This window comes from Pectobacterium sp. A5351 (assembly GCF_028335745.1).
Lineage (GTDB): Bacteria > Pseudomonadota > Gammaproteobacteria > Enterobacterales > Enterobacteriaceae > Pectobacterium.
This window is the reverse complement of sequence record NZ_CP116477.1, coordinates 3,168,743-3,399,428: the sequence shown is the minus strand read 5'-3', so window position 1 is coordinate 3,399,428 and position 230,686 is coordinate 3,168,743. Positions and strand designations below refer to the sequence as shown.

Genomic DNA, 230,686 nt, shown 5'->3' with positions numbered 1-230,686 from the left:
CGCCAGCGCATGTTGCAAAAGCCCCTCTTGCTGGCCAGTCGTCATGCAGAATGGATCGATATTTACCATTCATAGCATGGAGTCAACACTGTTTGTTTCATGAATACATAAAATAATGTATATTTTAATGTGTATAATGATGGTGACTAGAACATATGACAGGTGATTTATGGAGCGTATTCTTGCTGAAAAATCTATTAACATCACTGAGTTAAGAAAAAACCCAGCCAAGTATTTTATTGATGAACCCGTTGCTGTGCTTTCTAACAATCGGCCTGCCGGTTATATGGTCAGTGCCAAGGTCTTTGAAGCTCTGATTGACCTATTGGAAGATAAGCAGGGCAGAGTGCATACCGCAGCGCGTTTCAGGCCAACCGCTGAACGTTTAAGTGATATTGCGGATAGTGGGGCGGCGCTCCTGAAAAACGCTTCTGATAAGGATCTGAACGAGTTCACGGAATGAGCATCAGGATTTTCAAGTCTACGTTGCTTTGTCAACAATTGAGCCAGCAAGAGCTGGACGATTTAGTCGCGGACTTCCTGTCTTATAAACAGGATGGCGTGTTGCCTGATACTTTTGGCCGTGATGCGCTCTATGATGATGACCGCACCTATCCATTGGTAAGAAAAGAGCAAGTAGCCCACATCCATCTTGCTGATGCGCATGCACCTTTCCCCAAGTTCTTACGTCAGTTCAAAAGAACCAGCGATAAAGCCCATTTGGTCTACTGCCAAAGTGCGATGGATCCTGATATCTATCTGCTGATAATCATTTTAAAGCCTGAAGCGCACAAGATGGCACGAAACAATAACAATATGCACAAGGTTGGGGTGATGCCAGAAGCGTTCAGAATGAAATATTGAATGGCCTCCTAAAATACGTAGGTGCCTTCAACATATCGAGTGTTCCATGCGTCCTCCTTTATCATTTTTCACAAATAGTCGCGCTGCCGCTGGCCGTCCTTGGGCTGAGCGGACTGTTGTAAATGCCTAAAATGTTCTTTTTGTAACATACCTTGTTAACGATATAGTGATTTGTTTATTTTCTATCTATTTGTATTTTAAGTAAATTAATCCTTACGTTGAAATAACAATAATAATGCGTATAGTTATCATTTAATTTTATGTGCGAATGTTGACAAGAAGCGCCTCTGCATCTCGCCAAAATCACCACCAGTTAACCGAGGATATACCATGTCTTTTGGAGTTACTCGCGCCGAAAAAACGCGTGTTTGTGATTCTTCGCTGGCCGTAGCAAAACCATTCGGAATTTCTCTTCTCGCCCTGTTGATTTCCGCCTCTTTCTTCCCCGCTCAGGCTGTTGCCGAAGAAAATTCTGCCTCAGGCGATACGCTTGTCGTCAGTGCTAACGTCAATGCGAGCGCGGAGGCCAGCGACCCGAAGGATTACAGCGTAAAAGTGACTAACGCCGGAACGAAGATGACGCTGACGCAGCGTGATATCCCGCAGTCGGTGAGTGTCATCAGCCAGCAGCGTATCGAAGATCAGAATCTGCAAACGATTGGCGAGGTCATGGCGAACACGACCGGTGTATCCTCTAAAATTATCGATTCCGAACGAATGACCTATTTTGCTCGTGGTTTCCTTATCAATAACTATCTGTTTGATGGGATTCCTACAGTCGTTGACGATATCTGGCATTTTGGTGACTCTGCTTCGGACACGGCAATCTATGACCGTATAGAAGTGGTACGCGGTGCGACTGGTTTAATGACGGGAACGGGTAACCCTTCCGCGGCGGTGAACATGGTACGCAAGCATGCGGACAACCGTGAGCTCAAAGGCTCGGTATCCGGTAGCTACGGCTCATGGGATAAACAGCGGATGGTGGCCGATCTGTCAGCACCATTGACAGAATCTGGCAATGTTCGTGGGCGCGTGATTACGGGCTATCAGGATAACGACACTTGGCTTGATCGTTACCATAGCCGCAAAAAATTCCTTTACGGCGTGATCGATGCTGATGTGACCGATTCAACTACGCTGTCGCTTGGTTATGATTATCAGGACAGTCACAATACTAACCCAACGTGGGGTGGCTTACCGACGTGGTACAGCGATGGTAGCCGCGTTCGTTTTGATCGCAGCCTTAACTCTGCACCGAACTGGAGCTATATCGACTCAACGTCGAAAAAGGTGTTTGCTGGCCTGACCCAGCGTTTTGATAACGGTTGGCAGGTGCGTATGAACGGTACGCATGACGAGACCAATTTTGATTCGAAACGGATGTATGCCAACGGTTTCCCAGATAAAAACACTGGGTTGCTTGTTGATCCTTACTACCCTACTTATAACGCTGGTGCCTATGGCGGATGGAATAGAGGGAAGCGTAAAATCGATTCTGTCGATACCTATGCGACCGGTCCCTTTGAACTGTTCGGTCGTCAGCATGGGCTGGTCGTTGGAGCGAGTTATAGTAAACAGAGCAATAACTATGATAACTCTTATCCTACAAGCGCAATCACTCCGGAGGATATCGGTAATTATTTCAACTGGAATGGTAATCTTGCCGATCCTACATGGAGTTCTTGGCGACCTTATGAAAACTCGACGACACGCCAGAAATCAGCTTATACCTCTGCACGCTTCTCACTGGCTGATCCATTATATTTGATCGTTGGTGCACGTTACACCGACTGGAGTGTCACAGGATCTTCGGATAGCGACAGCAGAAACCGCATTACGCCGTATGTCGGGCTGGTGTATGACATTAACGATACCTGGTCGACGTATGCCAGCTATACCGATATCTTCCAGCCTAACAACAAACGCGATATCAATAAAACCTACTTACAGCCGACTACGGGCAGGAATTACGAAACTGGCATTAAAGGGGATTGGTATAACAGTCGCCTGACGGCATCAGTTTCCGTTTTCCGTATCGAACAGGATCACGTTGCACAGACGAATAGTGCCCGTTTTGCCGGATCGAATGAGACAATTTATTACGCAGTTGATGGTGTTGTCAGTAAAGGGATTGAATTTGAAGTCAACGGCGCGGTGATGGATAATCTGCAAATGACGTTTGGCGGTTCGCGCTATGTTGTTGACGATCAGGATGGCAAGTCGGTCAATCCAGAACAGCCGCGCACGTCATTCAAGCTGTTTACCCGCTACCAGTTGCCAGCGTTGCCGGATTTAACCGTTGGCGGTGGCGTGAACTGGCAAAATGGTATCTGGCAGGAAGGCTCTGGCCCGCAAAACACCACGCTGCGTGCCAATCAGGGTAGTTACGCGTTGGTTAACCTGTTTGGTCGCTATCAGGTGACTAAACAACTGGCGGTTCAGGCGAATATCAATAACCTGTTTGATAAAGAGTACTACGACTACCTTGCGCCTTATGCCGTGTATGGTACGCCGCGTAGCGTCTCCATGACCGTCAACTATGCGTTCTAGCTTGCTGTTTTGGAGCGAGGCGTTGTTTTTGCTTCAGATAGTCTTGATGTGAGTGACTTTTCCAGCGATACGATAATTTGTCGTTGGGAATCAGCAGAGCGACCCGGAGGTGAAAGCCTGCTACACACTCGTGAAGGGTAACAACCACAAGGGGGCGGGAGTGATCCCGCCTCTTGCTCGATCCTGCATTCTCCCTTTCCTACGAAGGGGCGGCTCGGCAGCGATTAGCGGACGATATTTGCCAGCAGAAAATCGACAATTTCGCTGGTTTTAATCATTTGCTTTTCACCCACTCGGCGATGCTTATATTCAATCTCTTCGCTATCCAGATTGCGATCGCCAATGACGATGGTGTGCGGTACGCCAATCAGTTCCATATCGGCGAACATCACGCCCGGACGCTCTTTGCGGTCATCAAGCAGAACTTCAATACCTTTGGCACGTAACTGCTGATAGATATCCTCAGCGACTTCCTTCACGCGGAAAGATTTGTGCATGTTCATTGGCAGAATAGCAACGTGGAAAGGGGCAATCGCGTCTGGCCAGATGATGCCGCGTTCGTCATGATTCTGCTCAATCGCCGCCGCGACAACACGCGTTACACCAATACCGTAGCAGCCCATCGTCAGCGTTTGGTTACGGCCGTCTTCACCTTGAACCGTGGCTTTCAGCGCTTCAGAATATTTACTGCCCAGTTGGAAAATATGGCCCACTTCGATACCGCGTTTAATTTGCAGTGTGCCTTTACCGTCTGGACTGATATCGCCTTCAACCACGTTACGGATATCCGCAACCTGCGGCAGCGCAACGTCACGCTCCCAGTTGATGCCAAAATAGTGTTTGCCATCAATGTTCGCGCCAGCGCTGAAGTCGCTCATGGCTGCAACAGTGCGATCGACAACGACTGGAATCGACAGTTTGACTGGACCCAGTGAACCTGGGCCTGCGCCGATGGTGGCGCGAATCTCTTCTTCCGTTGCGAACGTCAGCGGACTGGCTACCTGAGCAATTTTCTCCGCTTTGATTTCATTCAGTTCGTGATCGCCACGAACCAGCAGCGCAACCAGTTTATGGCCGCTTTCTTCCGTTGCTTTAACCAGCAGCGTTTTCACGGTTTTTTCTATCGGCAGCTTAAACTGCTCAACCAGCTCGGCGATGGTTTTGGCATTCGGTGTATCAACCAAACGCAGCGCTTCAGTTGCTTCAGCGCGACCTAGCTTCGGCGCAACGGCTTCGGCCAGTTCAATGTTTGCCGCGTAGTCGGATTCCGTTGAGAAAATGATATCGTCTTCACCGCTGGCAGCCAGTACCTGAAACTCATGGGATGCGTTGCCGCCGATAGAACCGGTATCTGCCTGAACGGCTCTGAAATCCAGATCCATACGGTTGAAAATCTGGCTGTAAGCGGCGTACATGGCATCGTAGGTAATCTGCAATGATTCCTGTGACGTATGGAAAGAGTAGGCGTCTTTCATCAGGAATTCACGTGAGCGCATTACGCCAAAACGCGGACGAACTTCATCGCGGAATTTGGTTTGGATCTGGAAGAAATTCAGTGGCAACTGCTTGTAGGAGCTGATTTCATTGCGAATAAGATCGGTAATGACTTCTTCATGTGTCGGGCCGAGTACGAAAGGGCGCTCGCCACGATCGACAAAACGCAACAGCTCTGGGCCATATTGATCCCAACGTCCACTTTCTGCCCATAAATCGGCAGGCTGAACAACGGGCATGGACACTTCAATCGCGCCTGCGTTATTCATCTCTTCGCGCACGATGTTTTCAACTTTTCTCAAAACACGTAAACCGGTCGGCAACCAGGTATAAAGGCCAGAGGCCAGTTTACGAATCATTCCTGCCCGGAGCATCAACTGGTGGCTGATGACTTCTGCATCGGCTGGTGTCTCCTTGAGAGTGGAGAGCATGTATTGGCTAGTACGCATGGGGTTTTAGTTCCGTTAGAACGACAAATAGCATAGGGCTGCCGTGCAGCCGAAGGCATATAAAAAGTGGCTTAGTTTACCAGCGCGGACGGCGCGTCAAAAGAGAGCAGGAACAATTTTAGAATATATTGCTGGGGTTAATGTATTAACGCGCGTTTGACGGGTCGAGGCTTAGCACTTCGGTTTGTTCTCCGCAGACGCGCCAGCGCACATTGAATTCCAGCAATAAAACGGCGTATTCCCGCGTGGTGCTTTCACCTTTACGGTAGGCTGGGCGCGGATCTTGCGCTAATACCTGTGAGATAAAGCGCTTTAACTGGGGATATTTCTTTTGATGCTGGGCTATCTGGTTTTCCGCAAGGGGCGAAAAAATCACCGGCATTGCTGCATCGGGAGCCATTTGGGCAAAACCCGCTCGTGCCTGAGGATGGCTTTCGGCAAAGGGCAAGTAAGGTTTGATATCGATGACTGGCGTGCCATCGACCAGATCAAGGCTGCCTAATTCGAGCGTAATCGCATCGCCTTTTACCCGAATCTCTTTTAATTCAACCAGCGACATGCCCACAGGGTTGGGGCGGAAAGTAGAACGCGTAGCGAAAACGCCCGTCCGTGTGTTTCCGCCCAAACGCGGTGGCCGAACGGTCGGACGCCAGCCGCCTTCCATCGTTTGATGAAAGATGAACACTACCCATATATGACTGAAGTCTTCCAGTCCCCGCACGCACTCTGCTTGGTTATATGGTGGTAATAGCTGAAGTTCTCCGCCTCCATCTTCAATTAGACCCGGCTGCCGCGGAATGGCAAATTTTTCTTTATACGGCGAGCGGATAATCCCGATCTGATGGAAAACAAATTGACTCATTGTGCAGAAACTTTCAGTGCCGTGCCCTGGCAAACGACCTGACTGTAGCAACCCGCTACACCACTGACAGTTTGACATTCATGCAGCAAAACCGCATTGGCTTTCATGGCAGTGGCACGATTTTGCATTCTTTTACGCGCATTTGCCGCATTAGGGGGGGAATCCTGAGCGCTGACCTGGCATGAGGAGCCTGATACTTCACCCATGTCGCGGAAAGGCTTACCGACTAACTCTTCTGCACTTTTATATAACACTGCGGGAGTCGGGCGAGCGACTGGCTTCGGTTTAGGTGCGGGTTCTACGGTTTTGGTTTCAACAATAGGTTGAGGAGCAGGTGCTGGTGGCTTCTGAAATAAAGAACAGCCTGTCAGCGACATTGCCAACAATATAAAGGGAACAGCACGCATTAAGGATTCCTCTGCTTTTTCTCAAAGAGCGGGTATTGAAGCAAGCAATTGCACAAATAACAAGACGGGCCGTAGCCCGTCTCGCAGATATCTTTTAATTAAGCATGTTAGAACTGGATTACCAGCCTTTTACCGCGCCGCCGTTAAAGATTTTATTTGCCGCGTTGTTTACTTCGTCAGATTGATAAGCCTGAACGAATTTCTTCACGTTTTCAGCGTCTTTGTTGTCTTCGCGTGAAACCAACAGGTTTACATACGGAGAGTCTTTCTCTTCAACAAACAGGCCATCTTTAGTTGGCGTCAGGTTAATCTGGCTAGCGTAAGTGGTATTGATGACAGCCAGTGCGATTTGCGCGTCATCTAAAGAACGTGGCAACTGAGGCGCTTCCAGCTCAACCAGTTTGATATTTTTCGGGTTCTCGGTCACGTCCAGTACGGTTGGCAGCAGACCAACGTTGTCTTTCAGCTTAATCAAGCCGACTTTTTGCAGCAGCAGCAGAGAACGGCCCAGATTGGTCGGGTCGTTTGGCAGCGCAACCTGAGCACCATCTTGCAGCTCATTCAGCGATTTGATTTTTTTGGAGTAACCCGCGATCGGGTAGACAAAGCTGTTGCCGACAGAAACCAGCTTGTAGCCACGGTCTTTGATCTGTTGATCCAGATAAGGCTTGTGCTGGAAGGCATTCAGATCGATATCACCTTTGCTCAGGGCTTCATTTGGCAACACGTAGTCGTTAAATGTGACTAATTCAACGTCCAGACCGTATTTGTCTTTTGCCACTTTCTGCGCGACTTCCGCAACCTGTTGTTCTGCGCCAACAATAACGCCGACTTTAATGTGATTAGGATTCTTTTCTTCCTGACCACATCCCGCTAGCGCCAGAGCACCAATAAGTGCGCCAATGGTCGCAATAGATTTCAGTTTAATCGCCATATCCTTACCCCTAATTAACTATTCTCTTGGCAAATGCCCTTCAGGCAAATGCGTATTGTGGTGATTACTTGTGTGTGACAGCTTTTACTGCCCTGTCGCCGCAGAATTGAATCAGGTACACCAAAACAACCAGTAATATTAATACCGTATTCATGACCGTCGCGTTATAACCAATATAACCATACTGATAACCAATTTGACCTAAGCCGCCTGCGCCCACAGCTCCACCCATAGCAGAATAGCCTACGAGCGTGATTAACGTGATGGTTGCGGCATTAATAAGGCCTGGTAATGCTTCTGGCAGGAGTATCTTTCTGACGATTTGCATCGGCGTTGCGCCCATTGCACGGGCAGCTTCAATCAGGCCGGTCGGAATTTCAAGCAGCGCGTTTTCCACCATGCGAGCAATAAATGGTGCGGCACCGACGGTGAGAGGAACGATCGCCGCTTGCAGGCCAATTGAGGTTCCAACAATCATTCGAGTGAAAGGAATCATCCATACCAGCAGAATAATGAATGGAATCGAGCGGAAAATATTTACCAGTGCAGAAACGGTCCGGTAGAGCTTTGGATTGGCGATAATCTGCCCTGGACGCGTGGTATACAATAAGACTCCCACGGGTAAGCCAAGCACAAAGCCAAAGAAACCAGAAACGAACGTCATTGCGACGGTTTCCCATATTCCCTTAGCCATTAACCACATCATTGCTTCAGACATAACCCAGAACCTCAATTGTAACGTGACTTTCCTGCAGGAATTGGATTGCGGCTTTGATATCCGCATCGTTGCCGTGCATTTCTGCCAGCATGATGCCGAACTTGACGCCACCAGCATAATCCATCTGGGCACTGATAATGTTGTTGTTGACGTTAAAGCGTCGAGCAACCTCGGAGAGCAGCGGGGCATCCACCGATTTGCCGGTAAATTCCATCCGTAATAACGGCGTGGTATCCGGGCGATAGTCGGGGGAAAGACGGATGAGGTAATCGTCAGGGATGTCCAGGTGTAGCGTGGACTGAATGAATTTCTGCGCCAGCGGTGTTTTCGGGTGTGAAAAGACTTCGCTGACCGTGTCCTGCTCGATGAGTCGTCCATCGCTGATTACCGCAACCTGATCGCAAATACGCTTCACCACATCCATTTCATGTGTAATAAGAAGAATGGTCAGGCCGAGGCGGCGATTGATATCTTTCAGTAACTCAAGAATCGACCGGGTCGTTGCTGGATCCAATGCGCTAGTTGCTTCGTCACACAGCAAAACTTTGGGATTGCTGGCCAACGCACGGGCGATAGCGACACGTTGCTTTTGTCCGCCGGACAAATTGGCGGGATACACGTCGTGCTTATCTGCCAGCCCAACCAGATCCAACAATTCATTGACCCGTTGGGTAATCTCAGATTTTGGCGTGTTATCTAATTCCAGCGGTAGCGCAATATTGCCAAAAACGGTGCGTGAGGCGAGCAGGTTGAAATGTTGGAAAATCATGCCGATTTGGCGGCGTGTGCGCGTCAACTGGCTATCTGACAGTTGGGTCAGCTCTTGTCCATCTACCAGCACTTTCCCTTCTGTCGGGCGTTCCAATAAATTGACGCAGCGGATGAGTGTACTTTTACCTGCGCCTGATGCGCCGATAACACCATAAATTTGCCCGGTAGGAACATGAAGGCTGACATCAGCAAGTGCGGTAATAGTCCGCCCGTTTTGCTGAAAAACCTTAGTAATATTAGAAAGTTCAATCATATGTTTTTATCGTGAGTGCCTATGGCTGGATAAATCAGTTTCTGAATTAACAGAATATGAAATGGATGTTAGGGCGTCTAGACGTCTAAGTCAATCGGGATTGTCACGGCTCTGCATTCTCCCTATGGGCGAAAACATGCGATACTACCGCGTAATTTAGGCCATTCAGGAGCAAAGTCAGTGGCACAAAGCGTTCCAGCAATTTTTCTTGATCGTGACGGCACGATCAATGTCGATCACGGTTATGTTCATGACATTGACCATTTTCAATTTATTGATGGCGTCATTGATGCCATGCGTGAGTTGAAAAATATGGGGTTTGCGCTGGTTGTGGTGACGAATCAGTCCGGCATCGCCCGTGGCAAGTTTACAGAAGATCAGTTTATGCAACTGACAGAGTGGATGGACTGGTCGCTGGCAGATCGTGGTGTTGATCTGGATGGCATCTATTTTTGTCCGCATCACCCTGAAGCAGGGGAAGATGAATATCGCCAGACTTGTGATTGCCGTAAACCTGAGCCTGGCATGTTGCTTTCTGCACAGCGCGATCTGCACATTGATATGGCGGCGTCTTATATGGTGGGTGACAAATTAGAGGATATACAGGCTGCCATTGGCGCAGGGGTAGGAACCAAACTGTTAGTTCGCACAGGCAAACCTGTTACTGAACAAGGCGAAGAACTGGCTGATAGCGTGTTGGAAAGCCTCGTAGACCTGCCAAAATGGATAAAAACGCGCAGTTAACCAGCGGAACGAATGAAAGATGCGCAAACAGAAAAAAGTTTACGAGATTTGCTTGCGCTTCTGAATCTGCTCCCTATAATGCGCCTCCATCGACACGGCGCTGTGAACACACAACCGGGTCGGTAAAGAAAGAGAAAACGCTTTAAAATAAGCGTTGACTCTAAAGGTGAAAAGCGTAATATACGCCACCTCGCGAAGCGGTTAAGGCTGCAACGCACTGCTCTTTAACAATTTAATCAGACAATCTGTGTGGGCACTCACAAGACCGTATCTTAACGATATAAAAAGTCTTGAAGAGTGAACAACAGTAAATTCATTACGAATAAACAGTTTTAATTCTTTGAGCATCGCTGACGAGTTCAGCAAATCAAACAAATCTTAAATTGAAGAGTTTGATCATGGCTCAGATTGAACGCTGGCGGCAGGCCTAACACATGCAAGTCGGGCGGTAGCACAGAGGAGCTTGCTCCTTGGGTGACGAGCGGCGGACGGGTGAGTAATGTCTGGGAAACTGCCTGATGGAGGGGGATAACTACTGGAAACGGTAGCTAATACCGCATAACGTCTTCGGACCAAAGCGGGGGACCTTCGGGCCTCGCGCCATCAGATGTGCCCAGATGGGATTAGCTGGTAGGTGAGGTAATGGCTCACCTAGGCGACGATCCCTAGCTGGTCTGAGAGGATGACCAGCCACACTGGAACTGAGACACGGTCCAGACTCCTACGGGAGGCAGCAGTGGGGAATATTGCACAATGGGCGCAAGCCTGATGCAGCCATGCCGCGTGTGTGAAGAAGGCCTTCGGGTTGTAAAGCACTTTCAGCGGGGAGGAAGGCGGTGAGGTTAATAACCTCATCGATTGACGTTACCCGCAGAAGAAGCACCGGCTAACTCCGTGCCAGCAGCCGCGGTAATACGGAGGGTGCAAGCGTTAATCGGAATGACTGGGCGTAAAGCGCACGCAGGCGGTTTGTTAAGTCAGATGTGAAATCCCCGAGCTTAACTTGGGAACTGCATTTGAAACTGGCAAGCTAGAGTCTTGTAGAGGGGGGTAGAATTCCAGGTGTAGCGGTGAAATGCGTAGAGATCTGGAGGAATACCGGTGGCGAAGGCGGCCCCCTGGACAAAGACTGACGCTCAGGTGCGAAAGCGTGGGGAGCAAACAGGATTAGATACCCTGGTAGTCCACGCTGTAAACGATGTCGATTTGGAGGTTGTGCCCTTGAGGCGTGGCTTCCGGAGCTAACGCGTTAAATCGACCGCCTGGGGAGTACGGCCGCAAGGTTAAAACTCAAATGAATTGACGGGGGCCCGCACAAGCGGTGGAGCATGTGGTTTAATTCGATGCAACGCGAAGAACCTTACCTACTCTTGACATCCACAGAATTCGGTAGAGATACCTTAGTGCCTTCGGGAACTGTGAGACAGGTGCTGCATGGCTGTCGTCAGCTCGTGTTGTGAAATGTTGGGTTAAGTCCCGCAACGAGCGCAACCCTTATCCTTTGTTGCCAGCGGTTAGGCCGGGAACTCAAAGGAGACTGCCAGTGATAAACTGGAGGAAGGTGGGGATGACGTCAAGTCATCATGGCCCTTACGAGTAGGGCTACACACGTGCTACAATGGCGTATACAAAGAGAAGCGACCTCGCGAGAGCAAGCGGACCTCATAAAGTACGTCGTAGTCCGGATTGGAGTCTGCAACTCGACTCCATGAAGTCGGAATCGCTAGTAATCGTAGATCAGAATGCTACGGTGAATACGTTCCCGGGCCTTGTACACACCGCCCGTCACACCATGGGAGTGGGTTGCAAAAGAAGTAGGTAGCTTAACCTTCGGGAGGGCGCTTACCACTTTGTGATTCATGACTGGGGTGAAGTCGTAACAAGGTAACCGTAGGGGAACCTGCGGTTGGATCACCTCCTTACCAAGAAGATGTGCGTTGAGTGAAGTGCTCACACAGATTGTCTGATGAAAATAATGAGCAAAAGCGTCAACAAAGTACGGTGTCGTGTCCCCTTCGTCTAGAGGCCTAGGACACCGCCCTTTCACGGCGGTAACAGGGGTTCGAATCCCCTAGGGGACGCCAGCGCATCCGACCATTCCGGTGAAAGCGGGGGTCTTCAGTAAGTCAACTACTTACCTCATATCTTAAAACTGATTAGCAATAGTCAGGGTTTAAGATATTGCTCTTTAACAATCTGGAACAAGCTGAAAATTGAAACATGACAGCTGAACATGCATGACTGCCTTCGGGTGAGTTGTGATGAATCAGTCTGTCAATGAGTCTCTCAAATAATCGCAGCGCGAATGTGTCTTCAAGACACCTTCGGGTTGTGAGGTTAAGCGACTAAGCGTACACGGTGGATGCCTAGGCAGTCAGAGGCGATGAAGGGCGTGCTAATCTGCGATAAGCGTCGGTAAGCTGATATGAAGCGTTATACCCGACGATACCCGAATGGGGAAACCCAGTGTGTTTCGACACACTATCATGACATGAATCCATAGTGTCATGAGGCGAACCGGGGGAACTGAAACATCTCAGTACCCCGAGGAAAAGAAATCAACCGAGATTCCCCCAGTAGCGGCGAGCGAACGGGGAGGAGCCCAGAACCTGAATCAGTTTGTGTGTGAGTGGAAGCGTCTGGAAAGTCGCACAGTAAAGGGTGATAGTCCCGTACACAAAAATGCACAAGTTGTGAGTTCGATGAGTAGGGCGGGACACGTGACATCCTGTCTGAATATGGGGGGACCATCCTCCAAGGCTAAATACTCCTGACTGACCGATAGTGAACCAGTACCGTGAGGGAAAGGCGAAAAGAACCCCGGCGAGGGGAGTGAAATAGAACCTGAAACCGTGTACGTACAAGCAGTGGGAGCCTACTTGTTAGGTGACTGCGTACCTTTTGTATAATGGGTCAGCGACTTATATTCTGTAGCAAGGTTAACCGAATAGGGGAGCCGCAGGGAAACCGAGTCTTAACTGGGCGTTAAGTTGCAGGGTATAGACCCGAAACCCGGTGATCTAGCCATGGGCAGGTTGAAGGTTGGGTAACACTAACTGGAGGACCGAACCGACTAATGTTGAAAAATTAGCGGATGACTTGTGGCTGGGGGTGAAAGGCCAATCAAACCGGGAGATAGCTGGTTCTCCCCGAAAGCTATTTAGGTAGCGCCTCGTGAATTCATCTTCGGGGGTAGAGCACTGTTTCGGCTAGGGGGTCATCCCGACTTACCAACCCGATGCAAACTACGAATACCGAAGAATGTTATCACGGGAGACACACGGCGGGTGCTAACGTTCGTCGTGAAGAGGGAAACAACCCAGACCGCCAGCTAAGGTCCCAAAGTCATGGTTAAGTGGGAAACGATGTGGGAAGGCACAGACAGCCAGGATGTTGGCTTAGAAGCAGCCATCATTTAAAGAAAGCGTAATAGCTCACTGGTCGAGTCGGCCTGCGCGGAAGATGTAACGGGGCTAAACCATGCACCGAAGCTGCGGCAGCGACACTCAGGTGTTGTTGGGTAGGGGAGCGTTCTGTAAGCCTGCGAAGGTGTCCTGTGAGGGGTGCTGGAGGTATCAGAAGTGCGAATGCTGACATAAGTAACGATAATGCGGGTGAAAAACCCGCACGCCGGAAGACCAAGGGTTCCTGTCCAACGTTAATCGGGGCAGGGTGAGTCGACCCCTAAGGCGAGGCTGAAAAGCGTAGTCGATGGGAAACAGGTTAATATTCCTGTACTGGGTGTTACTGCGAAGGGGGGACGGAGAAAGCTAGGTTATCCGGGCGACGGTTGTCCCGGTTTAAGCGTGAAGGTGGGTGACTTTGGTAAATCCGGGTCATCATTAACACTGAGGCGTGATGACGAGTCACTACGGTGATGAAGTAACTGATGCTACGCTTCCAGGAAAAGCCTCTAAGCTCCAGGTAACACCGAATCGTACCCCAAACCGACACAGGTGGTCAGGTAGAGAATACTCAGGCGCTTGAGAGAACTCGGGTGAAGGAACTAGGCAAAATGGTGCCGTAACTTCGGGAGAAGGCACGCTGGTGTAAGGTGAAGTCCCTCGCGGATGGAGCTGAGACCAGTCGAAGATACCAGCTGGCTGCAACTGTTTAATAAAAACACAGCACTGTGCAAACACGAAAGTGGACGTATACGGTGTGACGCCTGCCCGGTGCCGGAAGGTTAATTGATGGGGTCAGCCGCAAGGCGAAGCTCTTGATCGAAGCCCCGGTAAACGGCGGCCGTAACTATAACGGTCCTAAGGTAGCGAAATTCCTTGTCGGGTAAGTTCCGACCTGCACGAATGGCGTAATGATGGCCAGGCTGTCTCCACCCGAGACTCAGTGAAATTGAACTCGCTGTGAAGATGCAGTGTACCCGCGGCAAGACGGAAAGACCCCGTGAACCTTTACTATAGCTTGACACTGAACCTTGAGCCTTGATGTGTAGGATAGGTGGGAGGCTTTGAAGCGTGGACGCCAGTCTGCGTGGAGCCGACCTTGAAATACCACCCTTTAATGTTTGATGTTCTAACGTGGGCCCGTAATCCGGGTTGCGGACAGTGTCTGGTGGGTAGTTTGACTGGGGCGGTCTCCTCCCAAAGCGTAACGGAGGAGCACGAAGGTTAGCTAATCCTGGTCGGACATCAGGAGGTTAGTGCAAAGGCATAAGCTAGCTTGACTGCGAGAGTGACAGCTCGAGCAGGTGCGAAAGCAGGTCTTAGTGATCCGGTGGTTCTGAATGGAAGGGCCATCGCTCAACGGATAAAAGGTACTCCGGGGATAACAGGCTGATACCGCCCAAGAGTTCATATCGACGGCGGTGTTTGGCACCTCGATGTCGGCTCATCACATCCTGGGGCTGAAGTAGGTCCCAAGGGTATGGCTGTTCGCCATTTAAAGTGGTACGCGAGCTGGGTTTAGAACGTCGTGAGACAGTTCGGTCCCTATCTGCCGTGGGCGTTGGAAGATTGAGAGGGGTTGCTCCTAGTACGAGAGGACCGGAGTGAACGCACCACTGGTGTACGGGTTGTGATGCCAATTGCATTGCCCGGTAGCTAAGTGCGGAAGAGATAACCGCTGAAAGCATCTAAGCGGGAAACTTGCCTCGAGATGAGTCTTCCCTGGGCACTTGATGCCCCTGAAGGGCCGTTGAAGACGACGACGTAGATAGGCTGGGTGTGTAAGCGTAGCGATACGTTGAGCTAACCAGTACTAATGACCCGAGAGGCTTAACCTTACAACACCGAAGGTGTTTTGTGAGATGACTCATAGAGAAGTGTTTTGATATTTAGCTTGTTCGAAGATTGGTTCTGATGGTTGTACACAAACACACGAAAGTGAGTGAAGTACAACGGTTGGAATGAAACAGAATTTGCCTGGCGGCGATAGCGCGGTGGTCCCACCTGACCCCATGCCGAACTCAGAAGTGAAACGCCGTAGCGCCGATGGTAGTGTGGGGCTTCCCCATGTGAGAGTAGGGAACTGCCAGGCATCAATTTATACAGGTGCGCTGATATGGCTCAGTTGGTAGAGCGCACCCTTGGTAAGGGTGAGGTCCCCAGTTCGACTCTGGGTATCAGCACCAGTTATTTGGGTTAATGTTCGGCTTAAAAAAGAATTTACCTGGCGGCGATAGCGCGGTGGTCCCACCTGACCCCATGCCGAACTCAGAAGTGAAACGCCGTAGCGCCGATGGTAGTGTGGGGCTTCCCCATGTGAGAGTAGGGAACTGCCAGGTTTCAATTAAAACAAAAGGCCATCCTTAATAGGATGGCCTTTTGTTTATTTATATTTCAGAATTCTAGATTTTTCCTTTCCCCAAATAAACAGAGCTTATCTTTTTATTAACCCACCTCATAATAACGTCTTGCTTAGTGCCTCTTATTTATCCATGTTTCAGCTAAGAGTGATTAAATGCTCAGGTTTCGTTGTTACATTAATAAATTATTACAATCAGGAACTTTTTGCCTCAAGGTTTAAGTGCTGCTTTACTATAGCGGGCATAGTTTTATGCCCGAGAAAACAGGAGAATAAAATAAGATGACTGATCTAACGGATAATGCGAAAGATACGCGTCAGCGGATCCGAGCAATTGTTGGCGCTTCATCGGGTAATTTGGTTGAGTGGTTTGACTTTTATGTTTATTCCTTTTGCTCAATCTATTTTGCCCATATCTTTTTCCCTTCGGGAAATACCACGACTCAATTACTACAAACAGCAGGGGTTTTTGCAGCAGGCTTTTTAATGAGACCGATCGGTGGTTGGCTTTTCGGTTACATTGCTGACAAGCATGGTCGTAAAAATTCAATGCTAATTTCGGTTTGTATGATGTGTTTTGGCTCTCTGGTGATTGCATGTTTACCGGGATATGAAACCATTGGTACCTGGGCACCCTTTTTGCTGCTATTAGCCCGTTTGTTTCAGGGGCTTTCTGTCGGGGGGGAATACGGCACCAGCGCAACGTATATGAGTGAAGTGGCCGTTGAAGGAAGAAAGGGATTTTATGCTTCTTTTCAATATGTCACGCTGATTGGTGGTCAATTGCTGGCATTGTTAGTGGTTGTGATATTGCAGCAGCTCCTAAGTGATGAAGATTTACGGGCGTGGGGATGGCGTATTCCTTTTGCTCTTGGCGCGATTCTAGCGATAGTTGCGCTGTATTTACGCCGCTCTCTGAATGAAACGTCAGATAAAACGACCCGCGAGCATAAAGATGCGGGCTCGCTTGCGGGTTTGTGGAAACATCGTCGCGCCTTTATTACCGTGTTAGGTTTTACGGCAGGTGGTTCCTTAGCTTTTTATACTTTTACCACTTACATGCAAAAGTATCTGATGAATACGGCAGGGATGGATGCGAAAACCGCTAGCGGATTAATGACTCTCGCGTTGTTTATCTTTATGTTGCTACAACCTTTCTTTGGTGCGGTGTCTGATAAGATTGGCCGCCGCAGTTCAATGCTCTGCTTCGGTGGGCTTGCTGCACTGCTGACGGTTCCCATTCTGATGGTGCTGCAAAATGTGACTAGCCCCGTTCTTGCTTTCTCGCTGGTGATGCTTTCACTGATTATTGTCAGTTTCTATACGTCCATCAGTGGCATTTTAAAAGCTGAAATGTTCCCGCCCGAAGTCCGTGCGTTAGGTGTAGGCTTATCTTATGCCGTTGCTAATGCATTGTTTGGTGGCTCGGCTGAATATGTTGCGTTGTCGCTGAAATCGTTTGGTATGGAAACGGCTTTCTTCTGGTATGTCTCGGCAATGGGAGCGATTGCGTTTATTGTGTCGCTAACGCTGCATCGCAAAGGCAAAGGGATGAAACTTTAGTGTTCAGATAATTGCCATAACGCATAGCCGGTGGTGGCACCGGCTACATCCCAAACAAGATCCTGCCAACTCCAGCCGGTTCCGCCTTCTCGGCTATCATAAAGCTCTTTTGCCATGCCGAGGCTGATTGACAACATAATGCCGAACCCTCCGCTACGATCTGAGCTCCAGTGCTGATGAGTACCATACTCATATCCGGCGGCGCTGATGGCGGCTGAGGCGAGAAAATGTTGGGCTTTATCCTGACCTGTCCAGCGATCTTGCGCGATGTGACTGCATCCAGAACAGCAAATCATTGCGGCAACGCACAGTAAACGCATAGCGCTTCTCCATAGAGAATAAAAAACCTCGGAAGCCGAGGTTGTTCAAAGTATAGCGTGAGTCTTAGAGAATGCGACTGATGAGCCGATCGATACGAATACGGCGCAGGCGTCGTATTAGCTTACGGACTTTCACCGGATATTGCGTGATGCTTTCCAGTTCCATATAGCTTTTTACGATGTGGGTATGCGTTCTGATTTTATCTAGCTCGTCCAGACGTTGCTGTAATAACACCTGCTGAGGATCGTGAATCAGGATGGCGTTTTCCAAATCCAGGCGCCACGCGCGCGGGTTAAGGTTATTCCCCGTCAGCAGTTGCCATTTGTCATCCACCCACATGCCTTTCAAGTGGAAACTGTTGTCGCCGTCTTTCCATAGGCGCACAACAAGCTGTTGGTTCTCAATGTAGCGTTCCAGACGACTCAAGAAGCGGCGCAGGTTGATCTCATAGAGATAGGGTAATGCGCCAATGATTTTGAAAGGCTGGTCTTCTGGGATATAGAAGTCATTGGCGGTCTTATCGCCAATAATAATTTCTACTTTCTTGCCATCCCGCAATAATCGGATGATATTTCTGACCAGCAGCGCTGGCAGGTTGAAATACGGGGTACAGATGACCAGATGCTCATCGGCGCAATACATCAGGTGATGTATGGTCTTGTTCAGCGGGCTTTGCTTTCCTAATCCGACCAATGGCGTGACGGTTAATTCGTTCGCATCCGCGCTGTGCTCCGGTGCCTGATAGCTGGCGGTACGCAACGTTTGGCGAAACTGCTTGATATCGTTCTTGATTTCCAGACTCTTCGGGCGATCGGTATGATCCAACCGCTGCACTGCCGGTGCCGACAGCATTGTCTGGATGTATTGCACCATCGTATCAGCCAATACCGGATTATGGATCAACTGATAGCGATCATAGCGGTACTTCTGATGCTGATGCAGATAAACATCATTCAGGCTGGCTCCGCTATAGATGACCGTGTCATCGATAATGAACCCTTTCAGGTGCAGCACGCCCAATGCTTCGCGCGTGTTGACTGGAATACCATAGATAGGGAAATGCGTGTCTGGATGTTTTTTCGCCATGTCGCAATACCAATCGGCATTGGTATTTTCTGCCGCTGCGCCGATCCTGCCACGCTGAGCACGATGCCAGTCTACCAAAACACGGACATCCAGCTCCGGACACTGCCGTTTGGCTTCATAAATTGCAGATAGAATCCCCATGCCGCCATCGTCACGTTCAAGATACAACGCCACGATATAGACGCGCTTTTTAGCGCTCAAAATGGCGTTAATCAGCGTCGTGCGGAAAAGCTCAGGCGAATGCAACGTCTGAACATCATCTGCGTTCTGAGGGATTCTGGGCAGTTGTGCAAGGTGCTGTTGGTATTTATTGCGTTTAAAATTTGACAGCATCACAGTGCGTTTCTTCTCTCATCAGTTTATACCCACCATACTTCGAGCTGCACTAGGGTATATGACCTTCTGGTCATTATCAAAAGTTAAGGAGTAGCCGAATGGGCGATAATACCATTACTTTCCGGCTGTTGTGACCCTGTTTTGTGATAACAATTCCCGCGGCAAGAGCCATGTCACGTCGTGCGATCAGTCTTTCAGCGGCAATTCCAGCGTCACAATACCCTCTTCTAATTGTACGTCGATGTGAAAACCGAGCTTTTTGGACAGCTGGATCATGCCTTGATTATGCGGCATGGTGATGCCAGTCAAGCGGGAGAGACCGTGCGCCCGTGCGTAATCAATCAGCTTTTCCAACAACCGTCTGCCAAGGCCCAGTCCTTTTAGATCGGATCGCACTAGCACGGCAAATTCCGCATCCGTATTATCTGGATCGGAAATCGCGCGCGTCACGCCAATAATCTCTGTTTCCCCACCGAGCTGGCGTACGGCAACGAATGCCATCTCACGATCGTAGTCAATTTGCGTCATATTGGCTAAGTCTTCGTGAGTAAATTCATTAATTTCGCTGAAATAACGGTAATACAGGTCTTCTTTCGTCACCCTTGCGATGAACGAGCTGAGCAGCGGTTCGTCTTCCGGCAAAATCGGTCTGAACAGGCAATGCTCACCATTTTTGAGGATGACCGTTTCTTCCAATTCATGTGGGTAGGGGCGGATTGCCAGCCTTGACTGGGGATCGCCACTGAACGGCGTCAGATGCAGCGTGACATCCAGCAGCGTAAACGCATCCCCGGACGCCAGCAGGGGATGAATATCTAGCCGGGAAATTTCAGGGCAGTCGAGAATCAGGTTGGAAACCTGCACCAGCAAACGGCTGAGCGCGGGAATATCCAGCGGGCGCAACGCGCTGTATTCACGAATCTTACCGCCTTTCACAGCTTGCAGCACCAGATAGCGAGCCAGCGTCATATTCAGCGGAGGCAGGGCGACGGCGGCCTGTTTTTCTTGCCACTCAACGCCGCCTTCACCCAACATAATCAGCGGGCCGAAAACGGGATCTTGTTCGACGGCAATCCTGAGCTCCTGCGCCCCGGCACGATTTGCCATGCTCTGCACCAACAGGCCGTAAATACGCGCCTGCGGATAGGTATGTTTCACCCGGTCAAGAATGGCATCTGCCGCCTGCTGGACTTCTCTGGCGGTTCGCAGGTATAGCATAACGCCCTGTACTTCCGATTTATGCGGAATATCTGGCGATCTCAGCTTAATCGCGACCGGGTAGCCAATCTGCTCGGCAATATGGACGGCTTCTGCACTGTCGCCAGCAATCCAGGTGGGTAAGGTATTTAAACCATAGGCTTGCAGAATTGGCTGAACTTCATGCGTATCGAGCTGGGTGACGCCATCTGACAGTGCCTGATGAATTAGCGCATGTGCCTGACTGGCGTTGATGCCTAAATCCAGCGGCAGCGCTGGGGTTTCCTTTAACTGTTTCTGATTACGTCGGTATTCGACGATATGCATAAATGCCGTTACCGCGCCTTCTGGCGTGCGATAGGTCGGAATGCCGGCGTCGTTAAACAAGCGCCGCGCTTCCTGCGAGGAGAATTCGCCGCACCAGTTGGTCAGCAGCGTAATTCTTTTCCCACGCGGATGCTGTTGGAAGAGCGTAATCAATTGCGCAGCGCTATCGGTGCCAGGTGCGGCAGCGCTGGGCGCGTGAATGATCAAGAGCGCATCGACGTCGTCACTGTCCAGTAGGACCGAAATCGCTGCCTGATAGCGAGCGGCTGTCGCATCATCACGCAGATCGAGCGGATTACCAATAGTAACGGTCTGCGGCAATGCTTCCTGTAGCGCTTGACGGGGCGCCTCGCTGAGCTGTGCCAGTTTGCCTTGTCGGCTGAGAAGCTGATCCAGCGCCTGTGCGGCCGGTGACGCACCGTTGCTCACCAACATCAAGCGTTCACCGCGTAGCGGTCGCAGGTGACTTAAGGTTTCCACTGCGGAAAACAGCTCATGCGTATCCCGTACCCGCAGCAAACCTGCACGTTGAATGGCTGCGTCATAAGCGGCATCCAGACCGTGGCGTTGGTCATTCAGCAGTTGCTGTGCCTGCTGGCTGCGCCCGCTTTTGATCACCAATATCGGTTTATTTCGGGAGGCGCTCCGAGAGGCGGAAAGGAAGCGGCGGGCATCGCTGATGTGTTCCAGGTGCAGCAGAATCGCGCTGGTTTTGCCATCGCGTGCCAGAAAATCTAGCAGATCGTCGACATCAATATCCAGGCTGTCGCCCAGAGCGATGAAATAGGAAAAGCCAATACCGCGCTGTTGCGCCCAGTCCAATATGGTGTTGGACACAGCGGCTGACTGCGAAATAAATGCCAGTTTGCCTTTCATAATCGGGACTGGGGAGAAACTGGCATTCAGGCCTTGCCAGGGGGCGAGTAGCCCGAGGCTGTTGGGACCAAGCAGGCGCATGTGATAGCGCACCGCGCAGGTTTTTAATTCGCTGAACTGGGTCGGCGGTGCGGAGAGAATGATGACGGTCTTGCAGCCTTTCTGTCCCAGTTCCTCTAACAGCGTCAGATTACGGCTGGCGTTGGTGCAAATCACGGCAAGGTCGGGTGTCATAGGCAGGCTGGCGACAGTCGGATAGGCCAGTACGCCGCAAACGGCACGATATTTCGGTGTAACAGGCAGCACGGGGCCGCTGAAATGGCCGTCCAACAAGTTTTTCATCATCAGAAAACCGGCTCTTCCCGGCTTTTCGGATGCGCCGAGAACGGCAATAGACTTAGGGCGTAACAGTGCTTCCAATCCGCGCTGGCTCATGCGTCACTCCTTACACATCAATCCCCTTTGATACTAAACGCTTTCTGCCGGTTGTGCTGTGACGATGGGTAAATTTTCCCGCACGCTGTGGTGCGATTTCCCCGCCAGATAGTGTCGCCGGAAACGGTCAAAGTGCTGCGATAGCGCGTCAGCCGCAACGGTGTCGCCTGCCTGAGCGAGCAGAGCGATAGCAATCTCGGCGGTGCAGTGTTGTCCTGCGTTGCTGGCTTCACGCAGTTGATAGCGGGACAGTGCCTCTACATTCAGCGACAGGATCGGCAGATTGTCCAGATAAGGGCTTTTGCGGAACATTTTACGTGCTTCCGGCCAGGTACCATCAAGCAAGACAAACAGGGCGGGCTTTTCCGTTGCGGGAAGCTGGTGAAACACCTGGCGTCCTTCTTCCGCGGCATCGGCAAGGAAAACCAGATACGGCTGAACGTCCGGGTTTTGCAGAGTAGCAAGCAACTCGGGATCGGGATCGGTGCGTGACCAGCGAAACGCCTGCGTCTCAGGGAGAATATCGGCGATAAGACGTCCGGTATTGCTCGGCTTTAACGGCTCGGTATCAAACATCACCAGGCAGAAGCGGCTGCGGGATGGCTGCACCTGAATGGTGTGGCACAGACAGTTGGTGGCGGGCAACAAACACTGCTGGCAGCGTACGACGCGGCAGCCACGGGCGCGGAACGGTTTAGTTGACTGCTCAAGACGCTGCTGGCGCAGGCGGAGTACGGCATTGTCCATGGTAGGACGGTTGACCATTAAAGGATGGTTGATCATGAAATAGGTGACGCCATGAGATTCTGCAACGAACCTGCTTCGTTTTCACTATTGGGAAGCAGGTTCAGAAAGGCGACATTCTAATCGACAGGCGGGTTGACCAAAAGAGGCGCGAGCAATTATGCCCACGTTCCCACTATAACGTTTTACAGCGGCAACGTTTTACAGCGACTCGTCCAGCCAGCTCTCAAACGGTGCTTTTGGCAGCGCGCCGTTGAGGATATCGACCATTTGCCCCTGTTTGAAGATCATGAGGGTTGGAATGCTACGAATACGGAAACGCGTGCTGAGTGCCGGTTCGGCTTCGGTATTGACCTTAATAAAGCGAACTTTCCCGCTGCGCTCCTGTGCGACGCTTTCAAATACAGGGGCGAAGTTGACGCAGGGGCCACACCAGGGTGCCCAGAAATCGATGACAACCGGCAGATCGTCCTGTAGCAACTTATCCAGCGTTGCTTCTGTAGCATTGATAATTTCGCCGCTGAATAAGGTTTCTCCGCAACGGCCACACTTGGCGTGGTCATCAACACGCGCTTCTGGCAAGCGATTGGTTGTTTGGCAAGATCCACATACCGTATTCATAACAGGGCCTCAGATAAAAGGGCTAAAATAGAGATGTCGCTGATAAAATGCGCGTAATACGGCATTGGAAAGTCAACGGCATGTTGCTTAAAAGTGAATAAATTATGATGGGGAGACATGATGGCAACAACGTGGTTTGCCCAATAGCTACAATAGCTTCTGACTGTTAGCGCTCTTTTACCACAAGCGTGTGGCTAAGCGGGTGTACATAAGGTAATCTTCGCGCCCAGCGCGTAGGTGGAGAAAACAATGAGCGATTCATTCAATAGTAAAAGCGGCAAAGTCCGTGTGATGTACGTCCGCAGTGATGATGAGGGCGAGAAAGAGAATAAAAACAAGCGCCCAGTTGACAAAGCTCGTCGTGGCGATCGGCGTGATGGCGGCGGTTCACGAGATCCGCGTGAAAAGCCGAAGCATCCGCGCGACGTTAACCCGCGCTATGCCCGGGAAAATCCGTCCCGCGACGGCGAGAGTAATAAAACGCCGTGGGGCAATAAAGATCGTAACGAACGCAGCGGCGATCGTCCTCGTCGTCCGCGTGGTGAAGAAACTGGGGGGTATGAATCCCCGTGGAAAACCGTGTCTCGTGCGCCGGGCGACAGCGAAACGCCGGATCACGGCGGTATTACGGGCAAAAGCCAGATCGATCCTGAGCAACTGCGTCGCCAGCGTCAGGAAGAAACACGTGTTTACGGCGAGAATGCCTGTCAGGCGCTGTTTAAAAACCGTTCTGAGGTGATTGTTCGCGCCTGGTTCCTGCAAGAAGTGACGCCGCGTTTCCGCGATGCACTGCGCTGGATGGCGGCAAACCGCAAGGCTTACCACGTTGTGGAAGAGGAAGAGCTGATTAAGGCCTCCGGTACTGAACACCACGGCGGCGTCTGCTTCCTGATTAAAAAGCGTCAGGGCATGGATGTGCGTGAGTACCTGAAAACAGCGGGTGAGCACGACTGTGTACTGGCGCTGGAAGATGTGGGTAACCCGCACAACCTCGGCGGCATTATGCGCAGCTGCGCGCATTTCGGCGTAAAAGGTATTCTGGTGCAGGATGCGGCGCTGCTGGAATCCGGTGCGGCCGTGCGTACGGCAGAAGGCGGGGCGGAACACGTTAAAGCGATTAACGCTGACGATTTCCTGTCCGTGCTGGCGGAATTCCGTCGCGCTGGCTACACCATCGTGACCACATCCAGTCATAAAGGCACGGCATTGTCGCAGGCGACGCTTCCGGCGAAAACCGTGATCGTGCTGGGGCAGGAAGGGGATGGTCTGTCTGATAGCGCCTGGCAACAGGGGGATGTGAAAGTCTCTATCGGCGGTACTGGTAAGGTTGAAAGTCTGAATATTTCGGTCGCAACGGGCATTTTGCTGTCCGAATGGTGGCGACAGAATCAGGCCTGATCATTGCACGTTGGCTTTCAGGGGGAATTCCCCCCTGAGAAGGCGTAACCACGGATGAGAGAACGATTGATGAAGCAGAAAAAGCAGAATGTTATCGCGGTATCGTTGTTGTTAGGCGCATTGCTGGCAAGCGGTTGCAGTTCGCTACCGCGCTCATCCACCGCGGTTGCCGTTGCACCGGTCGCTGAGGCGTGTAAGATTGGCGACAAGCAGGTACAGACCACGCTGTATTTTGGTTTGAATCGTCCTGCTGGCCCGGTGATTTCCGATGCCGAGTGGAAAGCGTTTCTGGATGGCGAGGTGACGCCACGCTTTAAAGAGGGGCTGACGGTATTTGATGCCAAAGGGCAATGGCTGGGGAACGATGGGGTTGTTGCCCGGGAAAACAGCAAAGCGCTGATGCTGATTCATGGTTCCGATAAAGAGCGTGATATTGAAGCGCTGCGCACCACTTACAAATCACGTTTCGCGCAGGAATCCGTCATGCGGATCGATGCACCCGTCTGCGTCGCTTTCTGATTCTTCATCAGCCCCTTTTCAGGGGCTGATGATATTGTCAAAAATCATCGCGATGAGATCGAGATACTCGGGGCTACCACGAGGTGAGGCATCCCTGCGGGAACCTCATCCCCGTGTTTCCCCTAATATGTGACTCTGTCATTAGTATGATGGTTTTTAACCTATCTATTTATGATACAGGGCTACAGCACCAGTCCCGCCACTGCCGCAGACAGCAAGCTCACCAGCGTAGAACCATAAACCAGCTTCAGGCCGAAGCGTGATACCACGTTGCCCTGTGCTTCATTCAGCCCTTTGATAGCGCCCGCGATAATGCCGATTGACGCGAAGTTGGCGAAGGAAATCAGGAACACGGACAAAATGCCCAGTCCGCGTGGCGACATCTCTGCGGCGATCTTCTTCAATTCGATCATGGCAACGAATTCATTCGCCACCAGCTTGGTCGCCATGATGCTGCCCGCGTTCAGGATATCGGAAGACGGAATGCCGATCAGCCACGCCAGCGGTGAAAAGACATAGCCCATAATCGCCTGGAAGCTAATACCGAAAACGGTGCTGAACAGCGCATTGACGGCGGCAATCAAGGCCACGAAGCCGATCAGCATCGCCATAATAATCATCGCGACTTTAAAACCAGCAAGGATGTATTCTCCCAGCATTTCAAAGAAGCTTTGGTCTTCATGCAGCTTTTCCAGCTTCAATTCTGGCTCATCGTCAGGCTGATAAGGGTTGATGATCGACAGCACGATAAAGGTGCTGAACATATTCAGAATCAGCGCCGCAACCACGTATTTGGCGTCCAGCATGGTCATGTAGGCGCTGATGATCGACATCGAAACGGTCGACATCGCCGTCGCGGCCATCGTGTACATCCGCCGTGGCGACATGTCGGCGATGATGCCTTTATAGACGATAAAGTTCTCCGACTGCCCGAGCATCAGGGTACTCACCGCGTTAAACGACTCCAGTTTCCCCATCCCATTGACTTTAGACAGCAGCGTGCCGATACCTTTGATAATCAAAGGCAAAATTCGCCAGTGCTGCAAAATGCCGATCAGCGCGGAAATAAACACGATAGGGCAGAGCACATTGAGGAAGATAAAGGATAAGCCCTGTGCGTTCATTCCGCCGAACACAAAGTCGGTCCCTTGATTAGCAAAAGATAAGAGTTTTTCAAACAACCCGGCAAAGGAACTAATCGCATCCAGCCCGATGCTGGAATGCAAAAGGAAATAGGCCAGCAAGATTTCAATCACCAGCAATTGCACAATAAAACGCAAACGGATGCGTTTTCTGTCGTGGCTGACGAGCAACGCCAGCAAAAAAATTGCCGCCGTTGCCAAAATGAAATGTAAAACCTGTGACATAGCAGAACCACTCATCCCCGAATAAAAAGAGGCGCATTGTAATCGGAATGTGAAAATATGTTTATCCCGAATCTGTAAATCGTTATTCGCTACCGTGCTATCAGGATTAAGGGCGTTTGATTAATCAGAAAAGGTGGGAATGATAAAAGAAAGTTCCCCTTCGGCCCGCTGTTGACGGAAGGGGAAAGACAGATTGCGAACGAACTAGTGCGCGCCACCGCCTCCACCGCCGGTGGTAAAGGGCGGTTTAGCGAACCAGACCAGCACCAGCAGCACCAGAAATACCCCAGCAGCGGCCCAGAAGATCTCGTTGGCGGAGATAATCAGTCCCTGCGCGGTAATCTGTTCTGCGATGTAAGCCGAGGCCTGTGTTTGGTTCATTCCCATCGCCTGAAGCTGCTGATACGTTTCCTGCGCGATGGGATTATACGGCGTGATCGATTCCGTTAGGTGCGCATGGTGCAGCGATTCACGCTGTGTCCAGAGCGTGGTGGTAATCGACGTCCCGATCGAACCCGCCAGCGTTCGGGCAAAGTTCGACAGGCTCGATGCTGCCGCCAGCCGCTCCGGCGGAAGCCCCGACAGCGTGATGGTCGTCAGCGGCATGAAGAAGCAGGCGACGGCAAACCCCTGAACGAACTGCGGCCAGGCCGATGCGCCGAAATCCATGCCCGGCTCGAAGGTGTACGCACGCCAATAGAAACAGACGGCATACATAATAAAGCTGAATGTCACCAGCTTGCGCATGTCCAGATGCGGTGCGAAGCGACCGATAATCGGCGACAGCACCACCGGCATCAGCCCAACGGGTGCGGACGCCAACCCGGCCCAGGTGGCGGTATAGCCATACACCTCCTGCAACAACTGCGGCAAGAGTACGATCGCCCCGAAATAGAACATGTAGGCGAGACTGATACACAGACAGCCGATGGTGAAGTTGCGCGACTTAAACAGCGATAAATCCACCACTGGGTGATCGTCTGTCAGTTCCCAGACAATCAGGAACGCTATCGCGACCACGGCTACCACGGTTAAGGTGATGATTTCCGTCGAGTTAAACCAGTCCAGCTCTTTCCCGCGGTCAAGCATCATCTGCAGGCTACCGATGCCGACGATCAACAGTGCCAGCCCGATAGTATCAATGGGCTTGATCTCGGTTTTGGTTTCTCGCCCGCGTAGCGTTTGCATGGCAATAAACACCACGGCGATGCCGAGTGGAACGTTGATGAAGAATATCCAGCCCCAGTGATAGTTGTCGCTAATCCAACCGCCCAGAATCGGGCCGCAGATCGGCGCGACGACCACCGTCATTGACCACAGCGCCAGAGCGATGCTGCGTTTCGCGGGGGGATAGTTGCTGAGCAACAGACTCTGTGACAGCGGGATCAGCGGCCCGGCGACAATCCCCTGCAACACGCGGGCGAAAATCAGCATTTCCAGGCTGGTGGATACACCACACAGCCAGGACGTCAGGGCGAAGAGCGCCGTTGACCACAGGAACAGGCGGACTTCACCAAACCGTTTGGCCAGCCAGCCAGTGATAGGGATGGAGATGGCGTTAGCGACCCCGAACGAGGTGATGACCCATGTTCCCTGCGAGTTGGACGCACCCAGATTACCGGCGATGGTCGGAATAGCGACGTTGGCGATAGTGGAATCCAGCACCTGCATAAACGTTGCCAGCGACAGAGCAACGGTCATCCAGGCCAGACTGGCACCTTTAAGCGGTTCTCTCTGCACGTTTCTCTCCTGCCCGATTAACCGGCGTTCGCCTGAATAATGGCGCTGATGTCCTGGTTAACAGGGGTGAGATCCAGCGTCAGCGCATCGCTTTGGTAGGCTGGCGTGGTGCGTGAGGTTTCTGCTAGCGCGTTGCCTTCTATATTGGCAGTATCGACATTAACCAGCGCGGACAGGCCGATACGCAACGGATGTTCGGCGACCTGTTTTGGATCAAGTTCAATACGGACGGGCAGGCGCTGAACGACCTTGATCCAGTTGCCGGTTGCGTTCTGGGCGGGTAACAGGGAGAACGCGCTACCGGTTCCCATATCGAGACCGACTACTTTTCCCTGGTACACGACATCATCACCGTAGATGTCTGCGACCACGGTAGCCGGTTGGCCGATACGCATATTAGCTAGCTGTGTCTCTTTGAAGTTAGCATCGACCCACAGGTGATTGGCGGGCACCACGGCCATCAGCGCTGACGTCGGAGAGATACGCGCGCCAATTTGTACGCTGCGGCGTGAGACATAACCGTCAATCGGACTGACGATTTTGGTGCGCTGTAGCGCCAGCCAGGCATCGCGCATTTCTACAGAGGCTTGCTGTATAGCAGGCTGCTTCTCAAGCGGTGTATCCAGAATCATCGCCTGATTCGCCTGATATTGCTGTCTGGCGACTTCCAGCGCGGCTTTGGCGGTCGCGACGGCATCACGAGCATGCTGCACTTCTTCACGCCCGATGGCATTGGCGCTGCCCAGCGCTTCCCGGCGGCTCAAATCGCTTTGTGCCTTGTTCAACTCGGTTTGGCGCAGTTCAATGTTGGCCTGATACTGTTTACTGTTAATAATCAATTGGTGCGTCTGACGCACGCTGTTGGCCAGCCCGGTTTTCGCGCGTTCAAATGCCTGTTGAGCATCGGTAGGGTCCAGCTCCACCAGTACCTGTCCCTGCTTAACGAAATCGGTATTGTCGACGTTAACATGGGTGACGCTGCCGCTGATCTGCGCCATGATCTGAATCTGGTTGCCTGCGACGTAGGCATCGTCAGTGCTTTGGTGATGCCTGAGCACCAGGAACCAGTAACCCAGCCAGGCACAGCCCAGCACGACAAAAATAAACGTCAGCAGCGATAGCACGCGCTTACGCTGTTGTTTCTTGTTTCTTTGTGGCGTTTTCGGTACCTGATTTTCCACACTTTCACTCATGCTGTTCTCTCTCTTTTTATTCTCTTTGTGTCGGCTATCCGCACCAGACTGTGCAGCCTGGCGATAGTCGAAACGAATTCATCTTGTTGTGCCGCTTGGGGGCGTTTTCAGATCGCTTTGCCCGGAGCGTGAGATTGCTGTTTTGCTAAGCCGCACGGTGCGACAGCGGAAAGGTCATACGTATTTTTCGCAGCAAAATTCACCTGCCCGATACGTATGTATCGGGTCATTCCGGGTGAAAAAGGTGCCGACTATGATGCTTTGTTGTTGTTTTCTGCTGTTATTGACTATCGATGTTATTGACTGTCGACACTATTGAATATCGACGTTATAGGTTATCGAGGTCGTCCATTTCATCCAACCGAACCAGAAGCTTTCTCATCAGGGCTTCAAGCTGAGTTTGTTCACTGGACTCAAGTGCCGAGCAAAGCACATGGAGACTGCGGTGCTGTGGTGGAATCAGTTCGCCGAGAAAAGCTTTGCCTTCTTCTGTCAGGTGCAGGTGCAGGCAGCGTCTGTCGTTGCTGCTTTCGCGTCGCTCAATCCAGCCTCTTTTTTCCAGATCGTCAGCGATACGCGTTGCATTGGTGCGTGATGACCCTAGCGCTGCGCTGAGTTCGGAAGGCTGAATGCTATAAGACTCTTGAGACTCCAGCGTCAGCAATGCCATGAAGAGGGTTTCATTGATGCCCTGATCCTTCAGCATTCTGTTTCTGTGTTCCAGAATTTTGCCTTGGACATGCATGAAAAGGCGCAATATTAAGACTTCTTGACGTGGGAATCCTGGTTTACGTGAAGCACGCAGGTCGAGCATTTGTTCTATAGGAGTGAATGAACTGTGCATTTTTTATATAAACCTCATTAATCACGGGGTACATAGTAACTAATGTTACTAACTGGGTAAACGGTATTCAGGTGGGAAATTGTGCTTATTTCTGTGACAGAAAGTAAACGAAGAATAGCGTACATTGGGAATAATTCGCCGTTTACTTTATTTAAATCAAAATGTTATTTGATAATCCAGACTGCGAATTCAAAGCAGCTTAAACGCAATTCCATAGCACAGCGCGCCCAGTAACGTCGATAAGACGATACTGTGGGTTTTATAAAAACAGGCCGTCAGCGTCACAAAACCGACCAGCGTTGGCAGCAGCTTTTCGTGATGCGCGAGAATATCCGGCACGCTGGAAACAATCAGCAGCGCACAAATAGAAGCAATGCCGATGCTATCAAGCAACAGCGCTTTTTTACCGCGCTGCAACGAGCCGGAAGCGCGTGAGGTGCTGAGTCTCAGAGGTAAATAACGAAAGAGATAGTTCACCCCCCCCACAATCAGCCCGATAAGAATGACTTCCGTACTCATGTGTTCACCTGTGGCGTGGCGGGGTTAACCAGCGAAGCCAGACAGCCGCTGAGAATGCCGAGCAGTATTGCGGCTGGAATGGAGGAAAGCAGCAATCCCAGCAGCGCACCGCCTAGTGCGCAAGCCACGACCAGGCTCTGTTTGCGCTTGAAAGAGGCGAGTAAAAAGCTGAGGAAAAGCGCGGGCAGCATGAAAGACAGCGCGGCTTCGACGGCAGGGTAGTCATCCAATGGGCCGTTACCGAACACGGCGCCGATCACCGTACCGAGCACCCACGAGAGCCAGGCGAGCAGTGACACGCCCATCATCCAGTTTTCTGACCAACGGCGGTTATCCTTCGCCAGCCGGGTCGCGGCGGCAGCAAAGACTTCATCCGTCAGGCCGAACGCCCAGAGCGCCGTTTTTCGGGTTGGCAGTCGTTGTGCAATGCGATGCCGTAACGCCGGTCCATACAGCACATGGCGAACATCCATCGCCATGACGGTCAAGGCCGCCACCCAGATGGACATGCCGGCGCTGAGCAGGGCAGTGATAACAAACTGGCTGGCGCCGGCGTAAATGATGCAGGAGAGAAAAATGCCTTCCAGCGGCGTAAATCCTAACTTGACCGCATTCATGCCAAACGCGAATGCCACGGGCATGTAGCCGATAACAATCGGAAGACTGTCAAAGACGCCTTCGCTAAAAGACGCCGATTTTTTCGGTGTAGCGGTGGTTAATGTATTCACTGGCCTGATATTTTTTGTACTTAAAGGGAATTAATCGATAACACTAGCAAAGCGTTACCGGAATTTCACGCTATTGCGAAACGGACGTGATGATTCCGGGCGAAATTTTTTTGTTTGCAACGGTCTCAAATGAGTGCGTCGCAAACGGTAGCTGAGTGTTGCTTTGCGGTACTGAAAGAGAAGCGTCATCTTGCTATGCGCTCAGAAAAGACAGGAAGGCTGTCTTTTCTGAGCGCGTTTAAGTTGGGTACCATCAGGTTGTTTTTGAGACGGTTATTAACTTAAGGGATATTGCCGAGTCTGAGCCAGTGAAAATTACCAACCTGATTGGATGATTCTGTTCATCGATAATTTAGGACGAGCTGTATCAGAGTTACGACTATAATATCGCCACTTTATTTTTTATTAGAATAACATTCTATTTATTGCTATATCTTCTTGCAAAAGGAAATTCTATAGTAATTCTTATACCTTTTTCTATAGATATAAATTGTATCCATAATATTAAATCCTGCACTATTTAGTCTCTGTTCAATATCTTGATCGCTAAAATAATGGTGTATTCTTTCATAATTGTCTACATACGTCAGTGTCGTTGGATCGTAAAATGTCGAAAGAACAAAGTGACCATTATCTGACAGTATTTCCTTTACTTTTAATAGATAGGTCAACAAATTTTCATTTGCCTGATGATGAAAGCAGCCATTGTCAATGACAAGATCATATTCATCTATAGGATGCTGAAGAAAGTTGGCGCGATAAAAAGTGATATTATAAAATTGTTCTTGTATCGACTGCCATTCAGGATGAGCATAGATATCTATTCCGGTCACCTGACTACTCAGTTCACTATAAATAAGGGTATCAAGCCCGCTACCACAACCGATGTCCAATACTCTACTGTGTTCGGATAAGCGAAGTTTCCCTTGTATCAGTAACGGCAGAATACGCATGCCAATGTCAGTAGTCCAGACATCGGATTGTTCGGTATAATGCTGCTGGAATGCCTGCTCTATCACCATATTATAGTCTTTAGAATTTAGCATACGATCACATCCCATAAGGCCAGGTATCATAATCTAGAACACCGCACTGACGTACATGAGCCAGTCCGGGGATGTAAGCCTTAAGTATACTGAGAGAATACGTTAAGCGTTCATAGTCTTCAGCGCTATTCTTATCACCATCAAATTCTTTATCTCGAATATTACGGATGATGACATGATCGGGGATAAAGCAAAGTCTATTATTCTTGGAATAAAAGCCTTTAAATTGCGCAACCGTATAAGCGCCTCCATTACCGGAAGAAACGCTGACAATTAAGGCCGGTTTATGCGAAAGCTCGTTACGTTCAGATAGAATTAATAGGTTCATTAATGCGGGTGGAATCATTCCGTGCCACTCTGGTACAACGAAAATAATAGCGTCACTTTTCGCCAGAATGGCAGATGTTTTTTTCCATTCAGGGCAAGGAATCTCGTCGCCCCAGAACTCTTTGTTCCATTCCTGATGCTTGATTGCTGCCAAGTCAATTAGTGCGATGTTTGACTCAATATCAATGGTATCGATCAGCGATTTTATCACCGTTGACAGCCGAGATGATTGGCTTTTTTGTTGGGTACTTCCGCTGATAATGACATAGTTATTCATTGTGGTGCTCGCTGTGCTCATAATGTGTGGAAGAAAAATGCGGATTTTGGCTTAAAATAAGTGCTAACAGAACCAAGAGTATCACGATCAAGGCTATGTATTTAAAACTTAGAAATGCTGTAAGGGAGGTAAGAAAAAACGTAGATAGGGATATCATCGTACTATTAATAATACGTAAAATACCGCTGATTCTTCCCAACATTGTGGGGGGCGCACTTTCTTGAATTATCAGATCCTGTGTGACACTACAGGCGAATATTCCCATAAATATAAGTAATTGACCTGATATCAGAGCTGGTATGGAACCAATCTGAAAAAGTGAAATCCCGCCTGCAATCATTAACAATGTTATAAAAAGGAAAATTTTTCTTTTTATTTTCCTAAACAGAGGAACAAGGATCGATCCCAGAAACATTCCGACAGCCCCTATTGCATACATCAAGCTGGCGAATTGATCGCTTACGTGGAGCCTATTTTTAATGTAAAAGATGATTAATAACTCCAGTCCACCCGTTGCTAGCGTGATACAGGTGATAAACATCATAAGCAATTTCAAGGCTTTGCTACTACGCACCGTAGCGAGAGATTCTTTAAGTGAATGATTAGTTAGTGTCAGTTTTTCTCTCAGCCCTTTCGTCCGGTGTTGGACAGACTGAAGAGAAGGAATTTTCGTCCAATAATTAGCGATTATAGGGGCAAGATACGTGAGTGCATTCAGCACGAGTAGTGATGTATAACTAAAATACTTAAGCAATAGGGCACCAAGTAAGGGGCCAACCATGAACATTGCGGTATGGATTGATGCTAGGGCTGTGGTGGCTTTCACCCGTTCTTTGGCGAATATAACCGGAACAAGTGTCATTTCAGTTGTACGTGATATTTCAAAACAGACGCTTGTCATCGCGCCAAGGATGCATAGTAAAATGAATGGCAATAACTGCATGCTGTAAAGAGTAGCAATGATTATTCCGATAAAACATTGTAGAAGCAGGGAAATAAAAAAAATATTTTTTTTATTGGATATATCAACCATGCTTCCGACATAAATCCCTGGGAAAATTCGTGGCAAAAACTGACAAGCAGTTACGATCGCCATATTCTTAAGGGACGATGTCATATGGTAGACCATAAGAGGCAAAGCCACCATATACATTGCATTACCTAGTCGGTCAAAAGCTAATCCAATAGCCCATGCCGTAAATCTTGAATTGTGAAATATTGAATTCACGACAGTCTCCTTGAGAGGTGGCTTTCGCCACCTCGGCTATAACGTCAATAAAACCGTTGCTAAAGAATTAGCCTTTAGACTGAACAATGCGGCGCTTAGGCTTAGTCATCGTATATTCTCCTGATTTAAGTGAACCAACAAGGTTGGCAGTGGGTGTCAAGGTCGAGGCCTCGACGTGAATTAGGAAACATAGGTTTCTCTAATTTTATGTAATTTTCCAGAGCGAACTCGATAGGTATTTATAAAGCCGCCTCTGCCACCGACAAATAATATAACTTCCTCATCATCACCGGGAAAGGCTGCAAAAGCTTTAGTATAATCAGGTAGGTTTTCTTCAAGATCGACGATCTCACCATCGCTATATTGATAAACACCAACCTGATAACCATAACCACCTGCAAAGATATAATCATTACAATAAACACAGGTTTCTTTAGTACTAACAAGGAACTCTCCAGCTTCTGATTTTACTGCCATATTCACGGTGTCAATTTCAAAGACTCCGCCAGGTCCTGTAACGAAGAGATGTCCATGTTTATCTGTAATTAACCTTTTCAGGCGAGATTCTAATTTAATGGAACCCAGTATTTTTTGTGAATCACCAGGCATAAATATAATCTGTTGATGAAAGTCACATGTAAAAATTCGCAGACCTTCTTTTGTATAGGCGCAGGCGTAAGAAGGGCCGTTAATATTAATAGTATCTAATAAGTCTCCAGTTTTAACATCAAATTCATACACAACATGGGCATCTGAAGAGAGCATGCATCGAGATTGTTGACAGTTGACAGCCAAGCCTCTAGGAACACCATGCACTTTTTTAATCCACATGATGTGTCCTTCCTGAGTACAACGGAAAAAATCTCCTTTCCGGCTTATACCGATATAAGAACCGTCGTTTAGCGGCTTAACATCTTTGACTATGCCAAAGCCGTGTCGATGATGTGTTCTTTGATGAAGCTGAATACTATCAAATTTCCCATTTTCCCACGAAAATATAGCTACTCCTGCGTCGGTTCCAGCATAAAGGCAGTGTTCATCATTTGGATGAGGCTCAAGTATCCAGATGCATTTGTTAGAAAAATGGGTACGGTTGACGATCTTCCCATTCAAATCTAATTTAAATATATCTCCAGTTTGAAGTAATGCATAGATGTTATTTTTTTCGTCTACAGATGCATGTATTATTTGAAATTCCAGAGGGCCAAATACTTTTTCAAGTTTAAAGTCTTTTTCACTATTATCGAAAACAGATATTTTACCGTTAAAACCACCAATAAATATTTTTTCATAATCATGAGAAAAACAAATGAATTCGTTATCTTCATGGGATATTTTGAATTCCTTGATGTTTTCTCCGTCTTTATCTATTGATATTATACCCGTATGCACACATTCATCATCACCTAATCCGCCATCTTGTGTGGTGCAAAAACGGTCATGTTTCTCATCATAGATAACGCCATGAATAACATTGTTGTCGAGTTTTCTTTTTATCGGGAAGCTGTTTTCTTCAATGTTCCCTATATAAACATTTCCTTCTACATCAGAAAGTGCATGTATACCTGCGTTTTCGACACATATGGCATCGAAAAATGATGAAGAAGGTGATTCTCTAATATCTAACAAACTAAAATTATGGATATCGATTACAACGATTTGACCATATCCATTGTTAGTATAAAGGCGATTATTTAAAATAGCGATAGCTCTATTTGGCGATGGGGATGGTTCTTCATCTTCAAATAATTTTTCTCTGTCGCATAAGTTTTCTGCCTGATAAAAATCGATTGGTTCTAGGGTACTACGATCCCATTTTCCAACAGTTCCAAAACGATCTTTGGTAAAAATATAATCGCTATGTAATACAACAGCATTGATGGGTTTATTAAAACCTAACGCCGGTGATGAGCAGATCAAGTTAAGTTCAACATCGAATTTATGCAAGCGTCCCTTAACATCAGAGCAGATAATTTCATTATCTGAGTAAAAAATACGTAACAGTCTGTTTTGAATATTCATTTTACATTCCTTGTTATGCTATTTTTTCAGCCAGTCGGAAACCCATTGCGTAAAGCTCCGAGTCGTATCTGCCGTGACGCCTACGTGTTCTGCAAAGATCACGAAATCGAGTGAAACTTCCGCCGCGTGAGACTGGATAATCACTTCCCTGCGTAATCCAGAGATCATCTTTTATTTCTGAATAACCGCCGTAAGGTTTGTAACCACCTGCGGTATATTCCTCAACGTTGCCTGCCATGTCCAAATGTCCAAACGGCCCTGTACCATGAGGAAATATGCCGACAGGTGTTGCATCAATAATGCCGCTTTCAACAGAGTTACAGTAGCCAGCATGGAACTCGTTTCCCCATGGATATTCCCGACCATCTGTACCTGAAGCTGCATATTCCCATTGTGCTTCAGAGGGTAAATGAAAACATCGACCTGTTTTGCGGCTCAACCATTCTGTATAAGCGGTTGCTGCTTCAAACGAAACGGTGAAGACCGGATAGTTTGCGCGTTGGTGAGGATATATCCCGAACGGCCAGCGATCGGGTAGTTCGTTGTGGCCAGTATCGATAAGAAAGCAATGATATTCCCAGTTAGTGACGCAAAATTTTCCTAATGCAAAAGACTCTAGTCTAACGGTATGTACGGGACATTCCTTTCTTATCCAGTCCTCTTCCACACCATATTGGCTGAAAAGTTCTACCACGCCCTTTACCCTGTTTTCAGGCAACCCAATTTCTACATCTGCTGCAGGCAGCGTTATCATTTCTGGCTCATAAACACTGACCCGTGGATCACCTTTCAGAGCTAACAAATTTCCTGCTACGTACCTTTCTCTAAAGGTACGATTTTTATCCGCAGTGATGGCAACCAGAGAAGAGATGTCTACTGGTGCAAGTGATTGATAATCTGAACCGAGGTTATCCAGTTCGCTCATACAGATATGCGAAGGCAACCCCATTGCTTCTCGGGAATTAAGCGCGTTGATTTTCTTATCTAAAAACTCCGCGTGCTCTGTCACTATTCCCGTCAAAGTTAGGTTTTTCGGTAACTGGCTCATCACGTAATTATTCCGATATTACATATTCACATATGCCTTCATATGTTGAAAAAACAAAATTATCGGCAGTGGATTTAATGCTTGAAATACCGGAAAAAGAGCGACGATGCCAATAAGACCATCTTTCTGACGTTAAATCATAAATACCTACCCAACCGGTGTAATTACCGATGGCTATGTATTTATTATTTTTGCTCAGTGCTACACACTTGATTGAATTCTGGCTTGGTGTCTCAATTGCCGTTGCTTTCTCATCGTTCCAAACACGTAATTTCAGATCTCTACTTATACTGACAAACGTTCCTGAATTCGTTCCATCACAGCCATTAGCTATCTTGTCATGCGCTTTGGGAATGTATTTATGGCAGCTTAAATCTGATATTTTGTGAAACGCCGCTGCCGAATCTGCACAGACAGAAAATATGAGTGAGTCTGACAAGGCAACACCCTTAATTGCATTCTGATGAAGGCTGACGATATCAGTGACCTGGATGCGATTATTCACTTCACGGAGAATAATACCTTCTCCTGTGTAAGAACCGACCACGCATAACGAATTATCCCCGCTAGAACTATATGCACAATTAAGTGGAGAATGGTGCTGATAAACCACTTCCCCTGTTCTTGCGTCAAATAAAGTTCCCATCTGACCACCCGTTAGCAATGTTCCTTTAAACTCACATAGGAAATTGCATAAACTGCCCATCTCAGCAACGTTGTTCTCTTCACAGAAAACAGTTCCTGCATCACCCACGCTCCATAACTTCCCGTTTAATAACTGAACAGCATTCAGTCCATGAGTCGGCTTGATATGCCTTAGTTGCCATTTTTTTTCGGAAATATTGTATTGAGCATAGCTATCACCAAATGATGCGAAAACAAGGTTGTCTTCATCCAAAAATGCGCAGGAACGTGGCCAAATGATAGAAGGCAAATCTGTTGTGTGATAATTCTCAAGCCCACCATCATACCGGCGCCATAATTTCATTTTTCGGTCGTAACTCAGGCTAACAATAACTTCTCTATTGTTATCGTATATCAGGCGTTTTATCCCCGCTTCATGTGCTGGAGTGGTTTTTATTTTACCTTGGGAAATAGTAATAATTTCGCCGTTATCATTGCCAGCATAAATAGTTCCGCAAGATGCAATAACGATAGTGTCAGTTTCGACCTCATCGAGGTCAATGCACTCAACTTCCTCTCCTGTCTGAATGTTCCATACCCTGATTGTTCCATCATCGCTAGAACTTATCAGATTGTTATTTGCACTCCACTCTACAGAAATAACATCAGCCTTATGGCCTTTAAGATGATGTTTGGTATTTCCTTGGAAATCGGAAATAAGAATTGTTCTATCCCGAGAGCAGGTGGCAATTAAATTTTCTTCAGGGTGAAATGCGGCAGACTCTACATCATCTTTATGTGATTTGATGATCCCTGTTAAACCCATTTCAGGAAAAGACCATATTCTGCAACTATAATCACTACTAACAGTGGCTATAAAATTCCCACACGGACTGAAGGTACACTGGTTAACTAAATGATCATGAAATACACGATTAATCGGAGATTTTGTATTTGCATCCCATAAAATAACTCGATTATCATATCCTGCTGTCAATATCCATTTATTTTTGGCAGTAGCAACCCCACTGATTGGTGCAGTATGTTTGTACATGTATATATGCCTTTATACGTTAAGAATATGGTTTGTTTTATATTTTTTTGTAGTTAAATAATCTTTGTTGAATTCGTTTAAAAAGGTACCAGTATTGATGAGTTGAGAAACCGAAATTCCATGAAACTCAAGCTGAATCTTTTTTTCTGGATTATTACTTAACAGTTTTATTGATTTAACATCCAAGGCATATAACATTTGAGCGGCAATTGAAAAATCGCGGGTATCCTGAGGAAAGCCAAGCTCTATATTCGCTTGGTAAGTATCCATACCTGAACGTTGTAATTGATAAGAGTCTATTTTGTTGTATAAGCCAATACCACGGCCTTCTTGTCTTAGATAAAGCAAAATCCCTCCCTTTTTATCCATCAAAGAGAGAGCTTCTGTCAATTGTTCACCGCAGTCACATCGAAGAGAATGGAATATATCCCCAGTCATACACTCAGAATGAATTCTGACTAAAGGATCTGCATTTCCATCCCTGTGGGAGAATTTTAGCGCAATGTGCTCTTTTCCATCTGACAATCCATGAAAAGTAATAAATTCAACATTACTGTTGATTCCTTTTAATGGAATTAGCTCGCGGTTCCTGATCGACAGATTATTCACATTAAACATCCTTGTTAATTATTTGTTGCGCTTATGTTTTATTTATACTAACGATTAATTATGTTGTCAATAATTAAACATGATTAATGCGATGGTCCGCCTCCATTCTCAGCAACTATGCTGAGACTAGGTTTGGACAGGTGTTAGGGTTAGTGCCCCATCAGCATTCCTCCGGGGTAAGTCCCGATTACTCGGGATAAGTAAGCGTGGCAATAAGCACCTTCGAATGTTACTGATTCGTGGAGCGGTAGGCGAGAGCCTCCAACAAAGACTCCGAATACATTAGCGCAGACCCAACCTCGTTATTGAATTTTATTCTTGCAACAACGAGGCGGACCATACATAGATTGTTGCTGAAGAGACATAGTGTGAACGTTTTTATGATGTTAAAAGCAGAAGCGATAGTATCCGGCAGAGCCGAATGAGATGCCAGAATATCTTTACACTTCTGATGTCTGACGGGGATATTTCGTTTTGTCTGGGATTAATTTAGCGTATCGCTATCACATTATCGACAGGGGACATCATGTTTAAGGATTATCAGGTGGTTAAGAAAAAAAGCCTTGCAGTATTAATGGGATGTACACTTCTGCCAGCCGTAGCGCTGTGGTCGATGGGGGCGCAGGCGGTAACGGCCGTTTACGTCTCGGCGGCCGCTGACGGCGCCATCGACGCCTACACTCTCAATACACAAAGCGGCGAATTGACCGCTATTGGGAAAGTGGTCGCAGGGGCGAAAGTGATGCCGATGGCCGTGAGCCCGGATAAATCGTTTCTGTATGCGGCCACGCGCGGCATTCCTTACTCGGCGGTGAGTTATAAAATCGATCCTAAAAGCGGTGCCCTAAGCCCATTAGGCAAAGCGGAGCTGCCAGACAGCATGGCTTATCTTTCGATGGATTTCACCGGAAAATGGCTGCTTAGCGCCTCGTACGGTGGTAATAAAGTCGCGGTTAACGGCATTGATAAAGACGGCAAGGTGAACGCGAGCGTGGTCACGGTGGTGCCGACAGGGGAGAAGGCGCACAGTATTATTGCCGACCACCAAAATAAGTTCGTCTTTGCCAGCAATCTGGGCAGCGATCAGATCGTTCAGTTCCGGTTTGATGCGAAAACGGGCACGTTGACGCCGAATGAGCCGGCGGAAATTAAACTGCTGGAGGGGAACGGGCCGCGCCATCTGGTGCTATCGCCAGATAACAAAACGCTCTATGTGAGCAATGAACTGTCTGGCAACGTCGCGCGTCTGGCGCTGAATGAAAAGACGGGGCAACTGACGTTACTGGATTACACGGACACCGTTCCGGCCGATGCAGGCATGCGGGCGGGGACGATCACACCGGATAAAAAGAACACCGACAGCCGACCGCAGATCTGGAGCGCCGATTTACGTCTGACGCCAAATGGAAAATTCCTGTACGTATCGGAGCGCACCAAAAGCACGATTACGCTGCTGCGGGTAGAACCGAAGACCGGCCAACTGAAATACATTACGCGCTATCCGACGGAAACGCAGCCGCGCGGTATTCAGATCGATCCAAGCGGTAAATTCCTGATTGCCAGCGGTGAAAAATCGACGTCGCTATCGGTGTATCGCATCAATCAAGACAACGGGGATTTAGTACGCATTGGGCAATATCCCACCGGAAAAGGTGCGAATTGGGTCGAAATCGTTAACCTGCCGTAATTACTATTCCTCAATAAAAAGCGCCCTTTCACTGGAAAGGGCGCCGATCTACAGGGGATTATTTCGCGGCGTCAGCGGCGGTTTTCACCCAGCCGTCAAACAGCTGCTGGTGGGCTTTGATCCAGCCATCAACATGACGTTCGATATCCTGTTGTGAACCCTGACCTTCATGCATACGCAGGTTCTGCGCATTCACATCGGCAATCGGCAGTTTCATGATGGCGAACAGCTTCGCGGCTGCCGGGTTTTTCTCTGCCCATTCCTTATTTGCCGCAATTCTCATGTTGTTAACCGGGAAGCCGTAGTCGGCGCCGTTAGGCAACTTGGTGCTGACGCCTTTCATTTCTCCCGGTTGAGAAGAGAACGGTACCTGCAACCACACCACGTCACGTCCCGGCACCAGCACGTCGCTCACCCAGTATGGCGTCCAGGTGTAGTACAGGATCGGCTTGCCTTCTTTATAACGGGTGATGGTGTCGGCGATCATCGCAGCATAGTTACCCTGATTATGCTCAACCGTGTTGCTTAAGCCATAGGCAGGAAGGTGGTGATTGATGACCGCTTCGCATCCCCAGCCCGGCGTACAGCCCGTCAGGTCGGCTTTGCCGTCGCCGTTGGTATCAAACAGCTTGGCGATTTTCGGATCTTTTAACTGCGCAATATTGGTGATTTTGTATTTTTCAGCCGTTTTCTTATCGATCAGGTAACCCTGTGCGGCGCCGGAGACATATTCACCCTGACGGTAGAACTTCGCGTCCCCGCCTGCGGCTTTATATTGGTCGGCATGCAGCGGATCCCAATTCACGGCAATAAATGTCGCATCACCGGAGGCGATCGAGGTGTAGGCCACGTTGTAGTCCACTTCACGGGGAGGCTGCACGTCATAGCCCAGCTTTTCTAACGCGCGGCTGACCAGCAGCGTCTGGAATGTTTCTTCGGAGATGGTGCTTTGCACAGGGATAACAGAAATACCTTTGCCCGGTTGTGCGGTGTCAGCGGCGTAAACGTGTGTACTCAACAGTGTGGTCGTCAGGGCGGCAGCCCAAAGTGTGGTGTTACGCATCATGATTCCCTCTGTTTTTTATCGTGTGTTGATTCGCGAATGTTGCTAATAAAATGAATATTACGGATAAAACGAATAGTGAATGTCGCCGTTTGTCTGAGGTGAGCCAGACAAACGGGACGAACGTTATTGCTATTTTTTGATGAAAGGACGGGTCAGCAGGCCAATCGGGCCGCTGGCGTACCAGCTTTTGTTGCCCTTGCTGCGGCGATCGCGTCCCAGAGATTGAGTCAGACGGTCAAGAATAATCGCCAGAATAACGATCCCGACGCCGCCAACGGCAGCCAGACCCATATCCAGACGGCCAATGCCGCGCAGTACCATCTGACCCAGACCACCCACGGCGATCATCGAGGCGATCACCACCATCGACAGTGCCAGCATCAGCGTTTGGTTAACGCCAGCCATGATGGTTGGCATCGCCAGCGGAAGCTGAACCTTAAACAGCATCTGACGCGGGCTGGCCCCGAAGGATTCCGCGGCCTCGATCAAATCGGCCGGAACCTGACGAATACCCAAAATGGTTAAGCGAATAATCGGCGGCAGGGCAAAGATGATGGTCACTACGACGCCCGGCACATTACCGATACCGAACAGCATGACGATAGGCACCAGATAGACGAACGCGGGCGTGGTCTGCATGGCATCCAGCAAGGGACGAATAAACTTCGCGGCTCGTTCGCTATGCGCCAGCCAGATCCCCATGGGGAGCCCGATGAGCACGCAGAAGAACAGTGCGGTAAGCACCAGAGCCAGCGTGATCATGGCCTGCGACCAGGCGCCAATTGCACCAATGGCGATCAGCGACAGCAGGGTGGCGACCCCCATGCCGAGGCTGGACATCTGCCAGGCAAGCAGCGAAAACACCAGAATGGCGATTGGCGCTGGCATCCCCAGCAGAAATTGCTGGAAGCCGCCCAGAATAAAATCGACCGGGACGCGAACGCCCTGAAAAACAGGCCTGAAGTGCAGCACAAGCCAGTCGATACCGTGGGTGACCCAGTTGTCCAGTGGGATCAGCGTGTCCTTAAACGGATCGAGCAGGTTGAAATGCTCGGGTGTCGCAGGGGCGGCATTGTTCAGCCAGTCACTGCCTGATTGCGCAGCCTGATGGGCAGCATCGGCGGAACCATCAGGAGCCTGTGCGCTATTCCAGGCATCGCTGCCGTTAGCCGGTGTATCCTGAGCTGGCGCACTGGTGGACCAAGGATCGCCCTGGGGGGCGCTATCTGGCATCGCGCTATGTTGGGCTGGTGCAGAATCGGCTGGCGCGTTCTGCGTGCTGGTCGCCCACGGGTCGTTTTGTTGCTGTGCACCATTGGCCTGTTCAGGTGTTGCGCTCTGGTCGGCGTGCTGGTTTTGTGTTGTGGTGGTGTCCCACGGGTTTGAGGTTGATTTACTCATTGGTTACTCCTTCCTTATCCAGTGCTTGCAGCAACATTCCTTTGGAAATGATGCCAATGTACTCATGGTTTTCGCCGACGACAGGAACGGCACAGGGAGCCTGTGCGACCTGAGAAATCAGCTCGTTGAGTGACATATCTGCGGGCACGGGAGCAGGTTCGGGCAGTAACGCCTGTTCTAGCGGCTGCTGTTCTTTCAGCGCCTGCTTCAGTGAATCAATAGACACGACGCCAATGAAGTGTTTTCCGCCTTCCAGTACATAGCCGTAATCACGGTCTTCGTCCTGAAGGATTTTCAGCGCAGAACGTGGGCCTACGCCGGGTGTTTTACGGATTAGGGTGACCGGGCGACGACGGGCGATATCTTTGGCGCTAAACACGTGGCTGATATCGACACCGCGGAAAAAGGTGCGTACATAGTCATTGGCTGGGTTATTCAGGATCTCATCGGGCGTACCGACCTGAATCACTTCACCGCCGTGCATGATGGCAATCCGGTCACCGATGCGCATCGCTTCATCCAGATCGTGCGAGATAAAGACGATAGTGCGTTGATGACGAGACTGGAGTTTGATCAACTCATCCTGCATTTCAGTACGGATCAGCGGATCGAGCGCGGAGAACGCCTCATCCATCAGCAGGATATCGGGGTCGTTCGCCAATGCGCGAGCCAAGCCGACACGTTGACGCATCCCGCCGGATAGCTCATCCGGGTAAGACGCGGCGTAAGCTTCAAGACCGACCTGCTGCAAGGCATCCAGCGCTTTTTGCTCACGTTCCGCTTTCGGCACGCCAGCGAGTTCCATGCCAAACGCGGTGTTGCTGAGAATATTCAGGTGCGGCATCAGCGCAAAGGACTGGAACACCATACTGATCTTCTTGCGGCGCACGTCGCGCAGCGCGGAACCGGATATTTTAGCGATATCCTCACCGTCTATCAGCACCTGACCCCGAGTGGGTTCTATCAGACGATTGAGAAGGCGTACCAGGGTGGATTTGCCGGAACCGGATAATCCCATGATGACAAATATCTCGCCTTCTTCAATGGCCAGACTGGCATCTTTTACCCCGACAGTAAGCCCTGTTTTTTCAAATACCTGATCTTTGCTCAGGCCTTTATCAATCAGTTTAAATGCTCTGTCTGGGTGCTCGCCAAATATCTTATAAAGATTCTTTACTTCAAGTTTAATTGCCATGAAATTATTGTTTTCCTGTGTCGTTTATAATTCTATAACGTAGCCCTGATAATGATTAAACATAATCTACCCTATCATACTCAGATTCTGAGACAACCCTTTATTGCCTCAGCGATGTGTCTCGGTAGACCAATATAGGCGATATCAGTAACGCTATTATCGTAGTCTTATCTTCATGATTTATGTGATCTTTGTGATTTTGGATTTGTTGGGTAATTCTTTTTATAACAGTACGTTATCGGTCGATTTTGACGTGATGAATTAGCAGGTGATATAACCTGTTCTGATTATGGATAAACCACGATTTATAGTGATTTTCACTAATATAATAATAGGGTAAATAAATCAAATTTTTGGGCTTATAGACACCAGAATAGGCCGACGCAGGTACATTTTTTACTTATGATAACTGTCGGTATTTTATACAGTATAGCAAAGATATAATGGGTGAAATGATAGTGTCAATTCTCGCCAATAAATGAGAGTGTTCTGAATAATATATTTGTCATTTTTACATGGACAATGCCATTTATAAGTCGGTGTGTTGAATTGTTTTGATAATTGCGAGGCAACGCCAGAAAGAGAAATAGAGATGGTACAGGCTTGGCGGTATTATCCCGGAAAAAACTGCAAATGGCGGCGCGTGATGTGGTAAAGCGCAAGCTGGCTTCAGGTGAATATGTGCTTATAGAGAGCAAATATTATCTGGCGTCAGACGCACCTAATCAGTCCGATAAACCGATGACGGGCAACTGACACAAGCACATACGGGCTTTGCTTGTGTCTTTTATCGTTTTCATTCGCTCATCAGGCTGACGTGGGCGGCGACAATGCGCCAGCCTTCGGGCATTTTTACCCAGATTTGCATTTGGCGACCAATCTTCGTGCTGCCTGCGCGGGTGAATTCCGTGCTGGCGACGGCCATATCATGACCGTAAGTGGTGATGGCGGTATTACGCAGGGTTCTGTCCAGACCGGCAGAGGGGCGAGCGAGGCGAAAGGCGCGGATTTCCTCGATCCCATACAGGTTTTCTCCCGCGCCGTAGCGCACCGTTTTTTCATCGTGCCAGAACAGCGCATCCAGCACGGCAATGTCATTACTCGTTAAGGCTTGCTCGTAGCGATAGAAGGCTTCGGTCACATCGGCTAGCACATCTGGCTGGTTAATATCGTCAGGCAACATATTTTCTTTCCTCTTAGGGTATAAGTGATGCCCTGCTGCTCAAGCGCCCACGCCGTCCGCAAGCACAAATCCTCGCGCCACGGTGCGGCAATAATCTGCACGCCTATCGGCAGGCCGTTTGCGGTCGCCACCGGCACCGTCACGACAGGCAGCCCGACGAAAGAGATCGGCTGTGTCAGCATGCCCATGCTGGCGCGGACGGGCAGATCAGTATCATTAATACGCATGGTTTCCTGCCCAATGAGCCTGGCGGAGCAGGGGGTCGCCGGGGCGATAAGCAGGTCGGTGTGCTCAAACAGCGCCAGCGTCTGTTGACGGAAATAGCTACGGAAGCGCTGAGCCTGCACATACCAGGCGGCGGGGATCATCGCACCTGCCAGCAGTCGCTCGCGTGACAGTGGTTCGAAGCGTTCAGGCTGCGTGCGTAAGGCGGGCAGATACTGATTTCCCCCTTCGCTGGCCGACAGAATAAAGGCGGCGCTGCGCGCCAGTGCGGCATCGGTTAGCGTCAGGCTGTCCTGTGCGCCCAGCGCCTGTGCGATCTGACGAACGGCGGCGTTGGCCTCCTCGCTGGCCCACGTGGAGAAATAGCCATCCAGCACCGCGTAGCGTAATCCGTCGCTGCCCGCTTCTAATTGTGTGGCCGTCTGCTGCGTTTCTCGTTCGGCCTGAAAACGGTCCTTCTCATCGCGGCCTTGTAGCGCATCAAACACTAACGCCAGGTCGTCTGCGCGGCGCGCCAAGGGGCCGATGTGGTCGAGGCTGGCGACAAACGGGTGGCTACCGTGACGCGATAAACGGCCAAACGTCGGCTTAAGCCCGAAAATACCGCATAGCGACGATGGCACACGGATTGAACCATTGGTGTCGCTGCCCAGCGTGAAATTAACCAGTCCCGCCGCTACCGCTGCCGCCGACCCGCCAGACGATCCGCCAGCGATGCGCTGTGTGTCGAGCGGGTTACGCGTGGGGCCGTAATGGCTGTTTTCGGTGGTAAAACCATAGGCATAGGCATCCATGTTTAGCATGCCGGACAGCAGCGCGCCCTGGCTGGCAAGCTGGCGGATGGCAAAGGCATCTTGTGTCGCGGGCGGGCGCTTGCTGAGAAGTTCGGCACCTGCCAGCGTGGTTTCACCGCTAACGTCAAACAGGTTTTTGACGGCGTAAGGCACACCGGCCAGCGGCGGTAAGGCTTCACCGCGTTGACGGCTCGCATCCAGACGTTCGGCCTCTGCCAGCATGCGCTCGCCCGTGACATGGGTGTAGGCATTAATGGTGGGGTTGGCCTGCTCAATCGCGTCCAGCGCCTGTTGTGCAAGCTCCTTCGCGGAGAACGTTCCGGCCTGTAAGCCTTGCTGAATCTGTTGAATCGATAACGATGAGGGCGCGCTTCTGGCGTATAAACTCATAGCGTATAAGCTCCTGGCGTATAAACACCGGCAATCTCCTGATGCTCATCAAGAGGAAAAGCCATCAGTGGCTGCGCCATGGCGTGGATGCGGCTGAACTGCACGAACAGCTCCTGACGTCGTTCCTGACTGAGTTGCAGCGCCAGCAGCGCTTCCATCTGCTGAAGGTAAGCGGCTAACGTGTCGCTATCGATAGACGTTGTCGTCATGAGGGGTTCTCTCGGTTGATTTGTGATTAGAAGCCTGCCGCGCTGCCGTTGCTACGTGGATCGAAGGCACCTTCCAGCATGCCGTTGGTGTGCCGCACGATGGCACCGGCGTGGCCGACCGTTTCACTAAAGCTGCTCAGTAGCTCGACGTCGTGACCGAGTTGACGCAATGCATCCACCGTGGCGGGCTTAAAGCGATCTTCGATCTTCAGCGAGTCGGAGGCTTGTCCCCAGGTTCGGCCCAGTAGCCAGCGCGGCGCGGTAATCGCCTGTTGCAGCGGCAGTCCCTGTTGGACGTGGCGGATAAAGATGGCCGCCTGCGTCTGCGGTTGCCCATCTCCGCCCATCGAACCGTAGACCATCGTCCGGCCGTCGGACAGGCGTGCGGCGGCAGGGTTTAAGGTATGGAAAGGCTGTTTACCCGGCTCTAACGCCAACAGGTGTGCCGGATCGAGACTGAACGAGGCACCGCGGTTCTGCCAGAGCACGCCGGTTCCCGGCAAGACAACGCCGCTGCCGAATTCGTGGTAAATACTTTGAATGAAAGAGACGCACAGGCCGCTGCTGTCGCATATGCCCATCCAAACGGTGTCTCCGGGGCCTTTACCTTCTCCCCACGGGGCGGCGTTGCGGGTATCGATTTGCCGTGCCAGTACGCCGAGCGCATCACTTTCCAGCAGCGCCTGAGCATCCTGCGTCATCAGTTTGGGATCGGTAATGAAGCGGTCGCGCAGGCCAAATGCCAGCTTGGTCGATTCGACAATGCGGTGGATCGTCTGGCTATCGCTCAGATCTTCCATTTCCAGACGATCGGTCAGGCCGAGAATGGCGAGTGACACCAGACCTTGCGTCGGCGGCGCGAGGTTATAGATGTCGCCTTTACTGTGTTTCAGCACCAGCGGCGCTGTCCGTTTGGCGCGGTAATTCGCCAGATCGTCAGCCGTCAGCGGCATACCGATCAACGCCATCTGTTTCGATAGTCGGGCAGCGACGGAGCCGCGATAAAAACTGTCCAGCCCTTCAATGCTGAGTGTCGTCAGGATATCGGCTAAATCTGGCTGTGTGAAACGGCTGCCCGCGCGTGGAACATTCCCTTGCGGCATAAAAATCTGGTTAAAGGCTGGGAAATCGCTCAGTTCGTGATAGCGCTGGGTGAGCGCATCTTCCTGGGATTGCGTGACGGGAATACCGTCAGCCGCGTAGCGAATGGCGTCAGATAACAGGCGGGCGAGCGGTATCGGGGCACTGTCCATTTCTTGTGAATAGGTGAGTTCTTGTGAGTAGGCCAGCGCGTCTTGCCAGCCGCCGACGGTGCCCGCGACCGTCAACGCGGCTTTAGGGCCACGATGTGGGATGCGTTTTTCGCCTTGATAATACTCACGGCAGGCCAGTGACCCGGCAGCACCGCTGGCATCAATGGCGACAGGTTCGCCGTGTGGCGGCACAATCAGCCAGAAGCCGTCGCCACCGATGCCATTCATATGTGGATAGACCACCGCAATGGTTGCCGCTGCCGCGACCATGGCTTCAATGGCGTTCCCGCCCTCACGCAGAATGGCTAATGCGCTGGCACTGGCTAAATGATGAGGTGCCACCGCCATGCCCAATGGGGCGGTATTGCTTTGCATCATTTTAAGATTCCTTTTTTGTGTAAGGTAAGTGTGAGTTGCTCCATTAACCCTAGCAATAAGCAAACGGCGTTCCAGTTTTTCGGTACGGTGGAAAGTCTGTCTGCGGTTCCTGAAGAGGTATCTGTATCATCCCGACAATCCTGTGCTATGTTCTGCGACATGAAACAAACGTTACAGCACGCGCAATGGGTGAGAGACGATGATGCAAATAGATGAACGATTACGGGATCGTTACGGCGAACTTTCACCGCAGGAGCAGCGCGTCGCGGATTTCATCTTCGATCACTTTGACGACCTGATTAGCTACAACAGCGCCGAGCTGGCGCGGTTGAGCGGCGTCTCCAAAGCGACCGCCAGTCGCTTGTTCAAACGATTGGGCTACCCTAGCTACCGTGACATGCGGGATGAACTCAGAACACTGCGCCAGAGCGGGATGCCGCTGGCTGATAACCGCGATGCCGTGCAGGGCAATACGCTGCTGGCGCGGCATTACAAACAGGAAATGGCAAACCTGACGCAGTGGATTAACCAGATTGACCCAGCACAGTTTGGTGCGGTGGTTCAGGCGTTGATGCAGGCGCAGCGCCTGTGTCTGATTGGGCTGCGCAACAGTTATCCGGTGGCGCTGCACCTGCGGCAACAACTGCTCCAGATTCGCCAACAGGTCACGCTGCTGGCGCAGCCGGGGCAGACACTATCCGAAGAGTTGGTGGATCTCACCGCGCAGGATGTCGTCATTGTGGTGGCCTTTCGCCGCCGACCGCGCCTGATTCAGCCGCTGCTGTCGCAGTTGCAAAAACGCGGTGTGCCTGTGCTGCTGCTGTGCGAACCACAGGTCGGCGTGTTGATGTCGCAGGCAACCTGGTCATTGTGCGTCCCGCTGGACAGCGTCTCGGCGTTTGATAGCTATTCCTCTGCCATGAGTCTGGTGAATGTGATCAGCAACGCGTTATTACATGAAATGCTGCATGACGGACGCCAGCGCATCCACCAGATCGCGGATCTTTATGGTGAACTGGAGGAGCTTGAGCAACGTTAATGGTGCATTGGGATGGTGCCATTGCACTAAAATGGTGCTAGTTAATTGGTGTTCTTATCTGTCATGTGGCTTGTTTCGGGCGTGATAAAACCGGATTATTTTTGTGACATAGCGCCACGCCCGACATAGGGCAGCTCAAACGCCGCTTGCCCTATGAACCCAGGCTTTTTGCGAGGAATCACGCCGCTTCGCGGTACCTTCGGCGTTCATGCCCGCAACCCGGACCGTCAGCGACGCGCTCCCGACGCGGCGCTGACTTTCGCGGCGTCCATGCCGCTCATCCGGCGGTCATGCTCACCTCAGCGTAATTTTTGACGCGAATAAAGCATGAAAACCATAAGGTTCAGCCCTGAGTATCACGCACGAAATTTTTCACAAATATTTCATATCCATAGCTATGCCTTGTTTTAGCAAAATCATTTGACCTTCTACGTTGTTCCTCACAGTCAAGGGTAACCACGTAATCTGGCATGCTCCTTGCTTAATATCTGCAACGATAGTTTCAGTGTTTGTTTTTAAAGAATCTTTCGTTTCAATTACACTAACCGGGGGCAGAGACGATGTTGATCAATAAACTGGGCATCAAAAAAGGGTTACTGGCGGTGATGGGCGCGGCAATGTTACTGGTTCAAGCCGGTAGCGCAATGGCCGATCAGTTGCAGGATATCGAGAAGCGCGGTGTGCTGCGCGTTGCGGTGCCGCAGGATTTCCCACCCTTTGGATCGGTAGGGACAGATCTGCAACCGCAGGGGTATGACATCGATATCGCCCGCTATCTGGCGAAAGAGATGAAACTAAAGTTGCAACTGGTGCCGGTCACCAGCGCCAACCGCGTACCGTATCTGCAAACCAATAAAGTTGATCTGGTGATCTCCAGCCTGGGCAAAAATGCTGAGCGCGAAAAAGTGATCGATTTCAGCCGCGCTTACGCGCCGTTCTTTCTGGGCGTATTCGGGCCAAAAGACAGCACGCTGACATCGTCTGATGCGCTGGAAGGTAAAAGCATTGGCGTGACGCGCGGTGCGGTAGAAGACATGGTGCTGACGGATATCGCGCCGAAGGCTGCCCAGATTAAGCGCTACGAAGATAACAACACGACGTTGTCGGCGTACCTGTCCGGGCAGGTGGAATATGTCGCCACCGGTAACCTGGTCGTTGCTGCTATCGCCGAGCAGAACCCGACGAAAGCGCCAGTGGCGAAGTTTATGCTGAAAGATTCACCGTGCTACATCGGGCTGAAGAAAGATGAGCCCGCGCTGAAAGCGAAAGTCGATGCGTTGATCGAACAGGCGCTGAAAGACGACACGCTTAATAGCCTGTCAGAAAAATGGCTGAAAGCGCCGCTGCCAGCCAGCATCAAAGCGTAACGGGAGCGCGCCATGACCTATCAGCTTAATTTTTCCGCGCTGTTGCCGTTCTGGCCTGAGCTGCTGGCGGGGTTGTGGGTCACCATTGAGCTGACGGTAATGGCAACCCTTGGCGGCATTGCCATCGGTATCTGCGGTGCAGCTTTACGTAGCGGTAAGCCTACCCTGCTGAGTCGGCTGTGGGGAATCTACATCGAGCTGATCCGCAATACGCCGTTTGTGGTGCAGTTGTTCTTTATCGTCTTCGGCTTGCCGAGTCTGGGCTGGAAGCTCACCGCCGGGCAGGCCGCGCTGTTGGCGATGTTGATTAACCTCGGTGCGTACAGTACCGAGATTATCCGTGCGGGGATTCAGGTGACGCCGAAAGGCCAGTGGGAAGCGGCTCGTGTGCTGGGGCTGACGCGGGTGCAGACCTTTTTACGTGTAATTCTGCCGCCCGCGCTCCAGCGGATTTATCCGGCGCTGGTCAGCCAATGCATCATCGTCATGCTGGGGTCGTCGGTGGTATCGCAGGTGTCTTATGAGGAGCTGACTTTTGCTGCCAACCTGATTCAGTCCCGTACTTTTCTGAGTTTTGAAGTGTATCTGGCGACCACGCTGTGTTATCTGGCGCTGTCTGTCCTGATGCGGCAACTCTTGCTGCTGGCGGGACGGCGTTTCTTAGGGAGTCAGTCATAATGGCATTTACCGACTGGGATATTGTGCGCAACCTGTTGCTGGCGGCGCGCTGGACGCTGTTGCTGTCGCTGACGGCCTTCATCGGCGGTGCGCTGGTGACGTTTCCGCTGATGCTGCTGCGGTTGACCAAACGCAAGTGGCCGACGCGCTTTGTTCAACTGTATTCCGAACTGTTTCAGGGGACGCCGCTGCTGATGCAACTGTTCCTCGCCTTTTTCGGGCTGGCGCTGTTCGGTATCGATGTCAGCCCGTGGACGGCAGCCGCGCTGGCGCTGACGCTGTTTACCAGCGCCTTTCTGGTGGATATCTGGTGCGGCAGCGTGGAAGCCTTGCCGAAAGGGCAGTGGGAAGCCTCGCGCTGTCTCGGGCTGGACTTCGGCCAGACGCTCTATCGGGTGATTGCGCCGCAGGCGATGCGTATCGCCATCGCGCCCACGGTGGGGTTTTCCGTACAGGTGATTAAAGGCACCGCGCTGGCGTCGATCATCGGTTTTGTTGAGCTGACCAAGGCGGGAACCATGCTGAATAACGTGACCTATCAGCCGTTTAAAGTGTTTGGATTGGTGGCGCTGGGCTACTTCCTGATGTGCTATCCGCTCTCTTACTACAGCCGCTATCTGGAGAAGAAATTCAATGCCGCTCATCACCATTAATCAGGTTCAAAAATATTACGGCCAGAACCATGTCCTGAAAGGGGTGGATCTGGATATTGAAATGGGCGAAGTCATCTCGATCATCGGGCGCAGCGGCTCCGGTAAGAGCACGCTCCTGCGCTGTATGAACGGTCTGGAAGGCTATCAGGACGGCAGTATCAAGCTGGGCGGGATGACGGTTACCGACAGGGATTCACAGGCGCGGGAAATCAGCCGCTCGGTTGGGATGGTGTTCCAGAATTTCAATCTGTTCCCCCATATGACGGCGCTGGAAAATGTGATGCTGGCTCCGCGCCGCGTGCTGGGTAAAAGCGCGGCAGAGTGCCGTGAACTGGGTGAGAAGATGCTCAACAAGGTTGGGCTGGGTGAGCGCCTTCACTACTATCCTGCCAACCTGTCGGGCGGCCAGCAGCAGCGTGTCGCGATTGCCCGCGCATTGGCGATGAACCCCAAAGTCCTGCTGTGTGACGAAATTACCTCGGCACTCGATCCTGAATTAGTCGGCGAAGTGCTGAAGGTGTTGGAACAGTTGGCCGCTGAAGGCATGACGCTGATTCTGGTGACGCATGAAATGAATTTTGCCCGTGAAGTGGGCGACCGCGTGGTGTTTATGCATCAGGGCACCGTTTGGGAGCAGGGCGACAGCAAAACGCTGTTCGCTAACCCGCAGACCCGCGAACTAAAACAGTTTATCGCCTCCGTACGAGGGCTATCGGAAGCGTAATGCTTGCACTAGCCACGTACGAAAGAATGCGATTAGCTGACCAGTAACGTTAAAGAAAGAATTTGGAGCCTATAACCATGAGCAGCGAACTGTACGCGCAAATTAATCCTCCTCATCGCTTACTGATGGGGCCGGGGCCGATCAACGCCGATCCGCGCGTATTACGGGCAATGGCCAGCCAATTGGTTGGACAGTATGACCCCGCGATGACGAACTACATGAATCAGGTCATGGCACTCTATCGTCAGCTTTTCCGCACGGAAAACCGCTGGACGATGTTGGTGGACGGCACCTCGCGTGCGGGGATCGAAGCGATTTTACTGTCGGCGATCCGCCCCGGCGACAAAGTGCTGGTGCCGGTGTTTGGTCGTTTCGGTCATCTGCTGTGTGAGATTGCCCGCCGCTGTCGGGCTGAGGTGCATACCATCGAGGTTCCGTGGGGCGAGGTGTTCTCGCCAGATCAGATCGAAGAGGCGATCAAGGCGGTGCGCCCGCGTCTGTTGCTGACGGTGCAGGGCGATACCTCGACCACCATGCTGCAACCGCTGGAAGAACTGGGCGAGATTTGTCGCCGTCACGGCGTACTGTTTTATACCGATGCCACCGCATCTTTCGGCGGTAACCCGCTGGAAACGGATCAATGGGGACTGGATGCGGTTTCCGCAGGGTTGCAGAAATGCCTCGGCGGGCCGTCCGGCAGTTCACCGATCACGCTGAGTCCGCAGATGGAGGCGGTAATCCGCCGTCGTAAATGTGTGGAGCAGGGGATACGAACGGACGCGCATCAGGACGGCGATGACGAGATGATCTATTCCAACTACTTTGATCTGGGCATGGTGATGGATTACTGGGGGCCGGAGCGCCTGAATCACCACACCGAAGCGACGAGCATGCTGTTTGCCGCACGCGAGTGCGCGCGAACAATCCTCGAAGAAGGGTTGGATAGCAGCATTGCCCGCCATGCGCTGCACGGTAATGCGCTGGTGGCGGGGATTCAGGGAATGGGACTGGAAACCTTTGGCAATCTTAAACACAAAATGAATAACGTGCTGGGCGTAGTGATTCCTGACGGTGTTCACGGCGAACAGGTACGTAAGCTGCTGCTGGAAGATTTCGCCATTGAGATCGGCACCTCGTTTGGTCCGCTTGAGGGCAAGATCTGGCGTATCGGCACGATGGGCTATAACGCGCGTAAAGACTGTGTGATGCAAACGCTGACGGCGCTGGAGGCGGTGCTGAATCGGCTGGGCTTCCGCACGGTGCAGGGTGAGGCCTTGCAGGCCGCGTGGAATAGCTATGCGGCGAATGAGGTGCGTGCATGAGTGAACCTCTACTGTCACCAGTTGCGGCACACGCGGCGGCTGAACAGATTATGTTGCGCTGTGATGCGCTGGCAGAAATCAGCGAAACCCCTGGGCAGTTGACCCGCGTTTATCTGTCGCTGGAGCACCTGCGTGCCAATGTGCTGGTAGGGGAATGGATGCGCGAAGCGGGCATGAACGTCTGGCAGGATAGCGTTGGCAATATTTGTGGTCGCTATGACGGACTCACGCCGGATGCGCCAGCGCTGCTGCTTGGTTCGCATCTGGATACGGTGCGCAATGCCGGACGATACGACGGCATGCTGGGCGTACTGACGGCAATTGAGGTCGTGCGCACATTCCATCAACAGGGCATTCGTTTGCCTGTGGCGTTGGAGATTATTGGCTTCGGCGATGAGGAAGGCACGCGCTTTGGTATTACCCTGCTCGGTAGTCGGGGGTTGACGGGCACTTGGCCGGAGAACTGGCTGGATTGTCAGGATGCCGAAGGCACCAGCGTGGCGCAGGCCTTGACCATTGCAGGGTTGGATCCGCTTCAGGTGGCGGAAGCGGCGCGTCCAGTTAGTGATATTGTCGCCTATCTGGAATTGCACATCGAACAGGGGCCGTGTCTGGAACAACAGGATCTGGCGCTGGGAGTCGTTACCGCGATCAACGGAGCGCGACGGCTCAACTGTACCTTCCTCGGTCTGGCTGGACATGCCGGCACGGTGCCGATGACGCAGCGGCAGGATGCGCTGGCGGCAGCGGCGGACTGGATGGCGCAGGCAGAGCGGGTCACGCGAGAAAGTGATCCTCATCTGGTCGCGACGTTTGGTACGTTGCAGTGTTTACCGGGGGCGGCGAACGTCATCCCCGGTGAAGTGAAGATGACGCTGGATATTCGCGGGCCGGAGGATGCACCGCTGGATGCGTTGCTGGAAAAACTCCTGATGCTGGGGCAGGCTATCGCGCACCAGCGCGGCTGCCAGTTCAGTGCCGAAGAATATTATCGTATTGCTGCAACCCGCTGCGATCCCGCGTTGCAGTCGGTATTAAATGAGGCGGTGACGCAGGTTCAGGGGAAAACGCTGATGCTGCCGAGCGGCGCGGGGCACGATGCGATTGCCATCGCCGAACGCTGGCCGGTGGCGATGCTGTTTGTCCGCTGTCGCGGTGGCATTAGCCACCATCCTGATGAGTCCGTGACCACGGCGGATGTGGCGCTGGCATTAAGTGCGCTCAGAAATATGGTGTTATCCTATAATTAAAGGAGGTTCAGTTCCCTCTTCTTCATAGAAACAAGGTCATTTATACCCTAACTAATCCGAAGAGGGATAGATGTCATATTGCGATTAAAACCATAAAAAAACAATTGCAACTAATAATAAAATACCAAATATTTTGTCTTGGTTTTTACTTAATGCACTGCCACTGTTTTTTATGATAACGTCACTTGAATAGCTCCATAAAAGGTGCGAGAGCATATTACACAGTGTTATAATTACTGCTAACATTATGCCATAACGATAATCTTCCGCTTGCTTAGAAAATAGTGAATATATTGTTATTATTATGGTTATATTCTTAGGGTTGATTGCTTGTGCAAAAACACCATGCATGAAACCACTTTTGATATTCTCTTTCTTTTTTACGGAGCTGTCTGCTCTGATCATGCTTATCGCTAAGTATAACATATAAACACTGCCAAGGATTTTTGCGATTAACGATAAGTTTTCAAAATGGCTCAAGATCCCCTCTGCCCCGATCGCAATGATAAGAGAGTAAACGAAAGGTAATACCTGAAGTCCAGCAATGAATTTTAGCGTTTTCTTAAAACCTTGAACAGACGCAATACTCAGACAGAGGATATTTGTTGGCCCCGGTGATAAGGCTAAGGGTAAATTAACGAGTAACGCACTGATTATGAATTTGATGTCCATTATATATCCTTAAATGCAGTCCATCCACCATCAACGAAAAGTGTACTTCCAGTTATAAATGATGATCTGCTTGATAGTAAAAACTGAATAGCTTCAGAAACTTCTCCAACTTCCCCGGTTCTTTTCATTATGTGATTGTTGTTCACTTTCTCCATTAATACATGGTCTTGGTAATAATCATTGGTTAATGGTGTTTTAATAACACCAGGAGCCACTGAATTGACTCTAATTTCTAAAGGTGAAAGCTCAATGGCCAAGCATTTTGTTAATCCAATTAACGCGTGTTTGCTGGATACATATGCGCTTCTGTTTGGCTCACCTAACACGCCAGATACGGATGAAATATTTACGATACTACTTTTTTTAATCAAGTTATGTCGGCATGTTTTCACTGCTAAAAAAAATGAGTCTACATTTACGTTGAACACTTTTTTCCATTCAGCGTATGATAACTCATCTAGAGAGCATATTTCTCTAATTCCTGCGCAATATATTAACCCATCAAAAACATGATTGCTTATTCTTTTCTGAATAAGAGGGGCGATTGATTCTGGATTGCTTAAGTCAAGTTCGACAAAATCAACCTTATCGCTAGACGGCTTAATTCTATCAAAAACTAAAACAGAATATCCTTTTATTAGCAGATCTTCGGCGACTTTCTCACCAATCCCACTACTGCCACCGAAAATAATAAATTTCTTCATTTTTTCTGTGCCCTGCTTTCCAGTGTAACTAATAAGATATCTCTGTAGGAAGTGCTATCTGGTTGATTACATCCTAATGGTGTGACGGCATGGAAGAATTCTTTTGTTAGGACGATAGTGTCCATAAATGTAGATAAATTCTTTACAAGATTAATCGATTTACCATCATTTGATATAATAGAGTCGCCACCAACAGCATTTTCTGATTTAGATAGAAAGTGTAAAAAGACTAACTCTTCATCGTCTTTATGTAACCATAAAGGTGAACTATATGATGGTTTTTTTTCTGTTGCGACATATCGGATAGGGTGCACACCTATATCAAATTGGTGTAGGTTTGTTTTTTTTATAATGTGCTCGGTATCAATTGATAATATTTTTTTAAATAGATTGTTATTAATTATTTCATCGGGGATGTCGATGAAGTCTCTATCCTTTCCACCATCGACATTATTTGAGTCATAAGTTTGGAAATAGGTTGAATTATTGCTTTCGACTAAGCCTTTTTCTGCCGTAAATGTATATCTTCTATAGGCTCTCTTTCTTATTTTTCCATTTGCATAAGGGTCAAATTCCAATTTGTCATACATTTGTCTGAAAATTTTCTCTTGAGCGATGTTTGATGAAAAATGTGCACCTTCAATGAAAATATTTTCTAGTAACATGGTAATATCCCTATTTTTCTGGCTTGTTTATATCCGTCATACTGCAATCTGTTTGTGCGTGGCCGACCTTACTTACTCCAGTTACTTACCTCAATTACTTATCAGAGTAAGTTATTAGCGATTCTCTCGGTAGCCACTTTCACGTCGCTCGAATTATTTAAGATGTAATTTTTATATACGATGAGTTATTTCATTGTGAAATTATTATCCCATCGTGCTATGCATCTTTTAATAACAAGAGAGATAAATCGGGGGGGAGGTTAAATGTTTTTTTGTTATGTGTAAAGAATTTGTTGGTTTTTCTTTTTTTATGATTATTATTTCCTCTTGTTATTATATGTTTATTATTAATTTATTTTTTTGAGTAAATCGGTGGCGATATTAGTCAGTGTTAAGGTAATTAGCACCCTAGGTTGATTCAGGCTGCCTGTCTTTTTCGCTCAGGATTCAGCATGACTGCGTTCTCTGATCACGAGTTTTATGTCTTTCCCACCCTGCATTCTGACTTGAGTTGCTGGCGGGATTGTGGATCACCATTGAACTGGTGCTTCATCATGCATCAGCACCGTAACGACTACAGCTACAACTATTACATATTACAGCGTAAAACGGTCGGCGTCGCGCCAGGCGGGGAAGGATTCCCGGTAGCTTTGCAGCGCTTCCAGCGACAGCTCGGCGTCCAGACAGGCGGGTTGGTTGGGGGCGGCAGAGGCAAGGATTTCCCCTTGCGCGTTAATAATCAGGCTATCGCCACGGTAGCTGTGGCCGTTGCCGTCGGTGCCGACGCGGTTACAGCCTGCAACGTAGGCCTGATTCTCAATGGCGCGTGCCGCCAGCAGTGTTTGCCAGTGTGCGGCGCGTGGTGCTGGCCAGTTGGCGACATACAGCGCCAGATCGTAATCCTGTCGATTGCGCGACCAGACGGGGAAACGCAGGTCGTAACAGATCATCGGGCAGATGCGCCAGCCGCGCCATTCAAGGGTGACGCGCTCCGTGCCTGCCTGATAGTGATGGTGTTCATCCGCCATGCGGAACAGGTGGCGTTTATCGTAGTGATACACCTCCCCGTGCGGATCGACCAGCAGAAAACGGTTCACCGCGCCTTTTGGCGTGTTTACCGCGACGCTGCCACCGATCAGTGCGTTCGTCTTCTGCGCCCATTGGTGCAGCCACGTTTCTACAACCGATTGATCCAGACTGCCTTTGGCTGCCTCCATCGCAAAGCCGGTGGTGAACATCTCCGGTAGCACAATAACATCACGTCCGCCCATCTCCGCCAATAAGGTGTCGAAGTGGCGCAGGTTGGCCTCCCCATCGCGCCAGACCAGCGGCTGTTGCAGCAATGAAATTTTTAAAGTCGACATAAACGCTCCGCTGCGGCATCCAACGTGGCTTCCTGTTTAGCAAAGCATAGCCGAATCAACGTGTGTGGGAACGGGTCGGCGCAAAAGACGGACAGCGGAATCGCGGCAACGCCAACGTGCTCGGTCAGCCAGCGGCAGAAGCTCACATCGTCCAGATCGGATATCGCCCGATAGTCCGCCAGCAGGAAATAGGTGCCTTCGCAGGGCAGAATCTCAAAACGGCTGACGGCCAGCGCATTGATGAAGCGATCGCGCTTGGCACGGTAAAAATCGGGCAGTTCGCGCCAGTGCTGCGGCTGTTCACGCAGCATGTCGGCAATGGCGAACTGGGCGGGCGTGTTCACGGAGAACGTCAGATACTGGTGAACCTTCCGCACTTCCGCACTGAGCACCGCTGGCGCGACACAGTAGCCGACTTTCCAGCCAGTCATATGGAACGTTTTACCAAACGATGAGACAGCGATAGCGCGCTGACGCAGCGATGGATGTGCCAGTACGCTGGCGTGCCCTTCGCTGTCGAAACAGATGTGCTCGTAGACTTCATCGCTCAGCACGAAGATGTCACGCGCGGCAATCGCCTGCCACAACTGCTCGAAATCCGCCTTCTGCCAGACGGTAGCAGACGGGTTGTGCGGCGTATTCAGAATCACCAACCGGGTGCGCTCGCTCAGCACATCGGCAAAATGCGACCAGTCCACGTGAAACGCAGGTGGTTGCAAGGCGATGCGCTTAAGTACGCCGCCCGCCAACGTAACGGCAGGCGCATAGCTGTCATAGCTGGGATCGAAACAAATCACTTCATCGCCGGGGCGCACCAGCGCCGCAATGGCGGCAAACAGCGCTTCGGTTGCTCCCGCCGTGACGGTGACTTCACTATCGGCATCCGGTCGCCAGCCGTACAGGGCTTCTGTTTTTTCGGCAATCGCCTGACGCAGCGGCGCGACGCCGGTCATCGGCGCATATTGGTTGGCGCCCTGGCTGACGTGATACGCCAGCCGCTGCTGTAAATAGTCCGGGCCGTCAAAATCAGGGAAACCTTGTGATAGATTGATGGCCTGATGCTGTTGGGCCAGCGCACTCATCTGGGTAAAGATGGTGGTGCCCAGCGAAGGCAGTTTACTGTCGGGGATTAACGCGGCGCTCATGGCGGGTAGGACTCCTGCAAGCCTGTATTGCCTCGTAATATAACATGCTGCTAGTATTTGGCAATCAAGACGCTTGGACGTTTAAACGGCTAAATTCCGTTATGGACTAAGACATAACGGAATGGTCTATATCTCCAAAAATCATCCAGAAACGTTGTTAGAAAAATGGAGCAAAACAGGAAGCCTCATGACTGAAAATCAACAATTGACGGCGCTGCTTGCGGCCTGCCACTGGATAGGTGAGAAGGGCTGGTGTCCGGCAACGGGCGGTAATATGTCCGTACGCCTTGATGAAGCGCAGTGCCTGATTACCGAATCGGGTAAAGACAAGGGCAGCCTTCAGGCAGAGGATTTCCTGCTGGTGGAGATTGCCACGAACCACGTGCCGAGTGGCCGCACGCCGTCGGCGGAAACCGGGCTACACACGCTGCTGTATCGCCGCGAGCCGACTATCGGCGCGGTGCTGCACACGCACTCGGTGAATGCCACGGTATTATCCCGTGTAGAGAAAGGCGCTGAACTAGTGCTGCACGGCTACGAAATGCAAAAGTCGCTGGCGGGGCAGACCACCCATTTGGATCGCGTGGCGATCCCGATTTTCGATAACGATCAGGATATCCCGGCGCTGGCGCAGCGTGTTTCTGAGTACGCCAGCCACACGCCGTTACGTTACGGTTTTCTGGTGCGCGGCCACGGCCTTTACTGCTGGGGTGCCACGGTGAAAGAAGCACGTCGCCATTTGGAAGGGTTAGAGTTCCTGTTCCAGTGCGAATTGCAGCGTCGATTGCTGGAGGCGAAAGCATGATTAAGGCGATTGTGACCGATATTGAAGGCACGACCAGCGATATCCGTTTTGTGCACCGCGTGCTGTTTCCCTATGCGCGTGAGCGTCTGGCGGACACGGTGCGGCAGCACGACAGCGATCCGGAGATCGCGCAGGCGCTGAACGCATTGCGTCAGGAGCTGGGTCAGCCGGATGCGGATAGCGAAGCGCTGATCGCCGCGCTAAACCAGTTTATGGATGAAGACCGTAAATCCACCGCGCTGAAGCTACTGCAAGGCATTATCTGGCGGGCGGGCTACCGTAACGGTGATTTTCAGGGGCACTTGTACCCCGAAGTGGCGGCGCAGCTCGCCGCGTGGCAGCAGCAGGGTATTTGCCTGTATGTTTACTCATCAGGTTCGGTAGAAGCGCAGCAGTTGCTGTTCGGCTACAGCAACGCTGGCGATCTGCGTCCGCTGTTCAGTGACTATTTTGATACGCGCGTCGGTGCCAAGCGCGAGACCGATTCTTATCGCACGATTGCACAAGCCATCGGGCTACCGGCGGAGCAACTGTTGTTCCTGTCGGACATTCGTCAGGAGCTGGATGCCGCGCAGGAAGCCGGTTGGCACACCTGTCAGCTTATTCGTGATGATGCGGATAACGTGAGCCGTCACCGTCAGGTGGCACGTTTTGACCAGATCGACTTACCGGAGTACGCCCAATGAGTGGATTAACCATTTTTAGCGACAGCGATGCAAGCCAGCCGATTTGGCAAAGTCAGGATGCTGAGGCGATTCAGAAGCAACTGAACGAAATTGGTGTGCGTTTTGAACGCTGGGAAGCCAGCCAGACACTGAGCGATGTACCGTCGTCTGAAGAAGTGCTGGCGGCCTATCAGCATGAGATTGATAAGCTGGTGGCAGAAAAAGGCTATCAGAGCTGGGACGTTATCAGTATGCGTTCCGATAATCCGCAGCGTGCGGAGCTACGCACCAAATTTTTATCCGAGCATGTGCATCATGAAGATGAAGTGCGCTTTTTCGTGGAAGGCGCGGGGCTGTTCTGCCTGCACCTGAACGGCAAGATTTACCAGATCCTGTGTGAAAAAAACGATCTGCTGTCCGTACCCGCGGGCACAGCGCACTGGTTTGATATGGGGCCGGAGCCGCACTTCACCGCCATCCGCCTGTTCGATAACCCGGAAGGGTGGATCGCGCATTTTACCGGCGATAAGATCGCGGATGTGTATCCGAAATTGGAACGATAGCTCTAGAGCTTGTTGTAAACGAACGCTCTATGAATGAACGAGTATGTTTCGTGCGTTTCTACCTTTGCCGCTCTATGTTGCGTGTTCCGAAACGCCCGACCCAGGGCGGCTCAATCGCCGTCGCCCTGGGAACCCTGGCTTTTGGCGAGAAATATGCCGCTATCGCGGTTCCCTCGTCGTTAATGTGCTTCTGATGGATCGCCAGTGACGCGTTCCCGACGCGGCACTGGCTTTCGCCGCGTCCGTGCGGCTCATCCAGAAGCCCATCATCTCCTCGGCATATTTACGCCGGGAAGAATGGCACTACTGAAATTTATTTTTTCTATTTCAGGGTGTTCTGGAATATCCCTTCTTTCACGTCCTGTGGCGTGACCACGCCAGTATCGAGTACCCAGCCGCTGATTAATTCGGCGGGAGTGACGTCAAAGGCTGGGTTGTAGACCGCCGCGTTCTGCGGGGCCCACTGGCAGTGACCGAAGCTGCCGGAAACGCCGGTGACTTCAGCGGCGGCGCGTTGTTCGATAGGAATGGCTCGGCCGTCCGGGCACGCAGGATCGTGCGTGGTGTGCGGTGCCGCGACGTAAAACGGAATCTGGTGATAATGCGCCAGTACTGCGAGGCTATAGGTGCCGATCTTATTGGCGACGTCGCCGTTGGCGGCAATGCGGTCAGCGCCGACCCAAATCGCATCAACCTGACCCTGTGCCATCAGGCTGGCGGCCATCGAATCACAAATCAGTTGATAAGGAATGCCCAGCTCGCCCAGTTCCCAGGCCGTGAGGCGTCCGCCCTGCAAGAGTGGTCGGGTTTCATCAACCCACACCTGAGTGACCTTTCCCTGTTGGTGCGCACGCAGCAGCACACCGATGGCGGTGCCGATGCCGGCTGTTGCCAGCCCGCCCGTGTTGCAATGGGTCAGCAGACGGCTGTTTGGTTTTACCAGCGCTGCGCCATGGTCGGCAATGCGCTCACACAGCGCGCGATCTTCTTCTACCAGCCGTAGAGCTTCCTGCACCAGCGCAGCGACAAACTGCGGCTGTGCCAACGCCAGCTTCATGCGATCCAGATTGTTCATCAGGTTCACGGCGGTAGGGCGCGATGCCCGCAGCGTCTCCAGCGCCTGCGCCAGTTCGGCCTGCGATAGCCCTCTCTCCGCCAATAGTGCGAGCAGCAGGCTCGCGGACAGGCCAATCAGCGGCGCACCGCGTACGCGCAGCGTCTGAATATGTTCAACCAGTGAGCTGACATCCGGGCAAGGACTCCAGCGTTTTTCTTGCGGCAGCGCCTGCTGGTCGAGGATCCACAGTTGGTTATCAACAATTTTCAGGCTGGTTGTGTTAAGTGTCTGCATAGGTCGTTAAATCCATGTTGCATCGATATTCTTATTCTGCCAAGATGCCTAATAGATGTATAGACGTCCGAACGTTTTTATGTCCGTATCTTTGGTTTTTGCCCGGTTTTGATTAAAGAATACGTTTTGATTGCAGAATAGCGAGGAGTTGGAATGTCACTTTACCGCACTTTTACGGCGGATGACGCTGTTGAATATGCCCGCCAGTACGGCGGTGTCAGTCAGCCGCAGGCGCTGGTAGCCGCAGAAGAGATCGGCGATGGCAATCTGAATCTGGTGTTTAAAATTAAAGATGAAGCGGGCGTCAGTCGAGTCATCGTCAAACAGGCGCTGCCCTATGTGCGTTGCGTTGGGGAATCTTGGCCGCTGACGCTCGATCGTGCTCGTATTGAGGCCGAAACGTTGCTGACGCACGCACGCTTTTGTCCGCAGCATACCGTGACCGTGCTCTATCACGATCCCGAATTGGCCGTGATGGTGCAGGAAGATCTCTCCGATCATCGCATCTGGCGTAGCGAGCTGGTTAATGGCGCGGATTATCCGCAGGCGGCGGCACAGCTGGGAGAATATCTGGCACAGACGCTATTCCATACCTCTGATTTTTATCAGCATCCGCATGAGAAGAAGGCAGCGGTAAGCCAGTTCACTAACCCTGAGCTGTGTCAGATTACCGAAGATCTGTTCTTTACCGACCCCTATATCGACCATGAAAGAAACCAGTTTGATGCTGCGCTGACGCCGGATGTGCAGGAGTTGCGTGACGATCGGGCGTTGAAGCTGGCAGTCGCTGGACTGAAGCACGGTTTCCTGAGCAAAGCCGAGGCGCTGCTGCACGGTGATATCCACAGTGGGTCGATCTTTGTCGCAGAAGGGCGACTGAAGGCCATCGATGCTGAATTCGGCTTCTATGGGCCAATAGGTTTTGATGTTGGCACGGCAATGGGCAACCTGCTGCTGAATTATTGTGGCCTGCCGGGGCTGTTGGCACCGCGTGAGGCGGCGGCGGGGCGTGAACGACGTCTGGAAGATATTCGTACGCTGTGGCAGACCTTTTCCGCTCGTTTTCTGGCGTTGAGCGACAATGAAAGCCGCGATCCGGCGCTGGCGGAATCGGGCTATGCCGCGCTGTTTTTACAGCAGGTGTGGTTGGATGCCGTTGGGTACTGTGGAACCGAATTGATTCGCCGCACGATTGGGCTGGCGCACGTCGCCGATCTGGACAGTATTCAGGAGACGGAAGCGCGTTTAGCGTGTCAGCGCCATGCGATTTCACTGGGCAGAACGCTGGTACTGGCGGCTCCGCATATTGCGGATGTGGATGCGCTGCTGGCGCGTGTACGGCAGAGCGGTGCCTGATTCGCGTAACGGCGTTATGTAAGTTCTCGCTCCCATCGCGAATCGGATGGGAGCGGTAAACAGACCTATTTCTTCCCTTTATTCATCATCGCCTGCAAATTCGCGAAAGGGTTGTGCGTGGCAACGCCAACATCCTTCTGCGCATCCTCACCCGCGACGACCGTCGATCCATACATATCCGCATCGGTATATTTTGAATGCTCATGGTCGTGACAGTAGAGGCACAGCATTTCCCAGTTACTGCCGTCTTCCGGGTTATTGCTGTGATCGTGATCGATGTGGTGAACGGTTAATTCACGCAGGTTGGAATAGACGAATTCGCGTGAACAGCGACCACATACCCACGGGAAAAGTTTGAGCGCTTTTTCGCGGTAGCCGCTTTCAAGTCTGGCGTAGTTCTTGGGGATGTAAGCCATGTGTTGGGTTTCATTCAGAAGGAAAGAGGATGTAGATTTTACAACTGATGCGTGTGTAAATGAAAGAACAGGCCGCCATATTGGCGGCCTGTTGCTGTTTATGCTGCTTCGGTTTTTCTTTCTGACTGCGATACTGGTTTAGGTTTGTTGGCGGCCAGTGCGTCGAACGCAAAGTCATCCACGTTGATTGAACGTAAGCGGCTGGCTTCGGCTTTGGTCAGAATGGCTGCCTCTTCTGCGGTAATCTGACCTTCCACCAGCGCCTGTTCTGCTAACTGATCCAGTCGCATGAACGGCAGTGGCTTGTTGCTGGCTTTCGCCAGACGTTGGTAAATCGGCTCGGCGGCGATGATATCCAGTAAAGCCTCTTCCAGCAGCCCGACCGGGTTGTGTTCGCTGGCAACCAGATATTGACCGCGTCCCAGACGATTACGCGTCTCCGACGGCGTTTGCAGAATCTTCGCGACCTCATGATCGAGGCGGTCAGACGGTGCCGGGCAGCGCAGACCCAGTGGGAAGATGATGACCGTCAGCAGTCCTGCAACAACACGATTCGGGAAGTTGCGCAGCAGATCGTCCAGCGCCTGCTCGGCCTGATGCAGACTATCCTGCACGCCCCAGTGCACCAGCGGTAAATCCGCTTTTTGACGCCCTTCGTCTTCATAGCGTTTCAGCGTCGCGGAAGCCAGATAGAGCTGGCTGAGAATATCCCCCAGACGCGCCGAGATACGCTCGCGACGCTTCAGGCTGCCGCCCAGAACCGCCATCGACACATCCGCCAGCAGTGCCAGATTCGCACTGAGTCGGTTGAGCTGCTGATAGTAATGACGCGTTTTGTCGTTCACTGGCGCACGGCTCAGACGGCCGTTGGTCAATCCAAGCCAGAAGCTGCGCACTTTGTTGCTGCCGACGTGGCCGATGTGCCCAACCAGCGCACGGTCAAAGCGTGAGACATCGTTTTCCTGCGCCGCTGCCATCTCTTCCAGCACATAAGGGTGACAGCGTATGGCACCTTGCCCGAAGATGATCATACTGCGCGTCAGGATATTCGCCCCTTCTACGGTGATCGCAATCGGTGCACCTTGATAGCTGCGCGCCAGGAAGTTGGTCGGGCCGAGACAGATGCCTTTGCCCCCAGCGATATCCATCGCATCCATTACGCTGCGCTGACCGCGGTGGGTACAGTGATATTTGACGATAGCGGAGAGCACTGCGGGTTTTTCACCCTGCATGATACCGCTGGTAATCAGTGTTGCGGCGGCGTCCATCACATAAGCGTTACCCGCAATGCGTGCCAGCGGCTCTTCGATACCTTCCATCTTACCGATGGAGATCTTAAACTGGCGGCGAATGTGCGCGTAAGCACCGATGCCGAGAGCAATCGATTTCAGCCCACCGGTGGAGTTGGACGGCAGCGTAATGCCGCGCCCGACTGACAGACACTCCATCAGCATACGCCAGCCCTGACCCGCCATCTTCGCACCGCCGATGATGTAGTCCAGCGGGACAAAAATGTTCTCACCCTGCGTTGGCCCATTTTGGAACGGAACGTTCAGCGGGAAATGGCGGCGGCCGATTTTAACGCCGTCGGTATCCGTCGGAATCAACGCACAGGTAATGCCTACGTCGTCTTCATCGCCTAACAGATGATCGGGATCGTACAGCTTAAAGGCTAACCCCAGCACGGTAGCGACCGGCGCGAGTGTGATATAGCGTTTATTCCAGGTCAGGCGCATACCCACGACCTGTTCGCCGTGCCAGTTGCCGTAGCAGACAATACCGGTATCGGGAATCGAACCTGCATCCGAACCCGCTTCCGGGCTGGTCAGTGCAAAGCAGGGTACTTCCTGACCGCGCGCTAAGCGTGGCAGGTAGTGATCTTTTTGCGCGTCCGTACCGTAGTGTTGTAGCAATTCGCCGGGGCCGAGTGAGTTAGGCACGCCGACGGTGATTGCTACAATACTGGAGACGCCAGCCAGTTTTTGCAGCACCTGCGCCTGTGCGTAAGCCGAGAATTCCAGCCCGCCGTATTGCTTCTTGATGATCATGGCGAAGAAGCGATGCTCTTTTAAAAACTCCCACAGTTCTGGCGGGATATCGGCGCGTTCATGGGTGATTTCAAAGTCGTTTGCCATCCGGCAGGCTTCAGCAACCGGCCCATCGATAAATGCCTGCTCTTCGGCGGTCAACTGCGGACGCGGGTAGTTATGCAGCTTTTTCCAGTCCGGCGCGCCGCGAAACAGGTCGCCTTCCCACCAGGTTGTCCCGGCGTCGATCGCCTCTTTTTCCGTGTTCGACATCGGCGGCATGACTTTCTGGAACATGCGCAGCGTGGAAGCGGAAACCAGCTTTTGGCGCAGAGAGGGAACCGTAATCGGAATCAGCAGAATCACGAGCGGAATCATCAGCCAGACAGGCCACAGCAACATGGCGGACATGGCTGCAAAGTAGGCCAGCAGGATAGCGCTGCCGAGCAGCAGGCTGAGCCGATGATAAAACATCGCGCCGATGATAATCAGTAGGAGGAGAATACTGACAGCAACCATAACGTGTCTCCAGCATTGTGATCGAATGGAGGGTTTTCATTCTTCCCCGAGCGTTGTGTGACGGGGAAAGCGAGAACCGTTTTCATCAGTGAAATAAGGCGTAATAGGTCATGTCGTAAGAGGTCTGACCTGTTGCTTGTATTCGTTGTAGTTTATCTGATTATTTTTATCAATCCGTTTACATCATAATTACAACTCACTTCACAAACCGAACGGCAGTCGTGCGTTTTCTGACGGACGTCAGCGATCCTCTCGATCCCGTGATTACGCGCTTCTCGCTGTTAGTACGATCCGCTACACTGCATGGCAGAAGATGATACTGTCACCAGACAAAATGAGAGGATTCCATGTATCAGGATTTAATCCGTAGTGAACTGAAAGAAGCGGCAGAAACACTGAATAATTTCTTGAGTGATGATGCGAACATTCAGTCGATCCAAAACGCTGCGGTGCTGTTGGCTAACGCTTTCAAAGCGGGTGGTAAAGTGATTTCCTGTGGTAACGGTGGTTCACACTGTGATGCCATGCACTTTGCTGAAGAGCTGACGGGTCGCTATCGCGAAAACCGTCCTGGCTATCCGGCCATTGCGATTTCCGATCCGAGCCATCTATCCTGCGTCAGCAATGACTTTGGCTATGATTTTGTCTTCTCTCGCTATGTCGAGTCACTGGGGCGTGAAGGCGATGTGCTGCTGGGGATTTCCACGTCTGGTAACTCCGGCAACATTATTAAAGCGATTGCCGCAGCAAAAGCGAAAGGCATGAAAGTCATTACGCTGACCGGGAAAGACGGCGGCAAAATGGCGGGTTCTGCTGACGTGGAAATCCGTGTTCCGCACTTTGGCTATGCCGACCGTATTCAGGAAATCCATATCAAAGCGATTCACATCCTGATTCAACTGATTGAAAAAGAGATGGCGGATCAGTAAGCCGCTTAATACGCTCTAAAAGGGCAAGAAGGGAAGGGTAGAAAGTCAGATGTGTGAACTGCTGGGGATGAGCGCGAATGTACCGACGGATATCTGCTTTAGCTTTACCGGGCTGATACAACGCGGTGGAAACACCGGTCCGCACCGGGATGGCTGGGGAATCACCTTCTATGAAGGGAACGGCTGTCGTACGTTCAAAGATCCGCTGCCAAGCTATAATTCGCCGATTGCCCGGCTGGTGCAGGATTATCCGATCAAATCGTGTGCGGTGGTTTCACATATCCGCCAGGCGAATCGCGGTGCGGTGTCGCTGGAAAATACCCATCCCTTTACCCGCGAATTGTGGGGGCGGAACTGGACGTTCGCCCATAACGGGCAACTGAAGGGTTACAACACCCTGAAAACGGGGATGTTTCGCCCCGTGGGCCAAACGGACAGCGAATTTGCTTTCTGCTGGCTGCTCTCCCAATTGTCCGAACGCTACCCGCGCACGCCGGGTAACTGGCCTGCGGTATTCCGTTATATCGCCAAACAGTCGGATGTCCTGCGGGAGAAAGGTGTGTTTAACATGCTGCTGTCGGACGGGCGCTTTGTGATGGGGTATTGCTCAACCAAACTCTACTGGATCACCCGTCGCGCGCCGTTTGGTAAAGCGACGCTGTTGGATCAGGATGTGGAGATTGATTTCCAGCAGCAGACGACACCCAATGATGTCGTCACGGTACTGGCGACGCAGCCGCTAACGGGCAACGAAACCTGGCATCAGATCATGCCAGGTGAATTCGTTCTATTTTGTTTCGGCGAGCGCGTACTTTAAGGTCGGCTGGCTGGTCATCAACGGTGGGTTAACGACGTATTGCCCGTTAAACACCGTAACGGCCGGTGGCTGATTGTGCTGATTAAAATAGGCATACCCCGGCTGAAGCTGTTTCCAGAAGCTGGCGTAGATGGAATTACGGTGGCGTTGCATGTTCTGTTCCGTCATACGGAACGGGTAGATGGCAATATCAATCTTCGCCTGTCCGTTGCGTAACGCGGTTTCGGCATAGCGATAAATCTCATCCATGTAGGTGTTGGTCATGGCATAGCAGCCAACCGACACACATTCGCCGTGGATCATCAAATAGCGGCCGGAATACCCCTGTGATTTATCATACTCGTTGGGGAAACCGATATTGATTGCGCGGTAATATTGGCTGTCTGGTTTTAACTGACGCAGATCGACCTGATAGAAACCTTCCGGACTTTTTAAATCGCCTTCAACGCGTTTTGGCCCTAACCCGCCCGAATATTTACAGATTGGGTATTGGTCCAATAAACGGTATTCGTTACCGACTTTCGCATAGAGTTCGAATATTCGCTCTTCTTTAAAGATCTGAATATAGATCGGAGAGCCTAATAATTGCTGTTTTAATTCTTTTGCTATCGGCGCGAGCGGCGGTGTGGTCTCGCTGGCGGCGCTGGTAATAACAAGAGAAGGCAAAAAAAACAACATCGCAAACGACAGCGCGATTTTTTGCATTATGGTTCCTGATAATAAAATTGCCTGCTACACGCGGCATCCGCGTCGCGCTACAGGTGTTTTAGCGAAAGCGTTGGGACAGCCGTTATCGGTATCTATTTCGTCGGCGAATAGATAACGACGAAAACGAAATCACATTATCATTGGTTTCATATTAATCAAGCGTTGAAAAGCGCTAAAAAATAACATTTACAAAAAACAGCCCGAATGGATACGAGCTGCTCAGTGTGAGGTTATTAATGGTAGGAGAACGCGGGTCAGGCGCGGGTGGCTTCTATCATCATAATGTCGGTGACAAAGGAACCGTCCGCCTGTACCTCAAAATGCTGTATCACTTCGTCCGCCAGCGTTTTTTGCAGTTCACGAATCGCCACTGTGAAATGTTCTGGCGTGCGCATACGGGCGATCCAACTGCTGAACTCCAGCGTCAGCCTGTCGCTGGTGACGTTACGCACGATAAACCCGGCTTCCGTAAACAGACTCAGCCATTCTCCTGGTGCGTAATTACGCACGTGTGAAGTGTCGCGCAACTTCTCTACCGTCTGCAAATAGCTGTCCAGCAGCGGATGGCCGGGCGAAACGACATCCATCATGATCACGCGACCGCCCGGTTTCAGGACGCGCCGCATTTCACGTAATGCCTGTCCGACATCATGCCAGTGGTGCGCAGAATAACGGCTGATGATGATATCAGCGCTGCTATCTTCGAACGGTAAAGACTCGGCTACGCCTTGTTGAGCGCGGATGTTATTCAGCCCTTTTTGCTCGGCAGCCTGACTGACTACCTCCAGCATTTGAGAAGACAGGTCGTAGGCAACAACCTCCGCGACGGCCTGTGCGGCAACGAAGCTGGCGTGTCCGGCACCACAGCCGACGTCGATCACGCGCGCCTGCGGGAAGGGCGCTAATAACGCGGCCAGTTGGGTTAAATCTTTGCCCTGTGCATGCACTGCGCTGGTCAGGTAATTCTGTGCTTGTGAGCCGAACTGATGTTCGACGCGATGATTATGGTTCTGCTTTTCTTCCATCATTGCTCTCGCTCTATCTGAATTGATCTTGTTTTATCTGGGGTAAACGGCGGCGCGCCAGCCACTAAAGAAGACGTCGGTCTGAGAACACTATAGTGAGGGAAAAATACGGGTACAATATGAGCATTTATACGGGTATAAAATACTCCCTGTTTGATTAACACCGCTTTCACTCATGTTGCTGCTATCGCCAGTTGCCTGAGCAAGCGGTATGAGAAGGACACCGGGTTATGTCTGCACATTCATTGATGTCTGCCAATTCTCTGAGCGGCCCAAAGGCGCTGGGGGCTTTCTTACGGGCGCTGCGTGAGCGGACTACGCCGGAAATGGTGGGGTTGCCAGCGTCCGGGCGGCGGCGCACCAGTGGGTTACGCCGCGAAGAGCTGGCGCAAATCGCCCGCATCAGCACCACCTGGTATACCTGGCTTGAGCAGGGGCGTGATGTGTCCGCTTCGGCATCGGCGCTGACTCGCGTGTCGCAGGCGTTAAAACTAGAACCCGCAGAGCACGATTATCTTTTTAGCCTTGCTGGCGTGAAGGATCCTCAGAAGCAGAATCGGGCAATGTCGCCGGATACGCAGGTTGCCGCTAGCCTGCATCACATTACCTGCCCTGCGTATCTTCTGGATGGCTGCTGGAACATGCTGGCGTGGAATGCGCCGTCGGAACAGCTGTTCGCCGGATGGCTGGGAAACGATTCTGAACCGAATCTGCTGCGCTTTATGTTTCTTAACCCGCTGGCACGATCGCTGGTTGCTGATTGGCCGGAACGTGCCAGACGGGTGGTGGCGGAGTTTCGGGCGGAGTCCAGTCATTATGCGTCTGTCGAATCTGTCCGACACGTTGTGATGGCGCTGTGTGAAGAAAGTCGCGAGTTCAATCTCTGGTGGTCTCAGCAGGCGGTAACCGCCCGTGAAGGCGGCGAGCGACGCTTCCACCACCCTCTGCTGGGAGAGGTTGCCTATCATCAACAGACTTTCCATCCTGCCGGACAGGGGGAATTTAAGTTGGTGATGCTGATCGCGCAGTAAACGCGGGCATTATTGCGCTGCTTGTCTATACTGACTTTGATCTGTATATTTATACAGCATTGTCAGAGGGCCAGTATGCGCAAAATCATTCATGTTGATATGGACTGCTTCTACGCAGCAATTGAGATGCGTGATAACCCGCGTCTGCGCGATATTCCTCTGGCGATTGGCGGGAGCGCCGATCGTCGTGGCGTCATCAGCACCGCTAACTATCCTGCCCGACGCTACGGCGTCCGCAGCGCGATGGCGACGGCAACCGCTTTGCGTCTCTGTCCACACCTCACGTTGTTGCCGGGGCGCATGGAGGTGTATAAGTCTACCTCGCGCCAAATCCGCGAGATCTTCGCCCGCTACACGTCGCTGATCGAACCGCTTTCTCTGGATGAGGCCTATCTGGATGTTACCGATAGCCCACACTGCAACGGCTCGGCGACACGTATTGCCGAAGAAATTCGTCGAACTATTGCGGATGAGCTGAATCTGACGGCGTCGGCGGGGATTGCGCCGATCAAATTTCTGGCAAAGATCGCGTCTGAGTTAAATAAGCCGAATGGACAATATGTCATTACGCCGGAGCAGGTGGATGATTTCCTGTTGGCGCTGCCGCTGGAGAAAATCCCCGGCGTCGGGAAAGTGACGGCGAAACGGCTGGAAGAACGCGGCCTGCATACCTGTGCGGATGTGCGGGGGTATGCGCTGGCGGATCTGCTTAAAGAATTCGGCAAGTTTGGCCGCGTACTGTGGGAGCGATGTCAAGGGATCGATGAGCGACGAATTTCACCGGATCGGTTGAGGAAGTCAGTCGGCGTGGAGAAGACGCTGGCGCAGGATATCCACGACTGGGAACAGTGTGAAAACCTGATCGAGCAGCTTTATCAGGAGCTGGAAGTCCGCCTGAAACGGGTAAAGCCCGATATGCATATTGCGCGTCAGGGTGTCAAACTCAAGTTTGATGATTTTCAGCAAACCACGCAGGAACATGTGTGGCCGATGTTGAATAAACAGGATCTGTTGAAGATTGCGCAGCAAACCTGGCAGGAGCGGCGTAAATCCAGAGGCGTCCGGCTGGTTGGGCTACATGTGACGCTGCTTGACCCGCAGATTGAGCGACAGCTGGTGTTTGATTGGGGATAAAGCTGTTTCGTTGAGGATAAAAAAGGGCGACGTCTATGCGCCGCCCTGATTTTTACTCGTGTACGTTTTATTCGTGGGCGATTAAGCGCGGGGCGGAATCGCTTTCAGCAGCGCTGTCAGCAATTTCCAGTACAGATCGACGCTGCCGATATGCACTTGCTCATCCGGCGAGTGTGGCCCGGTGATGGTCGGCCCGATGGAAACCATATCCATGTCTGGGTAAGGTTTCTTGAACAGACCACATTCCAGACCGGCGTGAATCACCATGATGTTCGGCGTCTTGTTGAACAGCTTCTGATACGTTTCACGCACCAGCGCCATGACCGGTGAATGCGCATCCGGCTGCCAGCCAGGGTAGCCGCCTTTCGGTGATGTTTTCGCGCCAGCCAACTGGCCCAGCGCCGTCAGCGTACCGACGACGGCGTCTTTACCGCTGTCGATCAGCGAACGAATCAGGCAGATAATTTCCGCGTGGTCGTCTTCCATCGTGACAACGCCGAGGTTCAGCGACGTTTCCACCACGCCTTTGACGTCGTCGCTCATGCGGATCACGCCGTTTGGCGTGGCATTGAGCAGCGCTAGCAGGCGATCGCGGCTGTCCTGCGTCAGCGGGTGTTCGTTGCTGTCGCTGGCTTCCACCAGTACGGTCAGGTTTTTCTCAACGGCGGACAGTTCATTTTTCAGCACCGCCAGATATTCCTGGCTCAGCGCTTTCAACTGCTCGACGTTAGCGGCTGGCAGGGACAGCGTGGCGAAGGCCTCACGCGGAATGGCATTACGCAGCGTCCCGCCGTTCAGATCGAGAATGCGGATATCCAGCGCTTTCGCCTGCTCGAACAGGAAACGTGCCAGCAGCTTGTTGGCGTTGCCCAGTCCCAGATGGATGTCGCAGCCGGAGTGGCCGCCTTTCAGCCCTTTAATCGTCAGCTTCAGCGTGTGGTAACCGGCTGGTGGCACTTCGCGTTCGAGCGGCAGACGGGTAATGAAATCAATACCGCCCGCGCAACCCATGTAGATTTCGCCTTCTTCTTCCGAATCGGTATTGATCAGGATTTCGCCCTGAAGCCAGTTTGGTTGCAGGCCAAATGCGCCATCCATGCCGGCTTCTTCTGTCATCGTCAGCAGCACTTCCAGCGGGCCGTGCTCGACGTTCGGATCGGCCAGCACCGCCAGCGCAGACGCCATACCAATGCCGTTATCCGCGCCTAGCGTGGTGCCGCGCGCCTTCAGCCATTCGCCGTCAACATAAGGCTGGATCGGATCGGTAGTGAAATCATGTACGGTGTCGTTGTTTTTCTGCGGCACCATGTCCAGATGCGCCTGCAATACGACAGGCTTGCGATTTTCCATACCTGCGGTTGCCGCTTTGCGCAGCAGGATATTGCCGACCTGATCGCGCTCGGCATGAATGCCTTTCTCTTTAGCCCATTCCAGAATGTGTGCGGCCAGCGCTTCTTCATGATAAGACGGATGCGGAATGGAACAGATCTTGGCGAAAATATCCCACAGCGGCTGGGGGGAAAGTTGAGACAATTCAGACACTATTTCAGTCTCCTTGTTAGCGGCCAGCCTTCGCGTTCTGGCGGGCAGGGCTATAGGTTAAAAGTTAATCGCGGTTAGCCACATAACATGGCGTGTCATAACAGAATATCATTTTCCATCAAAGCAGGGGAATTGCCGTCGGCCCTGACTTATTTTTCCTGCTGCAATATGAATCAGCGGGCTCGGCAGAGCGCAGGTTGGCGGGAAAAACTCGGTTCTCACGTTGAGAAAAACTGGTTTTTATGTTGTCGGCTATCTATAATCTCGCGCAACCTTTTTCCCCCCTCAGACTCAACTTAAGCCGGTTTTTATTCGGCTGGGATATATTTTATGAGCGAAAAGTACGTCGTAACCTGGGATATGTTGCAAATTCATGCCCGCAAACTGGCACAGCGTTTACTGCCTGCCGATCAATGGAAAGGCATCATTGCCGTCAGCCGCGGTGGTCTGGTGCCAAGCGCGCTGCTGGCGCGTGAGCTGGGTATTCGTCACGTTGATACCGTTTGCATCTCCAGTTATGACCACGACAACCAGCGCGAAATGAAAGTGCTGAAACGTGCCGAGGGAGATGGCGAAGGGTTTATCGTGATTGACGATCTGGTTGACACGGGCGGTACGGCAAAAGCAATCCGTGATATGTACCCGAAAGCGCATTTTGTGACCATTTTCGCTAAGCCTGCTGGTAAACCGCTGGTTGACGATTACGTGATCGATATCCCGCAGGACACCTGGATTGAACAGCCGTGGGACATGGGCGTGGTATTTGTTCCGCCGTTGTCTGGCCGTTAATCGCCTGAGCGAATCTTCGTTTCCACCAATGCCCGGTTTAGCCGGGCATTGATGTTTATGAACTGTGGTAATTTCTAGCGCAGGCTTTGATCCGATCGTGTGTTTCTGCTGTTGGTATTTGTCTTCTCTGGCCTGAGTTCGTTACACTTTAACGGGTGACGAAGAAGTCGTCTGATGTCCGCTAACAGCGGTTTACATTAATGGAGGCTGCTGTGGCGCAAGCTAACCTGTCTGAAACGCTATTCAAACCATCCTTTAAACATCCAGAAACCTCGACGCTGGTCCGACGTACGCGAAATAGTCAGGACGTGCAGGGGCTGCATTCTACGCTGGAAGGGGAAAAGACCCGCAGTTGGTATCGCATGATTAACCGGCTGATGTGGATTTGGCGTGGCGTCGACCCGTGGGAAATCGAAGACGTGCTGTCGCGTATCGCTGCTAGCAAGGCCGACAGAAGCAACGAGCAACTGCTCGATACGGTGATCGGCTACCGAGGCGGGAACTGGATTTATGAATGGGCGAAGCAGGGCGCAGGCTGGCAGCAGCGAGCAGCAGAGAGCGGCGATGATGAGCAGACCGGGCCGTTCTGGCTGAAGGCCGCCAACCTCTATAGCATTGCCGCGTATCCGCATATTAAAGGCGATGAGCTGGCAGAGCAGGCGCAAACGCTGGCAAATCGTGCTTATGAAGAGGCCGCCAAGTACCTGCCTTACGAACTCAAAGAACTGACCTTCCCGATTACGGGCGGTGGCACGTTGACCGGTTTTCTGCATATGCCATCGCAAGCGAAAGCGCCTTTCCCTACCGTTCTGATGTGCGGCAGCCTGGAAATGTTGCAGAGCGATTATCATCGCCTGTTTCAGGACTATTTTGCGCCGGCTGGCATGGCGATGCTGACCATTGATGTCCCCTCCGTTGGATTTTCTTCCCGCTGGAAGCTGACTCAGGATTCCAGTTTTCTGCATCAGCAGGTTTTGCGCGCGCTGCCGGATGTCCCGTGGGTCGATCACTCCCGCGTTGTCGCGTTTGGCTTCCGCTTTGGTGCCAATATTGCCGTTCGGCTGGCGTATCTGGAATCGCAGCGCTTACGCGGTGTGGCCTGTCTCGGCCCTGTGGTGCATCATCTGTTAAGCGATTCGAATTGCCAGCAACAGGTACCGGATATGTTTATGGATGTGCTGGCGAGCCGGCTGGGTATGCTGTTTTCGACGGATACCTCGCTGAAAACCGAACTGGGGCGCTATTCGCTGAAAACGCAGGGGCTGCTAGGACGCCGCTGTCCGACGCCGATGCTGGCAGGCTATTGGGATAACGATCCGCTCTGTCCGAAAGAAGAGGCCAGCCTGATTGTGAACTCATCTGCACAAGGGAAACTGCTGCCGGTTAATTTCTCGCCGGTGTACCAGAATTTCCACTACGCACTACAGCAAATCAGTGGATGGTTGCAGGATAAAGTATAGAAGAGCAGGCGTCATTCAAGGTCTGTGCGGGAGAATCTTCGCCGCACAGTTCGCTACTTCTGCCAGATGGTGACAGCCGATCACAGGATTTTTTTGGCGTAGCAAAGCCTGTCTATATCAATCACTTCAACCGTAACCGATAGATTTTTCAATCCCAGCGCTTCGATCTTCTGAAGAACAAGATCGGAGAGGCGACTTTTCTGTTCCCTCGTCCGCCCAGAAAGCACCTTGATCGCAACATGAATAAAGCTGGCTCGTTGGTCACCCGTCGTATAGCGATCGAAAGCGTGTGATCTGACTTTGATGTCACTGCCGTCGCTGGCAAACAACCCGGACTCGAGTGCACCGCGATAGATCGCAGGGAGTAGGGTATTTACATCAATGTCTGAGGAATGTTCGGCGATACAATGCGGCATGCGGTGTCACTTCTCAATTAACGAAAACAAAGAGAGCCGAGTGTTGAGTACCCGGCGTCGCTCGGCAACCGCTTTTTCAGGCAGCCTGCGTGGACAGCAGCATAGAGATTGGTTATCACTCCAGCGGCTTGATAAATTGCCATTCTCTGCTAAAAAGAAGGTTCAACCAAAGGAGATCGTAGATGATATTACCGAGTGGACACTCCAAAAGCCGGCTCATGAAAAATTTTACGGCACTGGGGCCTTATATACGCGAAGCGCAGTGCGAGGATACTGCGTTCTTCTTTGATTGCCTGGCGGTTTGCGTCAACATCAAACCCGCACCGGAAAATCGCGAGTTCTGGGGTTGGTGGTTGAATCTGGAAGATACCGGCGAAACGTTTGCTTATGACTACCACTACGGCCTGTTTGATAAACAGGGCAATTGGCGTGAGGAAAAAATCAAGGACAAATCCGTGATGGGACAGGTGGAAAATGCCAAACAGGCTTTCCATGTCCGACTGGAGAAACTGCTGCACTCGCTGGAACCCGCCTGTACGCTCGTTGCACGACCATGATGCTTCCCTGACGATCCCCGATTTATTCGCAGGTTTTCGCGTTATGCCTGTTGGCATAACGCGTCTGTCCTGCTACAACGTTTTCCTTATTCTTATTTTTTGACATCCAACGGCAGATAAATTATGAGCGGCAGCCAGACTTTGGTTGTGAAACTGGGTACCAGCGTGCTAACCGGCGGTTCACGTCGTCTTAACCGCGCCCACATTGTTGAACTGGTGCGCCAGTGCGCGCAGCAACATGCGGCAGGGCATCGGATTGTTATTGTCACCTCAGGGGCGATTGCTGCCGGGCGTGAACATTTGGGTTACCCCGAACTCCCGGCCACGATTGCGACCAAACAACTGCTGGCCGCTGTGGGTCAAAGCCGCCTGATTCAACTGTGGGAACAGCTATTTTCCATCTACGGTATCCACGTCGGGCAGATGCTGCTGACGCGTGCAGATATGGAAGATCGTGAGCGTTTCCTTAACGCGCGCGACACCATGCGGGCACTGCTGGATAACAATATTGTTCCGGTGATTAATGAAAACGACGCCGTTGCCACCGCCGAAATCAAAGTGGGTGATAACGACAACCTGTCTGCATTGGCGGCGATTCTGGCTGATGCGGATAAATTGCTGCTGTTGACCGATCAGGCCGGGCTATTTACTGCCGATCCGCGCAATAATCCGAATGCGGAGCTGATCCGTGAAGTGACTGGCATCAACGATGCGTTGCGCAGCATTGCGGGCGACAGCGTATCTGGCCTCGGAACGGGCGGTATGTCGACCAAATTGCAGGCCGCTGATGTGGCCTGCCGCGCGGGGATCGATGTGGTGATCGCTGCTGGCAGTAAACCAGGCGTCATCGGTGATGTGATTGCCGATATTTCTGTCGGAACGCGTTTTCATGCTCTGGATGCGCCGCTGGAAAGCCGCAAACACTGGATTTTCGGTGCCCCCCCTGCGGGGGAAATTACCGTCGACGACGGCGCGCTTTCGGCAATCCTCGAACGCGGGAGTTCGCTGTTGCCGAAAGGCATTCGCAGTGTGGAAGGGAATTTCTCTCGCGGTGAAGTGATCCGCGTGCGTAGTCTGGCGGGACGCGATGTGGCGCATGCCGTGACGCGTTATAACAGTGATGCGTTGCGTATGATTGCCGGACACCACTCTCAACAAATTGCCGAGATTCTTGGCTACGAATATGGTCCGGTGGCTATCCATCGCGACGATATGATTATCAATTAAGGAGTTCGCGATGCTTGAACAAATGGGTAAAGCGGCAAAAGCGGCCTCTTATCAGTTGGCGGTCTTGAGCTCGGCACAAAAAGATCGCGCGCTGCTGACGATTGCGGATTTGCTGGAAGCCGAGAGTGCGACGATTCTGGCGGCTAACGCGCTGGATTTAACCGATGCGCGCCAAAATGGTATGAGTGACGCATTGTTGGATCGGTTGCTCTTAACGCCGGCACGGCTGAGCGCGATTGCCAGCGATGTGCGTCAGGTCTGTCGCCTGAACGATCCGGTAGGGCAGGTGATTGACGGCAGCATGCTGGATAACGGCCTGAAGCTGGAACGTCGCCGCGTGCCGCTGGGCGTGGTCGGTGTGATTTATGAAGCGCGCCCGAATGTGACGATTGATGTGGCTTCTCTGTGCCTGAAAACCGGTAACGCGGTGATTCTGCGCGGTGGCAAAGAGACGTATCGCACCAATGCGGCGACGGTCAAAGTGATTCAGCAGGCGCTGTCGCAGTGTGGCCTGCCTGCTGCTGCGGTGCAGGCGATTGAAAGCCCAGATCGTGAGCTGGTCAACCAACTCCTGAAGCTGGATCGTTACGTGGATATGCTGATTCCACGCGGTGGTGCTGGCCTGCATAAGCTGTGCCGTGAACAATCGACGATTCCGGTCATTACCGGGGGGATCGGCGTTTGTCACATCTATGCTGACGACAGCATCGATTTCGACAAGGCGCTGACCGTCATTGAAAGCGCCAAGGTACAGCGCCCTAGCGCCTGCAACAGCCTGGAAACACTGCTGGTCAACCAACGTATTGCCGACCGCTTCCTGCCTGAACTGAGCAAGAAAATGGCGGTGGCAGGTGTGACGCTCCATGCCAGTCCTTCCGCGATGCCTTACCTGACCGGTGGCCCGGCAAGCGTCGTTGCGGTGGAAGAGGCTAACTATAACGATGAATGGCTCTCTAACGACCTGAACGTCACGCTGGTGGACTCCCTGGATGCGGCGGTTGCCCATATTCGCGAGCATGGTACGCAGCATTCTGATGCGATTCTGACGCGCTCGTTGAGTAATGCGGAACGCTTCGTGCGTGAAGTGGATTCTTCAGCGGTGTATGTCAACGCCAGCACGCGCTTTACCGACGGCGGCCAGTTTGGTCTGGGGGCAGAAGTGGCGGTCAGCACCCAGAAACTGCATGCGCGCGGCCCAATGGGGCTGGAAGCGCTGACCACTTATAAATGGATTGGTTATGGCGACGATTTGATTCGCGCCTAATCGATTAATGGCTGCGTATATCAAAAAGATATGCGCAGCGTTATTTTCACGCCATTTTTTACTTCAGTCTTTTTTTATCTAAATAAGAAGTATCATTTCAACTGTAATTCTTTTCTGTGTTACATGCATTCAAATTAAAATATAATAAATCAATAGAAATGCAATAAATAAACCCTATCATAGAAATACCCTCCAATAGTAGCAGGCTATGCTTTGTGCGACGCTTCACAAATACATAGCCTGTATCGCTATCGGAGGATAAATAGTAATTGCTTGTCCTCTGTTGTAATAATGCGTTATTTATTAACGCTGATGCTTCTCTGCTGCATTATGGACTGAACGGGCGGTTTCACGAGCCTGTTTTTCCGCACGGCTGTTAAAATTATCCGCTTTAGTTTTGGCATCAGCCCAGCCTTTTTCGGCATCTTTTCTGGCTTCAGCTTCTCTGGATTTCACATCGGCTTTGATTTTTTCTGCCCTGCTTTTATTTTCTGATTCTCTTGCCTTTATATCGGCTTTGATGGCATCGGTTTTATCCCGGAAGTGAGATCCGCTGTTGCTTGCCTTCTGCGGTTCACCCACAGTACCGGCATGAGCGCTAGCACTGACGTGACTAGCCCCTTGACCAGATGATGATTCAGTTTTGGTTACGCGCTCAGTTTTGCCATCATGAGTCGACTGAGCACTAGCGGTTGCTGAGGCAAAGCTATCCGCTGCAGCCATGCCGATATAGCTCGTACCCAATAACAAGCCTAAAAATAGTGTTTTCATCTTCATTATTCACACCCTCTCACGGTACTTTCTTGTTATGCTGAAAATAATATTTTGATGGTGAGATATTATTTTGGCATTAACGTATAGACAGCATCCTTATTGCCTTGGCAGTAGTAGAGCAAAATAATAAATAAAAAGAATAGGGATTTTTCCTAAAACAAAATGACCGTTTGGTTGAGACTTATTTCATTTTCATCATAAAGGTAAAAAATTATTTTTATTGTAACGTTCCTACTCTACTGGGAAATATATTGCTTAAAAATGAGTGGTGTTTGTATAGTCAGATATTATCTGTCTGGAACCGGCTCCCGAAGCAAGGTGATAGAGAAGCCAGACTCTGGCTTCTCCGTTAAGCCCAAAAGCTATAGCATGCGGCATTATTAGTACGGAAAATTATCAGAACTGTATAATCTTCAACAGGATGATGATAAAACCAGCAGACGATCGCCAACCGCTTGACTTGACGTATCATTATCACTAATTTGTCATCCCGTAGTTCACGTCTGGCTCTCGCCATGACGATCCCAAAGCCGATATAGCTCAGTTGGTAGAGCAGCGCATTCGTAATGCGAAGGTCGTAGGTTCGACTCCTATTATCGGCACCATTAAATCAATGAGTTACGAAATCCTCTTTCATAAAATCTTCCCATTTTTCCTCTCGCGTACTTACTGGCGTACTTATTTAGCATGGTATGGCTGAATATCATCTGCCAGCATCTAACCTGAATCAGACTTTCTAATGATCGCCGTACACGAGTAATGAGTGAAGATAAGCTGAACAATGGCTACCTGGCTCTGCTTTTTCAGCGACAATCAAAAACGTATTTCGTCTGACCCTTTGGGCAGGTTGCTGTACCTGCGGTCTGTAGCATAGTGTGGAAGGATGTTGGCCTCAGAAGGGTATAACTTAACTGCCCGAGACTAAAACTGGGGTTGAGCACTACGTTCAGTTATCCCATCAGGCAATAGATTTCCTCAAAGTATTTTGCTTCAATCCATACCTGTTTCCTTCTACATGAACAATAAGGCCAACCCAGCAAAAGCACCTGACGGAAAATATCTGGTGCTTGTATGAGTCATGACAAATGCAGGTATACCTTATACCTAGCTGGACGCCGCATGATTTGAGAAGAACAGCGAGGGTGAGGGGATGGGTTTTATTGAAATGGAAGGGGGAATAGGACTAGTCGCGATCTGAAACAGAGACACCGGTGAGTTAGTCCCCGGTGTCTACGGCTAAACTTACAGTTTATCCTCCTCTTTAAGATTTTCGACCAGCGCATAGTTGGCATAATCGCCAACTTTTTTACCTGCCTTTTGAGCTGCTTTAATCAGCGTTTTTTTCTGCTGCGAACTCGGTTTGAAGGTGACTGGTTGACCTGCGATGAACCGATCCTGATAGGCCGCTTTTAACATTGTGTATCCTCCTCAGCTTTTTCCATCACAAGACGTTTTGCTAGTTTCGTTGGTGTAACACGATGTTTTTGTGAGGGCATAAATGCTTGGATTCGTTTCAACTGGCGATTTAAGAGTCGCGCGGCATTTTTATCTTGGGGCGTTACTGTGACGTAATTTCCACCATCATCGATTGGTGTTTGTGCTGACGTAGGCATAGCTTTTCCTTGAATCTGGTTAAGTTGAGTCCATGAGAGATCACCGAACAGGTGGCGTTAATGGACATTTCACACGGTATATGATTTTAAAAATGCATTCAATATCAAGTAATTATGCTGTTTTGTGCATGTGATTGAGTGTGATGGGTATTGTTTTTTGTTAATGTAGAATTTATCATACCAATATATTTTTTATTTTATTTTTTTAATAAAAATTAATTTTATTATCATCATATATGGGTATGATTTTCTAAAATCAAAGAAAAAATAGCACCACGAATTGGAGGTGAAAAAAATGAAAAATATTCAGCGATACAAAAAAATAATTGGGATTGATGTGAAAGCGCTTCTCAGTGCAACGCACAACATTCATAAAATGGCTTGGGAGCAAGTACTTTTGCTAGCTATTTACAGCCGGCAGCAGTACTTTTACGAAGATTCTTTAGGATTTAAAAATCGAATTCAACTTGTCCATGAAGTTCAGAAATACCGGGACATCAGCCGTGACGTCTGCCGTGATGTTCTTATTCAGTTGGAGCAAGGGAAGGGAAGCACAGATATTATAAAGATGTTGCTCAATCATGAACATACCATGAGTAAGACCGTGCTGAGAGCAATGGAGGATAAGAGTCTTGCCTTTGGTCCTGACAAAAGTGAACGTCTTTACTCTTACTATGCAATGTACATGGTATTACACGATCCGCTGACCGTTTTTCAGTCTCTACGTGGATTCGAGGGGCTATCAGTACCGGACTATATCGTCAAAGTATACCAGCGTATGCATTCAGGGCCGCTTCAAATGTTGGTTAAAGATAACCTAATCTTTGCGGAAAACCTGAGTTTAGATGGATTAGTCGATCTCTTGGAAGAGAGGGGTACCCCGGTAAACACTTCAGAATTTATCTCTGAAGTTACAGGTCAACTTGCAAATGATATTGGAAAATATTTAAAAGCCGCTTATGAAAAGCTTATGTGGTGTGATGCGGGTAGAACACATAGCTATGAGCCGATAACACTTTTCAACGAAATGTGCGCTGTGAGACAAGAGCAACAGCAATTTATGCTAAATTTTAATGTCAAAATATTGAGGCGCTTCCTTCATCTTGGACAAATTGAGGGTGTTATGGCGGGGGTTAGAGCTGAAATCCTCAAAGCTTTTGATCCTTCGGCTGTCAACCACTTTCAGAACCAGCCTGATAATCAGCAGTTTGCTGGTGTGATAGATGCACTGAGTGACTGGTATAAACATGCTAACACCGGGCTAATCAAGAAGATCGACGGTGTTCCTCGATTGATAGCATCACTGCTGGACTTTGACCTGCGCTACCGAATTGGTATAGGGTCAAAATATTTTGGATTGGTGCCTATGGAACAATTCAATTTTCGGTTGATTTCCCGAGACTATAGCCAACTGGTTACAGGGATCATCCGGCACACGCTTTTTGCATCAGGTAGCTCCTTTGACCTTCAGGGAGCTCTGCATTGCTACCAAAGTATAGATCAATATCTCGAGAAATTCAGTCGGAGTGAGTGTGATAGGTCTCAAACGTCATTGCTGATGAAAACATGGGCAGATCAGGAAGAAGGACCCATGGTTGAGCGATTCAAAAAATTGCCTGTCTATCTAAAGTCTGGAAAAAAACAAGAATTTGTAAACGCAATAATAAGTAACCAACGTCGTAAAAGCCAGGATCAGTCCTACCCATATCCGATCAGGTCATTTTTCCCTTTACCTTTATGGGCAATGGAGAAAGATCTCTAAATTGATTGTTTGTAGGATATACCCTAAATAATTCGAGTTGCAGGAAGGCAGCAAGTGAATGAATCCCGATGAGCTTACTTGAGTAAGTGATTCGGGTGAGTGAACACAGCCAACGCACCTGCAGCTTGAAGTATGACGGGTATATATCATATATTGAACTATCCTCATTACAACCGCCGTCAGAGGGGGTACTTTAACACATCGCGGTGGCGTTGTGATCGCAGACGTACTTTTCCGAGAACAGTTTATACTGTATTAACTTTCACCTGTAATGGCGGTTGCAATCATTTCAACACTATGCTTTTTCTTTTGATATTAGGTATACATGTAGCTGCAGATAAGGATAGTCATTTTATCCCCTTACAGGCTGAGGAATCCCCAGAAAACAAGACAGGCATAGAGTTTTATGATCTACTGATTTTCGCCAAAAAATTCAATGAGATCACCCTATGCCTGTCCGTAAAGTATGCCAGACTTTTTTCCGTCACGCTTTAGCTTCAACACATCAATATCGACAACATGCGCTTATTGATTCCACCGCTGCGTTGATAAGCGGTGCCACGCTTTCACTCACCTGCATCGGGCGTTATTTACCCGGCCCTGCTCGCGTGAAAGATAAAATAAAACGGGTTGACCGCCTTTTGGGAAACACTGCGCTTCATCACGATATCCCGAAAATATTTAATCAGATTACATCCATGATGACCAAAAACATGCCGTGGTGTGTTATTGCCGTCGACTGGAGTGGCTATCCCTCTCAGGATTTTCATGTCCTGCGTGCCAGCCTTGTCTGTGATGGCCGCGCTATCCCCTTGATGAGTCAGGTGGTTCCGTCAGAAAAGCAAAACAATATTTTGATACAGAAAGCCTTTCTTGACGCGCTTGCCTGTGCTATTGCCCCGCAAATGAAAGTCACCCTCATCACCGACGCGGGCTTCCACAATGAATGGTTTCGGCATATCAAAGCACTGGGATGGGACTTTATTGGTCGCATCCGGGGAAACGTAAAATTTTGCCTTCATCATGGCCCGGAACGCTGGCTGAACGTGAAAGACTGTACTGGCACGGCGCGCGCGGAATATCTGGGAGCCGGAACGCTGGCGCGTTCAAAAAAGGCGCAATGCAACGGACATTTTTATCTTTATAAAAAAGCGCCGAAAGGCCGAAAAAGCCAACGTCGCAAAGGGAAACCGAGCCATCCCACAACAGAAAAAGAACAGCGTGCGTCAGCTAAAGAGCCGTGGCTGCTATTTACCAGTACTGATGAATTCAAGCCCCATGAAATTATGAAACTCTACAGCAGGAGAATGCAGATTGAACAAAACTTTCGCGATGAAAAGAGTGAGAGATTTGGCTTTGGCTTACGCGCCTGTGGAAGCAAAACGGGTGAGCGGCTTTGGGTGCTGAGTTTGCTGGCAACACTGGCATCAATTGTTCTCTGGTTATTAGGATATCATTTTGAAAATAAAGGTCTTCATCTTCATTATCAGGCGAACAGCCTTAAAAGTCGAAGAGTGATATCGTTTTTGACACTGGCGGAAAATGTACTGCGGCATTCACCGCGAATAATCAGGCGAGTGAAGCTGGAGAGTATTTTAGCCCAACTCACCAGCACCTACCGAAATATGGTGCTGGTTTATTAGCGATGATTTTGTGGGGATCCCTCAGCCTTACAGGGAATTAGAGTGAATTATAACCATTTTTTCATGGTTATACTCTGCAAGATTAACAGATTATTACTGGTATTTATTTACGATAGGATTTTCTTCATTTTTTATTAAATATTGCGGTGATGTTTATTTATAATCATCAGTTTTTTTACAGATAATATAGATAGACCATCTTATGGTGCTATTGCTATTGCTATTGCTATTGCTATTGCTATTGCTATTGCTATTGCTATTGCTATTGCTATTGCTATTGCTATTGCTATTGCTATTGCTATCAATGATTATAATTATTCTTTGAGCTATAAAATTACGTATTTTCGGTATTTTTAATGTTTTTTAGCCATTGATGATCAAACAGCTGTTGCATCATATCACTATATTTATTTTATAGGGGGATGTCCCTATTAGTTCTGATCTTTTGCAATGATAAGTGAAGCATCAATGTGCGAAATCATTTAATATGGTTTATTGAATAAAATATTCTGGTAGATATCACAATCTGTAAGAACGAAAGATTCAATACTCCCCCCAACGCCATCCGCTCTGGCAAATGAGTCGCCCGAGTACCCAGCATTTTCAAATCACCATCCACCGTCAGATCAGACGGTGGGGTTCTAAGAATTGACCCGCTAACATCCATTTCGCCTTTCACCACAAAGATCTCGGGAAGGCCTTTGATGTCTGAGTAAATCCAGAAAAAATGCCCATTGATGACGTTGATATTAATCGGCCAACACCCGTTGTAGTGGTACAGGTACACGCTTGAACCGACTTTCAATGATGCCGGTATGGTGATTTTCGAGTTATAACGGCAAAGTGGGGAGCCATGAATATACAGGCTTCCCGTTACCTCGATGTTTTTCGGGATTTTGCAGTATTCAGCAAAGTGAACATCGCCGTGAATACAGAGGTTGGCAGGAACTTTGAAGCGACTACCCTGGTGTTGGTGCAAATGAAGACTACCGAAAACTTCTGTCGTTTTTCCGTTTCGTTTCCACTGGATACCTTCCGCATCGAGATACGCAAAAAATGCAGAGCGTTTGTTAAGTTTATTTTTTCGCATGGATTATCCAGTGGAATTCTATTTTATTGGCGTGTCGTATCCCTGAGTGAACAATGGTTACAAGCCGACAACGTTGACGAGAAACTGTTTGCGGTCATCGGTTTGTTGCACCGTATAGGTGATTGGCAGCGTTGTTGACTTTTCCGAGCCAGTCATAAGCAAGTTAGCCGCACACTCATAGATTTCCGGTGATTTATGGTGTTGCATTGTTCTGACGGTGTTCACAGAGAATTTAATCTGCTCGATATTCTTGGGGGCTAAACCGGATAATTGTGATTTTTTCAGCATCGCAGTTTGTTTTGCCAGTTGTTCTGTGGCGATGCTGATCACCAAATTTTTGGCATCATCGCTGTTGCATTCTGGCGTTCCGGCGTTGCATCCGGTCAGAAGTATTCCGGTAGTCATGACGATAAGCGTTTTGCGTATAGAAGACATTGAGATTTTCCCTGCGTTGGCCGTAAAGTTTCTGCATAGCGGCGTCGGTTTAAAGAGTTTGGCGACATGTTGTTTTTTCTGGCAGCGTTGCCATGTCGTGATCTGTGCCATATCCAATCCTTACCTTGAGAATAAAGCGTGCTGTTTTATTTTTTTCTGGCGGTATAAACGCCATCAATAGAGTTCTCTGCGCCCACGCCACAAAGCCCTAGAGGAAGCAGGCTGAGTACCGCCCAATTGTCATCTGAACGGCCTTTAATCAGCACCATGGTCTTTTTGTCGGGTGACAGATACATCCACGCTAAACCGGAGTCGGTTCCTGCCCAAAATGGGGCTTCACCACTGATTTCACAGACGCCGGGCATACCGTTAATGGCTGGTCCGTTACCTATGATTTCAAATTTAATTGGCGACTTTGACTGATCGCTCATTTCAATTGTCATGGTGGCGGTTTTGCTGGCTAGATGGAACGTGGCAGACATTGCCAGTGGTGAGAACAAGGCAACAGCCAATAGCAGAGGTTTCATAAATGAAGCTCCTTTATATTAATCGTGATATCAAAGTGTCATGGTCGTTATTGGCGCGCCATGATGGAACTGGGTGCTGGCCTTAGCTGCTACAGCACCCGGATATTTTTAGTGATTCTGTGAAACGCCAGTGGTCGCCGCGTGGTGTAGAAATAAGCCACATTAAACGCCGACTTTTTATGGTTCCCTTTACCTAGTGAGGGCCAGTCACGAAATGAGTCCAATTGTTCTTCGGTCCATGGCGTGCTGGAGAAATCAAACAGCACTAGCAGCGACTTACCGTCATACTTCATCAATTTCTTGATTTCCGTGCTGTTCACCGTTGCCGAGATCACAGGCCGGGAGGCAGTAGGGCGTCTTACTGCAAATTCCACTGCCACATCATCGATGATGAAATCAATGTAACCATTGCCGCGCAGCGTGTCCGGCAGCTTGCTTTTAACTTCCGGCGTTACCTGATCGGCAAACCATCCAAGCAGGTAACAACGCACCAGTGGCAATAATTCCCTTTCACTGCATTCGTTCAGCCGTAATGTCCTGACGAAATCCTTCCGGTAAAGTGACGAGAACAGGTATTCAAAACTCTCGACCACCTGAGTCACCGTAGTACTCATTCCTGCTTCCCTTTTGACTTTTTATCAAGGTAACGACTCGGCCAGAGTTCTTCCGGTCTCATGCCTAATGCTTGGGCAATCAATCCTTCAGCACGTGGATAGTGCCGTTCAAAGGCGTTATTGAGTGTTCGCGCCGCAAGCCCCTGTTCACGGGAAAGCTGCGAAAGTGTCAGACCACGTTTATGCAGTGCCGCCACTATGTCGGCACGGTGCCAGTCCTGTGGACTTCCCTTGCTTCGCTTTTTTTGCGATGCTGATGAGTTATTCACTGTATTAACTCCATTGAATCAGTACATGGATATTAAAAGCGAATAAAGAGAACTTATCAAGTTCCTTTTAATTGGTTTTTTGTTCTTTTTTACAACGCATTGATATCTGGTGAGATTTTTATGACTAAAAACATGAACAGTAACTCGGAATCCCTACTACCCACAGAGCAGGTGAATGACGGGCAGACATGGCTGACAGCAGAAGAGTTCGTCGGTATGGAGGGTATGCCAGGAACGGCGAAAGGTGCCCGTCTGCGCCTGGAAAAACTGGCTGATCTGCATCCCGAAATCAAACGCAAACGGACGCGGGGAAAAGGGTTCGTGTACCACATTAGTGCGGCGGGAATGTCGCTGAAAAGTGAACGTGAAGCTGTTCAATTGACAGTAGATGAAAAGCTGAATCTCTGGATACAACTGTTCCGCACCATGTCTCCTGCTTCACGTGATCGGATGCTAAAACTGGCTCTGGCGCAGGTGGCAGAAGACCTTGAACAGGTACAGCCATCAGCCACTAAAAAATAGTCATATCATCATAACGTATTGAATATAAACACTTTATATCAGGAATGGTATTGCTTTGTGTATGCTATTTTGCTATACTGACTGCGCTGGCACATGTCTATTTTGAATGTGTCAGCATTCATGGTATGACACCATATTTCACCTACTGTTCTTATTATCCTTTTTATGGGAGGGTTGCTGATGTCCACGATTCACCAAAATCAGTAAGTCATTACAGAATCAACGACTGCTATGTATATTTACTGGCTGAAAGATGACTGTATTTCTGTTGCTGCAATATCTACTCGGTCAGAAAATATTGACCTCATAAAGGTAACGATATTTATCCGTAAATATGCATCAGCTAGTGCAACATATCCTTCATTAATAAATGGAGTTCATCATGAAAGACCATATGACTGTTTATCAGTCAGGGCTGCATTTACCCGTCAGTCGAACCTTTATAAAAATAATAGTTGAATACTTACCTCCTCCTCCGCTTACCCCCCCTGCTGTTACCTTGAATTTCCGTGACTCGAAATACTCAGCTGAATCCGGTGGCTTCCACCCGGTAGAAATCCGTCTCATACATCATGCCGATGTCTGGTATTTCGACTATCTGACAGACTTTAGTTATATGGGTGGACCATGGCCTGAACTGGAAAAAGAATTGGATATTAGCTGGAGTCAGTCTTATGTCTGGCATTATTTAATGGGCGATATTGATGTAGAGGAGGGCGGTGCGCTATTTGAACTCTGGCAACGTAACTTTATCCGCTATTGGAAAATGAAAATTTACACGGTTTCTGTTCATCAAGAACGCTAATTTCCAAGTTAATAACGCGTGCGCAAAAAATATATTCATGACGTCATGAGCAACAATAATGTGGCTCTTAAAATGAAACAATTCAAAAAACTCACTCCCGCAGTGCAAGGAACGCTAGACAGCTTATGCGGAATATACAGTGTTGTGAATTCGCTGTACTGGCTTTATGGACCTCGAATCAAACGGACTCCGCTATTTAGGGCACTCGTTGATCACCTCCATCAACGCCATGATGTAGTGGATTACCTGGCTTATGGCATGGAAACCCCTGCGATAGTCTCAATGCTGCGTTTCCTGCAATCCAGTCGCTATCGGCGCTACCCCATTACTGTTCAGTGTCCCTTTATACAAAAGCCTGCCCGTACAGGACGGTCTACGTTGATTCGCTGTCAACGATGGCTATCTCAACACCCCGGACGCGTGATCTTGCTCAGTGACCAATATCATTGGACGGTGCTGATCCATATCGATGACGAATGGCTGTATTTCTTCGATAGCAGTACTTACACACGTATCCGCCGCAGACGCTGTTCTCTGCGAGAACGGGCAGGTATGCACCAATTATTCCTCGACGCTATTTTCTTCATCACACGGGAGGAACCGCATAATGACGACTGCTGAACGCTCGTTGATTGAACAAGCAAGGAAACTGCTCAGCGCAACGGTGCGCCGTGGATGCCAATTAACGTCACCGGATGCAGTCAGAGACTTCCTGTTGTTTACGCTGGCACTACGCGAACAAGAAGTTTTTGGTGTGGTGCTGCTGGATAACCAAAACCGCGTATTGCTGTGGCGTGAGTTGTTCCAGGGCACGATAAGCCATACTCCGGTCTATCCGCGGGAGGTGGTGAAACAGGCTCTATACCATAACGCCGCCGCAGTCATATTGGTACACAACCACCCATCGGGCAGTACCGAAGCCAGCCAGCAGGATATCAAGATCACGCAATCACTCCAGCAGGCGCTGGCGTTGGTCGATGTGCGCGTATTGGATCACTTTATCGTTGCAGGAGACTGCACTGTCTCGATGGCTGAACGGGGCCTGCTGTAATGCTGGCTTGTGTTAATGTGCATTAATGAGGCTGTTATGGGTCAGAATAAGAAATCAGGCACGTTAAGCGCACGTCAGCCGGAAGTACTTTCTTCCGCGACGGTGCTGAATGTCTGGTTAGGCAGCTTGGCACCCAGTGGGCGGCGTAGCATGCGCTCGTTGCTGAATTTAAGTGCGGGCATCCTTAAACGTGGTGTTGATGCCGAAGATTATGACTGGGCAGGGTGCGCTATATTCATGTCGCGAAGGTTCGAGCAGCCCTATTGGATCGCAGGTATGGGATCATACGAAGAAGCGGGAATCTGAAATCTCGCCCGAAAGTCGTGCTGGCTGATAAGGGATATTCGAATCAATTGCTACGTTATCACTTGAAAATCAAAGAGATAAAAGTGGTTATTCCGTTCAAATCGAATGAAAAGGCCAGTCTGAACGGACGCCGAAGACTGGATATCCGCTTGTACAAAAAACGTAATGCGTCGAGCGTTGCTTTGCGATGCTAAAAGAAAACCGTCGTATCGCAACGCGCTCAGAAAAAACAGCCAGAAACTATCTGAGTATGCTTAATTTGGGCTCGATCCGGTTGTTTTTGAAGTTAAGTGGCACACCCTAAATAACTTCGCATATTACCGCTTCACTTTAGCCAACTCGTGTTGATTACCGGGAAATGGCGAGGTGGCGTTCATAAATTGATTTACCTGTTCCAGTAATTGCCACATGTACCGGTACTGATTATTTCGCGTTATGGTTTCGTGTAACGACAGTCACAGCCGCTTTATCGGATTCAGCCACGGCGAGTAAGTCGGCAGGAACAGTAACCGGAACTTCTTATTTGCTGCCAGCCAACGCTCCACTTTGCGGCTTTTATGGATGATGTAGTTATCCACCACCAGCGTAATGGTTTTCGCTCGTCGGTAGGTGCGACATAATGTTTATAAATGATTGATAAATAAATAAGAATTTTTGCTGCTGCCGCTGACGTAGTGGACTCGTCCCGTACCCGAATGTAGCGCGCCAGCCAGATAATGCTTTTGGTTTTTCCCCGGCGTAACAATGCGTTTTTGTTGCCCTTTTAGCATCCAGTCCGCACCGGTTTTCGGGTTCAGGTCGATATCGACTTCATCCTGATAAAACACCGGATGGGCCATCTGCTCCCGGGCCAGTACCTGCTCGATGTCAAGCCGTTTTTCCTCATAGTGTGGGTCTTTGATTTTCAGTGTCGGCGCGGCTCTGCGCCAGACAATGCCCGCCTGTTTCAGGTATCGGTGGAAGGTGGAACGATGAAGCGTCACGTCAAAAAGCTGATTAACCATGCGGGCCAGTAATTCTGTACTCCAGCGCAAACGTAGCCAGCCGAAATCTTTCGGGGAGCGTTGTACCTGCAGCGGCAAAACCTGAAGGATATCGGTAACCGGCTATCGTATAGTACATCCGGGCCTGAGGCTTTTTAGTCCTTCAATGCCATGTAAAGTAAACCAGTTTATCTATCTTCCAACGGATGAACGAGCGGCACAAAGCATTTTGGCGACGTCAGTGACAGCCATTTCCTGATGAAGCATCAGCATGGCAATGAGGCGTATGGCATGGTTTTTATCACGGGTTTTCTGGGCTTCTTTTCGCATCAGGCGTCGTTCTTCATCGGGGATAAATGCTATGATCAGCATAACTCAGTCCGGTTGGTTATTTTTGCTGTTTGGCGATTGATCCGATTGCTCAACTCGGACTGAGTTCCATTCAAGTGATGTGATGGACGTCCCTCCTCAACATAATCCTGCCTCACTTATGTTGAGCTGCCCCATTTATAGAGGAACAACATCATGAACACGATAAGAGTCGTCGGTATCGATCTGGCTAAATCCGTTTTTCAGCTTTGTGTCTGGATGAATGATGGGACCGTTGCCTGGAATCGAAAAGTTTCTCGCAGCAAGCTGTTAGATACTGTTCGTCAATTCCCGCCGGATACACTTATTGCAGTAGAAGCTTGTGCAACCTCGAATTACTGGGGGAGGACTTTCCAATCCATGGGATACGCCATCCGGCTCATTCCAACCCAACATGTAAAGACGTTAACTCGTCATCAGAAAAATGATGCCAATGATGCTCTGGCAATATGTGAGACGGCATTTCGTCCGGGGATTCACTTTGTTGCCGTAAAAACGGTTGAGCAGCAGGATATCAAAGCGCTGCGTTGTGCCCGTCAGTGGATGGTCGAACAGCGCACCGCCGCTGCCAACCAAATTCGTGCTCTGGCCGCTGAACTGGGCTTCGAGTTCCCGGTTGGAATACAACAGCGATTACCCGATTTGATTGAAGATGCGGAAAAGCCTGTGTCTCCGATATTACGCCATTTGCTTTCCACGTTATTGGAAAAAATCCACACACTGAATGAATATATTCGTTTAACAGAATATGCAATCGCAGCATTGTGTTAACAACAGCCCCGTTATCGAGCACTGATGACGATACCGGGTGTTGGCCCGCTCATCGCCGCCGCTTTTTTAAGTGAGGTTGATGCAGAACAATTTGCTAACGGAAGACTACTTTCCGCCTGGTGTGGTCTGGTTCCCCGGCAACACAGTTCCGGCGGGAAACACATCCTCACTTCGATGACTAAAAATGGTAACTGCGACCTTCGGACACTCATCATTCATGGCGCCAGAGCGGTCATGCGCAGTCCCAAAAGCGGGATGACCGCCTTGGAAGATGGCTTAATCATGTCACTGAGTGCCGGGGAAAAATGAAAGCCACCGTAGCACTAGCAAATAAGTTAACACGTATTGTCTGGCGGTTGCTGTCTGAACCGGTTTATTTCGATATGAACAAGGATTTTGCGATGAAGTAATGATTTGGTTCGGCACAAAGTAAAAGATTTCCTGAGTTTGCAGGCACTGATGAGAAAACGGTAAACCAACCCTGTAATAACCTGAGGTAGATCCAGGTAGAAAATACCGGCCAAGTGATAAGGAAACAGGGTGCGGATGACATCATGGCGCGGGCAAATTTTCCCAAAAAGACGCCGGATATATGACAGCAAACCGTATCGCGTCAGTACTTGTACACCACGGGACGTCCATATATGAATCTACTATTCTGGAAAGTTATTTAGGTCATGAAGTGTCCAGGATGCTATATCAAGCAGTTACATAGATTAACGTAGACACCATGGGTTCTCTTAGAAACACTTCAGCTGGTTAGGAATCTTCGTGCACAAAAAGACTATTGCGGCCATCCTGCGCTGTGGGCAAAAGAGGAGTAGAAGTTCAGCACGCACTCGAGTTGAAAGCTCCGGCTGCAGGTCTGACAGCGGTATCGCTGATCTCCAAAGAGTCCTGAGCCATGCTTTTAACTAGGTCGACCTGCTCACAAAATAGGCATTTCACATCAACCTTAGCCATCAAATCCTTTCAGAAAATGTGAGGATTTTATCTGATGATCTCCATGTTGAATACATGGCTCAGGAGTTACATCTTTATTTTGACATTTATTTATTGATAATTAATAAGTTGTAGAGTAACTTGCTAATTTTGTAAATTAGTGAGGTGTTATTTCAATGTGTCTGGCAAACCAACTAAAAATATTATTAGAAGCAGAAGAAAATCGAACTGTTGGGGGGGCTTTTGGTGGAATATCTGGAGATGGTAGGGCCTTCTCTTTCTCAATACCGTCAATTAGACAGGCTTTGTTGTCGTTAACTAATAATAATAATGAGGAGCTTTTTACACTGCTAGAACGATTAAAAATAACATTAAATTATAACCATGTTATGATAAATAACACTATTGATAGTTTAATTAGGTTTAGTTTTTTAATCGAATTAACTAACTTGAATATTGGTTCTACGAAGATGAAAACTCGCTGGCTTCCTGGATTTATATTAATGCCACAGGTTGGTTCTTTTGAGCCAATTAAAGGGGCTTTTATGCCTGGAAATGACCCTAGGGCATCGACATTTGAAGAGTGTTTTCTCATCTTTAAAGGATGCATAAATAATATAATTCAGCAAGTGCAATCTAATGATATATCGGAAAGCTCACTACAGGATATCTTCTGCTTTAATAGTGTTCCGTATGAGTTTTTATACGATTATATCGATCCTTCTCTTCCTCGAGTTCATATATTAGCCAATGTCAGATGTGTTCTTAATGATGATATACTGTGGTTGTTAAAGGCAAGACCGATTATATATGGATCTTTACCAAGAAGCGTGACTAATAAGATTAGGACTAAAACATTTAAAACTGACCGTGCGTTGACAGGAAGAGATAAAACCAATAGAGCAAAACGGTGGGAAGTTCTTTATGGTGATTTTCAACATGCAAGCCTGACTGATTGTTGGAGTGTTGAAAGGAAGCTTCTTTCGGAATTAATTGGCTTTGATAGTTTCCCTGAAAATGTAATTTATTTATTAAATCAGAATGGATTGGTTAGTGGTTTTAATAATACTAGATGTCCTGTAACTCTTGAGACGTTAAACTTTTCAACATTATTAAATGATGTAGTACATGGTAGGGCTGAATATCAAGTGGGACATTTAAATCCATTAAAACGAGGGGGTCTGCATAATGGAATCAATGTCTGTTGGCAGTCTGCAAATGGTAACCGTATACAGGGGGATTTGACTATAAATGAAACCGTTAACTTACTAGATTCTATATTTGTCAATAGAAATATTTTGAGGGAAAATCACCAAGATTTTATTGCACAAGAACTCAATGTTAGAGGTTAACCTATATATAAAGTCACTGCTAATAATTTATTGGCAGTGACTTTATAATATTAAGGTTTTGATTCCTTGTAAGCATTCCGGTTTTAGTCCCAGACACGTTTTGATATTTCCGGGTTTTCCACCATTAACCGGTACTCTTCCGACGTCAGATTATTCAGAGATTCATGTGGACTCTCGCTGTTATATTCATATAGCCAGCGCTCTGTGATTCCTCTTACTTCATTAAGTATCCTGAACAGATAAAAATCCAGTATTTTTGTTCGGTTCATCCGGTTAAAACGTTCAATAAAATCATTTTGCGTCGGCTTACCCTCCAGTATCACCCCATGTTCTTCTACCCACTGCACCAGTGTCAACGATATCAGTTCCGGGCCGTTATCCATGTCAGCCTAGATAAACTTAGAAACAATCTCAGTTTTAGCTTTTCTGGCCAGCTCTCTAGCTTCAATCCTTTCTTCGATAGATTTCTTTACCATCTTTTCAATTTTATTTCTATGCTCTCTAGACTTAGGTATAGGTAATTGCAATTCATACACACGTTTACCTAGCGTATCAATTATATCTTGAGTAAAACGCTTCGCTTTTATTTGCCTTACTACAGGGTCACATGAAAGCAAGGCAAGAAGCAAGAAAGGCGATAATACTTCTTTTTTCTTAACTCTTATTTTATATAAGTGGCTCTGGTAAATGATTTTTTCATCATACTTAGAAATATATCCGCAAGAACCTATCAGATAAGTACCATCCCTTACCATTAAGATATCGCCTTCCTTGACATCTTGCTTTTTTGCATAGGATGTATATATTTCTTCTGAAACACCTTGTTTAGGATCTATCTTTATTTCCCAATTTGTTATATCTGAAGTTCTAACAAAAGGTATTGTCCCAGTGCCATAAGCTAGTTTTCCTATTTCATCACCTGTTGAAAATTCAATAATATCATCTTCAATTAAAGATTGAATAGTAACAATATCGTGAGTTGACTCTAGTTTATCAATTGCATTTTGGCTGTTTGGATCGTAGTAGCGTGGTGCTAGAATGTTGTCAACTATATTTTTATCTTTAATATAGACCCCAAGATTAGAAAATTCTCTCTCCAATATTCCATTCTTATAATTTCTTAACAAGTGAGGTAAGTCATTGTGTGGTATAGAATTTCCTCGGCTATCATGGCCGCACCACTTTGCTTCGGCCATAAAAATCAATGGGGAACTTTTGTTATTTTTCTTAGTTGCTATGAGTAGACACGTTTTAGTATGAGTTCCACCCTTACCACTAGTCTTAAATAAATTTTCGGGCATTCCACATACCGCATTTATTTCTGCGTGATCTCTAATGAATTGAACAACATAGCTTGTTGATGAATTTGAAATCATGCTTTCCGGCACAACGACGCCCATACGCCCACCAGGTTTTAACAATTTAAGACAAAGCTCTATGAATAAAATCTGGGGTGGAGTATTAGGTTTTAATGAGCCTGTATTAACTAATTTCCCATTTCCCTTATTTACAGACCATTTATGAGCTAGCTCAAATTCCTTTCTTACGTCTTCAGAACCGACCTTTATTTTTGCACCGAATGGTGGATTAGCTAAAACAATGTCATAACTATTTTCTTTAGAAATATTCAACTCTTTTTCATTTTCTGCCTTCCACTCTATGGCGTCAGCACAAAATATATTAGATTTTTTTAATGTAGCTAATGCAATATGTGCATTAGCCAATTTTGCTAAATAAGAATCCTTTTCTATTCCATACAGAGAATTATTAATCACATCTCGCTTTACACCTTTATTAAGCAAATATCTGGCTGAATAACTCAAAAAACCACCAGGTCCACATGCGGGATCAATAATTTTCTCACCTGGTTGTGGTTCAATAGCCTCCACTAACCAAGCTATCGCTTGATGAGGTGTAAAAAATTGCCCTTCAGCCATTCTTAAATCTGAGCTAATAAAACTTTGATATAACTCTCCTAAAGGATCTTTTGAAGGATTATCAAGATCGATATAAGATAGCTCTTTATCAACGTACTGAATTGTAGAAGGGTCTAAGAGAATTTCCTCATCATCATTAAATATATGAGGTAATTCAATTTTTAGTTTTGAAAACTCTTTCCTATATAAGAGCGCTACCTGCTCAACAGATTTATTTTCAATACTAACTTTTTCATCTGAAAACTTCACCTTGCAAAAAAGGCATTTTACAACTTCATGTAAGAGTGATTTATCACGAGTTATTCCGATAACCCTTCCAGCCAAATAATTTCTAATCCGTGAGTATACTTGATGCATTCCAATATCAACGTCGAGAGTTTTATCTAGCACTTTAAATCCTTTTTATGATTTAAATCAATATGTTAGATATTTTAACATACCCTGTAAAAAGCATCAACTGTTTTTTGTTTTAATCAAAACAGATGATGCTTTTAATCTCTTCCCTCTGTTCAATACCGGCGTAAAGTAGAGTTTTCGGCTCTCCTTTTCCGTAAAAAGAGGTCATCCGGCATGAAAAAAACGCGGTATACCGAAGAACAGATTGCTTTTGCCCTGAAGCAGGCCGAAACCGGCACTCGGGTGGAGGAAGTCTGCAGAAAGATGGAGACTTCTGAGGTCACATTTTATATCTATGGACTACCTCCGTTTTGCAAATACTGAATCTGGTTTTGGGTTGTTGCTTACATCTATCCGGCATCAGGAATACTAACCTGTGCCCAAATGGGTAATCCGCACACAATCGCCTCAACAACTGGACGACCTCTAGGGCCAATATAATAGTCAGGTTCCGATTGTGCAGGTGCAACCTGTCACCATTTTTCAGTACACTGCAACTCGTCTGGCTGGGTACTAACTTCCAACTGCCTGATACTCGGTATCGTTTCTCAGCATCGACCAGATTACTCTCGCGTTCTTGTTAGCGACCGCCACGGTCGTTTTATTAAACCCGCGCCGTTCCTTTAACTGGTTAACCCACTGATACAGGCAGCCATCATTGTTATTCGTGGCAACTCTGACGACAGCGCGGGCACCATGAATAAAAAGTGTCCGCAAATGCTTGTCGCCTTTTTTCGTCATATTCATCAACACCTGCTTGTCGCCACTCGAGTGCTGTCGTGGAACCAGACCAAGCCATGCGGCAAAGTGACGACCATTTTTAAATTCGGTTCCTCTGCCAATCGCGGCAACAACAGCCGTGGCTGTTTTAGGACCAATGCCTTTCACTTTGGCAATGCGCTGGCAGGCTTCTGATTGCCTGAACACAGCATCAATTTCTTTATCAAAAAAGTTTATACGACGACCCAGATCGTTAACGAGATCATAGAGTTCTGCAATCGTCCTGCGCATTCTGGCGCTGAGACCATTTTCAGCATCTTCAAGGATAAGCGGAACGGCACGACGAACTCTTGAAACTGCCGCGCCGATTGTTATTCCCCGGTCAAGCAGCAGCCCTCGGATTTGACAGACTGTCGCAGTACGATGATTGACAATACGCTGTCTTGCACGGTGTAGAGCCTGAATATCCTGCTGTTCAGGGCTTTTCGGTGGAACAAACTGCATCGTAGGTTGCATCAGAGCCACAGCTATCGCCTGCGCATCATTGCCGTCATTTTTTTGCCCACGGACAAAAGGTTTTACATACTGAGGGCTAATAACTTTTACTTTATGTCCCAGTTTTTCAAATTCACGTTGCCAGTAAAATGCCCCAGTGGATGCCTCGACACCAATCAGACATGCCGGAATATTCGCCACAGTCTGGAGTAATTCTTTTCGTCCAGTGCGTTTTGTATAAACCGGCTTACCGGCCTGGTTTAATCCGCAGAGCTGAAAGATATTTTTAGCCAGATCGATACCCAGAAATACTATACTCATGGTGATTCTCCTGGTGCGCATATTTCGAATAGTTAACCGCAGAGGGGGGAGGTAGTCCATCCCATTAACTGGAAAAAGAAATTTGGCAGTATAGGCGTGACGGAGCTGCGCCGATTGCGGCAGTTAGAAGAGGAGAAGCTCCGTCTGAAACAGCTGGTCGCGGATCTGAGTCTGGGCAAGGAGATGTTGCAGGATGTCATCCGAAAAAAGTTCTGAGGTCCGCACAGAAGCGCGAAGCCATCGGGGGCTTACCGTATCGGATTACGTCGTGCTTGTGGTGGCGACCATTAATATGACACTGACGGCATTGAAGGGCATGGCCCAGATAGCGTTTAACTTGCAATTACTGGACGCGGACGCCCTTGCTCGAATCAAGACGGTAAAGCGTGTCCGGGGCGATAGTTGCAACAAGGGAAGGGCGCTCAGCCGGGAAGAGATCACACTGCTGTTGGCCGCCGCAAAACAGCATCAGCACATATCCCGCCAAAAACGCGACCGGGCCATTCTCCTGACGTTGTGTGGCGCAGGGCTACGTGCTGGTGAGTTAGTGGCGCTGAATACCCTGGATTATGATGCCGCCAGCCGGACACTGACTGTCCGACAGGGGAAAGGGCGCAGGTTCCGGCAGCCCTTGTGGCCGCAAAAGCTATTCAGGCGTGGATCGGCGCGAAGGAAGAAGGTGATGCGCTTTTCACCCGGATACACCGCACAGGTAAACCTGATGCCCACGCGCTGACCACGGCAGGATTGACCTGCATACTTCAGCAATTGGGGAATAGCGCGGGTATCGACGCTTTCACTCCCCATGACCTGCGGCGGACGTTTATCACTCGTTTGCTGGAGCAGAGGGCGGATATTAATATTGTGCGCCAATTGGCCGGGCATAGTGATATCAGCACGACGGTGCTGTATGACAGGCGGTCACCACATTTAATAGCGCGGATATCATCAACGATGAGGCTATAACTTCATGTAGCACAATTAGTTAGTTATCAGGGCCTATTTTTTCTTGGCTTTATCAAGTTGCGTCAGGGTATTAGCAACCCATCGGTAATTAGATAATTGGTCAAGGTGCCTAATTTTCCATTGGGCTGTATTTACTGTGAGTTCACCTTTAGCAAGGGCATCTGGAGTCGGGAATGATTTAGATAATTGTGCCTTTCGTTCCATTCTGGTCATGTTATCCCGTCCGTGAAGCTTATAGTGTTCTCGATACAACTCTGCCAGTTTTTTGGCTGCTTTTGTCCTAGGGGAACAGATAGTGTCTATATAGAAAATATTGATAAGGTGGCTCACTGCTTCTCGATAGATTTTCCCTTTGCCGCGTTCTAGATCGCTGTAATCATTCCCATCAAGCCATTGAGCTATTTCGAGCAGTTTGTCTTTATCATCTTCATGCATGTTGAATGCAAGTCTAGGCCCATACTCCTCTTTAAGGCTTCTTCGGCTTTTACGTTTAACCACAGCATCGTCAGATGGCTTTTTATTCTTGTTGGCTGGTTTATTCATATGTCTCCCAATGGCGTTCTTAGTGAAAATTTATGACCGTCATAGGTCTATTTCAAAAATGATTATATGACCGTCATAAAACATGTCTATAGCTGGCGAGTGACATTATGACGGTCATAACCATCAAAAAACAGCATTTTTAGGCTGAATGTGAGAATAAAACGCTGTAGATGAGTATGAAAACGAAAGTTGTAAAGGCGCTACGTGCACATATCGCACGTAACTAAAGACGCGTATCGCTATGAAAAACTTACAACTGATCTCTCTAAAAATGGTTTTGGAAATCTATCCAGTATCGCGGGCAACGCTTTATCGCCAGATCAAAGCGGGTCTCTTTCCTGAACCCGTGCAGATTGGTGCCCGACGTGTCGCCTGGCGCATAGATGAGATCCAGGAGCGTATCGATAACCTGCAAAAAGTAGCGCTAAAACAAATGTGATGTGTGTTGATGCGCACACACCTTTCTAATAGCACGTTAAATATACACGTGATCATTTATACAGAGACAATCCAGTCAACTGCATTGAAGTAGTTGCTGCTGTTTGCTGAGTAGTTACCAGCGGCAAAGAGTCTCTGTTCCCAAAATAGGGGGGAGCTATGTTAATTAGTAAAAAGAATGTCGAAACTAATCAGTCGCTGGACATTGGAACTGGTGATTACGGACATCAGTTGAAAATACGGGCGGATAAACTAGTGGTAATTCTGCCCACATATAAAGGAACAGCAGAATATGATGGAATTGCTGGTCGCCTTATCAGCATAAGTCAAAAGAAATGGAAGCGCTACAAAATCAGTCTGGAGTTCAAGAGAAAAGAGGGTAAGTCTCATCCTTATTGGAAGGCGCTAATTATACGGCGGAAGTTGGATAATAAGATGCTGTTACGCATTGATTTTGAGCCACGGAATAAAAAAACAGGCGCTATCCGGCTTGAATTTGGCCCACAGCATATGACGCCACGCGAACTGGATATGCTGTTACTATGGCTAGCCGCACATATCGGCTATAACGTGCTTATAACTTTGTTGGAAGACGCCTGGGTGACGCAAGTAGATGTGGCGCTGGATATTTATGGTTGTCGCCTCCATGATTATGTATGGGGAATGAAACGGATTAGCAAGGTCAGTGGGTATAAGAAAACGTATGGGCTTCCCGGAGCACGGTTGGGAAGCATACGGTCGCCATTGCATGTCCTTTGCTACGAAAAGGTGGATACTGTTGGATACGAAAGTAAGGTTTTTCGTGAAAAGCGCGGTATGCTGGATCTTGAATTGGGCGATTTTCCTTATTTTCTGCGTATTGAGGCCAAGAAAAAACCCGGCGGGAAGCCTGGGTCGAAAAATCATAACTGGCTGATGCTTAGGGATTTGAGGTGCATGGATTATCCGTTTGAGCGTCTGCAAGTTTATCCGGAAAATATTTGGCATTTCATGGAAGTCGAACTTTCCCGTGAAAACTCGCCAGTGCGTCATACAATTGCTTATTATAAGAATTACTCACAGAAATCACCGGAAAAATACTGGAACTCGCGTAAAGGTAAGTGTTTTCTGGAGAAACGCGAGATAACGCTGTTCACCAAAGTTCAGGTATGGCCTTTCTGGCCGGAATGTGTTACCCGCCTGGGAACCATACTGGGGTGGGGCGGTAAATCGTAATGAACCTAAAGGGCAGGGGTGCTCTCAACTCGGATAACTTCGCAGTCGGATTGATTACTTTCAATGTTGACATCTTGCCAGCTTAATAGTTTATTATTTTATGCATTATTGCACCAATGGTGAATGTATGGCATCAAAATTAAACTGGCTTTTGCAGAATACCGATCCCGGTTCTCTGGTGGTACAGTCCTGGCTGACAAAGTACGGCATCAGCCCTTCTTTGGCGCATAAGTACACCCAAAGTAACTGGCTGCGAAAATTGCGTACCGGAGTGTATGTTCGGGTAGGACGTGAACCGGAGTGGAGTGATGCTGTGTTATGTCTGCAAAATCAGTTATCAATCCCGGTACATTTGGCTGGGCTGACCAGTCTTGTTTATCAGGGGCGTTCTCATTATCTCCAGCTTAAACAGCAACGTATCTGGTTGTATGTCGAAGAGAAGGCGGCGTTGCCAAAGTGGTTTAGGGAGTTTCCCGGTGTTGAGTGGCTGTTGTTATCTAATCAGAAGTTATCTCAGCTTGACGAGAAGTATCTGATAGACGTAGAGATTAAAAGTAAGGCCTTAAAAGCTAGCGTACCTGAACTGGCGGCTTACGAATTAGCGGATGTTGTGCCGAGATGCATAACTTTTGAGCATGCAGCCGAGCTTTTTCAGGGGTTAGTTAATCTGAGTCCGCGTAAGGTGGAAATGCTTCTTCGTGCCAGCCGGGCAGTACAGACCAATCGTTTATACCTTTTTTTAGCCGATTACTATGTACATCCCTGGGTCAAACGGATCGATAAAAACAGCATTGATTTAGGGGCCGGAAAACGGCAGATAGTAGCCGGTGGTAAGTTGGATAAGCAGTATCAGATCACTGTACCCGGAAAGTTTATTAATGATGGGTTATCACATGGATAAAAACTCACCGTATTACCGGCAGGTTGTATTATTGATGCGAGCACTGCCGCTTGTAGCAACAGAGCGCTGCTTTGCATTAAAAGGCGGAACGGCGATTAACTTGTTTGTTCGTGATTTTCCCCGCTTATCGGTTGATATCGATTTGGCTTACATCTCGCTTGAAAGCAGGGATGAGGCATTGCCAAATGTCCGTGCTGCGTTGAACCGTATTGCCGAAATACTGCAACAACGGGTCGATATTTCGGCGGTGCTGCAAACGAATAACCCTGATGAAATGCGCATTGTGGTTTCTTCTCACGAGGCACAGATTAAGATTGAGGTATCGCCTGTTGCGCGAGGTACGCTGTATCCTCCTGAGGATCGTGACGTTGTTGACTCGGTAGAGGACGAATTTGGTTTTGCTACCATTCAGGTTGTCTCCCTTGCCGACCTTTATGGTGGTAAGCTTTGTGCCGCCATGGACAGGCAACATCCCCGGGATTTTTATGACGTCAAAATGCTACTCGAAACGCAGGGTATTGATCGCCACATCTTCAATGGCTTCATTACTTATCTACTGGGACACCCACGCCCATTTTCAGAGGTACTAAATCCCCGCTGGAAAGATATTTCTGAGCTATATGCACATGAATTTAATGGAATGACATTCGATGCGGTCTCTGTGGAAGAACTTAATGCTATACCCAAATTAATGGTTAATGCTCTCAAAGCACAATTCACGCAGCGGGACTATGATTTTTTGATGTCTTTCAAAAGTGGTCAACCAGATTGGAGTCTTGCTCCCGAAGACCAGATTCAGCATTTACCTGCGGTGAAATGGAAGTTGCAAAATATCGGTCGAATGCAAAAAGAAAAGCATATTCAGGCGCTAGTGAAGCTTGAAGAGGTGCTTGCCGGATGGTTGAGGTAGTTTAGGGTTTTACCTATATATTTACTATGAGTGTAACTAAATTGTATTTTTTAAACCACACGCAATAATCTATCAACGTGCTGAAGGGTAATAAAATAAGATAAATCAACTGGTTAGTGAGTGATGTGTTAAGCGTAGGTTTTACTGATTCCATTAAAATAACCATTAAATATCAATAAAACACCTCATGCACAAAATGTTTGGTCTCACGGCTCGCGGTGGCGTGAACTATTTCCTACTAAAACTAACCGCGACGATGTTATCAGGGACATCATGATTGGGCTGAATGATTTCATGCTCAATGAAATCACCCCATCTTAGAAACAACTTCCGCAATTTCTCTGCTTGTTGGCCGACTTGATAGGTTCTGATCAAGCGGTCTTTAGGGATATGATTTAGAAGTAACTCGATTAACCGCTCTGGCGCATCCAGATATTCCGCACAACCTGTAGCAACTGTTCGGCGCAGATCGTGTGGAGAAAATGGGGTCATTTCTGCCATATATTTTGTTCTCAATCGTTCAAGAGCACGAGTTATGGCATCACCAGTGACGGGGAACCCCGGTTTGCTGAGAGATTCAAATACCCAACTCCCCGTTGAAATGATGCGCTGTGTTTTCAGTAGGGTTAGAGCGAGAGGGTGGAGGGTGACAATATGACTTTTACCATTTTTGGTTTCAGGTATTGTCCAGTGATCGCCATTGATTTGCTCCCAGCGCATATTTACAGCTTCTGAACGACGTACACCTGTGAAAATAATGAGGCGTAATGCATTGGCAATGGACTGGGATAGGATAACGCTGGATGCTATGCCTTGTCCTCCAGAGGCAATAGCACCACCACCACTTCCAGCTTCGCCCAGTGCTTTCCATAATATCTGCAACTCGTCCCGCGGCAACCACCTCTCGCGTGGTTTACCCATTGAGGCTCCAAACATTGCAGGCTTGAGTAGACGTGCTGGATTATGATCAATAAATCCCTGTAATGTTGCGTGGTCAAGTGTCATATTGAGCAGGATAAGCCCTTTACGAACACCTTCAGCGCTGGTTTTTCTTACTCGAATGAAGTGTTCATAGATTAAAGCTCGGGATAAATCACAGACCCTTACTGAACCTAAACCTTTTACCAGATGACGACGGAATGTTCCCTCGTAATCTGACAGGGTGCGTGCACCAATGGGCTTGCTTTCCGCTCTGAATGCCAGCCAGCTTTCCCACAATTGGGAAAAAATCGGCATTTGTTCGTTTTGTAGTTTTGTTGTTTTTCGGACGTAGCGTGGATCGATACCTTGCTTAACCAGTTCTACTGCTTCTGCATGCGCTTCACGCGCTTGAGCCAGCGTCATAGCAGGATAAGCACCCAAGGTGATTTTGATTTGTTTACCATTGAGGTAAGGGCGGTACAGCCAGCTCTTTGTTCGACTCCCGGAACGGGATTCGACTGATAAGCCTGAACCCGCCTTTGATTTAACGCTGACGACAATACGGGCTTTCCCTTCGTCTGGCGCTAGGTTTGCGACCTGTCTGTCTTGGGTAATCATGGTTGCCATTTTGATCTTATCTCGCGTACTTGTTGGCGTACTTAAATAGCATAATATAGAGTGAGATTTTATGGAATAAAATGAGACGATATTTCTATTAATGTTTTGATTTTAAAAACATATAATGAGTCTCGTGAGATGTGGTGAGACGTTATGAAACGATGGTTTTTGTTTTCGTAATGCGAAGGTCGTAGGTTCGACTCCTATTATCGGCACCATCCTACCTATTTTTAACGTCTCCCTAAGTCTACTCAAACACCCTTTAAACCCTTATAATACACGGTTTCACGGCCCTTATTGTCTCTGCTCGTCTACTCACATTCATGTAAATCTACAGTGAGTTGGGGGCATCGGTGGGGGCATGTCGTGTTCGGTCTAGAGGAGATGCCCCCAGATGAAGCTCAATGCCAGACAAGTAGAGACTGCCAAGCCCAAAGATAAACCCTACAAGTTAGCAGATGGTGGGGGCATGTATCTGGAGGTGTTCCCTAACGGCACCAAAAGCTGGCGAATGAAATACCGTATCGCCGGTAAAGAAAAACGTGTGGTGTTTGGTGTCTACCCGACCATTACCTTAGCTGATGCCAGAAGCAAAAGAGATGATGCTAAAAAGCTGCTGGTTAATGGCGTTGATCCGAGTGCGTTTAAGCAAGAAAGCAAACAAGCCCACATCGAAGAAGTAAAAAACACCTTTCAGGAAATTGCGCTCGAATGGCACAACATGAAAGTGAAGAAATGGTCTGCGGGATATGCCTCTGACATTCTCGAAGCGTTCAACAAAGATGTTTTCCCGTTCATTGGTCAACGGCCTATTACAGACATTAAACCGCTGGAATTGCTTAATGTGCTTAAAAAGATGGAAGACAGGGGAGCGACTGAGAAAGCCAAGAAAGTGCGTCAGCGGTGTGGTGAAGTGTTTCGCTACGCTATCGTGACAGGCAGGGCTGAGTATAATCCCGCGCCAGATCTCACCAGTGCAATGCAGGGACATGAGTCTACACATTACCCGTTCCTGACGATTGAAGAGCTTCCTACCTTCTTTAAAGCCCTTGCTGGCTACTCTGGTAGTGAGTTGGTGGTGTTAGCCGCCCGACTAATGATCATTACTGGTGTTCGAACGGGGGAATTACGCGGGGCGTTATGGTCTGAAATCGATACTGATAAAGCGCTATGGGAAATTTCTGCTGAACGTATGAAAATGCGCCGCCCTCATATTGTTCCATTATCTGTGCAGGCGTTAGCTATTATTGAAAAAATCAGGGTAATGACGGGGAATTTCCTCTTATTGTTCCCTGGTCGAAATGATCCGGGCAAGACCATTAGCGAAGCCAGTATCAATCAGGTGTTTAAACGTATTGGTTATACAGGTCGCGTTACGGGGCATGGATTCCGCCATACCATGAGCACCGTTCTCCATGAACAGGGCTACAACACCGCATGGATTGAAACCCAACTGGCGCATGTTGATAAGAATGCTATCCGTGGCACTTACAACCATGCTCAATATCTCGATGGCAGACGTGAGATGCTGCAATGGTATGCCGATTATATGGATAGCCTTGAGAACGGTGGCAATGTGGTGCATGGAGTTTTTAATCGGCATGGTTAGGAAAACTGATGATAAATTAAATGAAGGGCTATGTCTCGGTAGAGAGTAGCCCTTTTTTATATCTGCATTTTATATTAATACTTATTCTTTTTGATTTATTCCACCACTTGACATTTAATTAATACATGTTAATTGTTTAAATAATGTGCGGGATATGAGATTTTATTGTTCCCTAAATGAATAAAGTGTAAAAAATAAAGCTGAAAATCATTATTAAATTGCGAAATACTTTACGTGAAAACTATAGAGATGAGTGGTGGCAAGGGTTTGAAAGTAATTTAATGGGTATCAGGTAAGTAGAAAATTTCTTATATATACCTAATATTTAAAAGTAAATAATAAAACAATAAACCCTTATATTATCTTATCTTAGTGCATTTTTTATAAAAAACTAGTGCAAATATTTTTCAGGGTAAAAATGTAATATGTCGGACTTATATTATGTTTGTAAATTATTTTAATAGGAAATGGAACGATGCTTTATTAAATGACACTTACTGATGTTAGTTGTTTAATAATAGGAGAGTGTATGAGTAATATAGTAACAAATATATTTATAATGAGTAATGGGGAAAGGTATTGCACAGTCATTGATAAAAGAACCGGAATACCTTTGTTTTATCCATCTTTGTATATTACAACAAATCTGAGATGTAAAAGTGATTCAATTTCAACAATTGAACTTCATGCTGGTGGCATTGCTTTGTTTTATCGTTTTATGGATGAAAAGAAGATTGATATTGAAAGTAGAATAAGTTCAGGAATGTTTCTTAATAACGCTGAAATAGATGGTTTGAGAGATTATATTGAAAGGAAGGTAAGGAAGTCAAAAGTTGTAGGATATGATAACAGTCAGCAATTGGTCTCAAGTGGAACAAAACATCTAAGATTAACGGCTATAGCACGCTATCTGGAGTGGCTAAGTAATTTAATTTTGAAAGATGCAAAACACAATGGGGTAAAAGTTGATGTTTTTATCAGAAATATAAAAGCAAGACGCCCAAGGGTACGATATAGAAATAAAGGTTTGGGGGCCAATAAATCTCTTGACCAAAAACAACTCGATATACTTTTTGAGGTTATAAGAGTTGGTTCTGATTTTAATCCTTTTAAATCTAATGTTCAGGTAAGAAACAGATTAATTATTTTGATGCTTTATCATCTTGGTGTCAGAGCGGGAGAGCTACTTAATATTAAAATATCAGACATTAATTTTAGTAACCATACTATCTCAATACGAAGACGGGCTGATGAAAAGTCGGATCCAAGAAAAAAACAGCCATTAGTAAAAACTCTGGAAAGAACAATTCCTTTATCAGATGTAGTAATGAAAGAAATACATAATTATATTTTAAAAGAGAGAAGAGGGCATAAGTTAATGAAAGAGGAAGGCTATCTTTTTATTACTCATAAGTCAGGTGCTATAAGGGGATTACCGTTATCGATGCAGGCGTATCATAAAATCATCAATGTGGTCAGGAAACTGTGTCCCGATTTATATAATTTAACAGGGCATAAGCTCAGGCATACCTGGAATTACCGGTTTTCAAAAAAGATGGATGAAATGGATTTAATTAATGAAGAGCAGCAAGAGCAGATACGCTCTTATCTGATGGGATGGAAAATGGGATCAGGGACAGCAAGGGTTTATAATCAAAGATTTATTGAGAAAAAAGCGGGCGAGATAGCGATTAAATTACAAAATTAAATTTATACCCAAAATAATTCGAGTTTCAGGCAGGCGGCAAGAGAAGGGATCCCGATGAGCTTACACAGGTAAGTGATTCGGGTGAGTGAATGTAGCCAACGCACATGCAACTTGAAGTATTACGAGTATATAAAATAAGGTGGGTTATGAATATGAAAAACATATTTTTGAAAGTTGAAAACAAGGAGCTTTATCAAGCTAAAACGGATGGGTATTGCTTCTCTTTGAGTGATGACAAGTGGGAACTGAGCAGGGGTAACACTATAGATATTAAAAGTACAATGAGCTTATTGAATGATGAAACAAAGGATGGGTATATAAAAACAATGGCTTACATGGCTTGTGAATACAGTCCATCTTTTGTGAAGTTATTAAACAGAACATTTTGTATTTTTATTAATAAGACAGGGAAGGAATATGTCGATAAAGCGGGTGTAATGAGATTTAAAGTTGCTCCTGGTTTAGGTGTTAATGATTTGTCCTACATTAGGGTTTTGTTTAATAAGTGGTATTCGCTTGGTTACTATGGGATAAGTGAAGAAGTTCATGAAATCATTAATAGCTGGACTATACCTGGTAATAAAAAAGGTGAAGTGGTCAAAAGGAGAGATCCTGAACAAGGCCCATTGACGGATAATGAATTGCAGGGGTTTAATGAAGCGGCGATGAGAGCCTATGAAAAAAATCTTATATCATTGCCCCAGCTAACGATGTCACTTTTAGTCAGCTATACAGGCCGAAGACCATTACAAATATCTCAAATGAAACTAGAAGATATTATAAGCTCGGAATCTGAGGATGGTGAAAAGAGTTATGTTATAAATATACCAAGAATAAAGCAAGGATATGGTTTTAGAAAAGAATTTAGATCGTTCAGAGTAAAGAGTGAAATATATAATCTTCTTTGTGAACAGGCAAATTTATCTGTCGGAATAATATCTGAAGCTATAGGGCGAGATTTAACAAAAAGTGAGATTAATTCGACTCCACTCTTCGTATCTGAAGATAAAATCGGGGAGTATATTCAAGCTGGAAATATTAGTGGCATTTTTGTTTCAGATAAAACGCATGAGAGCGTTTCGATGTTTACTAATACAGTAAAAAATATAGTGAAAATAGAGAATGTTATTTCTGAAAGAACGGGGCGGAAATTGAATATTAATTCAAGAAGGTTTCGTTATACCCTTGGGACAAGAGTTGCCAGAGAGGGGTATGGTGAAATTATGATTGGAGAATTGCTTGACCACTCAACATTAACCTATACGGGGATATATGTTCAATATAATGCTGATCACGTTAGGAAAATAGACAATGCAGTATCAGATGAAATGGCTAAATACTCAGGGATATTTCAGGGGAAGATAGACGTTAAGGATAATCATCAAGATCCATCCCAAAATATAAGAGATTTTGATGGTGAAAAAACGGGTAGTTGCCAGCAGAATTCTTCCTGCTGGGCAAATGTTCCTATTCCCTGTTATACGTGTATGCACTTCAGACCGTTATTAAATGCACCACACCAGAAAATCTATGATCAATTGAGAGCAGAAAGAGTACGTATTGCAAACATAACAGGTGATGATCGGATAACAGAAGTGTTGGATCGAACTATTTATGCCGTAGCAGAGGTTATCCGACAGTGTGAAAAAATTAACAATGAAAAATCAGGAGAGGTAGGAGTATGACAGAAAAAATTATTTTTTTTAAAGAAAAAATGGAGCTTGATGCAGAAATTAACATGAAGGATTTTATTAATTTTTGCAAATTTGAACTCAGGCCGAATGAGTCAGGAATAGACTGGAATTCTAGTCACTGGTTAAATATATTCACTTTTACCAAATGTAATTTCAAAGGTCGGTCATCAGGGAGAATAAGAAAAGAGGATGAGTTTGATGAGGGTTTTATCGACTTTGCTAAAAGTTATGTTATTTACCATTATTTTAATAATGGTGGTAAAATTAATAAGCTGACCTTTAAAGGTGCTTTGAAATCACTGGAAAATAAACTTATTAAGATAAATAAAAACACTAATGTTATTTATCTTAATATTACGATTTTAAATGAGTGTATTGAGTATCTCAAGCATAACTATTCGGAAAGCGTAGCTTATCAATGTGGGAATGAGTTACAAAGGATAGTGGTTTTTTTGAACAAGAAAGGGCTTTTGAAAACAGTTTTTTTGTCCTGGGTTAATCCACTAAGACCTCCTGAAACTGATAATGTTATTTCAAAAAAAGCAGATTTAAATCGTTTGAGAAAACTACCAAGTGAACAAGCGATTAGTGCTATAGGAGAAATATTTTCTCTACCAGACGATGATCTTTCTGATAAAGATATGTTCATTACATCAGTTTTTGCGTTGCTTATGTGTGCTCCAAGCAGAATTTCAGAGGTGTTAGCTCTCCCTGCCGACTGTGAGATAAGTGAATCAGACCGTGATGGAAAAATGCGGTATGGACTTCGTTTTTATTCGTTGAAAAAATTTAATGGAAATATAAAGTGGATCCCTGACATCATGGTTCCTGTCGCTAAAAAGGCCATTAGCAGATTGCTGAAGCTTTCAAAAAATGCCAGAGACTTATCCCGTTTAATGGAAGAGAATAACAGAACATTCCCTAATAACTATCCCGCTCCCAAAAATTTCCCCTGGTATGATAAAGATAAAAATATAAAGTATAGCAATGCACTTTGTGTCTTGAATAAATACCAATTAAGCAAAAATAAAACGTTGAACAGTGTTATTTTTAAACCCACATCAGAAATATTTTCCAATTATTTGGGTGATGACAGAAATAGATCAAGACAGAATATCTTTCAAATATATGGTTATGTCAGCAAGAAAGATGTCCCACTTTTTCTCAGAACACACCAGGCAAGACATCTTCTGAATACTATTGCTCAACGTGGTGGTCTTGGCGAACTTGATATTGCTAAATGGTCGGGAAGAGCAACGGTGACACAGAACAGAGTTTATAACCATATCAGTGAAGAGCAAATGTTACAGAAAGCAAAGAGCTTAAATATTAATGGAGAGGTTTTAACTTCTGGAGTATTAGATGAGACCGATATGAATCTACCGTCTACTTTAAAAGATATTAGTGTATTAAATCATGGTGCTATTCATATCACAGAATTTGGTTACTGCGCTCATGATTACATGATATCTCCATGTGACAAATTCAGAGATTGTATTCATTGTGATGAGCAACTTTGTGTTAAAGGTGATAGTGATAAACTATCCAGAATGAAGGAAGTTTATTCTGCAACGGAAGCTCTTCATTCAAAAGCATTGAGTTCAATGAATGAAGAGGAATTAGGGGCTGATAAATGGTTTCTTCATCAGGATAAGACATTAAAAACTCTTAAAGGGATTATAACTATAATGGAAGATGATAATGTAAAAGATGGTTCAGTAATAAAATTAAATAACAATGGATTTTCGCATTTAAATAGGGTGATTGTTAATAATAAAGTAATAAAACATAACATAAGAAAATATAAATAAGGAAGGCGATTCATGGCTAAACATCTTACAAAAGAAGATATTAATTATATCGTTAATGTAATTAGCGGATGGGATAGTAAAAAATCCGGAGGGCTAACATGGGATGCATTATGTGATAGCATTTCTTCGGTGGTTGGAAAAAGACCGACAAGACAATCTCTGAATATTCACAAAAACATTGTCAAAGCCTTTAATTTTAAAAAAGACATGATCAAATCAGGGAAAAGTGAGATAAGAAGACCTGCTAATTTAAATATTGCATCTCAGCATATAAGTAACCTTGAAAATAAATTAAAAATGGCTGAGGAGGAAAATAGAAGTATAAAGGAAATGTTTATAATATGGCAATATAATGCAGATATTCATGGTCTCAGTGAAGATAATCTTAATAAACCATTGCCAATAATAGACAGGGAAAGAAGTTATTGATCCTATTTAATCTTATTATTACCATTGATTTTATTAATGGATATGTTATTTTTTATATGTTATCAGGATGGTAGTTAAATTATTGCAAGGATGCATGGCTATGAAAAAAGTAAATATGAGTTTAATGGAAAGGTATCTGCTGTTGCTGGACAGGTTTGTTGATAAGCTCGATGAATCGGGCTTTTCAGAAGCAGAAATCACCGAGCAGTCTTATCTTTTTTGCGCAGGATTTTACATTAAATACCAGCAGGATATAGAAAATCTGACGTTTTCAAATCGAGAAGTGGTGCTAAGTTTTCTGCTTCTCTCTTACTATTGCCACATCGAAAAAATCAGTGATGATTTGATTGATAAACCCCGTCTGAATAAAGTCTTTCTTTCTATCATCAGCTTCATCATCAACAACGGTGGAAGAACAGAAAGAATCTACGTGCATGAGAAAAAGAAGTATGACGCCAACAAGCTGATAAGAGCTTCAACGAGCGTCAGGAAGAGTGGTTGTCGATTGTGATGACATGTATTAGCTAAGACCCAATCTGGCACAGTTGCTGCGCAGAGCTAAGCGTAATCTTACAGGAAGCCCTGTGCCATGAGCGGATATTGCTTACATCAGACTGTGTTAATCAATAGGAATCAGGTCAGGATCTGCATTAATTAATTGATTCCTGGTCTCAGAGCCTCATTATCACTTGAGCAGATTACCTCAAGCTCTAAATAGCTTCGCACATTGATGCTTCACTTCTCATCGTGCGAGACCAACACTGACGGGAGGTCGCACACTTCCAAGTGTAGTGCTATTACACGAAGCTATTTAGAGAGGCACTATTGATGTTATTCATAATACCCGTTTTTGATAGGGTTCATTCAGACCTGTAAAACAAACTGCACCATTATTCTTTTTTGACTCTGCCCACAATCAGATCTTTGATGGAAACACCGTCATCTTTCGCTCGATGATATAATACATAAAATGTTTCCTCATCAATCCTGATGACGAAAGTGCGTTTGATGATCCTGTCGTAAACGTATGCTCCTGATAAAATGAGCAAGAAAGTAAGAGAAGCAATTAATAACGCACCAGTTCCTTTATCAAAATAGGTAGCAAGGAGAATACCCAAAGGAGCAAGGAATAAAGTAAGATGAACCGCTAGGAAAAAAGTTGAAAAGCCAAGCCCACTATTCTTGAACTTATTTCTCGTTTTTATCATTACAGCTATAGATACAAGGAAAAAAGGGATCATAATTAACCCGACTCCCATATATTTTAGATAATCCAACGCAGTTAGATCGAGCATTAGCTGTTCCTGACAGGGGCTAGAGCGCATTGAAAGTAGAAGTGAAATCACTATAAGGGGTGAGCCGAAAGATGTCCATGAAGGTTGTGTTGACAACAGAGTAATTCAGATCTTCGCTCAATACAGCCTGTCAGATTTGACTGTGTTCTTCCTGCGAAAACTTCCAGTTCAAGTTTAAGGTAATGCAGATGAAAAAAGCCCGTAGCGATGAAACTACGGGCTGATGCTTTCCCTGATGCTGCCTTATGACTTATAGGTTATTTCGACGGCGAGACTTTCCACTTGCCTTCAAATTTAAAGAACTTAAGCTCCATAGTCGATGTTCTTTCACCCAAAAACGGGAGCTTTGCATTGTATTCGACTGTGCATTTGTAACCGCCGTCACTGTCTTTCTCTTTACAGGCGATTTTCTTGGCTGAATTGAAAACGACTCTTGCTGATTCGGACGGTGCTCCTTTGTTCATCTCTTCAGTAAAAGACTGCATTGCCTTAGATACGTCAGCATCTGATGGTTCGCTGTCACAGCCTGTAAGAAAAAAGGACAGCACCAGTAATAAACCTAAGGATAATTTTTTATTCATCATGGCTCTCGTTTTGAGGATTGCTGAATTTAAAAGGCACCGCGTTTCATTTCACTGGCACCGGCAGTGAATTCATACGAACTGACTTTCTCACCTTTAAACGTGATGAGAATTGATTTTTCTTCAATATCCGTTCCGCCAATCAACACCCCGACGAGGGGAATGTATGATGTTGGTTTACTGCGGTAGTTATGCATTGAATAAGACCATTTCTCCTCATCATCTGAGGCGATACGTTTATCCGGCTCACCAAAGGCGGTTAATACTTCTGCCTTGGTGGTTTTTCCTTTTACAATTTTAGCTTTTACGTCTTCCTGCGTTACATTTTTCAGAGTCTGATTACCGAAGGAATAACATCCAGAGAGAGTGAGTGATACCAATACGATGATGATTTTTTTCATGGGGTTTTTAACCTTAATTCTCATTGACAATCTGATCGAACACTTCCATCCATTGGTTCATTTGTTTACGTAGGTCATTGAACCCAATCTGAGATTTAAAAGAGCCTTCCTTAGGGAAAAACCTGATGTGCCATTCTGGATTTTGAATATCTCTTACACTAATAAAAAATCCTGTCTCATTTCGGTTTTTTGCCATGCGAACATTATTAATATTTTTAGCAGTAATGCTTAAACCTGCATCTTCAATTTCAATCCCATGGCTGATGTTATATTTCCATTCTTTAAGATCATCAAAGGAATAGGTTTTTTCATTATTTCCATCTTTAAGGAAAATGAGCCTTTTGTTGCTATCGAGCTTCATTGAGGAATTAAGAAGTGTATGACTATAACAACCATCATTATCATCGTTAAAATTATCGACAGTGGCTTGATTACTTAATTTAAGAATGTAAGAGCCTAATGCAGTGAAAAATAAAATAGCGCAGATTGGGATCCAAAAAAATCCGATAGAGATTAGATCTTCAGTCGTGCCAAAGTGTGAAAGAAACATTGGCAGAGCAAGGGCGATCCAAAGACGCTTCATTTTGAAAAAATTAATAAATTTCATGAAGCCACTGACTTTTGCAGGTGGAGAGATTTTCTTTCTTTGAGGCTGAAGCACGGCTAACGCTTTTTTGTCGCGTCGATTCGTGAAATACGCCCAAATGAGGAGACCAACACTGACAGGAAGCCAGATAATCCCTGTTAAGACAAATCCACTTTTTCCCATCAATAATGCGATAAGTGCGGGGAGCGATACTGCAATCCAAAAGCGTTTCATAGCAAAAATGCTCATACAAATTTCCTCAATAGCGAATCAATGTGAAAGTCATATTCGTATGAAGCAGTCAGAGACTGAAAATGAGGCGAGGTTTGTCATTGCTGAACCTATATCGTTAGTTGAATAAGTAAATAGACCAGTTAAATCAGTCTATTATGGGAAAAGGAGCAGCTACATTTTGAACAGTTGTGATCAAACAAAGCAAATCGCTTATAACGATCGATGGCTTACTTGTGATAGTTATAAGCTATCATAAATTAAATATAGATCGGTATTAACGATCGTTAATCTTGTGTTTTTGTATGAAGAAAGGCTTGCTGGACGGCTTCTCAGCCCTACATTTGGAATGATGATGAGTGTGATTTTTGCGGAGTTTGGATGGTGGTTTTTGGTGTTGCCGTAATTTCTATCATCTTCACGCCAGTGATGGTGTTGTGTTTGTCTGGGCGTTTGAGTGTCGGTATTTTGAGTTTTTTCAACATGCCAATGATGATGTTGAGATAGGGAATGGTTTCTAACCATCGTAAGCCGGTCTGAATCACAGAGAGGGGCTTTCTGTGGTGAGCTTCTTTTGTCGCTTCGGTTGAATGTGCTTCTTTAGCATCTGCACCAGCTTCTTTTGCCGCTTCGGTTGAATGTGCTTCTTTAGCATCTGCACCAGCTTCTTTTGCCGCTTCGGTTGTATGCGTTTCTTTAGCATCTGCACCAGCTTCTTTTACTTGTGCTTCTTTGTTACTTGCAATAGCTTCATTGTGAAGCGTTGTAGAATAAGTGATAGCGTATTCGCCCTGACCGGCGTCTTTGTTGAGAGTAAGCGTTTCGGCGGGGCTATTAACGTCTTCTTTGATGATTTCAGGGGTATCTGTAGCAGTTGTCATATCAAGAGCTTCGCTAACCGATGCCTTACTGACTGAGGGCATTTTCAGTTCAAACAGGAAAGCATTGTCGCGTTCCGGTTGGTAGTCGAGCCTGTTTTGTAAGGCAGACCAGGAATAACACTTACCTAACTGCGAAGCTTTGAAGGCAATCCCCTGGTATTCGAATGAAAACCCATTCATCTTTCCGGTAGAAGCGATATTCGGGACTACCGTTATGTTTCGTGCCACAAGCTGTGTCACAAATTCAGTCGTTGATGGTTTACCGGCAAGCAATTCTTCCAGGGCTTCCTGGATGACCGATTTGGGCGATGGCTCTCCTTTATACTTCTCCATCATCGCTTCGTTACGTGACAGCTTTTTAGGCTTTGGTATTGCGCCCATAGGCTTTTGTGTCATGGATTTTCTGGATAGCGAAGGAGGGAAGGGCGAAGCTGGGGATGCTTTAGTTTCCGATCCTTTGGTTCTTGTCAGTGAATAGTCGTGTTCAAGCTGCTGAATAATACGGGTGCTGATGAGGTTTTCATTTTTGCCCAAGTAAAGGCTTCCATTGGTGAGATCGATACGACTGGCAATAATGTGGATGTGCTGGCCTTCAGTATCGTCATGCAACACATAGCATCTCAGATGCGTTTCAGAGAAGCCCATTCGGGACATGTAATCATCAGCAATCTCTGACCACTGAGCATCTGTCAGCGCTTCGCTTTTCGGTAATCGAAGTGAATTATGCCAGACGGGTTTGACCACATCCGGACGAAGCGTTTTGGTGGTATTGAATTCAGCGATCAGATCTCCGGCTATATCCCCCAGCATGTTCCCACCAATGACATAAGGTGTGCATTGATGATGAGAGCCTGGCTTTAATGCGTAGAGAACAACACCAGCGAAACCCTTACCCCTGCGGATTTTTTGCATTCCCTTCATGGGAAGCACTCCACATGTTATCGGTGATCAGATTTGTGCGAAGCTCTGAGAGCTGACGCTTCACTGCAAAGAGTTCAGTTTGTGAGAGAGAACTATCATTGCTCTTGTTATCCAGATGGACGACCAGCCTGTTCAACTTCTGTGAAATCTCACCGAGGTTTTTCCATGCTTCGAGATTAATCGATGGAATAACGGAGGGAAGGTTATGCAGAAACGCCATACGCAGCCATTCACCTTTGCGATGACTGCCACGCCTTTCATTCAGAAGCGATAATTCTTCATTATTTAATCTGACACTGACGCAATATAATCTTAGCTTATCAGAATGAATATTGGGACTATTTTTAATCGGAGAATAATTAAGATTGGATGGTTTGGATTGTGAGTGTTTCCCATTGTTTATATAGGTTTTCATTTAAATTCCTTTTGTATTTTTGTGGTGGAAATAAAGCATTATCCATATGCTAATATCTAAATGTATATAAAGTCACTTATATGTCAATACATTACATCTTTTTATGAAACTATAAAAAATTAGTTGCCGCTATTTTTATAATTCGCAGAGGGTTTAAATAATTAGGGTAGGGAACTCTGAGAAGTTCCCTGTTATGCTTATTTAATTATCCAGGATGATAAAGTATGGTGTAATTACAGATGTAACATTTGAGAGTAAGAATGATGATGTTATCAATGATAACACTGCCACGGTTCGTTTTATTTTTCCATTTATCCCATTAACTTTCAATATTGCCAAATAGGAGAATAAAATCCATACACAAGCCATACATGAAACTAAAAAAACTATAAATTTGTTTCCGCCCTTGTCTAAATGTATTTCAAATATCATTAATATGCTATCTATGATATAAATCACACCTCCATATATGAAAAATATTTTTAACGTTTTTTCATATGACAAGGTTCCCTTGAATATAAACGTTATGCTACGTATTACAAAAGAGAATATAAATATATACATTGTTTGGAAGAACGCAAATTTAAGTCCATTTAATGTTTTTCCATTAACATGTAATTCAAGTGTTGAGTTTGTTATAAATATAGATATGGCTAAAAAACCAAAGTAAATTAGTAATATATTTTTCCATGAAATCTCGTTGTTTTTAATTTTTACTGCAAAATATTGTGAGTGTGATAATGCTCTTGCTAAAGAAACCACAATATCTTTAGTAAAATACTCTTTGATTTTATCCATTATCTTTTACTATTTCCTCTGAATATTTATTTTTTATGAATTAGACCATTGTGTTTACAGTATAATAAAGGTGGTAAAAAATGTCATGTTATATATGTGAAAATTGATAAGCAAGAACTCTATCTTTATTTTTTATTCTTCTTATTGTTGTTTTGGTTTAATCAATTATTTTCCTAACGTCGTTGTGTGTTTTTCTTTTAAGACAACAGGAGAATTAAAATTCATTCAATAATAAAGAACTATTAGATATAATTTATTTATTCGAGTGGTATAGATAAACCATGATGATGGCATCAAATTTACTAATTACGGACTGCAAAGCTTCGCTTTATTGAAGTATTTTCTGACTGAAAGGAAGAAAATCAAGGGAGAACTCGGAGAAGCCAGCGTAGCGCTTCGGAGAGTTAGCCCTTGATTAATGGCGGTTGACAACAGAAATAGGTATGTTAATTAGATAGTGTGATATATAAAATTTGGAGGCTTTATGAAAAGTATTTTATTTCTATATGCAATATCTATTATTTTATCTATAGTGTATTTAAATGTGTCTGATGCATTTTTTATTGAAAATGTTAATGGAGCAGGTAAGGTTGAATTTGCTCTTTATAGTTATGTTGCAATATCATTGTTTTTTTTACCACTAACATTTTTTATAATTCCGGCACTTTTAGATAAGGAAAAATAACACTTTTATTTTTCCGATTTATATTTCTTTTTGTTTTCCAGGAATTCTAAGAATGCAATGAATGTTTTAATTATAAGTAATATTGTATAACAAGATATTATAAAACAACCGGCTGGGTTTTTCATTAAAAAGGCAAATAGGTCAATGTTGTAGTCAGGGGTTGTTTTTAAAATAAGTAAAGCACTTGTCACCGCAGTAACAAAAAATAAAACGGTATCATTAGCTGATTTTATTACATCTCTTTCTATCTTCTCTCTTATTTTAATGAGTTGGTAAAAAAAAGGAATTACTATTATAATTTGTACCAATAATAGTGATGGGTTGGTTTGATCAGAGTTCCATGTAAATAATATCGGAGCAATTAATAAGGCAACGGTTATTGTAAAAGTTATTAACAGAGTTGATTTTTTGTCATTTTTGTCATTTTTGTCATTTTTGTCATTGTTGTCATTGTTGTCATTGTTGTCATTGTTGTCATTGTTGTCATTGTTGTCATTGTTGTCATTGTTGTCATTGTTGTCATTGTTGTCATTGTTGTCATTGTTGTCATTGTTGTCATTGTTGTCATTGTTGTCATTGTTGTCATTGTTGTCATTGTTGTCATTGTTGTCATTGTTGTCATTGTTGTCATTGTTGTCATTGTTGTCATTGTTGTCATTGTTGTCATTGTTGTCATTGTTGTCATTGTTGTCATTGTTGTCATTGTTGTCATTGTTGTCATTGTTGTCATTGTTGTCTACGTTGCTAATTTTTTCTTTTGTTCTAAGATTTGTATCTGTTTCATATTCACTTTTTACATGTATATTAGATTTTTTTTTGAGTTTTATATTGATGCTTCCTGCATCGTTATTATAATTTATTCTTATTTTTAACCCTTCAACTTCTGTATATTTTTCAATATCCATATGATATCCTACTCATCTTTTTATAAATTTTCTGTATAGCCTTGCTATACAAACCATATTGCTATTTTTAGCATTAAAAGTAAATAATGCTATTTTAAAATTTAACTCTAAAATTTATTTAGGTGTTTATTCACATTCAAAAAAATGTCAGGGTATACTCTTTTATAGTATTCATTGCCAACCTCTGCAATTACGGATTCATGCAGAGAGTTCTGACAAGCAGGACACATATCCATAGAAATAACCTCTTATAAAATGGTTGCCTTGCAATAATTATCCCGCTATCTAATTTGTTTTTCTTCAACGGGCTGTGTGATAAAAACATGCTACAAAAAAATTGTGAAAACAAGGGGGAGTGATCATGTTCACGGATTGTAACTATAATCATGCTTGTTTTTGTATATCATCAATACATATGTGGATGTTTTATAACAGTAAGTTAATATAAGGCATGGTTTAATAAGACCCGCTTCTGTTCAGTTGCTTTACATCCAATAGACAAAAAACATATTCCTAAAATCAATTATCATTGATAAGAGTTATTTTTCAAGAGTTAAATCAGTGTGATTTTTTTTAAAATTAACCAATGTCAAAGGTAAATAGATGAGATTAACTATTAATGAATTAGACTATGCTAAAGGATTTAGTTCTGAAAATGATCTCTTTAAAAGGAAAGGATTTTCTCAGAAATTAGAAGAAATAATTTTAGCATCAGAAGATAATGGCTTGGTTTTTGCCCTTGATGATAAGTGGGGGACAGGGAAGACCACTTTTATAAGAATGTGGCAAGGAGAGAATGATAAAAATGAAAACAGTAAGATTAAAATGGTATACTTTAATGCATTTGAAAATGATTATCAAAATGAACCATTTATATCGTTGGCGGCAAAATTTTATGAAATAATTGATGATAAATCTGAATTAAAATCGAAGTTGCTTGAGATATCTAAAAAAATAGGGAAAACTTTATTGTCTGTTGGAACTAAAGCTGGGATTGCTATTGCGACCGCAGGTATCTTAAAAGGTTCTGATGTTGAAGATGCTACAGATAAACTTTCCGAATCTATATCAGATCCAATAGAAAAGTTAATAGAGGATAAATTTAAATCGATTAATAATGAAAGTGCAGTCATAAAATCATTTACTGAAACACTAAGAAAAATCTCTGAAGAAGAAGGCAAGAAAATTGTCTTATTTATAGATGAACTTGATCGTGCAAGGCCAGATTTCTCATTGGAACTAATTGAAAAAGTGAAACATTTCTTTTCCGTGAAAAACGTTGTTTTTATATTATCAATGAATCGTAGGCAATTTGAGAAAGGAATACAAAAAAGATATGGTGATATTGATACTGGTTTATATTTAAGTAAATTTGTTCACTATTGGTTTTCTTTACCTAAAAACAATGATGGTTATAATTCGTTAATCAGAAATTACATTGATAACGTGTCACCAGTAATATTTGATAATTTATCTAATAAAAACGCTATTGTTTGGCGGATTTCTGATTTATTAACAGCACAAAATGCGTCTTTCCGAGATGCGGAGCGTTGCCTTTCCATTATATCATTATTATTATGGAAATATGATGATATACAATACGAAGATTATTTTTATTTCTCTGTTTCTACGGCAGCAGTTCTTAAAGTCATGACACCAGAAGTAGTTGATAAGATAAATGAGATTACTTATAAAGAAATACATAATGCACTGAAAATAGATAAGATCGATGATCAAAATAGGCCATCTTATGAAAAATATTTAAAGTTGGAATTTTTATCTGACAATGAGCTAGATGCCTATTCTCAGAATATGCATGACCGTCTCATGAGTAGAACTACCCTTATAAAAAGAGCTATTGGGTATATAGATAACCTTTCACCACATTAAGTTATTACCTCAGTAAAATAAGATCAGGTTTAGCGTAGACCTGATCTTATAAGACTTATTGATCGTGAACGGCCCCTTCGGAGTGGTAGTCCTGATACAGCCAGTCGAGCCTTTCCCAGAGGATGAACGTCAGAATTTCTTTCACCTGTGGTTGCTTGGTCTCGATCACGGCATAGATCAACGCCCTGCACTGGTCGATGATTTCTTCCTGTTCTAAAGGTGTGTTATCGAACATAACGCACCTCCGTAGCTTGTTGCCAGAACAGATTAAAATAACGTTTAACTTGTTTAAGGTGCTTATCAATAAGGGAATTGCTAGACTTGCCGATAGCCATGTCGTTACTTCCTTAACGGTGTGGTCAGCCCCTGTCTGGTAGACCAATACCTTTCAGGGGCGAAACTGGTGATGAGTGTAATGTGCTTTTGTGATAGTGTACGTACCTATAAAACTCAGCATAGTTAAAAAGGTACGTACATGTCAACGATAAAACGCGATACGAAAAAATCTTCATCGATGGGGAAATCACCCACTTTTCAGATCCGGATTTCACCTGAGTTACGCGAACAGCTAGATGAGGTAGTTGCAAAAGAAGGTGTCAGTCTCGGAAACTGGTTCAAAGAGCTTGCCCGTCAGGAATTAAGAAAGCAGGGGATTGAGCCGAAAGGGTAAGGTTTAGCTGGTTAGCAGGACAAACAATCAAGGGAATGGATGATGGATAAAAGAGCACTACTCTTAAAATCAGGGCTGACAGTCAGGGAGCTACTTCGCCTGAAAAATAATTACGTCTATGTCACAAACGATAATTTTAAATTTAATACCCCAGCGAAGAAAGCTGAATCCTTTACAGACTATGTTTTTATCGTTACTCGTTTATGCTGGAAAGCAATGTATCTTCCTGTCTTCATGAGTCTATTTTTTTCTATTTATGATTTTTATAAAAACGGGAATGTGGTTGCAAGTATAACAGTATTTTTTATTCTTTTTTCTATAATTTCTTTTTGCGTATTAAAGGTTGAGAGTAATTTTTATCATATACGAATAATCACAGTTGTAAAATTAATTAAATTTAGATTGGTAATTTTTTTACTAACTGATTTTATTTCAACCTTATTCAAATTCGAGATTGGTTATTGGATATGGTTCATGCGAGGGAGCGTGTAATGAATAAAAGAGTGCTAATCTTAAAATCAGGATTGAGAGTCAGGGAATTACTTCGCCTGAAAAATAACTATGTAGATACAAAAAACAGAGCTTATGGGAAAAATATAAAAATAAAAGATATTGAATCTTTTTCTGATTATATTTATTTTATCGCATATCTGTGCTGGAATGAGATGCTGATGCTTTTTCTTATGTCTCTGGGATTTGCTATTTATGGTTACTATGAGTATGGTGTTGTAATAAACAGTATAAAAATATTTTTATTAATTTATGGAATCGCGGTTATCAGTTTTATGAAAGCTAAAAGTGAAAGTTACAAAATCACAATGATTATGATGATTAAGTTAATCCCTTTGCGGGTTTTAAATTCATTTAATTATTTAGTCAGGTTTTAAATGATATGTAATTTTTATACTTGTGGAAGTTAGCAATGACATTTGTCATTGCTACATGGGGTGATGAGCCTAATTCCTTTAGGCCAAAGAATCACTTATCACCTAAGCGGTAATTTTCATCTGTAAATTCAGCATATATTTTGTAGGCAGAACCCCCTACCATATAAACCTTCATTATGCTACTTGCGGCAGTATATTTAGGTTTGAAGTCTGAATGTGCATATTTAAATAATTTTGTTATCCTGGGTCTTTCCAGAAATCCTCTTGATAACAATCGAGTAGGACTGTCTACTAAGACAGGTGTCCTTAAAGAGGCGTAAATGGTGAGGGACAAATCACCAAAACTATACAAGGCATCTCCGGTATCTTTATTATATCCAGCTAAAGATGCAAGACCTCTGTATATGTCTCTGACTGTTCCTGAACTATATTCCCCATCATGGAGAATAGGACTTAATGACTCATAGATGTTATTACCGCCATGAGAAACTAATAAAACCCCGAATGATTTAAAATGCTTTACATTGAGATGTTTTCCCAATCTATATAACTGAACTCCCATAAATGCCTGAAAACCACCCGAAACAACACCAGATGCGATTTTGGTGTATTTTAAAACACCCTGGTCTTCAAATATATCCGTAACGATATATTTTACATAATCACCGGTTCGTAGTTTTTGGTAGTCTCTTTCTGTTTCTTCACGCTCGGTTACCAATTCATACAGGATATGATTTTTATCAAAAAAACTAATTGTTGATGACCTGAGTTTCATCTCTGTTTCATTGATGAAATCCTCAATTTCACGAAGATAACGCATTCTTAATGTTTTATCTTGAATGAAAAAAGAGGAAGCCAGTAGAGCAACCCTCCTCAGGCGGTTGCTTTCCTCTAAAAAGTGAAATTGATGTGATGAATCAATACTCATCTTAATACTCCACATCTTTCCATAAGATATAAGAGCTTGTCCGAGCAACCACATGCTCCCATTCAATCGATGCGAACTTAAATGAAATATTCTCTTGTGGTTGTAATTCGTTATGCGTTAATGAGTTTGGGGCGAAAAAACGAATATCATTGATAACCGCATCTCTTAACACCATTTTAAAATAGAGTTCATTACCACCTGACTGAGAAGTCCTGTAAAAAAAGAACTCACAGGTTAGTTTTTCATTACCATTCAATGCCTGTGCCAGAAGCGGGGTGGCTTTATCTATTGGTTTTCTGATTTCTACAGGGGAGAGTGAAACGTTATCTTGTCTTGTTATCTGGTTCATTAACTCATAAACAAAAATCTCATCTTCATGGGAAGCCTGATATTTATTGCCTATGGAGTCTGCACTTGAACAGCCCGCAGAGATAAGACCTTGTTTGATGCCGGTGAGTTTCAGATAGATCAAATTTGCCATTATTTATTCCTTAATATTATCCATAATCCTGCCCCATAAATCCTTTTTCCTTATGGGAGGGTAATTTCTGCATTTTTTAGTCGATGAGTCAATAGTGGTTATCGTGCGATGTGTATGATTTAAAATGGTTATTTGGGTTATCATTATTATGATAATTATTTAAATTGGATTTAATTCTGACAGAAGAGAACGCTATCCCTTCACCACCTATAAACATAAGCCTTAAATTGGTCAAAAAATTATTCGGGGGCATTATTGGGGGCATGTGTGAAAATAGAACAGGGAATTAATATTTATAATCAATAGAATACGTGATAGGTGTTGTTCCTATTATCGCACCAGTCACTTATATCTTATTGATTTAATTAACATTAAATTCATTCAGAGTGAAATCGCGTAGCCTCTACTACATAGAGGTCATACAGCCGATGGCTTAACGTGATAATCTGTATCGCCGTAGCAGCGGTATTTATGTTGTCCGTATTGCAGTTCCCGCCCGATACCGTCTCTACACGGGACAGCGTGAGATTCACGCTTCAACAGAAACAAACGACATCAGAAAAGCTCGAGCGATTGCCGCAGGTCTATTGGTTGTCTGGCAGCGATGTCTGGGTGAGTATCAAAAATTGGATAGAGAAAAGTTGGTAAGCAGTGCGCCTGCTTTGGCCGGAGAAGGAATGATCAGCCTCGCTGAATTTTGCGGTTTAACTAGCGCTTCCCTGCAACAAGTGGCGCAGCGACTACTTGATACGAATATCCCGCTTTTTTGGCTTGCTGATGGGCGTCCTGCCTACTATGTAGAAGATCTTTCACTCGTTGATAAGGATGATCCTGAGGCTTCTGGATTTATCATCGACAGTGCCATTAACATCGGGATCAGAGGTTCTCTGAACGGTTATATCCAGCCTTTGGTTACTTCACGTATATTACGTCAGATGATTGCAGGCGAGACGCTGGAAGCAGAAACCGCGTTTAAATCCTCAGAGGCTTCATCCAAAGCTGCATGGTTCGTTGACTTTCCCGGTGTCGAAATCTCACCTACTTCATTAATGATTCATCGTGTGCAAGCCGAGCGCTTACGATTATTTTGGCTGTCATATAGCCCCGCGCTCTCTCCTGCAATTCCTGAGAAGTCAAAAGAAATATCCACTGCAATATTGTCCCCATCATTGCCGGAGAATGAGTATGTAAATCGTAAATACTACTCGGTGAAAATGAGCGAGTTATGTGAAAAATATATTCGCTACAAGCGTGGGGGTAAATTCACCGAAAAGGCAGAGAATCGAATTCGGGAAGGTTGTAGTCTACTGGCTGAAGTAATGGGTGATCCAACGCTTGAAAAAGTTGACCGTGACTTCCTCCGTAAGTATGAGAGCTTACTAAGGTCGATACCTGCAAGGCGCGATCTGGCGAAAATAAGATATAAAATCAATGATGTTCATGAATTGATTGTCAAGGCAAAAGAGAATGGCGACCCTCTAATGAGCGATAATGCCGTTCGTAAATATATGCGAATTCTCTTCGAGGCTTTCCAGTGGGCTGATGGAGAAGGCATTTTTATTAAGTCTCCTGCGAATAAATTCTTTGCGCCTGTAGAAAATGAAAAGATGGATCAGGATTTCAAATCTGATTTCACTGATGAGGATTTAAACGCTATTTTTGGTATGCCTTGGTATAAACGTGGGACTGTCGATAAAAACAGTCAGGGGCAATTCCATCATTATCGTGCATTTCATTACTGGTTACCGCTAATTGGCTTTTTTACCGGCGCGAGGATAAATGAATTATGTCAGCTTTATCTTGACGATATTAAGCAGGATGCGGTGGGGTTTTATTTCTTCGAAATCAGCAATGAGCGTGCCGATCAGTCACTAAAAACTATTCATTCGCGACGGAAAATACCGTTGCATCCGACATTGATCAAACTTGGATTAGTCCGCTATTGCGAAGCATTGAAGAAAGCAGGTCATGAACGTTTATTTCCCGAGCTTCCTTACCACCCTGTAAAAGGATATGGCGATAAAGCTTCGGACTGGTTTAACCGTTCATTGCTGAAAGAGCGTTTACAGTGCCTGTGGCGGCCTCAGCCAGGAGCACTTTGAAAACCAGCACCTCGCTTAGTGCTGTGTCCAGTTTATGTGGGGAAGAACAGGGTGTCAGATGGGCAGTAAAGTCACGATAAATGCTGCTTCACTATCAAAAATATGTATAAAAGGGTAAAATATCGAAAATATGGTAGTTACCTAATGATATTTATTACTTTTTTATTGTGAATTTTTCAGGAGTTTATCATGCAACAGTTACCTCATTGTCCGAAATGCAGTTCTGAATATACCTGGCAAGAAGGCGAAATGTTCAATTGCCCGGAATGCGGAAATGAGTGGTCCGCAACAGATGACGCGACGGCGCAGGATGAGGGCTTAGTAGTCAGAGATGCTAACGGCAATCTGCTGGCGGACGGCGACACGGTAACGGTCATTAAAGACCTGAAAGTAAAAGGCAGCTCCACCCCGCTGAAAATCGGCACCCGTGTGAAGGGCATTCGTCTGGTTGAAGGCGATCACAATATTGATTGTAAAATCGATGGTTTCGGCCCGATGAAGCTGAAATCCGAGTTTGTGAAGAAAAACTGATTCGGATGTGATGGCGTGCGTCGGTCTGTCATCTGCTCGGCGCGCTGCACTTTTTTACCTCCGGTTGGTTTTTTCACCTCCGGCTGGTTTTTTCACATCAGACAATCCTTTACCATAGCGGGTATTGATTTCTTAACGGCTATACGGATATCTGATGCGTCATTTGGTTCGTTTTCTCCCTCTGCTTGTTTTGCTCTCGGCCTGTAGCAGTCAGCCGGCTCCCCCTCCCGCAGAAGCACCTTCAGGTAATCCTTTCAAAGGCGGCTTCCTGCTTGAACCTGCACACAATGTCCATCCGTTAGGCGGCGATTTTGCGACCAACCCGGCTACCGCGCGGTTTGTCGATAAAATGGTGCTGGAACACGGCTTTAATCGCCAGCAACTGCATGATGTGCTGGTCCAGGCAAAGAGTCTGGACTGGGTAATCCGCCTGATGGATAAACAAGCCCCGACTTCGCGTCCGCCTTCAGGGCCGAACGGTGCCTGGAACCGCTACCGTAATCAGTTTATTACGCCAGACAACGTGCAGAACGGCGTGGCGTTCTGGAATCAATATCAGGATGCGTTACAGCGTGCCCAAAACATTTACGGTGTTCCGCCTGAGATCATCGTCGGCATTATTGGCGTTGAAACCCGCTGGGGCAGAGTGATGGGGAAAACGCGCATCATCGATGCATTGGCAACGCTGGCGTTTGATTACCCGCGACGTGCCGATTACTTTGCGGGCGAGCTGGAAACGTTCCTGCTGATGGCGCGTAAAGAAGGCAACGATCCGCTCAGCCTGCGCGGCTCTTACGCGGGGGCGATGGGCTACGGGCAGTTTATGCCGTCATCCTTCAAGAATTACGCCGTGGATTTCGACGGCAACGGGCATACCAACCTGTGGGATCCGGTGGACGCGATTGGCAGCGTGGCCAACTATTTCAAAGCGCACGGGTGGGTGAAGGGTGCCCCTGTGGCGGTGCAGGCAAACGGTCAGGCACCGCTGCTGGCGAATGGTTTTAATACCCGTTACTCGCTCACTGAACTCCAGGCTGCGGGCTTAACGCCACAGCATTCGCTGGCGGGGTACAGTGAAGCCAGCCTGCTGCGGTTGGATATCGGTACGGGCTATCAATACTGGTACGGATTACCGAACTTCTACACCATCACGCGCTACAACCACAGCACGCACTACGCGATGGCCGTATGGCAGCTCGGCGAAGCCGTAGGCCGCGCTCGCTAAGATATTTTCGGGTACTGCTTATGCTGTATCCGTCTTCTCTTTCGCAAGGGCTGCTCCTTATACACAATGTAAGGATGCCATCGGGTCTGGCCGTTATCTGGCGTAAAAAATTATGCTGAGGAGATAGCAGGCTTAGGATGAGCCGCATGGACGCGGCGAAAGCTTGCGCCACGTCCGACAAAAACGTCAGAGACGTTTTTGAACAGCACTCGTGCTGGCCCGAAGGGCGAGCCCCGTTTATGGGGCGAGTAAACGTGTCGCAAGCGGTCCTCTAAGCCTGATACCGACGAAGGCACCGCTTTAGCGGCATAATTCCCGCCAAAAGCCGGGGTTCATAGGGGGCTGGCGTAGCCCCCTATGTCGGGCGCGTGCGACGAAGTAGCATGAGAATAACGGTATTGTGGCGCACGAAACGGCCTCTGAGCCTGCATAAAGATGTGACTCAAAGGACTGTCGAGAATCTCACTCTTCCTAATCCTACCTTTACCTCAAATTTTCCCTGAATCACCCTCAATACAATCCGCATAGACAGCCTTGTCGCATCGTTGGAATATTCATTCGTAGCGTTTTTTTATTCTTTCCTATCTTACTGTTTTATAAAAATATGTGTTGCAAACCGAGGCGATGAATGACGACGATGATAGTGGTGTTCCTGCTGGCTGGCGTGGTGAAAGGCGTGATTGGCCTGGGGTTACCGACCATCGCGATGGGGCTGTTAACGCTGGTGATGCCCGCCGCTAGCGCGGCAGGGTTACTGATAGTCCCTTCTCTTGTGACCAACATCTGGCAACTTGTCTGCGGTCCCGCCTTTCTCAGCTTGATTATGCGGTTTGGGACGCTGTTTGCCGGGATTATCATTGGAACACTCTGGAATGGCCTACCGACGTTAACCTCGTCATCGTCATGGACGAGCACGGCGCTTGGCGGCATTTTGGTGGTTTACGGCCTGTGGGGGATTCTGGCGACCACGTTGCCGCAGCCTGGTCGTCATGAAGTCTGGCTATCCCCGCTGGTGGGTTACATCACGGGTGCCATCACGGCGACAACGGGGGTTTTCGTGATTCCTGCCGTGCCTTACCTGCAATGCCTGCGGCTCAATAAAAACGATCTGGTACAGGCGCTGGGGCTGGCATTTACCGTTTCCACGTTGGGGCTGGCGTTACAGCTAATGCAGGGGAGTGGGCTACAGGGCATCGATCTCTGGCAGTCGATGCTGGCGCTGATTCCCGCGCTGCTGGGCATGATGATGGGGCAACGCCTGCGCCACGCGATTAGCGAGCAGGTTTTCCGGCGCTGCTTCTTCCTCGGGTTGATAGCACTGGGCGGATATATGGCCGCACGCGGGCTGGTTTAAGTCGCGTTCTCTGTCGTAATAAACTCCACGAAATCATTGACATAGCCGGGAAGTGCGGAAAACTGGCGGGCGCAAACAACCAGATTACGTGTCGCCCAGTCGTCTGACAGTGGGATTGTACGGATGTCCAGTCGCTCCATCATTCGCTGTGCGGCATGGCGTGGAAGAATGCCAATGCCGATACCGCTGTGAATCACCTGCGTAACGGCATCGAAGCTGGCAAGGCGTACGCGGTAATTGAGGCGTTTCCCCAGCCTTCTGGCATGTTCGTCAATATGTTCCTGTAGCGCCGCACCTTCGCTAAGCCCGATAAAGTCGGCATTGGCGATGTCAGCAAGGCTGAGCCGTTGTTCGCCGAACCCTATGCTGTTTTGCGGCACCACGACGACCAGTTCGTCCTGACGGAACGGGCGGGTTTCCAGCCTGTCGAGCGGTACGGTATCAGCAACAATGCCGAGATCGGCAGTTTGATTGCGAACCGCATCCACGATGTCGCGGCTGAGTTTTTCATTCACCGATACGGATATCTGCGGGCAGACCACCAGATAACGACCCAGCAGAGCGGGTAAATATTCATTCAGCGCTGCCGAGTTGCACAGTAGCGGAATATGGCCGCGCAGCCCCTTGCTGTATTGATGTAATTCACTGCGCATATGTTCAACCTGACGCAGAATAATGTGGGCATGGTGTGCCAGCGAAAATCCCGCGTCGGTGAGCGAGACGCCCGCCTTTGAACGCAGCAGCAGCGGTACGCCAAGTTCGTCTTCCATGCCGCGGATGCGTTCGCTGGCAGCTTGTACCGTCAGGCTGGACGCCGCGGCGCCGCCGGTAATGCTGCCTGCTTTCTGAATATTGAGAAACAGCCGGAGATCGGTTAAATCGAATCGCATAGCGGGAATCTGTCTCGGAGAAGCCGATACCCACTATTATGGTCGTGAGTCAGGGGGACGGCAATCGCCTAGGCCACGGCTTACTGAAATTCCACTCTATTTCTTCCCTTTTTCTTGGCCTGATAGAGCGCAGCATCCGCTGTGCCATAGAGTGCATCGAAACGGGTTTTCTGCGGTGCCCAACTGACGCCAAAGCTGGCGGTAACGCACTGTTGCGGCAGCACGCTGAGCGGCATTCTGTTGAGATCCTGATGAAGGCGGCTGGCGAGCGAGACGGCCTGCATGAGCGTATGCCCTTCCAGCAGGATAGTGAACTCTTCACCGCCGACGCGGCCAATGCTGCTCGTAGTATTCAGCCCGTGTTGCACGCGTGATACCAGATCGCAGATCACGGCATCGCCGGTAGGGTGGCCGTAGGTATCGTTCACCTGCTTGAAGTGATCGATATCCAGCACGATGAGCGCCGCCTGATTGCGTTCCAGCGCCTGGTTGATGTGTTCAATGATCGCGCCACGGTTATACACGCTGGTCAGTGGATCGTGGCTGGCCTTGTACTCCAGCTCGACCGCCAGTTGATTGAGCTGGGCGTTCAGGCGATTCAGCTCTTTCTCCGCCCGATCGCTGCGTGAAATCAGGCGGTGCGATTCTCGTACCAGCCGCTGGTAGTGGTCGGTTAATGCCAGCAGCGTGTCGCGGTAGACTTCGGCTGGCCTCTCCTGCTGGTTAGCGATGTTGCGCGCGGCGAGCAGAATGTCGTATTCCGGTGTAAATAATTCAATTGTGCTCATGGTTCTCACTCAAAATCGTGCTGTGAAAAATCAGGGCAGGGAAGTCAATGTGCAGTTCTTCACCAAATTCTTCCGCAATATCGTCGTCTTTGTCGTAATACCAATACAGTGCAATCGATAGCGACTGTTCAGCAGCCTGGTTAAGCAGGTTGAATAAACTGAACAGCATCTTGGTGCTGGAGCTGTTGAAATAAATCAGGGAGACGTGAATTTCGATGTTCGGCAGCGCCTCATCTGGGGGCATCGTTTCCGCGTGGGCCGTTAAAGCATCCAGATACGCCCGAATCTCTGTGAGCAATGGGCGATAAAACGCTGCGGCATTCTCAGGATAAGACTCGCCGGAAAGATAAAGACGGTGTGTGTCAATGTGAAAATCAACGGTCGGGGTACAGGATGTCCCCGAAATATGGAGGTTGCTTAGGGGCGTTATATTTTTCATGTCAAATGATTGCCTTCAGATAAAACGTAGATAGTCCCGTTGATGCGTCTGCCCGAAACGTAAACTGGAGTGGCTCACTGGCATCACGCGCGACGGTCAACAGTCCCATATTCGCGCCTTTGCTTGATGACGGGGTTTCAGCACGCAGAGAGGCCTTATAGGTGAGGCTGATTTCATCAAGTGTCATACCGCGCAGTGGTTCAAGACGTCCCCTCAGCGTTTCGATATCGTCGGGGTGGACCGGGTTGGCACACAGCAGGAAGTATTTCCCATTTTCGTAACCCAGACAGACGGCACCGTGACGGACCTCGACGGGCTGATCGAGCGCCGTTAGCGGCGCGGCGGAATAGCGAGTAATGTTCTGCACCATTTCGACGAAGGTAGAGAACAGTCTGCGGCGGATACCGGCAGGAAGCTGCTTTTTCTCCAGTTGTAGCTGCATGGTTTCTGCCAGTGAACTGATGATGTTTTGTGAAAAATAGCCCACGTAATACAGCGTGATGTCATGCTGGTGCGAGGGCGAGAAAAATTCAGTGTATTTGATGTTTGGCATCATCCTGCCTGTCTGATTAAACAAAAGTCGAACAATGTCGGAAGCCCCAAAATGTTAAATCGTCTCGTCGGGTCTGATCGCCCTGATAGATCTTATGTGCCGACAGGAGCTGGTTAGCCAGGTCGCGCATCGGTTGGTGTTGATAGTGCTGGAGATGCGCCTGTAGCCGGCGTTTTCCAAACATAATCCTGCGTTCTCCGCCAATTTGATCCGTCAATCCGTCCGTGGTGGTAAAAAACATATCGTTATCATGAAGCGGCAATTCGTAGCTCGACCACTGGTAGTCATAAGGCGTTTCGGTATAGCCGATCCCCATACGATTGCACTGGAGTGACGTCAGTTGTCCGGTATGACGTTGCAGCATGAAGGCTGGCATCCTCGCGCCGGCAAATGTCAGCGTGTTGCGCGTCATGTCGCAAAACATCAGCATGGCATCGCAGCCGTCGTTAGAGGCAGAAAGCTGGCACGTTTCGTCACGCTGCCCCAGCGTATCTTTAATATAGTGGTTGATCGTTTGTAATAGCTGCGCAGGCAGCATCGGACCGTGCTGTGTTAGCGCCTGTTCCAGTGCGGAAGAGAAAATCAGCGTCATAAATGCGCCGGGTACGCCGTGTCCGGTACAGTCTGCGACGGCAGCAAGCCAGCCATTCTGATAGGTTTTAAAGGCATAGCAGTCACCGCCGACACAGTCTCGCGGTTCCCAGGCCAAACACCAGTCTGCAAGCGTGCGGGACATCGCCTGCGTTGATGTCGTCATCATGGCGGCCTGAATTACACTGGCATATTCGATGCTCTGCATAATTTGCTGATGCTGACGCAGATGCATATCAGAGACGGCCTTGATAAGATCGATGCCCAATCCGATACCGATATAACGCCCGTTCTCGGTGATCATAAAGCCGTCCGTCAGCGACTTATCACCGGTGATCACCGTTTGATCGGCCACGTCGTTTAACGACGCCAGCGCATCAACAATCAGCGGGTTGTTATCCATAAACGCGATGCAGCTCTTTTTATCGTACAGTTCGCGATAAAAAGGCCGCGACATCTGCGAGAGAAAAATGTGGCGGTTGATTAAGCCGAAAGGGCGTCCATCCTCAACGACAGGCAGGCTGACCCACTCTTTATTTTTACTGAATAACTGCAATACGGTGGCGTTGTCGGTGTCAGGAGAAACGTCCGGCAGGGGAATGCAAAGATCTCGCGCCACCGGTGTACCCCGGATGAGCGGTCGGGCGCAAGGAACGGACATGGCGATCATGGTTAATCTTTGGGCGGATTTATCTTTAAGTCAAAATACCTGCCCTTGATGACCAAATGATGACAGCCGCCGTCATACTTCAAGCCGTAGATGTGTTGTCTTCCCTTAAATCTCGCCCTGAAGGGCCAACACGTTGTGTTGCTCAAAACGTTACCACCATGAAAATGACGCCGATAAGGGTGAGCAAACCGGCCATTATCCGCCTCCAGACTGTCCATGAAACGAACCGAAATACATCTATTGTCATTTATGCTCCTTGTCTGCTGGCGACATCAACCTGATAGCGAATGGGATACGGCGCTCGACAACACTATATCCGAAATTATTTCGCGTGCAGATTGCTCAGCGTGCGGCGTAGTGGGGCTTCATGTTATACTTCAGACAAATTAGGCATTTTTCTGTCTTTTGGTCAGGCCAATATTACGATGGCCGATGTTGAATAAAGGGATAGCGGTATGCGTTTATATCAGCAGATTGGCGACAATCTTCGCGCGGAAATTCTGAAGGGCAACTATCAGATTGGCGATCGCTTGCCCCCAGAACGTGATATTGCTGAAACCTACAACGTCAGCCGCAGCGTAGTGCGTGAAGCCCTGATCATGCTGGAATTGGAAAAGTTGATTGAGGTGCGTAAAGGCTCTGGCGTTTATGTTATGCAACTGCCGACCGCGCAGGGGAAAGATGGCGTAGTGGACAGCGGCTATGGTCCCTTCGAGCTGATGCAGGCGCGCCAGTTGCTGGAAGGCGAAGTGGCCGCGTTTGCCGCGATGCAGGCAACCAAAAGCGACATTGTGAAAATGCGCCAGGCCATTGAACAAGAAAGGACATCGCTTGAAAACGGCAGCGTGGATGAAAGCGCCGATGAACAATTCCATTGCCTGCTGGCGCAGTCTACCCAAAACAGCGTCTTAGCCAATATGGTGTATGAGGTGTGGCAGGCGCGTAAACGCAGTCCAATGTGGCAAGGCATTCACTCCCATACCGATGATTTCAGCTATCAGCGCCAGTGGCTGGACGATCATGAGCAGATCCTGCGTGCCGTGTCTCGTCGCGATGTGAACATGGCGCGTCAGGCAATGTGGCAGCATTTGGAAAACGTAAAAATTAAACTGCTGGAAATCTCGAATGTGGACGATCCGGCATTCGACGGCTACCTGTTCGAGTCTGTTCCCTCACGTCTGGAATCCTGATTCCCCCTGTATACCCGTCATACTTCAAGTTGCATGTGCGTTGGCTGCGCTACTCGGCACACTAACGTGTACCTCGCCCCGTTGGGGCCGCTGCAAGCAGCGTTCAAACCTGCCTCTGGCAGATTTGTCACCCACCCGAATCACTTACCTAAGTAAGCTCATCGGGATGTCTTCTCTTGCCGCGTTACGAGGCTCATAAGTGAGCCTCGCCCTAGCGGGCCAACGCTTTGCGTTGTTCAAAACGTTAACGTTTTGTCCTGAAACTCGAATTATTTAGGGTATATGTCCCCGTGTAACCTTTCTCTCCGGTATCGCATCGGTGTGCGGAGAGAAAAGATATCAGACCAAATAACCTGTTTTTGATTTCATTTTCATTTTTACACTCTATTTGTGATGCCTGTTAGGCCAAAAATTGAGTTTTTTGTGTAATTGGTCAATCAATTTGTGCATTTCGTTTGACAGCCTGCCCCGGTGAGGTAGTCTTTTCCTCATTTATTGATGAAAAAAGTGACAAAAACAACTTTCTCACTTGGCGAAAAAAGGTAACTCAGTATGGAACAAACCTGGCGTTGGTACGGCCCGAACGATCCTGTCTCACTGGATGACGTGCGGCAAGCTGGTGCGACTGGCGTGGTGACGGCACTGCACCACATTCCCAATGGTGAAATCTGGTCGGTTGAAGAGATTGAAAAGCGCAAAGCCGAATTGAAAGCGAAAGGGCTGGTCTGGTCGGTGGTGGAAAGCGTACCGGTTCATGAAGAAATTAAAACCCAGACGGGGAAGTATCAGCAGCATATCGCCAACTATCAGCAATCGCTGCGCAATCTGGCGCAGTGCGGGATCGATACGGTGTGCTATAACTTCATGCCCGTATTGGACTGGACGCGAACCGATCTGGAGTATGTTCTGCCGGATGGCGCAAAAGCGCTGCGTTTCGATCATATTGCCTTTGCGGCCTTTGAACTGCATATCCTACAGCGTCACGGTGCCGAAAAAGATTACACGGCGGATGAACAGGCACAGGCTGCCGACTACTTCTGTGCGATGAGTGAAGAAGAGATTGCGCGCCTGACGGGGAACATTATCGCAGGCCTGCCGGGCTCTGAAGAGGGCTATACGCTGGAACAATTCCGTGGACGTTTGGCGGAATATGACGGTATTGACCATGCGAAACTGCGTGAGCACCTTGGGCATTTCCTTCGTGAGATTGTGCCTGTTGCGGAGGCTGTCGGTATTCGCCTGGCCATTCACCCCGATGATCCGCCGCGCCCGATTCTTGGGTTGCCGCGCGTGATGTCCACCATTGACGACATGCGCTGGCTGAAACAGACGGTCGATAGCCTGCATAACGGCTTTACCTTCTGCACGGGATCGTACGGTGTACTGGCCGATAACGACTTGGTTACGATGCTGGAAATGTTTGGCGATCGCGTGCATTTCACCCATCTGCGCAGCACCTGCCGGGAAGACCACCCCAAAACGTTTCATGAAGGAGCGCATTTGCAGGGGGATGTGGATATGGTGGCGATCATCAAGGCCATTCTGGCGGAAGAGTTGCGGCGCCAGAAGGCAGGCGATCGTCGTCCAATTCCCATGCGCCCGGATCACGGGCATCAGATGCTGGACGATCTGAAAAAGAGAACCAATCCCGGCTATTCGGCAATCGGTCGTCTGAAAGGGTTGGCGGAATTGCGTGGTGTCGAACTGGCGCTGAAGCGCACGCTGTTTACCGAATTGCAGCAAGGGTAATGAAATGAAACAGACCGTGCGTTGTTGCACGGTCTGTTGACGATGGATGCGTCAGAACCCCAGAGGGAATATTAATTTATACTCGTCATACTTCAAATTGCATGTGCGTTGGCTGCGTTACTCGGCACGCTGACGTGTGCCTCGCCCCGTTGGGGCCGCTGCAAGCAGCGTTCAGACCTGCCTATGGCAGATTTGTCAGTTACCCGAATCACTTACCTGAGTAAGCTCATCGGGATGCCTTCTCTTGCAGCCTGCCTGAAACTCGAATTATTTAGAGTAATGGCTGTGAACTCTGCTGGCAGAATTACAGGGCTTTAACGTTTGAACGGCTAACTTTGCAGTTCTTGGTATCCCAGAATTCGCCGTGTTTTGGTGAATCGCCCTTGCCTTTTTCTACACCGGTAAACTCTTCACATACAGGCGGTTTGCCTTCTTTGTAGTTTTTAATACGCAGATCGCGGATTTCAGCCACATCGCCAAAGTTACGGTTTACGCCAGCGATGCTATCAATGGTGCCGTTAACGGTTGCGCTAATAATGGTGAGGTTACGCGGACCGCCGTTATTGGTGCAGTCACCGCAAGAGCGCCACAGTTTGCCGTGTTGACCCGTCAGGGTGAAGTTGCCCTGTACGATAGTGTGGCTGTTTTTGGCATTCTGTTGCAGAACTTTGTCCGGCTTGCCGCCAGGGCCATTGGTGGTGTTATGTGCGACACCTCCGACGATGGTCAGAGTTTTGCCATTGTTGGTCACCGCATCTTCACAGATATCTTCCCAGATCACGTTTTCGATACGGCAGTCGCCTGATTTACAGTGGATACCGTCAGAACCGCCCTTCTCGGAGATGCGCAGATTCTTAATGGTGGCATTTTCCAGCGTGATAACCGGAGGTTGTTTATCACTGTCTCCACTACAGCTCAGACCCAGAGTAATACCGCCGCAGTCGACAGTTTTATCTTTAATCACCGCCCCCGCTTTACATTCTGAACTGGTTGCCTTAAGCGCCGTTGCGCGCAATGGTGCCGGAGCCGTTTGCGCTGCATTAGATTTCAGTACGCTATTGTTACTGCTAACGGTATCCACCCAATACCAATAGTCTGACTTCGGATTAGCCGTTAAATCGGTAAAAGTCCTGTCGGTGGAATTGAGTTCTGCGATTTTTTGGCTGCCAGCCTGATTATTGCTGGTGCTGCGATACACGTCCTGGCGAACAACATTGCCTGCATCGGTAGACCAGCTTAAATAGGTCGCATTATCTTTTTTCAGCAGCATCAGCATTGTGTCATCAGCCTGGGCTTGAAAAGAAAAGGCAGCAGTACATAAAAATATCGGTGTTAAATACTTAAACATGTGTTTTTCCTTGTAAATTAAACGGATATTTTTCTCTTATTTACTCAAAATAAAGAGGGGGTCCTTTCGCATCACAGAGGATTATATATCAGAGAATATGAAATGAATAATAATTCGTCGAAATTGTTGAGGTTAATCATATTATTTAGTTTAGCCTGTGATTATTTTATATTTAATTTTATTACTCGCTTATTATATTTCATTTAATTATTTTTTGGTAATTAATAAACACTCGGAAGGTTCTTATTAAAGAATAAGAAAAATGAATGGTGTGAAGAGGTGAAAATCTTATCACTCGCCTATTGCTGTGCGTGACGGGATTCGTTTTGTTTCTACGTTTTGTTGATGCACCATTTAATTTTGCGGTGATAATTTAATCATGCGTAAAATCGAATGCTTTACTGAATAAGCATCGGGAATTTTTATGTAAATGGACTGTTATTAATCTGAATATTCATGTGCGGTAATTTTTAGTTTCTATAAATGCTTTTTATTTTTCTTATTAATAAGAAAGAGAATGAAATTTATTTTTAGATAACAACAAAATTGCGGATATCTATAAGGGAAGGTTTGACATGGAATACCAATCAGGCAAACGCGTTTTGTCATTATCATTGGGGCTTATCGGTCTGTTCAGCGCATCAGCATTGGCTGCTGATTCCCGCACGGTAAATGAACCGATAGTGCCTGCTGCCTGTACAGTACTTAAAGCGGACAGCAGCACAGCCACCAGCACGATTCAAAAAGCCTTGAACAATTGTGGGCAAGGAAAAGCGGTAAAATTGAGCGAAGGGAGCGCTTCTGTCTTCCTCAGTGGCCCGCTTTCCCTGCCTTCCGGTGTTAGCTTATTAATTGACAAAGGCGTGACGTTGCGGGCAGTGAATAACGCTAAGTCTTTTGAGAATGCATCGTCATCCTGCGGCGTGGTGGATAATAACGGTAAAGGCTGTGATGCGTTTATCACCGCGACGAGCACCACGAATAGCGGAATCTATGGACCGGGCACTATTGATGGGCAAGGTGGCGTGAAGCTTCAGGATAAAAAGGTAAGCTGGTGGGATCTGGCTGCCGATGCCAAAGTGAAAAAGCTGAAACAGAATACCCCACGGCTGCTTCAGATTAACAAGAGCAAGAATTTCACACTGTATAACGTTTCTTTAATCAACTCCCCGAACTTCCACGTTGTGTTCAGCGATAGTGATGGTTTGACCGCGTGGAAAACCACGATCAAAACGCCGTCTACCGCCAGAAACACTGACGGTATCGATCCGATGTCATCAAAAAACATCACTATTGCCCACAGTAACATTTCAACAGGCGATGATAATGTGGCGATTAAAGCCTATAAAGGCCGTTCTGAAACGCGCAATGTTTCCATTTTGCACAATGAATTTGGGACGGGACACGGCATGTCGATCGGCAGCGAAACGATGGGTGTTTATAATGTAACCGTCGATGACCTGAATATGAATGGCACGACAAATGGTTTACGCATTAAGAGCGACAAGTCGGCTGCCGGAGTGGTCAATGGCGTTCGGTATAGCAATGTCGTCATGAAGAATGTGGCCAAGCCAATTGTGATTGATACAGTGTATGAGCAAAAAGAGGGAAGTAATGTCCCTGATTGGAGTGATATTACCTTTAAGGATATTACGTCTCAAACCAAAGGCGTGGTGGTCCTGAACGGCGAGAATGCGAAAAAGCCAATAGAAGTGACGATGAAGAATGTCAAACTGACGAGCGACAGTACATGGCAAATCAAGAACGTCACCGTTAAGAAGTAGCCCGGTTAAGTCATCGCTCTACCCCACAGCGCCGCCCGGTTCCCCGTGCGGCGCTGTTTTTTGCGCATCACTATTTCTGTTTAGGGCCTTAAAAGGATAGTTTTTTAACGTTCACGCAGCGCTTCATTGACCTTGTTCAGTGGTTTAATCAGATAGTCCAGCACGCTTTTTTGGCCGGTTTTTATCTCCACGCTGGCGACCATGCCGGGCACGATAGGGAATTTTTCTCCGGCTTTGTTGGTTAGCTCCGCCTGCGTGGTGCGCACATAGACCCGATAATAGAACTGGTCGCGCCTGACTTCGTCCTGAAGCGTGTCGGGCGACACACTTTCGACTTCGCCCGTTAAGTTGCCGTAGATGGAGGAATCATAGGCGGTGATTTTTACCGTGGCGGGTAAACCCGGTCGGATATAGGCAATATCACGCGGGTTGATGCGTGTTTCGATAAGCAACTGATCCTCCAGCGGGACGATTTCCATCAGCTTGCCGCCCGGTTGCAGTACGCCGCCAACGGTCGTGACCTGAATGTCTTTCACAATCCCGCGTACCGGTGACGTAATGGTGGCGCGCTTGAGCTGATCGGCTTTCCCACTGACCACTTCTCGCTGTGCTTCCAGAACGGCATTATTTTTGACCTGTTCTTCCCGCGCCCGCACGGCGTATTGGTTGCGGGCTTCGTCGATTTTTCCGCGGATCTCGCTAATCTGGCGGCGTAATCGAATCACTTCGACGGCGCTGGCGGCACCGCGTTGCACCAGCGGCTCCGTCATACGCAGTTCCTGTTCTACCAGCCGCATGGACTGTTGCAGGTTGGCAACGGTTTCATCGCGATTGCGCAAACGTGATTCATAAAGCTGACGTTCGCGCGCGGACAGCGCAGGCTCTTTCATGGTTTCCACGCTGAATTTTAGCGGTTCGCCGCTGAGCTCGGCGTGCAAGCGTTCGGCGGACGCCCGTAGTGTCTGCACGCGGGAGAAGGCTTCGCCGTAGACGGACTGAAAGCGGTTGATGTCCAACTGCGCCAGCACCTGACCTTTCTCGACAACATTGCCCTGTTGGACGTAGAACTGCTCGATAATCCCGCCGTCCAGACTTTCAATCAACTGTGCTCGGGTCGACGGCGTCACCTTACCGCTCCCGACCGACACTTCATCTAGCACGGCGAAGGTGGCCCAGATAAAAAAGACGACCAGCCCCAGCAGGCTGAGCCAGATAATGACGGAGACGCGTCGACCCTGGCGTTTCAGGTCATCATGGATAGTGATGCTACTCATTGTGTTTCCCCTTACGCCACGTTCTGCGCGGTATCAGCCGGTTTGCTGACCGCTTTCAAAATCTGGTCACGCGGGCCATCTGCCACGATGCGCCCGCCATCCATGACGACCACACGGTCAACCAGCTTGAGCAGCGCCGGGCGGTGCGTCACCAGTACCAGCGTGCGCCCCGTAAGCCAACTGCTTAACTGGTGAATCACGTGGCTTTCCAACTGCTCGTCCATCGACGCGGTGGGCTCATCCAGCAGGACAATCTGGGGATGACGTAACAGCATCCTGCTGAGCAGAATCATCTGCCGCTGCCCACCGGATAAACCGCGTCCACCTTCATGAATGATGCGATCCAGGCTGGAGGCATCTTGCTGGATCAGGCTGAGCGCGCCGCTAATGCGCAGCGCCTGCAACAGCTCCTGCTCGGTGGCGTGCGGGTTGCCGAGCATCAGGTTTTGCCGCAGGCTACCGAAGAACAGGCGTGATTCCTGTGACAGAAAACCCAACTGGCGGCGGACATCCGCTGGGTCGATCTGGCTGATGTCGACACCGTCAATAATGACCTTGCCGCGCGTCGCGGTCGCCTGGTTGGCAAGCAATTTGAGCAGGGTGGATTTACCCGCGCCGACTTTACCCAGCAACGCCACCTTTTCGCCCGGTTTGATCTCCAGCTTACCGACCTGTAAGGCGGTATCGCCTTTTTCGGGGTCGTAGCTGTATTGCACGTTGTGGAGCTGGAAGTGCCCCTGAAGGATCGGGCAGTGTGCCATTTTGCCGTCCTCCGGCCGATCCAGCGGTTTTTGCAGGAGGTCATCCAGCCCGGTCATGGCAGTTTTCGCGTGTTGCCAGCGGGAAAACACCATCGTTAGCTGCATCAGCGGCGCGATGGTGCGTGAGGAAAGCAGGCTACAGGCCACGAGCGTACCGGTGGTGATATCGCCCGCCAGCACCAGATAGCTGCCGAAGACCAGCATGCCCGCATAGGTGAGCTGTTGGACGGTTGATGCCCAGCCGCTGAGTCGTGCGCCCCAGACGCGTTGCTGCATCCCGATGGCGGCGCTGACTTCGTGCGTCTGCTCCCACTGGCGCTGGAAGTAGGGTTCGGCCTGTAGCGCTTTGATATCCTCGATCCCTTCGATGGACTCCACCAGCACCGCATTACGCAAGGCGCTTTCGCGCATGCCTTCTTTGGCAAGTTTCGCCATCGGCCATTGCAGCATCAGGCCGGGAATCACAATTAGCGGGATCGCCAGCATGGGAATCAGCACCAGTGGTCCGCCGATCATCGCCATGATCCCGAGAAACAGAAAGACGAACGGCATGTCGGCCGCCGCCCCGACGGTTGTGGATGTCAGCAATTCACGTACCTGATCGATTTCCCGCAGTTGTGAAATAAACGAGCCGGTGGATTTCGGTCTGGCCTCATTTTTTATCGCCAGCGCACGGGCGAACAGCATACCCGACACGTTCAGATCGATGTTCTTGCCCATCAGATCGGAAACGACGGTGCGTGACAAACGGATGGCGTACTCTAATGCCGCAGCCAGCAGCACGCCGAAAAACAGTACCCACAAGGTGGGAATCGACTGCGCGGGAATCACGCGGTCATACACCTGCATGGAGAACAGGATCCCCGCTAGCGCCAGTACGTTGCCTACGATAGAGGCGAGAGAGATTTCCCCGATCTGCCGTTTGGCTCCGTGAAAATGTTGCCAGAACCAGTGCTTGCGATACGGTTTGACGAAATCATCGATGCGGGTATCGCTGCCACGTTCCGCGATGCCGACCAGCACGATAATCCCCTGACTGTGTGTGATCAGTTCCGTCAGTTTGGCTTCGCGTTGCAGATCGCCACCATCATTTAGCCAATAGGTTGCGACCCCTTCATCATTCAAGGATTCGATGACGATGACGCCGCCATCGTCGGTTTCCGCCAGTACCGGTAAAATCTTGTTGCGCCAGCGGATCTTCTCCGTGTGACGCAGGCTGATGCTTAACCCCATGAGGTAGCTGATTTGTTCTAACTGGCGAGCAATCGGCTGCTGTTCGTACCAGCGCATTTGCTGGCGTATCGACTGGATATCGACCGCCTGTCCATAGTGGGCGGCGGCACGCGCCATTGCGGCAATCCAGGTTTCAGTTTGGGTGGCTTGTGTCATTCATATTCCTGCATAGTCTTATCCGGCAGATAAGCCGGCTTACAGCGACGGTAACGTCTCGCCAGTGGCTTGATGACGCTCAATACCCAGCATATCCAGCAGATTATCGACGGCCGCGGCATAGTTAACTGCCGCCTCCCAGCCGTCGTAGAGCGCGCCGATGCGTGAGGTTTCGGCCTGCAATACGTCCTGTTCAACGCTGAGCAGGTCGTTCAGACTGCGTTTACTGAGTTTGTATTCATCCTGATAAACGCTGCGAGTGTAGGTCGCGCTGGTAATTTGCTGCTGGCTGGCTTTTTCACGCTGCTGTGCACCGATGAGATCGGCATAGGCTGTTGAGGCTTTCTGGTTCATATCCAGTTTCGCTGCTTCGACTTCAGCCTGCGCCGCTTCGCGCGTGCCTGCCGCGGCATCAACGCGTGCGCTGACGGCCCCCCCCTGATAAAGCGGGGCTTCCACAACCAGTTGTAGCTGGTCATCCCAGTAATTACGTCTGTCGGTTTCATAGCGGGTACGCCCCACCTGCACGGCAATGGTCGGCCAGTGCTGGGCTTCCGCCTGACGAATCCGGTGGCGCGATGCCTCTTGTTTGGACTGTGCGCTTAGCACGGCATTACCTTGCTGGTAGGGCAGTGCTTTGAGCGTAATCTTTTGTTGCAGCAGCGCACGGGGCAGATCGGGCAGGGCGGCGGGGATAACGCCAGTCAACACGCTGAGCTGGGCCAGCGAAGAGCGTTCCAGCGCACGATATTGCTCCAGTGTCGCCTTCATGCCTGCGATTCGGGTTTCCGCCTGCAAGATGTCGGATTGCGTACTGAGACCGGCCTCGGAGCGGAGCGTCGCGATATCTTTGACCTGACTGAGCGACGTGATATTACGCTCCGCCGCCTGACCCAGTTCCTGATAGCGTTTGATTTTCAGATAAGCCAGTAAGGTTTGCTGCCCGACAGTGGTCATCACGCCGTAGAGTTGATAGCGATAGGCATCTGACAGGCTGTGCTGCTCATCAATGCTGCCGCCCGTTTTACCAAAATCGTACAGGAGCTGTTTCAGCGTGAGCCCTGCCGTGGAATTGTTGCTCGTTGTACCGTTGGTATCGCTTTGGTCTGAGCGACCCACATTGCCGCTCAGGCCGATTTGCGGGAACCAGGCGCTTTGCGCGACGCGCAGATCGGCTTCGCCGACGCGAATTTGGGCCGAGGCTTGGGCAATTTGCGGGTTGCGTGCAAACGCGCGGAGAATCGCTTGCTTGAGATCCAGACTATCGACCTGTTGTTCCGTTGGCGCGGCGGACCAGTCAAACGCGACGGCCTGTGCGAGCGTCTGTGGGCTATAGAGGAAGAGCTGGCTACTGCAAATTAGCCCGAGCACTAGCATATAGCGCGGTGAGTGATGGTGTAATGTGTGAGTCAAAAAAGTACGATTACGCAGAAAAAATGCGTCCCTGAGAAAAAATGGTTTGTGCATCAATTACCCCTGTTTTCATCACGCTTTGTTTTAGTTCCTTTAAAAGGAGAATCAGCCCGCGATGGGCGGGCTCCTTCCCACCCTCCCCCTTTGCAGGGGGAGGGGTAACACTTAAAACATCGTTACACCATATTGACGAGCAGGCCTTGCTGCACCAGCACATCCCCCATGTTGTTGGCACTATCCAGCGATGAATGGTGGTAGACATCAAAACGCTGACCATCAATATCGCGCTGTCCTACCGTGCTCCAGGCTCCTTCTCCCGGAATCAGGTTCACTTGGTTTCCTTCACCACCGACAATCAGCAGATCGTCTTCGGGTCGGTCGGTGACATTCAGGGCGCGATCAAGATCCAGCGTGATGCTGTTGGTGCCGTTTTGGCCTAAATCGAATATCTCCACGTTATCGATTTTCAGCCCCAGCACGGTGAGGTCCAGATTGAGCTCGGTGCCATCCAGTACCAGCGTATCAATGCCGGCTCCACCGTCGATATGGGTAAAATCGAGTGTTGAAAGCGTAATAAGATCGTCGCCTTCTCCGCCTTCGACATTCTCGCCTGTTTGCACCGTGCCGTCGGCCAGACTGATGACGACGCCGCCGATGGCATACACGCTGTCTTCCACTTCGGTGCTGGCACTCTTGTCGATGGCGTGTGTCTCGCTCAACACAGTAGCCGCCACTTTCGAGCTGACATTAAGCGTTTGCACTGAGGCGTTTTCCTCAATGTCGAGCGATTCACTGGACAGTGAAGCCACCTGCGCGACGCTGCTATCGTCAACGTCCAGCGCCATTGCGCTCATCGGTAACCCAATGACGAGGCCGGATGTTAATCCAGCGGATACGCCGGTGAAGTTACCCGCTTGATCGGTGACGGAGGCTTCAACCGCTGTTCCCAGCAGGGCGGTCAAAATCGACCCCACGTTGAAGAGATTGATACCCAGCAGTGAACTGGTGAAATGTGCGCTCCACTTGCCATCGGCACCAACCGTGCCCTGTAGCGTTTGGCCGAGCAGTGTGACGGTGACTTGGGCTCCCTGCTGCACGTAGCGCGAGGTTCCGCTAACGGTGACGCCGTTTGCCAGCAGGCCAACCGTGTTGCCAATCAGCGACCCCACCGCATCAATGCCCAACTGCGGTAGCTGGTGGGTTTTCACGATCACATTGCTACTGGCGTTATTGGTGTTGCCATAGCGGTCAGTGACGGTGACACCGACGGATAAGTTGCCATCCGCGATGTTGAGCAGGTTGGCACTCGGCACACTGATGCTCCAGGTGCCGTTACTGGCGACGGTGGCGCTGAGTGTTAGCCCTCCGATGTTCAGCGTAATGCTACCCCCTGCCGCATTGGTCGTGGTTCCGCTGATTAGCTGATTTATACCTGCTTCGGCCAGATTCAGGTAGCCATCTCCGCCAAATAGGGAGCCGAGGCTGACTGTTGGCAGAGCATGGATGCCCACGCCGATCGACACACCTGCACTGGTGGTTTTTCCTGCTGAGTTGGTCAGAGACGCGTTGAGCGCCAGCGTACCGTCAGCCAGACTGCTGAGATCCAGTGGCGACAGGCTAACCGACCAGGTGCCGTTACTTTGCACTACGGCGGACAGCGTCTTGCTTCCTAGCGTGATTTGCACGGTAGAACCTACGGCATTGGTACTGGTTCCGCTAATGACCTGGCTGGTGGCGGCCTCTACCGCATTCAACAGGCCGTCACCGCCAAACAGCGGGTTAATCGCAATGGTTGGCAACGCGTTGATAATGACATTCAAGGCACTGGTGGCTTCCCCCACGTTACCTGCCGCATCCACCAGACGGACGCCGACGTTAGTCACACCATCGACGAGGGCCTGCAGGTCGAGGCTTGGGACTGGCAAGCTCCAACTGCCGTTTGCACCGACTGCTGTGGTGTAGGTTTTGCTGCCCAGCGTGATGCTGATTGTTGTCCCTGCTGCCACATTGGTCGTCGTCCCGCTGATGGTTTGTGCGCTCAACAGGCTGGAGAGATCCAATACACCATTGTTGAACAAAGGGTTAAGGGTAATGGTCGGTGGCAGGATGGAAACGTTGAGACCCGCACTGGCGCTATGACTATTGCCTGCTGGGTCGGTCACTGTTGCACTGACGGTGAGGTTGCCGTTGGCCAGCCCGGACAGTTGCAGTGGTGTGACGCTGGCGCTCCAGGTGCCGTCATTACCAACGGTGGCGTTGAGCGTCAGTGTACCAATGCGTATGACGATGGACGAGCCTGCAATGGCGTTGGTGGTAGTACCGCTAACCGTCTGTGTCAGCGCGGCTTCTGCGGCATTGAGGAAACCATCGCCGCCAAATAGTGAGCCAAGGCTAATCGTCGGCAGGTTTTTGGCAATGATGTTGATCACGCTACTCACCGTGCTCGTGTTGCCGGACGCATTGGTAATGGAAACGCCGAGTGTGGTGCTGCCATCGGCTAACGCGCTGAGATCGGTGGGTTGCAACGTCAGACTGAACGCACCATTGGCTCCAACGGTGGACAGGAACGTTTTACTACCGAGCGTCACGGTCACCTGAGATCCCACCGCAACATTAGTGGCGACACCGCTGATGGTCTGCGCGACCAGCGCTTCTGCAGCGTTGAGGAAGCCATCACCACCAAATATCGGATTTAGCGTAATCACCGGCTGGGCGAAATCGAATTTGATGCCAGCACTGCCCGTGGTGCTATTGCCTACGCTGTCTGTCGCGGTGGCGCTCACGGTGAAATCACCGCTGCCCAACCCTTGTAGAATACCCAATACGCTCGGGGTAACGGCAGTACTCCACTTGCCATCGGAACCGACGGTGGCCGTAGCGATTTGTGAACCCGCTATGCTCAGCGTAATCGTTCTGCCAGCGAGACCGCTGGCCGTGCCGCTGAGTGTTTGGTTGACCAGCAAATCAGCCAGATTCAGCAGGCTGTCGCCAAAGGCCGGATTGAGCGTAATGCTTGGCAGGTTCTTGATGATCGTTGGAACGTTCACAATCTGGCTGGCGGTGTTGCCCGCATGATCGGTGACCGCGATACCCAGTGCCAGCGTGCCATCCTGCAAGGCCTGCAAATCAAGTGCAGGGACGGATAGACTCCAGGCACCGCCTGCACCGACGGTAATCCCTGTGTAAATCTTGGTGCCCAGCGTCACGGCGACCGTTGCACCTGCGGCAATATTCACATTGCTGACTACGCCGCTGATGATCTGGCTGGTTGCGACATCCGCTGCATTCAACGCGCCATCCGTGAAGGCAATAACGGAGTCGATAACGGGAAGGGATTTCAACACATCAATATTGATCAACTGATTCTTCACGTTACCGTATGAATCGACGATGTCGACATTAACCGCCAGCAGGCCATTGCTCAGACCGGTGAACAGATTCGGGGCAAGGGCGACGCTCCAGGCACCGTTGGCTCCCACGGTGCCTTCCACCGTATTGCCCAACACGGTGACCTGTACTTTCGCGCCCAGATAGTTGCCGGTCGCATTACCGCTGATAACCTGCGTGACCAGTGATTCAGCCAGATTGAGGATGCCATCATTACCGAAGATATCCGTAAGACCTGCACCGAGCGTCTTGTTCAGTGCAACATCCAGCGTGACATCAAGGTGTGTGCTATTGCCTGAAGTATCGGTCAGCGTCACGCCGATGACCTGCGGTCCGTCGATCAGGTTTTGCAAATTGGCGGACAGCACCGGAATCGTCCACTTGCCGTCGGAACCGACGGTTGTCGTGCCTGTCAACGGCCCGGCGGTTAACGTGACGGTAGCCCCGACTTCACCTGTACCCGTGATCGCTGCACCCGCCACGGCTTCGGCCAGCGTCAGGATATTGTCATCGAACAGCGTCACGCTGAGCAGTGGAATACCTGTATCGACGGTAACGATCTGCGTATCCGTGGTGGTATTTCCTGCTATGTCCGAGAGCGTCGCGGTAATGGTATGGCTACCATCGGACAACTGTGCCAGATCGGCAGCGGGTACACTCACACTCCAGGTGCCAGTGGCGGAAACCTGAGCCGTGTAGGTTTTTCCATTCAGCACCACGCTGACGAGCTGTCCAGCCTCCGTGGTGGAGGCCGTCCCCGTAATCGTCTGGGCGGTACTGGCTTCCGTACCCCCCAGTACGTTATCACCCGCAAAAGCCTCGATCGTTAATGTCGGCGCGATGGTATCGACCAACACTGTTCGCGTGAGGGTCGCATCGAGCGACGTCGCGGTGATATTGACGTTGCCTTGCGTGGTGAAATAGACGCTGGCGGGAATGGTGGTGCTCCAGAAGCCATTGGCGTCGGTTATGGCGACAAGTGATGAACTCCCAATACTGATTGATACTATGGTCATCGCCGATGATGGACCGATAGAGCGACCAGAGATAGTGATATTACCGTTGATTTCACTGGCGTTAATGATGTTGTCGCCTGCTATTGGGTCGATCACCATAACGATGGGCGGTGGTGTCAGATTGACGTTGAATCCCACGTTGGCTTGTGTCGCCGGATTACCCGCTTTATCCGTCGCATCGGCGGTGATGGTGTACGTCGTATTTGCCAGCGCTTGCAGCGCAGCAGAAGGGATAGTGACGCTCCAGGTGCCGCCGACGAGAATTTTTGCCGTGTAATCGACGTTATTCAGCCTGACGGTGACGTTTTGCCCCACCTCCAGCCCGGTCGAGGTGCCGCTGATGGTCTGCGTGGTGCGGCTTTCTGCATAGTTAAGGCCATCTAGTCCGGCAAAGGCGGTAATAGCCAGCGTTGGAGCGGCTTGTACGGCAAGGATCGCCTGAGAATTCAGCGTAGCGCTGTTGCCCAGACTATCCGTTGCCGTGATGACGATATTATGCGTTCCGTCAGCGAGCAGACTGAGTTGCGTTGGGGTCAGCGTGGCTGTCCATACGCCTCCGCTAAGCTGTGTCACGAGCGGTTGTCCGCCGAACGTGACGGTCACGTTCACCGCATCCCCTGCGTTGCCGCTTAACGTTCTGCCCGCCAGCGTTGCGGCTTCTGCGATACTCAGATAGCCATCGTCAAACGGCGTATTCAGCGTGATGGCCGGTGGCGTAAAGTCGCTGGTAAACAATATCGGTGTAGAACCGACATTGCCAGCCGCATCGACGGCGGTCACTGTGATGGTATGCTGACCATCAGCCAGTGAATTCAATGCGTTAGGAGGGAGTGTGACAGACCAATTGCCGCTACTATCTACCGCCGCCGTATAGCGAATACCGTTGAGGTCGATCTCCAGTTTAACGCTTTGCCCGTTACCGCCAATTTGCGTGCGGCCAGAGAAGGTCAGTGCGGAGGCGGCTTCGGCGCTGCTCAGGATATTATCAATACCAAATGGAATCACATCGATAATCGGGGCGGGCAGCGTCTGCGCCGAACTGACATCGAGTGAGGCGCTGGTGCTGGTATTGCCGACCAAGTCGGTGACCTTGACGCTAATGCTGTAGTTGCCTTCGGTGAAGATCGCCAGATCGGCAGGGGTGAGTGCTCTGGACCAGCCGCCTAACCCATCGGCTGTAGCGGTAAAGGTGGTTTCTGCCAGCGTGGTTTTGTTGGTCACGGTGATAGTAACTTCCTGGCCTGCGCTGGTAATACCGGTTTTACCGGTTAAGGTCTGAATGGCCTGAATTTCGGTGGCATTAAGGATACCGTCACCAAAAGGCAGATCCAGCGTTGCTACTGGCAGGGTGGTAGTCAGAACATTTGCCGTGGCTGATGCGTTACTGGTGTTACCCGCAGAGTCGGTCACCGTGACGGTGAAATTCACTGAGCCATCCGGCAGGTCGATCAGCGTCTGGCGATCCAGCGATAACGACCAACTACCGTCGGCGTTCACAGTGGCAGGGACGCTTGTGCCGTTAATACTGACGGATACCGTTTGCCCCACGTTGCTGGCTAGACCTGTTTGACCGGATAGCGTAACGCCCGGCTGCGCATCCGCCAGACTCAATTTACCATCGCCGAACGGGGTATCCAGCGTGGCGACAGGCACGCCCACGATGACGCTGGTGAATGTTCCGCTTCCTGTTCCGGTATTGCCCGCATGGTCGGTGACGGTCACGTTAATGGTGTGTGTACCATCGCCGAATGCCGACAAATCGGCGGCAGGCAACGTCACACTCCACTGGCCATTTGCCGCGACGTTGGCGTTGTAGGTGGTGGTGATCGTGCCATTGGTAATGGAAACTGACACGCTCTGGCCAGGATCGATCAGCCCCGTCGTGCCCGTCAGAAGTTGATCCACGGTGCTTTCCGCCTGATTTAGCACGCCGTCAACGAACGGTGTCGCGATACTGATAGCGAAATTGGTGTGGATGACGACATCCAGTGTGCTGCTTGCACTACCGGTATTGCCTGCGCTATCGGTTACCGTTGCACTGACCTGCACATTGCCATCCGCCAGAATGTTAAGCGCATTGGCCGGAATGGTGGCGCTCCACAGGCCGCCTGCGAGCGTCACGCCCGTTACGGTGTAAGCCCCGATCGTGACCTGGATCGCTGTCCCTACGGGCAGATTGGTGTAGGTGCCGCCGATGGTCGTTTCCGCTGCCAGTTCCGCGCTGGTCAGGACATTGTTGTCATAGAGCGCATTCAGTGTCAGCGTTGGAAGCGACTGCGTTTTTAGCGTGATATCAATACTGCTCGTGCTGGTATTCCCTGCACCGTCGGTCACACTGGCCTCAAGCGTTTTCACGCCATCACCCAACGCCAGCAGGTCGTTCGCCGTAATGGCGATTTGCCAGACGCCGTTGCTATCGGCAACGACGCTATAAACTGCCGTGCCGACTTTGATCGTGACCAAAAGGCCGGCTTCGCCTTTGCCGCTTAGCGGTAACCCTGCCAGCGCGTCTGCCAACCCGATATCGCTGGGGTCAGCCAGCATGTCGATAGACAGCAGGGGGGGAAGGGTATCGACCGTAAACGGATGCGTTACTGTGGCCGGATTTTGTGCGATGTCGCTGACCGTTGCGGTAATAGTCTGATTGCCCTGCGGCAGATTTTGCACATCGCTGGCGGGAACGCTCGTACTCCAGTTACCGTCTGCGCCGACAGTCGCCAGATAGGTTTTATTATTCAGCGTTACCGTGACGCGCTGTCCCGTCTGAACATTTGTCGTTGAACCGGAAATGAGTAGAGCAGATTGCGCATCCTGCGCGCTGACGACATCGTTGCCAGACAGGGTCGTAATGGTGATGCCAGGCAGGTTAGCGGTATCGGTGATGACGGTAATACTATGCGTTGCCGAACCAGGGTTACCACTCACGTCCGTCACGCTGGCACTCACGGTTTGCTTACCATCAGGCAGGTTACTGACATCCGTTGCAGGAACCTGTACGCTCCAACTGCCATTTGCCCCCACGCTGGCAAAGTAGGTTTGAGCGTTAAGGGTAATAGTGACCTGCTGACCCTGTTCCACATTCTGGCTGCTACCGCTGATTGTCAATGGTAATCCCGATTCGGCCAGATTGAGATAATCATCGTTCGATACTGTGGCAATGGTCAGGATCGGCGCTTTGGCCGGATCGGTATCCAGTATAATCGAGTGGCTGACGCTGCCGGTATTGCCTGCCGCATCGGTCAGTGTGGCGGTGATCGCTGTGATGCCGTTTGGCATATTTTGCAGGTCACCTGCGGGTACGGTAACGCTCCAGGTGCCATCGGCCTGCGCCAGCCCTTGATAGATCTGTCCATTAATGATGACGTTGACAATAACCGGGCGGCCGCTGTCGTGGGCAGGGGATGTGCCGCTGATTTCCAGCGGCAGCAGGCTTTCCGCGATGTTGATGATATCGTCGATGCCAACCGGGTTGATGGTCAGCACTGGCGGAGTCAAATCCACGAATACACTTCCCTGAACGGTAGAGGTATTGCCTGCCGCATCAGTAACAGTAACGGAAATGTTTTGCAGGCCGTCTGCCAGTGCACCCAGAATGGCTGGCGAGAGTTGAAGACTCCAATTGCCATTGTTGTCAACCGTGCCGGTGTAGCTGACGGCACCGATAGTGACGCTGACGGTTTGACCCACAGCGTGAATCCCCGTCGTACCAGAGAGTGTCTGCTCGGTCTGAGCATCACTAACGTTCAGATAGCCGTTACCAAAGGGCGTATTCAGCGATGCCACCGGTGGGTTATGGATGCTGATACCCAGTTGCTGCGTCCCCGATAGGGTATTACCGGCCTGATCGACCGCCGTGACATGAACCGTAATAATGCCGTCGCCCAGCACTTGCAGATCGGCAGGCTGAATGCTAGCGCTCCAGGTACCGTCTGACTGCACCTGTACGGTATAGGTTTTCCCGTTGAGAATGACATTGACGTCCGTTCCTGGTGCGACGTTGACGGAGACGCCACTAATCGTGATGCCGCTAGCCGCCTCCTGCACATTCAACTGGTTATCCCCGGTGATTGGCGCAATAGACAGCCCACTTGCATTAGTGTTAATCGTGACGCTGCTGCTAGATGTGGCGATATTGCCGGAGACATCACTCACGCTGACGGTAATCGTCTGGCTGCCATTCACCAGCAGCGCCATGTCAGTATCCGAGATCGTCGTACTCCAGTTGCCATTCGACAGCACCTGCGCGGTATACGTTTTGCCGTTAAAGCTAATCGTCACCGTCTGGCCTTGCTCAACGTTTCTACTGGTACCGCTTAATACCTGACTGACTCGCACTTCTGCTCCGTCAATAATATTGTTGCCAGCGAACGTGCCTATCATGACAACCGGAGCGTTGAGCGGGTTGGCATCGACGGTAATGGTCTGTGTGGTCGTGGTGGTATTGCCTGCGGCATCGGTCAGTCGTGTCACGACGCTGTAACTGCCATCGGACAGGCTGCCCAGATCGGCCGACGGAATAGCGATGCTCCAGGTGCCATCACTGCCGACGATACCGCTGTAGACTTTGCCATTCAGCGTTGTGGTAATGGTTTGCCCCGTGCTGGATGGTGAAGCGGTGCCTGTTAGCAGTTGATCGCTTTGCACCTCGGTGCCATTCAGGATATTGTCGGTCGTAATGCTGTCCGTTGTCAGCGTCGGCGGCGTGCGAGCTACGGTCACGTCGCTGGTTAGGGAACTGCTGTTTCCGGCGGCGTCGATGACGCTAACCTGCAATGTTGTGGTGCCGTCCGGCAGAGTTTGCAGACCGTTTACAGGGAGCAAAATTACCCAGTTACCTGCCGGATCAACGCTCCCTGTGTATGTCACGCCGCCCAGTGTGGCGGTGACGGTTTGTCCCGGTGAGGTGATACCGGTTGTACCGCTGAGCGTCTGGGTAACGCCAGCCTCTGCGGCATTGAGGATGTTGTCGCTGAACGGCGTGTTCAGCGTCAGTGACGGGCTGCTGTGAATGAACACATCGATGGTGCGGCTGCTGCTCAACACACTCCCTGTATTGTCTACCGTTGCGGCGGTAAGGGTTGATGTGCCGTCGGTCAGTGCGCTGACATCTGCCGAAGACACGATGATGCTCCATGCGCCGTTCGGTTGTACCACTCCGTCGTAGCTTTTCCCGTTCAACATGACTGTGACGGTGGTGCCCGCAGCCACATTCTGACTGCTGCCGTTGACGATCAGGTCTTGCGTCGCTTCGGCTTGATTCAGTTTGTCATCGCCAGCAACGGTATCAATAGCGATACCACTTAACGAAGTATTGACCGTAATCGTCTGGCTGAGCGTCGTCGGGTTGCCACTGAGGTCACTTGCGCCGATTGTTACCGTGTGCGTACCTTGTGCCAGATGAAGGAGATCAACAGATGGTACGCTGATGCTCCATTGGCCGTTACTACCGATCGTTGTAATATAGGTATTATCACCGAGGTTAATGGTAACGCGTTGTCCTGCTTCAATATTCAGGCTGTTCCCGCTGATGGTTTGAGCGACGTTGATTTCTCCGCCATCAATGATGTTATCGAGCGCAATAACGTTGACGGTGAGCAGCGGCAGATTGGCCGGATTGGCATCGAGCGTCAGATTAGCCGTGCTGGTAGTGCTGTTGCCTGATGCGTTGGTTAATGTTGCCGTAATGGTGTAGTTACCATCAGGCAGCGCCTGGAGATCGGCGGCGGGAATGAGGGTGCTCCAGCTACCGTCTGTCTGAATCTGCGCCTGATAATTTTTATTGCCGATGGTGACAATGACGGTGTGCCCCGCATCCGATAGGAGCGCATGACCAGAGATCACTTGGTCGTTCAGACTTTCGGCGGCATTGATGATGCCATCGCTGGTCAGTGGTTTCAGTGTAAGAACGGGGTTAACAGTATCGACAGTAATATCACGGGTACTCTGTACGCTATTGCCTGCACTATCGGTCGCCTCTGTGCTGATAGTTTGCAAGCCGTTTGGTAGGGATTGCAGGTCGGCAGCGGGAAGCGCCACACTCCAGTTCCCCTGAGTATCCACGGTGGCGGTGTAGGTTTTGCCGTTCAGCGTAATGGTGACGCTTTGGCCGCTTCCGGTAATCCCGGTTTTCCCTGTCAGGTTCTGCCCGCTGGCGGCTTCGACGATATTCAGTATGCCGTCGCCGAAAGGTTGATCAATGGTCGGCTGTGGTAAGTTATTTATATGGATATCAATATCACGGCTGGCGGTGACAGGCACATCACCAGGATTGGAGACGCTAGCCGTAATGGTTGCTGCGCCATCCGGCAGTGCGAGCAGGTCACTGCTATCAACTGTGACGCTCCAGTTACCGTTAGCGGCAATGGTGCCAATGTAGGTTTTGCCATTAAGCGTAACGGTAACGTTTTCTCCCGGAGTCACGTTGACCGTTGAACCTGAAATTGTCAGCGGCTGTAATGCTTCAAGGCGATTGATCTGGTTATCCAACGCAACAATGCTGATGGCGATACTGTCATTACTGGTGTCGATAGAGGACCAGATTTCGTGGCTCCCTTCGTTACCAGCCAGATCGGTGACCTGAGCGGAGATCGATACCGTTCCCTCACTGAGTTCAGCCATATGCTCAGCCGGAATTTCTACGCCCCAATTGCCACCATTCTGGATAGTGGCGAAGTAGAATTTCTTGTTAAGTACAATGGTTGCAATCTGACCCGTTTCCACATTCGAACTGGTGCCTGTTAACCACTGGCTGACTTTGAGATCGGCCGCAGTAATGACATTACCCTCATTGACGAAAGCGTTAACGAAGATCGTCGGCTGGAGTGCAGGATCTGCACTGAGCGTAATGGACTTCTCGACGCTGACGGTATTTCCGGCGACATCGCTCAGTGATGCGGACAGTTTGTAGCTGCCATCGGTCATGCCGCGCAGGGCTGCTGTGGGTAAGGTGATACTCCAGTTGCCATCGGTGCCAACAACCCCGGTATAGAACTGTCCATCGAAGGTGATCACGACGGTACGACCTGCTTCGCTGATTGAGGCAGTGCCGTTGACGATCTGGTTGCTTTGCGATTCAACCAGATTAATGATGTCATCGCCTGCAAGAGTGCCGATGGTCAGGGTAGGGGCTGTGAAATCGGTAGGGCTGACAAACGTCTTACCCGCCTGATTACCCGCCGCATCCTGTGCGGTGACCAACAGCGTGTTATTGCCTTCCGGCAGTTGCTGGAGATCGGCTGCGGGCACCGTGACTGTCCAATTCCCCGCGGTATCCACCGTCCCCGTATAAGACTTCCCGCCGAGAGACAAGATGACAGTCTGCCCTGCTCCGCTGATGCCGGTGTGGCCAGTAATCGTCTGGCTGACTAGTGCTTCTGTACCGTTCAGAGAACCGTTGCCGAATGGGGTATCAATCGTTGGTTGTGGCAGCGTATGAATGTGTACACCGAGCGTCTGTGCATCCGTGACTGCACCGCCTCCCACCACTGTCACGCTGGCGGTTAAGGTCTCATTGCCATCTGATAGAAGCTGGAGATCGGCACTTGGGATTTGCAGCGTCCAACTGCCGTCTGCTGCAACAGTGGTGGTGTAATTTTTCCCGTTCAGCGTAACGGTCACCGTTTGCCCCGCAGGAACATTGGCGGTATTACCGCTGATCGCCAGCGGCTGAAGGGATTCTGCCCTGCTTAATAGGTTGTCATTGGCGATAATATTGATGGCGATGCTGTCGCCAGATTTATCTACGCTAATATCGCGACTTCCGCTCGCCGTATTGCCCGCTTTGTTACTCACGTTAACGCTAATACTATGCGTGCCGACGGCCAACAGAGCGAGATCGGCTGTTGAAACGTTGATGCTCCAGACACCACCGGATTGGACAGTGGCAAGATACGTTTTCCCATTCAGGCTAATAGTGACAACTTGTCCTGCCTCAACGTTAGTGGTCGTTCCGCTCAACGGCTGGTTAACTTTTGCTTCCGCGCCGTCAATCACGTTATCGTCCGCAACGTTATTGATGGTAATGGTTGGGGAGGTAGTCGCACCGCTATCGATGGTTAACGGGCGGGTAACCGTTGTGGTGTTGCCTGCTGCATCGGTTAGCGTAATGGTCAGGTTATGGCTACCGTCCGCAATAGCGACTAGATCGGCTGTTGGCAGCGTAATGCTCCAGTTGCCGTCGTTGCCGACGGTGGTGGTGTAGGTTTGCCCGTTGAGGGTCGCGGTGACCGTGCGGCCTGCTTCGCTGAGTGATGCTGTTCCGCTGACCACCTGGTTGACGGCTAGCTCGGCACCGTTGAGGATATCATCCTGTGCGACAGTGGAGACGTTGAGCGTCGGTGGCGTCGTATCAACGCTGATATTCTGCGTCACCGTAGTTTCGTTGCCTGCGATATCGCGAACCACAATCTCCAGTACGCTGATGTTATCCGATGGCAGGTTTTGCAGTACGTCTTTGGGGATCGTGACCGTCCAGTTACCGTTGGTATCCACTGTTCCGGTTACGTAATTCCCACCGATCGTCAGGCTGACAGTTTGTCCTCCGCCGCTAATCCCGGTTTCCCCGCGGATGACCTGATCCTGCGCGGCTTCTGCTGCGTTTAATACGCCGTCGGTGAAAGGCGGTGCGGTCAGTGTAATAGTCGGAAGAGTATTGATGTGTACATCCAGCGTGTGATCGACGGTGACGGTTTCTCCGCTGATCCCTTGTGTGCTGGCAGTAATGGTATTGCTACCGTCAGTCAGGGTAAGCAGGTCAGCGCTGGGGATAGCTACAGACCATTTTCCATCAGTTCCTGTGGTGGCGATGTAGGATTTTCCGTTCAGTGTAACGGTGACGGTCTGGCCTGCGGCAACGTTGGCAGTGGTCCCGCTGACCGTCAGCGGCTGCCCTGCTTCCACGGCATTCAGGCGGTCATCTGTCGAGACGATACTGATGTTGACCGCTTCAGCGCTGGTATCCACCGTAATCGTTTGAGGTGGCAGCGTAGTGGTGTTGCCTGCTTTATCCGTTAACGATGCCACCAGCGTGTAGGTACCGTTGGTCAGGGCTTGCATATCGCTGGAGGGAATCGCAACACTCCATGTGCCATCGCTGCCCACGGGGGTGGTGTAGGTAATGCCGTTGAACGTGATCGTCACGGTCTGCCCGACATCCGAGAGGGAAGCCGTCCCAGAGATAAACTGCGAGGATTGCAGTTCGTCGGCAGTGACCAGATTGTTTCCGGTAAACGGTGACAGAGACAGTTCTGGCGGTGTGGTATCAACAATGATAGTACGGTTGACCACGGTGATATTACCGGCGTTATCGCTAATGGTGAACGACATGGCGTGTTCGCCTTCGCTCAGCGTACCCAGGTCTGCGGCTGGAATGGTCAGGGTCCAGTTACCTGCGGTATTAATGGTCGTGGTATACGTTTTCCCATTGAGCGTGATGGTGACGTTTTGACCCACTTCACCCGTTCCGCTGAGAACTTGGCCGTTTGCCAACTCACCTACGGTGAGGTAGTTATCACCCGTGAATTTATCCACAGTTAAGTGCGGAGGCAGGGTATCAATGGTGAGATCGAGGGTTTTCTCATGGGTCACGCCATTTGCACCTGGCACGCTCACTTTTAAGGCATAAATGCCGTCTTCCAGACCGGTGAACGCATCCGCTGGCAGAGTAAAGCGCCAGGTGCCGTCGGCTGCAATGGTGGTGGTGTAAACCACGCCGTTCAATGTGATGGTGACGGTTTGTCCCGCGCTGATGCCGGTGGTTGTCCCGCTGAGGACATGAGACTGGCCGATTTCCGTACGGTTCAGCCCATTATTTCCTGCAAAGGCATCAATGGTTAAGGGTTCTGGCTGTGCCGGTGGTGTAGTGTGGTTGTCATTGCTTGATGAGGCCACGGCGGCCGCGACCCCTGCGACAGCGGCACCGCCCAGGGCGACAGCCCCCAGAACACTGCCTAGCGTAGCAGTCGATAGCGTGCTGGCGGTGGTGCTACCAATTAGCAATGACGTCATATCACCCAGCGCGGCGTATTGTGGCGTAAGGGCAACGGCTTCCGCCGTGAGAGCCGCGCCTTCTGCCGCAGCAGCACCAGAGAACTGTGCATGGATGAGACGGGTGCCATCGTCAAAAATCAGCTCGCTGTGATAGCCTGCTGCATCCAGGGTGAAGAAGCTTTCGTAGCGGACGGTGGTACCGTCTTTCATGTGTAAAATAAGGTCATCGCCGAGGCGTTCATAGCGGGACACGATATTTGGTGTGCCATAAATTCTTACGGTACTGCTTTCCAGCAGTTCGACATTTGTGGTTCCTTCCGGTATCGCTCTGATGAATCGGCCACCTTGACGTGACAGGATATTTGTATTTCCCGCAATAACATTCATATCTGACATGAAATAGCCTCTTGCTTATCTGCAACCATTGTCTTTATACCTCTCCCGTTTGATGGGGGACGTATGGTGATATGCGCCACCAACAAAAAAGGGGCGCTAAAGCCGACCTGGTTCAGAAACAAAAAGCAGAAATAGTCAAGTATTGCTAAATAGATTACTGCGTTTCCTCCTTCCGTTAGGAATTGTTTATAGGGGGTCCTTACCCAATCCTTGATATTTATAGGTGCGCCTTAACTAAAAATCCAATTTTTTTGAAATGTTTTGAAAACAAAAATGGCATAAGAATATGCTTATTTATTAATTTATTTATCAACTACTCTTCTTTTTAATTATTACCTTGCTAACTATAATGTTTTGTTGTCGCTAGTTAGCGATTAAAAATCGTGTTTTTATGGTTTTTTATGCTGGGGTGATCGGTATAAAGTGGAATATTCGTCTCGATGCATGTTTCTTTATTTTTATTTATTGTATCAATTTGTGTTTTTCTTTTTTTTGAGCAATGTAGTGTAAATGTTAACGTGAAACGTTGTCAGGAGAGTGATAACAAACGTGATTATTCATAATTCTTTCTAATGTTTTTTTGTCTCTCTCCAGATAGATATTCAGGTTGTATTGAGCGTGGTAATGCGCTGGATATGAGAATTATTCTTGATATCAAGGTTATTACTATTAGACTGCGGGCGATTGTTTTCATCATAGAGACCAGGTTGCTATGGAGTTGCTCCGCATTGTTTACCAACAATACCGTTGGCCATTTCTCGCCGTTATCTTGTTAAGTTTGTTGAGTGCCGCGTTGGGCATTGGGCTGATTGCCTTTATCAACCTGCAATTGATTGAAGCGGTCAATCAATCGTTGAGCGTATTGCCACAGTTTCTGGGCTTGCTGCTGCTCCTGATGGGGGTGACGTTGGTGTCACAACTGGCGTTGACCACGCTGGGGCACCATTTCGTTTATCGTCTGCGTGGGCAATTTATCAAGCGTATTCTGGACACCAACATTGCACGTATCGAACAGATCGGCAGTGCGCAACTGCTTGCCAGCCTGTCCAGCGATATCCGCAACATCACACTCGCGTTTGTTCGCCTGCCTGAACTGATTCAGGGAATCATTCTTACGATCGGCTCTGCGGCTTATCTGGCGTGGCTCTCTCCTAACATGTTGATCGTAACGTCGGTCTGGATCGCGATAACGATTTGGGGCGGTTTTATGCTGGTTTCCCGTGTGTATAGCCATCTCACTAAGGTGCGGGAAGCGGAAGATCGTCTCCAGAAAGATTATGAAACCGTGATTAACGGGCGTAAAGAACTCACGCTCAATCGTGAACGAGCGCAGAAACTGTATGAAGAGGTTTATCAGGCTAATGCGCAGGATTACCGCAATAATGTGGTTCGTGCTGACACCTTCCACCTCAGTGCGGTGAACTGGTCGAATATTATGATGCTGGGCGTGATTGGCGCCGTCTTTTTCATGGCAAACAACCTCGGCTGGGCGGATACCAATGTTGCGGCGACATACTCACTGACGCTGCTTTTTTTACGTACGCCGATGCTACAAGCCGTGGGGGCGCTGCCTACGCTGCTGAGTGCGCAAGTCGCCTTTAATAAGTTGAAGCGTTTCAACCTGGCTGAGTATCAGGAACCATTTTCTGCCGCGATCGCCCCGGCGGACTGGCACACGCTGGAACTGCGTGATGTGGTGTTTCGCTATGACGATTCCGGGTTTGAAGTTGGGCCGATCAATCTGGTGATAAAGCGTGGTGAGCTGGTGTTTCTGATTGGCGGTAATGGAAGCGGAAAATCGACGCTGGCGATGCTGCTGACGGGGCTTTATACCCCGGTGTTGGGCGCGTTGCTGCTGGATAACCGCCCCGTTACGGCGGAAACGCGAGAAGATTATCAAAAGCTATTCTCTGCCATTTTTACGGATTTCCATCTGTTCGGGCAGATGATGGGCCCGCAGGGAGCGGCACCGGATACCGCGCTGGTGGATCAGTGGCTGGATCGCCTGAACATGCGGCATAAGCTGACGCTGGAGAATCATCAGGTGATGAACTTACAGCTTTCTCAGGGGCAGCGTAAGCGGGTGGCGCTACTGCTGGCCGTCGTTGAGCAACGAGATATCTTGTTATTGGATGAATGGGCGGCCGATCAGGATCCGCAATTCCGCCGTGTGTTCTATCTTGAGCTGTTACCACAGTTGCGTGCATTGGGGAAAACGATTGTGGCGATCAGCCATGACGATCACTACTTTGAACATGCCGATCGCCTGCTTGAAATGCATCAGGGAACGCTGTCTGAGCTGACGGGAGCCGCACGTGAACAAGCCTCGCAGGATGCGGTGGCGCAGATTAGCCGATAGCGCAAATCTGCGTAGCGGGATGCTGTGCTGTGGGATCACACACCGTTAACGTGAAGTCTGACAGGCATATATTAATTCGTTGAATTCTGGGGCATTATAAGCGCCAATGTTGGCAGGCTGCCAACAGAGTGGACGTTTTTTACTTACAGATCAGATACCTGACGTATCTGGTCTGCCACTTAACTCAATAAGTTGGTATATGTTATGAAAAGGATGTTTAACGCATTATTCGTTGTTGTTTTTGTTTGTTTTTCGTCTCTGGCAAATGCGGTAGAAAATCTGCCTAACATTGTCATTCTGGCAACGGGCGGTACGATTGCGGGTTCCGCTGCCGCCAACACGCAAACTACGGGGTATAAAGCAGGTGCGTTGGGCGTAGAGACACTGATTCAAGCAGTGCCAGAGCTGAAAACACTTGCCAATATCTCAGGTGAGCAGGTTGCCAGCATCGGTAGTGAGAATATGACCAGCGATGTTCTGCTGAAGCTGAGCAAGCGTGTGAACGAACTGCTGGCACGCAGCGATGTGGATGGCGTGGTGATTACGCACGGTACGGATACGCTCGATGAATCGCCTTACTTCCTGAACCTGACGGTGAAGAGTGACAAACCGGTGGTCTTTGCTGCGGCGATGCGTCCGGCAACGGCAATCAGCGCCGACGGCCCAATGAACCTGTACGGTGCGGTAAAAGTCGCAGCCGATAAAAATTCCCGCGGCCGTGGGGTGATGGTGGTGCTGAACGACCGTATCGGTTCTGCCCGTTTCATCAGCAAAACCAACGCCTCTACGCTGGATACCTTTAAAGCGCCGGAAGAAGGTTATCTGGGGGTGATTATCGGTGACAACGTTTACTACCAGACTCGCCTGGATAAAATTCACACCACGCGTTCCGTATTTGACCTGACCAACGTAGATAAACTGCCTGCTGTCGACATTATTTACGGCTATCAGGACGATCCAGAATACATGTATGACGCGGCCATCAAACACGGCGTAAAAGGCATTGTGTATGCGGGTATGGGCGCAGGTAGCGTATCTAAACGCAGTGACGCAGGCATTCGTAAAGCGGAAAGCAAAGGCATTGTGGTTGTACGTTCCAGCCGTACCGGTAGCGGTATCGTACCACCCGATGCCGGCCAGCCTGGCCTGGTTGCCGACTCTCTGAACCCGGCGAAATCACGCATTCTGTTGATGCTGGCGCTGACGAAAACGACGAATCCTGCGGTGATTCAGGATTACTTCCACACGTATTAATCGCCTGAGCGGTTTTTTGTGTCATTGCCCCGCCTTTAAATGCGGGGCTTTTTATTTCCTGTCATCCCATTTTTACTTTTGGTTATTCAACTTTTCATTCCCACTGAGAAGTCACTTCCCTCTCTGTTGATTTTATCGGTATGATTCAGCCCACGACAAAGCAGGTAATCACCCCATTTATCTTTGATACCCGAAATAGTCTGAGTTGCGAAACAGCCGACGCGCGCGCAGCTTGAAGTATGACGGAATGGGCGAGTAAAGAAGAAGGATACGTCATTACATGACACACCCCATTTTTATGGTTGGTGCCAGAGGCTGTGGGAAGACCACCGTTGGGCATCAACTGGCGCAGGCGTTGGGATATGACTTTGTCGACACCGACCTGTTTATGCAGCAGACCACCAATATGACGGTGGCTGATGTGGTCGCGCAGGAAGGATGGCATGGATTCCGCCAGCGTGAAAGTCTGGCGCTTCAGCAAGTGACGTCTAACCGCTGCATCGTTGCGACGGGGGGCGGTATGGTGCTTGCGGAAGCCAACCGACGCTTTATGCACGATAAAGGCACCGTGATTTACCTGCATGCGGATGCGGAGCTGCTGGCTCAGCGGCTGGAGGAAAACCCACAGGATAACCAGCGGCCCACGTTGACTGGCCGTCCTATCGCGGAGGAGATGGCCGATGTACTGGCTGCGCGCGAGGCGCTTTATCGCGGTGTCGCGCACCACGTTATTGATGCATCGCAGACGCCGGAAGCGATTGTGGCAAACGTATTGAAGGCGCTGCGTTTGTCGGCCGCGTAGAACGGTGACTGGACACTGGCAAAATAATCACCAGTCAGTGTTACCGAACACTAACTTTCAATGAATAGATCGTGACAGTAGCGCGACTCTCCTTTTAAGATGAATTTTCTGAATTTTTCGACGATAGGTGCCGCGCTATGCTGAATGTAAATGAGTATTTTGCAGGGAAGGTCAAATCAATCGGTTTTGAAGGCGACGGCATTGGCCGCGCGAGTGTCGGCGTCATGGATGCGGGTGAATACACCTTTGGAACCGGGCAGCCGGAAGAAATGACGGTCATCACCGGAGCATTGAAGGTCCTGTTGCCAGGCGCGCCGGATTGGCAGGTTTTCACTCCGGGAGAAACGTTTTTCGTTCCGGGAAAAAGTGAGTTCAACTTGCAGGTAGTCGAACCGACCTCTTATCTGTGTAAGTACCTGTAATTTATCCTCTCCTTATCAATAAAATGAAAGTGGCTTTCCATGATGAATGGAAAGTCACTTTTTTATTGCCCCACCATTTTTTTGATTCGGCATACGCTGTCGTTTTCTTCTCATAACGGTAATCATTAATTCCATATATGAGCTGCTTTATTTAATTTTGTTTATTAATTAATAATACGAAAGAATATCGAGCTTATTAGGAATTATCCCTAATTTGTTAAATTTCAATAAATAACGTACCTCACCAATAATGTTTTTCTATGATAAATAATAAGTTTTTTATCCATTTTATTTTTTTAAACTTGGTTTTTTGTTCTGATCTTACAACTTTATCTACCTCTGTTATCTTTTCTTACCGTCCTACTGTGGTTGAACGTATTCATTATCATGACGGCTATTTAAGATAAATAGCGGCTATAGAATGTGATAGCATTCAAGTTTTATTTTGCTGTGCCGTTATGGATAGTATAACTATTCTATGCAAAGAGTATTTTATGCTGAAAACGACGCGTTCCCGCATCCTTGCGGCCTGTTCGACCATTGTTGTACTTTCGCTTGTTATCAATACCTTTCTTAATTACACCATCGCCAATAACGCTAATAAGGAATCGATCCAGAACACGCTGGACGCGGTAGCGACTAGCCATAGTATCGCTATCAGTGACTGGGTTGCGTCTAAAACGCAGATGATTTCCGCGCTGCACGATCGCGCCATGAAGGATGAAGACCCGGTCCCGCTGTTTAAACAGATTGTGGCATCCGGCGGGTTCCTGAACGTGTATATGGGTTACGCTAATGGCACCGCCAAGTTTGCCGATCCTGGCGGCATCCCTGCCGATTACAACCCGACCGTCAGACCTTGGTATCAGCAGGCCGTGAAAGAAGGCAAACCGTTAGCAACCGCGCCGTATGTTGATATGGTAACGAATACGCTGGTGGTTTCTTTCGTTGCGCCTGTACTGGAAGGAAGTACGGTCAGAGGTGTCGTTGGCAGTGACGTCACGATGAAAAGCGTGATTGAAAACGTCAAAGCGATTAACCCAAGCCCAGGAAGTTTTGGCGTGTTGATTGACCGCAGCGGTACGATTATTGCGCACCCAGATGAAACACTGACGCTGAAAAATATCACCGAGATTGCGCCTGCGATTAACCTGAGCGACATTCTTTCAGCAAACAGCGCTCGCGATGTGGATTTCTCCGGATCGACCAAACTGGTGTTGGCAAAACCGATTACTGGCACGAACTGGTACATGCTGGTGGCGTTGGACAAAGCTGAAGCGACGGCGGGCATGCGCTCTCTGTTGTCTACGTCGGTCATCACACTGGTTGCCATCGCGCTGCTGGGAACGTTGATTATTGGCTTTATTATCACGTCAACGCTCAAGCGTCTGCTGCAAATCCGCGACGCAATGGATGATATCAGTAACGGTAATAACGATCTGACGCAGCGCCTGCCGGATGAAGGGCAGGATGAAGTTGCGCAAATTGCCCGCTCGTTTAACATCTTTGTCGATAAGATCAGTCAGGTCATGATCCAGATTCGGGATATCAGCGCCTCGCTTCAGGTAGCGGCGGATGAAATCTCTGCGGGGAATAACGATCTTTCTGCGCGTACCGAATCTGCGGCGTCGAGCATTCAGCAAACGGCAGCCTCGCTAGAAGAAATCTCCGCGGCGGTGACACAGTCGGCAGGATCGGCGCAGCAGGTTAACGCTAAGGCGTTGCTGCTGTCGAAAGATGCAGGCACGGGCGGAAAAGTGGTCTCCGATGTGATTGTCACGATGGAAGAGATCGTGGTCGCATCTGGGAAGATCGGCGATATCATCGGCGTGATTGATGGCATTGCATTCCAGACTAACATTCTGGCGCTTAACGCTGCGGTAGAAGCGGCGCGTGCGGGTGAGCAGGGTCGTGGCTTCGCGGTGGTTGCTGGTGAAGTTCGTAGTCTGGCACAGCGCAGCGCGCAGGCCGCAAAAGAAATTAAAGAGCTGATTGAATCGACAGTCTCTAGCGTGACATCCGGCTCTGTGCAGGTTCGTCAGGCCAGCGACACGATGAATGAAATTGTCGGCGGCGTGTCTACGGTGAGCTCGGTGATGTCCGAAATTACGCATGCGGCGGATGAACAAATGCGTGGCATCAATGAGATCAACAAAGCGGTCGCGCAGTTGGATTCAATGGTGCAACAAAACGCCGCGCTGGTGCAGGAATCTGCTGCTGCGTCGGGGGCGTTGCAATCACAGGCTGAAGAACTGAATGCCGTGGTTGGGGCATTCCGAGTCTAACAGATTATCACTGAAGAGGTATTGCCCGCGGCCAGAACGACGGCGGGCAATTACTGACTGCATTAGCAATCGACTGAATTAACAATCAATCGCATTAACAATTGATCGTATTAACGATCGACAGCATTAACGTTGGGCTTCTCCGCCCAACGCTTCAATCAGATTCGCAATCAACGCAGCCAGTTCGCTGGTCATCAAAATGAAATCAGCATCAAACCGCTGAGCAAAATCTTCCCGATCGATATCGTCATTTTGTTCCCGCAGCGTATCGGAGAACTTCAATCGTTTTACCGAACCGTCCTCGGACAAGACCAGTTGAATACGTTCCTGCCAGTCCAGCGCCAGCTTGGTGACCAGTTTGCCGGCTTCAATATGCACAGCGATTTCATCGCAGACCAAATCCTGTTTTTTACAGCGGATCACGCCACCGTCTTCCAGAATCGCTTTTAGCTCTGCTTCATCCTGTAACGTGAAACCAGCGGCTGGCTCACCGGAACGTACCCACTCAGTCAGCGTCAGCTCGATAGGGTTTTCCATCGTCAGCGGCACAACGGGCAGTGACCCTAGGGTTTTACGCAGCAGCGCCAGCGTATCTTCGGCTTTTTTGGCGCTGGCGGCGTCGACCATAATCAGGCCATTAACCGTATCGATCCACATCCAGACCTGACTGAAACGGCTGAACGCACGCGGCAGCAGGCTATGCAGCACTTCGTCTTTCAGCGAGTCTTTTTCGGTTTTTTTCAGCTTGCGGTGCTGTTCCGCTTCCAGACGTTCAATTTTGGCCTGAAGGGTTTGCTTGATGACCGGAGATGGCAGGATTTTTTCTTCTTTACGGACGCAGATAACGATTTGCCCATTCACGACGTGCGTTAACGCATCGCTATGCGATCCCATTGGCGATACCCAGCCCGTTTTCATCATATCCTGACTGCCGCACGGGGTGAACGTGAACGCGCTGAGCCGTTTTTCCAGTTCATCCTCAGATAAAACGTTATCTTTGGACAGCACGCTGTCCCGGCTTAGGCGGTAAATCATTAAGTTTTTAAACCACAACATGGTGTTATCCCTGACTGGGCGCGCAGGTTTGCACGCGGGTTTGTAATGTTGCGCGCATGATAACGAATTCGCGGCCGTAATGTGGAATAAAATACCGGGATTCAGAGGAATACCTATCACGCTTTGTGTTGTCGCTGATTGGTTTCTCTGGTTATACCCGTCATACTTCAAATTGCATGTGCGTTGGCTGCGCGGCTCGAATGATTTAGGGTACCTACTATAAATAAGAACGTTTTCTAGGTCGGTGACACACTTACGCGGGCCTATTTACAACACGTGGGGAGACATCATGAGAATGGGTATCGATCTGGGCGGGACGAAAACGGAAGTTATCGCGCTGGATGATGAGGGGCAGGAACGTTTTCGGCAGCGTATGCCGACGCCAAGAAATGACTACCCGGAAACGCTACGGACTATTATCACGCTGGTGGAGATGGCTGAAAAAGCGATTGGCTGCCGTGGTAGCGTCGGCGTAGGAATCCCCGGTACGTTATCGCCGTTTACCGGCAAGGTAAAAAATGCCAACTCCACCTGGCTCAACGGTCAGGCGCTGGATCGCGATCTCGCCACGCTGCTGAATCGGCCCGTACGCGTCGCCAATGACGCGAACTGTTTCGCGGTTTCAGAGGCGGTTGACGGTGCCGGAGCAGGGAAGAAAACCGTCTTCGCGGTCATCATTGGCACCGGCTGTGGATCGGGCGTTGCGCTGAACGGGCAGGCTCACGTCGGCGGCAACGGTATTGCGGGTGAATGGGGGCATAACCCGCTGCCTTGGATGGATGACGATGAGTTGCGCTACCGGCAGACGGTTCCCTGCTACTGCGGTAAGTCCGGCTGTATTGAAACGTTTATCTCTGGCACCGGGTTTGCCGTGGATTACCAGCGCCTGAGCGGTCAGCCGCACAAGGGCGAGGCGATTATTGCCTTGGCAGAGCAGGGCGATCCCATCGCTGAACTGGCGTTGCAGCGCTATGAGCATCGTCTGGCAAAATCGTTGGCGCATGTGATTAACCTGCTCGATCCTGATGTGGTGGTACTGGGGGGCGGAATGAGCAACGTTTCTCGCCTTTATCAAACCGTGCCGGAAAAGATTAAACCGTGGATCTTTGGCGGCGAGTGCGAAACGCCTGTGCTTCAGGCCATTCACGGCGACTCCAGTGGGGTGCGCGGAGCCGCCTGGCTTTGGCCGAAGACGGAATAATTGCAGACCGAATCATCGCTAAACGGCGTACTGCGGTGCCAGCCGACTGACACCCAGCCCGTTAACCTTCTGCACTTTTATCTGTACCGGAATACGCTCTTTCATGGCTTCGACATGGCTAATGACGCCGATGGTTTTACCCGAAGCGTTCAGGTTATCCAGCGCGTCCAGCGCGATATCCAGCGTCTCGGCATCCAGCGTGCCGAAGCCTTCATCCAGAAACAGTGAGTCGATACTGGCTTTATGGCTGACCAGATCGGACAGCGCTAATGCCAGCGACAGGCTGACCAGAAAACTCTCGCCGCCGGATAGCGTTTTTGTGTCGCGCTCGGCATCCGCTTGCCAGGTATCCATGACCAGAAGTTCCAGTTCGCCACCGGGCTTACGTTTTAGCTGATAGCGATCATGCAGGCGTGCAAGCTGGAGATTAGCGAGATAGACCAGATGATCCAAGGTCAGCCCCTGAGCAAACTTGCGGAACTTATCCCCTTTACTTGAACCGATCAGCGAGTTTAGCGTCTCCCAGTCGTCATTTCTTTGCTGGCTTTGGGCGATCTCGTTAAGTAAATCCTGCTGGCTCTGACGCTGTTGTTTATCATCAGCCAACTGGCGCTGGAATTCTCCCTGTTGCCGCAGGTTGGTTTTCAGCGTGTCATCCAGCGCTGCCACCTGCTGCTGTATTGCTTCCTGCGTGACCTCTTCCGTCAGGGATGCTGGCCGTTGTTGCTGATGGGCGAAAAGCTCTCCTTCAGCCTGCTGGCGCAGCGTCGCGGCCTGCTGCAAGCGCTGATACAGCATTTCCTTTAATGCCTGCAACGTCTGGCGTTCCTGTTCATCGAGCAGGGCATTGAGGAACGTGGTTTCATCTGTGAACGTGCTTTGCTGCAACGCCTGAGTAAAGCGTTCGGTCGCACTCTCATGCTGGCGCGTGCTCTGTTCATACTGCTGTTGCGTGCTAACCAACTCTCCCGTCAGACGGCTCAACGTCGTTTCGGTTTGCTGACGAGCTGACAGGGCCAGTCTGAGCGCATCGTCATACTGCTGGCTGGTTCGCTGTAGTTGCTCGCGCACATCGGTGATTTGCCGGTTCCCAAAAAGTGCCAGTCGCTCTTGTTGGCTTGCGTTGAGCCGCGCGAGGTGCTGTGCCAACTGCTGTTGCTGTGTTTGGATCAACTGTCTCGCCTCTGTCACGCTGTGGTGCAGATGCTGAAGATCGCTGTCCAGCGTGGCTAACAGGGGAATTAAGCGAGATTGTTCCTGCTCTTTGGTTTTCCAGTCTTGCCATTCGTTCTCGCGCTGAGCCAGCCAGTCATCTTGTGCGTCAGCGTCTGGCAGAAGAAGCCCTATTGTTGCCAGCGCCTGCGTCATTTCCTGCGTATGCTGCATGAGTTGCTGATGCACATGTTGCAGTGACTGAGTCGTTTCTTCCTGCGTAACGCGTAGCGAGGTGTGTTGCTGAGTGTTCAGCTCGATTTTCTGGTCGAGTTCCCGCTGCAATGCCTCTGCGGCAGTCAGTAAATCCTTACTTTCCTGCCACTGTTTTTGTCGCTGCTCGCGGAGGGTAATCTGCTGCCGAATAGCCTGTTCTTCGGCTTCACGCTGTGTAAGCCAGGCCGCGATGTCGTCCTGTTGTTCCAGCGAGTAGTTAACTTGTAAGCGCTCACTGACATCTTGCCACTGTTGGAGCAGGGTTTGATGTTCGCTATCGAGCTGAACGATGTCCTGCTGCAACAGCTCCCGCTGCTGCTCTAGCGAGGCCAGTTGAGCCGTTGTATTCGCCAACGCCGTTGTTAATCGATTCACTTCCTGCTGTAACGTTGTCAGGCGTTGCTGAGTTTCAGACGGTTGCAGTGCCTGATAGCGCTCAATGGCGGGGTGCTCGGTTGAGCCACACAGCGGACACGCTTCTCCTGCCTGTAGCCGTTGCCGTTCGGCTTCCAGATTAACAATACGTTCTTCCTGCCGATAGATTGTTTCCAGATCGGCCAGATGCTGGCTGCGCTGTTCATGCTCAGACTGTTGCTGTTTCCATAATATTTGCGACTGGTCGATATGTCCTTGTATCTCAACCTGTTTGGCGAGGTGCTGCTGCTTGCGCACCTGAAGACGCTGGAACTGGTCGCTGACGGTTGCGAACTGTCGACATGTAGTCTGCTGATCCATGAGCTGATTAAAGCGCTGGCGCAGCGTGGAAAGCGACTGGTGCGCGTCCTGATGTTGCTGCGCCTCATCATGTTGTGTGAACTGTTGGCGCGCTGCATCAACGACTTTTTGTTGTTCACGCTGTTGTGTCGCCAGTATTTCGGCTGCTTGCTGTAGCGCCGTCGACTCTCGCCTGTGCTGCGCCTGTTTCTGCTCCAGCTTCTGTTGTTCGTCCTGAAACTGGCGCAATTGTCGAAACTGGGTGCGCCACAGAGGCAACCGCTCTCCCCACTGCTGATGATGCGCGTGTTGCTGGCGGTAAGACTGAATCTGTTCAAGCTGTTGTTTAGCCTGTTGTTGCTCTGCCGCTGTCTGAGTTTGCTTGCTTTCATCTGCGTGCAGGCGAACCTGCATTTTGGCCAGTTCGTCCTGCTGCTGGGCGTGCTGCTGCACCAGCGTGGCAATCCGATGGTCAAGTGGCACAATCTGTTCGTTGATTAACAACTCTTGTTGCTGCCGTACCTGTTTGTGTCTACTAACATCCTGCTCGGCTTTTTCTTCCTGCTGGCGTAGCGTTGCCAGCGTCGTTTGCTCGGCGGCCTGCTTTGCGGTCAGTTGTTCAATGTGCTGGGCGATCACAAGAGACTCTTGCCGATAGCGTTCTCGTTCCTGGTGCAGCGGCCTCAGTTTTTCTGCCGGTTCGCTGCTGGTTAGCTTGTCGAGCTGTGGCTTAGCCTGCTGAATGGCGGATTCGGCGCTTGCATGTTGTGCCTGCGTATTGGTCAGCTGTGTTTGCCGCTGCGTCAGTTGTTCGAACCAGCGTAGCGTAGTCAGCGCTTGCTCTCGCTCGATGTTGCCCCGTTGCTCCTGCTGGATCAGCTCGGCAAGCTGTTCTTCCACCTGTTGACGCTGCTCATCGGTCAATAGCTGAATACCGGATGCACGCGCCTGTAGCGTGCTCAGTGCGACGCTTGCCTGTTTGTGCTTGTCATAGACGCGTTCGGAAATCAGGCCGTAAATGTCCGTACCGGTCAGCTCTTCCAGCAGTTCCGCTCGGTCGTCTGCTTTGGCGTTGAGGAAGGCGGCAAATTGCCCCTGCGACAGCATCATGGAACGCGTAAAGCGGCCAAAATCCAGCCCGGTGAGTTGCGTGATCATCTCTTTTTTATCATTGAGTTTTTCACACAGAATTTTGCCGTCTTCAATGCGCGCGAGTTCGGCCTTGGGAGACTGCAAATTGCCGTCAGGGACATTTCTTGCCCGCCGCTGGCTCCAGAAGGCGCGGTATCCCACGCCTTTCACTTCGAATTCGACCTCTGCAAGGCATTCTGCGGTATTACGCGTCATCAGGTCATTCTGGCTGGCGGAAAGCAGGCCAAGCCGTGGTGTTTCGTGGTACAGCGCCAGGCAGATGGCATCCAGCAGCGTAGTTTTTCCCGCGCCAGTTGGGCCGGTAATGGCAAATAAGCCGTTGCTGGAAAACGGCTCCTGCGTGAAGTCGATCTTCCATTCGCCTTTTAGCGCGTTGAGGTTTTTTAGGCGCAGACTGAGAATCTTCATTTGGCTGGCTCGCTATTTTCCAGTTCATCAATAACCTGATTAAACAGCATGCGAACGCGCTGCTGGCGGCTCTCTTCCATCTCTGTCTCCGTTGCCAGACGGCGTTCAAAAACGTCATGTACGCTGAGCTCGTTCAGCGTTTCCTTGTCCTGTTGCGTCATCGCCTGCATACGCTGTTCTCGTGTGCGGCGTAGCAGAAGCACCTCAACAGACAGATTCTCGGTCATCGCCTGAACGCGTTTTTGCATGTCGCTAAGATAATCCTGCGTGCTGATTTCGATATCCAGCCATACCGGTTTATCGCCTCGATAATCCTGAAATGCGGCCAACTGTCGTTCAATGTCGCTCAGGCTACCTTTAATCAACTGCATCGGCTGAGTGACAGGAATAGACAATATTTCTATTTGTGCTGGCAAATCTGGTTCAAAACTGATCAAGCACACGGATTTCTCGCTGTTGAGTTCGTCAAAACTTAGCGGGATAGGCGAACCGCTGTAGCGAATATGCTCGCTTTGCGTCACGCGCTGCGGGCGGTGAATATGGCCGAGCGCGATATAATCCGCAGGGGGAAAAGCCTGAGCAGGGAACGCATCGAGCGTACCAATATAGATATCGCGCACGGATTCCGAGGCGGTTGCGCCAATGGTCGTCAGGTGCCCGGTTGCAATAATCGGTAGCGGCAGGCCAAGTTCATCGCGCTTTTGGCAAGCCAGTTGGTAACACTGCTGGTAGTGCGCCGTAATCGCTTCCTGTAGCGCCAGCTGTTTTTCATCCCCTGATTGCCCGGCTTTGCTGGTCAATACATCGCGTGGACGTAAAAAAGGAATGGCACAGAGCAGGGCACCGGGCTGCTGTTGACGGTTTTGCAGCAGGAGCACTTGCTGGGCGGGATCGTCGCTGGCGCAGGCAATCACCCGCGTGTTCAGGCAGGCCAGCAACTCGCGGGATTCATTCAGCATCGCGACGGAATCGTGGTTGCCGCCGAGAATAACGAGCTGGCAGCCCGTGTGCTGTAGTTCTACCACGAAGCTATAATACATTTCCCGTGCATAGCTGGGGGGCGAGCCGTTATCAAAAATATCGCCTGCGACTATAATGGCATCGACCTGATGGTGCTCCACCTGAGCGATAAGCCAGTGCAGAAAAGCCTGATGCTCAGCAGCGCGGCTTTTGGTATAAAAATATTGCCCTAAATGCCAATCGGCGGTGTGGATAATGCGCATCGTGTTCTCTCGATATTCATGCCGCGTGGCGATGGACGACGTTGTCATTATTTATTATGTGAAAGGGTGTGTCGTCGCCATCGTACTTTGTCATCGTAATGCCATGATTATATATAGCAGGCATGGCGGCTGTCGCGGTGGAATCAGACGTTTGGAAAGCGGCTCGAAAAATCGGATGTACGCGCTGTAACAATCGTGCAGAGAGGTCCGTGTGTTTTTCATAAATCTGTCATAAAACTGACGCATAATGCCTCCGCCTGCTAACAGCGACGATGATTAACGACAGGATTGACAATGGCAAAACGCATATTAGTCGTGGAAGATGAAGCACCAATTCGTGAAATGGTCTGCTTTGTACTGGAGCAAAATGGTTATCAACCCGTTGAAGCCGAAGACTATGACAGTGCAGTAACGCAACTGTCGGAGCCGTTCCCAGAACTGGTGTTATTGGACTGGATGCTGCCTGGCGGGTCGGGCCTGCAATTCATCAAGCATATGAAGCGCGAGGCGCTGACGCGTGATATTCCGGTGATGATGTTGACCGCACGCGGTGAAGAAGAAGACCGCGTGCGCGGGCTTGAAGTGGGTGCGGATGATTACATTACCAAGCCGTTTTCACCCAAAGAATTGGTGGCGCGTATCAAAGCCGTGATGCGCCGCATTTCACCGATGGCGGTGGAAGAAGTGATTGAAATGCGTGGCCTGAGCCTCGATCCTTCCTCTCATCGCGTGACGACCGAAGAGCACGCGTTGGACATGGGGCCGACGGAATTTAAGCTGCTGCATTTCTTTATGACGCATCCTGAACGTGTTTATAGCCGGGAACAGTTGCTGAATCACGTTTGGGGCACTAACGTTTATGTTGAGGATCGTACTGTCGACGTCCATATTCGTCGCCTGCGTAAAGCGCTGGAAACCAGCGGACATGACAAAATGGTGCAAACCGTTCGGGGAACGGGCTACCGTTTTTCAACGCGTTACTGAGGTGATCGTAACCGGAGAAATATTAACGTGCTAGAACGTTTATCCTGGAAAAGGCTGGCATTGGAGCTGGCTTTTTTTTGTTTGCCCGCGTTGCTGCTAGGGCTGATTTTTGGTTATCTGCCCTGGTTTCTGCTGGTCGCCGTATTAGGCTTACTCTGCTGGAACTTTTATAACCAACTGAAACTCTCTTACTGGCTGTGGGTTGACCGCAGCATGACGCCACCGCCCGGCCGCTGGAGCTGGGAGCCGCTGTTTTACGGGCTCTATCAGATGCAGTTGCGTAACCGACGCCGACGCCGTGAGTTGGCGCTCCTGATCAAACGGTTTCGCAGCGGTGCCGAGTCTTTGCCCGATGCCGTGGTGATCACTACCGAAGAAGGAACGATCTTCTGGTGTAATCATCTGGCGCAGCACCTGCTGAGTTTCCGCTGGCCGGAAGATAACGGTCAGAATATCCTCAACTTATTGCGCTATCCCGAATTCACCAACTACATGAAAGGGCAAGATTTTAGCCGTCCTCTCACGTTGCAGTTGAATAATTCCCACCATGTTGAATTCCGCGTGATGCCCTATTCCGAAGGGCAGCTACTGATGGTGGTGCGTGATATTACGCAAATGCACCAGCTTGAAGGTGCCAGACGTAACTTTTTTGCCAACGTGAGCCATGAACTGCGTACGCCGCTGACGGTGTTGCAGGGTTATCTGGAAATGATGCAGGAAGAAACGCTGGATGCGGCCTTGCGAGGGAAGGCACTGAATACCATGCAGGAGCAGACCCGACGCATGGACGGGCTGGTCAAACAGCTGCTGACCTTGTCCCGTATTGAGGCGGCGACGGCAATCGATCTGAATGAAAAAGTCGATATTCCATTGATGCTGCGCGTGTTACAGCGTGAAGCGCAGACCCTCAGTCAGGGACGTCATGAGATTGTCTTTCGTGTGAACGAAAGTCTCTGCGTGTTTGGTAATGAAGAACAGCTGCGCAGCGCGGTATCCAATCTGGTGTATAACGCGATTAACCACACGCCAGCGGGAACGCGCATCGAAGTCTGCTGGCAGAAGATCCCGCAAGGGGCGCAATTTCAGGTCAGCGATAACGGGCCGGGCATTGCGGCCGAACATTTACCGCGCCTGACAGAGCGCTTTTATCGAGTCGATAAGGCGCGTTCACGGCAGACGGGCGGCAGCGGGCTGGGGCTGGCGATTGTTAAACATGCGCTCAGCCATCATGATTCCCGTCTGGAAATCATGAGTGAGGATGGTCTGGGCTCGCGTTTTGTCTTTACGTTGCCGAATCGGTTGATTGTCCCTGCCTCTCTGGCTGAAAATACGGTGAAACCTTTAGCCTGACGGAAAACGCTACCATGACATCCGCCACTCGTATTGCGGGCGCTTTTTTACTGCTGCTCAGCGCGTTTTGCGTTGCACAGCCTCGCCAGATGTTGGCGGGCAATCTCTCCAGCGCGGGGTCGGATACGCTGGCTAACCTGATGGCCTTTTGGGCGGCGGATTTCAGCCAGCACTACCCGAACGTGAATTTACAGATTCAGGCCGCTGGATCATCTTCTGCGCCGACATCTCTGGCATCGGGGGCGGCGCAGCTTGGGCCGATGAGCAGGGCGATGAAAGCCAGCGAAATTGACGCGTTCGTCCAGCACTATGGCTATCCACCGCTGGCGGTGCCGGTCGCGATGGATGCGCTGGTGGTGCTGGTCAATCAGGATAACCCGCTGCCTGGGCTGAATTTATCGCAGTTGGACGCCATCTTTTCGATTACGCAACGCTGCGGTAACCACCAGCCGATAAAACAGTGGGGCGATCTCGGCCTGCGCGGCAGTTGGGAAAAACGCACGCTACTGCGCTATGGGCGAAATTCTGCGTCAGGAACCTACGGGTTCTTTAAGCAAAAGGCGCTATGCCGCGGCGATTTCCTTCCTCAGGTTAATGAGTTGCCAGGCTCGGCATCCGTTGTGCAGGCGGTGGCTGCTTCAACGGATGCCATCGGCTATGCCAGCGTGGGCTTTCGTACCAGCGGCGTGAGAATGCTGCCGTTAGCCGCACAAGGGAGCGACTACATTTATCCCTCGACTGAAAATATCCGCAGCGGTTTATATCCCTACACCCGTTACCTTTACATCTATGTGAACAAAGCGCCCAGCCAACCGCTGGAAGCGCTGACGGCGGCATTTTTAGATCGTGTGCTGTCCGAAACGGGGCAGTCGCTGGTGAATCAGGATGGTTATTTACCGCTACCCGAAGAGACGCGTCGTCAGACGCGTCAGCAGATCGGCCTGCCGGAGTAATTCTTCTCATCCACGAATTTGCGATGTTTCTGCATTACATGAATTTTCTTCATGTAATGTGAAAATTCTTCTATTGCCCTGTGCTTTGTCACGTGACAGGATAGTTTTAAATTTAGACGTCCAGATGGCTATATAAAATTAAATGTAACTATCTCTCTGGGCAAATATTTCATATTGAAACTATCTGTCAGCATGCTTCTTTCCTGAAGATCGGTGCTGGCAACATGTCAGGAGCGACACATGGCGAACACCTTATCCCCTTTCCGTGCTGATATCGTCGGCAGTTTCTTACGTCCGGCTGCGATTAAGCAGGCTCGTCTTCAGCATCAGGCGGGCGAGATTGATGATATCGCGCTGCGTAACATTGAAGATCGTGAGATCCTGCGGGTGGTAGAAAAGCAGCGTGAAGCGGGCTTACAGATTGTGACGGATGGTGAGCTGCGTCGTGCCTGGTGGCACTTTGACTTTTTTGCTGATTTGCACGGTGTGGAGCGCTACGAAGCCGATCACGGTATTCAATTCAACGGTATTCAGACGAAATCTCATGCGATTCGCGTCGTGGATAAAGTGAGTTTCAACCCTCAGCATCCGATGCTCGATCATTTCCGCTACCTGAACAGCATTTCTGGCGATGCGGTCGCTAAGATGACGATTCCTAGCCCCAGCGTGATGCATTTCCGTGGCGGACGTAAAGCGATTGATGCGACGGTGTATCCCGACCTAGCCGACTATTTCGACGATCTGGCGCAAACCTGGCGCGATGCGATTCATGCATTTTATGACGCAGGCTGCCGCTTCCTGCAACTGGATGACACCGTGTGGGCTTATCTGTGCTCTGACGATCAAAAACGCCAGATCCGTGAACGTGGTGAAGACCCGGCACAGCTGGCGCGGACATACGCCGACGTGTTGAACAAAGCGTTGGCTGATAAACCTGCGGATCTGGTTATCGGTTTACACGTCTGCCGCGGTAACTTCCGCTCAACCTGGATTTCTGAAGGCGGCTATGAGCCTGTGGCAGAGATTCTGTTTGGCGAAGTGAATGTTGATGCCTTCTTCCTGGAATACGATACCGAGAGAGCGGGTGGATTTGAGCCGCTGCGCTTTGTGAAGCCGGGCCATCAGCAGGTGGTTCTGGGACTGATCACCACGAAGAACGGTGAACTGGAAGATGCCGACGTGGTGCAGGCGCGTATCGCGGAAGCGGCAAAATATGTCGATCTCAGCCAGATTTGCCTGAGCCCGCAATGTGGTTTTGCTTCAACGGAAGAGGGGAACAGCCTGACGGAAGAGCAGCAGTGGAATAAGCTGAAGCTTGTCGTGGATATCGCCAATCGCGTGTGGTAACACTGGTGGAGTAACCTTATCCCTATCGTGGATAGATAAAGGCTGGATCATAGGATCCGGCCTTTTTTTATGGACGTTCTCCTGCCTTCTGCCGCGATGTTTTGTGAAATATGTTTTTTTTATGATCGAACAGCGCATTTTATGCCGTTTTTTGTCAGTTTTATTGCAATGAAATATCGATAAATGCGCAAATCATGTGTCATGCAAATCATGATAAACCAATTTATATTCTTAATTTTTGTCATAGTTAGGCTGTATGTTCTGGTTTTTGGATCTCTGCTTGTCTTTTTACGCTATAAACGGTTTACTTAGCACCCAATATAGCTGTGCAAAAAATAACTTCTATGACCGCCATTTTCGTGTCGCCGAAGTGTTGGCGTCATGCACCTAGCCAACCCTTTGTGAACGGCTTCCGGCGGCGATAAACGACACAGTTTTCTTTTTATCGATTTGATACAGGCAACACGACATAACTATGAGTCATCGTTTAACTTCCAAAGATATTGTGGCATTAGGTTTTATGACCTTTGCTTTGTTCGTGGGGGCAGGAAATATTATTTTCCCGCCTATGGTGGGATTGCAGGCGGGAGAGCACGTTTGGACCGCAGCGCTCGGCTTTTTGCTAACGGCGGTGGGGCTACCGGTGTTGACCGTGGTCGCGCTTGCCCGGGTTGGCGGTGGTGTTGATGCGCTGAGTTCGCCGATTGGTAAAAAGGCCGGTGTGGTTCTGGCGACCGTGTGCTATCTGGCTGTTGGGCCACTGTTCGCAACGCCGCGTACGGCAACCGTGTCGTTTGAAGTCGGTCTGGCTCCTCTGGTGGGCAACGGGGCGTCTCCGTTACTGATTTATAGCCTGATTTATTTTGCCATCGTTATCGGGATTTCCCTGTATCCGGGCAAACTGCTGGATACGGTTGGTCACGTGCTGGCTCCTTTAAAGATTATTGCTCTGGCGATACTGGGCATTGCAGCGGTGCTGTGGCCTGCGGGTACGCCGATTCCCGCGACGGAAGCGTATGAGCATCTGCCGTTTTCCAATGGTTTCGTTAACGGCTATCTGACGATGGATACATTGGGTGCGATGGTCTTTGGTATCGTGATCGTCAATGCCGCGCGCTCACGTGGGGTGGCAAGCCCTGTTCTGCTGACGCGTTACACCGTGTGGGCTGGGTTAATTGCCGGTATTGGCTTGACACTGGTCTATTTGAGCTTGTTCCAGCTCGGTTCAGTTAGTGGTGAACTGGTGCCGCAGGCGCAGAACGGCGCTGAAATTCTCCATGCCTATGTGCAACACACATTCGGTAACATGGGAAGCAGCTTCCTGGCGTTGTTAATCTTTATCGCCTGTCTGGTGACGGCGGTGGGGCTAACCTGTGCTTGCGCTGAATTTTTTGCACAATACCTGCCGTTGTCTTACCGCACGCTGGTGTTTGTGCTGGGCATCTTCTCAATGGTGGTGTCTAACCTGGGTCTTAGCCATCTGATCCAACTTTCTATTCCTGTACTGACGGCGATTTATCCGCCTTGTATCATTCTGGTTTTACTGAGCTTTACGCTGCGCTGGTGGAATAGCGCTTCACGTATTGTGGCGCCCGTCATGCTCGTTAGTCTGTTATTTGGCATGATTGATGGTATAAAATCGTCGGCTTTCAAATCGCTGTTGCCAGAGTGGAGCCTCAACCTGCCGCTGAGTGAGCAAGGGTTGGCCTGGTTGCCTCCGTCACTGCTGATTTTGCTGGTCGCGGTGATTTACGACAGAGTGTGTGGTCGTCAGGAAGTTACGGTACATCAATAATATCGTTAATGCCTGATAGCGCTGGAGCGGTAGGAATATCGTACTGCTCCGGCCCAACGTTGGGTTTCTGCACCACAGGTATTTGCCTGTGGTTTTTCTTTTTGTAATGTTTTCTTTCTATAAGACAGGGTTGCTTATCAATGGAACAACCATCTTCCAAGCTCAAGCGTGGGTTAAGCACGCGGCATATTCGCTTTATCGCCCTTGGTTCAGCGATCGGAACCGGTCTTTTTTATGGTTCCGCAAGTGCGATCCAAATGGCTGGCCCCAGCGTGTTACTGGCTTATCTGATCGGCGGAGTTGTCGCGTATATCATCATGCGCGCTCTGGGCGAAATGTCGGTACACAACCCACAGTCCAGTTCATTTTCTCGCTATGCACAAGATTACCTCGGGCCATTGGCGGGCTATATCACTGGCTGGACCTACTGCTTTGAGATGCTGATTGTCGCCATTGCCGATGTGACTGCATTTGGAATCTACATGGGCGTCTGGTTCCCTGCCGTGCCGCACTGGGTGTGGGTTCTGAGTGTTGTACTCATCATTGGTGCCATTAACCTGATGAATGTAAAAGCTTTTGGTGAACTGGAGTTTTGGCTCTCTTTCTTCAAAGTGGCCACGATTATCATCATGATCGCGGCCGGGATCGGCATCATCATCTGGGGGATTGGCAACGGCGGTGAACCCACCGGTATCCATAACCTCTGGAGTAATGGCGGATTCTTCAGTAACGGTGTGATGGGGATGATTCTCTCGCTGCAACTGGTGATGTTTGCGTATGGCGGCGTGGAAATCATCGGGATTACGGCTGGTGAGGCCAAAGACCCGCAGAAGTCTATCCCTCGTGCGATTAACTCGGTGCCATGGCGTATTCTGGTGTTCTACGTCGGTACGCTGTTCGTGATTATGTCGATTTACCCGTGGAATCAGGTCGGGACAAACGGGAGCCCGTTCGTGCTGACGTTCCAACATATGGGTATTACGGCAGCGGCCGGTATCCTGAATTTTGTCGTGATTACTGCGTCGCTGTCGGCGATTAACAGCGATGTCTTCGGTGTTGGCCGTATGCTGCACGGAATGGCGGAACAAGGGCATGCGCCGAAGGTATTTAGCCGCATTTCCAAACGTGGTATTCCGTGGGTAACGGTCGTCGTGATGATGACGGCGCTGCTGGTCGCGGTGTACCTGAACTACATTATGCCTGGCAAAGTTTTCCTGGTGATTGCTTCACTGGCAACGTTTGCGACGGTGTGGGTGTGGATCATGATTCTGTTTTCTCAGATTGCGTTCCGTCGCCGTCTGAGCCCGGATGAAGTGAAGGCGCTGGCGTTCCCGCTGCGCGGCGGTATCGCGACCTCCGTGTTCGGTATTCTCTTCCTGTTCTTCATCATCGGTCTGATCGGCTACTTCCCGGATACGCGTGTGTCGCTGTATGTCGGTATTATCTGGATATTGTTGCTTTTAGTGGGCTATGTCTGGAAGAAGAAACGTCAGAACGCGGTAGCGGCACAGAATTAAGTTAGTCGCTTGCTATCGGAAGAAGCACTCCTGTTGGAGTAATACCGATCGTTTAAGGATCGAGATACCGGGGGCTACCACGGTGTGAGGCATCCCTGCGGGAACCTCATCACCGTGTTTCCCCCTAAATCCAAGCTTAAGTGAGCGTTATTGCCACCTGAGCGCTTTTATTGAATCGATATTACGCTTTCGGGGTCGTCATTTGCTGCGCCATGACCCGCATATCGTGACCGGTTGGGGTTTGGTGAACGCGCAGATCGAACTCTGGCAGGATCGCAAAGATGTGGTCGAAAATGTCAGATTGAATGCTTTCATAATCGACCCAGGCGGTCGTGTTGGTGAACGCATAAATTTCCAGCGGCACCCCGTCTGACGTTGGCGCGAGCTGCCGTACCATCAGCGTCATCCCCTTATGAATACCCGGATGCGAGCGCAGATAGACCTGAAGGTAGGCGCGGAACGTGCCTAAATTCGTCAGGCGGCGGCCATTCAGCGGTGAGGTCAGGTCGGATTCGGACTGTGCGTTGTGCTGCTCCAGTTCGCTCTTTTTATTCTGAATATAAGGCGACAGTAATTTGCTGCGCAGCAATCGTGTCTGTTCGTCTTCCGTCATAAAATGCACGCTGGTGGTATCGATATTGATACTGCGCTTGATGCGCCTTCCCCCTGATTCTGACATCGAACGCCAGTTTTTGAAGGAATCGGACACCAGCGAGTAGGTGGGTATGGTGGTGACGGTATTGTCCCAGTTTTTCACCTTCACCGTTGTCAGCCCGATGTCGATAACGGCGCCATCAGCGCCGTATTTCGGCATTTCGAGCCAGTCTCCCAGCGTTAGCATATCGTTGGCGGAGAGTTGGATGCCTGCGACCAATCCCATAATCGGATCTTTAAACACCAACATCAGCACGGCGGCCATCGCACCTAGCCCACTGATCAGAATCAGCGGCGATTTCCCGATGAGCAGCGACACCACCATAATACTGATGACGATGGTGGCAATCAGTTTCAGGCTCTGGAAGATACCGCGTAGCGGCAACTGTGCCGCGACTTTGGTTCGGGCGGAAACGTTGAGCAGAACGTCGAGCAGTGAGAACAGGGACAGCAGCGCAAAAATCATGATCCACACCTGAGAGCAGATGATGAGCGCTTCACGGGTTTCACTCTGCGAGGGAAGCCATACAAAGACCTGAATATTGAGGATCACCCCTTGCAGCAAGAAGGCCAGCCGATTAAACAGGTTGTGTTGCGTTAACGCCTGTTTCCACCCGTGCCCCTCGGTTTTTCCTGGCTTATTGAGTGAACGCAGCACCATTCTTTTCAGCACAACCTGATGCAAAATCAGATGAATGACGGCAGAAATGAGCAATATCAGCCCAAGAACAATCAGTAACGCAATGATGCTAGCGTGTTGTATTCCGGCTTCTCTCAGCCACAGCGCGAGATTTTGTTGCATGCGTTCTCCTTTATTCCAATGAATCTGTCGTGCATTAACACGATGTGGCTTTAAGGCTAAGGATTTAGCGCCCCCAGTCAACCTTTTGTATTCTCTGGGATCGTCGTGTTAGGAAGCGGTGAGCGATATAGGGAAGCGCTGAGGGGAACATTGCGGGCAAAAAAAAGCCAGTCGCATAGCAACTGGCTTGATTATCACATTACCCCTGAGGGCAGCGATGAGGGATTACAGCTTGTCTGCGTTTTCAGACAGGTACTTCGCTACGCCGTCTGGTGACGCGCCCATACCGGATTTGCCTTTTTCCCACTGTGCCGGACATACTTCGCCGTGCTCTTCGTGGAATTGCAGGGCATCAACGGTACGCAGCATTTCATCGATGTTACGACCCAGCGGCAGATCGTTCACCACCTGGTGACGAACTACGCCGCTTTTGTCGATCAGGAAAGAACCACGCAGTGCAACACCGGCTTCTGGGTGCTCAATGCCGTAGGCCTTCTGGATTTCGCGCTTAATGTCAGCAACCATCGCGTATTGCACTTCGCCGATGCCGCCTTTGTCCACAGGGGTTTTACGCCATGCGTTGTGAACAAACTCGGAGTCGAAGGACACGCCAACCACTTCCACACCGCGTTTCTTGAACTCGGCATAGCGGTGATCGAAAGCAATCAGCTCTGACGGACAAACGAAGGTGAAGTCCATCGGCCAGAAGAAGATCACGGCAGCTTTACCGTTGATGTGCTTCTTCAGGTTGAAATTTTCGACGATTTCGCCACTGCCTAAAACGGCAGCTGCGGTGAAGTCTGGGGCTTGACGAGTTACCAGGACCATAATTACTCCTGTAGATAGCGGTTAATGATCGGATGATATAAAAAACAGCGACTAGTATAGGGACTCTACCTGAGTGAATACAGGCAAAGAGACCAATCAATGAGATAGTTTCTGTCTATTGAACTCATCGCTATTTCCTTTCAAGGGGCTAGATTAACCCTTTTGATGGAAAGGACAATACCCGTCATACTTCAAGCTGCTTGTGCGTTGGCTACTCTTAAATACTCGGCCCGTCGTGGGCCTCGCCCTAAAGGGCCGCTGCAAGCAGCGTTCAAATCTGCTCCCGGCAGATTTGTCACCCCCAGTCACTTACTCATGTAAGCTCCTGGGGATTCGTGCGCTTGCCGCGTTACAAGGCCATAAATGGGCCTTGCCCTAAAGGGTCAACGCAGAGCGTTGTTCAAAACGCTAACGTTTTGTCACGCAACTCGAATTATTTAGGGTATACGTCGCGTAGAAAAACGGAAAAATTGCGATCTTACAACTGTTGCGCTTTCGCTAATTGCATCATCCGTGGATAAAACTGCCAGAAGAGTATTTCAAATTGGTGATAGTGCTGCTCGATATCCTGAAAAGAACCGGATAGTGCCGCGAGTTTTGGGCGGCGTACTGACATTCTGTGCAGCACATCGGCGATAAACGGCAGCTCTGCATAGCGCGTCATCCAGCGCTCCGGCCAGAGATAGCGATTCAGGTTCTGAAAACGTTCAGGCGTGTGCGCCAGATGTGGTTCGATTTGTGACTGCGCGCCGTCAATAAAGGTTTGCAGGGGGGTATCCGGTACCAGCTGTAGCCAGTGCCGTGCAAGGTAATGATCCCACAGTACATCCAACGTGATTGGCGCAACGCGGCGGAATTCATCGCTGAAATACTGACGCGCCTGTTTGACTTCCGGCAGGCTGTCGGTCAGTGAATCAACACGGCGATGCAGGCGGATACCGTCGACGATTTCGTCAGCATAGCTATCCTGCGGGTTGCCGCGCACGAAATCCGCCATCAGATTACCTAATAGGGAGCTGTCGGCCAGCGTGGCCAAATGGAGGTGAGCAAGAAAATTCATCGTGACAGTATATACCTTTTCTATTGGATATAATGCATTCCATGACTTAGGTGCTTATTTCTTGCAGCCATGCGCTTGCGGCTCTAGACTAGGCCGCCCATTTTTAATGTATTAACAGCTAAGTGAATTGCCATGCGTGTTGCCGATTTTTCGTTTGAACTTCCTGAATCATTGATTGCCCATTATCCACAAGCGGAACGCAGTGGTTGTCGCCTGCTATCGCTGGATGGGCCAACGGGAAATCTGACGCACGGCGTGTTTACCGATTTGCTGGATAAACTGAATCCCGGCGATCTGCTGGTGTTCAACAACACGCGCGTGATTCCGGCTCGTCTGTTTGGCCGTAAAGCCAGCGGCGGTAAGCTGGAAGTGCTGGTGGAACGTGTGCTGGATGAACACCGGGTGCTGGCGCACGTTCGGGCGTCCAAAGCGCCGAAACCAGGCACTGCGCTACTGCTGGGCGATGATGAGAGCGTCAAAGCCACGATGGCCGCTCGCCACGATGCGCTATTTGAGCTGCATTTCGATGACTCTCGCGATGTCCTGTCGATTCTGAATGATATCGGCCACATGCCGTTGCCGCCTTATATCGACAGACCTGATGAAGACGCCGACCGCGAGCTTTATCAGACCGTATATAGCCAGCGTCCGGGCGCTGTAGCCGCGCCGACGGCAGGTTTACACTTTGATGAACCGATGCTGGCCACGTTACGCGAGAAGGGCATCGAAATGGCGTTCGTGACGCTGCACGTGGGAGCGGGGACGTTCCAGCCCGTACGCGTCGATACGATCGAAGATCACATCATGCATGCCGAATATGCTGAAGTGCCGCAGGACGTCGTTGATGCTGTGCTGGCGTGCAAAGCGCGGGGAAACCGCGTGATCGCCGTTGGCACCACTTCGGTGCGCTCGCTGGAAAGCGCCGCACAGGCCAGCCAGAACGCGCCAATCGAACCGTTCTTCGGCGATACCAAAATTTTTATCTATCCGGGTTATCACTACCGCATTATCGATGCGCTGGTGACCAACTTTCATTTACCCGAATCGACGTTAATCATGCTGGTGTCGGCCTTTGCCGGTTACCAGAGCACGATGTCTGCCTATCGCGAAGCCGTGGCAGAGCAGTATCGTTTTTTCAGCTACGGTGATGCGATGTTTATTACGCATAACCCGATGGCCGAACAGGAAAAAGTGGGATAAACCCGGTTTTCTGCACACTAGCGATGCCACAGACCACGCTCTGTCAGGCATTAATACATCATTACCATCAGACTGTTTTTCTGATGCCGGAGGTTAAGTGAAGTACGAATTACAAACAACGGACGGCCGTGCGCGACGCGGTAGATTGATTTTTGAACGTGGCGTAGTGGAAACCCCAGCTTTTATGCCCGTGGGAACTTACGGCACGGTGAAAGGCATGACGCCGGAAGAAGTAAAAGAGACCGGCGCGCAGATCCTGCTCGGTAACACGTTCCACTTGTGGCTGCGTCCCGGCCAGGAAATTATGAAGCTGCACGGCGATCTGCATGATTTCATGCAGTGGCACGGTCCGATTTTGACGGACTCCGGCGGTTTTCAGGTGTTCAGCCTCGGTGATATTCGCAAAATTACCGAACAGGGCGTGCATTTCCGTAACCCAATCAACGGAGATTCGATTTTCCTTAGCCCGGAAAAATCAATGGAAATTCAGCACGATCTCGGTTCTGACATCGTGATGATCTTTGATGAGTGTACGCCGTATCCTGCCGACTGGGATTACGCCAAGCGCTCGATGGAGATGTCACTGCGCTGGGCGAAACGCAGCCGCCAGCGTTTTGATGAGCTGGAGAATAAAAACGCGCTGTTCGGCATTATTCAGGGAAGTGTTTACGAAGATTTACGTGATGTATCCGTAAAAGGGCTGGTAGACATTGGCTTTGATGGGTACGCTGTGGGCGGTTTAGCAGTGGGCGAACCGAAAGAAGACATGCACCGCATTCTGGAGCACGTTTGTCCGCAGATCCCTGAAGATAAACCGCGCTATTTGATGGGGGTTGGCAAGCCGGAAGACCTGGTTGAAGGCGTTCGTCGCGGTGTCGATATGTTTGACTGCGTGATGCCAACGCGCAATGCCCGTAACGGGCATCTCTTCGTGACCGATGGCGTGGTAAAAATCCGTAATGCGAAGTATAAAGACGACGTGAATCCGCTGGATGAACACTGTGATTGCTACACGTGTCGCAATTATAGCCGCGCCTACTTGCATCATCTTGACCGTTGCAACGAAATACTCGGAGCACGACTCAATACCATTCATAACTTGCGTTATTATCAGCGTTTAATGGCGGGTTTACGTCAGGCCATTGAAGAGGGTAAATTAGAGCACTTTGTGGTGGATTTTTACCAGCGGATAGGCAAACCCATTCCGCCGCTGGCTGAAAAAGACGTTGCCGCAAGCAACTGAAGCCCGTTTGCTATGAATTGCATTTTGCTGTGAAGCGTTTTTACGATTGTAAGGTTGATAATTTATCTTTTTGATAGCTTATCTTTTGACAAAAAAGAGGATATTTAAATGAGTCTTTTCATCTCCGATGCTGTAGCTGCAACTGGCGCTCCGGCTCAGGGAAGCCCGTACTCTCTGGTTATTATGCTGGCCGTTTTTGGTCTGATTTTCTACTTTATGATCCTGCGTCCTCAGCAAAAACGCGCCAAGGAACACAAAAAGTTAATGGATTCTATCAGCAAGGGTGATGAAGTATTAACGACCGGTGGTCTGGTTGGTCGCGTGACTAAAGTGTCCGAAACTGGCTATATTGCGATTGCGTTGAATGAAACCAATGAAGTGGTTATCAAACGTGATTTCGTGGCTGCCGTGCTGCCGAAGGGCACGATTAAGGCCCTGTAATTTCCGATTTTCCCGAAGGGAACTGCCGTGTTAAATCGTTATCCTTTGTGGAAGTACCTGATGCTGGTCGTGGTGTTGTTTGTCGGCCTGCTCTACGCACTTCCTAACCTATATGGTGAGGATCCGGCGGTACAAGTTACTGGCGCGCGGGGAACCGCCGCCAGCGAAACGACGCTGATCCAAGTCCAGAATGTCTTAAAAGAACAAAATATTGCCAGCAAGTCGATTGCACTGGAAGACGGTGCAATTCTGGCTCGCTTCTCTAACCCTGATATTCAGCTCCGCGCGCGTGAAGCACTCGTTAATGAGCTGGGCGAAAAATTCGTCGTCGCACTTAACCTGGCACCTGCCACGCCAACCTGGCTGCGGTTGTTAGGTGCTGAGCCGATGAAATTGGGGCTTGACCTGCGCGGCGGCGTTCATTTCCTGATGGAAGTGGATATGGATACGGCGCTGGGTAAACTGCAAGAACAAACTATGGACTCTTTGCGCAGCGATCTGCGTGAGAAGAACATTCCTTATGCCTCCGTGCGCAAGATTGATAATTACGGTGTCGAAATTCGTTTCCGTGATGCGCAAACGCGTGATGACGGCATTAACTATCTGACGTCCCGCCATCGCAATCTGGTTCTCAGCAGCAGCGGTAGCAACCTGCTACGTGCGGTGATGTCTGACGAACGTCTGCGTGAAGCGCGTGAATACGCTGTACAGCAGAACATCAATATCCTGCGTAACCGTGTGAACCAACTCGGCGTTGCCGAACCGTTGGTACAACGTCAGGGCGCTGATCGCATCGTCGTTGAGTTACCGGGTATTCAGGACACGGCGCGCGCGAAAGAAATTCTTGGTGCAACCGCTACGCTGGAATTCCGTCTGGTCAACAGTAATGCTGATGCGACCGCAGCGGCGAACGGCCGCGTGCCGGGCGACTCTGAAGTGAAGAACATGCGTGACGGCTCACCGGTGGTGCTGTTCAAGCGCGTGATTCTGACGGGCGACCATATTACCGATTCGACATCAAGTACGGATGAATATAATCAGCCTCAGGTGAATATTTCTCTGGACAGCGCGGGTGGCAACACCATGTCCAACTTCACCAAAGACAGTATCGGCAAGCTGATGGCGACGCTGTTTGTAGAATACAAAGACAGCGGCAAGAAAGATGCGACAGGCCGTTCGGTGCTGGAAAAACACGAAGAAGTGATCAACGTGGCGACGATTCAGTCGCGACTGGGTAACAGCTTCCGTATTACTGGTATTGATAATCCGAACGAAGCGCGTCAGCTTTCTCTGCTGCTGCGTGCGGGTGCGCTGATTGCTCCAATTCAGATCGTGGAAGAACGTACGATTGGGCCTACGCTGGGGATGCAAAACATCACTCAGGGGCTGGAAGCCTGTTTGTGGGGCTTGATCGCATCGATCCTCTTTATGGTCTTCTTCTATAAGAAATTTGGTGTCATTGCGACCAGTGCACTGGTTGCTAACCTGGTATTGATTGTCGGGGTTATGTCGCTGTTGCCAGGGGCAACGCTGACTATGCCGGGTATCGCGGGTATCGTGCTTACGCTGGCGGTTGCCGTGGATGCTAACGTACTGATTAACGAACGTATCAAGGAAGAACTCAGTAATGGTCGCTCTGTGCAACAGGCCATTCATGAGGGCTATAAAGGGGCATTCAGCTCGATTGTTGATGCGAACGTCACGACGTTGATTAAAGTCATCATCCTGTATGCGGTAGGTACCGGTTCTATCAAAGGGTTTGCTATCACGACTGCGATTGGGATTGCGACCTCAATGTTTACGGCGATCGTCGGTACTCGTGCCATCGTTAACCTGCTTTACGGCGGTAAACGCATCAACAAGCTGTCTATCTGAGGAGTGCGTTGTGGCACAGGAACAGGAATACAACATTGAACAACTAAACCATGGGCGTAAAGTCTATGATTTCATGCGCTGGGACACATTGGCATTTGCCATTTCCACCCTGCTGATCATTGCTTCTATCGCGATTATGGGTGTTCGTGGTTTTAACTGGGGACTCGATTTTACCGGTGGTACGGTGATTGAGATTAACCTTGAAAAACCGATCGATCTTGATGTCTTGCGTAGTTCGTTAGAGACCTCTGGGTTTTCAGAGCCGCAGGTACAGAATTTCGGTAGCAGTCGTGATGTGATGGTACGTATGCCACCGGTTTCTGGCAGCGAGAACGAAGCGCTCGGTAACAAAGTGCTGAAGGTGGTGAATGATACCTTCCAGCAGCATGCGACGGTGAAACGTATTGAATTCGTCGGGCCGAGCGTGGGAAGCGATTTGGCACAGGCGGGCGCACTGGCGCTGCTGTCTGCGTTGATTGCTATCCTCATTTATATCGGTTTTCGTTTTGAATGGCGTCTGGCGTTGGGGGCTGTACTGGCTTTGGGGCACGATGTGATCATCACGATGGGGCTGTTGTCTCTGTTTTCTATTGAGATTGACCTAACGATCATTGCGTCGCTGATGTCGGTAATTGGTTATTCACTTAACGATAAGATCGTGGTATCTGACCGTATTCGTGAGAACTTCCGCAAGGTTCGTCGTGGGACACCTTACGAAATCACCAACATTTCACTGACGCAGACGCTTCACCGTACCATTATCACATCAGCCACCACGTTGGCGATGATCGTGATCCTCATGGTCTTCGGTGGCGCCTTGTTGCACGGCTTCTCGTTGACGATGTTTATTGGTGTGATCATCGGTACGATCTCTTCCATCTATGTTTCTTCTGCTCTTGCACTGAAACTGGGTATGAAGCGTGAACACCTGATCGTTCAGAAAGTGGAAAAAGAAGGGGCGGACCAACCGTCTATCCTGCCTTAATCTGCCGACTGTAAACATAAAAAACCCCGCGTCGCTGCGGGGTTTTTTGCATCTTAGCGTCAGGAAGTTCGTTTGCTAGGGGGACTCTGTGGCGGCAACAGGAGGCGGACTTTGTATCTCCTGAACCTGATGCAAACGAACAAAACCGAGTTCTTCCGGTGGCAAACCGCTCAGGCGTAATTCAATAATCGCTTCGGCTTTGGGTAACAGCGTGGGGGAGACGATAAAAGACTGCGTTTGTGTGTCGCCGACTAAAGGCTGGCCACTCACCGGGTCGAGCCGTCCCCAGTCAAGCTGTGCACCAAAGGCTGGCAATCCTTTCGCATCAAGTGTGCGAATATGCAGTAATGCACTTGTTCCGTTCGCTTCCGTTTCGATATTACGTAACGATACGCTGAGTCTGCCAATGTTGCTTTCCAGCATTGTGCTGGTTTGCGCTGCGGGCAGTAAATAAACGCCAGAGGTGGATTGAGAATTCAACGCATTTTGTCGCTCTAATGCCGTAGCTTGATCGGTCAGCGTTTGTAATTGCTGGTTTAGCTGACCTATCTGATTCTGTAGCTTTGGCATCTGGCGCTGTTCGGCGCACCCTGCGAGCAAAAGTAGTGCTGGCAGGAAGGTCAGTACGCGATATCGGGTTCTCATATCTGTGGTTCCCCTTTCGATGTTTTATTCATTGATCCGTTGATCCCTGTTGCTGAGTTTAGCCGCGATTAAGCCTAAGTCATAGGTGAGACAGCTTTTTTCATCCTATTACCGGGAGAGATGCGAAACCCTTCGCAACGTGATTCAGGAGTTTTGGTTAGTCCGTTAATTCAGGGTAAACTGTCTCTACGTTAAGGATTACTGGTCAGGACACATCATGCATTGCCCGTTTTGCTCCGCTGTTGATACCAAAGTCATTGATTCCCGTCTGGTCGGCGAAGGTTCTCAAGTACGCCGTCGTCGGCAGTGTCTGGTTTGTCATGAACGCTTCACCACGTTTGAAGTGGCTGAACTGGTGATGCCGCGAGTCATCAAAAGCAATGAAGTACGCGAGCCTTTTAATGAAGATAAATTGCGTAGCGGCATGCTGAAAGCGCTGGAAAAAAGGCCGGTAAGCTCTGATGACGTCGAAATGGCGATTAATCACATCAAATCTCATCTTCGTGCGACCGGAGAACGTGAAGTTACGACCAAGATGGTCGGCAATCTGGTGATGGAAGCGCTGAGAAAACTGGATAAAGTGGCGTATATCCGCTTTGCATCGGTGTATCGCAGCTTTGAAGATATCCGCGAATTTGGCGAAGAAATCGCGCGTTTGCAGGATTAAGCCGTGTCGATTTGAGAGAGATAAGAGGTTTGGGAATGAGCGTTTTTCAGGGAAACGGCCACGTGCCACAGGATGAATTATACATGGCGCGGGCGTTAGAGCTGGCGCGCCGTGGGCGCTTTACGACGGCCCCCAACCCCAATGTTGGCTGTGTGATCGTGCGTGATGGCGAAATTGTCGGTGAAGGCTATCATTTCCGTGCTGGTGAACCTCATGCTGAAGTTCATGCGTTGAGAATGGCAGGGGAGCGCGCACGTGACGCGACGGTCTACGTCACGCTGGAGCCATGCAGCCATCATGGCCGAACGCCGCCTTGTGCCGATGCGTTGGTTGCTGCTGGTGTTTCCCGTGTGGTTGCCGCGATGCAGGATCCCAATCCGCAGGTCGCGGGCCGTGGCTTACATCGCTTACAGCAAGCGGGGATCGCCGTCAGTCATGGTTTGATGATGGCTGAAGCAGAGAAAGTGAATGTCGGCTTTCTGAAACGTATGCGGACGGGCTTTCCTTACGTGCAGCTCAAAATGGCGGCGTCTTTGGATGGGCGCACTGCGATGGCGTCGGGAGAAAGCCAGTGGATTACCTCACCGCAGGCGCGGCAGGATGTGCAGCGTTTTCGCGCGGAGAGTGCAGCGATTCTGAGCAGCAGTGCCACGGTGTTAGCTGACGATCCCTCTCTTACTGTGCGGTGGTCAGAGCTGGGCGCCGATGTGCAGACACGTTATTCAGAAGCCGATCTCAGGCAGCCTGTTCGAGTGATTGTGGACAGCCAGCAGCGCGTCACGCCGCAGCATCGGATGGTTAGCCAACCCGGCCAGACCTGGCTGGCGCGTGTACAAGCGGATGAACAGACGTGGCCACAGGGTGTCGAACAGGTCACATTACCGCAGCACAATGGCGGCGTTGATCTGGTGGCACTGATGATGATACTGGGGAGACGCCAGATTAACTCCGTTTGGGTCGAGGCCGGAGCCAGTTTGGCTGGTGCGCTGCTGAATGCTGGCGTCGTTGATGAACTCATCGTTTATCTTGCGCCAAAACTGCTGGGTGAAAACGCTCGCTCGCTGTGCCTCTTGCCAGGACTTGATCAACTGTCTCAGACTCCGGAATTCGATATCGCAGACGTTCGCCATATTGGCCCAGATTTGCGATTGCGCCTGAAGCCTAAATTCTGATGTGTATGTAAATACGTGGTGCTGGTCCGACAAAACCGGATACGTGCCAACAAAAATTATGATAGAATCCGCCCCCCCTGCGGGCCATAAAGACCAGATACAAGGAAAGCTATGAACGTTATCGAAGGTGTTGTTGCTACTCCTGATGCCCGTGTGGCGATTGCGATTGCGCGTTTTAACCATTTTATTAACGACAGCCTGCTGGAAGGTGCGGTTGATGCATTGAAACGCATCGGTCAGGTTAAAGACGAAAATATCACCGTTGTTTGGGTGCCGGGTGCTTACGAACTGCCATTGACGGTTCGTGCGCTGACCAAAAGCACGAAAAATGGCGGGTATGATGCCGTTATTGCCTTGGGAACGGTTATCCGTGGTGGAACAGCGCATTTTGAATTTGTTGCTGGTGAATGTAGCTCTGGCCTGTCCTCCGTTGCGATGGACAGCGAAATCCCTGTTGCTTTCGGCGTTCTGACGACGGAAAGCATTGAACAGGCGATTGAGCGCGCTGGCACGAAAGCGGGGAACAAAGGTGCAGAAGCTGCCCTGACCGCGCTAGAAATGATTAATGTATTGAAAGCGATTAAGTAAGCCTGATTAAGTAAGGGGAATTCCGTGAAACCTGCTGCTCGTCGCCGCGCTCGTGAATGTGCGGTTCAAGCGCTTTACTCCTGGCAGTTATCTAAAAATGATATTGCCGATGTTGAACACCAATTCCTGAGCGAGCAGGATGTCAAAGATGTCGACATTACCTATTTCCGTGAATTGCTGGCGGGGGTTGCCACTCAGGCTGAGAAGCTTGATCAACTGATGGCACCTTTCCTGTCTCGTCAAATTGAGGAATTGGGACAGGTTGAGAAAGCGATTCTGCGTTTGGCGATGTTTGAGCTGAGCAAGCGCGAAGATGTTCCTTACAAGGTGGCGATTAATGAGGCCATCGAACTGGCTAAAGTCTTCGGCGCTGAAGATAGCCATAAGTTTGTAAATGGCGTGCTGGACAAAGCTGCTCCGAGCGTACGGAAAGGCAAGAAGTAAAATGAATCGAATCAGGGCCGGATATCCGGCCCTGATCGCTTTTGAATGATAGGCTGGCTGGAAAGGTTATGGTTGAAGGTGAGTTTGACCTTATTGCCCGCTATTTTAATCGGGTCCGAAGTTCACGTCGCGATGTTGAGTTAGGCATTGGTGATGACTGTGCGTTACTGACGGTGGCAGATAAGCAGATGCTGGCAGTCAGTACCGACACGCTGGTATCTGGCGTTCATTTCCTACCCGATATCGATCCCGCCGATCTGGGTTACAAATCTCTGGCGGTCAATTTAAGCGATCTGGCTGCAATGGGAGCCGATCCTGCCTGGCTTTCTCTAGCCATTACCCTACCTCAAAGTAATAGTCAGTGGCTGGCCGCGTATAGCGACAGTTTGTTTGAGCTACTTGATTACTATGGTATGCAGTTGGTTGGCGGAGATACGACGCGTGGCCCACTGAGCCTGACGCTGACTATCCACGGTCTGGTGCCTGCGGGTCGGGCGTTGACGCGTCGCGGGGCCAGAATTGGCGACTGGATCTATGTTACGGGTTCATTAGGCGACAGCGCTGCCGGTCTGGCTATCCTACAGAATACGCTGCACGTTGATGATGAAGAGGCACGTCAGGGATTGATCCTGCGTCATCTGCGACCTCAGCCCAGAATCCTGCAAGGTCAGGCGCTGCGCGATCTGGCCAGTTCGGCTATCGATCTTTCCGACGGTCTCATTTCCGATCTACAGCATATACTTAAAGCCAGCGAGTGCGGTGCGCGTATTAATCTGGACGCGATTCCACAATCTGATTGGCTGCGGGGCTGTGTTGATGAAGAACAGGCATTGCGCTGGGCGCTATCTGGCGGCGAAGACTATGAGCTGTGTTTTACCGTGCCGGAAATTAACCGCGGTGCGCTGGAGCTTGCTTTGGGGCATCTCGGTGCTGGCTACACCTGTATCGGGCAAATCGGACCTTCATCTGAAGGGGTTCGCTTTTTCAGGGATAATAAAGCGACCGAGCTGAACTGGAAGGGGTATGACCATTTTAGCGAGCAAAACTGATTCCGCGAGTAAGACGAAAGGCGCTGAGGTGGCAAAACGCCGTCTACGGCTGAGTAACCCGTGGCACCTGCTGGCGACGGGATTGGGTAGTGGTCTATCTCCCTGGATGCCGGGCACGGTAGGGTCGCTGGCGGCGATCCCTCTGTGGTATCTCATGTCCTTCCTGCCGCTTGAATTGTATTCGCTGCTGGTCATGCTGAGCATTTGTATCGGTGTTTACCTGTGTCATCAGACGGCGAAAGATATGGGCGTTCACGATCACGGCAGCATCGTCTGGGACGAATTTGTCGGTATGTGGATTACCCTGATGGCGATTCCGGCGGATAAGTGGCAGTGGGTGGCGGCTGGATTTGTCGTTTTCCGCTGTCTGGATATTTGGAAACCCTGGCCGATTCGTTGGTTTGATCGCAACGTGCATGGCGGTATGGGAATCATGATCGATGATATTGTCGCAGGGGTGATCTCGGCGGGAATTATCTATTTTATTGGTCATCACTGGCCGATATTCTGATGTCATAACGCGATTGAATCGGGGCCATGAGCCCCGATTATCGTGAGTCGCTTATGCCATCCACTGCGTTATTCTGCGCTCGATACCGGCTGCATCCAGACCCAGATCGGCACGGATTTCTTCCTGTGAACCTTGCGGAATAAAGACGTCCGGTAGCCCGATGTTCAGCACCGAGACGGCAAGGCGCTTCGCCATCAGGAATTCATTCACGCCGCTTCCCGCGCCGCCCATGATCGCATTTTCTTCCAGCGTCACAAACGTGCTGTGGGACTGTGCCAACTCTTCCAGTAACGCTTCATCCAGTGGCTTCACAAAACGCATATCGACGAGGGTGGCGTTTAACTGCTCTGCCGCAACTTGTGCTTCTGGCAATAGCGTACCGAAGTTCAGAATCGCGATCGTTTCTCCCTGACGGCGCACCACGCCTTTACCAATCGGCAGTTCTGAGAGCGGCGTCAGTTCAGTACCTGTACCGTTTCCTCGCGGGTAACGCACCGCTGTTGGGCCTTTATGGTAGTGATAGCCCGTGTGCAGCATCTGGCGGCACTCATTTTCATCGCTGGGCGTCATGATGATCATGTTTGGGATACAGCGTAAGAAAGAGAGATCGAACGCTCCCTGATGCGTTTGCCCGTCCGCACCAACAATACCGCCGCGATCGATAGCAAACAGAACCGGTAGGTTCTGGATCGCCACATCGTGGATAACCTGATCGTAGGCACGTTGCAGGAACGTCGAGTAAATGGCGACAACCGGGCGATAGCCGCCAACTGCCAGACCGGCAGCAAATGTGACAGCATGCTGTTCGGCGATTGCCACGTCAAAATATTGCTGCGGGTAATCGCGGGAGAACTGCACCATGCCGGAGCCTTCGCGCATCGCTGGCGTGATCGCCATAAGCTTGCTGTCCTTGGCTGCCGTTTCCTGTAGCCATTGACCGAAGATTTTAGAATAGGTGGGTTGAGCGCCTTCCTTGCTTTTCGGCAATGTGCCGCTGGCTGGATCGAATTTTGGCACCGCATGCCAACTGATCGGATCCTGTTCGGCAGGGGCATAGCCTTTGCCTTTTTTCGTCATGATATGCAGGAGCTGCGGGCCTTTCAGGCTGCGCATGTTTTTCAATGTATGCGCCAGCGCCTGAACGTCATGGCCATCGACCGGACCAATATAATTAAAACCCAGCTCTTCAAATAACGTACCCGGCACGACCATGCCTTTAAGATGCTCTTCGGTACGCTTCACCAGCTCTTTGATTGGCGGCAGGCCAGATAAGACCTTTTTCCCGCCTTCGCGCAGGCTGGCATAGAGCTTGCCGGACAGCAGTTGTGCCAGGTGGTTGTTCAAGGCACCGACGTTTTCCGAAATCGACATTTCGTTGTCGTTCAGCACAACCAGCAGGTCGGAGCGGATGTCACCCGCATGGTTCATCGCCTCAAAGGCCATCCCCGCGGTAATCGCGCCATCACCGATTACACAAACCGTACGGCGTCCTTTGCCTTCACGCTCGGCCGCAACGGCCATACCCAGCCCGGCACTGATTGAGGTGGACGAATGCCCGACGCTTAGTACGTCATAGTCGCTTTCATCGCGCCACGGAAAAGGGTGCAAACCGCCTTTTTGGCGGATCGTTGAAATACGATCGCGACGACCCGTCAGGATCTTGTGCGGATAAGCCTGATGGCCGACATCCCATACCAGATGATCGAAAGGGGTGTTGTAGACATAATGCAGGGCAACCGTTAATTCAACCGTCCCTAATCCTGAAGCAAAATGGCCGCTTGAACGGCTGACGCTGTCCAGCAGGTATTGGCGCAGCTCATCGCACAGCTTCGGCAGGCTATCTTTCGGCAACAGTCGAAGTTCATCCGGTGTTTCCACTAACGCCAATGTAGGGTACTTCGCGGTATCAAAACTCATAGAGACTCATTAGGTAATTACTTATCGCGTTCAACGATGAAATTCGCCAGCGCTTGTAGTGGGGCAATATTCAGGGGGATCGGACTGGATGCGACGAGATCGTCCAGCGATGCCAGTGATTCCTGATAAAGCTCCTGTGCTTTTTTTCGTGCGTTCTCTAACCCCAGCAGGCTGGGATAGGTGCTTTTACCTAACTGCTGGTCTGCACCCTGACGTTTGCCTGTTGTCGCGCTGTCGCCAACAACATCGAGAATATCGTCCTGAACCTGAAAGGCGAGCCCAATCGCGTCAGCGTAGCGATCCAGATGGGGCAAGGCGGCGCGTCCTGTGTCACCGGCGGCCAGTGCGCCTAGTCGAACGGCTGCGCGAATCAAGGCGCCAGTTTTGTGGCGGTGAATGCGCTCTAACGCAGTCAGATCGACCTGATGACCTTCCGCTTCCAGGTCGAAAGCCTGCCCGCCGCACATGCCCGCGACCCCGCTGGCGTGCGCCAATTCTGAGAGCATCGCCAGCCGATCGCGATCGGAGACCTGTGGCATCGGCGCGTCGGCCAGAATGGAGAACGCCAACGTTTGCAGGGCATCCCCCGCCAGAATGGCATTGGCTTCGCCAAATTTGATATGGCAGGTTGGCTGTCCGCGGCGTAAATCGTCGTCGTCCATCGCTGGCAGATCGTCATGAATCAGTGAGTAGGCATGGATACATTCTACTGCCGCAGCAGGGGCATCCAGGCTTTCTAACGACATGCCAAACAGTTCACCTGTAGTATAAACCAGAAACGGGCGCAGGCGTTTGCCCCCTAAGAGTGAGCCATACTCCATCGCATTGACCAGTGGACTACTCTGAAAGGGGAGGCTGGCGATGAAATGGCCCAACATACGGTTAGTGCGTTGGTAATGCGCATTCAGTTGCGTGCTGAAATCGGTCATAGCGCGTCATTATCCGGCGTGAACGGTGACAGCGGGGCATTGGGATCGTCGCTCAGCAGGATTTGTACGCGCTGTTCCGCCTGTTGCAGTTTTTGCTGACCCTGACGAGCGAGCTGGATGCCATGCTCAAATTCATTTAGCGCATCATCCAGCGGCAGTTCGCCTGATTCGAGGTGGGTAACGATTTTTTCCAGTTCGTTCAGCGAGCTTTCAAAGCTGACTGGCTGCTCGGTCTTCTTAGGCATAGTGGTTTCAGAATCCTGGTGTTATACGCCGTTGGCTTGTGGCGGCAGAGCGTGGTGTTGCGTTTGGTCATCCGTGGATGCGCAACAATTATACGGTTAAAGCGCACAGTATATCTTCATATAATGATATACTCCGCGCTCTGGATGCTATTGGTAAAATCATCTCTGTTCCGCTGATTTTACCGATAACGTGATTTTAGTGCTCAGGGTAAATTTATTTACGCCTTTCTGACCAAGTAACGACAGCCACCATGAAGTTTATCATTAAATTGTTCCCGGAAATCACCATCAAGAGCCAATCTGTGCGGTTGCGCTTTATCAAGATTCTAACCGGAAACATTCGCAACGTATTAAAACACTATGATGAAACGCTGGCGGTTGTCCGTCACTGGGATCATATCGAAGTTCGGGCCAAAGACGAAAGCCAGCGTTCAGCAATTCGTGATGCGCTGACGAGAATTCCGGGTATTCACCATATTCTGGAAGTGGAAGATCACGCCTACACCGACGTGCACAATATCTTTGAACAGGCGCTGGCGCTGTATCGTGAGCAGTTGGAAGGCAAGACATTTTGTGTGCGGGTGAAACGCCGCGGTAAGCATGAATTTAGTTCACAGGACGTAGAGCGCTACGTCGGCGGTGGTCTGAACCAGCATATTGAAACGGCGCGAGTCAATCTCACTGCGCCGCAGGTGACTGTGCATCTGGAAATCGAGCAGGACCGTTTGCTGCTGATTAAAGGACGTTATGAAGGGATCGGCGGCTTCCCGATCGGTACGCAGGAAGATGTGCTGTCGCTGATTTCCGGTGGTTTCGACTCTGGCGTATCCAGCTATATGCTGATGCGTCGCGGGTGTCGCGTGCATTACTGCTTCTTTAACCTTGGCGGTGCGGCACACGAGATTGGTGTGAAACAGGTCGCACACTATCTGTGGAATCGTTTTGGTAGCTCACACCGAGTACGCTTTATTGCGATTGACTTCGATCCTGTTGTCGGTGAAATTCTGGAGAAGGTTGACGATGGCCAGATGGGCGTCGTATTGAAGCGCATGATGGTGCGCGCGGCCTCCAAAATTGCTGAGCGTTATGGTGTTCAGGCGCTGGTGACCGGTGAAGCGTTAGGGCAGGTTTCCAGCCAGACGTTGACCAACCTGCGTTTGATCGATAATGCCTCCGATACGCTGATTCTGCGTCCGCTGATTTCTCATGATAAAGAACACATTATCAAACAGGCTCGCGAACTGGGAACGGAAGATTTCGCCAAAACGATGCCGGAATATTGCGGTGTGATCTCGAAAAGCCCGACGGTGAAAGCGGTAAAAGCGAAGATTGAGGCCGAAGAAAGCCACTTTGATTTTGCTATTCTGGAGCGTGTGGTGAGCGAAGCGCGGAATATTGATATCCGTGAGATCGCTGAACAGACCAAGCAAGAAGTGGTTGAAGTCGAAACGGTCGCGTCGTTTGCCCCAACCGACGTGCTGCTGGATATCCGTGCGCCGGATGAACAGGACGATAAGCCGCTTGAGCTGGATCAGGTCGAAATCAAATCCTTACCGTTCTACAAGCTGGGTACGCAGTTTGGCGATTTGGATCAGAGCAAAACCTACCTGCTTTACTGCGAACGTGGCGTGATGAGCCGCTTGCAGGCGCTGTACCTGCGTGAGCAAGGCTTCAGCAATGTGAAGGTATACCGTCCGTAATAGGAATAAGGCGTGAGCCTTGAACTTATCCGTGGGGCGAAAATGGTGGTAAAGGATAGAAGAGTAAAGCGTTTGCGCCAGGGATGGCGCAATCCGAGCGTACAGGGATGTATTTACAGCGTCTTTACGATCTATCCATTACCACCACTTGATGAGCAAAATCAGGCGCGCAAACGCCTTTCTCATTTATGCTAATCACGATAGTTATGAATGCCCGGCGGCAGGATGAGCTGCTCGGCAACCTCGGCAGCTTTTTCTTTCCCTAGCAGTAAATCGATGATCTTCAGTGCAAAATCCATGCTAGTACCGGGCCCTTGCGTAGTGAGCAGATTCACGCGCGGATCGTAGACGACGCGTTTCTCCATCCATTTTTCTGGTGCGATCTTCTCTTTAAATGCCGGATAACCCGTCATGTTTCCCATAGGAAACAGCTGATGATATTCAAGCACCAGCGCAGGCGTTGCGCACATTGCCGCAACAATTTTTCCTTCCAGATGCGCTTGTCGAATGCATTCCACCAGTATTGGGCTATCACGGAAGCACTCCGCACCTTGCAGCCCACCCGGTAATACCAGCACATCAAAAGGCCGATCGGCGACGGTAGCCAGCGGCGCATCCGCCAGCAGTCTTACCCCGCGTGAGCAGACGATTTCAAGATTGCCATCGCCAGCGACGCTGGCAAGCGTTACCTGAATGCCTGCCCGGACAAGCAAATCGATGGTTGTGACGGCTTCAGTTTCTTCACTACCAGGTGCCAGACACACCAGTGCCGATGCGGTCATAATCATTTTCCTTTTGCTTAATGTAGTCAAACAGACGGGCATTTTCGGGGAGCGTCAGACCGTGGAGACGCGCACGGTGCAGTAAATACCCGGTAATGTAGTCAATTTCGGTATGTCGCTGCGCGATGATGTCCTGCAACATCGATGAGGTGTTTGCCGCGGTGTTCTGAATAATTTGATTCACGTAGGGCAGCAGGCTATCTCGCGATGTATGGAAACCTTCTCGTTCCATGACGCTGCCCACTTCCTGACAAAGCGACGCAATCAGTTCCGGGTACGCAGAAAGCTCGCCATTGGTGCAATGATACTTCACCGTGAGCGGATTGATGACGCAGTTAGCCGCCAGCTTCAGCCAGCAGGTGGCGCTAATGTTGGTGTGCCAGGCCACATCAGGCAAAGCATGGTGCAGCACTTCCGCCAGATGACTTTGGCTGCTGTCGCCGTTAAAGGTGCCGATATGCGTTGTACCAGCGGCAACATGCACAACGTTGGTCGCGTCGCGCCGGGCGGCATGGGTGGTGATACCCAGTACCAGCGGCTGCTGTAGCGACGGTAATTCTTCCCGAGTGCCCATCCCGTTGTGTAAAAGCAGAATTGTGCAATGCGGGTTGAGCTGTGGCAACAGCACGCTAACGGCATCGGAAACCTGCCAGGCTTTTAACGTCACCAGCAGCAGTTCGCTTTGGGCAAGATGTGCGGGATCGTTAGCCGTCAGGTTGAGATTACAGTGCTGACCATCCAGCATGGTGACATTGACCGGACAATAGGGTTGTGGAATGCGCAGCCATCCCTGGACATCATGCCCTTGCTGATGCAACGCGGCGAGCCAAAGTTGGCCCAGCGCGCCACAGCCAAGAACGGTGATTTTCATGTGCGTCTCCCTTATTTGATGCGGGCGCTGTCGTTCTGCCATCATAGGCTATGATTCACGTTACGATCTTGTGCTATTCGGCCTGTTTACCCGATGCCGCGTAAAAACCGGGATCGCGTCTGGCATCTTGCTTATCGCAGAAGAGCGGTTATTATGCTCGCCAGCCAAATTTGTCAGGAGAGCGAATTATGCCATCTTTCGATATTGTTTCGGAAATTGATATGCAGGAAGTCCGTAACGCGGTGGAAAATGCGACGCGCGATTTGAGCACCCGTTGGGATTTTCGTAATGTTCCGGCTAGCTTTGAACTGAATGAGAAATCACAGAGTATCAAAGTGGCCAGCGAGTCAGATTTTCAGGTACAACAGCTGGTTGATATTCTGCGCGAAAAGTTGCTGAAACGCGGGATTGAAGGCGGTGCGTTAGACGTCCCGGAAGAGTTCGAGCATAGCGGTAAAGCGTACAGCGTGGAAGCGAAGCTGAAGCAGGGCATTGAGACTACGCAGGCGAAGCAAATCGTCAAGCTGATCAAAGACAGCAAGCTGAAAGTGCAGGCGCAGATTCAGGGTGAACAGGTTCGCGTCACCGGTAAATCACGTGATGATTTGCAGGGTGTGATGGCGCTGATTCGTGGTGGAAATCTGGGGCAACCGTTCCAGTTTACCAACTTCCGCGATTGATGTTTTTGAGTCATCCGCCTATTAACAGTAAGGCCAGCGAAAGCTGGCCTTACTGTTTAGTTCTGTCCGACCAACTGCTCTAACTGCTGCCTATTGGTTTTCTTATTATCGATCTTCACATAGGCACTCTGCTCATCTGGCACGACCACAACGTCGGCAACGCCGGGTTGGGTACGTATTTTCTGTTCCAATTCACTATCGCGTAGTGCTAAATCAGGCAGTGTAATTCTCAGGCTGCTGAGATAAGGCGGTTCTTGCATGGTGAAGCTGACCAGTAGCCAGATGGTCGAAATGGCTGCGCCAGCTATAAACACGGCAGAAGCACCATAAAGCTCAAACAGTCCGCCGCCGAGGCTCCCGCCAATTGCTACACCGATAAACTGCGTGGTGGAGTAAACGCCCATCGCCGTGCCTTTGTATCCCGCCGGCGATTCCTTGCTAATCAGCGATGGCAATAAGGCTTCCATGACGTTGAAAGCCAGAAAGAACAGCTGCACACCGATGATAATTTGCCAAAGATGGTTACCCGCTGCCCATAAGACAACTTCTGCGGCGATCAACACCACGATACAGCCGATGAAGACCTGCCTCATTCGTCTTTTGACTTCGGCATAAATGATGAAAGGCACGACGCCGGCAAAAGAGATCAGCATGGTGGTCAGATAGACTTTCCAATGGTCCTGCGGCGCTAGCCCCACAGATTCCATTACGCGCGGTAGAGCGACGAAGCTCGACATCAATAAAATATGCAGACACATAATACCGATATTCAGTTTCAGCAGGCGGCTATTGCCGAGCACTTTGCGGAAACTGCCACGCACCATCGCTGATTCTCGATTCAGAATGTGCTCAGGTGCGGAAGGAATCAGTGTCAGGGTAATGACAATACCTGCGAGTGACAGCAGGGCGATGCCCCAGAAAAGCGCTTGTAAGCCGAAGGCATGGGTAATGATCGGCCCCACGACCATCGCGATAGCAAAGGTGACGCCGAAGCTCACGCCGATAAATGCCATCGCTTTAGTACGGTTCTGTTCACGCGTCAGGTCGGAAAGCAACGCCATAACGGCGGCGGAGATGGCGCCTGCGCCTTGTAACGCCCGACCAAGGATAATCCCCCAGATGGAGTCGCTCAGCGCGGCGATAACGCTGCCGAGTGCAAAAATCAGCAGCCCTCCAACGATAAGGGGTTTTCTGCCGATACGGTCAGAAACCAGGCCGAAGGGGATCTGGAAAATAGCCTGCATCAGGCCATAAATACCAATTGCAATACCGATCAGCGCTTCACTGGCACCCTGTAAGGCCATGCCATAAGTGGTCAGAACGGGCAACACCATGAACATGCCAAGCATGCGCAGTGAAAAAACCGCTCCCAAACCCCATGTGGCACGCAATTCACCAGGGGTCATTTTATTATCGTTCATTCGTACCTCGGAAAACAATTGGCGCTATTTTAGTGCGTTATCGACCATACAGTAAACGATAGGTTTGTTACGTGATTTGGCGGAGGATTATGTGGGGGAGAGGGAAATAAAAACACAGAGTGCGTTTTTCAACGTCGCTTATGACAGCACGAGAGATGGCGAATAAGGAAGCTCACAATAAAAAACAGGTGGAAGAACCACCTGTTTTTCTTAATGTATAGCGCACTGCTTGTGATTAACGCAGGTAGGTCAGCAGGACTTCATGCGCTGGGGCCATGGAGTCCACAGACATCATGACGCTCAGTGAGGTAATCGCGACGATTGAGAAAACGAACAGTTTTCGTGCCCATACGCGGTCATCAATCGCATTTTTATAGCCTGACAGCGCCATACCCAGCCACCACACGCTAACGGCGGCGGCAACAACCAGATATTTGTAGCCTGCGTAACCGCCGAGAGACAGCATCAATGTTGCGATCGCAAACGCCAAGATATATAGCGTAATGTGGTTTTTCGCAACGGAGATACCTTTCACAACGGGCAGAACCGGGATGTTGGCTGCCTGATAATCCTTAAAGCGGAAAATCGCAATCGCGTATGAATGCGGCATTTGCCACAGGCTAAAGATCAGTAGCAGAATCAACGCACCAGCATCGAACTGGTTGCTGACGGCGCAGTAACCGATAACCGGAGGCGCTGCACCGGACAGGCTGCCAATGAGCGTGCCATAAACAGAATGCCGCTTCATATACAGGCTATAAACACCGACATACACGATGAAGCCCATCACCGCCAGCCACATGGCCAGCGGATTAGCCGCGATGTACAGCAGAGCAAAGCCCGCAATACCTAACAGCGATGCGTAAACCAGCGTTACCTTCAGCGAAATCAGTCCTTTTACCAGAACCCGATTTTTGGTTCTCTCCATTTTCTTGTCGATGTCGCGGTCAATGACGTTGTTAAACACGCAGCCAGATGCAACGACTAACGACACACCCATAAGGGTGGCGAGAAACAAGGGATAATCAATGCGGCCCTGGGCCGCAAGGAGAAATCCACCGATAACGGAAATCAGATTTCCGAAAATAATTCCTGGTTTAGTAACTTGCAGGTATTGCTTAATCATCTTTTACGGCTCGGTTACTGGATCATCATGTTGTGGTGTGCGCTCATCATAATCCAGATGGAGCCCACGACGACAATGGCGATAATCAGGACGGCAAACACAAGAGCCACCACGTTCCAGCGCTCTTCTGAGGACATATTCAGGTGCAGGAAGTACACCAGATGCACCAGAATTTGAACGACTGCACATCCCAGCACCGTGAAAAGAATGGCGCTATGAGACGCAGTGCCGTTCATCACCATACTGAAAGGAATGACGGTCAAAATAACTGACAGTACGAAGCCTATCACGTATGACTTAACACTACCGTGGCTGGCACCTGAATGATCGGTTGTTGAATGACTCATTACATCGCCCCCAGCAGATAAACAACGGTGAAGACACAGATCCATACCACATCGAGGAAGTGCCAGAACAGGCTAAGACACATCAGACGCGTTTTGTTGGTTGCAGTCAGGCCACGTTGTGACACCTGAACCATCATGATGATTAACCAAATCAGACCGCCCGTTACGTGGAGCCCGTGAGTGCCGACCAGTGCGAAGAAGGCAGACAGAAACGCACTGCGATCCGGGCCATATCCTTCAGAGATCAGATAATGGAATTCATAGATTTCCATCCCGATAAACACCAGGCCGAACAGGAAAGTCACCGCCAGCCAAGAAATGACCTGTGACTTATTGCCCTTATTCATGGCGATCATCGCCATGCCGTAGGTAATACTACTGAACAGCAAAGCGAAGGTTTCCACCAGCACGAAGGGTAGTTCAAAGATGTCCTTCCCGCTTGGGCCACCGGCAGTACCGTTAACCAGTACTGCATAGGTTGCGAACAGTGATCCGAAAATGATCAGGTCGCTCATCAGGTAGACCCAGAAGCCGAATACTTTATTGGCTCCTGTGTCGTGGTGCCCATGCTCGGCATGGGCTGTATTGTGGTTAGTCAGAGTTTCAGTTGACATGTTTCACGCCTGCCTTACTGAGTTGATCAAAATTCTGATTCTCAATTTGCTCAATTTCTTTAACCGGCACGTAGTAATCCACGTCTTGATTAAAGCTGTGCACAATCCAGGTCACAATCATGCCTGCGAAGCCAGCGATGGCCAGCCACCAGATATGCCAGATCATGGCAAAACCGAATACCAGGCTGAATGCGGAGATAATCACACCGGCACCGGTGTTCTTCGGCATGTGAATTTCTTCATAGCTGGCTGGACGCTTGTAAGCTTCACCTTTCTCTTTCGCTTCCCAGAACGCATCACGCTCGTCAACATGCGGCACGACAGCGAAGTTGTAGAATGGCGCAGGAGAAGAGGTTGCCCACTCCAGCGTACGTCCACCCCACGGATCGCCCGTCAGGTCACGGTTCTGGTGACGGTCACGGATACTGACGTAGAACTGGATCACCTGACACAGCACACCGATACCGATCAATACCGCACCGATGGAAGCCACGACCAGTAAGGCGTGGAACTCAGGGTTGATTTGTTGGCTCAAACGACGCGTCATCCCCATGAAGCCGAGGATATACAGCGGCATGAAGGCAACGAAGAAGCCGATAATCCAGAACCAGAACGCACGTTTACCCCAGGTTTCGTTCAGGGTGAAGCCAAAGGCTTTCGGGAACCAATAGGTAATACCTGCGAAGCAGCCGAACACGACGCCGCCGATGATCACGTTATGGAAGTGAGCAATCAGGAACAGGCTGTTGTGCAGGACAAAGTTCGCGCCCGGTACGGCCAGCAGGACCCCGGTCATCCCACCGATGGTGAAGGTGATGATGAAGCCTGTGGTCCACAGCATCGTAGAGTGGGACTGAATACGACCTTGATACATGGTGAACAGCCAGTTGAAGATTTTAACCCCGGTCGGGATTGAAATAATCATGGTGGCTATACCAAAGAAGGCGTTGACGTTCGCGCCGGACCCCATGGTAAAGAAGTGGTGCAGCCAAACGATGAACGACAGAACCGTAATCGCAATGGTTGCCCATACCAGTGAGGTGTAGCCAAACAGCCGTTTTTTACAGAAGGTGGCAACCACTTCGGAGTAAACACCAAAGATCGGCAGGACCAGAATGTAAACCTCAGGATGACCCCATGCCCAAATCAGGTTGATGTACATCATCATGTTGCCACCCATATCATTGGTAAAGAAATGGGTGCCGAGGTAACGGTCAAGCGTCAGTAGCGCAATGGTAACGGTCAATATCGGGAATGCAGCGATGATCAGCACGTTGGTACACAATGCCGTCCAGGTAAATACTGGCATTTTCATCAGCGTCATGCCGGGGGCACGCATCTTCAGAATGGTGGCGAAGAAGTTAACACCCGTCAGCGTGGTACCGATACCGGATATCTGTAGACTCCATATCCAGTAATCGACCCCGACGCCGGGACTGTACTCCTTCCCTGACAGCGGCGGATAGGCAACCCAACCCGTCTGCGCGAACTCACCGACCCCAAGAGAGAGGTTGATCAAGATAACGCCGACAACAAACAGCCAGAAGCTGAGGGAGTTCAGGAATGGGAAAGCTACGTCACGCGCACCGATCTGCAAAGGAACCGCCAGGTTCATCAGACCAACGACAAACGGTGTCGCCACGAAGAAGATCATGATCACACCGTGCGCGGTGAAAATCTGATCGTAGTGGTGAGCGTTTAGGAAGCCTTCTTGCCCTGCAGAAGCCAGAACCTGCTGGCCGCGCATCATGATGGCATCGGCAAAACCACGAATCATCATCACCAGACCGACGATGATGTACATGATACCGATTTTCTTGTGGTCGACGGAGGTGAACCACTCGGCCCACAGCCATTTCCACTTACCGAAATAGGTTATTGCCGCCAGCAGCGCAAGGCCGCCAACGATGATCGCCGCCACGGTGACCATAATGATGGGTTCGTGGTACGGAACCGCATCGAGTGTAAGTTTTCCGAACATCGTATTATCCCTCGGCTCCTTTGTGCGAGCTATGCTCGCCCATGTTCATGCCGTCGCCGTGTTGCATACCCTCACCGTGTTGCATGTTTTCATCGTGCTTCATGCCCTCACTGTGTTGCATGCTTTCGTCAGACTTCATGCTTTCACCATCATGCTTCATGCCTTCACCATGATGTTGCATGTTCATGTCGTTGCCTATGAATTTGCGAATAAGATTATTGAACAAATCCGGCTGGACACTGGAGAAATATTCGACAGGATGGAATTCACTTGGCTTAGCCAAAGTGTTGAATTCATCCATGGTATTCAGTGTCTTGGAGGACGCACGAACGTTCGCAACCCACTGGTCGAACTCTTGTTGAGTCGGTGTGGCAATTGCGGTGAACTTCATACCAGAGAAGCCTTTACCACTATAGCCGCCAGAGATACCGTCATACTTGCCCGGTTCGTTAGCGATCAAGTGGAGCTTCGTCTGCATTCCGGCCATGGCGTAAATCTGTCCACCAAGGCGAGGAATGAAGAAGGAGTTCATCACGGAGTCGGATGTAATCTTGAATGCAACCGGTACGTTGGCAGGGAAAGCCAGTTCGTTAACCGTCGCAATGCCCAGATCCGGGTAAACAAACAGCCATTTCCAATCAAGCGAAACAACTTCGATATTGATAGGTTTGACGTCTGATTCCAATGGCTTGTAGGGATCAAGCGAGTGGGTCGTCTTCCAGGTAATCGTGCCAAGAATGACGATAATGATAATTGGTACAGTCCAAACTACGGCTTCTATCTTATTGGAGTGTGACCAATTCGGGGTATATTTTGCCTTTTCATTGGAAGCACGGAACTTCCAGGCAAAAGCTATCGTCATAACGATGACGGGAATCACAACGATCAACATCAGCCCGATGGCAGTCAGTATTAGCGATCTTTGCTCTAACCCGATCTCTCCTTTGGGGTTCATCAGCGCCATATCGCAACCGCTCAGCAGAGCTGTGGCTGCAAATAAAGACAGCATCCCAAAAATTTTATTGTATTTCCTGAGTCTCATCTAGCGACCTCAATAACAAGGGCTCTATTGTCATTTCACGCGAGCGGGCATTTTACGGGAAGGTTACTGCACTGTAAACATGATTAAGGTTATGTCAGCCGTTTGTTGCTGGTTTTTGCCCTTAATGTCACAAGAATAGCCAAAATAAAAATAATTTTTAAAAACAGCAAATTAAGTGGCTACTCCGATAAGAGTATGGATGGATAATAAGAAATTACAACTTGCGCTAACGCTTATTTTCTATTTCCGATTTAGTGAAATTTTTTGTTCAATCTGCGTTTTTGATAACGAATGAAATTAGTTTTGCGAGATTTTACGAGGAAATAAAATGCTTGCTAGCAAGATAATTATGGGAAAAATAATTAAATAAAGGAAAAGTGTAATAGGTTCAGGCAGCCTGTGAGCGCTGCCTGAACGAATATCGTCAGTGTGTTGACGGTTTTGATGCACGCCGAAGCGACAGATAATCCAACAAACTGCCGAAGAATATACCCAGCAGGGCGAGTGTACAGCCTGCGGCGAGCAGGTATTCTGCCAGTTGGGGCAATGAAGACCATTCTAGCGCATTGCTAATGAGTAGCATGAGCCACAGCGCCAGCAATATCACCCCTGAACCCAGTACATGTAAGGCCTTCCTGTAATAATTCTGGAAGTGTGTACGCAACTGAAAAGTATCGGTTTTCTGGGTGAATTCTAGCGTCTCGCGGCAAATCATCAGGATTGCCAGACCCGGTAAGGCAGCCAAAATCGAGAACAGATAGAACCATGCCCAGCCGTAGGATTCAACAAACCAGCCTGCGATAGGCCCAACGTACACCCGTCCGACGGCCGCAAGGGCGGAAAGCAGGGCAAACTGTGTGGCTGAGAATGATTTATTACACAGCGTCATCAAGAGCGCGACGAATGCCGCTGTCCCCATCCCACCACAGAGATTTTCCAGGAAAACTGCGGTAGCCATAGTGAATAGACTTTTGGCGGTGATAGCCAGCAGCCAATATCCCGCGTTGGATACGGCCTGAAGGATGCCAAACAGCATCAATGCTCTGAACAACGAGAGCCGCTGCATCAATAATCCACCGTAAATCGCCCCTACGATGGTGGCGAAGAGTCCAAGCGTTTTGTTAACCAGCCCGACATCACCCGCATTGAAACCAACGCCGCGTATCAGGAAGGTGGTCGTCAGGCTGATCGCAAAGGCGTCACCGAGCTTGTATAAAACGATAAGCAGAAGAATAAGCCAGGCGTTGTTGCGTTCGAAGAAATCGCCTAGGGGGGCAACAATGGCTTGCTCCATGGTGCGCGGTGCCGGTTGGCTATTTAGCGGTTCCGGTGCTAACAGGGTGGCGAACACGCCGATCAGCATGAGCCCTGCGATGAGCCAATACGTTGCTTGCCAGCCGAGATAGCGATCCGCCATCCACAGGGCCAGCCCGCCAGAAACCAGCATGGCCAGACGGTAGCCTAAGACCGATGTTGCCGCGCCCGTGCCGCGTTCTTCCGGGGGGAGTAAATCCGTTTTATAGGCATCAAAAACAATATCCTGAGAAGCAGAACAGAACGCGACCATCACGGCCAGCGCTGCCAGCCACCAGAGATCGCGTGCCGGATTCATAAATCCCATGCCAATAATGGCAGCAATGAGCAGGAGTTGACTGAGTATCAGCCAGCCACGGCGCCTGCCAAGAAACGGTGGGGTATAGCGATCCATGAGGGGGGACCACAGAAACTTGAATACGTAGGCTTGACCAACCAAAGAGAAAAAACCGATGGTTTTCAGATCGACATTCTCGACAGTCATCCAGGCTTGCAATGTGCCTGATGTCAATGCCAGTGGTAAACCGGAAGCGAAGCCAAGCAACAGCATAAAAAGCGAATTACGTTGGCTGAATAAAGCAATGATGCGACTAAACATGAAGAGTCCTTTCCCTTGCTCCGAGAGCGTTCAGGAGCAAGGGAAGCGGCATACAGAAATTAACGGGCGTTTTCTTTGACGAAGCTACTTACACTGGTGTCTTGCGCCATGTCGTTGATAACATCGCCCAGCACCGTGTTAACCGCATCGGTGATTTTGTCGTTGCTGGCGGTGAACGCGCCCTGAACGTTATAGGTTGAGCGGTAGTTTTTCACCTGCTTGTTGCCATTTGCTGCCTGAGAAATGATGGAGATATCTGCTTTGGTCGTGATGTTGTAGCGCAGGTTTCCTTCAGAAACATCGGCGTACAGGTGGTTAACCACAATCTGTAAAGCGACCGGGCCGCCCGTGCCGATCATATAACCACGCGCGGTCATTTGTTTCTCCAGCGCTTCTTGCAACAGGAAGCGCAGATCGCGGGAAGGCGTCAGCGTAATCAGCTGGCCGTCGCGATTCACTTTTGCCAGCGCCTGGTCGGCGCGCTGGTCTGCACCGTTGATGCTAATCGTTACGCCCATCAGGGTCGGATCCTGAGAAGGCAGGCTAATTTTAGGCGTGATGTTCAGCGTGTTGCTTTTTGCTGCACAGCCTGCAAGCAGAATTACGGCCAGTAGAGGGAAAAATAATTTTTTTAACATTCGTATTTTCTCAATAATGATTAGTGTGGTGAGCCGATAAATATTGTTGATATCATATCATCGCCACAGGCAGGAAAAAGAGCCGATAGCAGGTAAATTGTTCTGAAATTCATCTTTTTCGTGCCATTGGCCTGAAAAAACCGTTTTTATCACATCAAAACCGTCGATGAGATATCAAGGCGTTGCGAATACTTTTCTTCTTTGTCAGACCGTTTTTACGCATAACAGGTTGAAAAAACGCTAAGGTTATAATGATTCGGGCATCGGTGAGTCGCAGTTGAGTGGCAGTAATGTCGCGTTGATATCACATTTTCCCCAAGCCGAAAGGGTAGTCGTATGATGCGTGAAACGATAGAAGAAAAGCTGCGTGTGGGTTTTGAACCCGTTCATTTAGAGGTGTTCGATGAAAGCTATCGTCACAACGTGCCTGCGGGAGCGGAAAGCCATTTTAAAGTTGTGTTGGTCAGCGATAAATTCACGGGGGAACGCGTAATTGGGCGACACCGCGCGGTTTATGCCGTACTGGCTGAGGAACTGGCGGGGTCGGTGCATGCGTTAGCGTTACATACGTATTCGACAAAAGAGTGGGCTAGTTTGCAAAATGCCGTCCCTTCTTCACCACCTTGTGGTGGTGCAGGCATCCTTTCTTAGTCATTAATATGGCCCGTTCCTGACATATCGGGGCGGGTTACTGACTAAAAGTGTGAATCTGTTGCTGTAATAGTCCACCCGCCGTTCTCGACTCATCCTCTCTATACCGCTATAATACCGCGTCTATTTTTCCTGAATGTATTCGAGACGCTTCTGACTACAGGGAACGGGGTTGGCAATTTCCCGGTTCTGCGAGGTTTGTTTAACGCTGTGCACCTTAGTGCCAGTTTTGAGTCAGCCTTGCTGTCGTGAGATTTTTCGTCGCGAGAATAGTTTTGGGGTTGACCGATCACTGTGATTTTTTGAGGTAACAAGATGCAAGTTTCAGTTGAAACCACTCAAGGTCTGGGACGTCGCGTAACGATTACCGTTGCTGCTGACATCATTGAGAGTGCGGTGAAGAGCGAACTGGTCAACGCGGCCAAAAAAGTACGTATTGACGGTTTTCGTAAAGGCAAAGTGCCGATGAATGTTGTTGCTCAGCGTTATGGTGCCTCTGTGCGTCAGGACGTACTGGGTGACCTGATGCAGCGCAACTTTGTTGACGCTATCATCAAAGAAAAAATTAATCCGGTTGGCGCGCCTAACTACATCCCTGGCGAATACGCTGTAGGCGGCGACTTCACTTACTCTGTTGAGTTTGAAGTGTACCCGGAAGTTGAACTGAAAGGTCTGGATGCGATCGAAGTTGAAAAACCGGTCGTTGAAGTGACTGACGCTGACGTTGATACCATGCTGGAAACGCTGCGTAAGCAACAGGCGACCTGGAAAGAAACTGACCGCGCTGCGGCAGCGGAAGATCGTGTCACTATCGATTTCACTGGCTCTATCGACGGTGAAGTCTTCGAAGGCGGTAAAGCTTCCGATTTCGTTCTGGCAATGGGCCAGAATCGCATGATCCCAGGTTTTGAAGATGGCGTCGTTGGGCACAAAGCGGGTGAAGAATTCACTATCGATGTGAACTTCCCTGAAGATTACCACGCGGAAAACCTGAAAGGAAAAGCGGCTCAGTTCGCTATCGTCCTGAAGAAAGTAGAAGAGCGTGAACTGCCTGAACTGACTGAAGAATTCATCAAGCGTTTCGGCGTGGCTGATGGTTCTCAAGAAGGTCTGCGTGCTGAAGTCCGTAAAAATATGGAACGTGAGCTGAAAGGCGCGGTGCGTAACCGTGTGAAAACTCAGGTTCTGGACGGACTGATCAACGCAAACGACATCGATGTGCCAGCGGCGCTGATCGATGGAGAAATCGATGTTCTGCGTCGTCAGGCTGCGCAGCGTTTTGGCGGTAACGAGAAGCAAGCGCTGGAATTACCGCGTGAGCTGTTCGAAGAGCAAGCTAAACGTCGCGTTGTTATCGGTCTGTTGCTGGGCGAAGTCATCAGCAGCAATGAACTGAAAGCTGATGAAGCACGCGTTAACGCACTGATCGAAGAGATGGCTTCTGCTTACGAAGATCCGCAGGAAGTTATCGAGTTCTACGGCAAAAACAAAGAGCTGCTGAATAATATGCGTAACGTCGCGCTGGAAGAGCAAGCGGTAGAAACTGTGCTTGCTAAAGCGAAGGTTGTTGAGAAGTCAGTAAGCTTCAACGAGCTGATGAATCAAACCGCTACAGCATAAACCACGTTTATCGCGTAGCAGGGAACTTTCCCTATCAAAAGCCCGTGCCTTATGGCGCGGGCTTTTTGCTTATGTTCTAACGCGATGCTGATAGTGACCGTTCGGCCGTGCTTTATCTCGGTGTTTACCCCACAACGCTTGTCGTATAGACGAGGAATGGCAGCCTGAAATTGCACTATTATTAAATCAGGCAAAGAATTTATGAGGTCAGGCAAGGAGTTAAACCACAGGTTTGCCGTGCCGATAACGTGTTAATAATAAAATAATTGGCTCTTTAATAGAGAGCGATTGATAGTGTAAGCTTGAAATTCAATGCGCGTGCCCCCACTCACTGAAGAGGAAAAGTAGGCACAGCAGGTAAGGATTCTCGGCCGTATAGGTTGTTCAGCCGTGGAGGGATAGGGTTCCGTAGTCATCCCCCCCTATCTCTAGTAGAATTGAATGCAATGCTTGAACAACGGAACAAGAGTGCCGGACGCATTTTATCTAGGAGACGTGAATGTCATACAGTGGCGAACAAGAAAGACAAGCACCTCATATGGCGTTAGTGCCGATGGTGGTTGAACAGACCTCTCGTGGGGAACGTTCTTACGATATCTATTCCCGTCTGCTAAAAGAACGGATAATCTTCCTGACTGGTCAGGTTGAAGATCACATGGCGAATCTGGTTGTGGCACAGATGCTGTTTCTGGAAGCCGAAAACCCAGAAAAAGACATTTATCTGTACATTAACTCTCCAGGTGGCGTCATTACTGCCGGTATGTCCATTTACGACACCATGCAGTTTATCAAGCCGGATGTCAGCACGATCTGTATGGGACAGGCTTGCTCAATGGGCGCGTTCCTGTTAACTGCGGGTGCCAAAGGCAAACGTATTTGCCTGCCTAACTCGCGCGTGATGATTCACCAGCCGTTGGGCGGTTTCCAGGGGCAGGCGACGGATATTGAGATCCATGCCAAAGAAATACTGAAAGTGAAAGCCAAGATGAATGAGCTGATGGCGAAACATACGGGTCAACCTCTTGAAGCGATAGAGAGAGACACCGAGCGCGATCGTTTCCTCTCTGCCAGTGAGGCTGTAGAGTACGGTTTGGTAGATTCCGTATTCACTAACCGCGGGTAATCATTCGCCATAGTCGTGGTCTGGTGTAGCTAAAAATCAGTGTTCGACCGATAGTCTGTTGTGCGAGGTTATTTTACGCGTATTGGCTATAAGTATCGGCGTTCGTTGTAGCGGTATCGCTGTGGTTGGCCTGCGGGCAAAAGACGAAAAAGAGGTTTAACTCATGACAGATAAGCGCAAAGACGGTTCAGGAAAGTTACTGTACTGCTCTTTTTGCGGCAAGAGCCAGCATGAAGTGCGTAAGCTGATTGCCGGGCCGTCGGTGTATATCTGCGATGAATGTGTTGATTTGTGTAACGACATTATTCGCGAAGAAATTAAGGAAGTGGCGCCCCACCGTGAGCGCAGCGCGTTGCCGACGCCACACGAAATCCGCCGCCACCTTGACGATTACGTCATTGGGCAAGAGCAGGCCAAAAAGGTATTGGCCGTTGCGGTCTATAACCACTATAAACGCTTGCGTAATGGTGACAGCAGCAATGGGATCGAACTGGGTAAAAGTAACATCCTGCTGATCGGTCCTACCGGGAGCGGTAAAACGCTGCTGGCTGAAACGCTGGCGCGCTTCTTGGATGTGCCATTCACTATGGCGGATGCCACGACGCTGACCGAAGCAGGTTACGTCGGTGAAGACGTGGAAAACATCATTCAGAAGCTGCTGCAGAAGTGTGATTACGATGTGCAGAAAGCACAGCGCGGCATTGTCTACATCGATGAGATTGACAAGATTTCTCGTAAGTCAGACAACCCGTCGATCACGCGTGATGTTTCAGGCGAAGGTGTGCAGCAGGCGCTGCTGAAGCTTATCGAAGGGACGATTGCTGCGGTTCCGCCACAGGGCGGTCGTAAGCATCCGCAGCAGGAGTTCTTGCAGGTTGATACCTCCAAGATCCTCTTTATCTGCGGCGGTGCATTCGCGGGTCTGGATAAGGTGATCGAGCAGCGTACCGATACTGGTCGCGGCATTGGCTTTAATGCAACGGTTAAAGGGTCGGCTGACAAAGCAACAGAAGGCGAACTGTTAAGCAATGTTGAACCCGGTGATTTGATTAAATTCGGTTTGATTCCTGAGTTCATCGGCCGTCTGCCTGTGGTTGCGACGTTGAGAGAGCTGAGTGAAGAGGCGCTGATTCAGATTCTGCGCGAGCCGAAGAATGCGCTGACCAAACAGTATCAGGCTCTGTTCAATCTGGAAGGCGTTGAGCTGGAATTCCGTGATGAAGCGCTGACGGCGATTGCCAAGAAAGCGATGGCGCGTAAAACCGGTGCGCGTGGCCTGCGTTCTATCGTTGAAGCCGCTCTGCTGGATACCATGTATGACCTGCCATCGTTGGAAAGCGTGGACAAAGTCGTTATTGATGAATCCGTTATTGCGGGTCAATCCGAGCCATTGCTGATCTATGGTAAGCATGAAGCTCAGCAGGCCTCCGGCGAATAAGTAATCAATTAAGCCTGTGTCACAAAATAAAAATGGGGGATTTATCCCCCATTTGTTTTTTACACACATGCTGGTCGTTGAATGTGAGATATTTATCCCCATATACTCAAATACCTATTTGATGAAACCCGTGAAAACCGCGTTTCACGAGATTCCCATAACCTGGCGGAAACGAAACTAAGAGAGAGCTCTATGAACCCTGAGCGTTCCGAACGCATAGAAATCCCCGTATTGCCATTGCGCGATGTGGTGGTTTATCCGCACATGGTCATTCCGTTGTTTGTTGGTCGGGAGAAATCGATTCGGTGCCTTGAAGCCGCAATGGATCATGATAAGAAGATCATGCTGGTGGCACAGAAAGAAGCTTCAACGGATGAGCCAAGTATTAACGATCTTTTCTCGGTAGGGACGGTAGCCTCAATTCTTCAAATGCTGAAACTGCCTGACGGTACGGTAAAAGTGCTGGTCGAGGGGTTGCAGCGTGCCCGTATTACGACGCTTTCTGACGGTGGCGAGCATTTCGCGGCAAAAGCCGAATATCTTGATTCTCCGGCGATTGATGAACGCGAGCAGGAAGTGCTCATGCGCACGGCAATCAATCAGTTTGAGGGTTACATCAAGCTGAACAAGAAGATCCCGCCGGAAGTACTGACATCACTGAACAGCATTGATGATGCCGCGCGCTTAGCCGACACCATTGCCGCACACATGCCGCTGAAATTGGCTGATAAACAGTCCGTACTTGAAATGTTCGATATTACCGAACGTTTAGAGTATCTGATGGCGATGATGGAATCCGAAATCGACCTGCTGCAGGTAGAAAAACGGATCCGTGGCCGCGTTAAGAAGCAAATGGAAAAAAGCCAGCGTGAGTACTATCTGAATGAGCAAATGAAAGCTATTCAGAAAGAGCTGGGTGAGATGGACGACGCGCCGGATGAACATGAAGCGTTAAAGCGTAAGATTGAAGCGGCAAAAATGCCGAAAGACGCACGTGAGAAAGCCGAAGCTGAACTGCAAAAGCTGAAGATGATGTCGCCGATGTCGGCGGAAGCGACGGTAGTGCGCAGTTATATCGACTGGATGGTGCAGGTTCCGTGGAATGCGCGTAGCAAAGTGAAGAAAGACTTGCTGAAAGCGCAGGAAATGCTGGATACCGACCATTATGGTCTGGATCGTGTGAAAGAACGCATCCTCGAATATCTCGCGGTACAGAGTCGTGTCAGCAAGATCAGAGGGCCGATTTTGTGTCTGGTAGGGCCTCCTGGCGTCGGGAAAACCTCGCTGGGTCAGTCCATCGCCAAAGCGACCGGACGTCAGTATGTGCGTATGGCGTTGGGGGGGGTGCGTGACGAAGCGGAAATCCGTGGGCACCGCCGTACCTATATTGGTTCAATGCCGGGCAAACTGATCCAGAAAATGGCGAAAGTCGGTGTGAAAAATCCGCTGTTCCTGCTGGACGAGATCGACAAGATGTCTTCCGATATGCGTGGCGATCCGGCTTCTGCTCTGCTGGAAGTGCTCGATCCTGAGCAGAACGTGGCGTTTAACGATCACTATCTGGAAGTCGACTACGATCTGTCTGATGTGATGTTTGTGGCGACGTCTAACTCCATGAACATTCCGGCGCCGTTGCTTGACCGTATGGAGGTCATTCGTCTTTCCGGCTATACCGAAGATGAAAAACTGAACATCGCTAAACAGCACCTGCTGCCGAAACAGATCGAACGTAATGCGCTGAAAAGTGGTGAGCTGTCGGTAGAAGACAGCGCGATCGTTGGCATTATCCGTTATTACACGCGTGAAGCGGGTGTGCGTAGTCTGGAGCGTGAAATCTCTAAACTGTGCCGTAAAGCAGTAAAAACGCTATTGATGGATAAATCTACTAAGCATATTCAGGTTTCGGGCGATAATCTTAAGGATTTCCTCGGGGTACAGCGCTTTGACTATGGCCGCGCGGACGATGAGAATCGCGTAGGACAGGTAACCGGTCTGGCCTGGACGGAAGTCGGTGGCGATCTGCTGACAATCGAAACCGCCTGTGTGCCGGGCAAGGGGAAACTGACCTATACTGGTTCACTGGGTGAGGTCATGCAGGAGTCGATTCAGGCTGCGCTCACCGTAGTTCGCGCCCGTGCGGAAAAATTAGGCATCAATGCTGATTTTTACGAGAAGCGTGATATCCACGTTCACGTTCCAGAAGGTGCGACGCCGAAAGATGGTCCGAGTGCGGGTATCGCGATGTGTACCGCGCTAGTTTCTTGTTTGACCGGAAATCCGGTGCGTGCCGATGTGGCGATGACGGGGGAGATTACCCTGCGTGGTCTGGTGCTGCCGATTGGTGGTCTGAAAGAGAAGCTGTTGGCCGCACACCGTGGTGGTATCAAGACGGTATTGATTCCTGATGACAACAAGCGTGATCTGGAGGATATCCCACAGAACGTGATTGCCGATCTGGAAATCCATCCGGTGAAACGTATTGAGGAAGTGTTAGCGTTAGCGTTGCAGAATTCGCCTTCTGGCATGCAAGTGGTCTCGACCCCTAAAGCAAAGACCAAAGCCAAGGCAAAATAGTGACCTGTCGCAAAAACCCTTGAGAAAATCAGGGCTGGTGAGTGAAATCGTGCTTGCCAGCTTTTTTTTGTACCGCTAAGTTAGAGCACTGTTAGTTTTAGCCGTAACTGGCTAAGCATGACAGCATTGATAATAAGTTACGTGTCGCGTCTTGGGACATTGAAGCGCGATAAGAGAATTCCAGAGGGGATGACAGAGTGAACAAGTCACAATTGATCGACAAAATTGCCGCAGATGCTGATATTTCCAAAGCGGCAGCAGGGCGTGTGTTAGATGCAATTATTGGTTCCGTTACCGATTCCCTGAAAGAAGGGGATGATGTTGCTTTGGTTGGTTTTGGTACTTTCTCAGTGCGTGAACGTGCTGCTCGTACCGGCCGTAACCCGCAAACGGGTAAGGAAATCAGTATCCCTGCAGCAAAAGTACCAGGATTCCGTGCTGGTAAGACGCTGAAAGACGCCGTTAACTGATTATTACGTCACAGGTTTGGCTGATAACCACTTTGGGTGCCAAACAATACCTGACGCAATGATATTGGTAGGGTAAGATACGAGGCGCATCATTTTATGATGTGCCTTTTATTTATATAGGATTTTACATACCCGACACATGGCAGAACGTGGCGGGCAACAAGCTTAAGTGCGCCCTAGCCTTGTATTGGGCTATTGCAATCGCAAGGATGCATGGCTTCGGCCAGCGCAGGGAGTTTTATCCATTCTACAGCGGAGTGTTGTCACATTATGATGGACAATTTACGTACGGCCGCAAATAACGTCGTGCTCAAAATTATTCTTGCTTTGATCATCGCATCATTCGTTCTAACTGGCGTTGGTGATTATCTTATTGGTGGTTCAGGAGATTACGCTGCAAAGGTGAACGGGCAGGAAATTACCCGCGCACAGCTTGAGCAGGCGGTACAGAACGAACGCAGTCGTCAGCAGGAAGCCTTGGGTGAGAATTTCTCTCTTCTGGCGAGCAATGACGGTTACATGCAGCAATTGCGTAGGCAGGCACTCTCCCAACTCATTGATGAAACCTTGCTGGATCAGTATGCCAACAAGCTGGGGCTGAACATCAGTGATGAGCAAATCAAACAGGCGATCTTTGACGTTCCCGCGTTTCAGACAAATAACCGTTTTGATAATGAAAAGTATCTGGATCAGGTCCGTCGCCTTGGCGTAACACCGGATATGTATGCTCAGATGCTGCGTAAGCAACTGACGTCGCAACAGCTGATTCGCGGTTTTGGCAATACATCATTCCTGCTGCCGCAGGAGATCGATAATCTGGTGAAACTGGCTGCACAAGATCGCGTTGTCCGTTTGGCAACCATTGATATTGCGGCGAAAGCAAAAGCCCAGACGGTTGCTGACGATGAAGTTCAGAGCTATTACGATCAGAACAAAGGCAATTTCATCGCGCCGGAAGAATTCAAAGTCAGCTATATCGCGCTGGATGCGGCAAGCATCATGGACGGCGTGAAAGTAGACGATGCTGCCATCAGCGATTTCTACGAGCAGAACAAGAACGACTACTCCCAACCTGAGCGCAAAAAATTCAGCGTCATTCAGGTGAAGAATGAGGCCGATGCAACGTCTGTTCTGGATGCGCTGAAGCAAGGTGGTGATTTCGCTACGCTGGCGAAAGAAAAATCAACGGACATCATCTCGCGTCGCAACGGTGGCGATCTGGGATGGATGGACGAAAACAGCATGATTGATGAGCTGAAGCAGGCAAAACTGACGGAGAAAGGTCAGGTTTCCGGAGCGATTAAATCCTCTGTTGGCTATCTGATTGTGCGTCTGGATGATGTTCAGCCGCAGCAGATCAAACCGCTGAGCGAAGTGCGTGCTGAAATCGCTGAGAAAGTGAAGCATGAGAAAGCGCAGGATGGTTACTATGCGCTGCAGCAAAAAGTCAGCGAAGCGGCCAGCAATGACAACGAATCTCTGGCTTCAGCAGAAGAAGCGGCCGGTGTGAAAGCCACACAGACCGACTGGTTTACGCGTGAGAAGGTTCCTGCCGCGCTGAACTTCCAACCGGTCACGCAGGCTATCTTTAGCGGTGCGCTGCTGGGGGAAAACGGTGCCGCGGGCAATAACTCCGATGTGATTAACGTTGAGGGTGACCGTGCTTTCGTTCTGCGTATCACTGAGCACAAGCCTGAAAGTACTCGCCCTCTGGATCAGGTTCGTACCGAAATCGTAGAGACATTGAAACGTCAGAAGGCTGAACAGCAGGCTCGTATCGACGCTGAAAAAATTCTGGCTGAGTTGAAGCAAGGTAAAGACGACGCGCTGAAAGCAGCAGGGTTGAGCTTTAGCGAAGCAAAAACGATGTCTTCACTCTCTCAGGGTGATGCAACGGCTGAAGCTATTTTTGCTATGCCACATCCAGAGAAGGATAAGCCGTCTTATGCGATTACTCAGGATCAAGCCGGTAATGTTGTGCTGGTCGCGCTGGATAGCGTGACGCCACATCAGCTAAACGATGAGCAGAAAACACAGTTTGCCAGTCAGGTTCAGCAAGGTTCTCTGGGAGCGTTGTTCGATTCTCTGCTGTCCAGCTTGCGTAGTGAAGCGAAAATCAAGATGGGCAACGCGGCGCAGGAACAGCAGTAAGCCCCGCAAAAATTTGCAAATCGTTGCAACAACCAAAGGCCGCTTTCGCGGCCTTTTCCACATTTAAATTCTGCTGTTTGCGGTGTTGATTGCTCTGCGGCAAGGTAGCCGTGCTGTCACACACATGGAGGAAACAGCATGAAAAAATCAGGAATAAAAGCACTGTGCTTAATCATTGGAATGAGTTTATCTGGGTTGCCATTACTGGTTCAGGCGGAACTTAAAGCCGCCGACAGCACGTCGACGGCAGTAAAGTCTGCTCCAACGGATCAGAAAGTGGAAAAAGTAACGCTTCCTGATGCCGACGAGGATAAAGTAAGCATTAATGCAGCGAGTGCTGCCGAGTTGGCCGACATCATGAACGGCGTCGGTCTGAAAAAGGCGGAAGCGATAGTTAACTACCGCGAGCAAAATGGTCCTTTTACTCAGATAGATCAATTAACGGAGGTACCGGGAATTGGGGCGGCGTTAGTTGAGCGCAATCTCTCTCGTTTAAAGCTGTGATTTTTTAAGCCCGTGATGTCTTTAAAATTGTGATATCAGTCGCAGCCCAGTCGAGCACTTTCTCTGGGCTGCGAACCTCTGCTAGGCTAATTATCAGGTCACACCCGTTGTCGGTTTTGTCACAGGAGTATTCCCGCTATGCAGGCGTTCATTACCGTTCGTGGTTATCACATAGATGTTTATCAGCACGTTAATAACGCGCGTTATCTGGAATTTCTGGAAGAAGCGCGTTGGCAATGGCTGGAGACCCAGCCCGCTTTTGGCTGGATGCATAGCAACAAAATCGCTTTCGTTGTAGTGAACGTCAATATCAACTACCGCAGACCTGCTGTTCTTGGTGATGTGCTGCGTATTGATAGCGAATTACTACAGATAAATACAAAAAGCGGCGTGATCAGCCAGAAGATAACCCGAGTGTCTGATGAAAGCGATGTGACTGATGCCACGCTGACGTTTGTCTGCATCGATTTATTGACGCAAAAAGCACTGCCGCTGGAGGGAGAACTGCTGGAACATCTAAACGAAATTCTCTGTTAACATAAAGCCGCAGGCCATTGCTGCGTGGCGTGGCCTACGGTTTTTACGTCGCGTGATGTTTCTGTGTTGTGACGTATTAGCGTAACCCTGCTTTCTGCTTCAGTGATGCCATGACAGCCGCGGAATCGTTTTGATATTGTGCGAGACCATTCGCGCGTAAATGGCAGGCGGTACATTGGCCACACCCATCACCCTTGATGCCGTTATAGCAGGTTAACGTGTGATAGCGCACCGTATCGAGTTGCTGGTAGTAATCCGCTAGCGCCCAGGTTTCCGCCTTATTGAGCCACATCAGCGGGGTTTCAAAACGAATGTCGCGGGCAATGCCTAATACAATAGCCTGATTTAGCGCCTTAACGAATTCGTCGCGACAATCAGGGTAGCCGGAAAAATCGGTCTCACACACGCCAGTAATGACCGTCTCGGCACCAACCTGATAGGCATAGATTGAGGCGAGCGTCAGGAAAAGAATATTTCTTCCCGGAACGAAGGTATTGGGGATGCCTTGCGCATTGGCGTCGTAATCAGGAACCGGGATGCTGTCGCGCGTCAGGCTGCTGGTGGCGAGCTCATTCAGTAAGCCTACGTCTAGCACCTTATGCGCCGTTGCACCCAACTTCAGGCTGAGTTCCTGGGCGATATCAATTTCCGCACGGTGACGCTGTCCATAATCGAAGGTAATACAGTGGACGTCATCATAATGTTGCAGGGCCTGAATCAGGCAGGTTGTGGAATCTTGTCCACCGCTAAAAACGACAACAGCACGCTTCATTCTTCATTCACCTTAACGCGACGCTAACCGCAATACGTCCGTAACGCACTGCGGTGTAAAGTCGCTATGTTACCTGAAAAATGGCTCGTATTCAGCGCCGCGGCTGCGTGCAGAATAGGGCTGTCTTACGCCAGACTGGGTTCAGGTATGAAAGGGGGCATCTCTCGGGTGTTCAGCGCATTGAGGTAAGGGCGAATGTCGCCGATATTTTTTTCTACCCAACTGCTGTTGTAGTAGGTATCCAGATAGCGTTCACCACTGTCGCACAGCAGGGTCACAATCGCCCCTTTTTGACCGCGGCTCATCATTTCTTTGGCCAGTTGCAGCATACCCCAGACGTTGGTGCCGGTAGAAGCCCCCGCCTTGCGGCCTAATACGCTTTCCAGCCAGTACAGTGTGGCGATGCTGGCGGCGTCCGGCACTTTGATCATGCTATCAATGACGTCAGGAATAAAAGAGGGTTCGGCACGCGGGCGACCAATACCTTCTATCCGGCTACCACATGGGCCAGTGATGGAGCGATCCCGCTGTTGGTAACAGTCGTAGAAGACAGAATGTTCTGGATCGACGACGACCAGTTGCGTATCCAGTCCCTGATAGCGAATGTAGCGCCCAAGCGTGGCTGACGTGCCGCCAGTGCCTGCGCTCATCACGATATAGTCTGGGACAGGATACGGTTCACGCGCCATTTGGCGGTAAATGCTGTCGGCAATATTGTTGTTGCCGCGCCAGTCGGTGGCACGTTCTGCGTAAGTGAACTGATCCATGTAATGGCCGTTCATCTCTTGTGCGAGCTGTTCAGATGCCGCATAGATTTGCCCTGCCTGTTCGACAAAATGGCAGCGCCCGCCATAGAACGCGATTTGCTCAACTTTTCTTTTTGCAGTGCAGGAGGGCATGACGGCGATAAACGACAGGCCAAGCAAGCGGGCAAAATACGCCTCTGACACGGCAGTGCTGCCGGATGACGCTTCGATAATCGGTGTGCCTTCTTTAATCCAACCGTTGCACAGGCCATAGAGAAACAAGGAACGCGCCAGACGATGCTTCAGGCTGCCGCTGGGGTGTGTGCTTTCATCTTTGAGGTAAAAATAGATACCGGGGTAATCCGGCAGGGTCAAACGGATAAGATGCGTATCAGCCGAACGCTGAAAATCTGCTTCGATAGCGCTGATGGCATTTTTAACCCAGACATTGGTCATGATGAAAACTCGGTTAGACAGTGATGTGAATAGAGTAACGAGTTTTCAGGATAAAAAAATTACCTTTTTATCTCTTCATGGGGTGTTTTAGGGAATATTTTACTCCTGAATTGTTTTAATAGGGATGATTTTGCTATGCAAGTCGAGCGGTAAGTTGTTACCTCAAATATCATGGCGACGGCTGGGTCTGTGCAACGACGTCCATTGACGTCTATCGCATGCCGATGGTGCCAATAATGCTATTCGCGTGGCTTTAAACGGCAAGAACATTGCTTTTCTCTCTTAATGGCGGAAAGTAGGGGAAGTTTTCTATCGCGCAGCACTATAGTGGGTAAAGCTATATCAGGTAAAAACTAATTAGGTAAAAACTATGTTGGATAAAATTGATCGCACCCTGCTGAGTATGTTGCAACAGGATTGTACGCTTTCGCTACAGACGCTGGCCGATGCGGTTAATCTGACATCCACGCCGTGCTGGAAACGCCTAAAGCGTCTTGAAGAAGACGGTATTATCCGGGCTCGGGTGGCGCTGTTGGATAATGAGCGTCTGGGATTAGGGCTGACGGCGTTTGTCTTATTGAAGACGCAGCAGCACAACCGCGACTGGTATCAGACCTTCACCCGCGTAGTGTCCGATATGCCTGAAGTGCTGGCTTTTTATCGTATGGCTGGCGAATACGATTACCTGATGCAGGTTCAGGTTGCTGATATGAAAAGCTATGATGATTTCTATAAGCGGCTGGTGAATGGTATTCCCGGGTTGGTCGATGTAACATCTAGCTTTGCTATGGAACGAATCAAACATACCACGGCATTGCCCTTATCCCTGTGATTCATCGTTCATACTCGTCATACTTCAAGTTGCATGTGCGTTGGCAGCATTCAGTCACCCGAATCACTTACTTGAGTAAGCTCATCGGGATTCCTTCTCTTGCCGCCTTCCTGAAACTTGAATTATTTAGTGTATATCCGTCTTTTGTATAATCACTTTTCTGAGTCTGTCATGACCCGTCTGGCTATTGGAATGAAAACCGCGTGAGACTGTTTGCTCAACTGAGTTGGTATTTTCGCCGTGAATGGCGGCGCTATCTGGGTGCGATTGCGCTATTGATTGTGATTGCCATTCTGCAATTGCTTCCTCCTAAACTGGTTGGCGTGATCGTCGATGGCGTGACGCAACACGGCATGTCGATGGCCGAAATGATGAAGTGGATTGGCGTGATGCTGCTGACTGCCGTCATGGTCTATCTACTGCGCTATGTGTGGCGCGTGTTCCTGTTCGGTGCTTCATACCAGTTGGCGGTTGAGTTACGGGAGGATTTTTACCGTCAACTGAGTCGCCAGCATCCGGCGTTTTACCAGCGTCACCGTACCGGCGATCTGATGGCACGTGCCACTAACGATGTCGATCGCGTGGTCTTTGCCGCTGGAGAAGGTGTGCTAACGCTGGTCGATTCGATGGTGATGGGCTGTGCGGTGCTGGTTGTCATGTGTACGCAGATCAGTTGGGAACTGACCCTGCTGGCGCTGCTTCCGATGCCGGTCATGGCGATTTTCATCAAACGCTACGGTACCCAGTTACATAACCGTTTTAAATCCGCACAGGCCGCGTTTTCTTCGTTGAACGATCAGGCGCAGGAAAGCTTGACCAGCATTCGCATGATTAAAGCCTTTGGGTTGGAAAACTATCAATCAGCACGTTTTGCGCAGGTTGCGGCGGAAGCCGGGGCCAAAAATATGCACGTCGCCCGCGTTGATGCCCGCTTCGACCCCACCATCTATATTGCTGTCGGGCTGTCGAATTTACTGGCGATTGGTGGCGGCAGTTGGATGGTGATTAACGGTTCGCTGACGTTAGGTTTGTTGACCAGCTTTGTTATGTATCTGGGATTGATGATATGGCCGATGCTGGCGCTGGCCTGGATGTTTAACATTGTTGAGCGCGGTAGCGCGGCATATAGCCGTATTCGTCAGTTACTGGCGGAAGAACTCGTGGTGAAAGACGGCGAGGAATCATTGCCCGCCGAGCGGGGCGTGTTGGCGGTGAACATCGCCGCGTTTCGCTACCTGGATAATACCCGCGATGCCTTACAGCACATTCAATTTACGCTGGCTCCAGGCAATATGTTGGGATTATGTGGTCCGACGGGGTCGGGTAAAAGTACGCTGCTGGCGTTGATTTTGCGTCATTTCGATACCCAATCGGGAGAGATTCGTTATCACGATCGTCCATTGAATGCTATCCGGCTGGATGAACTACGAAGCCGTTTTGCTGTTGTCGGGCAAATGCCCTTCTTGTTTTCGGACACGGTGGCGCAAAACATTGCACTCGGTCGACCTGATGCCA

The 230,686-nt window shown here is 49.5% G+C and carries 191 protein-coding genes, 3 tRNA genes, 4 rRNA genes and 10 pseudogenes (1 of these 208 only partly in view); 107 read left to right on the top strand and 101 right to left on the bottom strand.

Annotated features, from left to right (window positions below; translation table 11 throughout):
- Positions 1-169: 169 nt before the first annotated feature.
- The 3 genes from yafN (at position 170) to fhuE (ending at position 3,417) form a co-directional block, all read left to right on the top strand.
- Positions 170-463, top strand: a complete 294-nt coding sequence (gene yafN, locus O1Q74_RS15725) for a type I toxin-antitoxin system antitoxin YafN (protein WP_226308436.1) — start codon at positions 170-172, stop codon at positions 461-463.
- Positions 460-864 carry a type II toxin-antitoxin system YafO family toxin gene (locus O1Q74_RS15720; RefSeq protein WP_271874564.1) on the top strand — a complete coding sequence of 135 codons (405 nt, stop codon included), beginning with the start codon at positions 460-462 and terminating at the stop codon, positions 862-864. The genes yafN and O1Q74_RS15720 overlap by 4 nt, the downstream gene beginning before the upstream one ends.
- 330 nt (positions 865-1,194) lie before the next feature.
- The gene (gene fhuE / locus O1Q74_RS15715; protein WP_271874563.1) at positions 1,195-3,417 is read left to right on the top strand and encodes a ferric-rhodotorulic acid/ferric-coprogen receptor FhuE; all 2,223 of its coding nucleotides are present in this window, start codon (positions 1,195-1,197) and stop codon (positions 3,415-3,417) included.
- Between the two features lie 224 nt (positions 3,418-3,641).
- On the opposite strand, the gene proS is transcribed toward fhuE, so the two are convergent.
- From proS to metN, 6 genes are all read right to left on the bottom strand, one after another.
- A complete protein-coding gene (proS, locus tag O1Q74_RS15710; protein WP_271874562.1) occupies positions 3,642-5,360 on the bottom strand; it encodes a proline--tRNA ligase in 1,719 nt (572 codons plus the stop codon).
- Positions 5,361-5,505: 145 nt separating this feature from the next.
- Positions 5,506-6,222, bottom strand: coding sequence for a tRNA (N6-threonylcarbamoyladenosine(37)-N6)-methyltransferase TrmO (gene tsaA / locus O1Q74_RS15705; protein WP_271874561.1), 717 nt, complete (start codon positions 6,220-6,222; stop codon positions 5,506-5,508).
- On the bottom strand, positions 6,219-6,629 hold the full coding sequence (rcsF, locus tag O1Q74_RS15700) for an Rcs stress response system protein RcsF (RefSeq protein ID WP_271874560.1): 411 nt from the start codon (positions 6,627-6,629) through the stop codon (positions 6,219-6,221). Before rcsF ends, tsaA begins: the two co-directional genes overlap by 4 nt.
- A 118-nt stretch (positions 6,630-6,747) precedes the next feature.
- A complete protein-coding gene (locus tag O1Q74_RS15695) occupies positions 6,748-7,563 on the bottom strand; it encodes a MetQ/NlpA family lipoprotein (RefSeq protein WP_271874559.1) in 816 nt (271 codons plus the stop codon).
- Between the two features lie 64 nt (positions 7,564-7,627).
- The gene (locus O1Q74_RS15690) at positions 7,628-8,281 is read right to left on the bottom strand and encodes a methionine ABC transporter permease MetI (RefSeq protein ID WP_039497700.1); all 654 of its coding nucleotides are present in this window, start codon (positions 8,279-8,281) and stop codon (positions 7,628-7,630) included.
- Positions 8,274-9,305, bottom strand: coding sequence for a methionine ABC transporter ATP-binding protein MetN (gene metN / locus O1Q74_RS15685; protein WP_271874558.1), 1,032 nt, complete (start codon positions 9,303-9,305; stop codon positions 8,274-8,276). The genes O1Q74_RS15690 and metN overlap by 8 nt, the downstream gene beginning before the upstream one ends.
- Positions 9,306-9,485: 180 nt before the next feature.
- On the opposite strand from metN, the gene gmhB reads away from it, so the two are divergent.
- The 8 genes from gmhB (at position 9,486) to O1Q74_RS15645 (ending at position 17,375) form a co-directional block, all read left to right on the top strand.
- Positions 9,486-10,049, top strand: coding sequence for a D-glycero-beta-D-manno-heptose 1,7-bisphosphate 7-phosphatase (gene gmhB, locus O1Q74_RS15680; protein ID WP_271874557.1), 564 nt, complete (start codon positions 9,486-9,488; stop codon positions 10,047-10,049).
- A 380-nt stretch (positions 10,050-10,429) separates the two neighbouring features.
- Positions 10,430-11,971, top strand: a 16S ribosomal RNA gene (locus O1Q74_RS15675).
- A gap of 86 nt (positions 11,972-12,057) precedes the next feature.
- Positions 12,058-12,133: transfer RNA gene (locus O1Q74_RS15670), tRNA-Glu, on the top strand.
- A 251-nt stretch (positions 12,134-12,384) separates the two neighbouring features.
- Positions 12,385-15,291 (top strand): 23S ribosomal RNA (locus tag O1Q74_RS15665).
- 138 nt (positions 15,292-15,429) lie between these two features.
- Positions 15,430-15,545, top strand: a 5S ribosomal RNA gene (gene rrf, locus O1Q74_RS15660).
- 18 nt (positions 15,546-15,563) lie between these two features.
- A tRNA-Thr gene (locus O1Q74_RS15655) sits at positions 15,564-15,639 on the top strand.
- A gap of 37 nt (positions 15,640-15,676) precedes the next feature.
- Positions 15,677-15,792, top strand: a 5S ribosomal RNA gene (gene rrf, locus O1Q74_RS15650).
- Together the 16S, 23S and 5S rRNA genes with 2 tRNA genes alongside form the textbook arrangement of a ribosomal RNA operon.
- Before the next feature lie 302 nt (positions 15,793-16,094).
- The gene (locus tag O1Q74_RS15645) at positions 16,095-17,375 is read left to right on the top strand and encodes an MFS transporter (RefSeq protein WP_271874556.1); all 1,281 of its coding nucleotides are present in this window, start codon (positions 16,095-16,097) and stop codon (positions 17,373-17,375) included.
- On the opposite strand, the gene O1Q74_RS15640 is transcribed toward O1Q74_RS15645, so the two are convergent.
- The 5 genes from O1Q74_RS15640 to trxC all read right to left on the bottom strand — a co-directional run bounded on the left by O1Q74_RS15640 (position 17,372) and on the right by trxC (position 23,318).
- Complete coding sequence (locus tag O1Q74_RS15640) at positions 17,372-17,695, bottom strand: YfiM family lipoprotein (RefSeq protein WP_271874555.1); 324 nt, start codon at positions 17,693-17,695, stop codon at positions 17,372-17,374. The genes O1Q74_RS15645 and O1Q74_RS15640 overlap by 4 nt on opposite strands.
- A gap of 64 nt (positions 17,696-17,759) precedes the next feature.
- The gene (pssA, locus tag O1Q74_RS15635; protein ID WP_271878958.1) at positions 17,760-19,115 is read right to left on the bottom strand and encodes a CDP-diacylglycerol--serine O-phosphatidyltransferase; all 1,356 of its coding nucleotides are present in this window, start codon (positions 19,113-19,115) and stop codon (positions 17,760-17,762) included.
- Positions 19,116-19,304: 189 nt separating this feature from the next.
- Positions 19,305-21,953: a bifunctional acetate--CoA ligase family protein/GNAT family N-acetyltransferase gene (locus O1Q74_RS15630; protein ID WP_271874554.1), complete on the bottom strand. Its 2,649-nt coding sequence runs from the start codon at positions 21,951-21,953 to the stop codon at positions 19,305-19,307.
- Between the two features lie 33 nt (positions 21,954-21,986).
- Positions 21,987-22,700 carry a tRNA-uridine aminocarboxypropyltransferase gene (locus O1Q74_RS15625; protein ID WP_271878956.1) on the bottom strand — a complete coding sequence of 238 codons (714 nt, stop codon included), beginning with the start codon at positions 22,698-22,700 and terminating at the stop codon, positions 21,987-21,989.
- A 198-nt stretch (positions 22,701-22,898) separates the two neighbouring features.
- Positions 22,899-23,318, bottom strand: a complete 420-nt coding sequence (trxC, locus tag O1Q74_RS15620; RefSeq protein ID WP_271874553.1) for a thioredoxin TrxC — start codon at positions 23,316-23,318, stop codon at positions 22,899-22,901.
- A gap of 249 nt (positions 23,319-23,567) precedes the next feature.
- Here trxC and O1Q74_RS15615 point away from each other — a divergent pair, with 249 nt between their 5' ends.
- Both O1Q74_RS15615 and O1Q74_RS15610 read left to right on the top strand, forming a co-directional pair.
- Positions 23,568-24,716, top strand: coding sequence for a tRNA/rRNA methyltransferase (locus O1Q74_RS15615; protein ID WP_271874552.1), 1,149 nt, complete (start codon positions 23,568-23,570; stop codon positions 24,714-24,716).
- 69 nt (positions 24,717-24,785) lie between these two features.
- Complete coding sequence (locus tag O1Q74_RS15610; RefSeq protein ID WP_271874551.1) at positions 24,786-25,235, top strand: DUF3574 domain-containing protein; 450 nt, start codon at positions 24,786-24,788, stop codon at positions 25,233-25,235.
- A gap of 182 nt (positions 25,236-25,417) precedes the next feature.
- Here the strand turns inward: O1Q74_RS15610 and O1Q74_RS15605 are convergent, their stop codons facing one another.
- From O1Q74_RS15605 to O1Q74_RS15545, 13 genes are all read right to left on the bottom strand, one after another.
- Complete coding sequence (locus tag O1Q74_RS15605; RefSeq protein ID WP_271874550.1) at positions 25,418-26,602, bottom strand: NupC/NupG family nucleoside CNT transporter; 1,185 nt, start codon at positions 26,600-26,602, stop codon at positions 25,418-25,420.
- Between the two features lie 204 nt (positions 26,603-26,806).
- Positions 26,807-28,303 carry a multidrug efflux MFS transporter permease subunit EmrB gene (gene emrB / locus O1Q74_RS15600; protein ID WP_442953144.1) on the bottom strand — a complete coding sequence of 499 codons (1,497 nt, stop codon included), beginning with the start codon at positions 28,301-28,303 and terminating at the stop codon, positions 26,807-26,809.
- Positions 28,304-28,359: 56 nt separating this feature from the next.
- Complete coding sequence (gene emrA / locus O1Q74_RS15595; RefSeq protein ID WP_271874548.1) at positions 28,360-29,535, bottom strand: multidrug efflux MFS transporter periplasmic adaptor subunit EmrA; 1,176 nt, start codon at positions 29,533-29,535, stop codon at positions 28,360-28,362.
- 328 nt (positions 29,536-29,863) lie between these two features.
- Positions 29,864-30,379: a transcriptional repressor MprA gene (mprA, locus tag O1Q74_RS15590; protein ID WP_271874547.1), complete on the bottom strand. Its 516-nt coding sequence runs from the start codon at positions 30,377-30,379 to the stop codon at positions 29,864-29,866.
- A gap of 189 nt (positions 30,380-30,568) precedes the next feature.
- The gene (gene ygaH, locus O1Q74_RS15585; protein ID WP_271874546.1) at positions 30,569-30,898 is read right to left on the bottom strand and encodes an L-valine transporter subunit YgaH; all 330 of its coding nucleotides are present in this window, start codon (positions 30,896-30,898) and stop codon (positions 30,569-30,571) included.
- Positions 30,895-31,626 carry an AzlC family ABC transporter permease gene (locus tag O1Q74_RS15580; RefSeq protein ID WP_271874545.1) on the bottom strand — a complete coding sequence of 244 codons (732 nt, stop codon included), beginning with the start codon at positions 31,624-31,626 and terminating at the stop codon, positions 30,895-30,897. Before O1Q74_RS15580 ends, ygaH begins: the two co-directional genes overlap by 4 nt.
- A 428-nt stretch (positions 31,627-32,054) precedes the next feature.
- Entirely contained in the window at positions 32,055-32,672 is a 618-nt protein-coding gene (locus O1Q74_RS15575; RefSeq protein WP_271874544.1) for a class I SAM-dependent DNA methyltransferase, read from the bottom strand.
- A 4-nt stretch (positions 32,673-32,676) separates the two neighbouring features.
- On the bottom strand, positions 32,677-33,276 hold the full coding sequence (locus O1Q74_RS15570; protein WP_271874543.1) for an NADPH-dependent FMN reductase: 600 nt from the start codon (positions 33,274-33,276) through the stop codon (positions 32,677-32,679).
- Positions 33,269-34,504, bottom strand: coding sequence for an MFS transporter (locus O1Q74_RS15565; RefSeq protein WP_271874542.1), 1,236 nt, complete (start codon positions 34,502-34,504; stop codon positions 33,269-33,271). The genes O1Q74_RS15570 and O1Q74_RS15565 overlap by 8 nt, the downstream gene beginning before the upstream one ends.
- A gap of 180 nt (positions 34,505-34,684) precedes the next feature.
- Positions 34,685-36,526, bottom strand: coding sequence for a WD40 repeat domain-containing protein (locus O1Q74_RS15560; RefSeq protein WP_271874541.1), 1,842 nt, complete (start codon positions 36,524-36,526; stop codon positions 34,685-34,687).
- A gap of 13 nt (positions 36,527-36,539) precedes the next feature.
- The gene (locus O1Q74_RS15555) at positions 36,540-37,574 is read right to left on the bottom strand and encodes a formylglycine-generating enzyme family protein (RefSeq protein ID WP_271874540.1); all 1,035 of its coding nucleotides are present in this window, start codon (positions 37,572-37,574) and stop codon (positions 36,540-36,542) included.
- A 7-nt stretch (positions 37,575-37,581) separates the two neighbouring features.
- The gene (locus tag O1Q74_RS15550) at positions 37,582-39,252 is read right to left on the bottom strand and encodes a WD40 repeat domain-containing protein (protein ID WP_271874539.1); all 1,671 of its coding nucleotides are present in this window, start codon (positions 39,250-39,252) and stop codon (positions 37,582-37,584) included.
- A 12-nt stretch (positions 39,253-39,264) separates the two neighbouring features.
- Entirely contained in the window at positions 39,265-39,870 is a 606-nt protein-coding gene (locus O1Q74_RS15545; protein ID WP_271874538.1) for a GTP cyclohydrolase II, read from the bottom strand.
- 134 nt (positions 39,871-40,004) lie between these two features.
- Here O1Q74_RS15545 and O1Q74_RS15540 point away from each other — a divergent pair.
- Both O1Q74_RS15540 and O1Q74_RS15535 read left to right on the top strand, forming a co-directional pair.
- Positions 40,005-40,108: pseudogene (locus O1Q74_RS15540) on the top strand (transposase); the annotation flags it as partial.
- A gap of 279 nt (positions 40,109-40,387) precedes the next feature.
- Positions 40,388-41,548, top strand: a complete 1,161-nt coding sequence (locus O1Q74_RS15535; RefSeq protein WP_271874537.1) for a lactonase family protein — start codon at positions 40,388-40,390, stop codon at positions 41,546-41,548.
- Positions 41,549-41,606: 58 nt separating this feature from the next.
- Here the strand turns inward: O1Q74_RS15535 and proX are convergent, their stop codons facing one another.
- From proX to proV, 3 genes are all read right to left on the bottom strand, one after another.
- Positions 41,607-42,611 (bottom strand): glycine betaine/L-proline ABC transporter substrate-binding protein ProX, encoded by a 1,005-nt coding sequence (gene proX, locus O1Q74_RS15530; RefSeq protein WP_271878954.1) that lies wholly within the window; start codon positions 42,609-42,611, stop codon positions 41,607-41,609.
- A 132-nt stretch (positions 42,612-42,743) separates the two neighbouring features.
- Positions 42,744-44,015 (bottom strand): glycine betaine/L-proline ABC transporter permease ProW, encoded by a 1,272-nt coding sequence (proW, locus tag O1Q74_RS15525; RefSeq protein WP_271874536.1) that lies wholly within the window; start codon positions 44,013-44,015, stop codon positions 42,744-42,746.
- On the bottom strand, positions 44,008-45,210 hold the full coding sequence (gene proV, locus O1Q74_RS15520; RefSeq protein ID WP_271874535.1) for a glycine betaine/L-proline ABC transporter ATP-binding protein ProV: 1,203 nt from the start codon (positions 45,208-45,210) through the stop codon (positions 44,008-44,010). The genes proW and proV overlap by 8 nt, the downstream gene beginning before the upstream one ends.
- Before the next feature lie 603 nt (positions 45,211-45,813).
- Between proV and O1Q74_RS15515 the strand changes: the two genes are divergently transcribed.
- On the top strand, positions 45,814-45,966 hold the full coding sequence (locus O1Q74_RS15515; RefSeq protein ID WP_271874534.1) for a hypothetical protein: 153 nt from the start codon (positions 45,814-45,816) through the stop codon (positions 45,964-45,966).
- 40 nt (positions 45,967-46,006) lie between these two features.
- Here the strand turns inward: O1Q74_RS15515 and hpxZ are convergent, their stop codons facing one another.
- The 4 genes from hpxZ to O1Q74_RS15495 are packed head-to-tail and all read right to left on the bottom strand — an operon-like array spanning position 46,007 to position 49,642.
- Positions 46,007-46,393 (bottom strand): oxalurate catabolism protein HpxZ, encoded by a 387-nt coding sequence (gene hpxZ, locus O1Q74_RS15510; protein ID WP_271874533.1) that lies wholly within the window; start codon positions 46,391-46,393, stop codon positions 46,007-46,009.
- Positions 46,357-47,802, bottom strand: coding sequence for an AtzE family amidohydrolase (locus O1Q74_RS15505; RefSeq protein WP_271874532.1), 1,446 nt, complete (start codon positions 47,800-47,802; stop codon positions 46,357-46,359). The genes hpxZ and O1Q74_RS15505 overlap by 37 nt, the downstream gene beginning before the upstream one ends.
- Positions 47,799-48,011: an oxalurate catabolism protein HpxX gene (gene hpxX, locus O1Q74_RS15500; protein WP_271874531.1), complete on the bottom strand. Its 213-nt coding sequence runs from the start codon at positions 48,009-48,011 to the stop codon at positions 47,799-47,801. The genes O1Q74_RS15505 and hpxX overlap by 4 nt, the downstream gene beginning before the upstream one ends.
- 26 nt (positions 48,012-48,037) lie before the next feature.
- Positions 48,038-49,642 (bottom strand): gamma-glutamyltransferase family protein, encoded by a 1,605-nt coding sequence (locus O1Q74_RS15495; protein WP_271874530.1) that lies wholly within the window; start codon positions 49,640-49,642, stop codon positions 48,038-48,040.
- Positions 49,643-49,841: 199 nt separating this feature from the next.
- Between O1Q74_RS15495 and O1Q74_RS15490 the strand changes: the two genes are divergently transcribed.
- From O1Q74_RS15490 to hpxK, 7 genes are all read left to right on the top strand, one after another.
- Positions 49,842-50,681, top strand: a complete 840-nt coding sequence (locus O1Q74_RS15490; RefSeq protein ID WP_271874529.1) for a MurR/RpiR family transcriptional regulator — start codon at positions 49,842-49,844, stop codon at positions 50,679-50,681.
- 581 nt (positions 50,682-51,262) lie between these two features.
- Complete coding sequence (locus O1Q74_RS15485) at positions 51,263-52,048, top strand: transporter substrate-binding domain-containing protein (RefSeq protein WP_043881978.1); 786 nt, start codon at positions 51,263-51,265, stop codon at positions 52,046-52,048.
- Positions 52,049-52,060: 12 nt separating this feature from the next.
- Positions 52,061-52,726: an amino acid ABC transporter permease gene (locus O1Q74_RS15480; RefSeq protein ID WP_271874528.1), complete on the top strand. Its 666-nt coding sequence runs from the start codon at positions 52,061-52,063 to the stop codon at positions 52,724-52,726.
- Positions 52,726-53,379 (top strand): amino acid ABC transporter permease, encoded by a 654-nt coding sequence (locus tag O1Q74_RS15475; protein WP_180740697.1) that lies wholly within the window; start codon positions 52,726-52,728, stop codon positions 53,377-53,379. The genes O1Q74_RS15480 and O1Q74_RS15475 overlap by 1 nt, the downstream gene beginning before the upstream one ends.
- Positions 53,360-54,103: an amino acid ABC transporter ATP-binding protein gene (locus O1Q74_RS15470; RefSeq protein ID WP_271874527.1), complete on the top strand. Its 744-nt coding sequence runs from the start codon at positions 53,360-53,362 to the stop codon at positions 54,101-54,103. Before O1Q74_RS15475 ends, O1Q74_RS15470 begins: the two co-directional genes overlap by 20 nt.
- A 77-nt stretch (positions 54,104-54,180) precedes the next feature.
- Positions 54,181-55,425 (top strand): pyridoxal-phosphate-dependent aminotransferase family protein, encoded by a 1,245-nt coding sequence (locus tag O1Q74_RS15465; RefSeq protein ID WP_271874526.1) that lies wholly within the window; start codon positions 54,181-54,183, stop codon positions 55,423-55,425.
- On the top strand, positions 55,422-56,675 hold the full coding sequence (hpxK, locus tag O1Q74_RS15460; protein WP_271874525.1) for an allantoate amidohydrolase: 1,254 nt from the start codon (positions 55,422-55,424) through the stop codon (positions 56,673-56,675). Before O1Q74_RS15465 ends, hpxK begins: the two co-directional genes overlap by 4 nt.
- A gap of 84 nt (positions 56,676-56,759) precedes the next feature.
- Here the strand turns inward: hpxK and O1Q74_RS15455 are convergent, their stop codons facing one another.
- The 5 genes from O1Q74_RS15455 to O1Q74_RS15435 all read right to left on the bottom strand — a co-directional run bounded on the left by O1Q74_RS15455 (position 56,760) and on the right by O1Q74_RS15435 (position 61,225).
- Positions 56,760-57,347, bottom strand: a complete 588-nt coding sequence (locus O1Q74_RS15455; RefSeq protein WP_271874524.1) for a LysE family translocator — start codon at positions 57,345-57,347, stop codon at positions 56,760-56,762.
- A complete protein-coding gene (locus O1Q74_RS15450) occupies positions 57,347-58,051 on the bottom strand; it encodes an SDR family NAD(P)-dependent oxidoreductase (protein WP_271874523.1) in 705 nt (234 codons plus the stop codon). Before O1Q74_RS15450 ends, O1Q74_RS15455 begins: the two co-directional genes overlap by 1 nt.
- Positions 58,048-58,716 (bottom strand): 2OG-Fe dioxygenase family protein, encoded by a 669-nt coding sequence (locus tag O1Q74_RS15445; protein ID WP_271874522.1) that lies wholly within the window; start codon positions 58,714-58,716, stop codon positions 58,048-58,050. The genes O1Q74_RS15450 and O1Q74_RS15445 overlap by 4 nt, the downstream gene beginning before the upstream one ends.
- A gap of 596 nt (positions 58,717-59,312) precedes the next feature.
- Entirely contained in the window at positions 59,313-60,080 is a 768-nt protein-coding gene (locus tag O1Q74_RS15440) for an amidohydrolase (protein ID WP_271874521.1), read from the bottom strand.
- Positions 60,068-61,225: a pyridoxal phosphate-dependent aminotransferase gene (locus O1Q74_RS15435; RefSeq protein WP_271874520.1), complete on the bottom strand. Its 1,158-nt coding sequence runs from the start codon at positions 61,223-61,225 to the stop codon at positions 60,068-60,070. Before O1Q74_RS15435 ends, O1Q74_RS15440 begins: the two co-directional genes overlap by 13 nt.
- Positions 61,226-61,412: 187 nt before the next feature.
- Here O1Q74_RS15435 and O1Q74_RS15430 point away from each other — a divergent pair, with 187 nt between their 5' ends.
- From O1Q74_RS15430 to O1Q74_RS15420, 3 genes are read left to right on the top strand one after another with little or no spacing between them, the layout of a single operon-like run.
- Positions 61,413-62,030 carry a methylthioribulose 1-phosphate dehydratase gene (locus O1Q74_RS15430; protein ID WP_271874519.1) on the top strand — a complete coding sequence of 206 codons (618 nt, stop codon included), beginning with the start codon at positions 61,413-61,415 and terminating at the stop codon, positions 62,028-62,030.
- Positions 62,027-62,716, top strand: a complete 690-nt coding sequence (mtnC, locus tag O1Q74_RS15425; RefSeq protein ID WP_271874518.1) for an acireductone synthase — start codon at positions 62,027-62,029, stop codon at positions 62,714-62,716. Before O1Q74_RS15430 ends, mtnC begins: the two co-directional genes overlap by 4 nt.
- Positions 62,713-63,258, top strand: a complete 546-nt coding sequence (locus O1Q74_RS15420) for a 1,2-dihydroxy-3-keto-5-methylthiopentene dioxygenase (RefSeq protein WP_271874517.1) — start codon at positions 62,713-62,715, stop codon at positions 63,256-63,258. The genes mtnC and O1Q74_RS15420 overlap by 4 nt, the downstream gene beginning before the upstream one ends.
- A gap of 322 nt (positions 63,259-63,580) precedes the next feature.
- Here O1Q74_RS15420 and mtnA read toward each other — a convergent pair whose 3' ends face one another.
- On the bottom strand, positions 63,581-64,609 hold the full coding sequence (gene mtnA / locus O1Q74_RS15415; RefSeq protein ID WP_271874516.1) for an S-methyl-5-thioribose-1-phosphate isomerase: 1,029 nt from the start codon (positions 64,607-64,609) through the stop codon (positions 63,581-63,583).
- Positions 64,610-64,762: 153 nt separating this feature from the next.
- Between mtnA and mtnK the strand changes: the two genes are divergently transcribed.
- Positions 64,763-65,965, top strand: coding sequence for an S-methyl-5-thioribose kinase (mtnK, locus tag O1Q74_RS15410; RefSeq protein WP_271874515.1), 1,203 nt, complete (start codon positions 64,763-64,765; stop codon positions 65,963-65,965).
- A gap of 65 nt (positions 65,966-66,030) precedes the next feature.
- Here the strand turns inward: mtnK and yajD are convergent, their stop codons facing one another.
- Both yajD and fadE read right to left on the bottom strand, forming a co-directional pair.
- Positions 66,031-66,381 carry an HNH nuclease YajD gene (yajD, locus tag O1Q74_RS15405; RefSeq protein WP_010282592.1) on the bottom strand — a complete coding sequence of 117 codons (351 nt, stop codon included), beginning with the start codon at positions 66,379-66,381 and terminating at the stop codon, positions 66,031-66,033.
- Between the two features lie 98 nt (positions 66,382-66,479).
- Positions 66,480-68,927: an acyl-CoA dehydrogenase FadE gene (fadE, locus tag O1Q74_RS15400; protein ID WP_271874514.1), complete on the bottom strand. Its 2,448-nt coding sequence runs from the start codon at positions 68,925-68,927 to the stop codon at positions 66,480-66,482.
- 347 nt (positions 68,928-69,274) lie between these two features.
- On the opposite strand from fadE, the gene lpcA reads away from it, so the two are divergent.
- Together lpcA and O1Q74_RS15390 are read left to right on the top strand one after the other, a co-directional pair.
- Positions 69,275-69,856: a D-sedoheptulose 7-phosphate isomerase gene (gene lpcA, locus O1Q74_RS15395; protein ID WP_005975726.1), complete on the top strand. Its 582-nt coding sequence runs from the start codon at positions 69,275-69,277 to the stop codon at positions 69,854-69,856.
- A gap of 49 nt (positions 69,857-69,905) precedes the next feature.
- Positions 69,906-70,673, top strand: a complete 768-nt coding sequence (locus O1Q74_RS15390) for a class II glutamine amidotransferase (RefSeq protein WP_271874513.1) — start codon at positions 69,906-69,908, stop codon at positions 70,671-70,673.
- On the opposite strand, the gene dpaA is transcribed toward O1Q74_RS15390, so the two are convergent.
- On the bottom strand, positions 70,644-71,378 hold the full coding sequence (gene dpaA, locus O1Q74_RS15385; RefSeq protein ID WP_271874512.1) for a peptidoglycan meso-diaminopimelic acid protein amidase: 735 nt from the start codon (positions 71,376-71,378) through the stop codon (positions 70,644-70,646). The genes O1Q74_RS15390 and dpaA overlap by 30 nt on opposite strands.
- A gap of 257 nt (positions 71,379-71,635) precedes the next feature.
- Positions 71,636-72,406 carry a class I SAM-dependent methyltransferase gene (locus O1Q74_RS15380; protein ID WP_271878951.1) on the bottom strand — a complete coding sequence of 257 codons (771 nt, stop codon included), beginning with the start codon at positions 72,404-72,406 and terminating at the stop codon, positions 71,636-71,638.
- A gap of 230 nt (positions 72,407-72,636) precedes the next feature.
- Here O1Q74_RS15380 and O1Q74_RS15375 point away from each other — a divergent pair, with 230 nt between their 5' ends.
- The gene (locus O1Q74_RS15375) at positions 72,637-73,437 is read left to right on the top strand and encodes a helix-turn-helix transcriptional regulator (protein ID WP_271874511.1); all 801 of its coding nucleotides are present in this window, start codon (positions 72,637-72,639) and stop codon (positions 73,435-73,437) included.
- 75 nt (positions 73,438-73,512) lie between these two features.
- Positions 73,513-74,571, top strand: coding sequence for a DNA polymerase IV (gene dinB, locus O1Q74_RS15370; protein ID WP_271874510.1), 1,059 nt, complete (start codon positions 73,513-73,515; stop codon positions 74,569-74,571).
- 81 nt (positions 74,572-74,652) lie between these two features.
- Here the strand turns inward: dinB and pepD are convergent, their stop codons facing one another.
- The gene (pepD, locus tag O1Q74_RS15365; protein WP_271874509.1) at positions 74,653-76,113 is read right to left on the bottom strand and encodes a beta-Ala-His dipeptidase; all 1,461 of its coding nucleotides are present in this window, start codon (positions 76,111-76,113) and stop codon (positions 74,653-74,655) included.
- A gap of 330 nt (positions 76,114-76,443) precedes the next feature.
- Here pepD and gpt point away from each other — a divergent pair, with 330 nt between their 5' ends.
- A complete protein-coding gene (gpt, locus tag O1Q74_RS15360) occupies positions 76,444-76,902 on the top strand; it encodes a xanthine phosphoribosyltransferase (protein WP_010282559.1) in 459 nt (152 codons plus the stop codon).
- Positions 76,903-77,114: 212 nt separating this feature from the next.
- Complete coding sequence (gene frsA, locus O1Q74_RS15355) at positions 77,115-78,362, top strand: esterase FrsA (RefSeq protein ID WP_271874498.1); 1,248 nt, start codon at positions 77,115-77,117, stop codon at positions 78,360-78,362.
- Between the two features lie 80 nt (positions 78,363-78,442).
- On the opposite strand, the gene O1Q74_RS15350 is transcribed toward frsA, so the two are convergent.
- Entirely contained in the window at positions 78,443-78,778 is a 336-nt protein-coding gene (locus tag O1Q74_RS15350; protein WP_271874497.1) for a 5-carboxymethyl-2-hydroxymuconate Delta-isomerase, read from the bottom strand.
- Positions 78,779-78,960: 182 nt separating this feature from the next.
- Between O1Q74_RS15350 and crl the strand changes: the two genes are divergently transcribed.
- The 3 genes from crl to proA all read left to right on the top strand — a co-directional run bounded on the left by crl (position 78,961) and on the right by proA (position 81,826).
- Positions 78,961-79,335 carry a sigma factor-binding protein Crl gene (crl, locus tag O1Q74_RS15345; RefSeq protein WP_271874495.1) on the top strand — a complete coding sequence of 125 codons (375 nt, stop codon included), beginning with the start codon at positions 78,961-78,963 and terminating at the stop codon, positions 79,333-79,335.
- 123 nt (positions 79,336-79,458) lie between these two features.
- Positions 79,459-80,562: a glutamate 5-kinase gene (gene proB / locus O1Q74_RS15340; protein ID WP_271874493.1), complete on the top strand. Its 1,104-nt coding sequence runs from the start codon at positions 79,459-79,461 to the stop codon at positions 80,560-80,562.
- A 10-nt stretch (positions 80,563-80,572) separates the two neighbouring features.
- Positions 80,573-81,826, top strand: coding sequence for a glutamate-5-semialdehyde dehydrogenase (gene proA / locus O1Q74_RS15335; RefSeq protein ID WP_271874492.1), 1,254 nt, complete (start codon positions 80,573-80,575; stop codon positions 81,824-81,826).
- 303 nt (positions 81,827-82,129) lie between these two features.
- On the opposite strand, the gene O1Q74_RS15330 is transcribed toward proA, so the two are convergent.
- The gene (locus tag O1Q74_RS15330) at positions 82,130-82,603 is read right to left on the bottom strand and encodes a hypothetical protein (protein ID WP_271874490.1); all 474 of its coding nucleotides are present in this window, start codon (positions 82,601-82,603) and stop codon (positions 82,130-82,132) included.
- Positions 82,604-83,129: 526 nt separating this feature from the next.
- Here O1Q74_RS15330 and O1Q74_RS15325 point away from each other — a divergent pair.
- Positions 83,130-83,205: transfer RNA gene (locus tag O1Q74_RS15325), tRNA-Thr, on the top strand.
- A 637-nt stretch (positions 83,206-83,842) separates the two neighbouring features.
- Here the strand turns inward: O1Q74_RS15325 and O1Q74_RS15320 are convergent.
- Both O1Q74_RS15320 and O1Q74_RS15315 read right to left on the bottom strand, forming a co-directional pair.
- Positions 83,843-84,016, bottom strand: a complete 174-nt coding sequence (locus tag O1Q74_RS15320; RefSeq protein WP_271874488.1) for a hypothetical protein — start codon at positions 84,014-84,016, stop codon at positions 83,843-83,845.
- The gene (locus O1Q74_RS15315; RefSeq protein WP_271874486.1) at positions 84,010-84,213 is read right to left on the bottom strand and encodes a hypothetical protein; all 204 of its coding nucleotides are present in this window, start codon (positions 84,211-84,213) and stop codon (positions 84,010-84,012) included. The genes O1Q74_RS15320 and O1Q74_RS15315 overlap by 7 nt, the downstream gene beginning before the upstream one ends.
- A 295-nt stretch (positions 84,214-84,508) precedes the next feature.
- On the opposite strand from O1Q74_RS15315, the gene O1Q74_RS15310 reads away from it, so the two are divergent.
- Entirely contained in the window at positions 84,509-85,975 is a 1,467-nt protein-coding gene (locus tag O1Q74_RS15310) for a hypothetical protein (RefSeq protein ID WP_271874485.1), read from the top strand.
- A 449-nt stretch (positions 85,976-86,424) separates the two neighbouring features.
- Positions 86,425-87,618 carry an IS4 family transposase gene (locus O1Q74_RS15305; protein ID WP_271874016.1) on the top strand — a complete coding sequence of 398 codons (1,194 nt, stop codon included), beginning with the start codon at positions 86,425-86,427 and terminating at the stop codon, positions 87,616-87,618.
- Positions 87,619-88,096: 478 nt separating this feature from the next.
- Here O1Q74_RS15305 and O1Q74_RS15300 read toward each other — a convergent pair whose 3' ends face one another.
- From O1Q74_RS15300 to O1Q74_RS15280, 5 genes are all read right to left on the bottom strand, one after another.
- Positions 88,097-88,708 carry a hypothetical protein gene (locus O1Q74_RS15300; RefSeq protein WP_271874484.1) on the bottom strand — a complete coding sequence of 204 codons (612 nt, stop codon included), beginning with the start codon at positions 88,706-88,708 and terminating at the stop codon, positions 88,097-88,099.
- Positions 88,709-88,765: 57 nt separating this feature from the next.
- The gene (locus O1Q74_RS15295) at positions 88,766-89,254 is read right to left on the bottom strand and encodes a hypothetical protein (RefSeq protein WP_271874483.1); all 489 of its coding nucleotides are present in this window, start codon (positions 89,252-89,254) and stop codon (positions 88,766-88,768) included.
- Positions 89,255-89,289: 35 nt separating this feature from the next.
- Positions 89,290-89,670 carry a hypothetical protein gene (locus O1Q74_RS15290; RefSeq protein ID WP_271874481.1) on the bottom strand — a complete coding sequence of 127 codons (381 nt, stop codon included), beginning with the start codon at positions 89,668-89,670 and terminating at the stop codon, positions 89,290-89,292.
- An 89-nt stretch (positions 89,671-89,759) separates the two neighbouring features.
- Positions 89,760-90,284, bottom strand: coding sequence for a hypothetical protein (locus O1Q74_RS15285; RefSeq protein WP_271874479.1), 525 nt, complete (start codon positions 90,282-90,284; stop codon positions 89,760-89,762).
- A complete protein-coding gene (locus O1Q74_RS15280) occupies positions 90,281-90,553 on the bottom strand; it encodes a helix-turn-helix domain-containing protein (RefSeq protein ID WP_014915451.1) in 273 nt (90 codons plus the stop codon). Before O1Q74_RS15280 ends, O1Q74_RS15285 begins: the two co-directional genes overlap by 4 nt.
- Before the next feature lie 120 nt (positions 90,554-90,673).
- Between O1Q74_RS15280 and O1Q74_RS15275 the strand changes: the two genes are divergently transcribed.
- From O1Q74_RS15275 to O1Q74_RS20385, 5 genes and pseudogenes are all read left to right on the top strand, one after another.
- The gene (locus tag O1Q74_RS15275; protein ID WP_271874476.1) at positions 90,674-91,075 is read left to right on the top strand and encodes a hypothetical protein; all 402 of its coding nucleotides are present in this window, start codon (positions 90,674-90,676) and stop codon (positions 91,073-91,075) included.
- A gap of 382 nt (positions 91,076-91,457) precedes the next feature.
- Positions 91,458-91,880 (top strand): DUF2787 family protein, encoded by a 423-nt coding sequence (locus tag O1Q74_RS15270; RefSeq protein ID WP_271874474.1) that lies wholly within the window; start codon positions 91,458-91,460, stop codon positions 91,878-91,880.
- Positions 91,881-92,487: 607 nt separating this feature from the next.
- Positions 92,488-92,931, top strand: a complete 444-nt coding sequence (gene radC / locus O1Q74_RS15265) for a RadC family protein (protein ID WP_271874472.1) — start codon at positions 92,488-92,490, stop codon at positions 92,929-92,931.
- A 36-nt stretch (positions 92,932-92,967) separates the two neighbouring features.
- Positions 92,968-93,237, top strand: coding sequence for a hypothetical protein (locus O1Q74_RS15260; RefSeq protein ID WP_442953151.1), 270 nt, complete (start codon positions 92,968-92,970; stop codon positions 93,235-93,237).
- Positions 93,192-93,541 (top strand): annotated as a pseudogene (locus tag O1Q74_RS20385) (transposase); the annotation flags it as partial. The gene O1Q74_RS15260 and the pseudogene O1Q74_RS20385, both read left to right, overlap by 46 nt.
- 13 nt (positions 93,542-93,554) lie before the next feature.
- Here the strand turns inward: O1Q74_RS20385 and O1Q74_RS15250 are convergent.
- Positions 93,555-94,592 (bottom strand): annotated as a pseudogene (locus O1Q74_RS15250) (IS630 family transposase).
- 153 nt (positions 94,593-94,745) lie between these two features.
- Between O1Q74_RS15250 and O1Q74_RS15245 the strand changes: the two are divergent.
- Positions 94,746-95,770: pseudogene (locus O1Q74_RS15245) on the top strand (IS110 family transposase).
- Positions 95,771-96,198: 428 nt separating this feature from the next.
- Here the strand turns inward: O1Q74_RS15245 and O1Q74_RS15240 are convergent.
- Positions 96,199-96,323 (bottom strand): annotated as a pseudogene (locus O1Q74_RS15240) (IS1 family transposase); the annotation flags it as partial.
- 155 nt (positions 96,324-96,478) lie between these two features.
- Here O1Q74_RS15240 and O1Q74_RS15235 point away from each other — a divergent pair.
- Positions 96,479-97,654, top strand: a complete 1,176-nt coding sequence (locus tag O1Q74_RS15235) for a hypothetical protein (protein ID WP_271874471.1) — start codon at positions 96,479-96,481, stop codon at positions 97,652-97,654.
- An 83-nt stretch (positions 97,655-97,737) separates the two neighbouring features.
- Here O1Q74_RS15235 and O1Q74_RS15230 read toward each other — a convergent pair.
- Positions 97,738-98,037 (bottom strand): annotated as a pseudogene (locus O1Q74_RS15230) (integrase core domain-containing protein); the annotation flags it as partial.
- A 6-nt stretch (positions 98,038-98,043) separates the two neighbouring features.
- Complete coding sequence (locus O1Q74_RS15225; RefSeq protein WP_271874469.1) at positions 98,044-99,981, bottom strand: N-6 DNA methylase; 1,938 nt, start codon at positions 99,979-99,981, stop codon at positions 98,044-98,046.
- A gap of 180 nt (positions 99,982-100,161) precedes the next feature.
- Here O1Q74_RS15225 and O1Q74_RS15220 point away from each other — a divergent pair.
- Positions 100,162-100,278, top strand: a pseudogene (locus O1Q74_RS15220) (transposase); the annotation flags it as partial.
- Between the two features lie 222 nt (positions 100,279-100,500).
- On the opposite strand, the gene O1Q74_RS15215 reads toward O1Q74_RS15220, so the two are convergent.
- Positions 100,501-101,523 (bottom strand): IS110 family transposase, encoded by a 1,023-nt coding sequence (locus O1Q74_RS15215; RefSeq protein ID WP_271874467.1) that lies wholly within the window; start codon positions 101,521-101,523, stop codon positions 100,501-100,503.
- Positions 101,524-101,589: 66 nt separating this feature from the next.
- Here O1Q74_RS15215 and O1Q74_RS15210 point away from each other — a divergent pair.
- Together O1Q74_RS15210 and O1Q74_RS15205 are read left to right on the top strand one after the other, a co-directional pair.
- Positions 101,590-101,799 (top strand): annotated as a pseudogene (locus tag O1Q74_RS15210) (IS3 family transposase); the annotation flags it as partial.
- Positions 101,800-101,815: 16 nt separating this feature from the next.
- A pseudogene (locus O1Q74_RS15205) lies at positions 101,816-102,489 on the top strand (tyrosine-type recombinase/integrase).
- A 33-nt stretch (positions 102,490-102,522) separates the two neighbouring features.
- On the opposite strand, the gene O1Q74_RS15200 reads toward O1Q74_RS15205, so the two are convergent.
- Positions 102,523-103,032 carry a hypothetical protein gene (locus O1Q74_RS15200; protein WP_271874465.1) on the bottom strand — a complete coding sequence of 170 codons (510 nt, stop codon included), beginning with the start codon at positions 103,030-103,032 and terminating at the stop codon, positions 102,523-102,525.
- 241 nt (positions 103,033-103,273) lie between these two features.
- On the opposite strand from O1Q74_RS15200, the gene O1Q74_RS15195 reads away from it, so the two are divergent.
- From O1Q74_RS15195 to O1Q74_RS15180, 4 genes are all read left to right on the top strand, one after another.
- Positions 103,274-103,471 (top strand): helix-turn-helix transcriptional regulator, encoded by a 198-nt coding sequence (locus tag O1Q74_RS15195; RefSeq protein WP_271874464.1) that lies wholly within the window; start codon positions 103,274-103,276, stop codon positions 103,469-103,471.
- A 158-nt stretch (positions 103,472-103,629) separates the two neighbouring features.
- Positions 103,630-104,685 (top strand): hypothetical protein, encoded by a 1,056-nt coding sequence (locus O1Q74_RS15190; protein WP_271874463.1) that lies wholly within the window; start codon positions 103,630-103,632, stop codon positions 104,683-104,685.
- Positions 104,686-104,812: 127 nt separating this feature from the next.
- Complete coding sequence (locus tag O1Q74_RS15185) at positions 104,813-105,586, top strand: type IV toxin-antitoxin system AbiEi family antitoxin (protein WP_271874461.1); 774 nt, start codon at positions 104,813-104,815, stop codon at positions 105,584-105,586.
- Positions 105,579-106,496, top strand: coding sequence for a nucleotidyl transferase AbiEii/AbiGii toxin family protein (locus O1Q74_RS15180; protein WP_271874460.1), 918 nt, complete (start codon positions 105,579-105,581; stop codon positions 106,494-106,496). The genes O1Q74_RS15185 and O1Q74_RS15180 overlap by 8 nt, the downstream gene beginning before the upstream one ends.
- Positions 106,497-106,724: 228 nt before the next feature.
- On the opposite strand, the gene O1Q74_RS15175 is transcribed toward O1Q74_RS15180, so the two are convergent.
- Positions 106,725-108,044 (bottom strand): tyrosine-type recombinase/integrase, encoded by a 1,320-nt coding sequence (locus tag O1Q74_RS15175; protein WP_271874459.1) that lies wholly within the window; start codon positions 108,042-108,044, stop codon positions 106,725-106,727.
- A gap of 385 nt (positions 108,045-108,429) precedes the next feature.
- Here O1Q74_RS15175 and O1Q74_RS15170 point away from each other — a divergent pair, with 385 nt between their 5' ends.
- From O1Q74_RS15170 to O1Q74_RS15145, 6 genes are all read left to right on the top strand, one after another.
- A complete protein-coding gene (locus tag O1Q74_RS15170; protein WP_271874458.1) occupies positions 108,430-109,644 on the top strand; it encodes a tyrosine-type recombinase/integrase in 1,215 nt (404 codons plus the stop codon).
- 529 nt (positions 109,645-110,173) lie between these two features.
- The gene (locus tag O1Q74_RS15165; protein WP_271874457.1) at positions 110,174-111,352 is read left to right on the top strand and encodes a tyrosine-type recombinase/integrase; all 1,179 of its coding nucleotides are present in this window, start codon (positions 110,174-110,176) and stop codon (positions 111,350-111,352) included.
- 146 nt (positions 111,353-111,498) lie between these two features.
- Positions 111,499-113,037: a site-specific integrase gene (locus O1Q74_RS15160; RefSeq protein WP_271874456.1), complete on the top strand. Its 1,539-nt coding sequence runs from the start codon at positions 111,499-111,501 to the stop codon at positions 113,035-113,037.
- Positions 113,034-114,857: an integrase gene (locus O1Q74_RS15155; RefSeq protein WP_271874455.1), complete on the top strand. Its 1,824-nt coding sequence runs from the start codon at positions 113,034-113,036 to the stop codon at positions 114,855-114,857. The genes O1Q74_RS15160 and O1Q74_RS15155 overlap by 4 nt, the downstream gene beginning before the upstream one ends.
- A gap of 12 nt (positions 114,858-114,869) precedes the next feature.
- Positions 114,870-115,286, top strand: a complete 417-nt coding sequence (locus tag O1Q74_RS15150) for a hypothetical protein (RefSeq protein ID WP_103184747.1) — start codon at positions 114,870-114,872, stop codon at positions 115,284-115,286.
- Positions 115,287-115,386: 100 nt separating this feature from the next.
- Positions 115,387-115,797, top strand: coding sequence for a hypothetical protein (locus O1Q74_RS15145; RefSeq protein ID WP_271874453.1), 411 nt, complete (start codon positions 115,387-115,389; stop codon positions 115,795-115,797).
- Between the two features lie 379 nt (positions 115,798-116,176).
- On the opposite strand, the gene O1Q74_RS15140 is transcribed toward O1Q74_RS15145, so the two are convergent.
- The 7 genes from O1Q74_RS15140 to O1Q74_RS15110 all read right to left on the bottom strand — a co-directional run bounded on the left by O1Q74_RS15140 (position 116,177) and on the right by O1Q74_RS15110 (position 121,395).
- On the bottom strand, positions 116,177-116,581 hold the full coding sequence (locus O1Q74_RS15140) for a hypothetical protein (RefSeq protein ID WP_271874452.1): 405 nt from the start codon (positions 116,579-116,581) through the stop codon (positions 116,177-116,179).
- A gap of 257 nt (positions 116,582-116,838) precedes the next feature.
- Positions 116,839-117,165 carry a hypothetical protein gene (locus tag O1Q74_RS15135; protein WP_271874450.1) on the bottom strand — a complete coding sequence of 109 codons (327 nt, stop codon included), beginning with the start codon at positions 117,163-117,165 and terminating at the stop codon, positions 116,839-116,841.
- Positions 117,166-117,191: 26 nt separating this feature from the next.
- Positions 117,192-117,563 (bottom strand): hypothetical protein, encoded by a 372-nt coding sequence (locus O1Q74_RS15130; RefSeq protein ID WP_271874448.1) that lies wholly within the window; start codon positions 117,561-117,563, stop codon positions 117,192-117,194.
- Positions 117,564-117,576: 13 nt separating this feature from the next.
- On the bottom strand, positions 117,577-118,398 hold the full coding sequence (locus O1Q74_RS15125) for a DUF4755 domain-containing protein (protein ID WP_271874447.1): 822 nt from the start codon (positions 118,396-118,398) through the stop codon (positions 117,577-117,579).
- Positions 118,399-118,718: 320 nt separating this feature from the next.
- Positions 118,719-120,182: a relaxase/mobilization nuclease domain-containing protein gene (locus tag O1Q74_RS15120; protein WP_271874445.1), complete on the bottom strand. Its 1,464-nt coding sequence runs from the start codon at positions 120,180-120,182 to the stop codon at positions 118,719-118,721.
- Positions 120,151-120,597: a hypothetical protein gene (locus O1Q74_RS15115; RefSeq protein ID WP_271874443.1), complete on the bottom strand. Its 447-nt coding sequence runs from the start codon at positions 120,595-120,597 to the stop codon at positions 120,151-120,153. Before O1Q74_RS15115 ends, O1Q74_RS15120 begins: the two co-directional genes overlap by 32 nt.
- A 201-nt stretch (positions 120,598-120,798) precedes the next feature.
- Complete coding sequence (locus tag O1Q74_RS15110; protein ID WP_271874441.1) at positions 120,799-121,395, bottom strand: hypothetical protein; 597 nt, start codon at positions 121,393-121,395, stop codon at positions 120,799-120,801.
- A gap of 484 nt (positions 121,396-121,879) precedes the next feature.
- Here O1Q74_RS15110 and O1Q74_RS15105 point away from each other — a divergent pair, with 484 nt between their 5' ends.
- Complete coding sequence (locus O1Q74_RS15105; RefSeq protein WP_271874439.1) at positions 121,880-122,080, top strand: hypothetical protein; 201 nt, start codon at positions 121,880-121,882, stop codon at positions 122,078-122,080.
- A gap of 5 nt (positions 122,081-122,085) precedes the next feature.
- Here the strand turns inward: O1Q74_RS15105 and O1Q74_RS15100 are convergent, their stop codons facing one another.
- Positions 122,086-122,985: a hypothetical protein gene (locus O1Q74_RS15100; protein WP_271874438.1), complete on the bottom strand. Its 900-nt coding sequence runs from the start codon at positions 122,983-122,985 to the stop codon at positions 122,086-122,088.
- A gap of 603 nt (positions 122,986-123,588) precedes the next feature.
- Here O1Q74_RS15100 and O1Q74_RS15095 point away from each other — a divergent pair.
- Positions 123,589-124,875, top strand: coding sequence for a KAP family P-loop NTPase fold protein (locus O1Q74_RS15095; protein ID WP_271874436.1), 1,287 nt, complete (start codon positions 123,589-123,591; stop codon positions 124,873-124,875).
- A 55-nt stretch (positions 124,876-124,930) separates the two neighbouring features.
- On the opposite strand, the gene O1Q74_RS15090 is transcribed toward O1Q74_RS15095, so the two are convergent.
- Positions 124,931-125,110: a hypothetical protein gene (locus tag O1Q74_RS15090; RefSeq protein WP_271874434.1), complete on the bottom strand. Its 180-nt coding sequence runs from the start codon at positions 125,108-125,110 to the stop codon at positions 124,931-124,933.
- 240 nt (positions 125,111-125,350) lie between these two features.
- On the opposite strand from O1Q74_RS15090, the gene O1Q74_RS15085 reads away from it, so the two are divergent.
- Both O1Q74_RS15085 and O1Q74_RS15080 read left to right on the top strand, forming a co-directional pair.
- The gene (locus O1Q74_RS15085; protein WP_271874433.1) at positions 125,351-125,545 is read left to right on the top strand and encodes a toxin-antitoxin system HicB family antitoxin; all 195 of its coding nucleotides are present in this window, start codon (positions 125,351-125,353) and stop codon (positions 125,543-125,545) included.
- 491 nt (positions 125,546-126,036) lie between these two features.
- On the top strand, positions 126,037-126,432 hold the full coding sequence (locus tag O1Q74_RS15080) for a hypothetical protein (RefSeq protein ID WP_271874431.1): 396 nt from the start codon (positions 126,037-126,039) through the stop codon (positions 126,430-126,432).
- 91 nt (positions 126,433-126,523) lie between these two features.
- Here O1Q74_RS15080 and O1Q74_RS15075 read toward each other — a convergent pair whose 3' ends face one another.
- A complete protein-coding gene (locus tag O1Q74_RS15075) occupies positions 126,524-127,360 on the bottom strand; it encodes a DUF4225 domain-containing protein (RefSeq protein ID WP_052239064.1) in 837 nt (278 codons plus the stop codon).
- A gap of 1 nt (position 127,361) precedes the next feature.
- Positions 127,362-127,841, bottom strand: coding sequence for an Hcp family type VI secretion system effector (locus tag O1Q74_RS15070; protein WP_039280041.1), 480 nt, complete (start codon positions 127,839-127,841; stop codon positions 127,362-127,364).
- A gap of 446 nt (positions 127,842-128,287) precedes the next feature.
- Here O1Q74_RS15070 and O1Q74_RS20300 point away from each other — a divergent pair.
- The 5 genes and pseudogenes from O1Q74_RS20300 to O1Q74_RS15050 form a co-directional block, all read left to right on the top strand.
- Positions 128,288-128,386: pseudogene (locus tag O1Q74_RS20300) on the top strand (hypothetical protein); the annotation flags it as partial.
- A gap of 81 nt (positions 128,387-128,467) precedes the next feature.
- Positions 128,468-129,943, top strand: a complete 1,476-nt coding sequence (locus O1Q74_RS15065; RefSeq protein ID WP_271874423.1) for a site-specific integrase — start codon at positions 128,468-128,470, stop codon at positions 129,941-129,943.
- A gap of 189 nt (positions 129,944-130,132) precedes the next feature.
- On the top strand, positions 130,133-130,474 hold the full coding sequence (locus tag O1Q74_RS15060; protein ID WP_271874421.1) for a zinc ribbon domain-containing protein YjdM: 342 nt from the start codon (positions 130,133-130,135) through the stop codon (positions 130,472-130,474).
- A gap of 154 nt (positions 130,475-130,628) precedes the next feature.
- Complete coding sequence (gene mltB, locus O1Q74_RS15055) at positions 130,629-131,699, top strand: lytic murein transglycosylase B (protein WP_182099285.1); 1,071 nt, start codon at positions 130,629-130,631, stop codon at positions 131,697-131,699.
- A 628-nt stretch (positions 131,700-132,327) separates the two neighbouring features.
- A complete protein-coding gene (locus tag O1Q74_RS15050) occupies positions 132,328-133,053 on the top strand; it encodes a sulfite exporter TauE/SafE family protein (protein WP_271874418.1) in 726 nt (241 codons plus the stop codon).
- On the opposite strand, the gene O1Q74_RS15045 is transcribed toward O1Q74_RS15050, so the two are convergent.
- From O1Q74_RS15045 to O1Q74_RS15025, 5 genes are all read right to left on the bottom strand, one after another.
- Positions 133,050-133,943 carry a LysR family transcriptional regulator gene (locus tag O1Q74_RS15045; protein ID WP_271874417.1) on the bottom strand — a complete coding sequence of 298 codons (894 nt, stop codon included), beginning with the start codon at positions 133,941-133,943 and terminating at the stop codon, positions 133,050-133,052. The two genes, O1Q74_RS15050 and O1Q74_RS15045, sit on opposite strands and share 4 nt — an antisense overlap.
- Before the next feature lie 80 nt (positions 133,944-134,023).
- Positions 134,024-134,731 carry a GGDEF domain-containing protein gene (locus O1Q74_RS15040; protein ID WP_271874416.1) on the bottom strand — a complete coding sequence of 236 codons (708 nt, stop codon included), beginning with the start codon at positions 134,729-134,731 and terminating at the stop codon, positions 134,024-134,026.
- Complete coding sequence (locus tag O1Q74_RS15035) at positions 134,718-135,170, bottom strand: DUF1987 domain-containing protein (RefSeq protein ID WP_271874414.1); 453 nt, start codon at positions 135,168-135,170, stop codon at positions 134,718-134,720. The genes O1Q74_RS15040 and O1Q74_RS15035 overlap by 14 nt, the downstream gene beginning before the upstream one ends.
- A gap of 1 nt (position 135,171) precedes the next feature.
- A complete protein-coding gene (locus O1Q74_RS15030; RefSeq protein WP_271874412.1) occupies positions 135,172-135,726 on the bottom strand; it encodes a SiaB family protein kinase in 555 nt (184 codons plus the stop codon).
- Between the two features lie 13 nt (positions 135,727-135,739).
- The gene (locus O1Q74_RS15025; RefSeq protein WP_271874410.1) at positions 135,740-136,984 is read right to left on the bottom strand and encodes a SpoIIE family protein phosphatase; all 1,245 of its coding nucleotides are present in this window, start codon (positions 136,982-136,984) and stop codon (positions 135,740-135,742) included.
- Between the two features lie 455 nt (positions 136,985-137,439).
- On the opposite strand from O1Q74_RS15025, the gene O1Q74_RS15020 reads away from it, so the two are divergent.
- Positions 137,440-138,174 (top strand): FCD domain-containing protein, encoded by a 735-nt coding sequence (locus tag O1Q74_RS15020; protein WP_271874408.1) that lies wholly within the window; start codon positions 137,440-137,442, stop codon positions 138,172-138,174.
- Between the two features lie 552 nt (positions 138,175-138,726).
- Complete coding sequence (gene uxuA / locus O1Q74_RS15015; protein ID WP_271874406.1) at positions 138,727-139,923, top strand: mannonate dehydratase; 1,197 nt, start codon at positions 138,727-138,729, stop codon at positions 139,921-139,923.
- 304 nt (positions 139,924-140,227) lie between these two features.
- On the opposite strand, the gene pelI is transcribed toward uxuA, so the two are convergent.
- Positions 140,228-141,271 (bottom strand): pectate lyase PelI, encoded by a 1,044-nt coding sequence (gene pelI, locus O1Q74_RS15010; RefSeq protein WP_271874404.1) that lies wholly within the window; start codon positions 141,269-141,271, stop codon positions 140,228-140,230.
- Between the two features lie 575 nt (positions 141,272-141,846).
- Here pelI and O1Q74_RS15005 point away from each other — a divergent pair.
- Positions 141,847-143,055 (top strand): glycoside hydrolase family 28 protein, encoded by a 1,209-nt coding sequence (locus O1Q74_RS15005; protein ID WP_271874401.1) that lies wholly within the window; start codon positions 141,847-141,849, stop codon positions 143,053-143,055.
- A gap of 104 nt (positions 143,056-143,159) precedes the next feature.
- Here the strand turns inward: O1Q74_RS15005 and O1Q74_RS15000 are convergent, their stop codons facing one another.
- The 4 genes from O1Q74_RS15000 to O1Q74_RS14985 form a co-directional block, all read right to left on the bottom strand.
- Positions 143,160-144,329: an HlyD family type I secretion periplasmic adaptor subunit gene (locus O1Q74_RS15000; RefSeq protein ID WP_271874398.1), complete on the bottom strand. Its 1,170-nt coding sequence runs from the start codon at positions 144,327-144,329 to the stop codon at positions 143,160-143,162.
- 11 nt (positions 144,330-144,340) lie between these two features.
- A complete protein-coding gene (locus tag O1Q74_RS14995; protein ID WP_271874395.1) occupies positions 144,341-146,479 on the bottom strand; it encodes a type I secretion system permease/ATPase in 2,139 nt (712 codons plus the stop codon).
- Positions 146,480-146,518: 39 nt separating this feature from the next.
- The gene (locus O1Q74_RS14990; protein ID WP_271874393.1) at positions 146,519-147,946 is read right to left on the bottom strand and encodes a TolC family outer membrane protein; all 1,428 of its coding nucleotides are present in this window, start codon (positions 147,944-147,946) and stop codon (positions 146,519-146,521) included.
- Between the two features lie 122 nt (positions 147,947-148,068).
- Entirely contained in the window at positions 148,069-162,678 is a 14,610-nt protein-coding gene (locus O1Q74_RS14985) for an Ig-like domain-containing protein (protein ID WP_271874390.1), read from the bottom strand.
- Positions 162,679-163,390: 712 nt separating this feature from the next.
- Between O1Q74_RS14985 and O1Q74_RS14980 the strand changes: the two genes are divergently transcribed.
- The 5 genes from O1Q74_RS14980 (at position 163,391) to O1Q74_RS14960 (ending at position 169,800) form a co-directional block, all read left to right on the top strand.
- Positions 163,391-165,037, top strand: a complete 1,647-nt coding sequence (locus tag O1Q74_RS14980; protein ID WP_271874388.1) for a multidrug ABC transporter permease/ATP-binding protein — start codon at positions 163,391-163,393, stop codon at positions 165,035-165,037.
- Between the two features lie 204 nt (positions 165,038-165,241).
- Entirely contained in the window at positions 165,242-166,291 is a 1,050-nt protein-coding gene (locus O1Q74_RS14975; RefSeq protein WP_271874385.1) for a type II asparaginase, read from the top strand.
- A gap of 280 nt (positions 166,292-166,571) precedes the next feature.
- Entirely contained in the window at positions 166,572-167,093 is a 522-nt protein-coding gene (gene aroL, locus O1Q74_RS14970) for a shikimate kinase AroL (RefSeq protein WP_271874383.1), read from the top strand.
- Between the two features lie 137 nt (positions 167,094-167,230).
- Positions 167,231-167,515 (top strand): pyrimidine/purine nucleoside phosphorylase, encoded by a 285-nt coding sequence (gene ppnP / locus O1Q74_RS14965; protein ID WP_012773683.1) that lies wholly within the window; start codon positions 167,231-167,233, stop codon positions 167,513-167,515.
- A 494-nt stretch (positions 167,516-168,009) separates the two neighbouring features.
- The gene (locus O1Q74_RS14960) at positions 168,010-169,800 is read left to right on the top strand and encodes a methyl-accepting chemotaxis protein (RefSeq protein WP_271874380.1); all 1,791 of its coding nucleotides are present in this window, start codon (positions 168,010-168,012) and stop codon (positions 169,798-169,800) included.
- 126 nt (positions 169,801-169,926) lie between these two features.
- Here O1Q74_RS14960 and rdgC read toward each other — a convergent pair whose 3' ends face one another.
- On the bottom strand, positions 169,927-170,856 hold the full coding sequence (gene rdgC / locus O1Q74_RS14955; RefSeq protein ID WP_271874378.1) for a recombination-associated protein RdgC: 930 nt from the start codon (positions 170,854-170,856) through the stop codon (positions 169,927-169,929).
- A 289-nt stretch (positions 170,857-171,145) separates the two neighbouring features.
- Between rdgC and mak the strand changes: the two genes are divergently transcribed.
- Entirely contained in the window at positions 171,146-172,057 is a 912-nt protein-coding gene (mak, locus tag O1Q74_RS14950; protein WP_271874375.1) for a fructokinase, read from the top strand.
- A gap of 18 nt (positions 172,058-172,075) precedes the next feature.
- Here mak and O1Q74_RS14945 read toward each other — a convergent pair whose 3' ends face one another.
- Complete coding sequence (locus tag O1Q74_RS14945; RefSeq protein ID WP_271874372.1) at positions 172,076-175,759, bottom strand: SbcC/MukB-like Walker B domain-containing protein; 3,684 nt, start codon at positions 175,757-175,759, stop codon at positions 172,076-172,078.
- Positions 175,756-176,982, bottom strand: a complete 1,227-nt coding sequence (gene sbcD, locus O1Q74_RS14940) for an exonuclease subunit SbcD (protein ID WP_271878949.1) — start codon at positions 176,980-176,982, stop codon at positions 175,756-175,758. The genes O1Q74_RS14945 and sbcD overlap by 4 nt, the downstream gene beginning before the upstream one ends.
- Before the next feature lie 294 nt (positions 176,983-177,276).
- Between sbcD and phoB the strand changes: the two genes are divergently transcribed.
- The 6 genes from phoB (at position 177,277) to proY (ending at position 184,928) form a co-directional block, all read left to right on the top strand.
- Positions 177,277-177,966 (top strand): phosphate response regulator transcription factor PhoB, encoded by a 690-nt coding sequence (gene phoB, locus O1Q74_RS14935; protein ID WP_005975981.1) that lies wholly within the window; start codon positions 177,277-177,279, stop codon positions 177,964-177,966.
- A gap of 27 nt (positions 177,967-177,993) precedes the next feature.
- Complete coding sequence (gene phoR / locus O1Q74_RS14930) at positions 177,994-179,316, top strand: phosphate regulon sensor histidine kinase PhoR (protein WP_271874362.1); 1,323 nt, start codon at positions 177,994-177,996, stop codon at positions 179,314-179,316.
- A gap of 14 nt (positions 179,317-179,330) precedes the next feature.
- The gene (locus O1Q74_RS14925; protein WP_271874360.1) at positions 179,331-180,269 is read left to right on the top strand and encodes a PstS family phosphate ABC transporter substrate-binding protein; all 939 of its coding nucleotides are present in this window, start codon (positions 179,331-179,333) and stop codon (positions 180,267-180,269) included.
- A 240-nt stretch (positions 180,270-180,509) separates the two neighbouring features.
- Positions 180,510-181,616, top strand: coding sequence for a cobalamin-independent methionine synthase II family protein (locus tag O1Q74_RS14920; protein ID WP_263058933.1), 1,107 nt, complete (start codon positions 180,510-180,512; stop codon positions 181,614-181,616).
- Positions 181,617-182,091: 475 nt separating this feature from the next.
- Positions 182,092-183,411, top strand: a complete 1,320-nt coding sequence (brnQ, locus tag O1Q74_RS14915; protein ID WP_271874354.1) for a branched-chain amino acid transport system II carrier protein — start codon at positions 182,092-182,094, stop codon at positions 183,409-183,411.
- A 140-nt stretch (positions 183,412-183,551) separates the two neighbouring features.
- Entirely contained in the window at positions 183,552-184,928 is a 1,377-nt protein-coding gene (proY, locus tag O1Q74_RS14910; protein WP_271874352.1) for a proline-specific permease ProY, read from the top strand.
- A 181-nt stretch (positions 184,929-185,109) separates the two neighbouring features.
- On the opposite strand, the gene O1Q74_RS14905 is transcribed toward proY, so the two are convergent.
- The 3 genes from O1Q74_RS14905 to O1Q74_RS14895 all read right to left on the bottom strand — a co-directional run bounded on the left by O1Q74_RS14905 (position 185,110) and on the right by O1Q74_RS14895 (position 188,272).
- On the bottom strand, positions 185,110-186,384 hold the full coding sequence (locus tag O1Q74_RS14905; protein WP_271874349.1) for a mechanosensitive ion channel family protein: 1,275 nt from the start codon (positions 186,382-186,384) through the stop codon (positions 185,110-185,112).
- A 225-nt stretch (positions 186,385-186,609) separates the two neighbouring features.
- Positions 186,610-187,212, bottom strand: a complete 603-nt coding sequence (locus O1Q74_RS14900; RefSeq protein ID WP_025918784.1) for a peroxiredoxin C — start codon at positions 187,210-187,212, stop codon at positions 186,610-186,612.
- 478 nt (positions 187,213-187,690) lie between these two features.
- Complete coding sequence (locus O1Q74_RS14895; protein WP_012773700.1) at positions 187,691-188,272, bottom strand: acyl carrier protein phosphodiesterase; 582 nt, start codon at positions 188,270-188,272, stop codon at positions 187,691-187,693.
- A gap of 132 nt (positions 188,273-188,404) precedes the next feature.
- On the opposite strand from O1Q74_RS14895, the gene queA reads away from it, so the two are divergent.
- The 5 genes from queA (at position 188,405) to secF (ending at position 194,016) form a co-directional block, all read left to right on the top strand.
- Entirely contained in the window at positions 188,405-189,472 is a 1,068-nt protein-coding gene (gene queA / locus O1Q74_RS14890) for a tRNA preQ1(34) S-adenosylmethionine ribosyltransferase-isomerase QueA (protein ID WP_271874341.1), read from the top strand.
- Positions 189,473-189,569: 97 nt separating this feature from the next.
- Positions 189,570-190,715, top strand: coding sequence for a tRNA guanosine(34) transglycosylase Tgt (tgt, locus tag O1Q74_RS14885; RefSeq protein WP_225087201.1), 1,146 nt, complete (start codon positions 189,570-189,572; stop codon positions 190,713-190,715).
- 108 nt (positions 190,716-190,823) lie between these two features.
- Positions 190,824-191,156: a preprotein translocase subunit YajC gene (yajC, locus tag O1Q74_RS14880; protein WP_012773703.1), complete on the top strand. Its 333-nt coding sequence runs from the start codon at positions 190,824-190,826 to the stop codon at positions 191,154-191,156.
- 27 nt (positions 191,157-191,183) lie between these two features.
- The gene (secD, locus tag O1Q74_RS14875) at positions 191,184-193,031 is read left to right on the top strand and encodes a protein translocase subunit SecD (RefSeq protein ID WP_271874333.1); all 1,848 of its coding nucleotides are present in this window, start codon (positions 191,184-191,186) and stop codon (positions 193,029-193,031) included.
- A gap of 73 nt (positions 193,032-193,104) precedes the next feature.
- Positions 193,105-194,016 carry a protein translocase subunit SecF gene (gene secF, locus O1Q74_RS14870; RefSeq protein WP_220273867.1) on the top strand — a complete coding sequence of 304 codons (912 nt, stop codon included), beginning with the start codon at positions 193,105-193,107 and terminating at the stop codon, positions 194,014-194,016.
- Between the two features lie 75 nt (positions 194,017-194,091).
- On the opposite strand, the gene O1Q74_RS14865 is transcribed toward secF, so the two are convergent.
- Positions 194,092-194,661: a DUF3251 domain-containing protein gene (locus tag O1Q74_RS14865; protein WP_271874331.1), complete on the bottom strand. Its 570-nt coding sequence runs from the start codon at positions 194,659-194,661 to the stop codon at positions 194,092-194,094.
- A gap of 217 nt (positions 194,662-194,878) precedes the next feature.
- Between O1Q74_RS14865 and nrdR the strand changes: the two genes are divergently transcribed.
- The 6 genes from nrdR (at position 194,879) to pgpA (ending at position 199,092) form a co-directional block, all read left to right on the top strand.
- Positions 194,879-195,328, top strand: a complete 450-nt coding sequence (gene nrdR / locus O1Q74_RS14860; protein ID WP_005975999.1) for a transcriptional regulator NrdR — start codon at positions 194,879-194,881, stop codon at positions 195,326-195,328.
- A 35-nt stretch (positions 195,329-195,363) separates the two neighbouring features.
- A complete protein-coding gene (gene ribD, locus O1Q74_RS14855) occupies positions 195,364-196,500 on the top strand; it encodes a bifunctional diaminohydroxyphosphoribosylaminopyrimidine deaminase/5-amino-6-(5-phosphoribosylamino)uracil reductase RibD (RefSeq protein ID WP_271874322.1) in 1,137 nt (378 codons plus the stop codon).
- Positions 196,501-196,611: 111 nt separating this feature from the next.
- Entirely contained in the window at positions 196,612-197,088 is a 477-nt protein-coding gene (gene ribH, locus O1Q74_RS14850; protein ID WP_039346788.1) for a 6,7-dimethyl-8-ribityllumazine synthase, read from the top strand.
- 24 nt (positions 197,089-197,112) lie between these two features.
- The gene (gene nusB, locus O1Q74_RS14845; protein ID WP_012773709.1) at positions 197,113-197,532 is read left to right on the top strand and encodes a transcription antitermination factor NusB; all 420 of its coding nucleotides are present in this window, start codon (positions 197,113-197,115) and stop codon (positions 197,530-197,532) included.
- A gap of 68 nt (positions 197,533-197,600) precedes the next feature.
- Positions 197,601-198,581, top strand: a complete 981-nt coding sequence (thiL, locus tag O1Q74_RS14840) for a thiamine-phosphate kinase (RefSeq protein WP_271874314.1) — start codon at positions 197,601-197,603, stop codon at positions 198,579-198,581.
- Positions 198,556-199,092 (top strand): phosphatidylglycerophosphatase A, encoded by a 537-nt coding sequence (gene pgpA / locus O1Q74_RS14835; RefSeq protein WP_271874312.1) that lies wholly within the window; start codon positions 198,556-198,558, stop codon positions 199,090-199,092. Before thiL ends, pgpA begins: the two co-directional genes overlap by 26 nt.
- 51 nt (positions 199,093-199,143) lie before the next feature.
- Here the strand turns inward: pgpA and dxs are convergent, their stop codons facing one another.
- Genes dxs through xseB form a run of 3 tightly spaced genes read right to left on the bottom strand, consistent with a single transcriptional unit; the run spans position 199,144 to position 202,183 of the window.
- The gene (gene dxs, locus O1Q74_RS14830; protein WP_271874310.1) at positions 199,144-201,009 is read right to left on the bottom strand and encodes a 1-deoxy-D-xylulose-5-phosphate synthase; all 1,866 of its coding nucleotides are present in this window, start codon (positions 201,007-201,009) and stop codon (positions 199,144-199,146) included.
- A gap of 17 nt (positions 201,010-201,026) precedes the next feature.
- Entirely contained in the window at positions 201,027-201,938 is a 912-nt protein-coding gene (gene ispA, locus O1Q74_RS14825; RefSeq protein WP_271874307.1) for a (2E,6E)-farnesyl diphosphate synthase, read from the bottom strand.
- On the bottom strand, positions 201,935-202,183 hold the full coding sequence (gene xseB / locus O1Q74_RS14820; RefSeq protein WP_271874305.1) for an exodeoxyribonuclease VII small subunit: 249 nt from the start codon (positions 202,181-202,183) through the stop codon (positions 201,935-201,937). Before xseB ends, ispA begins: the two co-directional genes overlap by 4 nt.
- 251 nt (positions 202,184-202,434) lie before the next feature.
- Between xseB and thiI the strand changes: the two genes are divergently transcribed.
- The gene (gene thiI, locus O1Q74_RS14815) at positions 202,435-203,883 is read left to right on the top strand and encodes a tRNA uracil 4-sulfurtransferase ThiI (protein ID WP_271874302.1); all 1,449 of its coding nucleotides are present in this window, start codon (positions 202,435-202,437) and stop codon (positions 203,881-203,883) included.
- A 191-nt stretch (positions 203,884-204,074) separates the two neighbouring features.
- On the opposite strand, the gene yajL is transcribed toward thiI, so the two are convergent.
- Both yajL and panE read right to left on the bottom strand, forming a co-directional pair.
- Positions 204,075-204,665, bottom strand: a complete 591-nt coding sequence (gene yajL / locus O1Q74_RS14810; protein WP_271874300.1) for a protein deglycase YajL — start codon at positions 204,663-204,665, stop codon at positions 204,075-204,077.
- The gene (gene panE, locus O1Q74_RS14805; protein ID WP_271874297.1) at positions 204,628-205,536 is read right to left on the bottom strand and encodes a 2-dehydropantoate 2-reductase; all 909 of its coding nucleotides are present in this window, start codon (positions 205,534-205,536) and stop codon (positions 204,628-204,630) included. The genes yajL and panE overlap by 38 nt, the downstream gene beginning before the upstream one ends.
- A gap of 188 nt (positions 205,537-205,724) precedes the next feature.
- Between panE and O1Q74_RS14800 the strand changes: the two genes are divergently transcribed.
- Positions 205,725-206,216 (top strand): YajQ family cyclic di-GMP-binding protein, encoded by a 492-nt coding sequence (locus O1Q74_RS14800; RefSeq protein ID WP_271874295.1) that lies wholly within the window; start codon positions 205,725-205,727, stop codon positions 206,214-206,216.
- A 56-nt stretch (positions 206,217-206,272) separates the two neighbouring features.
- On the opposite strand, the gene O1Q74_RS14795 is transcribed toward O1Q74_RS14800, so the two are convergent.
- From O1Q74_RS14795 to O1Q74_RS14760, 8 genes are all read right to left on the bottom strand, one after another.
- Positions 206,273-207,637 carry an MFS transporter gene (locus O1Q74_RS14795; RefSeq protein WP_271874293.1) on the bottom strand — a complete coding sequence of 455 codons (1,365 nt, stop codon included), beginning with the start codon at positions 207,635-207,637 and terminating at the stop codon, positions 206,273-206,275.
- A gap of 235 nt (positions 207,638-207,872) precedes the next feature.
- Entirely contained in the window at positions 207,873-208,763 is an 891-nt protein-coding gene (cyoE, locus tag O1Q74_RS14790; protein ID WP_271874292.1) for a heme o synthase, read from the bottom strand.
- Positions 208,764-208,777: 14 nt separating this feature from the next.
- On the bottom strand, positions 208,778-209,110 hold the full coding sequence (locus O1Q74_RS14785) for a cytochrome o ubiquinol oxidase subunit IV (RefSeq protein WP_271874290.1): 333 nt from the start codon (positions 209,108-209,110) through the stop codon (positions 208,778-208,780).
- Positions 209,110-209,724, bottom strand: coding sequence for a cytochrome o ubiquinol oxidase subunit III (locus tag O1Q74_RS14780; RefSeq protein ID WP_271874288.1), 615 nt, complete (start codon positions 209,722-209,724; stop codon positions 209,110-209,112). Before O1Q74_RS14780 ends, O1Q74_RS14785 begins: the two co-directional genes overlap by 1 nt.
- Complete coding sequence (gene cyoB, locus O1Q74_RS14775; protein ID WP_180742247.1) at positions 209,714-211,705, bottom strand: cytochrome o ubiquinol oxidase subunit I; 1,992 nt, start codon at positions 211,703-211,705, stop codon at positions 209,714-209,716. Before cyoB ends, O1Q74_RS14780 begins: the two co-directional genes overlap by 11 nt.
- A 4-nt stretch (positions 211,706-211,709) precedes the next feature.
- A complete protein-coding gene (gene cyoA, locus O1Q74_RS14770; RefSeq protein ID WP_271874285.1) occupies positions 211,710-212,747 on the bottom strand; it encodes a cytochrome o ubiquinol oxidase subunit II in 1,038 nt (345 codons plus the stop codon).
- A gap of 424 nt (positions 212,748-213,171) precedes the next feature.
- Positions 213,172-214,659 carry a muropeptide MFS transporter AmpG gene (ampG, locus tag O1Q74_RS14765; protein WP_271874282.1) on the bottom strand — a complete coding sequence of 496 codons (1,488 nt, stop codon included), beginning with the start codon at positions 214,657-214,659 and terminating at the stop codon, positions 213,172-213,174.
- A gap of 59 nt (positions 214,660-214,718) precedes the next feature.
- Positions 214,719-215,297: a lipoprotein gene (locus O1Q74_RS14760; protein ID WP_015839344.1), complete on the bottom strand. Its 579-nt coding sequence runs from the start codon at positions 215,295-215,297 to the stop codon at positions 214,719-214,721.
- Between the two features lie 336 nt (positions 215,298-215,633).
- Between O1Q74_RS14760 and bolA the strand changes: the two genes are divergently transcribed.
- The 9 genes from bolA to O1Q74_RS14715 all read left to right on the top strand — a co-directional run bounded on the left by bolA (position 215,634) and on the right by O1Q74_RS14715 (position 226,365).
- Positions 215,634-215,948 carry a transcriptional regulator BolA gene (gene bolA, locus O1Q74_RS14755; protein ID WP_271874277.1) on the top strand — a complete coding sequence of 105 codons (315 nt, stop codon included), beginning with the start codon at positions 215,634-215,636 and terminating at the stop codon, positions 215,946-215,948.
- Positions 215,949-216,263: 315 nt separating this feature from the next.
- The gene (gene tig, locus O1Q74_RS14750) at positions 216,264-217,568 is read left to right on the top strand and encodes a trigger factor (protein ID WP_271874274.1); all 1,305 of its coding nucleotides are present in this window, start codon (positions 216,264-216,266) and stop codon (positions 217,566-217,568) included.
- Between the two features lie 499 nt (positions 217,569-218,067).
- Entirely contained in the window at positions 218,068-218,691 is a 624-nt protein-coding gene (gene clpP / locus O1Q74_RS14745; RefSeq protein ID WP_014700831.1) for an ATP-dependent Clp endopeptidase proteolytic subunit ClpP, read from the top strand.
- A gap of 163 nt (positions 218,692-218,854) precedes the next feature.
- The gene (gene clpX / locus O1Q74_RS14740) at positions 218,855-220,129 is read left to right on the top strand and encodes an ATP-dependent protease ATP-binding subunit ClpX (RefSeq protein WP_271874270.1); all 1,275 of its coding nucleotides are present in this window, start codon (positions 218,855-218,857) and stop codon (positions 220,127-220,129) included.
- Positions 220,130-220,321: 192 nt separating this feature from the next.
- A complete protein-coding gene (gene lon / locus O1Q74_RS14735; protein ID WP_271874268.1) occupies positions 220,322-222,703 on the top strand; it encodes an endopeptidase La in 2,382 nt (793 codons plus the stop codon).
- A gap of 197 nt (positions 222,704-222,900) precedes the next feature.
- On the top strand, positions 222,901-223,173 hold the full coding sequence (gene hupB, locus O1Q74_RS14730) for a nucleoid-associated protein HU-beta (RefSeq protein ID WP_271874266.1): 273 nt from the start codon (positions 222,901-222,903) through the stop codon (positions 223,171-223,173).
- A 270-nt stretch (positions 223,174-223,443) separates the two neighbouring features.
- Positions 223,444-225,324: a peptidylprolyl isomerase gene (ppiD, locus tag O1Q74_RS14725; RefSeq protein WP_271874265.1), complete on the top strand. Its 1,881-nt coding sequence runs from the start codon at positions 223,444-223,446 to the stop codon at positions 225,322-225,324.
- 138 nt (positions 225,325-225,462) lie between these two features.
- Positions 225,463-225,828: a ComEA family DNA-binding protein gene (locus O1Q74_RS14720; protein WP_271874263.1), complete on the top strand. Its 366-nt coding sequence runs from the start codon at positions 225,463-225,465 to the stop codon at positions 225,826-225,828.
- Between the two features lie 138 nt (positions 225,829-225,966).
- Positions 225,967-226,365, top strand: coding sequence for an acyl-CoA thioesterase (locus O1Q74_RS14715; protein ID WP_271874262.1), 399 nt, complete (start codon positions 225,967-225,969; stop codon positions 226,363-226,365).
- Between the two features lie 76 nt (positions 226,366-226,441).
- Here the strand turns inward: O1Q74_RS14715 and queC are convergent, their stop codons facing one another.
- Both queC and O1Q74_RS14705 read right to left on the bottom strand, forming a co-directional pair.
- Entirely contained in the window at positions 226,442-227,137 is a 696-nt protein-coding gene (queC, locus tag O1Q74_RS14710) for a 7-cyano-7-deazaguanine synthase QueC (RefSeq protein WP_271874260.1), read from the bottom strand.
- Positions 227,138-227,262: 125 nt separating this feature from the next.
- Entirely contained in the window at positions 227,263-228,339 is a 1,077-nt protein-coding gene (locus O1Q74_RS14705; RefSeq protein ID WP_271874258.1) for a PLP-dependent cysteine synthase family protein, read from the bottom strand.
- A 370-nt stretch (positions 228,340-228,709) separates the two neighbouring features.
- Between O1Q74_RS14705 and O1Q74_RS14700 the strand changes: the two genes are divergently transcribed.
- Together O1Q74_RS14700 and O1Q74_RS14695 are read left to right on the top strand one after the other, a co-directional pair.
- Positions 228,710-229,171 carry an Lrp/AsnC family transcriptional regulator gene (locus tag O1Q74_RS14700; RefSeq protein ID WP_271874256.1) on the top strand — a complete coding sequence of 154 codons (462 nt, stop codon included), beginning with the start codon at positions 228,710-228,712 and terminating at the stop codon, positions 229,169-229,171.
- A gap of 203 nt (positions 229,172-229,374) precedes the next feature.
- On the top strand, positions 229,375-230,686 hold the 5' portion of the coding sequence (locus O1Q74_RS14695; protein ID WP_271874254.1) for a SmdA family multidrug ABC transporter permease/ATP-binding protein. Its footprint extends 455 nt past the window's final position; only the first 1,312 of its 1,767 coding nucleotides appear in the window; the start codon lies at positions 229,375-229,377; the stop codon falls past the right edge of the window.

What these genes read in the sequence shown, in the direction of transcription:
- O1Q74_RS15145 (WP_271874453.1), top strand. Translation starts at nt 115,387, where the DNA reads ATGAAAAAAGTAAATATGAGTTTAATGGAAAGGTATCTGCTGTTGCTG.
- O1Q74_RS15185 (WP_271874461.1), top strand. Translation starts at nt 104,813, where the DNA reads ATGGCATCAAAATTAAACTGGCTTTTGCAGAATACCGATCCCGGTTCT.
- O1Q74_RS15720 (WP_271874564.1), top strand. Translation starts at nt 460, where the DNA reads ATGAGCATCAGGATTTTCAAGTCTACGTTGCTTTGTCAACAATTGAGC.
- xseB (WP_271874305.1), bottom strand. Translation starts at nt 202,183, where the DNA reads ATGCCTAAGAAGACCGAGCAGCCAGTCAGCTTTGAAAGCTCGCTGAAC.
- O1Q74_RS15330 (WP_271874490.1), bottom strand. Translation starts at nt 82,603, where the DNA reads ATGAAGATGAAAACACTATTTTTAGGCTTGTTATTGGGTACGAGCTAT.
- O1Q74_RS15175 (WP_271874459.1), bottom strand. Translation starts at nt 108,044, where the DNA reads ATGGCAACCATGATTACCCAAGACAGACAGGTCGCAAACCTAGCGCCA.
- O1Q74_RS15025 (WP_271874410.1), bottom strand. Translation starts at nt 136,984, where the DNA reads ATGATCGCCATGTCCGTTCCTTGCGCCCGACCGCTCATCCGGGGTACA.
- ribD (WP_271874322.1), top strand. Translation starts at nt 195,364, where the DNA reads ATGAGCGTTTTTCAGGGAAACGGCCACGTGCCACAGGATGAATTATAC.
- cyoE (WP_271874292.1), bottom strand. Translation starts at nt 208,763, where the DNA reads ATGATTAAGCAATACCTGCAAGTTACTAAACCAGGAATTATTTTCGGA.
- proX (WP_271878954.1), bottom strand. Translation starts at nt 42,611, where the DNA reads ATGCGTAACACCACACTTTGGGCTGCCGCCCTGACGACCACACTGTTG.
- mprA (WP_271874547.1), bottom strand. Translation starts at nt 30,379, where the DNA reads ATGCACAGTTCATTCACTCCTATAGAACAAATGCTCGACCTGCGTGCT.
- nrdR (WP_005975999.1), top strand. Translation starts at nt 194,879, where the DNA reads ATGCATTGCCCGTTTTGCTCCGCTGTTGATACCAAAGTCATTGATTCC.
- O1Q74_RS15020 (WP_271874408.1), top strand. Translation starts at nt 137,440, where the DNA reads ATGCGTTTATATCAGCAGATTGGCGACAATCTTCGCGCGGAAATTCTG.
- O1Q74_RS15100 (WP_271874438.1), bottom strand. Translation starts at nt 122,985, where the DNA reads ATGGATATTGAAAAATATACAGAAGTTGAAGGGTTAAAAATAAGAATA.
- O1Q74_RS15575 (WP_271874544.1), bottom strand. Translation starts at nt 32,672, where the DNA reads ATGCTAAATTCTAAAGACTATAATATGGTGATAGAGCAGGCATTCCAG.
- O1Q74_RS15290 (WP_271874481.1), bottom strand. Translation starts at nt 89,670, where the DNA reads ATGAAACCTCTGCTATTGGCTGTTGCCTTGTTCTCACCACTGGCAATG.
- proS (WP_271874562.1), bottom strand. Translation starts at nt 5,360, where the DNA reads ATGCGTACTAGCCAATACATGCTCTCCACTCTCAAGGAGACACCAGCC.
- O1Q74_RS15615 (WP_271874552.1), top strand. Translation starts at nt 23,568, where the DNA reads ATGAGCGATTCATTCAATAGTAAAAGCGGCAAAGTCCGTGTGATGTAC.
- crl (WP_271874495.1), top strand. Translation starts at nt 78,961, where the DNA reads ATGATATTACCGAGTGGACACTCCAAAAGCCGGCTCATGAAAAATTTT.
- O1Q74_RS15695 (WP_271874559.1), bottom strand. Translation starts at nt 7,563, where the DNA reads ATGGCGATTAAACTGAAATCTATTGCGACCATTGGCGCACTTATTGGT.
- O1Q74_RS15550 (WP_271874539.1), bottom strand. Translation starts at nt 39,252, where the DNA reads ATGTACAAACATACTGCACCAATCAGTGGGGTTGCTACTGCCAAAAAT.
- ispA (WP_271874307.1), bottom strand. Translation starts at nt 201,938, where the DNA reads ATGACCGATTTCAGCACGCAACTGAATGCGCATTACCAACGCACTAAC.
- O1Q74_RS15300 (WP_271874484.1), bottom strand. Translation starts at nt 88,708, where the DNA reads ATGCGAAAAAATAAACTTAACAAACGCTCTGCATTTTTTGCGTATCTC.
- mtnK (WP_271874515.1), top strand. Translation starts at nt 64,763, where the DNA reads ATGTCACTTTACCGCACTTTTACGGCGGATGACGCTGTTGAATATGCC.
- lon (WP_271874268.1), top strand. Translation starts at nt 220,322, where the DNA reads ATGAACCCTGAGCGTTCCGAACGCATAGAAATCCCCGTATTGCCATTG.
- O1Q74_RS15195 (WP_271874464.1), top strand. Translation starts at nt 103,274, where the DNA reads ATGAAAAACTTACAACTGATCTCTCTAAAAATGGTTTTGGAAATCTAT.
- hpxK (WP_271874525.1), top strand. Translation starts at nt 55,422, where the DNA reads ATGAGTGAACCTCTACTGTCACCAGTTGCGGCACACGCGGCGGCTGAA.
- O1Q74_RS15480 (WP_271874528.1), top strand. Translation starts at nt 52,061, where the DNA reads ATGACCTATCAGCTTAATTTTTCCGCGCTGTTGCCGTTCTGGCCTGAG.
- O1Q74_RS15535 (WP_271874537.1), top strand. Translation starts at nt 40,388, where the DNA reads ATGTTTAAGGATTATCAGGTGGTTAAGAAAAAAAGCCTTGCAGTATTA.
- O1Q74_RS15005 (WP_271874401.1), top strand. Translation starts at nt 141,847, where the DNA reads ATGGAATACCAATCAGGCAAACGCGTTTTGTCATTATCATTGGGGCTT.
- O1Q74_RS15420 (WP_271874517.1), top strand. Translation starts at nt 62,713, where the DNA reads ATGAGTGGATTAACCATTTTTAGCGACAGCGATGCAAGCCAGCCGATT.
- thiI (WP_271874302.1), top strand. Translation starts at nt 202,435, where the DNA reads ATGAAGTTTATCATTAAATTGTTCCCGGAAATCACCATCAAGAGCCAA.
- O1Q74_RS15435 (WP_271874520.1), bottom strand. Translation starts at nt 61,225, where the DNA reads ATGAGCGCCGCGTTAATCCCCGACAGTAAACTGCCTTCGCTGGGCACC.
- tsaA (WP_271874561.1), bottom strand. Translation starts at nt 6,222, where the DNA reads ATGAGTCAATTTGTTTTCCATCAGATCGGGATTATCCGCTCGCCGTAT.
- uxuA (WP_271874406.1), top strand. Translation starts at nt 138,727, where the DNA reads ATGGAACAAACCTGGCGTTGGTACGGCCCGAACGATCCTGTCTCACTG.
- O1Q74_RS15270 (WP_271874474.1), top strand. Translation starts at nt 91,458, where the DNA reads ATGAAAGACCATATGACTGTTTATCAGTCAGGGCTGCATTTACCCGTC.
- O1Q74_RS14760 (WP_015839344.1), bottom strand. Translation starts at nt 215,297, where the DNA reads ATGTTAAAAAAATTATTTTTCCCTCTACTGGCCGTAATTCTGCTTGCA.
- O1Q74_RS15030 (WP_271874412.1), bottom strand. Translation starts at nt 135,726, where the DNA reads ATGATGCCAAACATCAAATACACTGAATTTTTCTCGCCCTCGCACCAG.
- O1Q74_RS15235 (WP_271874471.1), top strand. Translation starts at nt 96,479, where the DNA reads ATGTGTCTGGCAAACCAACTAAAAATATTATTAGAAGCAGAAGAAAAT.
- cyoA (WP_271874285.1), bottom strand. Translation starts at nt 212,747, where the DNA reads ATGAGACTCAGGAAATACAATAAAATTTTTGGGATGCTGTCTTTATTT.
- O1Q74_RS15305 (WP_271874016.1), top strand. Translation starts at nt 86,425, where the DNA reads ATGCCTGTCCGTAAAGTATGCCAGACTTTTTTCCGTCACGCTTTAGCT.
- O1Q74_RS14905 (WP_271874349.1), bottom strand. Translation starts at nt 186,384, where the DNA reads ATGCAACAAAATCTCGCGCTGTGGCTGAGAGAAGCCGGAATACAACAC.
- O1Q74_RS15035 (WP_271874414.1), bottom strand. Translation starts at nt 135,170, where the DNA reads ATGAAAAATATAACGCCCCTAAGCAACCTCCATATTTCGGGGACATCC.
- emrB (WP_442953144.1), bottom strand. Translation starts at nt 28,303, where the DNA reads ATGACCGTTGCTCTGTCGCTGGCAACGTTTATGCAGGTGCTGGATTCC.
- O1Q74_RS14785 (WP_271874290.1), bottom strand. Translation starts at nt 209,110, where the DNA reads ATGAGTCATTCAACAACCGATCATTCAGGTGCCAGCCACGGTAGTGTT.
- O1Q74_RS15155 (WP_271874455.1), top strand. Translation starts at nt 113,034, where the DNA reads ATGACAGAAAAAATTATTTTTTTTAAAGAAAAAATGGAGCTTGATGCA.
- bolA (WP_271874277.1), top strand. Translation starts at nt 215,634, where the DNA reads ATGATGCGTGAAACGATAGAAGAAAAGCTGCGTGTGGGTTTTGAACCC.
- O1Q74_RS15180 (WP_271874460.1), top strand. Translation starts at nt 105,579, where the DNA reads ATGGATAAAAACTCACCGTATTACCGGCAGGTTGTATTATTGATGCGA.
- O1Q74_RS15690 (WP_039497700.1), bottom strand. Translation starts at nt 8,281, where the DNA reads ATGTCTGAAGCAATGATGTGGTTAATGGCTAAGGGAATATGGGAAACC.
- O1Q74_RS15475 (WP_180740697.1), top strand. Translation starts at nt 52,726, where the DNA reads ATGGCATTTACCGACTGGGATATTGTGCGCAACCTGTTGCTGGCGGCG.
- O1Q74_RS15440 (WP_271874521.1), bottom strand. Translation starts at nt 60,080, where the DNA reads ATGTCGACTTTAAAAATTTCATTGCTGCAACAGCCGCTGGTCTGGCGC.
- O1Q74_RS15320 (WP_271874488.1), bottom strand. Translation starts at nt 84,016, where the DNA reads ATGTTAAAAGCGGCCTATCAGGATCGGTTCATCGCAGGTCAACCAGTC.
- O1Q74_RS15080 (WP_271874431.1), top strand. Translation starts at nt 126,037, where the DNA reads ATGAATAAAAGAGTGCTAATCTTAAAATCAGGATTGAGAGTCAGGGAA.
- O1Q74_RS15450 (WP_271874523.1), bottom strand. Translation starts at nt 58,051, where the DNA reads ATGAAGAAATTTATTATTTTCGGTGGCAGTAGTGGGATTGGTGAGAAA.
- O1Q74_RS15070 (WP_039280041.1), bottom strand. Translation starts at nt 127,841, where the DNA reads ATGGCAAATTTGATCTATCTGAAACTCACCGGCATCAAACAAGGTCTT.
- proB (WP_271874493.1), top strand. Translation starts at nt 79,459, where the DNA reads ATGAGCGGCAGCCAGACTTTGGTTGTGAAACTGGGTACCAGCGTGCTA.
- O1Q74_RS15630 (WP_271874554.1), bottom strand. Translation starts at nt 21,953, where the DNA reads ATGAGCCAGCGCGGATTGGAAGCACTGTTACGCCCTAAGTCTATTGCC.
- O1Q74_RS15430 (WP_271874519.1), top strand. Translation starts at nt 61,413, where the DNA reads ATGACTGAAAATCAACAATTGACGGCGCTGCTTGCGGCCTGCCACTGG.
- O1Q74_RS15170 (WP_271874458.1), top strand. Translation starts at nt 108,430, where the DNA reads ATGAAGCTCAATGCCAGACAAGTAGAGACTGCCAAGCCCAAAGATAAA.
- fadE (WP_271874514.1), bottom strand. Translation starts at nt 68,927, where the DNA reads ATGGTTGCTGTCAGTATTCTCCTCCTACTGATTATCATCGGCGCGATG.
- O1Q74_RS15060 (WP_271874421.1), top strand. Translation starts at nt 130,133, where the DNA reads ATGCAACAGTTACCTCATTGTCCGAAATGCAGTTCTGAATATACCTGG.
- O1Q74_RS14720 (WP_271874263.1), top strand. Translation starts at nt 225,463, where the DNA reads ATGAAAAAATCAGGAATAAAAGCACTGTGCTTAATCATTGGAATGAGT.
- yafN (WP_226308436.1), top strand. Translation starts at nt 170, where the DNA reads ATGGAGCGTATTCTTGCTGAAAAATCTATTAACATCACTGAGTTAAGA.
- O1Q74_RS14700 (WP_271874256.1), top strand. Translation starts at nt 228,710, where the DNA reads ATGTTGGATAAAATTGATCGCACCCTGCTGAGTATGTTGCAACAGGAT.
- O1Q74_RS15605 (WP_271874550.1), bottom strand. Translation starts at nt 26,602, where the DNA reads ATGTCACAGGTTTTACATTTCATTTTGGCAACGGCGGCAATTTTTTTG.
- O1Q74_RS15130 (WP_271874448.1), bottom strand. Translation starts at nt 117,563, where the DNA reads ATGAAAAAAATCATCATCGTATTGGTATCACTCACTCTCTCTGGATGT.
- O1Q74_RS15465 (WP_271874526.1), top strand. Translation starts at nt 54,181, where the DNA reads ATGAGCAGCGAACTGTACGCGCAAATTAATCCTCCTCATCGCTTACTG.
- O1Q74_RS15645 (WP_271874556.1), top strand. Translation starts at nt 16,095, where the DNA reads ATGACTGATCTAACGGATAATGCGAAAGATACGCGTCAGCGGATCCGA.
- hpxX (WP_271874531.1), bottom strand. Translation starts at nt 48,011, where the DNA reads ATGACGACAACGTCTATCGATAGCGACACGTTAGCCGCTTACCTTCAG.
- O1Q74_RS14945 (WP_271874372.1), bottom strand. Translation starts at nt 175,759, where the DNA reads ATGAAGATTCTCAGTCTGCGCCTAAAAAACCTCAACGCGCTAAAAGGC.
- O1Q74_RS14920 (WP_263058933.1), top strand. Translation starts at nt 180,510, where the DNA reads ATGGCGAACACCTTATCCCCTTTCCGTGCTGATATCGTCGGCAGTTTC.
- clpP (WP_014700831.1), top strand. Translation starts at nt 218,068, where the DNA reads ATGTCATACAGTGGCGAACAAGAAAGACAAGCACCTCATATGGCGTTA.
- sbcD (WP_271878949.1), bottom strand. Translation starts at nt 176,982, where the DNA reads ATGCGCATTATCCACACCGCCGATTGGCATTTAGGGCAATATTTTTAT.
- pssA (WP_271878958.1), bottom strand. Translation starts at nt 19,115, where the DNA reads ATGCTGTCAAATTTTAAACGCAATAAATACCAACAGCACCTTGCACAA.
- O1Q74_RS15455 (WP_271874524.1), bottom strand. Translation starts at nt 57,347, where the DNA reads ATGGACATCAAATTCATAATCAGTGCGTTACTCGTTAATTTACCCTTA.
- yajD (WP_010282592.1), bottom strand. Translation starts at nt 66,381, where the DNA reads ATGGCTTACATCCCCAAGAACTACGCCAGACTTGAAAGCGGCTACCGC.
- dinB (WP_271874510.1), top strand. Translation starts at nt 73,513, where the DNA reads ATGCGCAAAATCATTCATGTTGATATGGACTGCTTCTACGCAGCAATT.
- fhuE (WP_271874563.1), top strand. Translation starts at nt 1,195, where the DNA reads ATGTCTTTTGGAGTTACTCGCGCCGAAAAAACGCGTGTTTGTGATTCT.
- yajC (WP_012773703.1), top strand. Translation starts at nt 190,824, where the DNA reads ATGAGTCTTTTCATCTCCGATGCTGTAGCTGCAACTGGCGCTCCGGCT.
- ppnP (WP_012773683.1), top strand. Translation starts at nt 167,231, where the DNA reads ATGCTGAATGTAAATGAGTATTTTGCAGGGAAGGTCAAATCAATCGGT.
- O1Q74_RS15085 (WP_271874433.1), top strand. Translation starts at nt 125,351, where the DNA reads ATGTCAACGATAAAACGCGATACGAAAAAATCTTCATCGATGGGGAAA.
- O1Q74_RS15560 (WP_271874541.1), bottom strand. Translation starts at nt 36,526, where the DNA reads ATGAATATTCAAAACAGACTGTTACGTATTTTTTACTCAGATAATGAA.
- O1Q74_RS14995 (WP_271874395.1), bottom strand. Translation starts at nt 146,479, where the DNA reads ATGACACAAGCCACCCAAACTGAAACCTGGATTGCCGCAATGGCGCGT.
- thiL (WP_271874314.1), top strand. Translation starts at nt 197,601, where the DNA reads ATGGTTGAAGGTGAGTTTGACCTTATTGCCCGCTATTTTAATCGGGTC.
- O1Q74_RS14980 (WP_271874388.1), top strand. Translation starts at nt 163,391, where the DNA reads ATGGAGTTGCTCCGCATTGTTTACCAACAATACCGTTGGCCATTTCTC.
- dxs (WP_271874310.1), bottom strand. Translation starts at nt 201,009, where the DNA reads ATGAGTTTTGATACCGCGAAGTACCCTACATTGGCGTTAGTGGAAACA.
- cyoB (WP_180742247.1), bottom strand. Translation starts at nt 211,705, where the DNA reads ATGTTCGGAAAACTTACACTCGATGCGGTTCCGTACCACGAACCCATC.
- O1Q74_RS15105 (WP_271874439.1), top strand. Translation starts at nt 121,880, where the DNA reads ATGAAAAGTATTTTATTTCTATATGCAATATCTATTATTTTATCTATA.
- O1Q74_RS15490 (WP_271874529.1), top strand. Translation starts at nt 49,842, where the DNA reads ATGATGCAAATAGATGAACGATTACGGGATCGTTACGGCGAACTTTCA.
- O1Q74_RS14705 (WP_271874258.1), bottom strand. Translation starts at nt 228,339, where the DNA reads ATGACCAATGTCTGGGTTAAAAATGCCATCAGCGCTATCGAAGCAGAT.
- O1Q74_RS14900 (WP_025918784.1), bottom strand. Translation starts at nt 187,212, where the DNA reads ATGGTCCTGGTAACTCGTCAAGCCCCAGACTTCACCGCAGCTGCCGTT.
- pelI (WP_271874404.1), bottom strand. Translation starts at nt 141,271, where the DNA reads ATGTTTAAGTATTTAACACCGATATTTTTATGTACTGCTGCCTTTTCT.
- O1Q74_RS15505 (WP_271874532.1), bottom strand. Translation starts at nt 47,802, where the DNA reads ATGAGTTTATACGCCAGAAGCGCGCCCTCATCGTTATCGATTCAACAG.
- O1Q74_RS15640 (WP_271874555.1), bottom strand. Translation starts at nt 17,695, where the DNA reads ATGCGTTTACTGTGCGTTGCCGCAATGATTTGCTGTTCTGGATGCAGT.
- O1Q74_RS15470 (WP_271874527.1), top strand. Translation starts at nt 53,360, where the DNA reads ATGCCGCTCATCACCATTAATCAGGTTCAAAAATATTACGGCCAGAAC.
- O1Q74_RS15160 (WP_271874456.1), top strand. Translation starts at nt 111,499, where the DNA reads ATGAATATGAAAAACATATTTTTGAAAGTTGAAAACAAGGAGCTTTAT.
- proV (WP_271874535.1), bottom strand. Translation starts at nt 45,210, where the DNA reads ATGGCAATTAAACTTGAAGTAAAGAATCTTTATAAGATATTTGGCGAG.
- O1Q74_RS15625 (WP_271878956.1), bottom strand. Translation starts at nt 22,700, where the DNA reads ATGGACAATGCCGTACTCCGCCTGCGCCAGCAGCGTCTTGAGCAGTCA.
- O1Q74_RS15545 (WP_271874538.1), bottom strand. Translation starts at nt 39,870, where the DNA reads ATGTTTAATGTGAATAATCTGTCGATCAGGAACCGCGAGCTAATTCCA.
- hpxZ (WP_271874533.1), bottom strand. Translation starts at nt 46,393, where the DNA reads ATGTTGCCTGACGATATTAACCAGCCAGATGTGCTAGCCGATGTGACC.
- phoB (WP_005975981.1), top strand. Translation starts at nt 177,277, where the DNA reads ATGGCAAAACGCATATTAGTCGTGGAAGATGAAGCACCAATTCGTGAA.
- O1Q74_RS15075 (WP_052239064.1), bottom strand. Translation starts at nt 127,360, where the DNA reads ATGAGTATTGATTCATCACATCAATTTCACTTTTTAGAGGAAAGCAAC.
- pgpA (WP_271874312.1), top strand. Translation starts at nt 198,556, where the DNA reads ATGACCATTTTAGCGAGCAAAACTGATTCCGCGAGTAAGACGAAAGGC.
- proY (WP_271874352.1), top strand. Translation starts at nt 183,552, where the DNA reads ATGGAACAACCATCTTCCAAGCTCAAGCGTGGGTTAAGCACGCGGCAT.
- O1Q74_RS15115 (WP_271874443.1), bottom strand. Translation starts at nt 120,597, where the DNA reads ATGAAAACCTATATAAACAATGGGAAACACTCACAATCCAAACCATCC.
- O1Q74_RS15260 (WP_442953151.1), top strand. Translation starts at nt 92,968, where the DNA reads ATGGGTCAGAATAAGAAATCAGGCACGTTAAGCGCACGTCAGCCGGAA.
- mtnC (WP_271874518.1), top strand. Translation starts at nt 62,027, where the DNA reads ATGATTAAGGCGATTGTGACCGATATTGAAGGCACGACCAGCGATATC.
- O1Q74_RS15095 (WP_271874436.1), top strand. Translation starts at nt 123,589, where the DNA reads ATGAGATTAACTATTAATGAATTAGACTATGCTAAAGGATTTAGTTCT.
- O1Q74_RS15050 (WP_271874418.1), top strand. Translation starts at nt 132,328, where the DNA reads ATGACGACGATGATAGTGGTGTTCCTGCTGGCTGGCGTGGTGAAAGGC.
- O1Q74_RS15045 (WP_271874417.1), bottom strand. Translation starts at nt 133,943, where the DNA reads ATGCGATTCGATTTAACCGATCTCCGGCTGTTTCTCAATATTCAGAAA.
- ppiD (WP_271874265.1), top strand. Translation starts at nt 223,444, where the DNA reads ATGATGGACAATTTACGTACGGCCGCAAATAACGTCGTGCTCAAAATT.
- O1Q74_RS15445 (WP_271874522.1), bottom strand. Translation starts at nt 58,716, where the DNA reads ATGTTACTAGAAAATATTTTCATTGAAGGTGCACATTTTTCATCAAAC.
- trxC (WP_271874553.1), bottom strand. Translation starts at nt 23,318, where the DNA reads ATGAATACGGTATGTGGATCTTGCCAAACAACCAATCGCTTGCCAGAA.
- yajL (WP_271874300.1), bottom strand. Translation starts at nt 204,665, where the DNA reads ATGACCGCATCGGCACTGGTGTGTCTGGCACCTGGTAGTGAAGAAACT.
- O1Q74_RS15125 (WP_271874447.1), bottom strand. Translation starts at nt 118,398, where the DNA reads ATGAGCATTTTTGCTATGAAACGCTTTTGGATTGCAGTATCGCTCCCC.
- lpcA (WP_005975726.1), top strand. Translation starts at nt 69,275, where the DNA reads ATGTATCAGGATTTAATCCGTAGTGAACTGAAAGAAGCGGCAGAAACA.
- O1Q74_RS15380 (WP_271878951.1), bottom strand. Translation starts at nt 72,406, where the DNA reads ATGGAAGAAAAGCAGAACCATAATCATCGCGTCGAACATCAGTTCGGC.
- O1Q74_RS15150 (WP_103184747.1), top strand. Translation starts at nt 114,870, where the DNA reads ATGGCTAAACATCTTACAAAAGAAGATATTAATTATATCGTTAATGTA.
- proW (WP_271874536.1), bottom strand. Translation starts at nt 44,015, where the DNA reads ATGAGTAAATCAACCTCAAACCCGTGGGACACCACCACAACACAAAAC.
- O1Q74_RS15310 (WP_271874485.1), top strand. Translation starts at nt 84,509, where the DNA reads ATGAAAAATATTCAGCGATACAAAAAAATAATTGGGATTGATGTGAAA.
- O1Q74_RS15165 (WP_271874457.1), top strand. Translation starts at nt 110,174, where the DNA reads ATGAGTAATATAGTAACAAATATATTTATAATGAGTAATGGGGAAAGG.
- O1Q74_RS15040 (WP_271874416.1), bottom strand. Translation starts at nt 134,731, where the DNA reads ATGAGCACAATTGAATTATTTACACCGGAATACGACATTCTGCTCGCC.
- panE (WP_271874297.1), bottom strand. Translation starts at nt 205,536, where the DNA reads ATGAAAATCACCGTTCTTGGCTGTGGCGCGCTGGGCCAACTTTGGCTC.
- O1Q74_RS15090 (WP_271874434.1), bottom strand. Translation starts at nt 125,110, where the DNA reads ATGTTCGATAACACACCTTTAGAACAGGAAGAAATCATCGACCAGTGC.
- O1Q74_RS15390 (WP_271874513.1), top strand. Translation starts at nt 69,906, where the DNA reads ATGTGTGAACTGCTGGGGATGAGCGCGAATGTACCGACGGATATCTGC.
- O1Q74_RS15215 (WP_271874467.1), bottom strand. Translation starts at nt 101,523, where the DNA reads ATGAGTATAGTATTTCTGGGTATCGATCTGGCTAAAAATATCTTTCAG.
- mtnA (WP_271874516.1), bottom strand. Translation starts at nt 64,609, where the DNA reads ATGCAGACACTTAACACAACCAGCCTGAAAATTGTTGATAACCAACTG.
- queA (WP_271874341.1), top strand. Translation starts at nt 188,405, where the DNA reads ATGCGTGTTGCCGATTTTTCGTTTGAACTTCCTGAATCATTGATTGCC.
- rdgC (WP_271874378.1), bottom strand. Translation starts at nt 170,856, where the DNA reads ATGTTGTGGTTTAAAAACTTAATGATTTACCGCCTAAGCCGGGACAGC.
- O1Q74_RS15120 (WP_271874445.1), bottom strand. Translation starts at nt 120,182, where the DNA reads ATGAAGGGAATGCAAAAAATCCGCAGGGGTAAGGGTTTCGCTGGTGTT.
- O1Q74_RS15285 (WP_271874479.1), bottom strand. Translation starts at nt 90,284, where the DNA reads ATGAGTACTACGGTGACTCAGGTGGTCGAGAGTTTTGAATACCTGTTC.
- O1Q74_RS15555 (WP_271874540.1), bottom strand. Translation starts at nt 37,574, where the DNA reads ATGAGCCAGTTACCGAAAAACCTAACTTTGACGGGAATAGTGACAGAG.
- ampG (WP_271874282.1), bottom strand. Translation starts at nt 214,659, where the DNA reads ATGTTTAGTCGCATCATTGCTTTATTCAGCCAACGTAATTCGCTTTTT.
- O1Q74_RS15315 (WP_271874486.1), bottom strand. Translation starts at nt 84,213, where the DNA reads ATGCCTACGTCAGCACAAACACCAATCGATGATGGTGGAAATTACGTC.
- brnQ (WP_271874354.1), top strand. Translation starts at nt 182,092, where the DNA reads ATGAGTCATCGTTTAACTTCCAAAGATATTGTGGCATTAGGTTTTATG.
- O1Q74_RS15570 (WP_271874543.1), bottom strand. Translation starts at nt 33,276, where the DNA reads ATGAATAACTATGTCATTATCAGCGGAAGTACCCAACAAAAAAGCCAA.
- queC (WP_271874260.1), bottom strand. Translation starts at nt 227,137, where the DNA reads ATGAAGCGTGCTGTTGTCGTTTTTAGCGGTGGACAAGATTCCACAACC.
- O1Q74_RS14925 (WP_271874360.1), top strand. Translation starts at nt 179,331, where the DNA reads ATGACATCCGCCACTCGTATTGCGGGCGCTTTTTTACTGCTGCTCAGC.
- proA (WP_271874492.1), top strand. Translation starts at nt 80,573, where the DNA reads ATGCTTGAACAAATGGGTAAAGCGGCAAAAGCGGCCTCTTATCAGTTG.
- metN (WP_271874558.1), bottom strand. Translation starts at nt 9,305, where the DNA reads ATGATTGAACTTTCTAATATTACTAAGGTTTTTCAGCAAAACGGGCGG.
- radC (WP_271874472.1), top strand. Translation starts at nt 92,488, where the DNA reads ATGACGACTGCTGAACGCTCGTTGATTGAACAAGCAAGGAAACTGCTC.
- tig (WP_271874274.1), top strand. Translation starts at nt 216,264, where the DNA reads ATGCAAGTTTCAGTTGAAACCACTCAAGGTCTGGGACGTCGCGTAACG.
- O1Q74_RS15200 (WP_271874465.1), bottom strand. Translation starts at nt 103,032, where the DNA reads ATGAATAAACCAGCCAACAAGAATAAAAAGCCATCTGACGATGCTGTG.
- O1Q74_RS15000 (WP_271874398.1), bottom strand. Translation starts at nt 144,329, where the DNA reads ATGAGTAGCATCACTATCCATGATGACCTGAAACGCCAGGGTCGACGC.
- ribH (WP_039346788.1), top strand. Translation starts at nt 196,612, where the DNA reads ATGAACGTTATCGAAGGTGTTGTTGCTACTCCTGATGCCCGTGTGGCG.
- O1Q74_RS15610 (WP_271874551.1), top strand. Translation starts at nt 24,786, where the DNA reads ATGAAGCAGAAAAAGCAGAATGTTATCGCGGTATCGTTGTTGTTAGGC.
- O1Q74_RS14795 (WP_271874293.1), bottom strand. Translation starts at nt 207,637, where the DNA reads ATGAACGATAATAAAATGACCCCTGGTGAATTGCGTGCCACATGGGGT.
- O1Q74_RS15375 (WP_271874511.1), top strand. Translation starts at nt 72,637, where the DNA reads ATGTCTGCACATTCATTGATGTCTGCCAATTCTCTGAGCGGCCCAAAG.
- clpX (WP_271874270.1), top strand. Translation starts at nt 218,855, where the DNA reads ATGACAGATAAGCGCAAAGACGGTTCAGGAAAGTTACTGTACTGCTCT.
- O1Q74_RS14780 (WP_271874288.1), bottom strand. Translation starts at nt 209,724, where the DNA reads ATGTCAACTGAAACTCTGACTAACCACAATACAGCCCATGCCGAGCAT.
- O1Q74_RS15275 (WP_271874476.1), top strand. Translation starts at nt 90,674, where the DNA reads ATGACTAAAAACATGAACAGTAACTCGGAATCCCTACTACCCACAGAG.
- emrA (WP_271874548.1), bottom strand. Translation starts at nt 29,535, where the DNA reads ATGAGTGAAAGTGTGGAAAATCAGGTACCGAAAACGCCACAAAGAAAC.
- secF (WP_220273867.1), top strand. Translation starts at nt 193,105, where the DNA reads ATGCGCTGGGACACATTGGCATTTGCCATTTCCACCCTGCTGATCATT.
- O1Q74_RS14985 (WP_271874390.1), bottom strand. Translation starts at nt 162,678, where the DNA reads ATGTCAGATATGAATGTTATTGCGGGAAATACAAATATCCTGTCACGT.
- ygaH (WP_271874546.1), bottom strand. Translation starts at nt 30,898, where the DNA reads ATGAGTACGGAAGTCATTCTTATCGGGCTGATTGTGGGGGGGGTGAAC.
- aroL (WP_271874383.1), top strand. Translation starts at nt 166,572, where the DNA reads ATGACACACCCCATTTTTATGGTTGGTGCCAGAGGCTGTGGGAAGACC.
- O1Q74_RS14715 (WP_271874262.1), top strand. Translation starts at nt 225,967, where the DNA reads ATGCAGGCGTTCATTACCGTTCGTGGTTATCACATAGATGTTTATCAG.
- O1Q74_RS14960 (WP_271874380.1), top strand. Translation starts at nt 168,010, where the DNA reads ATGCTGAAAACGACGCGTTCCCGCATCCTTGCGGCCTGTTCGACCATT.
- O1Q74_RS14895 (WP_012773700.1), bottom strand. Translation starts at nt 188,272, where the DNA reads ATGAATTTTCTTGCTCACCTCCATTTGGCCACGCTGGCCGACAGCTCC.
- gpt (WP_010282559.1), top strand. Translation starts at nt 76,444, where the DNA reads ATGAGCGAAAAGTACGTCGTAACCTGGGATATGTTGCAAATTCATGCC.
- dpaA (WP_271874512.1), bottom strand. Translation starts at nt 71,378, where the DNA reads ATGCAAAAAATCGCGCTGTCGTTTGCGATGTTGTTTTTTTTGCCTTCT.
- O1Q74_RS15135 (WP_271874450.1), bottom strand. Translation starts at nt 117,165, where the DNA reads ATGATGAATAAAAAATTATCCTTAGGTTTATTACTGGTGCTGTCCTTT.
- O1Q74_RS14975 (WP_271874385.1), top strand. Translation starts at nt 165,242, where the DNA reads ATGAAAAGGATGTTTAACGCATTATTCGTTGTTGTTTTTGTTTGTTTT.
- O1Q74_RS14990 (WP_271874393.1), bottom strand. Translation starts at nt 147,946, where the DNA reads ATGCACAAACCATTTTTTCTCAGGGACGCATTTTTTCTGCGTAATCGT.
- mltB (WP_182099285.1), top strand. Translation starts at nt 130,629, where the DNA reads ATGCGTCATTTGGTTCGTTTTCTCCCTCTGCTTGTTTTGCTCTCGGCC.
- rcsF (WP_271874560.1), bottom strand. Translation starts at nt 6,629, where the DNA reads ATGCGTGCTGTTCCCTTTATATTGTTGGCAATGTCGCTGACAGGCTGT.
- O1Q74_RS15350 (WP_271874497.1), bottom strand. Translation starts at nt 78,778, where the DNA reads ATGCCGCATTGTATCGCCGAACATTCCTCAGACATTGATGTAAATACC.
- O1Q74_RS14800 (WP_271874295.1), top strand. Translation starts at nt 205,725, where the DNA reads ATGCCATCTTTCGATATTGTTTCGGAAATTGATATGCAGGAAGTCCGT.
- O1Q74_RS15140 (WP_271874452.1), bottom strand. Translation starts at nt 116,581, where the DNA reads ATGCTCGATCTAACTGCGTTGGATTATCTAAAATATATGGGAGTCGGG.
- O1Q74_RS15495 (WP_271874530.1), bottom strand. Translation starts at nt 49,642, where the DNA reads ATGATGCAAAGCAATACCGCCCCATTGGGCATGGCGGTGGCACCTCAT.
- O1Q74_RS15190 (WP_271874463.1), top strand. Translation starts at nt 103,630, where the DNA reads ATGTTAATTAGTAAAAAGAATGTCGAAACTAATCAGTCGCTGGACATT.
- O1Q74_RS15110 (WP_271874441.1), bottom strand. Translation starts at nt 121,395, where the DNA reads ATGGATAAAATCAAAGAGTATTTTACTAAAGATATTGTGGTTTCTTTA.
- mak (WP_271874375.1), top strand. Translation starts at nt 171,146, where the DNA reads ATGAGAATGGGTATCGATCTGGGCGGGACGAAAACGGAAGTTATCGCG.
- O1Q74_RS14865 (WP_271874331.1), bottom strand. Translation starts at nt 194,661, where the DNA reads ATGAGAACCCGATATCGCGTACTGACCTTCCTGCCAGCACTACTTTTG.
- O1Q74_RS15295 (WP_271874483.1), bottom strand. Translation starts at nt 89,254, where the DNA reads ATGGCACAGATCACGACATGGCAACGCTGCCAGAAAAAACAACATGTC.